This window comes from Microbacterium sp. NPDC077184 (assembly GCF_040687055.1).
Classification (GTDB): domain Bacteria; phylum Actinomycetota; class Actinomycetes; order Actinomycetales; family Microbacteriaceae; genus Microbacterium.
The window spans coordinates 115,344-284,618 of sequence record NZ_JBFBMM010000004.1 but is presented as its reverse complement, the minus strand read 5'-3'; the positions used below and the strand labels follow the sequence as shown (position 1 = coordinate 284,618).

General features: G+C 68.4%; 168 protein-coding genes and 4 pseudogenes (1 of these 172 cut by a window edge). 112 read left to right on the top strand and 60 right to left on the bottom strand.

Features of this window, described 5'->3' with window-relative positions:
- Positions 1-86: integrase core domain-containing protein (locus tag AB0O93_RS10260; RefSeq protein WP_363342981.1), on the top strand; the 86-nt coding region annotated here is incomplete at its 5' end.
- 230 nt (positions 87-316) lie between these two features.
- Here the strand turns inward: AB0O93_RS10260 and AB0O93_RS10255 are convergent.
- The gene (locus tag AB0O93_RS10255) at positions 317-1,924 is read right to left on the bottom strand and encodes a recombinase family protein (RefSeq protein WP_024476692.1); all 1,608 of its coding nucleotides are present in this window, start codon (positions 1,922-1,924) and stop codon (positions 317-319) included.
- Positions 1,925-1,961: 37 nt separating this feature from the next.
- On the opposite strand from AB0O93_RS10255, the gene AB0O93_RS10250 reads away from it, so the two are divergent.
- The 4 genes and pseudogenes from AB0O93_RS10250 (at position 1,962) to AB0O93_RS10235 (ending at position 5,330) form a co-directional block, all read left to right on the top strand.
- Positions 1,962-2,684 (top strand): PIN domain-containing protein, encoded by a 723-nt coding sequence (locus tag AB0O93_RS10250; RefSeq protein WP_363342950.1) that lies wholly within the window; start codon positions 1,962-1,964, stop codon positions 2,682-2,684.
- A gap of 167 nt (positions 2,685-2,851) precedes the next feature.
- Positions 2,852-4,246 (top strand): hypothetical protein, encoded by a 1,395-nt coding sequence (locus tag AB0O93_RS10245; RefSeq protein ID WP_138174580.1) that lies wholly within the window; start codon positions 2,852-2,854, stop codon positions 4,244-4,246.
- 227 nt (positions 4,247-4,473) lie between these two features.
- A pseudogene (locus AB0O93_RS10240) lies at positions 4,474-4,881 on the top strand (LD-carboxypeptidase); the annotation flags it as partial.
- A 104-nt stretch (positions 4,882-4,985) separates the two neighbouring features.
- Positions 4,986-5,330 carry a hypothetical protein gene (locus tag AB0O93_RS10235; RefSeq protein WP_138174576.1) on the top strand — a complete coding sequence of 115 codons (345 nt, stop codon included), beginning with the start codon at positions 4,986-4,988 and terminating at the stop codon, positions 5,328-5,330.
- A 228-nt stretch (positions 5,331-5,558) separates the two neighbouring features.
- On the opposite strand, the gene AB0O93_RS10230 is transcribed toward AB0O93_RS10235, so the two are convergent.
- The gene (locus AB0O93_RS10230; protein ID WP_138174574.1) at positions 5,559-6,095 is read right to left on the bottom strand and encodes a CGNR zinc finger domain-containing protein; all 537 of its coding nucleotides are present in this window, start codon (positions 6,093-6,095) and stop codon (positions 5,559-5,561) included.
- Positions 6,096-6,143: 48 nt separating this feature from the next.
- Here AB0O93_RS10230 and AB0O93_RS10225 point away from each other — a divergent pair, with 48 nt between their 5' ends.
- Positions 6,144-6,806, top strand: coding sequence for a LysE family translocator (locus AB0O93_RS10225; protein WP_228480872.1), 663 nt, complete (start codon positions 6,144-6,146; stop codon positions 6,804-6,806).
- Between the two features lie 236 nt (positions 6,807-7,042).
- Positions 7,043-7,438: a peroxiredoxin-like family protein gene (locus tag AB0O93_RS10220; RefSeq protein ID WP_212743497.1), complete on the top strand. Its 396-nt coding sequence runs from the start codon at positions 7,043-7,045 to the stop codon at positions 7,436-7,438.
- A gap of 722 nt (positions 7,439-8,160) precedes the next feature.
- On the opposite strand, the gene AB0O93_RS10215 is transcribed toward AB0O93_RS10220, so the two are convergent.
- Positions 8,161-9,021, bottom strand: a complete 861-nt coding sequence (locus tag AB0O93_RS10215; RefSeq protein ID WP_228480871.1) for a sulfite exporter TauE/SafE family protein — start codon at positions 9,019-9,021, stop codon at positions 8,161-8,163.
- 63 nt (positions 9,022-9,084) lie between these two features.
- Between AB0O93_RS10215 and AB0O93_RS10210 the strand changes: the two genes are divergently transcribed.
- Entirely contained in the window at positions 9,085-10,035 is a 951-nt protein-coding gene (locus AB0O93_RS10210; protein ID WP_138174572.1) for a LysR family transcriptional regulator, read from the top strand.
- Positions 10,036-10,516: 481 nt separating this feature from the next.
- On the opposite strand, the gene AB0O93_RS10205 is transcribed toward AB0O93_RS10210, so the two are convergent.
- The 4 genes from AB0O93_RS10205 to AB0O93_RS10190 form a co-directional block, all read right to left on the bottom strand.
- Positions 10,517-10,726, bottom strand: coding sequence for a hypothetical protein (locus tag AB0O93_RS10205; RefSeq protein ID WP_212743496.1), 210 nt, complete (start codon positions 10,724-10,726; stop codon positions 10,517-10,519).
- Positions 10,727-10,744: 18 nt separating this feature from the next.
- A complete protein-coding gene (locus tag AB0O93_RS10200; RefSeq protein ID WP_212743495.1) occupies positions 10,745-10,924 on the bottom strand; it encodes a hypothetical protein in 180 nt (59 codons plus the stop codon).
- A 75-nt stretch (positions 10,925-10,999) separates the two neighbouring features.
- Positions 11,000-11,611: a LysE family translocator gene (locus AB0O93_RS10195; RefSeq protein WP_138174570.1), complete on the bottom strand. Its 612-nt coding sequence runs from the start codon at positions 11,609-11,611 to the stop codon at positions 11,000-11,002.
- A 181-nt stretch (positions 11,612-11,792) separates the two neighbouring features.
- A complete protein-coding gene (locus AB0O93_RS10190; RefSeq protein WP_138174568.1) occupies positions 11,793-12,671 on the bottom strand; it encodes an AraC family transcriptional regulator in 879 nt (292 codons plus the stop codon).
- A 247-nt stretch (positions 12,672-12,918) separates the two neighbouring features.
- Here AB0O93_RS10190 and AB0O93_RS10185 point away from each other — a divergent pair, with 247 nt between their 5' ends.
- From AB0O93_RS10185 to AB0O93_RS10170, 4 genes are all read left to right on the top strand, one after another.
- Positions 12,919-13,401 carry a GyrI-like domain-containing protein gene (locus AB0O93_RS10185; RefSeq protein ID WP_138174566.1) on the top strand — a complete coding sequence of 161 codons (483 nt, stop codon included), beginning with the start codon at positions 12,919-12,921 and terminating at the stop codon, positions 13,399-13,401.
- On the top strand, positions 13,388-14,218 hold the full coding sequence (locus AB0O93_RS10180) for a TrmH family RNA methyltransferase (RefSeq protein WP_212743493.1): 831 nt from the start codon (positions 13,388-13,390) through the stop codon (positions 14,216-14,218). The genes AB0O93_RS10185 and AB0O93_RS10180 overlap by 14 nt, the downstream gene beginning before the upstream one ends.
- An 8-nt stretch (positions 14,219-14,226) precedes the next feature.
- On the top strand, positions 14,227-14,973 hold the full coding sequence (locus AB0O93_RS10175) for an rRNA methyltransferase (protein ID WP_175987716.1): 747 nt from the start codon (positions 14,227-14,229) through the stop codon (positions 14,971-14,973).
- 185 nt (positions 14,974-15,158) lie between these two features.
- Complete coding sequence (locus AB0O93_RS10170; RefSeq protein WP_138173441.1) at positions 15,159-15,395, top strand: hypothetical protein; 237 nt, start codon at positions 15,159-15,161, stop codon at positions 15,393-15,395.
- Between the two features lie 94 nt (positions 15,396-15,489).
- Here the strand turns inward: AB0O93_RS10170 and AB0O93_RS10165 are convergent, their stop codons facing one another.
- From AB0O93_RS10165 to AB0O93_RS10130, 8 genes and pseudogenes are all read right to left on the bottom strand, one after another.
- The gene (locus tag AB0O93_RS10165) at positions 15,490-16,323 is read right to left on the bottom strand and encodes an aldo/keto reductase (protein ID WP_138173439.1); all 834 of its coding nucleotides are present in this window, start codon (positions 16,321-16,323) and stop codon (positions 15,490-15,492) included.
- A gap of 16 nt (positions 16,324-16,339) precedes the next feature.
- Positions 16,340-16,852, bottom strand: a complete 513-nt coding sequence (locus AB0O93_RS10160; protein WP_363342979.1) for an IclR family transcriptional regulator — start codon at positions 16,850-16,852, stop codon at positions 16,340-16,342.
- A 75-nt stretch (positions 16,853-16,927) separates the two neighbouring features.
- Positions 16,928-17,065: pseudogene (locus tag AB0O93_RS10155) on the bottom strand (helix-turn-helix domain-containing protein); the annotation flags it as partial.
- Between the two features lie 90 nt (positions 17,066-17,155).
- A complete protein-coding gene (locus tag AB0O93_RS10150; protein WP_138173435.1) occupies positions 17,156-18,379 on the bottom strand; it encodes an FAD/NAD(P)-binding oxidoreductase in 1,224 nt (407 codons plus the stop codon).
- 1 nt (position 18,380) lies between these two features.
- Positions 18,381-18,575, bottom strand: a complete 195-nt coding sequence (locus tag AB0O93_RS10145) for a ferredoxin (RefSeq protein WP_005050734.1) — start codon at positions 18,573-18,575, stop codon at positions 18,381-18,383.
- A gap of 14 nt (positions 18,576-18,589) precedes the next feature.
- Positions 18,590-18,904, bottom strand: a complete 315-nt coding sequence (locus tag AB0O93_RS10140; RefSeq protein ID WP_138173433.1) for a hypothetical protein — start codon at positions 18,902-18,904, stop codon at positions 18,590-18,592.
- Positions 18,901-19,494 (bottom strand): 3-phenylpropionate/cinnamic acid dioxygenase subunit beta, encoded by a 594-nt coding sequence (locus tag AB0O93_RS10135; protein WP_138173431.1) that lies wholly within the window; start codon positions 19,492-19,494, stop codon positions 18,901-18,903. The genes AB0O93_RS10140 and AB0O93_RS10135 overlap by 4 nt, the downstream gene beginning before the upstream one ends.
- The gene (locus AB0O93_RS10130) at positions 19,491-20,885 is read right to left on the bottom strand and encodes an aromatic-ring-hydroxylating dioxygenase subunit alpha (protein ID WP_005050729.1); all 1,395 of its coding nucleotides are present in this window, start codon (positions 20,883-20,885) and stop codon (positions 19,491-19,493) included. The genes AB0O93_RS10135 and AB0O93_RS10130 overlap by 4 nt, the downstream gene beginning before the upstream one ends.
- Positions 20,886-21,030: 145 nt before the next feature.
- Here AB0O93_RS10130 and AB0O93_RS10125 point away from each other — a divergent pair, with 145 nt between their 5' ends.
- Positions 21,031-21,759, top strand: a complete 729-nt coding sequence (locus AB0O93_RS10125; protein ID WP_138173429.1) for a class II aldolase/adducin family protein — start codon at positions 21,031-21,033, stop codon at positions 21,757-21,759.
- Positions 21,760-21,810: 51 nt separating this feature from the next.
- Here AB0O93_RS10125 and AB0O93_RS10120 read toward each other — a convergent pair whose 3' ends face one another.
- The 3 genes from AB0O93_RS10120 to AB0O93_RS10110 form a co-directional block, all read right to left on the bottom strand.
- Entirely contained in the window at positions 21,811-22,641 is an 831-nt protein-coding gene (locus AB0O93_RS10120; RefSeq protein WP_289508574.1) for an alpha/beta fold hydrolase, read from the bottom strand.
- Positions 22,642-22,721: 80 nt separating this feature from the next.
- On the bottom strand, positions 22,722-23,435 hold the full coding sequence (locus AB0O93_RS10115; RefSeq protein ID WP_005050723.1) for an alpha/beta hydrolase: 714 nt from the start codon (positions 23,433-23,435) through the stop codon (positions 22,722-22,724).
- Between the two features lie 420 nt (positions 23,436-23,855).
- Positions 23,856-24,008 carry a LysE family transporter gene (locus AB0O93_RS10110; RefSeq protein WP_212743478.1) on the bottom strand — a complete coding sequence of 51 codons (153 nt, stop codon included), beginning with the start codon at positions 24,006-24,008 and terminating at the stop codon, positions 23,856-23,858.
- Between the two features lie 584 nt (positions 24,009-24,592).
- Between AB0O93_RS10110 and AB0O93_RS10105 the strand changes: the two genes are divergently transcribed.
- The 5 genes from AB0O93_RS10105 to AB0O93_RS10085 all read left to right on the top strand — a co-directional run bounded on the left by AB0O93_RS10105 (position 24,593) and on the right by AB0O93_RS10085 (position 28,776).
- A complete protein-coding gene (locus tag AB0O93_RS10105) occupies positions 24,593-25,549 on the top strand; it encodes a hypothetical protein (protein WP_005054599.1) in 957 nt (318 codons plus the stop codon).
- 71 nt (positions 25,550-25,620) lie between these two features.
- Entirely contained in the window at positions 25,621-26,058 is a 438-nt protein-coding gene (locus AB0O93_RS10100; protein ID WP_292777019.1) for a hypothetical protein, read from the top strand.
- Positions 26,059-26,071: 13 nt separating this feature from the next.
- On the top strand, positions 26,072-27,361 hold the full coding sequence (locus tag AB0O93_RS10095; protein ID WP_005054595.1) for a ThiF family adenylyltransferase: 1,290 nt from the start codon (positions 26,072-26,074) through the stop codon (positions 27,359-27,361).
- Positions 27,358-27,879, top strand: coding sequence for a Mov34/MPN/PAD-1 family protein (locus AB0O93_RS10090; protein WP_052323164.1), 522 nt, complete (start codon positions 27,358-27,360; stop codon positions 27,877-27,879). The genes AB0O93_RS10095 and AB0O93_RS10090 overlap by 4 nt, the downstream gene beginning before the upstream one ends.
- Positions 27,880-28,044: 165 nt before the next feature.
- On the top strand, positions 28,045-28,776 hold the full coding sequence (locus AB0O93_RS10085) for a DUF6602 domain-containing protein (RefSeq protein WP_005054591.1): 732 nt from the start codon (positions 28,045-28,047) through the stop codon (positions 28,774-28,776).
- Here AB0O93_RS10085 and AB0O93_RS10080 read toward each other — a convergent pair.
- Positions 28,773-29,096 carry a hypothetical protein gene (locus tag AB0O93_RS10080; protein WP_005054589.1) on the bottom strand — a complete coding sequence of 108 codons (324 nt, stop codon included), beginning with the start codon at positions 29,094-29,096 and terminating at the stop codon, positions 28,773-28,775. The two genes, AB0O93_RS10085 and AB0O93_RS10080, sit on opposite strands and share 4 nt — an antisense overlap.
- Positions 29,097-29,428: 332 nt before the next feature.
- Between AB0O93_RS10080 and AB0O93_RS10075 the strand changes: the two genes are divergently transcribed.
- Genes AB0O93_RS10075 through AB0O93_RS10050 form a run of 6 tightly spaced genes read left to right on the top strand, consistent with a single transcriptional unit; the run spans position 29,429 to position 36,390 of the window.
- The gene (locus AB0O93_RS10075; protein ID WP_005055286.1) at positions 29,429-30,148 is read left to right on the top strand and encodes a TnsA-like heteromeric transposase endonuclease subunit; all 720 of its coding nucleotides are present in this window, start codon (positions 29,429-29,431) and stop codon (positions 30,146-30,148) included.
- Positions 30,082-32,358, top strand: a complete 2,277-nt coding sequence (locus tag AB0O93_RS10070) for a DDE-type integrase/transposase/recombinase (protein ID WP_135950170.1) — start codon at positions 30,082-30,084, stop codon at positions 32,356-32,358. The genes AB0O93_RS10075 and AB0O93_RS10070 overlap by 67 nt, the downstream gene beginning before the upstream one ends.
- On the top strand, positions 32,355-33,515 hold the full coding sequence (locus AB0O93_RS10065; protein ID WP_005055282.1) for a TniB family NTP-binding protein: 1,161 nt from the start codon (positions 32,355-32,357) through the stop codon (positions 33,513-33,515). Before AB0O93_RS10070 ends, AB0O93_RS10065 begins: the two co-directional genes overlap by 4 nt.
- The gene (locus AB0O93_RS10060; protein ID WP_101305218.1) at positions 33,512-35,755 is read left to right on the top strand and encodes a TniQ family protein; all 2,244 of its coding nucleotides are present in this window, start codon (positions 33,512-33,514) and stop codon (positions 35,753-35,755) included. Before AB0O93_RS10065 ends, AB0O93_RS10060 begins: the two co-directional genes overlap by 4 nt.
- Positions 35,752-35,961, top strand: a complete 210-nt coding sequence (locus tag AB0O93_RS10055; protein WP_133177970.1) for a hypothetical protein — start codon at positions 35,752-35,754, stop codon at positions 35,959-35,961. Before AB0O93_RS10060 ends, AB0O93_RS10055 begins: the two co-directional genes overlap by 4 nt.
- A gap of 21 nt (positions 35,962-35,982) precedes the next feature.
- Positions 35,983-36,390: a hypothetical protein gene (locus AB0O93_RS10050; RefSeq protein WP_043341843.1), complete on the top strand. Its 408-nt coding sequence runs from the start codon at positions 35,983-35,985 to the stop codon at positions 36,388-36,390.
- On the opposite strand, the gene AB0O93_RS10045 is transcribed toward AB0O93_RS10050, so the two are convergent.
- Together AB0O93_RS10045 and AB0O93_RS10040 are read right to left on the bottom strand one after the other, a co-directional pair.
- Entirely contained in the window at positions 36,387-37,193 is an 807-nt protein-coding gene (locus AB0O93_RS10045) for a metallophosphoesterase (protein ID WP_005054963.1), read from the bottom strand. The two genes, AB0O93_RS10050 and AB0O93_RS10045, sit on opposite strands and share 4 nt — an antisense overlap.
- Before the next feature lie 80 nt (positions 37,194-37,273).
- Positions 37,274-37,735, bottom strand: a complete 462-nt coding sequence (locus tag AB0O93_RS10040; protein WP_005054965.1) for a hypothetical protein — start codon at positions 37,733-37,735, stop codon at positions 37,274-37,276.
- 517 nt (positions 37,736-38,252) lie between these two features.
- Here AB0O93_RS10040 and AB0O93_RS10035 point away from each other — a divergent pair.
- The 5 genes and pseudogenes from AB0O93_RS10035 to AB0O93_RS10015 all read left to right on the top strand — a co-directional run.
- Positions 38,253-38,402: pseudogene (locus AB0O93_RS10035) on the top strand (translation initiation factor IF-2 N-terminal domain-containing protein); the annotation flags it as partial.
- A 135-nt stretch (positions 38,403-38,537) separates the two neighbouring features.
- Entirely contained in the window at positions 38,538-40,064 is a 1,527-nt protein-coding gene (locus AB0O93_RS10030; protein ID WP_005054967.1) for an ATP-binding protein, read from the top strand.
- Positions 40,061-41,164, top strand: a complete 1,104-nt coding sequence (locus AB0O93_RS10025) for a hypothetical protein (RefSeq protein WP_005054969.1) — start codon at positions 40,061-40,063, stop codon at positions 41,162-41,164. The genes AB0O93_RS10030 and AB0O93_RS10025 overlap by 4 nt, the downstream gene beginning before the upstream one ends.
- Positions 41,165-41,380: 216 nt before the next feature.
- On the top strand, positions 41,381-42,577 hold the full coding sequence (locus tag AB0O93_RS10020) for a hypothetical protein (RefSeq protein ID WP_165801300.1): 1,197 nt from the start codon (positions 41,381-41,383) through the stop codon (positions 42,575-42,577).
- Complete coding sequence (locus AB0O93_RS10015) at positions 42,540-43,796, top strand: hypothetical protein (RefSeq protein WP_005054973.1); 1,257 nt, start codon at positions 42,540-42,542, stop codon at positions 43,794-43,796. Before AB0O93_RS10020 ends, AB0O93_RS10015 begins: the two co-directional genes overlap by 38 nt.
- A 305-nt stretch (positions 43,797-44,101) precedes the next feature.
- Here the strand turns inward: AB0O93_RS10015 and AB0O93_RS10010 are convergent, their stop codons facing one another.
- Entirely contained in the window at positions 44,102-44,536 is a 435-nt protein-coding gene (locus AB0O93_RS10010) for a hypothetical protein (protein ID WP_101305219.1), read from the bottom strand.
- Between the two features lie 482 nt (positions 44,537-45,018).
- Here AB0O93_RS10010 and AB0O93_RS10005 point away from each other — a divergent pair, with 482 nt between their 5' ends.
- From AB0O93_RS10005 to AB0O93_RS09990, 4 genes are all read left to right on the top strand, one after another.
- Complete coding sequence (locus AB0O93_RS10005; protein WP_005054979.1) at positions 45,019-45,930, top strand: alpha/beta hydrolase; 912 nt, start codon at positions 45,019-45,021, stop codon at positions 45,928-45,930.
- Between the two features lie 43 nt (positions 45,931-45,973).
- Positions 45,974-47,587 carry an NAD(P)/FAD-dependent oxidoreductase gene (locus tag AB0O93_RS10000; RefSeq protein WP_005054981.1) on the top strand — a complete coding sequence of 538 codons (1,614 nt, stop codon included), beginning with the start codon at positions 45,974-45,976 and terminating at the stop codon, positions 47,585-47,587.
- A 50-nt stretch (positions 47,588-47,637) separates the two neighbouring features.
- Complete coding sequence (locus tag AB0O93_RS09995; RefSeq protein WP_230005328.1) at positions 47,638-48,093, top strand: hotdog domain-containing protein; 456 nt, start codon at positions 47,638-47,640, stop codon at positions 48,091-48,093.
- Positions 48,094-48,162: 69 nt separating this feature from the next.
- The gene (locus AB0O93_RS09990) at positions 48,163-49,878 is read left to right on the top strand and encodes a helix-turn-helix domain-containing protein (protein WP_005054985.1); all 1,716 of its coding nucleotides are present in this window, start codon (positions 48,163-48,165) and stop codon (positions 49,876-49,878) included.
- Positions 49,879-49,960: 82 nt separating this feature from the next.
- Here AB0O93_RS09990 and AB0O93_RS09985 read toward each other — a convergent pair whose 3' ends face one another.
- Positions 49,961-51,331, bottom strand: a complete 1,371-nt coding sequence (locus AB0O93_RS09985) for an NAD-dependent succinate-semialdehyde dehydrogenase (RefSeq protein WP_005054987.1) — start codon at positions 51,329-51,331, stop codon at positions 49,961-49,963.
- Between the two features lie 212 nt (positions 51,332-51,543).
- Here AB0O93_RS09985 and AB0O93_RS09980 point away from each other — a divergent pair, with 212 nt between their 5' ends.
- On the top strand, positions 51,544-52,296 hold the full coding sequence (locus tag AB0O93_RS09980; protein ID WP_005054989.1) for an enoyl-CoA hydratase/isomerase family protein: 753 nt from the start codon (positions 51,544-51,546) through the stop codon (positions 52,294-52,296).
- Positions 52,293-53,141: a 3-hydroxyacyl-CoA dehydrogenase family protein gene (locus AB0O93_RS09975; RefSeq protein ID WP_005054991.1), complete on the top strand. Its 849-nt coding sequence runs from the start codon at positions 52,293-52,295 to the stop codon at positions 53,139-53,141. Before AB0O93_RS09980 ends, AB0O93_RS09975 begins: the two co-directional genes overlap by 4 nt.
- Positions 53,142-53,169: 28 nt before the next feature.
- Here AB0O93_RS09975 and AB0O93_RS09970 read toward each other — a convergent pair whose 3' ends face one another.
- From AB0O93_RS09970 to AB0O93_RS09960, 3 genes are all read right to left on the bottom strand, one after another.
- Positions 53,170-54,228: an alcohol dehydrogenase gene (locus tag AB0O93_RS09970; protein ID WP_005054993.1), complete on the bottom strand. Its 1,059-nt coding sequence runs from the start codon at positions 54,226-54,228 to the stop codon at positions 53,170-53,172.
- Between the two features lie 102 nt (positions 54,229-54,330).
- Complete coding sequence (locus AB0O93_RS09965; RefSeq protein ID WP_005054995.1) at positions 54,331-55,230, bottom strand: LysR substrate-binding domain-containing protein; 900 nt, start codon at positions 55,228-55,230, stop codon at positions 54,331-54,333.
- A gap of 96 nt (positions 55,231-55,326) precedes the next feature.
- Positions 55,327-56,082, bottom strand: coding sequence for a glucose 1-dehydrogenase (locus tag AB0O93_RS09960; RefSeq protein WP_005054998.1), 756 nt, complete (start codon positions 56,080-56,082; stop codon positions 55,327-55,329).
- 152 nt (positions 56,083-56,234) lie between these two features.
- Between AB0O93_RS09960 and AB0O93_RS09955 the strand changes: the two genes are divergently transcribed.
- The 9 genes from AB0O93_RS09955 to AB0O93_RS09915 all read left to right on the top strand — a co-directional run bounded on the left by AB0O93_RS09955 (position 56,235) and on the right by AB0O93_RS09915 (position 65,550).
- Positions 56,235-57,560 carry a CoA transferase gene (locus AB0O93_RS09955; RefSeq protein WP_232783957.1) on the top strand — a complete coding sequence of 442 codons (1,326 nt, stop codon included), beginning with the start codon at positions 56,235-56,237 and terminating at the stop codon, positions 57,558-57,560.
- A gap of 1 nt (position 57,561) precedes the next feature.
- Positions 57,562-58,764 carry an acyl-CoA dehydrogenase family protein gene (locus AB0O93_RS09950; protein ID WP_005055001.1) on the top strand — a complete coding sequence of 401 codons (1,203 nt, stop codon included), beginning with the start codon at positions 57,562-57,564 and terminating at the stop codon, positions 58,762-58,764.
- Positions 58,765-58,794: 30 nt separating this feature from the next.
- Positions 58,795-59,970, top strand: a complete 1,176-nt coding sequence (locus tag AB0O93_RS09945) for a thiolase family protein (RefSeq protein WP_005055005.1) — start codon at positions 58,795-58,797, stop codon at positions 59,968-59,970.
- 747 nt (positions 59,971-60,717) lie between these two features.
- Positions 60,718-60,996 carry a hypothetical protein gene (locus AB0O93_RS09940; protein ID WP_363342932.1) on the top strand — a complete coding sequence of 93 codons (279 nt, stop codon included), beginning with the start codon at positions 60,718-60,720 and terminating at the stop codon, positions 60,994-60,996.
- 526 nt (positions 60,997-61,522) lie between these two features.
- The gene (locus AB0O93_RS09935; RefSeq protein WP_363342930.1) at positions 61,523-62,647 is read left to right on the top strand and encodes an XRE family transcriptional regulator; all 1,125 of its coding nucleotides are present in this window, start codon (positions 61,523-61,525) and stop codon (positions 62,645-62,647) included.
- 8 nt (positions 62,648-62,655) lie between these two features.
- A complete protein-coding gene (locus AB0O93_RS09930) occupies positions 62,656-63,195 on the top strand; it encodes a hypothetical protein (protein ID WP_363342928.1) in 540 nt (179 codons plus the stop codon).
- A 141-nt stretch (positions 63,196-63,336) separates the two neighbouring features.
- Complete coding sequence (locus tag AB0O93_RS09925; protein WP_363342926.1) at positions 63,337-63,984, top strand: multiubiquitin domain-containing protein; 648 nt, start codon at positions 63,337-63,339, stop codon at positions 63,982-63,984.
- Positions 63,959-65,146 (top strand): ThiF family adenylyltransferase, encoded by a 1,188-nt coding sequence (locus AB0O93_RS09920; RefSeq protein ID WP_363342924.1) that lies wholly within the window; start codon positions 63,959-63,961, stop codon positions 65,144-65,146. Before AB0O93_RS09925 ends, AB0O93_RS09920 begins: the two co-directional genes overlap by 26 nt.
- Positions 65,143-65,550 carry a DUF6527 family protein gene (locus tag AB0O93_RS09915; RefSeq protein WP_363342922.1) on the top strand — a complete coding sequence of 136 codons (408 nt, stop codon included), beginning with the start codon at positions 65,143-65,145 and terminating at the stop codon, positions 65,548-65,550. Before AB0O93_RS09920 ends, AB0O93_RS09915 begins: the two co-directional genes overlap by 4 nt.
- A gap of 36 nt (positions 65,551-65,586) precedes the next feature.
- Here AB0O93_RS09915 and AB0O93_RS09910 read toward each other — a convergent pair whose 3' ends face one another.
- Positions 65,587-66,525 (bottom strand): hypothetical protein, encoded by a 939-nt coding sequence (locus tag AB0O93_RS09910; protein WP_363342920.1) that lies wholly within the window; start codon positions 66,523-66,525, stop codon positions 65,587-65,589.
- A 348-nt stretch (positions 66,526-66,873) separates the two neighbouring features.
- Here AB0O93_RS09910 and AB0O93_RS09905 point away from each other — a divergent pair, with 348 nt between their 5' ends.
- Both AB0O93_RS09905 and AB0O93_RS09900 read left to right on the top strand, forming a co-directional pair.
- Positions 66,874-68,361, top strand: coding sequence for an LA2681 family HEPN domain-containing protein (locus AB0O93_RS09905; RefSeq protein ID WP_363342918.1), 1,488 nt, complete (start codon positions 66,874-66,876; stop codon positions 68,359-68,361).
- Between the two features lie 25 nt (positions 68,362-68,386).
- Complete coding sequence (locus AB0O93_RS09900; protein WP_363342916.1) at positions 68,387-69,604, top strand: hypothetical protein; 1,218 nt, start codon at positions 68,387-68,389, stop codon at positions 69,602-69,604.
- Positions 69,605-69,970: 366 nt separating this feature from the next.
- Here AB0O93_RS09900 and AB0O93_RS09895 read toward each other — a convergent pair whose 3' ends face one another.
- Positions 69,971-70,501, bottom strand: a complete 531-nt coding sequence (locus AB0O93_RS09895; RefSeq protein WP_363342914.1) for a putative immunity protein — start codon at positions 70,499-70,501, stop codon at positions 69,971-69,973.
- On the bottom strand, positions 70,501-70,947 hold the full coding sequence (locus tag AB0O93_RS09890; RefSeq protein ID WP_363342912.1) for a DUF6194 family protein: 447 nt from the start codon (positions 70,945-70,947) through the stop codon (positions 70,501-70,503). Before AB0O93_RS09890 ends, AB0O93_RS09895 begins: the two co-directional genes overlap by 1 nt.
- A 55-nt stretch (positions 70,948-71,002) precedes the next feature.
- Between AB0O93_RS09890 and AB0O93_RS09885 the strand changes: the two genes are divergently transcribed.
- The 7 genes from AB0O93_RS09885 to AB0O93_RS09855 all read left to right on the top strand — a co-directional run bounded on the left by AB0O93_RS09885 (position 71,003) and on the right by AB0O93_RS09855 (position 77,361).
- Positions 71,003-71,743 (top strand): MerR family transcriptional regulator, encoded by a 741-nt coding sequence (locus AB0O93_RS09885; protein ID WP_363342910.1) that lies wholly within the window; start codon positions 71,003-71,005, stop codon positions 71,741-71,743.
- A gap of 189 nt (positions 71,744-71,932) precedes the next feature.
- Positions 71,933-72,619, top strand: a complete 687-nt coding sequence (locus AB0O93_RS09880) for a phosphotransferase (protein ID WP_363342976.1) — start codon at positions 71,933-71,935, stop codon at positions 72,617-72,619.
- A 64-nt stretch (positions 72,620-72,683) separates the two neighbouring features.
- Positions 72,684-73,487 carry an alpha/beta fold hydrolase gene (locus AB0O93_RS09875; protein WP_363342908.1) on the top strand — a complete coding sequence of 268 codons (804 nt, stop codon included), beginning with the start codon at positions 72,684-72,686 and terminating at the stop codon, positions 73,485-73,487.
- A gap of 119 nt (positions 73,488-73,606) precedes the next feature.
- Complete coding sequence (locus AB0O93_RS09870; RefSeq protein ID WP_363342905.1) at positions 73,607-74,059, top strand: hypothetical protein; 453 nt, start codon at positions 73,607-73,609, stop codon at positions 74,057-74,059.
- A gap of 18 nt (positions 74,060-74,077) precedes the next feature.
- Positions 74,078-74,836: a L,D-transpeptidase gene (locus AB0O93_RS09865; RefSeq protein ID WP_363342903.1), complete on the top strand. Its 759-nt coding sequence runs from the start codon at positions 74,078-74,080 to the stop codon at positions 74,834-74,836.
- 18 nt (positions 74,837-74,854) lie between these two features.
- Positions 74,855-76,369 carry a sigma-70 family RNA polymerase sigma factor gene (locus AB0O93_RS09860; RefSeq protein WP_363342901.1) on the top strand — a complete coding sequence of 505 codons (1,515 nt, stop codon included), beginning with the start codon at positions 74,855-74,857 and terminating at the stop codon, positions 76,367-76,369.
- Positions 76,370-76,431: 62 nt separating this feature from the next.
- A complete protein-coding gene (locus AB0O93_RS09855; protein WP_363342899.1) occupies positions 76,432-77,361 on the top strand; it encodes an FAD-dependent oxidoreductase in 930 nt (309 codons plus the stop codon).
- A gap of 31 nt (positions 77,362-77,392) precedes the next feature.
- Here the strand turns inward: AB0O93_RS09855 and AB0O93_RS09850 are convergent, their stop codons facing one another.
- The 4 genes from AB0O93_RS09850 to AB0O93_RS09835 all read right to left on the bottom strand — a co-directional run bounded on the left by AB0O93_RS09850 (position 77,393) and on the right by AB0O93_RS09835 (position 80,678).
- Positions 77,393-78,232 (bottom strand): formate/nitrite transporter family protein, encoded by an 840-nt coding sequence (locus AB0O93_RS09850; protein WP_363342897.1) that lies wholly within the window; start codon positions 78,230-78,232, stop codon positions 77,393-77,395.
- Between the two features lie 35 nt (positions 78,233-78,267).
- On the bottom strand, positions 78,268-78,636 hold the full coding sequence (locus AB0O93_RS09845; RefSeq protein WP_363342895.1) for a rhodanese-like domain-containing protein: 369 nt from the start codon (positions 78,634-78,636) through the stop codon (positions 78,268-78,270).
- Between the two features lie 197 nt (positions 78,637-78,833).
- Positions 78,834-79,643: an SDR family oxidoreductase gene (locus AB0O93_RS09840; RefSeq protein WP_363342893.1), complete on the bottom strand. Its 810-nt coding sequence runs from the start codon at positions 79,641-79,643 to the stop codon at positions 78,834-78,836.
- Positions 79,644-79,736: 93 nt separating this feature from the next.
- Positions 79,737-80,678 (bottom strand): LysR family transcriptional regulator, encoded by a 942-nt coding sequence (locus tag AB0O93_RS09835; protein ID WP_363342891.1) that lies wholly within the window; start codon positions 80,676-80,678, stop codon positions 79,737-79,739.
- 122 nt (positions 80,679-80,800) lie between these two features.
- On the opposite strand from AB0O93_RS09835, the gene AB0O93_RS09830 reads away from it, so the two are divergent.
- The 3 genes from AB0O93_RS09830 to AB0O93_RS09820 are packed head-to-tail and all read left to right on the top strand — an operon-like array spanning position 80,801 to position 83,454.
- On the top strand, positions 80,801-81,793 hold the full coding sequence (locus tag AB0O93_RS09830) for a putative oxygenase MesX (protein WP_363342889.1): 993 nt from the start codon (positions 80,801-80,803) through the stop codon (positions 81,791-81,793).
- A gap of 31 nt (positions 81,794-81,824) precedes the next feature.
- Positions 81,825-82,862 (top strand): methionine synthase, encoded by a 1,038-nt coding sequence (locus AB0O93_RS09825; protein ID WP_363342887.1) that lies wholly within the window; start codon positions 81,825-81,827, stop codon positions 82,860-82,862.
- A complete protein-coding gene (locus AB0O93_RS09820; protein WP_363342885.1) occupies positions 82,849-83,454 on the top strand; it encodes a flavin reductase family protein in 606 nt (201 codons plus the stop codon). The genes AB0O93_RS09825 and AB0O93_RS09820 overlap by 14 nt, the downstream gene beginning before the upstream one ends.
- A 35-nt stretch (positions 83,455-83,489) precedes the next feature.
- Here AB0O93_RS09820 and AB0O93_RS09815 read toward each other — a convergent pair whose 3' ends face one another.
- From AB0O93_RS09815 to AB0O93_RS09805, 3 genes are all read right to left on the bottom strand, one after another.
- Positions 83,490-84,902: an FAD-dependent oxidoreductase gene (locus tag AB0O93_RS09815; RefSeq protein WP_363342883.1), complete on the bottom strand. Its 1,413-nt coding sequence runs from the start codon at positions 84,900-84,902 to the stop codon at positions 83,490-83,492.
- Positions 84,899-85,726, bottom strand: a complete 828-nt coding sequence (locus AB0O93_RS09810; protein ID WP_363342974.1) for a UbiA family prenyltransferase — start codon at positions 85,724-85,726, stop codon at positions 84,899-84,901. The genes AB0O93_RS09815 and AB0O93_RS09810 overlap by 4 nt, the downstream gene beginning before the upstream one ends.
- A gap of 332 nt (positions 85,727-86,058) precedes the next feature.
- On the bottom strand, positions 86,059-87,735 hold the full coding sequence (locus AB0O93_RS09805; RefSeq protein WP_363342881.1) for an FAD-binding dehydrogenase: 1,677 nt from the start codon (positions 87,733-87,735) through the stop codon (positions 86,059-86,061).
- A gap of 266 nt (positions 87,736-88,001) precedes the next feature.
- Between AB0O93_RS09805 and AB0O93_RS09800 the strand changes: the two genes are divergently transcribed.
- The 6 genes from AB0O93_RS09800 (at position 88,002) to AB0O93_RS09775 (ending at position 96,886) form a co-directional block, all read left to right on the top strand.
- Positions 88,002-89,546 (top strand): Ig-like domain-containing protein, encoded by a 1,545-nt coding sequence (locus AB0O93_RS09800; protein ID WP_363342879.1) that lies wholly within the window; start codon positions 88,002-88,004, stop codon positions 89,544-89,546.
- Between the two features lie 146 nt (positions 89,547-89,692).
- Positions 89,693-92,392: a LamG-like jellyroll fold domain-containing protein gene (locus tag AB0O93_RS09795; RefSeq protein WP_363342877.1), complete on the top strand. Its 2,700-nt coding sequence runs from the start codon at positions 89,693-89,695 to the stop codon at positions 92,390-92,392.
- A gap of 160 nt (positions 92,393-92,552) precedes the next feature.
- Positions 92,553-93,824 (top strand): MFS transporter, encoded by a 1,272-nt coding sequence (locus AB0O93_RS09790; RefSeq protein ID WP_363342875.1) that lies wholly within the window; start codon positions 92,553-92,555, stop codon positions 93,822-93,824.
- 38 nt (positions 93,825-93,862) lie between these two features.
- A complete protein-coding gene (locus AB0O93_RS09785) occupies positions 93,863-94,882 on the top strand; it encodes a zinc-dependent alcohol dehydrogenase family protein (protein ID WP_363342873.1) in 1,020 nt (339 codons plus the stop codon).
- Positions 94,883-94,895: 13 nt separating this feature from the next.
- Positions 94,896-96,041 carry a PQQ-dependent sugar dehydrogenase gene (locus tag AB0O93_RS09780; protein ID WP_363342871.1) on the top strand — a complete coding sequence of 382 codons (1,146 nt, stop codon included), beginning with the start codon at positions 94,896-94,898 and terminating at the stop codon, positions 96,039-96,041.
- A complete protein-coding gene (locus tag AB0O93_RS09775) occupies positions 96,041-96,886 on the top strand; it encodes an endonuclease/exonuclease/phosphatase family protein (RefSeq protein ID WP_363342869.1) in 846 nt (281 codons plus the stop codon). Before AB0O93_RS09780 ends, AB0O93_RS09775 begins: the two co-directional genes overlap by 1 nt.
- A 112-nt stretch (positions 96,887-96,998) precedes the next feature.
- Here the strand turns inward: AB0O93_RS09775 and AB0O93_RS09770 are convergent, their stop codons facing one another.
- Entirely contained in the window at positions 96,999-97,331 is a 333-nt protein-coding gene (locus AB0O93_RS09770; RefSeq protein ID WP_363342867.1) for a hypothetical protein, read from the bottom strand.
- A 93-nt stretch (positions 97,332-97,424) separates the two neighbouring features.
- Between AB0O93_RS09770 and AB0O93_RS09765 the strand changes: the two genes are divergently transcribed.
- On the top strand, positions 97,425-97,832 hold the full coding sequence (locus AB0O93_RS09765; RefSeq protein WP_363342865.1) for a DUF87 domain-containing protein: 408 nt from the start codon (positions 97,425-97,427) through the stop codon (positions 97,830-97,832).
- 81 nt (positions 97,833-97,913) lie between these two features.
- Positions 97,914-98,507, top strand: coding sequence for an ATP-binding protein (locus tag AB0O93_RS09760; RefSeq protein ID WP_363342863.1), 594 nt, complete (start codon positions 97,914-97,916; stop codon positions 98,505-98,507).
- A gap of 444 nt (positions 98,508-98,951) precedes the next feature.
- Here AB0O93_RS09760 and AB0O93_RS09755 read toward each other — a convergent pair whose 3' ends face one another.
- Complete coding sequence (locus AB0O93_RS09755) at positions 98,952-99,371, bottom strand: DUF6855 family protein (protein WP_363342861.1); 420 nt, start codon at positions 99,369-99,371, stop codon at positions 98,952-98,954.
- A 113-nt stretch (positions 99,372-99,484) separates the two neighbouring features.
- Here AB0O93_RS09755 and AB0O93_RS09750 point away from each other — a divergent pair, with 113 nt between their 5' ends.
- The 7 genes and pseudogenes from AB0O93_RS09750 to AB0O93_RS09720 form a co-directional block, all read left to right on the top strand.
- On the top strand, positions 99,485-100,222 hold the full coding sequence (locus AB0O93_RS09750) for a CDP-alcohol phosphatidyltransferase family protein (protein WP_363342859.1): 738 nt from the start codon (positions 99,485-99,487) through the stop codon (positions 100,220-100,222).
- Between the two features lie 33 nt (positions 100,223-100,255).
- Complete coding sequence (locus tag AB0O93_RS09745; RefSeq protein WP_363342857.1) at positions 100,256-100,729, top strand: DUF2231 domain-containing protein; 474 nt, start codon at positions 100,256-100,258, stop codon at positions 100,727-100,729.
- Positions 100,726-101,766: a dehydrogenase gene (locus tag AB0O93_RS09740; RefSeq protein ID WP_363342855.1), complete on the top strand. Its 1,041-nt coding sequence runs from the start codon at positions 100,726-100,728 to the stop codon at positions 101,764-101,766. The genes AB0O93_RS09745 and AB0O93_RS09740 overlap by 4 nt, the downstream gene beginning before the upstream one ends.
- 31 nt (positions 101,767-101,797) lie before the next feature.
- Positions 101,798-102,187, top strand: a complete 390-nt coding sequence (locus AB0O93_RS09735; protein ID WP_363342853.1) for a 6-carboxytetrahydropterin synthase — start codon at positions 101,798-101,800, stop codon at positions 102,185-102,187.
- Entirely contained in the window at positions 102,162-103,220 is a 1,059-nt protein-coding gene (locus AB0O93_RS09730; RefSeq protein WP_363342851.1) for a glycosyltransferase family 4 protein, read from the top strand. Before AB0O93_RS09735 ends, AB0O93_RS09730 begins: the two co-directional genes overlap by 26 nt.
- Positions 103,175-104,032 (top strand): hypothetical protein, encoded by an 858-nt coding sequence (locus AB0O93_RS09725; protein ID WP_363342849.1) that lies wholly within the window; start codon positions 103,175-103,177, stop codon positions 104,030-104,032. The genes AB0O93_RS09730 and AB0O93_RS09725 overlap by 46 nt, the downstream gene beginning before the upstream one ends.
- 14 nt (positions 104,033-104,046) lie before the next feature.
- A pseudogene (locus AB0O93_RS09720) lies at positions 104,047-104,544 on the top strand (lysylphosphatidylglycerol synthase domain-containing protein); the annotation flags it as partial.
- Between the two features lie 429 nt (positions 104,545-104,973).
- On the opposite strand, the gene AB0O93_RS09715 reads toward AB0O93_RS09720, so the two are convergent.
- The gene (locus AB0O93_RS09715; protein ID WP_363342847.1) at positions 104,974-105,753 is read right to left on the bottom strand and encodes a RibD family protein; all 780 of its coding nucleotides are present in this window, start codon (positions 105,751-105,753) and stop codon (positions 104,974-104,976) included.
- Positions 105,754-105,829: 76 nt separating this feature from the next.
- Here AB0O93_RS09715 and AB0O93_RS09710 point away from each other — a divergent pair, with 76 nt between their 5' ends.
- Entirely contained in the window at positions 105,830-106,708 is an 879-nt protein-coding gene (locus AB0O93_RS09710) for an SDR family oxidoreductase (RefSeq protein WP_363342845.1), read from the top strand.
- 203 nt (positions 106,709-106,911) lie between these two features.
- On the top strand, positions 106,912-107,934 hold the full coding sequence (locus AB0O93_RS09705) for a TerC family protein (protein ID WP_363342841.1): 1,023 nt from the start codon (positions 106,912-106,914) through the stop codon (positions 107,932-107,934).
- On the opposite strand, the gene aztA is transcribed toward AB0O93_RS09705, so the two are convergent.
- Entirely contained in the window at positions 107,894-108,571 is a 678-nt protein-coding gene (aztA, locus tag AB0O93_RS09700; protein WP_363342839.1) for a zinc ABC transporter ATP-binding protein AztA, read from the bottom strand. The genes AB0O93_RS09705 and aztA overlap by 41 nt on opposite strands.
- A 55-nt stretch (positions 108,572-108,626) precedes the next feature.
- On the opposite strand from aztA, the gene aztB reads away from it, so the two are divergent.
- From aztB to AB0O93_RS09675, 5 genes are all read left to right on the top strand, one after another.
- Entirely contained in the window at positions 108,627-109,481 is an 855-nt protein-coding gene (gene aztB, locus AB0O93_RS09695) for a zinc ABC transporter permease AztB (RefSeq protein ID WP_363342837.1), read from the top strand.
- 13 nt (positions 109,482-109,494) lie between these two features.
- Entirely contained in the window at positions 109,495-110,733 is a 1,239-nt protein-coding gene (locus AB0O93_RS09690) for an ABC transporter (RefSeq protein ID WP_363342835.1), read from the top strand.
- 1 nt (position 110,734) lies between these two features.
- Complete coding sequence (aztC, locus tag AB0O93_RS09685) at positions 110,735-111,652, top strand: zinc ABC transporter substrate-binding protein AztC (protein ID WP_363342833.1); 918 nt, start codon at positions 110,735-110,737, stop codon at positions 111,650-111,652.
- 36 nt (positions 111,653-111,688) lie between these two features.
- Complete coding sequence (gene aztD, locus AB0O93_RS09680) at positions 111,689-112,903, top strand: zinc metallochaperone AztD (RefSeq protein ID WP_363342831.1); 1,215 nt, start codon at positions 111,689-111,691, stop codon at positions 112,901-112,903.
- Positions 112,904-112,983: 80 nt separating this feature from the next.
- Positions 112,984-113,730, top strand: coding sequence for a DUF2071 domain-containing protein (locus AB0O93_RS09675; RefSeq protein ID WP_363342829.1), 747 nt, complete (start codon positions 112,984-112,986; stop codon positions 113,728-113,730).
- Positions 113,731-113,754: 24 nt separating this feature from the next.
- Here the strand turns inward: AB0O93_RS09675 and AB0O93_RS09670 are convergent, their stop codons facing one another.
- From AB0O93_RS09670 to AB0O93_RS09655, 4 genes are read right to left on the bottom strand one after another with little or no spacing between them, the layout of a single operon-like run.
- Positions 113,755-114,150: a DUF2256 and DUF3253 domain-containing protein gene (locus tag AB0O93_RS09670; RefSeq protein WP_363342827.1), complete on the bottom strand. Its 396-nt coding sequence runs from the start codon at positions 114,148-114,150 to the stop codon at positions 113,755-113,757.
- A gap of 7 nt (positions 114,151-114,157) precedes the next feature.
- On the bottom strand, positions 114,158-114,469 hold the full coding sequence (locus AB0O93_RS09665; protein ID WP_363342825.1) for a hypothetical protein: 312 nt from the start codon (positions 114,467-114,469) through the stop codon (positions 114,158-114,160).
- On the bottom strand, positions 114,466-115,056 hold the full coding sequence (locus tag AB0O93_RS09660) for an Asp23/Gls24 family envelope stress response protein (protein ID WP_363342823.1): 591 nt from the start codon (positions 115,054-115,056) through the stop codon (positions 114,466-114,468). Before AB0O93_RS09660 ends, AB0O93_RS09665 begins: the two co-directional genes overlap by 4 nt.
- Positions 115,053-115,607, bottom strand: a complete 555-nt coding sequence (locus AB0O93_RS09655; RefSeq protein ID WP_363342821.1) for an RNA polymerase sigma factor — start codon at positions 115,605-115,607, stop codon at positions 115,053-115,055. Before AB0O93_RS09655 ends, AB0O93_RS09660 begins: the two co-directional genes overlap by 4 nt.
- Positions 115,608-115,780: 173 nt before the next feature.
- Between AB0O93_RS09655 and AB0O93_RS09650 the strand changes: the two genes are divergently transcribed.
- The gene (locus AB0O93_RS09650) at positions 115,781-116,272 is read left to right on the top strand and encodes an Asp23/Gls24 family envelope stress response protein (RefSeq protein ID WP_363342819.1); all 492 of its coding nucleotides are present in this window, start codon (positions 115,781-115,783) and stop codon (positions 116,270-116,272) included.
- A 64-nt stretch (positions 116,273-116,336) separates the two neighbouring features.
- Positions 116,337-118,073, top strand: coding sequence for an alpha-glucosidase (locus AB0O93_RS09645; protein WP_363342817.1), 1,737 nt, complete (start codon positions 116,337-116,339; stop codon positions 118,071-118,073).
- A 6-nt stretch (positions 118,074-118,079) separates the two neighbouring features.
- Here the strand turns inward: AB0O93_RS09645 and AB0O93_RS09640 are convergent, their stop codons facing one another.
- Positions 118,080-119,105: a hemolysin family protein gene (locus AB0O93_RS09640; RefSeq protein ID WP_363342815.1), complete on the bottom strand. Its 1,026-nt coding sequence runs from the start codon at positions 119,103-119,105 to the stop codon at positions 118,080-118,082.
- Positions 119,102-120,520 carry a hemolysin family protein gene (locus AB0O93_RS09635; RefSeq protein WP_363342813.1) on the bottom strand — a complete coding sequence of 473 codons (1,419 nt, stop codon included), beginning with the start codon at positions 120,518-120,520 and terminating at the stop codon, positions 119,102-119,104. The genes AB0O93_RS09640 and AB0O93_RS09635 overlap by 4 nt, the downstream gene beginning before the upstream one ends.
- Before the next feature lie 179 nt (positions 120,521-120,699).
- Between AB0O93_RS09635 and chrA the strand changes: the two genes are divergently transcribed.
- From chrA to AB0O93_RS09615, 4 genes are all read left to right on the top strand, one after another.
- Positions 120,700-121,899, top strand: a complete 1,200-nt coding sequence (chrA, locus tag AB0O93_RS09630; RefSeq protein ID WP_363342811.1) for a chromate efflux transporter — start codon at positions 120,700-120,702, stop codon at positions 121,897-121,899.
- A gap of 82 nt (positions 121,900-121,981) precedes the next feature.
- Positions 121,982-123,358 (top strand): aminotransferase class V-fold PLP-dependent enzyme, encoded by a 1,377-nt coding sequence (locus AB0O93_RS09625; protein ID WP_363342972.1) that lies wholly within the window; start codon positions 121,982-121,984, stop codon positions 123,356-123,358.
- 83 nt (positions 123,359-123,441) lie between these two features.
- The gene (locus AB0O93_RS09620; protein WP_363342809.1) at positions 123,442-124,239 is read left to right on the top strand and encodes an acyl-CoA synthetase; all 798 of its coding nucleotides are present in this window, start codon (positions 123,442-123,444) and stop codon (positions 124,237-124,239) included.
- Complete coding sequence (locus tag AB0O93_RS09615; protein ID WP_053546875.1) at positions 124,236-124,559, top strand: hypothetical protein; 324 nt, start codon at positions 124,236-124,238, stop codon at positions 124,557-124,559. The genes AB0O93_RS09620 and AB0O93_RS09615 overlap by 4 nt, the downstream gene beginning before the upstream one ends.
- A gap of 31 nt (positions 124,560-124,590) precedes the next feature.
- Here the strand turns inward: AB0O93_RS09615 and purB are convergent, their stop codons facing one another.
- Together purB and AB0O93_RS09605 are read right to left on the bottom strand one after the other, a co-directional pair.
- The gene (gene purB, locus AB0O93_RS09610) at positions 124,591-125,970 is read right to left on the bottom strand and encodes an adenylosuccinate lyase (protein ID WP_363342807.1); all 1,380 of its coding nucleotides are present in this window, start codon (positions 125,968-125,970) and stop codon (positions 124,591-124,593) included.
- A gap of 56 nt (positions 125,971-126,026) precedes the next feature.
- Entirely contained in the window at positions 126,027-126,533 is a 507-nt protein-coding gene (locus AB0O93_RS09605; protein WP_363342805.1) for a low molecular weight protein-tyrosine-phosphatase, read from the bottom strand.
- A 165-nt stretch (positions 126,534-126,698) separates the two neighbouring features.
- Between AB0O93_RS09605 and AB0O93_RS09600 the strand changes: the two genes are divergently transcribed.
- Together AB0O93_RS09600 and AB0O93_RS09595 are read left to right on the top strand one after the other, a co-directional pair.
- Positions 126,699-126,980 (top strand): hypothetical protein, encoded by a 282-nt coding sequence (locus tag AB0O93_RS09600; protein ID WP_363342803.1) that lies wholly within the window; start codon positions 126,699-126,701, stop codon positions 126,978-126,980.
- Positions 126,977-128,362, top strand: a complete 1,386-nt coding sequence (locus tag AB0O93_RS09595; protein WP_363342801.1) for a hypothetical protein — start codon at positions 126,977-126,979, stop codon at positions 128,360-128,362. The genes AB0O93_RS09600 and AB0O93_RS09595 overlap by 4 nt, the downstream gene beginning before the upstream one ends.
- Here the strand turns inward: AB0O93_RS09595 and AB0O93_RS09590 are convergent.
- Positions 128,337-128,726: a phage holin family protein gene (locus AB0O93_RS09590; RefSeq protein WP_363342799.1), complete on the bottom strand. Its 390-nt coding sequence runs from the start codon at positions 128,724-128,726 to the stop codon at positions 128,337-128,339. The two genes, AB0O93_RS09595 and AB0O93_RS09590, sit on opposite strands and share 26 nt — an antisense overlap.
- Before the next feature lie 68 nt (positions 128,727-128,794).
- Between AB0O93_RS09590 and AB0O93_RS09585 the strand changes: the two genes are divergently transcribed.
- The 5 genes from AB0O93_RS09585 (at position 128,795) to AB0O93_RS09565 (ending at position 134,242) form a co-directional block, all read left to right on the top strand.
- Positions 128,795-129,907, top strand: coding sequence for a histidinol-phosphate transaminase (locus tag AB0O93_RS09585; RefSeq protein ID WP_363342797.1), 1,113 nt, complete (start codon positions 128,795-128,797; stop codon positions 129,905-129,907).
- Positions 129,908-129,911: 4 nt separating this feature from the next.
- On the top strand, positions 129,912-131,069 hold the full coding sequence (locus AB0O93_RS09580; protein ID WP_363342795.1) for a thiamine pyrophosphate-dependent dehydrogenase E1 component subunit alpha: 1,158 nt from the start codon (positions 129,912-129,914) through the stop codon (positions 131,067-131,069).
- A gap of 68 nt (positions 131,070-131,137) precedes the next feature.
- Positions 131,138-132,103 (top strand): alpha-ketoacid dehydrogenase subunit beta, encoded by a 966-nt coding sequence (locus tag AB0O93_RS09575; RefSeq protein ID WP_236967705.1) that lies wholly within the window; start codon positions 131,138-131,140, stop codon positions 132,101-132,103.
- A 19-nt stretch (positions 132,104-132,122) separates the two neighbouring features.
- Positions 132,123-133,490, top strand: coding sequence for a dihydrolipoamide acetyltransferase family protein (locus AB0O93_RS09570; RefSeq protein WP_363342793.1), 1,368 nt, complete (start codon positions 132,123-132,125; stop codon positions 133,488-133,490).
- A gap of 263 nt (positions 133,491-133,753) precedes the next feature.
- Positions 133,754-134,242: a hypothetical protein gene (locus tag AB0O93_RS09565; protein ID WP_363342791.1), complete on the top strand. Its 489-nt coding sequence runs from the start codon at positions 133,754-133,756 to the stop codon at positions 134,240-134,242.
- An 89-nt stretch (positions 134,243-134,331) separates the two neighbouring features.
- Here the strand turns inward: AB0O93_RS09565 and AB0O93_RS09560 are convergent, their stop codons facing one another.
- Genes AB0O93_RS09560 through AB0O93_RS09535 form a run of 6 tightly spaced genes read right to left on the bottom strand, consistent with a single transcriptional unit; the run spans position 134,332 to position 140,480 of the window.
- Positions 134,332-135,168 carry a PaaX family transcriptional regulator C-terminal domain-containing protein gene (locus tag AB0O93_RS09560; protein WP_363342789.1) on the bottom strand — a complete coding sequence of 279 codons (837 nt, stop codon included), beginning with the start codon at positions 135,166-135,168 and terminating at the stop codon, positions 134,332-134,334.
- Between the two features lie 47 nt (positions 135,169-135,215).
- Positions 135,216-136,190, bottom strand: a complete 975-nt coding sequence (locus AB0O93_RS09555; RefSeq protein ID WP_363342787.1) for an alpha/beta hydrolase — start codon at positions 136,188-136,190, stop codon at positions 135,216-135,218.
- Entirely contained in the window at positions 136,183-136,647 is a 465-nt protein-coding gene (locus AB0O93_RS09550; protein ID WP_363342785.1) for a DUF3237 domain-containing protein, read from the bottom strand. Before AB0O93_RS09550 ends, AB0O93_RS09555 begins: the two co-directional genes overlap by 8 nt.
- A 41-nt stretch (positions 136,648-136,688) precedes the next feature.
- The gene (locus AB0O93_RS09545) at positions 136,689-137,714 is read right to left on the bottom strand and encodes an ABC transporter permease (protein WP_363342783.1); all 1,026 of its coding nucleotides are present in this window, start codon (positions 137,712-137,714) and stop codon (positions 136,689-136,691) included.
- Complete coding sequence (locus tag AB0O93_RS09540) at positions 137,711-139,285, bottom strand: sugar ABC transporter ATP-binding protein (protein ID WP_363342781.1); 1,575 nt, start codon at positions 139,283-139,285, stop codon at positions 137,711-137,713. Before AB0O93_RS09540 ends, AB0O93_RS09545 begins: the two co-directional genes overlap by 4 nt.
- Positions 139,286-139,289: 4 nt before the next feature.
- Complete coding sequence (locus tag AB0O93_RS09535) at positions 139,290-140,480, bottom strand: substrate-binding domain-containing protein (protein ID WP_363342779.1); 1,191 nt, start codon at positions 140,478-140,480, stop codon at positions 139,290-139,292.
- Positions 140,481-140,532: 52 nt separating this feature from the next.
- On the opposite strand from AB0O93_RS09535, the gene AB0O93_RS09530 reads away from it, so the two are divergent.
- From AB0O93_RS09530 to AB0O93_RS09495, 8 genes are all read left to right on the top strand, one after another.
- The gene (locus AB0O93_RS09530) at positions 140,533-140,706 is read left to right on the top strand and encodes a hypothetical protein (RefSeq protein ID WP_363342777.1); all 174 of its coding nucleotides are present in this window, start codon (positions 140,533-140,535) and stop codon (positions 140,704-140,706) included.
- Positions 140,707-140,767: 61 nt separating this feature from the next.
- Positions 140,768-141,841, top strand: a complete 1,074-nt coding sequence (locus AB0O93_RS09525; protein ID WP_363342775.1) for a zinc ABC transporter substrate-binding protein — start codon at positions 140,768-140,770, stop codon at positions 141,839-141,841.
- A gap of 32 nt (positions 141,842-141,873) precedes the next feature.
- Positions 141,874-142,668, top strand: coding sequence for a metal ABC transporter ATP-binding protein (locus AB0O93_RS09520; protein WP_363342970.1), 795 nt, complete (start codon positions 141,874-141,876; stop codon positions 142,666-142,668).
- Complete coding sequence (locus AB0O93_RS09515; RefSeq protein ID WP_363342773.1) at positions 142,665-143,555, top strand: metal ABC transporter permease; 891 nt, start codon at positions 142,665-142,667, stop codon at positions 143,553-143,555. Before AB0O93_RS09520 ends, AB0O93_RS09515 begins: the two co-directional genes overlap by 4 nt.
- 45 nt (positions 143,556-143,600) lie before the next feature.
- Positions 143,601-144,014, top strand: coding sequence for a transcriptional repressor (locus AB0O93_RS09510; protein ID WP_363342771.1), 414 nt, complete (start codon positions 143,601-143,603; stop codon positions 144,012-144,014).
- On the top strand, positions 143,944-145,023 hold the full coding sequence (locus AB0O93_RS09505; protein WP_363342768.1) for a permease: 1,080 nt from the start codon (positions 143,944-143,946) through the stop codon (positions 145,021-145,023). The genes AB0O93_RS09510 and AB0O93_RS09505 overlap by 71 nt, the downstream gene beginning before the upstream one ends.
- Positions 145,016-145,822 carry a TIGR03943 family protein gene (locus AB0O93_RS09500; RefSeq protein WP_363342766.1) on the top strand — a complete coding sequence of 269 codons (807 nt, stop codon included), beginning with the start codon at positions 145,016-145,018 and terminating at the stop codon, positions 145,820-145,822. Before AB0O93_RS09505 ends, AB0O93_RS09500 begins: the two co-directional genes overlap by 8 nt.
- Entirely contained in the window at positions 145,812-147,218 is a 1,407-nt protein-coding gene (locus tag AB0O93_RS09495; protein WP_363342764.1) for a hypothetical protein, read from the top strand. The genes AB0O93_RS09500 and AB0O93_RS09495 overlap by 11 nt, the downstream gene beginning before the upstream one ends.
- On the opposite strand, the gene AB0O93_RS09490 is transcribed toward AB0O93_RS09495, so the two are convergent.
- Positions 147,200-148,816 carry an MFS transporter gene (locus tag AB0O93_RS09490; protein WP_363342762.1) on the bottom strand — a complete coding sequence of 539 codons (1,617 nt, stop codon included), beginning with the start codon at positions 148,814-148,816 and terminating at the stop codon, positions 147,200-147,202. The two genes, AB0O93_RS09495 and AB0O93_RS09490, sit on opposite strands and share 19 nt — an antisense overlap.
- A gap of 139 nt (positions 148,817-148,955) precedes the next feature.
- Here AB0O93_RS09490 and AB0O93_RS09485 point away from each other — a divergent pair, with 139 nt between their 5' ends.
- From AB0O93_RS09485 to rpsN, 7 genes are all read left to right on the top strand, one after another.
- Positions 148,956-149,156 (top strand): hypothetical protein, encoded by a 201-nt coding sequence (locus tag AB0O93_RS09485; protein WP_363342760.1) that lies wholly within the window; start codon positions 148,956-148,958, stop codon positions 149,154-149,156.
- Positions 149,153-149,494: a type II toxin-antitoxin system PemK/MazF family toxin gene (locus tag AB0O93_RS09480; RefSeq protein WP_363342758.1), complete on the top strand. Its 342-nt coding sequence runs from the start codon at positions 149,153-149,155 to the stop codon at positions 149,492-149,494. The genes AB0O93_RS09485 and AB0O93_RS09480 overlap by 4 nt, the downstream gene beginning before the upstream one ends.
- A 46-nt stretch (positions 149,495-149,540) precedes the next feature.
- Complete coding sequence (locus tag AB0O93_RS09475; protein WP_363342756.1) at positions 149,541-150,224, top strand: DNA-3-methyladenine glycosylase; 684 nt, start codon at positions 149,541-149,543, stop codon at positions 150,222-150,224.
- A gap of 44 nt (positions 150,225-150,268) precedes the next feature.
- Positions 150,269-151,609 carry a DUF222 domain-containing protein gene (locus AB0O93_RS09470; protein WP_363342754.1) on the top strand — a complete coding sequence of 447 codons (1,341 nt, stop codon included), beginning with the start codon at positions 150,269-150,271 and terminating at the stop codon, positions 151,607-151,609.
- A gap of 178 nt (positions 151,610-151,787) precedes the next feature.
- Complete coding sequence (gene rpmB, locus AB0O93_RS09465; protein WP_053546896.1) at positions 151,788-152,024, top strand: 50S ribosomal protein L28; 237 nt, start codon at positions 151,788-151,790, stop codon at positions 152,022-152,024.
- A complete protein-coding gene (gene rpmG, locus AB0O93_RS09460; RefSeq protein WP_005051772.1) occupies positions 152,024-152,194 on the top strand; it encodes a 50S ribosomal protein L33 in 171 nt (56 codons plus the stop codon). Before rpmB ends, rpmG begins: the two co-directional genes overlap by 1 nt.
- A gap of 4 nt (positions 152,195-152,198) precedes the next feature.
- The gene (gene rpsN, locus AB0O93_RS09455; RefSeq protein WP_353998828.1) at positions 152,199-152,504 is read left to right on the top strand and encodes a 30S ribosomal protein S14; all 306 of its coding nucleotides are present in this window, start codon (positions 152,199-152,201) and stop codon (positions 152,502-152,504) included.
- A 93-nt stretch (positions 152,505-152,597) separates the two neighbouring features.
- Here rpsN and AB0O93_RS09450 read toward each other — a convergent pair whose 3' ends face one another.
- Positions 152,598-154,367, bottom strand: a complete 1,770-nt coding sequence (locus AB0O93_RS09450) for a M20/M25/M40 family metallo-hydrolase (RefSeq protein ID WP_363342751.1) — start codon at positions 154,365-154,367, stop codon at positions 152,598-152,600.
- A gap of 311 nt (positions 154,368-154,678) precedes the next feature.
- Between AB0O93_RS09450 and AB0O93_RS09445 the strand changes: the two genes are divergently transcribed.
- Both AB0O93_RS09445 and AB0O93_RS09440 read left to right on the top strand, forming a co-directional pair.
- A complete protein-coding gene (locus AB0O93_RS09445) occupies positions 154,679-154,966 on the top strand; it encodes an HU family DNA-binding protein (protein ID WP_053546899.1) in 288 nt (95 codons plus the stop codon).
- 134 nt (positions 154,967-155,100) lie between these two features.
- A complete protein-coding gene (locus tag AB0O93_RS09440; RefSeq protein ID WP_363342968.1) occupies positions 155,101-157,077 on the top strand; it encodes a cytochrome c oxidase assembly protein in 1,977 nt (658 codons plus the stop codon).
- A gap of 27 nt (positions 157,078-157,104) precedes the next feature.
- Here the strand turns inward: AB0O93_RS09440 and AB0O93_RS09435 are convergent, their stop codons facing one another.
- Positions 157,105-158,169: a hypothetical protein gene (locus AB0O93_RS09435; protein ID WP_363342749.1), complete on the bottom strand. Its 1,065-nt coding sequence runs from the start codon at positions 158,167-158,169 to the stop codon at positions 157,105-157,107.
- Positions 158,170-158,217: 48 nt separating this feature from the next.
- Between AB0O93_RS09435 and AB0O93_RS09430 the strand changes: the two genes are divergently transcribed.
- Complete coding sequence (locus tag AB0O93_RS09430; protein ID WP_363342747.1) at positions 158,218-159,591, top strand: AAA family ATPase; 1,374 nt, start codon at positions 158,218-158,220, stop codon at positions 159,589-159,591.
- A gap of 30 nt (positions 159,592-159,621) precedes the next feature.
- Here the strand turns inward: AB0O93_RS09430 and AB0O93_RS09425 are convergent, their stop codons facing one another.
- Complete coding sequence (locus AB0O93_RS09425) at positions 159,622-160,275, bottom strand: biliverdin-producing heme oxygenase (RefSeq protein ID WP_363342745.1); 654 nt, start codon at positions 160,273-160,275, stop codon at positions 159,622-159,624.
- A gap of 312 nt (positions 160,276-160,587) precedes the next feature.
- Here AB0O93_RS09425 and treS point away from each other — a divergent pair, with 312 nt between their 5' ends.
- Positions 160,588-162,771, top strand: coding sequence for a maltose alpha-D-glucosyltransferase (gene treS, locus AB0O93_RS09420; protein WP_363342966.1), 2,184 nt, complete (start codon positions 160,588-160,590; stop codon positions 162,769-162,771).
- Entirely contained in the window at positions 162,768-163,343 is a 576-nt protein-coding gene (locus AB0O93_RS09415) for a GNAT family N-acetyltransferase (RefSeq protein ID WP_363342743.1), read from the top strand. The genes treS and AB0O93_RS09415 overlap by 4 nt, the downstream gene beginning before the upstream one ends.
- A gap of 76 nt (positions 163,344-163,419) precedes the next feature.
- Here AB0O93_RS09415 and AB0O93_RS09410 read toward each other — a convergent pair whose 3' ends face one another.
- Positions 163,420-167,478, bottom strand: coding sequence for a LamG-like jellyroll fold domain-containing protein (locus AB0O93_RS09410; protein ID WP_363342741.1), 4,059 nt, complete (start codon positions 167,476-167,478; stop codon positions 163,420-163,422).
- A gap of 195 nt (positions 167,479-167,673) precedes the next feature.
- Here AB0O93_RS09410 and AB0O93_RS09405 point away from each other — a divergent pair, with 195 nt between their 5' ends.
- A protein-coding gene (locus AB0O93_RS09405; protein ID WP_363342739.1) for a glycoside hydrolase family 36 protein crosses the window boundary here: on the top strand, positions 167,674-169,275 show its 5' portion. It continues 531 nt past the right edge of the window; only the first 1,602 of its 2,133 coding nucleotides appear in the window; the start codon lies at positions 167,674-167,676; its stop codon lies off the right edge, out of view.

Here is a 169,275-nt window from a genome sequence, read left to right as displayed (position 1 = left end):
CCTGGCTCGAGCACTACAACACTGGACGACGCCACTCAGCCCTCGGAGGCAACCCCCCGATCAGCCGACTGCAACCAACGTCCTGACCCCGTACAACTAGATGTTGTGGTTTGCCTGTCGTACCTGTCTACATGGATACCTCGACGCAGACCACCACAACCACGCCCGAACCAGCCTCGACCGATGCCCCCGAACCACTCGGCGCACGCCTCGCGCGGGAGAGCCGCGCAGCGCAGGGCCTGCCTCCGGTCATCGCTGACCCACGGGTGCGTGAGCAACTGCAAGCCCTCTGCGGCCTGCCGAAGGCGCGGGGGCGTTAGGCGCGCCAGACGAACTCGACCCGATGTGCGAGAATCCCCGCCCGGTACACCTCACGGCGGGCATGAAACGCTTCGACGGTCTCATTGCGCCGCCTCGCCGGTGTCGCGCCGTTCATCCCCCTGGGCAGGGCGTGAACGAGGACGGCTTCAAGGACGAGACTGGCGGCCTGGTGCTGCCACATCGGGGTACGGTCGGCCCACTCCTGTGCGACGGTCGTCATATCAATCGACGGGCCAGTGTGCTCCGGCACCGTGGCGGCGTACTCGCGGCGGGTGCGTTCGATGCGTTCGGCGATCCGTGAGCGTTGCCGCACCCACATCGACTTGTCGATCAACCCGTCGTAGTAGTCATCATCGAGCCGGGCGAGGCGTTCCCGGTCGGCATCGAGCGTCGCGGCAAGCCCCACTCGTGCGGCCTGATCCGCGCCCGGAGACTGGCGCTTGGCGGGGTTGAGGGTGATCTGCTCGAACGTCGCGAGCACGGCTTCCTCCACGAGTTTGGTGAGGTCGCCGGAACGGATCGAGCGGTTGCACCCGCCCGGCACCTGTTGCACACACTGATACACCTGGCCGCGATGCAGCATGGCGCGTCCGCAGGTCGAGCAGCGGATCAGACCCGAGAACGGATACAGCCGTTTCGCCGCCCCACTGCCGGGCTGATGGAAGTTTCGGGCCTGCTTGCGGGCATCGAGCACATCGGAGACCTGCTGCCAGGTGTCCTCGTCCAAGATCGCGGGCCACGCGGCGGTCGTCTGCATCAGGGAGGTTTTCGACCGGGTGCCGTCCGGCAACAACGGTCGATACTCCCGTACCCCCTTGATCGAGGGGTTGCGCAGCACCAGTTTGAGTGTCCGATCCGACCACCGGCACCCGTGCGTCGTACGGATACCCCGCCGGTTCCAGTCGGTGAGAATCCGGTACAACGTCTCTCCGGCCAGCACCCGCCGCGCGGCTTCCCGCACCAACTCGGCAGCCTCGGGGTCGATCACGAGCGTGTGGTTCTCGGCGCGGTAGCCGAACGGCACCTGCCCACCATGCCAAGTGCCCTCGATGGCCTGCTGCTTCGCCGCCCGAGCGACACGGCGGGCGGTGTCGGCTGAGGACTTGTTCGCCATCGCGACCAGCACCCGCGCCATCGCCACATCAGAATCCGTATCCAACCTCAGCGAGCCGGTCACGGAGCGGACGCTGAAGCCGTTGAGTACCTTGGCGTCGATCAGGTCTTCCAAGTCTCTCGGGTCGCGCACCGCCCGATCCAGGTCGTAGGCGATCATCACCCCGGCGCGCTGCTCGCTGAGGTGCTTCAACATCGCGCGGAACTCCGGGCGCACCACGCGCCGCACCCGCTCACCCGTCGGGAGTGTGATCGTGCGCTGCTTGAACGCCGACGTGTCGTTCTCCCGGTACACCTGGGCGACTTCCCACCCGTGCGCTGCCGCATACGCCCGGCAGTCAGCTTCCTGCCGGTCAACACCGCGCTCGGTGCCCTCGGGATCATCACTGATCCGCACATACACCACCGCCCGCAACGACGGCGACGCCTGCGCCGTCGCCTGGTCGTTCGGCTCATTGCCTGCGGTTCGTTCCTGCTGATCGTGGCTCATCTCAGCCACCGCCTTCCTAGCTCTCATCGAGAGGTAGGTGCGTTTACAGAACCTCGGCTACCCGGAGGTAGAGCATCGTGAGGTCGCGTTGCGGGCGATCTCACGGTCGGCACCGTTCGACAGGGAGGGCAACGGATACCGTGACGCGCTGCACTGGTACGTCTTTGTCGATCTGCTTCTCACGTGCGAACCCGAAGATCCGCACGCGTTTCTTCTGTCGGCTGACAAGCGTGCGTTCGGACCAGCGCGACGGCGCGAACTCTTGGCCGAGATCGAGAAACTCGATGTGGAGTGGGAGGTGAAGATCCTTGAAAGCATCTCCGATTTCAAGGTTCCCGGGCAGTTCCTCGATGACGAGGGCTCATTGGACTACGAGCAGGAGCGACAGCTTCACGACGCGGTACAGGATGCGGTGCTGGCAGGCGGAACACCCAAGGACTTCACTCACTCGCTGGCAGCGAAGACCGAGTTCGACGTTGCTGATGTGCTTGAAGTCTTGTTACTGGATGTGAACGTGGAAGGGGTGCAGATCGAGCGAAAGTCGCGCGATCTATGGATCAACTACACCGCCCAGGCAACGTGCCTCGTGAAGCTCGAGAGCGTCGAGATCCTCGACGAGGACGCCGGCGACTACGCCACCCATCGGGACACCGCCGTATGGGTCCTGGATCTCAGCGGCAATGCTTACTCGTCAGGGAACCGCATCGACGAGGTCGCCTCCCTGCGTCTCGACACCATCGAAGGAGACGCACCGGCATAGATCGAAGGAGACGCACCGGCATAGACAGTGGGCGGGTAGGAGCTACCTCGAGGGCCGCCGGCGCGGCCGCCGCTGTTCAGGTGGGGCGTGCATCTGATCGGCACTCGGCTGTCCTCGCTTTATGTCGGCGGCCTTCGCGGTTCGGCGGTGACGCTCGGCAAGTCATCATGGACTTCGTGTACCGACGCCGAGTGTTCGAGGTTGCAAATGAGCTCGGCGTTGACGTGCGCACCGTGCTCGACGCGCTGCGGAGCCTGGGTGAGGCGGAAGTGCGCCCTGAGGCGCAGCTGAGTGAGTCGCTCGCTCGCAAGGTGCGAGTGCATTTGAATGGTGGCGGGGCTGTGCCGGAGCGGCGGCGGGGTGTGGAGCCAGCGCGCCGCCGGTCGAGGTTTGCTCAAGGCATTCGGGAGCAGCATGACGACGCAATCCGTCGCGTCATCCCCACCATCGCGGCGGGCTTGACCGTTGCCGCTCGGCTGCCCGAGGGTAACGAAGTCATCGTCGCATTCCACAACCGTGACGCCGTCGCGCGGTACGGGTTCTGCACCCTGTCGGGCGGGCCGCTGCCACCCACTGTGCTCAACGCTTCGGATGCACGGAGGCTGTTGGCGCCGTTGCGGGACGTTGACCGCGACTATGTCGCTCGCGGGTGGACGCCACCCAATCTCTACATCGCCTTCGACCTCGCCCATCAACACGTCTGGCTAGGAAGGTCGCTGAAGACGATCGGGCATCCTGGTGAACGATTGGCTGCGGACTCGCTCGTGCGGGTGCCACCCCCTAGCGCCGGTGAACCGCCCCGCATCAACCCTCGCGCACAGCTCTTCACCGCCAACAAAGTGCCGTCCGTCGTCGCGGCGGTCGGCGAGGGGTCGGATCGTCCCGAAGAAGCGTTCCTCCTTCACGAAGAGCTTCTGCGTCTGGCTGTCGACAGCCTCGTCGACGCGGACGTTCTCGATCCGCTGCCCGTGCATATCAACGCGATCTGGTTCTTCGCGCGCCCGATCGTGATGCAGCGGGCGGGCGACAGCGACCGCCATGTCCGCGCGGTCTGGTACCGGCAGGGCGGCTCGATGTGGCGCATACGCACATACGTTGCTGGCGTTGCGGGATCCGGCGCGGTCAATGTCAAACAGGTCGGGCCGCAGCTGTCCGGCCGCGTGCCATTCGTCCCGGTCTGGGATGACACCCGACCGGAACAGAAACTGCTTGCCGCGGTGTGGGCGTTAATGGCCCAGGGCGGCATAACTGAGTCGGAACGCGTCACAGGCGTCGTCGTGCCCAGCGGCGAGCCGCAGGGCGAGCTGACGATCGTGCGCGTGCAAGCGGGCAGCGATCACGTATCCGTCTATCGAGAGGGGAGCGACGGCGAGCCGCCCGATCGTGCGGCCTGGTCGGTTCGCGGCCACTGGCGGCGACAGCCCTACCCCTCACTCGGGCTCGACGACGACGGCCACGTGCGCACCCGACTGATCTGGATCGCGTCGTATGTGAAGGGTTCCCACGGAGCACCAGTCGAACCCAAGGTAATCGTGGTCAGTTCAAGGCCGGGAGAGGCCTGAGGGCCGACACGACCGGCAGTTGAAGGTTCTCGATACGAGATGCCAATTCCACGAGGTCTTTCGAGCGAGTTGCGAATTGCAGTGTCGTGGGGACGTAATCGCCGCCGCCGCCGCTGCCCGCCGCCCGCCGCCGCTGGCGCGCCAGCCAAGGGGCCGCGTGTAGATACGCTCGAAGTGGGCGTATTCTCCGACGAACGGGGCCGCGGTGCGGGAGTCTGGTCTAATCGGTGGATGGTCGCAGCTTCGTTGAAGCCGTTCCCAAAGTCCGTCCGGGTGATCGTGTCGCCGTGATCTCGCCGGCATTCGCCGCCCCAGCGATTTCGCCCGTTCTCCACGAGCAAGCGATGCGGCGTCTGAAGGAGGCGACCGGGTTCATCCCGGTCGAGTACCCCACGACGCGGCAACTCGGCGCGAGCGCGGAAGCCCGTGCGGCAGACGTGAACGCGGTGTTCGCGGATCGGAGCATTCGCGCGGTGCTGGCCGCCATCGGTGGTGATGACCAGATCACTGTCATTCCGCACTTCGATGCCGCCGTGATCGCGGCGAACCCGAAGCCGTTCCTCGGGTACAGCGATAACACGAACCTGCACAACCTTCTTTGGAACCTCGGCGTGCGGAGCTTCTACGGTGGATCCGGTCGACCTCGTCTACCCGTTCACGGGGAGGTGGCTCGTGCAGAACAGTCCGGCGAACCACGACCGACTCTGACCAGTCGCTCGCCTGTGCGCATCACGGAAGCATGACGTCCCCGGTTCGGTTCACCGAGCTCGCTGGGTGGACGCCGCAGCCCTACCGCTCCGTGTTCGTCTGGGTCGCGTTCGAGGAGCGCCTCGTCGCGACCGGCGAGAGGTACGGTCCCGACGATCACGCGGGAGTCTGGACGGCGGACGGGTTCCTGTCGCGGTGGTCCAGTCGGCTCGTCGATCAGGGATGGGAATGGATGGCTCCGCTCATCCGCCGACTCGCGGACGGCGAGGACCCGGAGCACGTGCGCACGGACGCGCTCCATGAGTACGCCGCTCGCCACGACGGCGCGGAACCGAACGTGACCATCTGGAACCTGGGCGTCGACCGACTCCGGTGAGGGCGAGTCAGCCGCGTTGCCGCCCCGCTCGTGGAGCCACGGCATGCGACGTTGGTGCCGTACTTTCCCCGGCGTCGGCGCCTTCCTCGAGGAGGTCGAGAGGCGTAGTTCCGTTTCTGAGCGGGCCAGCGGGAGGCGACGATGCCGCTACCGGCGTGTGGGATCCGGTGCTGCTGGCGATGAGGCTCATTGCGATGTGGGTGGCCGGGCGTAGTCAGGTCTCCATGTTCACGCGTGTCGCGCGCGGTGCCGACGTACTGCAGCGCGGTTGGCGCAGCGGACGCTGCAGTACCGCTGGCGGCCGTTGCGCGTGACGTCTACCACGACGTTGTGGCACGGGTCACCCGGGACTTTGCCGGCGTCGCATCGGTGAAGGCGGTGCATTCCCCGCGTTGTCAGGTGGAGTGCGGTGCCGACGCTGATGACGGCCTCCAGCACATGCGGCAGGGCTTGGTCTTGGTCTCGATAGTGGAGGTGCCAGCCTTCATCATGGTGGTCGGTTAGGCGCGGGTAGGCGGCCGCCTCTGCGAGGTGTTGGTTGAGGAGGTCGGCGCGTCGTTGCGGCAAAGGTTCATCAACGACTTCGAGCCATCGGTCGATTACCCTGCGGACACCGGTGTAGTCGTCCGCTTGCGGATTCGCGAACGGCGTCTGCATCCCATAAGACTCCGCACGGTCGACAATGCCCGCTCGATCTTCGGGCCAGTCGTTTGCCAGTGACGCGGCGAGCAGGACCGCGTACTCGCCGTAAGGGTTGAGATGCATAAGGGCATTACATCACACTGGAACGTGAATCGTTGGAAGGAACTGACTATGACGGTGCTGGGTACTGGACTCCCGTGGGCCGCGGTCGGCGGGATGGGGTTGGCGGCGTTGGTGATGGTGCTCACGCCTGGGCCGAACATGATCTATCTCGTGTCGCGCAGTATCGCTCAGGGGCGAATCGCAGGTCTGGTCTCGCTGGCGGGGACGGGCGTGGGATTCCTCACCTACATGACGATGGCGAACCTGGGGCTCAGTGTCGTGTTCGTTGTGGTTCCGTGGCTCTACATCGGTCTGAAGGCCGCAGGAGTGCTGTACCTCGCCTGGCTCGCGTTCAAGACGTTCCGCCCAGGAGGGACAGGACTGTTCGAACCCGGACCGCTCACCCGCGATACGCACGGGAAGCTCTTCCGGATGGGGCTGTTTACCAACCTGCTGAATCCGAAGGCGGCGGTGATGTACCTGGCGATCATCCCGCAGTTCATCGACACATCGCACGGCAACCCGATTGCGCAGGGGTTCACGCTCGGCACAGTCCAGATCACTGTCAGCGTGATCGTCAACGCAGCAATCGTGCTGGCCGCCGGGACGATCGCAGGATTCATCGGAACCCGCCCGTCCTGGCTCAAGTGGCAGCGCCGCATCACCGGCAGCCTTCTTGCCGCGGTCGCCGTCATGCTGGCCAGGGAAGTTCCCCAGGCTGCCCGCGCGTAGACAACCTGCAGGTGGTCGCGCGCGTGTGGCCAGCGCGCCAGCCATCGCAGCGCCGATGTAACCTGAAATGGACGAATCCGTTCAACCGATTCGTTGCGACATCGACTGATCGCTCTCGCGGCACACGTCGTGAGTGCCACGTGCGCACGAGCGCCGACGACGGCAACCCCGTACATCAGAAGCCGAGGGCGTGGACAGCTGAGCGTGTATGTCAACGGCCGCAGAATGGGAGCGAGATGAACCTGCGGGAAGAGCTTCTGCGTGTCTACGAGGACGCGCGGTCCAACCGGTCCTCCGAGGAGAACGAGACGACGGATCGTGCGGCTGCGGAGCTCTTCGACGCCGGTACGGCAGACCGCGCGAAGGCCGTCGGAGACGTGGCGCCGGTGTTTTCTCTCCCCAGCGCCACTGGCGAAACGGTGACCTTGAGTGATCTGCTTGAGGATGGCCCCGTGGTGCTGAGCTTTTACCGAGGCAGCTGGTGCCCGTATTGCAATCTCGAGCTGCGGGCGCTTCAAGCGAACATCATGGAGTTCAAGGCGCGCAACGCGCGGCTCGTTGCGATCTCGCCGCAGGTGCCTGACGAGTCATTGTCGACCGCTGAGAAACACAGCCTCACTTTGACGTTCTGAGCGACGTGGGGGCCACTGTCTCCCAAAGCTACGGCCTGTCCTTCGTCATTCCTACGGAGCTGGCTGCGCTCTACGAGCGACGAGGTCACGATCTCATCCGTCGAAACGGTGGCGATGGTCGAACGCTTGTGATCCCCGCGACCTATGTGATCAGGCAGAGCGGGTCTATATCGTGGTCGTTCGTGGACAGCGACCACACCAGACGTGCGGAACCGCGGGACATCATCGCAGCGCTCGATGCGATCCGCTGACTGCTGCAGAGGCGACGGACGGAGGAGTCACGCGCCTCTCGTGCGACCGTGCGCGCTGCGACGCAACTCCCGGCTGGTTGTGGACGGAGATCGGTCATGCAGCGCGGCGATCTCCGTTGGCCGCGCACCTCGGCTCGCGAGATCGCGATCAGAACGCGCTCCTCTTCGAAAAGAAGCCTCGAGGAGATGGGGAGAAGCGAAAGCGGGCCAGGGCTGTGGCACGACCTTCACCGCGCTATCCTTGCGCCGCACCGCGGTGCCATCGCGCCGGGGGTACGCGGCCGTCCGCATCGCGCCGACCTCGCGGGCGGCGGCCGCCAGCGGCTGCACTGAGCGAGCAACTCCGTGAACCGGTTCCACGTCAACGAGTTCGGCCTACGCCCGGGGCCCGGACGGGCAGATCGATCGTCGCGTGCCGGGGTGATTCCGGCGCTGACATCTGGCTCGACCGTTCCTGCCGACCGAGGGTGGTCAATGGCTTAAGACCGTTGCCGTGACGGTGGTGATGCCGACGATGACGACGAACCCGCGGAACAGGCCTGCGGGGAGTCGTCTTGCGAACCTGCCGCCGACCAATCCTCCCAGGATCGAGCCGAGAGCAACGAGGGCGACGATGGGCCACGAGATCAGTTCTGGTGAGACGAAGATGAAGACCGTGGCGGCGATGATGTTGACCGCGGCGACGCTGGCGTTCTTCACGGCGTTGAGTTCTTGCATCAGCAACGTCGTCGTGATCCCGAGCAGGGCGACGAGGAGGATCCCCTGCGCTGCACTGAAGTAGCCACCATAAACTCCGAGCAGGAACGCGCCGACCACGGAGGCGACTTTCGAACCTCGGCGAGGGAATGGCGTCGCGTCGACGTCGTCGGTTGCCGCCACGCGGCCGATGCGGTTCTTGATGGCGGGTCCGCTGAGTACCAGAAGCGTACCGATACCAATCAGCCAAGGGATGACGGCAGCGAAGATGTCGGCGGACAAGTGCAGGAGGAGGAGCGCGCCGGTGACGCCGCCGGCGCTGGATGAGGGAAGCAGTAGGCGAGTAACGCGGTAGTGTGCGCGCAGCTCGCGTCGGTAGACGAATACCCCCGACAGGCTGCCGGGCACGATGCCGACCGTGTTCGCCATCGTCGCCGTCAACGGCGGAAACCCCAGCAGAACGAGGATGGGGAAGGACGCCAGTGTCCCCGCGCCTACGACGACGTTCAGACCTCCTGCAAGGAAGCCTGCGCCGACGACCGCCGCTCCTCGCAGAAGCGGCGCGATTTCTATCAGCACGTTGGCCTCCTCCTCGCCCGGGTCACAAGATGTCCCGGAGGCCTTCAAGGCTTCCAAAAGTGCGCTGGACGCAGGTTGATAGAATCGGAAGGGATGTACGCGAAATCCGAAAGCTAGTTCGTGGCGCCCAACTTGCGGGATCTGGAGCTGTTCGTCGCGATCATCGACGCCGGCTCGATCACGGCGGGCGCCCGCGCCGTGGGGGTCTCGCTGTCGTCGGCCAGCAGCCGGATCGCTCTACTGGAACGGCAAGAGCGAGTCGAGCTGTTGTCGCGTCGACGAGGTGGGATCGTGCCGACCACGGCCGGCACGACCCTGGCGATACATGCCCGTGCCCTTCTCGAACGTGCTGATGAACTGCGGCAGGCGATGGACGGGCTGCGCGGGGACTCTGCCCACGAGATCCGGCTCGCCAGCAACACATCAGCCGTCGATACCTTGACCGAGTTCCTGGCCGCGACTCTCGCACGATTCCCTACGATGCGGATCGCGGTGGTCGAGACAAGCAGCGTCGAGGTCGCGTCTCGGGTCCGCGAGGGGGGTGCTGACCTCGGGATCGTTTCCCTCCCACCGACGGGCGACGGTTTGATCGCTCGTGAGTTATGGGCGGATCCCCTTGTCGTCGTTCGTGGCTCGGTGTTCCGCGGAGACGACGTGGCTCCTTCCTTCGAGGAGGTGATGCGGGGGCCGCTGATCGGGTTGCCAGCGGCAAACCCGCTTCAGACACTCATCGACGAGCAGGCGCGCATCCTCGGTGTGTCACCGGCGTACCGCGTGCGGTTGCCAACCCTCAACGCGGTGTACGCCGTCGCCAGCACTGGGGCTGGCGCGGCGATCGTCCCGTATGGGACCGTCAGCCGCTCTCCCACACTGCCTGCTGCCATACATCCGGTGGCAGAGGAATGGGCCGACCGCCGCGCACTCCTCATCACTCGGTCTACCTACGTTCCGTCCCCCGCGCAGCAGGAGTTCATCGACGCGCTTCTGCGCTACCGGGATGAAGTCGATGTCACCGAGCCGCTCGGAGTCGTCATCCTCGGCTCGCCCCCTGAGCAAGCCCGCCGCGGGTAGCGAACCCGATACGAGATCCACCCCGGTCGGTGATAGAGCTGTACGCCAAGCTCGGAAAGGACCTCGGCACCAGTTAGTGAGCGTTGCCGAGCGTAACGACTCGCTGGCGCAGCGCGGCAAGATTCCGGCTGGCCCAAGCAACCCAGACCGCACCGAGAGCGTCTGTTACTGGAATGCAAGGTCGGCTACCGATCGGCGATCCTCCCCTCACCCCCTCCGAACGGGAGCAGATGCTCAGCGCACCGATGTTGTTGACGACCACGAGTGCATGGAACAACGCGCGTAGGCAGTCTGCCGTGGCCCGTGCCAATTCCACTCATCGTGGCCGGATTCATATCCGGAGCCCGCGACGATGATCGTGAAGCAAATGGCCGACACCACGAGCGCCACAATGACGGGCACGAGCGCCCTGAACTATCGATAACAACTCGTGGGCGCAGCGAGGACCCCGGCGTTCACGTCCGGCGCTGTCAGAGCTCGATCACGTACTTGACTCCGCGTGAGCGGCCGCCGGCGCCAAGCCGTCGGGCACGCGCGCGACGTGGGCACTGGTCACGAGAACCTTCTCCGCCCAGGTGCCGCTGCCACCGGGCAGGGGCGCCTCGTGGACGAGGTCGAACACGGCGATGGGAATCGCGTAAGCGAGTGAGACGGCGTTGCACAGGTCGACGAGCGGGTGGATCGAGGGCAATTCCCCGTCGCTCTTGAATCAGCGTGGCAGCGCTTCCGACGCGCACCGGTACTGGGTGGGTTTGAGTCCCATCTGACTGAATGCGCGCCGCCAGGCGACGATCTCGGGGAACTCGCTCTCCGGTCGTTCGGAGAGGCGCATGGAGGCCCGCTCGCGGAATGGTGCCGCGGTCGCCGAGACGTCCGCCGTGTCGGTCACGCCATCGAGGGTGAGTGTCGCGACGGCGAGCTGAGGGAAATGAGCGCGCAGCGCCGAGTCATGAACTGAGCTGCATCAGCGGGTTTCGAGGGCGAGACGGCCGGCGAGCAGCCCATACGTGCCCGCGAAGGTGCGACGCAGCCACGCCATGACCTTCGGGCGCGTGATGACCTGGTTGCGCATCCCCGCGGCGAACACCCCATACAGCGCAAACACGACGAACGTCAACGCCATAAACACAAGGCTGAGCCAGATCATGTGCCACGTGCCTTTCGCCTCGCCCGCGGGAACGAACTGAGGGAGGAACGCGAAGAAAAAGATGGTCAGCTTCGGATTAAGCAGGTTGATGAGCACGGCGGTACGGATGACCCGCCAGAACGAAACCGGGGCGGGGTTCGCGTCGCCGTCGATCATCGTCTTGTCGCGGAATGTCTGCCAGGCGAGGTAAAGCAGATAGGCGACACCGAGCCACTTGATCGTCTGGAACGCGATCGCGGAGGCATTCAGGATCGCGGCCAGTCCGGTGATCGCGGCCACCATGTGAGGGATGACCCCGAGGGTGCAGCCGAACGCCGCAATAATGCCAGCCTTTGCGCCGCGGGAGAGCCCAGCGGCGATCGAGTAGACGGCGCCGGTGCCGGGGGTGGCGACCACCACGAGGGTGGTCAGCAGGAATGCAATGCTCATCGTCGTCCTTCGAGAGTCGTTGCTTCCGCACAGTACCGCGTCCGCGTAATCCCGAAATACACGAGCGATCAGCCGAAGACGAGCGAATCGCCCAGATGGACACCGTGTAGACATTCGTCCGCGAGATCGGGATGGCATGAAGTCGCGCCCCTCGGGTAGCGAGGTCATGGTCGTGTCGCGGTTACACGTCATCACGCTGGCGGACGATCGGCAGCCACAACTCCGTCGTCGCGGAACGGAAGTCTTCAGCGCGATCGAGGATCGCGACGATCGAGGGGCCTGGTCGCAGCAGCCACGGGTTCGACGGAAACCACTCGGATGCCGATGCCGCATACGTCTCCTGCAGAGCCGCGGGATATGGTCCAGATGCCCGGAACACAGCCCACGTGCCGGCAGGAACCTCGATCACGTCGAGTCCTTCCGGCGTGGTCGTCGCGGCGTCCCGGGCAACGCCGTGCAGATAGGTCAGTGTGCTTCCCTCGGTGTAGTCGGAATCGACATCTGCGCTTATCTGAAGCAGTCCGTGAGGATCCGTGTTGCCGAGCGCCGTCAGTCGCGCGTGCTCGTGCGCCGGCAGAGAAGCGACGTGCGCTTGGATGTGAGGATTCGCGCTCCGGTGGATGAGCGGAACGCGTGCAGCATGGCCGACGAGCCGGAACGCGGGTCGATCCACGATACGCGTGTCCATCGACGTGGCGCCGTGGACAGTCAGTCGCAGCGTGAGTTGCGGCTGTGACCGAAGCGGGCCGCCGTTCGTCCGCACCTCGATAGGCGCCGCACCGTGGACCGCCCGGAACGCACGTCCGAATGCCTCGGCCGAGCCATAACCAAATCGAACCGCAACCTGGAGAAGCGGATCGCCCGCGATGACGTCGGCCGCGGCGACCGTCATCCGCCGACGCCGCACATACTCGGACAACGGCATGCCGACAAGCGATGCGAACATCCGCCGCAAGTGGTACTCCGTGGTGCCGAAGGAAGCAGCCAGCGCACCGATGTCGAGGTCGTCGGACAGATCCGCTTCGACGACCTCGATGAGCCTGTTGAGCTCACTGATCACACAAGCCTCCCTTCATTCCAATTCTGCTTGCCGGGGTGCAGTGGTTTGTCCGAACGTGCGACTCCGATCCGAGCGGGCCGGCTCGTGACGGCCGGCGACGTCCGACGACACGCAACACCACACACCATCAGGCGTCCCGGGCGCCTTCACCCGACTTGATCGGTCTCCAATTGTCGGGCGCTGGACCCGGCGTGACGAACACCCTGGAAATCGTCTCGCACCACGAGAGTCCAAGCTGAAGGGAAGCATGTTAGACGCCCGTATCGTCGAGCGGACGGCCTTCCGCCTGATCGGTTACGCCGCGTGCGTCCCGGTCGTGTCGGAATTCCGGAATCCTCATGTCGAGGCACACATCACGGCGCTGTCTGCGGAGAACGTGGAGCGGCTCCGAGCACTGGGCTGCTCGGAGCCCTCGGGTCTGCTTCAGGTGAGTACGGAGGTCGACGCCGACTACGCAGTGAACAGTCGGTTCACGTTCATGGTCGGTGTCGCCCTCGATGCGGCTCCGCCCGCACCTGAGCGCCTCGATGTGATCGAGGTTCCTGCCGGCAAATGGGCGGTGTTCCGCACGGGCGCTCCTTTTGCGTCGGCCTGGATGGACATTGTCAGCGAGTGGTTTCCGTCACACCCGTGGCGCCTGCGTCCGGGGCCGTCGATCGTCACTGAGCGCCGACCAGGCGAGCAGCGCGCCGCAACCGCCGAGGTCTGGATTCCCGTTGAACGCGCGTAAGCCAACTCTGCGCGTCTCCCGGCCGAACGCAAGATTCCAACAGTGGGAAGCTCTGCTCCACAACCGCAACAAGCGCCAGCGGGCCGGCGAGTTCATCGTGCAGGGTGTGCGCCCCATCAGCCTCGCACTCGAGCGGGGCTGGCCGATCCGCGCAGTCCTCTATGACGCGGATCGGCCGCTGTCGCGGTGGGGTGCACAGGTTATCGAAGGATCAGGAGGCGAGCGGGTAGCCGTCGCGGCTCAGCTGCTGCATCAGTTGAGCGACCAAGACGACGGCTCCCCCGAGCTGATCGCCGTAGCCGCCGTGCCGGACGATCAGCTGTCTCGCATACCTATGGGGCCGTCGTTCCTCGGGATGGCATTCGACCGCCCCTCCCTGCCCGGCAACATCGGCACGATCATCCGTTCATTGGATGCCTTCGGCGGGTCGGGCCTGATCGTCACCGGACACGGCGCAGATCCGTACGACCCCAGAGCCGTCCGCGCCTCCACTGGGTCGCTGTTCGCGGTGCCGGTGATCCGACAACCATCTCATCAACCACTGGTGACCTGGGTACGGGAGCAACGCGCTGCGGGCATCCCCCTCACGATCGTCGGAACCGACGAGAACGGGTCCGACGACATCGCCGACGTGGATCTGACAGGCCCCGTCCTGCTCGCGATCGGCAATGAGAACGCCGGACTCAGCGCGGGATGGCGCGATGCGTGCGATGTCGTCGCACGCATCCCCATCGGCGGCGCCGCCAGCTCGCTGAACGCTGCCAACGCGGCATCGATCGCTCTCTACGAGGCCGCGCGCCAGCGCGGACGGGCATAGGCACGCGAATGGCCTACCGCTACGCCGTCACGCGAGAGAGTTACGCCGACCTCTCCGGCGGCGTGCTCCACTCTGCCCCCGGGTTCCCCGCCTTCCCCGCACGCCTCGCCAGCGAGATGTTCCAGCGAGCATTGGCGCTCACCCCGAACCCCACCGCCCAGGTATGGGATCCATGCTGCGGCAGCGGCCACCTCCTCACCACTCTCACACTCCTGCATAGAGACAGAATCACCAGCGTCCTCGGCTCCGACGTCGATCACGCGGCGCTGGAACTCGCCCGGAAGAACCTCGCCCTTCTGAGCAAGCACGGCATGACCGCCCGCGCGAATGAACTGCAGGCCCGCGCCGAGCGCCTGAGCAAACCCGCCTACCTCGATGCCGCCGCCGCTGCACAGCGACTCGCTCGCCGGCTCGCGTCAGGCGACGGCTCATTCGACTACAACATCGCACCAGCCGACGTCTTCGACCCCGCACAACTCCGGCGCGCGTTGAACGGGCGACGCCCCAATGTCGTGGTCACCGATATCCCCTACGGCGAGCAGACAGCGTGGCACGGACCGGATGCTGCACGAGGCCTCGACGGCATGCTGAATTCGCTGGAAGAGGTACTCGACGAGGGAACCGTGATCGCAGTGACGACCCGCGCCCGCAAGGTGCGCCTAACCGGCCCCCGGCGACCTCTCGCATGGTTCCGAATCGGAAGCCGAGCAGTCATCCTCTGCCGCATCGCCAGCCGACTCCAGCATCGAGTTTGAATCTTCCGTGTAGCTCGTCAGCATTGTTCCTTCGGGCAGAAAATTCGTGGGGCTGCATAGAGCCCGGTTACAGCGTTGAGCACTGTCTTGGTTCCGACCGTACTGGCCGGCGACGTTGTTGGAAGCTAGCAGCGATTATCGCCCAAGCACCATCGGACCACGGATCAGATCGGCTACGCAGCGAAGTGTTCTTCGTAAAGGATCCCCTCACGGCCGAAGCGGCGTTTGCAGATCTTCCCGAAATGCGCGAGGGCGTCGACGCGATGGCAATCGGGCCGGGTGTCCTGTACTTCTCGCGGGTAGCCGCGCAAGCGACCAAGACCCGCGTTCAGCGCGTACTCGCTATGCCGATGTTTCAACAGATGACAGTCCGAACCTGGCGCGTAACTACACGGCTGCTCGAACTGCTCGACAACGGTTAGCCTCCGCACGCATCCCGAAATTGATCGTTTCCGGATTCGACGTGATCGCTCGGCCCCTGAAACTTGAAACGCGATCGAGTCAGGGAGAAACGCGCTAATGTCCGTTCTCTTTTGAGTCGGAATCTCGTGCCGCTGATTCACCGCGATCGAGGTTCCTCAGCTCCGCAAGGTCGTCGTGAGTGAGGTTGAAATCGAAGATCTGCGCGTTCTCCCGCAGCTGTCTGGGGTCGTCCGCGCGCGGAATCGGGACGATGTTGTGCTGCACATGCCACCGCAACAACACCTGCGCGGGGGTGCGACCGACCCGGTCTGCGATGTCTACCACGACGGGATGTGTGAGCAAGGGGCCGCCGCGCCCGAGCGGACTCCAGGCCTCGGTCACGATGCCCCACCGCTTGTGCAGATCACGGATATCGTCGCGCGCCAGGTCGGCACTCAGTTGGATCTGGTTGACGTCGGGCACGCGTCCGGTAGCGGCGACGATCCGTTCCAGATGTGGTCGTTTGAAGTTTGAGACGCCGATCGCCCCGACCCGCCCCTGCTCGACGAGTCTTACAAGACCCCGCCAGGCCGCAACGTAGGTGTCGAGCCAAGGCACTGGCCAGTGAATGAGGAATAGATCGAGGTAGTCGAGCCCGGTCCGTCTGAGGCTCTCGTCATAGGCGCGCTGGACACCATCTACGCTGTGATTCTCCTTGTTGAACTTGCTGGTGACGAAGATCTCCTCGCGAGCGATCCCGCTCTCTCGGATCGCCGCGCCAACCGGGGCCTCGTTGAGGTACTTGTGAGACGTGTCGATCAGTCGATAGCCGATGTCGAGCGCCAGCGCGACCATCTCGTGCACCGCGTCGCCCTTGAGCGGCCACGTGCCGAGACCCAGACGCGGAATCGAGTGTCCGTGGAGGAGCGGGATCGGGGCGGGGTTCACTGGAGCACCCCCGTGATTAGCCCAACGCCTCGCTCAACCGCATCGAGGCGTCCTTGAGTGCTCGCCCGAAGGTCGCGACTTTCGAGACCGGAAGACGATGGACTGGGGCAGCGAGGTTGATGGCGAGATTGATGCCTGCTGAGTTCGCGACCGAGACTGCGACCGATGCCACACCGTCCTCGCTCTCCTCGCGGTTCGTCGAGTAGCCCTGGCGCCGAACGGTTTCGAGTTCCTTCTCGAGGTCCGCAAGGGACTGAACGGTATGCGAGGTCACCGCGGGGAGTGAGTCCGTTGGAAACAAGCGCCCGAGCTGTTCTGTCGGCAGGCTGGCAAGCATCGCCTTGCCGGTCGAGGTCGCGTACGCCGGGATCTCCCGTCCGAGGCGTGAGGCGACGCGGACTGCCGCCGCCGGCTCGGACGCCGCGATGAAGCGGACGTTCGCGCCTTCGAGGGTGCCGAGATGGCTCGTCTCGCCCATCGAGGAACTGAGATCCTCGAGGATCGGCTGCGCCAGGCGCGGAAGATCCATGCGCCGGAAAATTGAGAAGGCCACGCTCGTGAGTGTCGGACCCGGACCGTAGGTCTTCGTGCGCGGATCCTGACGGGCGAATCCGCGCCAGATGAGCATTGCGAGGATGCGGTGCGCCGTCGAAGACGCCACCCCGAGTTCGGCGCTGACGTCGGTCAGCCTTACCTCCGTACGCTCGCCAAGAAGGATGAGCAACCGCAGTGCGTTGTCCACTGACTCGATCGGGTATTGGGGCGCTACACCGTCGCCGGGCGATTTCTGCACAACAGAAATCGTATCGCCTTGTGGTCACGGGGACCATCCTCAGACCGCGGGCGTGACCGACCGCGCGCCGTCGCCGGTCAGGCGCGCCGCGACCTCGGCTCGATCGGTTCTCGTAGCCACCGCTCGCCGCGTGCTAACGAGCGCCCGCGGCCAGTTGACGACGAGCGCGCCGGTCAGTGAGTCGTCACTCTCCGAGTAAAGTACGGCGAAGCGCTGGTCCTCCTCGGACCCGATGATGACGATGTCGTCGGCGCCGGTGCGCCCGACCACCTGGATCTTCCAGTCGTACTGGTCGCTCCAGACATACTCGGTCGTGTCGTAGTCCTCGCAATCATCAGGGTGGACGATGTTGTGTGCGACGACGCGAGCCTGATCAACGGCATTGGTCCAATGTTCGAGGCGCAGCGAGACGTTGCGCGACGCACTCGCCCAACGTGCGATATCGCCGACGGCAAAGATCTCAGGATGCCCGATGGCCCGCAGCCCAGAGTCGCAGGTCACCCCGTTGTCGAGTTCGATGCCGGAACCCTCGAGCCACTCTGTGTTGACCACAGCTCCGATACCGACGAGAGCTGCATCGGCCTCGATGATCTCGCCGCCATCGAGCACCACGCGCACCCCGTCTGCCGTCTGTTCGACGCCTTCGACTGTCCTTCCGAAGTACTCCTCGACGCCCTCCTGGGCATACTTGCGGCTGAAGATCTGGCCGACTTCGGCATTGAGCACCCGCGACATCGGCGCCGGGAACGGGTCAACCATGCTGACCCGTACGCCCGCCGTGATCGCGGTTGCGGCAGCCTCCCCCCCGATGAAGCCTGCGCCGATGACCACAAGGTGCCGCGCTGTGGCCAGCTCATCCCGCAAGCGCTCGGCATCGCCGCTGGTACGCAGCAAGTGAATATGCTCACCTTCACCCCACGGAGAGCGACGGGCGCGTGACCCGGTGGCGATCACGAGTGTGTCGTATGAGACGGCTGTACCGTCCTCGAGCGTCACAACCTGGCCTTCGAGGTTGAGGGATGCCGCGGGCGTGCCGAAGATTGAGATGGCTCCGATCCCCCGCGTCTCGTGCTCGGAGAGAAGCTCGATCTCGTGTCGCGCCGTCTCACCGGTGAGGTACTTCTTCGAGAGCGGAGGTTTGTCGTAGGTGGGATGGCGTTCCTGGTCAATCAGGACGATCTCGCCCTCGAATCCCTCGCTTCGAAGGGCTTGGGCGGTCTTGAGCCCACCAACAGAGGCGCCGACGATGACGACCCGCGACACGTCAGTCCTCCACAACCAAGGCGGAGACGGGGCAGCTGCGCGCCGCCTCCTCTACTCGCTTGCGGTCACTGTCGGGCAGGTCCTCGCGCAGAACGATCACTAGGGCGTCGTCATCTAGGTCGAAGTAGTCGCCCGCGGCGACAACGCAATTGGCGTAGCCCTGGCAGGCGCTGCGGTCGGCGATGATCCGTGCCATCGGTCTCTCCTTTTCTACTGCGGTCGCATTTCGGGAAACATCGGCTGGTCAGGCCGCGCGATCATCTCGGAGAACGTCTGCGTGGTCTGCCAGGTCAGGGCCTCGAGTTCCATGGGGTCGATCGCGATCCACTGGCCAGTTTTCGGGGCGTCGATCAGTAGCCTCGTGCCGTTGTGAGTTTCCACGCGGCGCACTTCGATCTCCGAAAACTCGTTGGCGATGACGAGCGGCTCTCCGACGGTGCGGGCGACAAGACGCTCGCGCTCCGCCGCCGCAGCCGCCGCGGCATCACGATCGACGTCGGCACCCTCCCAGTCGAGGCCGCTCACAGGAAGATCGCCAGGTTCTGGGTGCGGAGCACCGACTCGTCCACCATGATCACCCGACGTGCCAACTGCAGGTCGTCACCGACGCGACGCAATACGTCCTCGCGGTGAGCGGAGATGATTGACGGCTCGTTGACGTCTCCCCGGCTGCGGAACAGCAGGACGGCGGAGTCGACGATGAGCTCGTCCTCGACCGAGGACAGGAACACACGCACGTTCGTCACGTAGTGACGCAGGCGTGAGGGAGGGTCCTCCGTCCAAGCGTGTTCAGTCAGGAATCGCGCGACCCGGCGGCTGAGCGAGTACTTATTCTCGTCCCAGTGCGACATCCCCCTCGCCGTCGTGAAGGAAGACCCGAGAGCCGTCGTCTGACGCACCGGCATGATGTAGTGAATATCCTCTGTAAGCGTCTCAAGCCAGTGCTCGTACCGTTGCTCGTCGAGGGTGTAAGCCTCTTCAATCAACCAACGATGCGCCTCGAGATGCAGTTCGTCGGAGAACAGTAGGGACCGCCCGACTCGATCGGCGCGCGTGGCGTGGGCGCCGAGAGGCGATTGCCCGGAAATCTGGACACCGGTCTCGGTGTTCATCATGCGGGTGCCTCCCCGTTGTTGGTGATGCCTGTACCGATGCTCGCGACCTGCACCTCGACTTCGTCATCGGTGTCGAGGTAGTCGGCCCAACGATCGAGCAGATGACGCTGGTTGTACTCGCCGTAACCAACGTGCGCGACGCCTGGACCGGCGAACTGTTCAGGCGTCAGCGCAGCGACGACCGGAGTGTCGTCTTTGAGAGTCCCCATCCGACTGTTGAGCAGGAGCCGTCGAGCCATCGAACCCTTGGCAGTCGTGGTCAGCGAGACCCAGTTCTCGACATCGTCCTGCTCGAACATTCCCGTGCTACCGAAGCACATAAGGTAGGCCTTGTACGAGAGCTCCTTGAACTCCTCCGGCGCCTCGGCATCGACCGCGAACCAGGAGTAGACCTCCGTCTCGTTCTCGCTAATGGGCTGCCACGAACGGATCGAGATGAAGGGCAGCACGTCGTCCCCGTCCTCCACCTTCGGCCAGTTGTGCACGAAACTCATGTTCGGGAAGAGCGATGCCGCTGAGATCATAAACCCGTCACGGCCAATCACATCGAGCTGCTCAGGCGACCATTGCTCCTTCATCCGCTCGATCATCGCGTCGGGATATCCGACGTAGCGCAGCCGCTCCTCGAGGCTGCCCGGCGGGAGCTTGTAGGTCGTGCCGCCGCCGTTGCCGGCCCAGTACGTGTTGCCGTCCTTGCGCTTCTCCGCCTTCGGCTCACGGAACAACCCGATCTCGACGACCGAGGTGTGGGTCTGGGGCGTGTGATACATGTCGCCGGCGAAGTTCTCGGCGCCGATCTTCCAGTTCGCGTTGACGCGCCACCGCTGCGGGCCACGCAGCTCGATGCCCTTGGCGCTCTGCCCGGTGTAGTAGTCGAGGTAGAACGCGAAGTCGCCGATGTATTCCCGCAGGGTCGGCGCGTTCGGGTCCATGCTGATGAAGATCAGACCGTTGTATGTGTCCAGGTTCGGCGCCGGGAGCAGTCGTGCACCCTTCTTGTTGAACCCTGCCTCACCCCCGTAGGCCTCCTCGTGGAACGGGAGGCCCATAATCCGGCCGTCGTTGCGGTATGACCACCCGTGGTAGGGGCAACGGAAGTGGGAGGCGTTGCCGACCTCGGCGCGGCATACCTGCATCCCGCGGTGCAGGCACATGTTGAAGTGCGCCCGAATCTCACCACTCTCGTCGCGCACGACGATAAACGAGTCGTCGAGCACATGCCGCACCACGTAGTCACCGGGCTGAGGGATCTCGGATTCATGTCCGACGAAAATCCACGCGCGGCTGAAGAGCTTGCTCTTCTCCTGCTCGAAGATCTCCTCGTCGTTATAGATGTGCGCCGGGATCATGCCGCGCCGCACGTCCTCGAAGATTGTCGTCTTGCTCGCCATTGGGCCGCTGCTTCCTGATGTCAGAGTCCTATTCCGCGCCTTGAAGATGATGTCGGTCGAGACCGGTTTTCTTTAAGACAGAATCTGATTCTGCTAGATTTTCCAGGAATTCGCAATCGGAGATCACGCCTCGAAGGAGAAGTGGATGATGAACGACTACGTCGACGAACGCATGCTCGTCGCCAATGCTTGCCGCGTGCTCGCGGTCCGGGGGCTCGTGGACGACATCCTCGGGCACGTCAGCCTGCGGGTCGACGACGACACCGTCCTCATCCGAGCCCGCGGACCGCAGGAGCGAGGGCTGCGTTTCACCACCGCCGACGACATCCTCGCCGTGCCCCTCGAGGGATCGTTCGAGCTCGCCGGCGGGTACCGGGCGCCGAACGAGCTGTCTCTGCATCTTGAGCTGCTGCGCCGCAATCCTGCGGCCCGATCCGTCGTCCACGCGCATCCGCCGGCTGTCGTCGCGTTCTCGCTAACCGGACGGACACTGCTACCGATTGTCGGTGCCTTCAACATCCCCGCTATGCGGATGGCGCGCGACGGCATCCCCGCGCACCCCTCGTCTGCGCTGATCCGCAACCACGCACGCGCGACGGCCATGGCGGACGATTTCGGCACGCGGCCGGTCGGCATCCTGCGCGGTCACGGCCTCACGGCCGTCGGCGAGAGCGTCCCGCAGGCCGTCATCCGCGCGATCAATGTCGACAGCCTCGCTCGCGTGCACCTCGCCGTTCTGCAGGCAGGGGCCGAGCCTATACCGATCGATGACAACGACCTCGCCGACCTGCCCGACCTGGGTGACGCATTCAACGACGGGCATCTCTGGCGATTCCTGCTGCAGGAACTTGCTGAGCAACGGCTCCTGCTGTAGTCAGGCCATCACAGATGTCCGGAGCCCGGGTCGCGATCAACTGCACCATCCTCACCGCCGCGGGCGTACATTTGGACCGAGCCACTCCGTCACCAGGTTGAGCACCGCATCGCTGTTCGACTCCTGCATCAGCATGTGGCCGTTGCCAGCCACGTTCGCTGCCGTCAACGCGACGAACCTGACATCGCCGCCCCGCTCGGCGAGCCAGTCTGCAGTCGCGCGGTCCGACTCGATCGGATGATCGGTGTCGTGGGTACCGACCATCACGAGGGTCGGTAGGCCGTCCAACTCCCTGTCGCCGATGTGGACCTGCGCACCGCGGACGTTCTGCCGCTCGAGGAGGAGCCCGGCTGGGATTGGCACCAGCTGTGAACGGAGCTCGTCCAGGTGACCGGGTGGGAACTGCTCGCTCGCACCGACCAGCTTCGCCTCGATGAACTCTGGTCCGGGATGCCACCAGCCGCGACGGGGAAGCCTCCAGGTGAGCGGGCGTCCCTGGACGACGATGTGATCGGCGTCCTCTTCCAGCACGGCGGGCTCGGGCTGGATATCCCCGGGGGGAGCGGGCGCCAGCGCGACTAGGGCGATCAGTGAATCCCGATGGTGGAAAGCGACCCGATAGCCGAAAGCGGCGGACATGGAGTGGACCACGAGGACAACCGGGCCGCCGAGCGCAGCGATTAGCTCCACGATCGCGCCGGCGACCGCCGCCCCATCCAGCGGCGTGTCGGGGTCCCATGCGCCGCCAGCCGACAACCCAGGCCACGTCATCACGACCGCGCGGTATCCGGCCTCGGCGAGACGGGGCGCCCACCCGGGTCGCCCGCCGATCGCTCGACTCCAGCCATCGGGGCCCACCCCCCCGCCGTGAACGAGCAGCACCGTCGCACGGGCGGGGCCGCCGGGCAGCCATTCGGCGTAAGCGACGGTCCCAGCGGAAGTCGCGAAAGAGCGAAACGTCGTCACGACATGACGGAGACGATGGCTGCTGCCAGTTCCACAGGGCGCGTCAACATTGCCTGGTGGCTCCCCGGCGAGCTCGCGGTCGTGGGGTTCGTGAGCCGGTCTGCTGATGCGCGGTACAACTCCTGCGGCACAGCCCGATCCTCTTGCAGGAAGATGTAGCCGCTCGGCACGTCACCGGTGCCGGCCGTCCGAAGACGGATCGGCTCGTCGAGCCAACCGCCAGGCGACGGCACCAGACGAGGCTCGACCTGCGCGTGAAGCTCCTCCGATCCGTCCTGCAAGAAAGCCGTCATGAATAGCTGCGGCGGGATCGGCACGCTCTGGTCGGGCGAGGACGCGGCTGTGCCACGGGCGAAATTCGCCAACTCGGCGGGGAGGATCGCATTGATCGACTCGCCGTCGGCGAGTACCCACGCGTCGATGAAGATCGCCTGCTCCACCTGCTCCGGCATCGCCTCAGCTACGAGTTGGATGAGCGGGCCGCCGCCACTGTGGCCGACTACGACGAACCGGTCCCACCCCTTGTCGGCGATCCGGCCGATGAGATTGTCCGCCATGGTCGAGAGCGTGACACCTGCACGGTCGTCGTTGTCACCGTGACCCTGCAAGGTTGGGGCCCATACCTCGTGGCCTGCCTTCGTGAGCTCAGCGACAACGCCGTCCCACGCCCAACCACCCTGCCAACCTCCATGAACCAAGACGATGCGCATTCTGGAACTCCTTTGTTCACCGACGGCGGGTTCCGTCGGATGGAATCCCACTCTACCTAGCAGAATCTGTGCAGAACAACAGTCCTGTTCAATCCCTTCAGAAAGGGTCATTCGTACTCGTCGAGCTTCCGGAGGACGGTCTATCTGAGCGGCGTCTCACGGAGGTCCTGCAGCATGATCGCCCGGTTCAGGGGCGAGATGCATTGCGGGACCTCTCTGGCCAGCGTGACCGCCACTGCGCCGAGCGGGGTGCCGGATCCATGTGAGTCGCGTCGACACGAATCCGGAGATTGTGCCGGCGCCCAGCACGATGAGGGAGTTGACGATCATCCTGACGATGATCTGAACTCCGCCGAGAACGAATCCCTGAGCGGTCGTGTTTCCCTGCCCGTGATCTATGAACTGCGGGATGATCGCGAGTTACATGACAGCGGCCTTGGGGTTGAGCAGGTTGGTGACGAGCCCCATCCGGAACAGCTTCGACCGGGAGTCGCGCGCGTGGGATTGTGTCTCGAATAGCCCGTTGCCGCCGGGGCGCAGGGTTGCGGACGCCAGCCACGCGAGATAGAGCACTCCAGCGGCTGTCCCGGTCCAGCTCACCTTGACAGGGCTCTCAGGGGTGAGTGCTCGACCGGACGATCCCCCGCGGACTCGCCATGGAGCCACGGCCAAGGAATGCGGAGATCGAGGACGCCGGTCGCGCTGAGCAACACCGGGATGAGGAGAAGAGTGAGCCGCCCCGTCGGCGATCGCCCTCGCCTCTGAACGGCGCGGCTGCTCACTCGTTAACACACTCTAGGTCGATCTGCCTGCCGCAAGCGGGCATCTGAGTTGAGTCGGACCAACTGTAGGAAAATGCCATTTCGCGTGGAATCCTGGCCCTGAAACCGTTGCCAACTACCGTGGAATCGCGAGGGGTTCATGCCATCTCGAGCGGGAACCCACACTGACTGTAGGTTCTCGGCGAAGATGGCGGATTCTCAGATGAAGTGGCGGACAAATGGCGGATCCGCCATGTTCCTGAGAACGCTGCATGTAGTCGGACGTGAGGGCGCCGAGTATGCGGGACGAGAGACGGCGACTCTTCCGCAAGATGTCCGAGGTCGGCCGTACGCTGAATCAGCGCCCGCACCCGGGCCGCTGGGGAGAGGTGCTCCATGACGGTTCTCGAGTCTTTCGCTACCCTGCAGTCGGTTGTCGACGCGGATGTGAAGGTCGTGCAGATTGCCCGTGACCGTCGCGACACCTTCACGTCCGCGTTGCTGACCGCGCCGGATGTGAAGGTGGTGTGGGGGTCGGGTTCGCTCGCCCGCAGTACCCAGCTGCAGCCGGTGCATGATGTGGATCTCGTGGTCGAGTTCGATCAGGACGAGCACCCGGACTGGGGCGAGGACGGGGGCTCTGCCGAAGAGGCGATCGAGCGTTGCCATGATCTGGTGAACGATCTCCTCTCCGTGTCCCACGGATCGCGCGCGCAGCTGGTGCGCCTGATCCGCACCGCCGACCGCAATCGCGCCGCGAAGTGTTTCGTCGATCCGCCGGAGCAGGACAACGCGTTCACTGTCGATGTGATGCCAGCGTTGCGACGTCCGGACGGGATCCTGATCCCGTTCAAGAAGGAGGAGCGCTGGTCGCTCGCAGACCCTGAGTACCTCATCAACGAGGTCGCACGGCGGCAGCAGGACTGGTCGTTGTTTCGCCCGCTGGTCCGGGTCCTCAAGTACTGGTCGCGTCAGCATGAAGATGTGACCGGCACGGTCAAGTCGCTCGTGATGGAGGTTCTCGCGTTGGACTGCCTGTCGGTGAGCAACAACCGACCCGAGGCGTTGAAGAACTTCTTCGTCAACGCCTCGACGCACTCCTTGCGCGTTGAAGATCCCGCGGAGCTCTCCGGGTTGATCCAGCCGAGTCTGGACGTGGCCGGTCTGCGCAGGTCCCTAGAGGATGCAGCAGCTGACGCCGTCGCGGCGCTTCGGGCCGTCGCCTCCAATGATCAGCCGGCCGCGACACGTCACTGGCAGTCCGTCTTCGGGACTGCGTTCCCGCTCGTACTGCCTCCCGGTGGAGCGGGAGAGACTGGGCCGCGTCCGGTTCGCGATTCCCCGCAGGGCTGACCTTGATCCTCCGCAGCTGGTGGGAGGATGACCCGGGTCGTCTCGCGCAGGAGATCGACGACATCGGTTCGGTGGCCCCCGCCCTCGAGTGGACGCCCGAAGGTGCCGGTCACTTCAGCGGCGCACTCCCGGTATGGCCATTCACACGACCCGAACCAGCCGGGCTGTCAAACCTCGTCGACCAGCCGCTGCGCGCGCGGGTCGCGTACGGGCACGGCTTCCCCGCGGTCCCACCAATCCTCTACCCTTTGGAACCGCAGCCCGACGTCACCCTGCGAAGCTTCACCCAGTACCACGTGCTCCCCAATGGCGGCCTCTGCCTGCTCCGTGATGCCGACCAGTGGGACCTCTTCTCGCGGACCAGCGATCTGATCCTGAAAGCGTCGGGATGGATGATCGAGTTCGCCCTGTTTCAGCGCGGCAAGATCCCGAACATGACAGTCAACGGCATCGTCACCGACGAGCAACTCGATCACTTGATCACCGCGACCGCGGAAGAGACAGCGTGACCGAGCACAGCGCATGAGTGGCGAGAACTGGCTGGTGCTGTTGCCCACCGAAGCGATGGAGGTCATCGACAAGTCGTACGCGTGGGGCAATCTCACCTGCCGTCTGTCCGCACCGGACAAGGCCGCCATAGTCGTCGCCCTCTCGAACGAAGACTCGGACCTCGTCCATCTCACGGAGGATCCCGACCACTTCCTCACGGTCGCCGACTTCAATCGCGTCGGCCACTGGTACCGAGTGCCGGCGGACGCCGCGTTTTGCGCGTACCTTCTCACCCACCAACACGCGACAATGCCCTTCGACGCCTTCCAGACCCTCGTCCCGCAGGCGATCGCACCGCTTCCCGGCCAATGGCACATCGCCGTGACCTTCTGTCCCGACCCTCCGGAGATCCGCGATGGGGAACGGCTTCCGGCCTGGTCGGCGTGGACGATCTCGAACGACACCGTCCGCCCCATTTCTTTGGACATCCAGGACGGAACCCAGCATGTGACCGCCCTTGGAAGCCTCTGGCCAACCAGCCTCCTCTCGACCTCGCGGGCGCTCCTGCTAGGCGCCGGCAGCATCGGAGGAGCCGCAGCCGAAGCACTCGCAAGCTACGGAGTTGGCCACATCGACCTGGTCGATCCTGACAAGATCCTCTTCCACAACGTTCCCCGGCACGTCCTCGCTGCCGCGAGCGTTGGAATGTCCAAAGTGGATGGATTAAAGGCATCCCTGAACAGGCAGTGGCCGGAAAGCAACATCAGCCCATGGCCCATCGACCTCACCGCCAACGCCAACATCACCCGACCCCTGATTGACGCCGCCGACATCATCATCTGCACCGTCGACGGAGTCGAACCCCGACGCGTCGCAAACTACCTTGCACGCCGTGCGGGCAAACCGATTGTGTTCGCCTGCGTCCTCGCCGACGGCAGATACGGAGAGATTCTGCGCATCCGTGCACTGCCCGAGGTCGGATGCCTCGACTGTCAGCGTCGATACATGCGCGACAACGGAATGATCGATCCCGAACCGAGCCTGGACCGAGGCTACGGGGACGGCACCCGACACAACCCGATGACCGCAATAGGTGGAGACCTTCACCTCGTTGGGAGCATCGCAGCGAAAGTCGCCGTCGCGACTCTCTTGCAAAACGCCGGTGAAGTCGATCAGACCCTCACCGATGACAACCTCGTCATCGCCCTCCGCCCATCACCCGGCTACGCCGCCCCCTTCGATGCGCGACGAGCACTCCACCCGCACTGGTCCTCCGCGACGCCCCCTTACCCGGACTGCCCCGCATGCCATCGCCACCCGTGAGCTGGACCGTCGGTATCACCCAGGGTGCGCTCACATCGATCAGAACGATCATCGCGAGAAGCGACCCCACGCTCGAAACCGGCGGTGCACTCTTCGGACACGAAAACGCCCTCGTCATTACATCCGCCTCCGCACCCGGTCCGAACGCCGTCCACCAACCCGGCTACTTCCTCCGTGACCTCGAATACACCCAACTCGCCGCGGACCGCGCCCACAAGGTCGACCGCTCACAATGGATCGGAGAATGGCACACCCATCCCAACGGTCCGCCAGAACCCAGCCCGCTGGATCTCAACACCTACATCTCCCACCTCGTCGACTTGGAACTTCGCTTCCATCGATTCATCGCGCTTATTGGGTCACCGAATCCCCGCCCGCACCTGAGCGTATGGGTGCTCGCGCAATCGCCAGACGGCATCGAACTCCACCGTGCCGCGCTCGCACTCACAGCAACCGATCAGGGCTCGCGGAACCAGATGCCACCCGGCGAAGCCACTGAAGTCCAACATCGAAGTTGAGGTTTCACCAGTACCGGCCGCTGCCCACATCATTGCTGACCGCTATGCGCGACGGGTAGAACTACGTCGTGGACCTACACAAAGCGCGTGGCGTCCGAACACGAACATTCGACACCATCCCCGCGGGCGATCTCCCAGCCGCGTCCATTGAAAGCGAGACCACCCATGTCCGAACCGTTCGACCTTGCCAAGGCATATACGGCGAAGCAGGACCACATGCTCACAGGGCTGGGGCTCATGCCGCAGTTCACAGATCATCCCGGCACCAAGGGTGACGCCACCGAGGAGCAATGGGTCAGCGTGCTCCGGGAGTTTCTTCCCCAGCGATACGGGGTCGGGCCAATCTTCGCAATCGACTCCCTCGGGCAACAGAGCGGACAGATCGACATTGCGATCTTCGATCGACAGTACTCGCCCCTTTTTTTCGAGCAGGGCGACGTCCGCTTCGTGCCGGTCGAGAGCTTGTACGCCGTTTGTGAGGTGAAGCCCAGAATGAACAAGGAGAACCTCGACTACGCCCGGGACAAGGTCGCCAGCGTTCGCCGACTTCACCGCACCTCAGCGGAGATCCGGCATGCAGGCGGTACGTATCCAGCTCAGGATCCGGAAGCCAAGCCGATCCTGGGTGTCTTTCTCAGCACGGATCTTGATTGGGGAGATATCCGCGGTGCTGCAGCTGTGGGCTCGATCACCGAGCCTCAGCCCACGGGGCTCGATCTCGGCATTGCTGTCCGAGGAGGCGCCTTCGATCAGACTGACGGGGTCGCGTACTCCCCAGGAGGACAGGAACTGATCTGGTTCGCGACGCGTCTGTATCGCGCACTTTCCCGGCTGGGAACAGCTCTAGCAATCGATCTGGATGCCTATTACGTTCCGCTGCAGTCCCCAGGCAGTTAGGAAGCCGTGCGCTCGGCCGATGCGGCTTCCCGGTCGGCGGCGTAGCGTCGCGCGGCTTCCCACCAGTAGTTGTCACGGATCCGGTAGAGCAGGGTCCGCTCTCCGGGCACGCGTCCGACGAACTCAAGGAAGTGTGCGTCGCGGAGCTTGTGGATCAGTGGGTGGACGATGCTCCCCAACAGTCCAGTCGCTTCGACGATCTGCTTGGGAGAGAAGGTGTCGCCTTCGAGGGCGGCGATCTCTATGACGACAGCGTTCATGTAGCTGTTGCCGAAGAACAGCCGCGACTCCGCTGGTGCGATCGGCTCCACTATCGTCATGCCCCGAGTTTCGCATACGTCACCGACGTCCGGCACGTGCGCGAGGTGATTCCGAGGCGACTTCCTTCCCGGTGTTGTCTATCTGACGTACACAACTTGATTCTGGTCGTTTCGAGAGTACAGTGAATGTGACATTCACTAGAACGTACGTCACGTAGTACGTAATTGACCGATTCGCAAGAGCAACTCGGTATGACGTGTGTTACGTATTCGTGGTGGTTTCGTGCATGGATGCACGCGTGTGTGGGCGCCCATGATGGCGACATGTTCACAAACCGCCGGACCGCAGGGGCTGGTTCGTTTCCGTTGTCGTACCAGGGAGCGTCGGGGCTGTGACCGGGCTGGCGTCGACGGTTCAGATTCGCAGGTCAGACGATCACGTCGATGTCATCGCCTTGAATGATGTTCGTCTTCGTCAGTTCGATACCGCGGTGCCGTGGCGGGAGTTTCGTTGGTACCGCAAGCAGCGACACTTCTCCGGCTCGTACTGGTCGGCGACGATGGAGGCCCCGGTGGGGTACGAGTCGCGGTTGGAGTATGTGAACCTGCTGCTGGCCGACTTCGACCCGCGGGTGGTGTGGATCCTCTCGCAGCCGTTTCTGCTCGACGGCGATGATCGCGGCACGCGCCGCAAGCACGTCCCGGATTACCTGTTCGTCCACGCCGATGAGTCGGGGTGCGTGGTTGATGTGAAGCCGGCTGAGAAGTTGTCACGCCCGAAAGTGCGCGATTCTCTGGGATGGTCGCGGCGCGTGATCGAGGGGCACGGCTGGGAGTACCGGGTGCAATCCGAGCCCGATCCTGTCGTGCTGGCGAACGTGCGGTTCCTCGCCGGGTATAGGCGGCGCTTCCAGTTCCTCGAGTCCGAAGTCGATGGCGCAGCAGAGTTGCTATCCACTCCGGTCACATTCGGCGAAGCGGTGCGAGCTGTCACGGCGATCACTGCCGATCCGCGATTGGCTCGGTCCGTTGTGTTGCACCTGATGTGGACGCGGCGCCTGCACACGGACCTCACCCGCGTGCTCGACATCACCAGCCTCCTGGAGACATGAGTGTCGAGCGCGACGATCCACACACCCGCAGATCAACGAGAAGGGAAACGCGTCCGATGAAGAACACCTGGAAGGTCAGCCCGGGGGCCCAGATTGCCTACGACGGAAAGATGTGCACGGTCGCGGAGATCGGTGATGGCGCCGTCATCGTCCGCACCGCGGATGGGCGCACTCGCCGTCTCCGCATGATCGATGTGCTGCAACCGGAGTCGGAAGGCGGCAGAGTGCACGTGCCAGGCAGGGTGGGCGACGACGAGCAGACGCAACCTTTGATGCTTGTCTGGTCGGACGCAACCCAGTCCGCTCAGGCGGGTGCTCACCATCGGGCGGATCACGTCCGTGAGGTGCTCACGGGATACCGGTCGGGCAGTCGTGAGGTCGCCCGAGAGGGCGAGCCACGACTGGAGTACCACCCGCAACGGCCGCTCCGAGAGCGACAGAAGGCCAAGGCCAAAGAGCTCGACATAGGCCTACGGACCCTGGAGCGATGGGTCTCCCGGTATCGAGACACCGGGGAAGCGGGTCTCATCGATACCCGGATGTCACGGACGGGTGCGGCACTGACAAACTTCGACCCGCGGTGGGTTGACGCCGCGCGAACGATACTCGATGAGCAGGACGATCAGTCCAAGGTGCAGAAGAAGATCATCCTCGCCCGGATCCGCGCACGCATCGAGAGACTTCACGGCCCCGACGTCGTCACATTCCCGTCCACCGCCAGCGCATACCGGGGCTTGGACGAGCTCACCCGCGGACGAGGCACTTTCGCGGGTTCCACGAAGGCAAAGAGATCGATCGCGAACCGGCCCGCCGCTCCCTACGGACGGTTGACCGCGTCACGTCCCGGTGAGTTCGTACTTCTTGACACCACCCCACTGAATGTGTTCGCCGTCGCTCCGGTGACGGGCAAGTGGGTCTGCGCGGACCTCACGGTCGCGATCGATCTCTACTCACGGTGCATTCTCGGGCTGCGCTTGACGCCAGGATCGACCAAGTCCATCGACGTGTCCGGTGTTCTCGTCGAAGCGATGCTGCCGTTCGACCTACCGGGCAGTTGGGATACCGCCGCTCGTGTCCCGTATCACGGCGTGCCTGACACGGTGCTCGTCGACCCCACCCGAACCGATGTCGCCCGTTTCACACGCGCCGGCATCTTGCCCGAGACGATCGTCGTGGACCACGGTCGCCCTTTCCTCTCCGAGCATGTCACCACCGCGTGCGCCCGACTGGGCATATCAATCCAGCCAGCCCGTATCTACCAGCCCACCGACAAGAGCCCGGTGGAGCGCTTCTTTCGCACTCTCGACTCTCTCCTGCAGGAGCTCCCCGGCTACAAGGGTGCGGACGTGTCGGGTCGTGGGGACGATGTTGAGGGTGAGGCGGTGTATACGGTTCCGCAGTTGGAGCAGATCATCCGCGAGTGGATCGCGACGGTCTATCACCTCCGCCCGCATGAGTCGCTCGCCGATCCCAGCCTCCCGGGTGTGAAGTTGAGTCCGGCGCAGAAGTATGACCAGGGGCTCGCTGTCGCGGGTTCGCTGCGGATGCCGACGGACCGGAATGTGCTGTTGGAGCTGCTGCCGGTGGTGAAGCGTCAGTTCAACCACTATGGGGTGGAGATTCACAATCTTCGCTACACGGGGGATTCGGTGGCGAAGTACCGCAACCGGGCCCGGTCGATCCACCGGGACACGGGCACGGAGTGGCCGTTCGTGGTGAACCCGGACGACCTGACGAAGATCTACTTCCACGACCCGGAGGATCACACCTGGCACACCCTGGAGTGGGAGCACAAGGACGCGTTCGACACCCCGTTCAGTTTGGACGCGTTGGAGTATGCGAAGAAGATTGCGATCCGGCAGGGCCGCCCCTCGCAGGTCGATGATGTTGCCGCGCAGTTGCTCGAGGACTGGGGCGCGGGCCGAGGGTTGACACCGTCGGAGCGGCGGATGAGCGCCCGGATGGCGGCCCGCCTGGATGAGAAGAACCCCGATCCGGAAGGGGTGTGGTCGTTGCGGACGGTGCAACGGATGCTGGACGCAGAACTCACGGCCGGGTCGGACCTGGCGACGGAGCTGACCGGCGGGGTGAGGGATCCGAGGACACGGGTCGATGTGCCGGAGACCGGAGATGATGACGACGAGGACGACATCGACGAGCCCACCATCCGTGGCGACTACCGCTTCGAGCCGATGGAGATGCTCCGATGACAACCACCCAGCCCCAGCCGCAGGCGGGAGCACGGCAGCGGAGCCTGTCCACCTACGAGGGGTGGAACGACTTCGCAGAACGCCCAGCCCGGACCCGTCCGGACACCCTCACGCTGAAGCGGCTGGCGGCGCTATCCACGCAGGAGCGTGTCGGGTATGACTTGGCGCGGCGTCAGTGGCACGCGAACATCCTGCTGCGCACCCGACAGGTGCAGGAGATCGAGTTGCAACTCGGCGACATCCTGGACTCGAACCTGCAAGACGCCGACCGGGTGAAGTCAGCGGCGGCGATCGACGCGCCGCCGGCGCTCGGGAAGTCCACGGTGGTGAACAACTTCGGTCGAGTGTTCCACCAGCAGCGGATCGCGGAGGCCGGGGAGTGGCTGGATCAGGACCGGGACGTGCGGCACCTGCCGGTGTGTCATGTGACGTTGACGGGCCGGCCGACGATCAAGGGTCTGCACATGATGATCCTCGGGTTCTACGCCCACCCCGCCACCGCCGGGATCCTGCACCGCTCGATGGCGGGTAGAGATCTTGCCCGGGCAGCCGCGGAGTGCATCGAACGCCACGACACGCGCCTGGTGATCGTTGATGATCTCCACTTCCTGCGGATGAATACCCGTGACGGGGTAGAGGTCGCGAACCAGTTGAAGTGGCTCTCGAATGAATACAACGCCACGTTCCTGTTCGCCGGTGTCGCCCTCCGCAAGCGGGGACTCGTCGGGGAGGGCCAGACCGGCGAAGGCGCAGCAATGGCGCAGACCTTCCGACGGTGGACAGTCCTCAGCCTGGAACCTTTCACCCTCGCCCACAAACGCGGCCGCGATGAATGGGACCGGCTGCTGTTCGGCATCGACCAGGCCCTCGTGCTGACCGACGGGAGAGACGGGATGCTCGTCGACCTCTCGCGGTACCTGTTCGCCCGCACGACCGGGAACATCGGGTCGCTGATGGACCTGATCCGCCGCGGCGCATCGCGCGCAATCCGCACCGGCAGGGAACGCATCGATCGGGAGCTGCTCGATGATATTCGCATCGACGAGGGCGCCGAGACGGAACGTCGTGAGCTGGAGGCGAAGCTGGAACGGCAGCTTCGAAGCCAGAGAGCGGGCCGCCGCCGAAAGACCCAGGGTGGCGAGGTGGCAGCCGCATGACCGGCAAGGCCGCGACGCGTTCCGACGAGGTGCGGGTGCTGCCGTTTCGGGTGCGGCCACTGCCGGATGAGCCGTTCGATTCCTGGCTGGAGAAGATGGCGGCCACCTATGGGGCGACGATGAACGAGATGGCATGCGCGCTCGGTCTCATCGAGCAGGAGAAGGGTTTGGCTGTATCGGCGACCGCGTGGATGGCGGACAAGTGGGCCACAACCCTCACCGAGGAGCAGGCTGCCCGGCTTGAGGCTTCCACGGGCATCCCTGCCGATCAGTTTCACGAGATGACGAGGATGCGCTTCGCCCGTCACGCGATCCGCTATACCCGGCAGGGTCGGATCAGCGCGCAATGCCCGGCTGCAGGGACCGCGGGACGATACTGCCCGGAATGCCTGGTCGATTCGGGTGGACGGTGGCGGATGTCGTGGCAGTTCCCGTTCGGGTTCGCCTGTGCCCGCCACCGCCGCCTTCTCGTGGATCGGTGCCAGACCTGTGATCTTCCTGCCCGACACCGCGCTCACCCGCTCGCACTTGTTCCCGTTCCCGGGCGTTGCCACAATCCCGTGCGGGGTCCGGGGAGGGGTCCGCAGGCCAACCGGTGTCGCGCGGACCTCACCGAGGACCGGACCCGCACGCCGGTGCCGCAGGCGGTGCTGGATGCGCAACGGGCGATGATGCGCATCGTCTCCACCGGTCAGGCGCAGTTCGGGATCTATGCTGATGCACCGCAGCCGGCCGTGCCTGTGTTGGAAGACATTCGGCTACTGTCCCGCACCGCGCGGGACGCAATCGTCGGCGGTCACAGCATCGACGCGAGCCCGCTGGGCCGGGAGCTCATTGGGCTGTTCGAGATGAGCGAGGACTGGACGAGGGCGATCCGGGCGCGACCAGACTCTGCCGTCGGGGCCGCTGTCGGCACCACCCTCGGTCACCGCGCACTGACCAATCCGGCCGCGATCATCTCCCTGCTGCAGGGGCGGCTGGCGCACAGCACGTCGTACACCGCGCACACACCACAACTACAGACCCTGATCGCGGCCGCGCTGGGTCGCCGCCGCCGCCCCACCGTGTTTCTGCAGTCCGCACCGCCGTCGGGCGTCAGCCCGGAAGAGCGAGCACGGAAAGTGCCGGCACAGTTGTGGGGGGACTGGATCGCCCAGTACGCCCCACTGCGGGTCGACAACGAGATCGCCGCGTCCGCGCTGGCAGCAGCGGTCGTGTTTACCGGCACGAGGCTCACACACTCCGCCGCGCTCGCGCTGCTCGATCCGCACGCACCGTCACGGCAGGTGACGCACGTGATGCGTGAGCTGGGCCGCAGCACTCACCACGTGACGACCCTGCACGCGGTCCTCCGCCTGGCAGCTCTATTGGACACGCAAGACGTGCCCATCGACTACGCCCGCCGCCGCCACCTCGACTACACCGATCTCCTGCCCGAATCACAGTGGGGGCAGCTCTGCCGGGACGCGGGCGTGTCCCCAGGGAGCGGACGACGCTGGGAGTTGGCGCGCGCAGCCCTGTACCAAGAACTCTCCGGGAACCCGCTGCGTGCGATGCCTACGGCGTGGCACACGACCAGGGCGAGCCCGCCCGCCGTAGCCCGCTTCGTAGAGGAGCTCCCGCCGGCGGTGCGGGCGGCGCTCGATCAGATCGCCGCAGAGTTCCTCGTCGCCAACGGCATTCAGGAGCCCGTCACCTGGACACCCGAACCCACCCCTCAGCTCCCGGAAGTCGGACCCCAGATCGCGCCGTCGTGGCCGCCCATCCGGCCGGCACGAGCGACAGCGACAGAAGCCATGCCACCAGACCGGCTGACGCAGGTGTACGCGGCGGGAGCTTCCACCTACACGATCGCCGCAGACACGAGGGTGTCTCGGCAGACAGTGGGTCGCATTCTCGCCGACGCGGGCACCCGGACTCGAAGGGGACGACCCCGCACCTTCGACCTCGACCCCCGTTGGCTCCGCGATCACTATGAAACGAAGCACTGGACCATCGCACAGATCGCGCAGCTCGCCGGCTGTAGCGAGATGACCATCAACCGGCATTTGCATAGCGCCGGCATCCCGGTCCGCCCACGCGGGGCGCGCATCAACGGGTCTACCTCGGACGCAGGCAGGCAACGATCTGACCCGCCCGCCCCGCGGGGCCCATCACAGGCTCACGGACTCCGTCGCAGCACTCCCGTCGAGCCATCGACGAATACTCGAATTCCAGACACGCGAAGGACGTCGGCATGACGCAGAAGAAACGAACTTCCAGTCGGCTGCGGCACGACGCGCGGGAACGCGTGAAGGTGACAGGAGAGAAGTACACCACGGCGCTGAAGGCAGTCATGGATGCGGGTTCATCCAGCAGCCGAGCTGGAGGACGAGATCAGGGCGAGGAGCCTGCGGGTCCCGCCGACACGCAACGCGCACCCGACGACACCCGTGACCGGAGCTGAGTCCGGGGTGGGATCTCTGCGATGACGGTCGAGGGCAAGGAATGCGTGGTGTCGGCCGACTCAGGCCGGGAGGACAAGCCGTGGTCGGCACCTCACCTCGCGCCGCTGTTCATTGAACTCACCGCTGACGAGACGGCGCCGGTGTGGGCGCGTCGCGCTGTGACATTCCTCCATCGCTACGCCCGCGAACACGGCCAATCCCCGACCTTCCGGGAAGTATTCCCGGAGCTCGCGTCGCACGATCTCAGCGCCGCGGAGCATCAGGCTGCCTGGACGTCGTCGTCGCCGCGGTACCTGACGATGGTGCACTGGCAGCGTTGTGGATGGATCCGCTTCCGACGAGAACCGCGGACCCTCCGATCCGGCCCCGCGGCAGGCGAACTGTTCATACCGTCGCCCGCGCCGAAAGCGCGTCCGAGGCAGTCCTAAGCCTTGGCGGTGTTCCCGGGGGAGTCGGGGTGGGAAGAGTAGAGCGCGCCGAGGAGTTCCTCCAGCGCGACGCGCAGTTCGTTGTAGCCCATCGTGTAGAACATCGCGTCGGAGTTCGAGGTTTCGGTGGCGTCGAGGTTGGCGAGGAGTTGACGGGCTTCACGGACCGCCACATCGAGCCACGGCTCGACATCCGGTAGGCCCCGGACCCACTCGTCGATGACGGTGAACGGGATGGGCGCGTATGCGTGGGCGTCGACGCCGACGTGGAACTGGTGCCCATTCGGGCCGTGGTCGCGTGCGTGCGTGTGACCGTGCAACAGCGGGATCCCATCGTCCCAGCGGGGCCGGTGCGACGTGTGTCGGTCCGACTCCTGCGAGTCGCCCTTGTACGGGTAGTGGGATGCGAGGATCCGGTAGCCGTGCCGGGTGCCTTCGATGACCTCCGGCAGAATCGTCCACCCGGCCGCCTCGTAGAGCGGCGCGAACCGTTCGATCGCCTTCCTGGACTGTGTCGCTGGTGAGACCCGGTCATGGTTCCCGGGGACGAGGTACCGGTGACCGTTCAGCTGCGCGGTGAGGGTGATCGATTCCTCGATCGGCCCGAGCGCGACATCCCCGAGATGTAGCACCACATCTGTCGGGGCGACCGTCTCGTTCCAGCGGCGGATGAGCTCGGTGTTCATCTCGTTGACGGTGGTGAATGGACGGTCCGCGAGTTCGCTGATCCGGGCGTGGCTGAAGTGGGTGTCCGCGGTGACGTAGTCGACTCGGTCGAAGTCGAACCACGGATACTCACTCACGGCTAACGCTCCTCGCATGTGACGGATGTCTAGCAGAATCTAGCGGTGTCTAGCGTTTCGGTAGACACCGCTAGATGTTCCTAGAGTTCGTCGAGATCGATCCCGAATTTCCGGGCGAGATCGGAGCGCGCCACCTCCGCACTGTCGGCGGGACGCTCCCGGGCGATACGGGCGATTTCCTCGTCTTCCGCCGCATCCTCCGTGGCGGCGACCGCTGCCAGCTCATCGATCAGGACAAGAACGGGTGTGCCGTCGGCGGTCGCGCGGCGGCGGATCTCGGCGGCGGCATGGCCGAGGGTGTACATCCGCTCCCACGGGTGCTCGCCGTGGCGAGCGATGGCCACGGTGTCGCGGGTGTAGCTGCGCTCATCGCCTGGGACGAGCCACCGTTCGGTGCCGTCCGAGGCGAGGAAGAAGTCGACGTAGCAGTTCCCACACGGCATCCGGTAGACCCCGGGCTCGGTGGGGGCAGAGTCGGTGCTACGCGCGATCATGTCGCGGATGATCCGCCCCCAGTCCGTGTTGCCGTCAGAGTGTGACATCGGCCAGACCCTTCGTTTGGCGAACGGAGTAGTCTCTCACACCGGTGAATTTGTGTCCACTGATTGGGTCAGAGCCTGTTCGAGTCGAGTGGTTGCTCTCGCTCAGGAAGTCTCGCCCGTCGTGAGATGCTCGCCTCATGGCATCGCACACTTCAAGCGGCTGAAAGCGGCCCCAGAAGACCTCATCGACATCCAGCGCTGCGTGACGTTCGTCGCGGGCATGGGCCTGGACCCCGTTTGGCCCGAGGCCCAGCAAGGCCTAGCAGCCGGTGGAAGGCCATTTCACTCGACGCGCTGGACCGATCACAACTCAATGGGTAGCCCACCCGAGGCACATGAACGTGCTGCTCAAGGCGCGCCGCCTCGGTGGGACGGCGGACGGCGACTGATATATCGAGCCGTGTCATCGCAGCCGGTGTCTGCAGCATGCAACAGACTGATCTGGCAACCCGGCTTCGCCGGTAATGCACAGCCCCTGGCAGACACAGCGGGCCAAGTGACCACGAGCGGAGAACAGATGGCGAAGATGCGAGTGCACGAGCTCGCCGCCGAACTGGGAGTCGACGCAAAGGCCGTCTTGGTCCGTCTGCGAGAACTTGGTGAGTTCGTCAAGAGCCCGTCTTCATCGATAGAAGCTCCAGTTGCTCGCAAGGTGAGGGCGTCGTTCGGTGCCCGACCCCCTCGACCCGGTTCGCCTCGGCCATCGCCGATGCGACGTGAGCACGTAGACCCGCATGTCGATCGGCCGGGATTCGATCCGACCGCACCATCCACTCGACAGTTCGGCTGGCGATCGGGCGCTGTGGCGGCGCCCCAGCACCCAGACCTGCTGGCAAACGTCGAGCGCGTTCGATACAAGTACCCGGTCCTGCGTGACCACATCGACGCTCTGCGAAGTCTTGGCTCCCAGGTGGTCTACGCGGGGTTCTGCCGTCAGGATGGCTTCAGGGACTGCGCGATCGTCCATGTGCGATTCAGTGGAGCGATCGAGGCCGGGTTTGGGTTTACCCGCGAGGTGATGATCTTCTACAGTCCGCATGAGGATCTCCAGGGCCGGACCTTCCAGGCTGCGGCCCGCGAGCTCGGTGGCGCCGATCGTTCCATCACTCCGGACATCTTCTTCATGTGGTCGCCCGATCGGCGTCTACAGATCAAACTGAACGACTGGTCGCGCCCCGCGAAACTAGCGATCCCGCTCTTGATTGACGACGAAGACGAACTCTCGCTAATTACCCTTCTTCGCGACTACATCTATGCCCGAGACCTCTTCTACATGACGACTCCCGTGTATGGCGCGAGCTTCTTCGGCCGCAGGACACTGCTGCAGTCGATGCGTGACGACGTGTTCAACCAGCGAGTCACAGGCGTCTTCGGACTGCGGAAGTCGGGCAAGACGAGCATCCTCATGCAGCTTAAGGAGGAGTTGCAAGAGGACAAAGTGGTGACCGTCCTCATGGACCTGGAGGCCTTCCCCTCTCCGCCGGAAGACCCCACCGACGACATCGTCAGCGATCTGCGTCGACGACTGATTGCTGAACTCAAAGCTCACAAGCTGCGCACCCAAGAGCTTTCGCAGCTGCAGGAACGCCCGAGCATCCTCGACCTGAAGAACGCTCTCCAGGCGATACTCAAGCATCTCCACAAAGACGGGCATAGGATCCTGCTCCTCCTGGACGAGATCGAGTACTTGACCCCAGCGGATCGCATCGATATCGCTGAAGGCGACATGCCACGCATTGCGCAGCTGCTATCGGCCCTCAGGAGCATCGTGCAGGAGTCTGAGAACTTCACCTTCGTGCTGTCCGGCCTTACAAGCGCCATCGTTGAAGGTGGACGACTGTATGGTCGACCGAATCCCCTCTTCTCTTGGGCGAAGGCCGTGTACGTGAAGCCGCTGGAGCGAGAAGAGGCGGACGATCTCGCGAGCACCGTCGGCGGCAAGATGGGCATCCAGATCGAACCTGGTGCGCTCGAGGCACTCCACGAGGCGTCCGGTGGTCACGCCTATCTGTATCGAAATCTGAGCTCAGCCGTCGTGCAGCACCTTCCGACCGACGTCTTCCAACGTACGATGACTCGCGCTTCCGTGCTCACAGAACTTGATGATTGGAAGAGTCGCGTCCAAGGCAACATTGAGGAGATGGTCCAACACGTCAAGCGCTACTACGCGAACGAGGCCGTCATGCTGGACGTGCTGATGGACAGTGCAGCCGACTTCAAGGAACTCGCATCCAGCGAGCACGTCGCAGTTCGTCGACTGAAGGACCTGGGTCTGATTCACGAACAGGACGGCGAGTTCGAAGTCAGCGTGATCCTGGAGCTCGTATGAGCGCGACCGACTACTCCGACTGGATACTGGGCGTTCACCGAAAAGCGGAGCAACTCCGCGTCGTGTTCCTGCAGCTGGGCTCGAGCAACGAGCCAGCCCGCCGCGCTCTGGGGGCTTCGCAGGTGAACGTGACGCGCGTCCGGGACTACTTGCAGCCAGATGGCCCACTTACCACCGGAACAGTCGTGATCGACGGGATGGAGTCGCTCACGATGCAGAGTGAGGCCACTCAGATGGGTGCGCTACGCGAGCGCGTCTTCAGCGACGTCGAGGCCGGCGGCAGGGTCATCCTCCTCTCCCGGGCGCCTCGGATTGCTTTCCCTCCAGTGGTCGGGAGTTCGCTCCTTGACGACGCCAGCCTGGCGCATGCTCCGGTCGTCAAGAGCACAGGCGCTCACGAGTGGCCAACGTGCGTTGAAGACGGCGCCTCCCCGGCCGACGTACTGTGCCGGGCGCTGACAGAACTCGGTATGGACCTGGCTGCGTCTCTCGATCGTGTCGTGTACGAGAGCCTGCTGATTGGCCAGAGCGCGCTGGGCCTGCTCAACGCGAGGGAGCTTGAGGCGCTGGATGGTTCCAGCCTTACAGCGCCCGACGGTGCGACTCGGACATGGAATTTTCCGAAGCATCTCGGACCGCTCAAGAAGGCGCTCGACGAGGTTCTCGCGGATGCCCTCGATCCTCAGCAGCAGCTTGCCGAGGTGAGTTCGGGACTCTGGAAGATCGAGCGGATCATCCGACGCGAAGTGCGTCGGCGCGCAATCGCCGCATGGGCGGAGAACTGGCGCACGCAGTGCCTGAACGGCGACCTTCCGGAAAAAGTGCTCGAGCGAGCGAGCGAATCGGCATACATGGGCGCCACGTCGGTCAAGCAATTGCGCGACCCTCTCGAATGGCTCTCACTCGGGGAGTTGCTCCAACTAAAGGACCGTTCCCAGATCGGCGACTTGGGGTTGAGCGCCGCTCACTGGCGACAGTTCAGCGCGCAGATCATGCCGATTCGGAATCGTCTGGCACACATGCGCAGTCTTCGGCCCGAGGACGCCGCCGACGTCGTCAAATGGCAGCGAGTGCTCGAAATGCGATTCCCCACAAATTGAGACGAGCGCACTGCGAGGAGCGTACGCCCGATCAGTAGGCTCATCTCGGTAGCGGGTGAGGAGATTCGAATGGCGGAGAGCACCACTGCCGATCTGGACGTCAACAGGTCCGACCGGCGACTCGGGCGCGCTGTGACGCGGGTTCATCAAGCCTCGCGCACAATCGACCCGGCTCTGAGACCCAGACTCGAGTCACTACTTCACGCAGGCGAAGCGATGGACTTCGTCGCCCGCATCCATGGATTCTCCGACCCCTTGAGTGCATCCGCCCTCGAGTCTTTCGCCGTCCAGGCAGGAATTGGAAGGCAATCACTTCACTCGACCGTGCTGCCGGCGCTGAAGGCTGCCAATGTTGCAGACTTCGCGCTGGACACACAAGGCGTTGTAATCGAGGTGCAGGAGTTTCTGGGCGTAACCGGGAACCTCATCGAACAGTCCTACCGCGTTCTACAGCAGCTCAACCCGACCATCGATGAGATCGTAACGCTGCACTCGATCGAAGTCGCATCGTTCGCCCCGTTGACGACCACCCAACATCTCGACCAACTCCACCGACGAGGATTCAACGACCAAGTCAGCGAAACCGGTCTGAACCTTGCACTGGCGACAGGCCTTACAAAGCGCGTCAACTCCGTCGATCTCGCCGAGGACGTAATTTATAGCCCTTACGTGTGGGAGTCAGGACAGATTGAGATCGCGTCGTTCCTCCGTGGCCTTCCCCCGGGCGAGCGCGACGCGCTTCTCGGCATATGTGAACAGGCAGCGCAACACCCCGGCCTCGCACTTCCACTCCTCGCGCAACCGACCCCCGGCGTGTTCGGCGCAGCACAGAAGGTCGGACTCGTCCAGGCCGCCACCGTCAAGTCGACGGGAGGATCCGGAGCGCAGACATATGTCTTTTCACCTACTCTCGAGTCGGAGGACGACCGGCTCACAACCACCGAGGCGCTGAATCAGCGCAAGCTTTTTGTCGCCCACATGCTCTTCGGGCATGAACGAGCGGAACGTAGCGGCGGTCGAATACACGATCCTGTGGTCCTCGTGCGGGCGCTCCTAAACCGCGGGAGCGTTGGGCCTGCGAGCAACATCAGCACCGACTACCACCTGCTTGAGGCGCACGGCATCGTTCGCGTCCGTGAAACGGACCACGGCCGGGCATACCTCGAACTTGTGAAGGAGGAGATCGTCGAAGGCGGGCTCGCGTGGCTTCAGAACTCATCAACGTCCGCAGGAACGACGGACCCGACGGTGAACCTCCTCCGAGCTCCAGGCGAGTTCACCAACCCAGAGCAAACACGTGCGGGCGCGGGCGACCTCGGAGCCGCTGACGAGATCGCGAGATCAGCGATCCTCGAGCTGAGAAAGGAACTGCAACGTGCCACCCGTCAAGACCGACCCGCTAACCCCCGGTGATCGACTCGAATGCCGCGTAGGCCAAGTGTGGTTCTGGGAGGGGTACTTCACTCGGGTAGGCATCGACCTCATCAGCTACTACGGCGCGGAACTCATCCAAGTCACCGACCTGGATCTACTCGCCATCGGGCTTGGTCCCGGGCTCGAGAGTCACCGGACCATTGGCGAGTCCAAGAGCGGGACGGGGAAGAGCGCGCCGAAACCACTCGACCGTATTGTGTGGCTACGCGGACTGCAAGAGTTGGTAGGCGCAGAGCGAGCGGAACTGACTGTTGCCTCGAGCGTGACGCCCAGAACCCGGGAGCTGGGCCGCCATTCCCGCGTCAGCGTCGAATCGATCAACGACCTCCAGGCGCGAGAGGCCGCACTTAATCTCTCGAAACTCACAGATCTTGGGGCCCACGGACCCAACGCCCTGCTTCTGCGGCGCACAGTCAAAGTAGTCAGCAAGGACGATCCCACGCTCGGACCTGCGTTCAAGTTCCTCACTTCCACCGTGTGGTTTCTAGATCCGTTCGCTGCACTGAAGCAGAGCCTGGGTCTACTTGAGACGCTTTGCCAGCGCTGGACGCCCGGCGTCAAGGATGACGAACAGCTCGCGGTACGGTGGCTCATTTCAGAGACCCTCAGTATCTGGGTACTCAACCTCGTAACGATCGTGGGATTTGTCCGCCCGATGGATCCGAGTGCATTCACAAGTTTTCTTCGCGAACGCCTCGCAGACGGAGTTGTGCCCGCTCAGCGCATGCGCCAGTTGTCGCGCGACTTCGACAAGTTCATCAGTGGACTGCTCGCGGCGGCGAAGGCCTCGCCCGAGGTGCGGACTGAGGCCATGGGCGCGTTTGAGCCCTCACCGCCGGAGTGGGCTGACTCTGCTGCAGAACTCGCAATCCGGCTAGGCCGTCAGCCCGCGCTCCGAGACTTGCCTCGACAGTTTGATCTCGTCGTTCACGAGCGGCTAGCTCGTGGGCGAGACATCTCAGAAGCTGCGGGGGCTCAGCTTCGACTCAATGATCCGGCGGCAAGATCAAGCGTGAGCCTCATTGCAGCGTTCCTGCGAAGCTTTGGCTCTCTGAAGGACGACATCAGCGAGCTTCTAATCGCAGGGTTCGGTAAGCCGGCGCAGGCGCCGCCCGAGCCTGCACCCCAGCAAGAGATCGAAGCGACTGCTCTCACACTGCCCGGCCTCGACGCCGCTGACAGCGTTGCCGAGGACTGACTGGCGTGGGGCTGTAGGGATTCGCCATTCCCCACGGAATCCTGAGCCTTCGGCCACTGCCAACTACCGGGGATTCCCGGCATCCTCGGCCATTTCCAACGGGAACCTACACGTCGTCGAGGTCGTCGTTGCAGTGAGCTTCCGATGGTCGGCGACATGCGCGGGTTCGTCGCGGGGGCCTTCGATCTCGAACCCGCAGACACCGCAGCTATGCAGCCCGATGCCGTCGACGTCGTCCGAGGGGATGTACATCGTGGTGGGCTCTTCGCACATCAAGCAGCGCATGGTGTCTCCGTTCGTGATTGTCAGGTGATCGGTTGGACGGTGGCGGAGTATCCGCGGTGGGAGCCCCAGGCCGCGGCGATGCGGTCGGCAATGTCGCGGTCCTCGCCGAGGTATGGCCGGTATCTCTTGCCGCGAGGGTCGGTGATCACGACCTGGACGACGCCGGCGGGCTCGCGCACGGTGACCCTGGCGGCGGGGATCGGATATGCCTGGACGCGACCGGCGATGATGAAAGTCGGGTACAGGTCGCGTGCGAGCTCCGGGGCACGGAACACGTCGTGAACCCACGCCGTGATGGCGAGCGCGCCGGCGGGGCTGAACCCGATGAGGCGGGCGGGGAGTTGCTCGAGCCCGGCGCGGACGAAGTAGTGCTCGTCGACGAGGATCGGCGTCGGCGGGAGCAGGGTTTGCTCGTCGTGGGCGGGGTAGATGGTGAGGCTGGTGCGGCTGTTCATGAGGCGCTCGTTCATGCGGTGCGGCGGATGCCGGCGGCGATGATGTGGGCCTTGGTGGGCCGGGAGTAGAAGCCGAAGCTGTCGTCGTCGTCGGAAGCGGAGACGGTGGCGGTGAGTAGATCTTCGCCGTCCGGCGTGTGCTGCCGTCGCTCTCCGTGGAGATGGAATCCCGGCTGTCGGTCTCGTCCTGGCGACGGTCTTCACGCAGAGCGGCTGGGTCGGAGCAATGGCGGTGACCGCCGCGACTCTCGTCGTGGCGGCGCTGATCGTCTGGCACCGTGCCCGATCCGGTCTCGTTCGTGCGCTGGATCCTGATCATGCCGTGCGCCGGAGCCGATCTCTGTCGTGGTCACCGGGCAACCCGGGTGAGCTGTTCCAAATCGGCACAGCGCTGTGGCGGAATCCTCCCTGAGAGTAGAGCTCATCCACCGAGTGGTCGCCTAGTTCCTGCAGGCGCCGAGCATCAACGAAGGAGTTATGCGATGTCCTCGTCATCCACCGCGACCGCAGTCGTCCCGAGCGCCCTGCGTGATCTGTATCTGGGCTGGTCCGAGCTCATGGCCACCCACGAGCTGGACATGCGGCTGTTCCGCAGCATCTTCGATGAATGGCACCAGCCGACCATCGAACCGGAAAATGTCACCTACAAGGAGGAGACGGTCGGCGGCGTGCCCGGCATCTGGGCGTTCCCGGCCGGAGCCGATCGCTCCAAGGTCCTCCTCTACACGCACGGCGGCGGGTTCGCCGTCGGCTCTGCGGCCAGCCACCGGAAGCTCGCCGCGCACGTCGCGAAGGCGGCCGGGGTAACAGCGTTCGTGCTGGACTACCGTCGCGCGCCCGAGCACCCGCACCCCGCCCAGGTAGACGACGGGGTCGCGGCGTTCGAGGCCCTGCTGGAGCGGGGGGTCCACCCCGAGGACGTCACCACCATCGGCGACTCGGCGGGAGGCAATCTCGCCATCGCCATCCCGTTGGCGTTGAAGGCGAAGGGACGGCCGCTGCCCGGGCACGTCATCGCGTTCTCCCCGTGGCTGGACATGGAGAACCGCGGCGCGACGCTGGTCACCAACGATGCGACCGACGCGCTGATCTCCGTGCCGCTCCTGGAGGGCATGATCGCCGGCGTGCTGGGGGAGACCACCAGCCCGTCGGCGCCGCTCGCGAACCCGCTCTACGCGGATTTCACCGGGTTCCCCCCGCTGTACGTCAACGCCGGTTCGGTCGAGTCGTTGGTCGACAATGCCATCCGCGTGGCAGAGCGCGCCAAGGGCGCCGGCGTTGACGTCACCCTGCATGTCGCCGAAGGACAGCAGCACGTCTACCCGTTCCTGGCTGGCCGCGACGCGGACGTCGACGCGGAGCTTGCGGCGATCGGCCAGTGGCTTCGCCACTGACCTGCAGCACCCCACCCACCTCATTCACCGAAGGAGTTGCACCATGACATCCACACAGACCACGGACTTCGACGCGATCGTCGTCGGCGCCGGTTTCGGCGGCATCTACCAGCTACACACCCTGCGCGACAAGCTCGGCCTGCGCGTCCGCGGGTTCGAGAAGGGCGCCGGCATCGGAGGAACCTGGTACTGGAACCGGTACCCCGGCGCCATGTCCGACACGGAGAGCCCTTTCTACCGATACTCGTTCGATGACGAACTGCTGCAGGAGTGGGACTGGGCCCGCAAGTACATTGACCAGCCCGACATCCTCCGCTACCTTGAGACCGTCGTCGACCGGTACGACCTCCGCAAGGACTTCCGGCTGAACACCGAAGTCACGTCGATCGTCTTCGACGAAGCCACCAACACCTGGACGGTCGGCACCTCCGCCGGAGAATCCTTCACGGCCCGATACGTGGTGGCGGCGCTGGGACTGCTCGCAGCAACCAACATCCCCGACATCCCCGGGATCGACTCGTTCGAAGGCCGCCTCGTGCACACCGCGGAGTGGCCGGAGGACCTGTCGATCGAGGGCAAGCGGGTGGGGGTCATCGGCACTGGCTCGACCGGAACACAGTTCATCGTCGCCGCGGCCAAGCAGGTGTCGCACCTGACCGTGTTCCAGCGCTCGGCGCAGTACAGCGTCCCCTCCGGCAACGGACCGGTCGGCCCGGGGGAGGTGGACGGATACAAGTCCCGGTTCCCGGAGATCTGGGAGCAGGTCCGAAACTCCGGCGTCGCCTTCGGGTTCGAGGAGTCCACCGTCGCGGCCACCGATGTCGACGAGGCCGAGCGGGAGCGCGTGTTCCAGGCGGCATGGGACCGAGGCAACGGATTCTATTTCATGTTCGGCACGTTCAACGACATCGCTATCAACCCGGAGTCGAACGAGGCAGCCGCTGCGTTCATCCGCCGCAAGATCGCTGAGACGGTCAAGGACCCGGAGACGGCGCGATTGCTCACCCCGACCCAGCCGTATGCGAAGCGGCCCCTGTGCAACCAGGGCTACTACGACGTGTACAACCAGGACAACGTGAAGCTGGTGTCGATCAAGGAGAACCCAATCGTTGAGATCACCCCACGAGGGGTGAAGACCGCGGACGGTGTTGAGCACGAGCTGGATGTGCTCGTGCTGGCTACCGGGTTCGACGCGGTCGACGGCAACTACCGCCGCATCGACATCCGCGGGCGCGGAGGGGTGAGCGTCGACGAGCACTGGGCCGACGCCCCGACCAGCTTCCTCGGCATCATGACGGCCGGATTCCCGAACATGTTCATGATCCTCGGCCCCAACGGGCCGTTCACCAACCTGGTGCCCAGCATCGAGGCGCAGGTCGAGTTCATCACGACTCTGGTGACCGAGGCGGAGCGGAGAGGCGGGCTCATCGAGGTGTCGCAGCAGGTCGAGGACGAATGGACCGAGACCTGCACGACGATCGCAAACTACACGCTGTTCCCCAAGACCGACTCGTGGATCTTCGGGGCGAACATCCCCGGCAAGAAGCACGCCGTGATGTTCTACCTCGGCGGCCTAGGCGCCTACCGCGGCCTCCTCTCGGAGATCCAGGCGAAGGACTTCGAAGGATTCAGCATCGGACAGCCCATCCCGGCCTGATCGACGGTAACCGTAGGCCGGGAGTGTGCTTCCCGGCCTACGGTCGTCCTATGAGCGACAACATGTCAGAAGACGTCACCTTCCGATCACGCCGCTGGGTCCGTCCCGAGGACCTGAACGCGTACGGCACCCTGTTCGGCGGCAGCCTGCTGCGCTGGATCGATGAAGAGGCCGCGATTTACGCCATCATCCAGCTCGGAAACCCTCGGGCGGTCACCAAGTACATATCCGAGATCGACTTCGTCAGCTCCGCACGACAAGGTGACCTGATCGAGATGGGACTGCGCGCCACCGCGTTCGGGCGCACCTCCCTCACGATGCGCGCCGAGGTGCGCAACATGATCACCCGTGACCGCATTCTGACGATCGAGAAGATCGTCTTCGTCGGCCTCGACGACCACGGCCAGCCCATTCCTCACGGCTACACCGACATCACCTACGAACGCGACCGGCTTCCCCACCACCATGGACTCATGCGCACAGAGGATGGATCCACAGCGGACTAGGTATTGGCGGGTCCTAATAGGGAGGCGGATACTGGGTGGGACCACTTGCAGTGACGCGAGGTCCCAGCTATGTCCACCGATACCTATTCCGCCGCGAGCGTGCGGCAGGCTCGTGAACGCCTTCTCGAAGCTGGCGTCGGCGCGCACGGTCTCACTCCCCGAACACTGAACGTCCCCCCGGTGATCGAGCGCAGTTGGCGTCGCTCGTTCACCACCGGTGGCGGCTACGATCCGACGGCGACTCCTGCCTACCACCCGTTCTCCGAACCGGCGGGACGCTTTCAGGACACCGCTGAGATCGTCCTGGCGCGATGGGCGGAATCACTCGCGGACATGCGTGTCGCGCTGCTGGTCAGCGACCGATCCGGACGGATCCTCGCCCGAAAGGTGGGCGACCCGAGCCACGCGAGACGGCTCGACAAGGTGTCCGCGGCCGAAGGATTCGAATTCTCGGAGTCCGCGCTGGGCACGAACGGACTCGGAACGGCGATCGAGGAAAGATCCGCAGTGTTCGTGCGCGGCGCCGAGCACGTCAACGACCGGCTGCAGACCCTCGCCTGCGCTGGCGCCCCCATCCACGACCCTCTTTCGCGGCGGGTCATCGGCTCGCTCGCCCTCGCCTCTCCCGTCGGGGCGTCCCACCCCGCGATGCTCGCGATCGCGAAGCAGGCCGCTCGTGACCTCCAGGACGCGCTGCTTAACACCGCACCGCTGGAGCTGCAGGCGCTGCTGGCCCGGTTCGCGGACGGTACCGCCCGCCACCGTGTGCTGGCCATCGGCCGTGGCGGCGTGCTCGCCTCGACGGGCGCGTTGCCGATGCTCTCGGCCGAGCGGCACGTGACCCTGTGGGACGAGCTCCAGGCCCACCACTGGCAGGGGGATGTCGCATCCGTCTTGCTCGCGGATCGGCCGAGCACTGCCCGCCGCATCGTGAATCGGGCAGGGGAGAGCATCTACCTCGTGGAACTTGCCGAGTCCGAGCCGGCCGCAGCGCCGGAACCCACCCGGCTTTCCCGCCTTGCCGCGCACCTCGACGTGCTCGGCCGCAGCAGCGGGTGCATCGCGATCCACGGTCCGCGCGACAGTGGGAAGACGCTTCTCGCCCAGCTCTGGCTGCGCGAACGCGATCGCCACGACCCGGTCGTCATCGGCGCCCCGGCATTTCGGGAACCGGGGGCCGTGGCCACGGCGGTGCAGGCGCTGAGCACAGGTACATCGGTGGTCGTCTGCAGCGTCGAGTCTTTGACCGACGTTGACTTCCCGGTCCTGCAGCAATTGGCTGGCGCGGCAGATCCCGTCCGGTCCGCCCGGGTGGTGTTCTGTGTCGCAGACGACCTGACTGGCGTCGTCGTCGATTTCCTGGGCCGCCAAGGGCCGCGGCTCGATCTCCCTGCGCTGCGCGATGACCCAGACCGTGTCATCGGCCTGGCTGTGAGACTCGCTCAGGAGTACTCGGTGACACTGAGTCCTGCTGTGCTGCAGGCGCTTTCCCGGTGGGATTGGCGTGGTGGCGCCTCGGAGCTGCGGGTTCTGATTGCCGCGATGGTGGTGCAGCGTCCCGGCGGCACCGTCCTGGACGTCGACCTTCTGCCCGCCGAGATGCGCACACGTGCCCGCCAGCTGCGCGGCATCGCCGCATCCGAGTACCGGGCGATCGATGCGGCGCTGCGGGAGGCGGACGGAAACCGTTCGCGTGCAGCGGAGATCCTCGGTATCGGGCGCACGACGCTGTACCGGAAACTGCGCGCGTACGGTTTCGACGGGCAGAACACCCTGATCTCCTGAAAACAGCGCCCCCGCCTGCCGACCAGGGAGGCCTGGATTCGCAGTTGCGTACTCGGCGCGGCGGAGGCGTTACACGGGGATATCAGGCGGGGGTTCGGATGAGCTTCTTGTTCGCGAACTCGTCCATGCCGTACCGGGCGAGTTCGCGTCCGACGCCGGAGCGCTTCACGCCGCCGAAGGGGAGGTCCGGTGCGCTGCGGCTGGTGCTGTTGATCCACACCATCCCGACCTCCAGTTCGCGGGCGATCTGCGCGGCTGCCAGAGGATCCTGCGTGAAGACGCTGCTGGACAGCCCGAAGGGCGACTCGTTGGCCAGGGCGACCGCGGCCTGCGGGGAGGGCACCCGGTACACGACCGCGGTCGGTCCGAACAGCTCCTCCTCGTAGGCTCGCATCAGCGGGGTGACCCCGGTGAGCACGCTGGGCGGGTAGAAGGCGCCCTCTCGGCGTGCACCGGGGGCGATGTGCAGGGTGGCGCCCTTGGCGACCGCGTCCTCGACGAGCTCCTCGAGCTCATCTCCGGCATCCGCGGACGCCAACGGGCCGAGGAACGTGTCGGGGTCCGTGGGGTCGTCGGGGATGATCTTCGTGATCGCGTCGATGAACTTCCGAGAGAACTCGTCGTAGACGGCATCCACGACAATGAACCGCTTGGATGCCGTGCACGCCTGGCCGCCGTTGGCGATGCGGCCGCGTACGCCGGCTGCCACGGCCGCGTCGACGTCAGCATCCTCTAGGACGATGAACGGGTCCGAGCCGCCCAGCTCGAGGACGACCTTTTTCATGTGCCTGCCGGCCACCTCGCCGACAGCCGAGCCCGCCTTCTCGGAGCCGGTCAGCGACACCCCTTGCACGCGCGGGTCGGCGATGATGCCGGCAATCTGGCGGCTGTCTACGAACGCGTTGATGTACGCGTCGGCTGGAAGCGCGGCGTCGTGGAGCACGCGTTCGATGGCGAGGGCGGACTGCGGGCAGTTGCGGGCGTGTTTGAGGATGATCGTGTTGCCCAGTGCGAGGTTGGGGGCGACAAACCGGGCCACCTGGTAGTAGGGGAAGTTCCACGGCATGATCCCCAACAGCGGCCCGATCGGCTCGGTGCGGACGAGCGCTTCCCCTCCGCCGACGATGTCGAGGGTCTCGTCGGCGAGGAACGCTTCGGCGTGGTCGGCGTAGTACTGGTAGATCGAGGCGACCAGCTCGACTTCCCCGCGGGCCTGCGTGACGGGTTTGCCGACCTCGAGTGTCAGCAGCGCGCTCAGTTCATCAATGCGGTCCCGGTGCAGCTGCGCCGCGCGTGCCAGGATCCCCGTCCGTTCGGCGAGCGGCAGCTCCCGGTACTTGCGGTAGGCCGTGTGCGAGCGGGCGACGATGTCGGCCACGTCCGCATCGCCGATCACGGCGTACTCGGCGACCGTCTGACCGGTGGCTGGGTTGATGGTCCGGTATGCACCCATCGTGGTCTCCTCGCTTCATTGCTGTCGTGCGTCTCACGGGCCACGCCCGCCCAGATCGGCGGTCGTCTGGCGCGGTACTGCCCTCTCAGCCTGTCGCGCCGTGGCCGAGTTCGTCCAATACTGATCCCGGTCCAGATTGATGACGATGGCGCATCAGATGTACGTGGATCGGGTATTGGACGCGCATTGATCGGTGATGGGAGGCTGGGACGGTGACCACTCTGATACTCCGCGAGGGCGCGGACCGGCTTCACGTCGAACTGAACCGTCCTGACGTGCGAAACGCGATCAACGACGACATGGTCGACGAACTTCACGCGGTATGCACGAGCCTGGAGCGAGAGCCCCGCATCCTGATTCTCACCGGAACCTCTACGCCCGAACGGGGTGTGTTCGCGGCTGGCGCAGACATCCGGCAGCTGCTCGAGCGCGGCCGCGACGAAGCGCTGGCCGGCATCAACTCCGGGCTGTTCATCCGTATCGCGCGGCTGCCGATGCCGGTGATCGCTGCGGTCGACGGGTTCGCGATCGGGGGCGGTGCGGAACTCGCGTACGCGGCCGACATCCGGATCGCGTCCACCCGCGCCGTGTTCGGCAACCCCGAGACGGCGATCGGAATCCTGGCCGCGGCCGGGGCGACCTGGCGGCTCGCCGAGCTGGTGGGGGAGCCGCTGGCCAAGGAGATCCTGTTCACGGGGCGCCGGCTGGACGCCGAGGAGGCGCTGCGGTGTGGGTTGGTGGCCTCGGTGCATGAACCCGACCAGTTAGCGGCGGCGGCGGATACCGTCGCCGATCGGATCGCTGGCCAGGATCCGCTCGCCCTCCGCGTCTCGAAGCGCGTGCTCGCTGCGCCGCGGGACGCCCACCCCCTTGTCGACGAACTCGCGCAGGCGATCCTGTTCGAGTCGGACGCCAAGACGCAGCTGATGACCCGATTCCTCAACCGTTCTCAGGAGACCCGATGATCACTGTTCCCTCCACCGTCGGCGTGATCGGGGGCGGCCGCATGGGCGCCGGTATCGCGCAGGTATTCGCTCAGGCGGGCGCGCAGGTCACCGTGATCGAACGCGACCCGGCAGCGGCGGGCGCGGCCGCCGCGCGGTTGGCCGATGGGATCCGCAAGGCCGCGGAGCGGGATGCCTCGGTCGACGTCGACGCAATCGCCGGCCGCGTCGCGGCCAGCGCCGACTACGAGGCGCTGCGGAATGCCGAGCTCGTGATCGAAGCGGTCCCAGAGACATTCGCACTCAAGGTCGAGGCGATGCAGAGAGCAGAGGGGATCGTGGAGGAGTCGGCGTGGCTGGCCACGAATACCTCATCGTTGTCGGTGACAAGGCTCGCGGCGCAGCTCGCGAGGCCGGAGCGCGTGTGCGGACTGCACTTCTTCAATCCGGTGCCGCCCTCGTCACTCGTCGAGATCGTGCTGACGCCGTCGACCGACCCGGACCTGCGGCAACGGGCGGAGCAGTGGGTGACATCGCTGGGGAAGACCCCGATCGTCGTCAACGACGCGCCCGGCTTCGCGAGCTCCCGCCTGGGCGCGGCAATCGCGCTGGAAGCGATGCGGATGCTCGAAGAGGGGGTGGCCAGCGCTGAGGACATCGACACGGCGATGGTGCTGGGATACCGTCACGCGACAGGTCCGTTGCGCACCTCCGATCTTGTCGGGCTGGACGTGCGTCTCGGGATCGCCGAATACCTCTATGAGACGCTCGGCGAGCGGTTCGCCCCGCCGCAGATCCTCCGCGACAAGGTCGCGGCCGGGGAGCTGGGACGCAAGACGGGACGCGGCTTCTTCGACTACGCGTGAGTCGTGGCCGGCTGGACGCCCGGCGCGGTCACGCGCTGAGCACGATCCGGCCGGGCACGCCGCCCGCGGCGAGCCGGTCCAGCGCATCCTGCACCGCCGTCGCAGACAACTCCCCGTCGATGATCGGGAGATGCGGGAGCGCGCCGCGCCGCGCGAGCCCGACGAGCTCCTCGAGCTCGCCGAGGGACCCGACGAAGCTTCCGCGGATGGTGATGATCTTCAGAGTGAGCAACGCGGTGGGGATGACCAGCTCTCCGCCGAACAGCCCGACCTGAACCATCGTTCCGCCCTTGCGGAGCGCGGCGAACGCAGCGGGAGCTGTTGTGGAGTTGTTGACGAAGTCCACGATCGCCGCGACCGGCCCACCGGCGCCGGCGACGATGGCGGCGGCAAGGTCTTCCTGGCGGGCGGAGATCGTCGTGGTCGCTCCGAGCTGCCGCGCCAGTTCCAGATTGCGCTCCTGCAGGTCCACCGCGAGGACTGCTTCGTGGCCGAGCGCGCGCAGCGTGGCGATCGCCATCAACCCGACACCGCCGGCGCCTATCACCACGACCGGATCGGACGCGGTGGCCGGAAGGGCCTTGCGCGCGGCACTGTAGGCGGTCAGGCCGGAGCAGGCGAGAGTTGCGGCCCACCGCTCTTCGATCCCGGTGACGTCGAGGAGGTAACGGGGGTGCGGGACGAGGATAAACTCGGCATACCCGCCGTGGCGGGCGACGCCGAGGTTACGGGGCGAGGGGCACAGGTTCTCGTGACCTGCCTGGCATGCGTCGCAGGAGCCGTCGCCGATCCATGGGTAGACAAGGCGATGCTCACCCGGCGAGACCCCGTCGGCGTCGGGGCCGGCCGCTTCGACGACGCCGACGACCTCATGGCCGAGGACAAGCGGGTAGGTGACGCCCCGGTCGATCAGATTCAGACGCCCCCGGCTGCCGAGATCGTAGTACCCCTCACGCAGGTGCATGTCGGTGTGGCACACCCCGGAGCGAACAACGCGGAGGAGCACTTCGGTGCCCTCGGGCGTTGGTGTCGGCAGTTCCACATCGGTCACGGTGTGGTCGTCTTGGAAGATCGCGAACGCGTGCATGGTTGTCCTCGCCGTTGATATACGCACAGTGGACTCCACGCTTCCACTTCGTTCTGATTCTCTCCAATACCAAATGGCAGGCGGATTGATACCTGGCGACCCTTAGTCCTGCGGCGTCGGGAGGACGGATTCGGACAACCGGAGCACGGCGTGCAAGGCACGGTCGTCGCTGTCGCGCAGCCACGCCATCCGCAGCTCGACAGGTGCGACGTCGTCGGTCAGGCGCAGGAAGCGCAAGTGCGGGTCGGCGATGCTGTCGATCACCGAGGACAGGGTCAATGAGCAGCCGATCTCGGCGGAGACGAGGGACATCAGCGTCCACGAGTCCGGTGCGTGCTGGACGACATCGGCGTTGAACCCGGCGGCTCTACTCATCTGTCGCAGCCGCTCCAGCAGCAACGTGCCGGTCTGCGGTTGGAGCGACACGAACGGCTCACCCTCGAACTGCGCGATCGACACGGCACCGGCGTCGGCTAGACGGTGGGTCTCCGGGACGGCGATGACGAGTTCCTCGACAGCGATCACGCGGGTGCGCACGGCGGCGGGAATGTGGTCCCACCTGCCGAGGGCGATGTCGATGTCGCCGCGGGTGAGCAGCTGCATCGCCGGTTGGGCGAAGTGCTGGCTGAGCAGCTCGAGGTGGATGCCCGGGTGGTTCTGGTTGACCGCTCGGGCGAGCAATCCGACCATCACGTTGGAGGACGCACCCGCGTACGCCAGACGGACGTGACCGATCTCGCCCGTTCCGGCTGCGCGGGCGACCCTGCTCACCCTGTCCAGCGCGTCCAGGACCTCCTGGGCGGGGGCGACGAGGGCCTCGCCCACCGAGGTCAGCGTTACCTTGCGGGTGCTCCGCTCGAACAGCCGCGCACCCAACTCCCGCTCCAGCTGCTGGATGCCGCGGCTGATCGGCGGCTGCGCCATATGCAGGCGCTCGGCTGCCCGCCCGAAGTGCAGTTCCTCGGCGACGGCGAGGAAGGCGCGCAGCTGCTGCAGATCCATCCAGGGATTATTGCATAATCCGTACCGATGGAAGGTGGATTGGCATACAAGTCTGGATGAGTCGGCCGGGGTCGCGCAGACCCCGGCCGACCGAGATCACTGCGCGGTATAGCCGCCATCCACGACATACTCGGCGCCGGTGACGAAGGAAGCCTCGTCCGAGGCGAGGAAGAGCACGACGTTCGAGACCTCCTCGGGCTGGCCGGGCCGGTCGAGGATCGTCGTGGACAGCACGGCCTTCGTCGACTCCGGCGTCGCCAGCAGCCCCGTGGTCATGGGGGTGGCGATGACACCGGGATGCACAGAGTTCACCCGGATGCCGTACTTGGCCAGGTCCACCGCGCTGGCCTTGGTCAGCAGCCGGACGGCGCCCTTTGACGCCTCATACGCGGCGGCGCTCGGTGCGCCGACGATGCCGTAGATGGACGAGATGTTCACGATCGATCCGCCGCCTGAGCGGACCAGAGCAGGCGCCGCGGCCTTGGTGCCGAGGAAGACGCCCTTGGCATTGATGCGGAAGATGAGGTCCCACTCCTCCTCTGTGGTCTCCTCGACGGGCTTGAGGATGAGCACCCCCGCGTTGTTGACCAGGATGTCGAGCCGACCGAAACGCTGCTCGGCTTCTACCACGATCTCGTCCCACCTCGCCGCGATCGCGACGTCCTGCTCCAGCCCCACGGCCGTCCCGCCGTCACTGTTCGCTTCGGCGACGGTCTGCTCGAGCCCGGCGGAGTCGACGTCGGTGGCGAGGACGCTCGCCCCTTCCTGGGCGAGGCGGCGCACATGCGCGCGCCCCATCCCGTTCGCCGCGCCGGTGACGATCGCGACCTTGCCTGCAAGCCTGCTACCCATGGGTTCTCCTTAGCCTCATTGCTGATCACGCCCAGGCGCAGGCCGCTGTCGGCACCGTCGCCTCGACGCTCCCCAGGGTGATGTCCAAACGGGAGTCTCGAGTGTGCCGTTCTGGAACAGCCCCTCGTTTCATGAGATCACAGCATCAATACGTGTCCGATCAGGTATTGGACGGACATAAACGGCTGCTGGGAGTCTGGATGGACATGACGACGACTGAGGTGTTCCCGATGATGAAGAGCTCGCTCCCGGATGACCGGACGGTGCAGGACGTTCCCGGCGGCCCTTTCGACGGCCTCCTAGTCGCCGATTTCGGCCGGGTACTTGCCGGCCCTTACTGCACGATGCTGCTCGCGGACCTCGGCGCGACGGTCATCAAGGTGGAGAGCCCGCTGGGGGATGAGACACGCAGCTACCGGCCACCGGAGTACCGAGGCGAGTCGACCTACTTCCTCTCCATCAACAGGAACAAGCAGTCTGTGGTGCTGGACTTCCGCAACCCCGATGACCTTGTCCTCGCACAGCGTCTCGCGGCCAGAGCCGATGTGGTCACAGAGAACTTCAAACCCAGCGGGCTCCGGCGATTCGGCCTGGACTACGAGTCCGTCAAGCGGGAGAACCCCAATGTGATCTACGCGTCGATCACCGGCTTCGGCACCGCGGGAGGCGCAGGGCTCGCCGGCTACGACCTGCTCGCACAGGCACTGTCCGGACTGATGAGCGTGACCGGCGCGCCGGACGCGGAAGGATTCCGCGCGGGCGTTGCGGTGTTCGATGTGATCACCGGATTGCACACCTGCATCGCGATCACCTCCGCCCTTTACCACCGACAGCGTTCGGGAGAGGGACAGCACGTCGAACTGAACCTGCTGTCCTCCGCACTGTCGGGCATGGTCAACCAGACCGGCGGGTTCCTGCTCAGCGGGCAGTCTCCTACCCGGATGGCCAACGACCACCCCAGTATCTACCCCTACGCACCGTTCCCCACCCGTGACGGGGAACTGGTCCTCGCGATCGGCAACGATGTGCAGTTCGCCACGTTCTGCGACACCATCGGGCTGCCGCAGCTGGCCGCAGACACCCGCTTCGCGTCCAATGCGGACCGCAGCGCGCACCGAGACGCCCTGCGCCCGTTGCTGACAGCACGGCTGGCGTCCAAGACCGCATGGGAATGGTTCGACATCCTCAGCCCGTTGCAGGTCCCATGCGCGCCGGTCCTGGATGTTCGCGGAGGCGTCGAGTTCGCCGCCAAGATCGGGCTGGACCCGAGCGTTCCGGCCGGCACCGACGACCAGGCGGTGCCCACCATTCGCAACCCGATCACGTTCTCCCGCACCCCCGCGACCTACCGCACCGCGCCTCCTGCACTCGACCAGGATGGCGAGGCGGTCCGACGGTGGCTGCAAGACGCGGAAGGCGATGAAGACCACGTCGGCGGCCGGGTCACCGTCCCGGCGATTCGGGAAGAGGGACACTAAGATGACGATCACGACGACAGCACACCCGGTCGACACAGACTTCTACCAGATCGGCGATCTTCTCGGCGACGACGACCGCAACCTCATCACACGTGTGCGCGGATTCGTGGACTCCGAGGTCCTCCCTGTCATCAACGAACACTGGGAGTTGGCGGACTTCCCCTACCAGATCCTCCCCGCCCTGGGCGAGCTTGGGATCGTGGGCACCGCGATCCAGGGCTACGGCTGCCCGGGACTGACCCGACTGCAGACCGGCCTCGTCGCGATGGAACTGTCACGCGGCGACGGCAGTGTGAACACGCTCAATGCCGTGCACTCGGGACTCGCGATGGGCAGCATCGCACTGCTCGGCGACGACGAGCAGAAGCAGCGCTGGCTGCCCGAAATGGCAGCCCTCCGCAAGCTCGGCGCGTTCGCGCTGACCGAGCCCGAGCACGGATCAGACTCCGTTGCGCTGGAAACCACAGCCCGCCGCGAAGGAGACGTCTATGTGATCGACGGTGCCAAGCGGTGGATCGGCCTCGGCCATGTCGCCGACATCGTCATCATCTGGGCACGCGACACCGCAGACTCGAAGGTGAAGGCATTCGTCCTTGAGAAGAATGCCGATGGAGGATACCCCGACGGATATGAGGCCGAGGCGATCACCGGGAAGATCGCCAAACGCGCGATCCAGCAGGCGCACATCGAGATCTCCGGACTGCGGATCCCTGCCGGGAACAAGCTCGCGAAGTCGAGCTCCTTTCGGGACGTCTCCGCGATCCTCAATCGCACCCGCAGCACCGTCGCGTGGGAGGCGCTCGGGCACGCACTCGCCGCGTACGAGGCGGCAGCGGCCTACGTCCAGGAGCGCGTCCAGTTCGGCAAGCCCATCGCGAGCTACCAGCTGGTGCAGAACAAGCTGGCCAACATGCTCGCCGATCTCACCGCGATGCAGCTGCTCTGCTTCCGCACAGCCACCCTGCAGGATGAAGGCCGACTGACGAACGAACAGGCCTCGCTCGCGAAGATGTTCACCGGCGAGCACGCGCGTGCACTCTGCCGGGATGCCCGTGACCTCCTCGGCGGCAACGGACTCCTTCTGGAGAACCACGTCGCCCGCCACCTCACCGACATGGAAGTCGTCCACACGTATGAGGGAACCGACTTCATCCAGTCGCTCATCATCGGGCGCCAGATCACCGGAATATCGGCGTTCGCCTGACCCTCGGCCGACCACGGAAGGGAGCCCGCCATGACCGCGAGCTTTGTCTACGATGCTGTCCGCACCCCCTTCGGGCGGGCGGGTGGCGCGCTCAGCGGCATCCGGCCCGACGATCTCGCCGCAGTCGTCATGAAGGCGACCGTCGCGCGCATGGGCCTCGACCCCGCGCGCATCGATGACGTGATCTTCGGCGATGCGAACCAAGCAGGAGAGGACAACCGCGACGTCGCCCGTTTCGGGGCGCTGCTGGCAGGCTTCCCCACCAGTGTCACCGGCGTGACCGTCAACCGACTCTGCTCGTCGTCGCTGGAAGCGGTGATCCAGGCCGCCCGCGCTGTCGAGACCGGCGACGCCGGTCTCGTGCTCGCCGGCGGAGTGGAGTCGATGAGCCGGGCGCCGTTCATCGTGGAGAAGTCGCCGAGGCCGTGGCCGGCGGTCGGTAACCAGACACTGTGGAACACCTCCATCGGGTGGCGGATGACCAACCCGAAGCTGCCGAAGCAGTGGACCATCTCCAATGGAGAATCGGCGGAGAAGATCGCCCGAGAGTGGGGAATCTCCCGAGATGCCCAGGACGAGTTCGCCGTGCGCTCTCACCGGCTGGCAGCTAAAGCGTGGGCTGACGGGGTCTACGATGGCGAGATCGTGCACGTGCCAGGGGCCGACCTGGCACGCGACGAGGGCATCCGGGACGACACTTCCGTGGACAAGCTCGCCGGGCTTACTCCGCTGTTCGCGCGCGACGGCGAAGGCACCGTCACCGCCGGCAACTCCTCGCCGATCAACGACGGCGCTTCCGCCGTTCTGATCGCCGCGGAGGGTGCGCTGCCCGGCGAGCCACTCGCGCGGATTGCGGGACGCGGGGCGCATGGCGTCGATCCGCATCTGTTCCCGATCGCGCCGATCGAGGCGGCGAACAAGGCGCTCGCACGCGCCGGCCGGTCCTGGGCCGATGTCGACGTGGTCGAGCTCAACGAGGCGTTCGCTTCACAGTCGCTCGCATGCGTCGCCGGGTGGCCTGAACTTGATCCTGAGCGGGTCAACATCCACGGCGGAGCGCTGGCCATCGGCCATCCGCTGGGCGCTTCGGGGGGCCGCATTCTCGGGCATGCCGCGCATGAGCTTGCGCGACGCGGAGGCGGCGTCGCCGTCGTGGCGATCTGCATCGGCGTGGGTCAAGGCCTCGCCGTCGTGCTGGAACGGTGACAGTGAGACCGCGAGCATCCGTTCGTGGTGGGGTCATTGGCAGTCCCAGAGTCAACCGAAGCTTCAGCATTCCCCTCCGACGTTCTTCCTCGACGGTGAGATGCTCGAGCTCGGCCAGCTGCAGTGACCTCCAGCGCTCTCGCCGCCGTGACAGGCCGCTGACCAGACAGGGTCGGCGCGTCAGAGAGCGGTGTAGGAATCCGCCATTTCCCGTGGAATCCTGAGTCCGGGACCACCGCCAACTAGCGTGGAATCCCTGGGGTTATCCGCCATCTCGAGCGGGAACCTACACTGACTGTAAGTTCCCGCTGAAGATGTCAAATTCCCACTGAACTTGTCCAGAGATGACATTTTTGACATGTCGGGCACAGTACGACGACGGAGGCTCTCGGCATTCTCTTCACGACCACCGCGTCAGGGTGCCGCGATCGATCGCCTCGTCGAACCCCGTAGGGCGGGGGCCCTTGGAGTAGTACACGCTCGGGTGGTCGGCGGGGTCCGGCCGAGATGCGCGGTCGACATCGAAGCCACGTTTGGTTCCGGTGTCGGTAGGTGCGGGTACCCTGTCGGGCACCCGAGCAAGATCCCGGCGCTGACCGGAGCAGATTGAGAGGTGCGTCCCGGTCGGCTTGTCTCTATCCCGAATGATGATCTATCGCCGGACGATTTATGAGCACCCAAGGTACTTCAGACCTGGAGCACGCCGTCCCGGACGATGCCATGATCCCGCTGCTTGGAGATGGACCGATGACACCCGATCAGACTGAGCACGACTTCTACGCGGCCCTCACCGCGAGGGCGGTGAACGAGGACTACACCTCGATCGAGCAGCTAGAGACGCTCGCCACCGGACAAGGATTCACGTCCGCGGAACTGGCCGAGCTTGTTAGCGACGCGGACGACCCGAACACGCTCCCACCCTCCACGACGCCGCGCAGTGCCGCCCAGGCGCGCGCGTCCGAGGATGATCTCGCCGGGCTCATCGCGCTGAACGTCCGCGCCGACGTGGACTCATCTCCGAAGTGACACGCAGAGGTTCGACGCTGGCCGGCGCTGCCGATGACAGCCGCGCCTCCACAGGCGATGACCGGGCGATCTGATGTTGGGCTACGAGGTCCTCGTCCACGAGATCCGTTCAGACGTCAACATCGACCACCTGCAACAGGTAGGTACGCTGGCCTACCCGGAGCGAATGACGTACGTCAGGACACTGACCTCTCGCGAGGTTGCGCGCGTTCCATACCGAGCCTGGGTTGATCATCTGCTGGCCGCGTCCGAAGAGGGCCGTGTCCGATTGCTCCATGACGGCGGCTACCCATACCTCTTCCACGCTCAAGGGACAGAGATTAGAACAAACTTCGCTGAAGCAGGGGTCGACTCCATCGGTGCGCTGGAGGACGCAACCTGGTACCTCGTTGAGGCCTGGGACCAGAATTAGCGAACGCCGCAGCCCATCAGTGGCCATCGTTGCTGTGGGTAAGGGACGCTTGGCGGTCGCCGCCTCGCATACCACGAGATTGTGATTATCGCAATTCTCTGCGAGTATGGGCGCATGGCTGATGACCCGGTACTCGCGCGCGTCAACGAAGTGATCGAGCGGTCGGGCCTAAGCAAGAAGGATTTCGCCAAGGCGATCGGCATTGACGGTCCGAAGCTTGCGAAGTCGCTGGTTGGCAAACGCAGGTTCACTTCTCTCGAGTTGGCGCTGGTCGCGGAGCAGGGAGATACAACCGTCGATTGGCTGTTGACTGGCGATTCGACGCGCGAGTTGGTGCTGGCGCACCGGGCTGCTGAGCATGCGATCGAGGCAAGTGACTTGGTCGGGCGGCAGACAATCGAGATGCTCGTCGAAAAGCTCGAGGGTCTGCAGTTCCTGGAACGCCCGCTGCCGTTCCCGCCATTGCCGTCGAAGCCCACGGTGGGTGGATACGTGAAGCAGGCGCAGAGACTCGCCGATGAGTGCCTACAGATGCTGGGTTCTTCCGTGGGAGGGCTGACGAACTCGGAACTGATCGGGTTGATTGAGGACAGGTTCGGCATCGACGTGGTCGTTACGGGCTTGCCGGAGGCGTGTGATGGGCTGTCCTTCTCGGACGAGGGTGTGCGAGCGATCGTCCTAGCCACCTCAGACGCGCCGTTCCGGCAACGCTTTACCCTCGCGCACGAGATTGCTCATCTGGCATTCGGCGATTCCGAGGACGCCGTGATCGAGGAGCGGCTGTGGACGGACAAGACCCAGACGGAGAGCCGGGCAAACACGTTCGCTGCCAGCTTCCTCGCCCCGAAGGTTGAGATCGTCGCGCGGCTCGCGGGACGATCCGCAGTGGATGCGTTCGACGATCTGGTGTTGCACTTCCAGATGTCACCGAGTGCGATGTCGTGGCGGCTACTCAACGAGCGGTTGGTCTCGCAAGAGGATCAGCGGCGACTGCAGTCGCAGACCGCTCGCGCAACGGCGATGCGCGCGGGCGAGGCCGCGGCGCACACGAACCGTGCGCGGCTCGCGGGGGTGCCCAGGCCGCCACAGCGTTTGGTCGACGCGTATCTCGACGCCTATCGCGATGGAGCCACAACACTCAGGCCCGCCGCGACTCTGCTTGGCCAGTCGGTGGAACAACTTGAGTTGTACTTCGTCGACAGCGCGTCTGCGGATGACAGTGCGCTGCACTTTGCCTAGGCGCCGCGTTGCAGTACCTGTTCCCGGACAACTCGGTCATCGTCTGCTTCGCTCGCGCTGACGAGCTCGACGTTCTCGAACACTACCTGCGGGGCAAGGGACGCGTCGTTGAAGCCGTCTCCCGGGAGATTTCAGACTCCGCCGGACACGTCCCAGCGCTCAGCGGGCTGGACCAGCAGGTGTGGTTCGGCGATCCGATCCCGATCGTCGGCGCCGCGAACATCCGGGCCGTGGAAGGCGTTCGCGTCGCTGTGTTCGGCGGCGGCAAGGCCAAGCCCCGGGAACACCTCGGCGAGAGCCAAACGCTTCACCTGCTACGCACGGACATCGAATTCCACGACTCGATCTGGCTCACGGAGGACCGGGAGGCTTTCCGGTTCGCGCAACGCCAGCACGTCACTACTCGTGACACGTTCGGGATCCTCTGTGACATGGTCGGCTACCTCGACCTGTCCACCGAACGGGCGTTCGAGGTCGCCCAGCACATCCTCGACGCCGGTGAGCCGATGCTCCGCAAGCCGGCATCGCCTCGCGACTTCCTCGTCTGAATGACGCGACCTCAATGCTCCTGGGGGGAGCTCCTTCGACGTATTGCGATTATCGCAAGCCGTGCTACCATTGCGATAATCGCAAGCAATCCGACTGCGTGGGCGGCTGCGGCCGTGCGGCACGAGAGAAGGAGCCTGGACGTGGCATCTCCGATTCACATCTACATCGACGGGGAACAGGTACGGGTGCCGCGGCGCCGTCTGTCCGGAGCGGATCTGCGGGCACTGGTCTCGCCGCCCGCGGACACCATCTGGCTCGACGTCCCGGACGCGCAGGACCGGCCGGTCGCTCCGGACCAGGTCATCGAGTTGGAGGACGGCATCCGCTTCTTCACCGACCGCTCACGGACGATCTACCTCGACAAGGTCCCCTACGAGGTGCGATCTGCGGTGATCTCCGAAACCGACCTGCGGGCCCTGCCGACCCCGCCGATCGGACCCGAACGTGGCGTGTGGAAGGACATCCCCGACGACATCGACGACCCGCTCGCGTCGGGGGAACTGGTCCGCGTCACCGACGGCGACCGCTTCTTCACCAAGCTCCTGCCGCAGCGCGAGATCCACATCGTCGTAAACGGCCGCCGCAAGACCGTCACCAACCGGGCGGTCAGCTACGAGCAGGTCGTGGCCATCGCCTTCCCCGACGGCCCCATTGGCGAGAACGTCACCTACAGCGTCGTCTACAGCAAGGCGGTCGCCCCCAAGCCGGAAGGCACCCTCGCCGAGGGCAGCCAGGTCACCGTGAAGGACGGAACCCGCTTCAATGTCACACCCACTGATAAGTCGTAACCCCGACCTGCGGCGACTGCGCGACGAGGGGTACGAGGTCTCCATACTCAACGCACACCTCCTCGTCAGGCACGTCCCCTACGTCGACAGCGCCAAGCAGGTGAGGTTCGGCACGCTCGTATCGGACCTCACCCTCGCCGGCGACGACACGAAGACACCGGAGAACCACGTCGCCTACTTCGTCGGGGATCAGCCGTGTGATGCTGACGGTCGTCCGCTGAGCAAGCTGATCCTCGACGGACAGCCGCCATACCCGGTCGGCGCAGGCGTCACAGCCGCATGGTGGTTCTCGAGCAAGCCGATCCCGCCGGCACGCTACGAGGACTACTACGAGAAGATGACCACCTACGCCGCGGCACTCAGCGGCCACGCCGAAGTCCTCGACGCCACCGCAACCGCTCGCACCTTCCGCGTCGTCGATGCGGCCGAGGACGACGTGTTCACCTACCACGACACCGCCAGCTCGCGTGCCGGCATCGCCGCGATCAGCCAGACACTTCGGACCGGACCGGTCGCAGTCATCGGGCTCGGTGGAACGGGCGCGTACGTCCTGGACTTCCTGGCAAAGACGCCGGCTGTCGAGATCCACTTGTTCGACCCCGACACCTTCCTGCAGCACAACGCGTTCCGCAGCCCCGGCGCCGCCACCATCGAGCAGCTGCAGTCGCAGCCGACCAAAGTTGATTACTTCGCTATGACCTACGGTGCGATGCGCCATGGCATCATCCCGCACCCGGTCGAGGTCACCGTAGAAAACCTTCAGCTGCTGGACGGGATGCAGTTCGTCTTTCTCGCGATCGACAATGGTCCCGCGAAAGCACCTGTCATCGAACATCTCGAGCGGCGCGGCATCCCGTTCGTCGACGTCGGAATGGGGCTATACGCCACGAAGTCCCGGATCGGCGGCATCGTGCGCAGCACGCTCAGCACCGACCGTCCCGGAAGCCGCGCCGCCGCACGGGCACGGATCTCGACTAGCGACGCCGGCCCAGGCGAGTACAACACGAACATTCAAATCGCCGAGCTCAACGCCCTCAACGCCGCTCTCGCGATCATCCAGTACAAGAAGTACCTCGGGTTCTACGACGACGCGGACGACACCCACTTCGCCGGATACGTCATCGACGCGAACAGCATCGTGAATGAAGACGGTCCCCAATGACCGACACTTTCGATCCCGTCTTCGTCGACGAGATCCCCGAGGGCCTCGCCCCCGACACCTTGTACGTCTGCATCCCGTACGCCACGGCGGTGCACCTGTGCGCTTGCGGGTGCGGTAACGAAGTCGTGACGCCACTCACTCCGGTCGACTGGCGTCTCAGCTTCAACGGCCGCGTCTCGCTGTCGCCCTCGATCGGCAACTGGAGCTTTCCCTGCCGATCGCACTACTGGATCACCGACGAGCGCGTGCACTGGTCGACCGCCTGGGACGACGAACGCATCGAACGCAACCGTCAGCGTGATCGTCAGGCGAAGGCCCAGCACTTCGATGAGGCGAGAACTTCCCAGGCTGCGTCGCGCGAGAAGAGGCGACCCTGGTGGGCGCCCCGAAGGAAGAAAAACTGACGGGAAGCAGCCCGTCTCAGTCACACCGCGGTCGGCCTAGCAGCGAACGACGACGATGCCTGCGACACGAGCGCGAACGTCGTCCGGGATATCTAGGTCGGCAAGCACGTCGAACACGTAGTCTGGCGCACCGCCCCTGAGCCCACGAAGTACGTGTCGATAGTACGGTAGGCCGAAGTGCCCTGGATCATCCGGAACATCGGTGAATAGGGCTTCTTCGCGAAGATCAACAACCGTTTCGCTGGGACCGGCGAATGCACCCGAGCGCGCGACGGCGACGCGCTCGAAGACAAACTGCGCGATGCGCCGCGCCCCCGTCTGGGGTGTCTGAAGGAACTCGACGAGCTCCGGCCGCGCTGTCTTGAGGTTGACATCCCACACCGGCGCGACCTTCTGAGTGTCGTCGGCGAACTCCTCCAGCGCCCGATGGTGCTCGAGCGCGCCGGCTGTCTCGTCTGCGGCTGTGCCCCATCCTGCGAAAGTGAGAAGGGCCGGGATCAGTGAGATTGTGGTCTGCCGGCAAGATTCGCAGTCATCCGAATGGGCGTCAGCGGAACAGAAGGCGCCGGCACGGTAGTCGCTTGTTCCGAGATAGAGCCCATACATCGCTGCGACGTTGAAGTAGTCAGCAGAGTCCATGAGGCTGAGCCGCTGTGAACCGTTGTCGTAGCGGAAGTCGATTGTCCAGTTGGCGTCCTTCTTGAGCCTCTTGGCTTGGACGAGCATTCCGAACGCCTCGTGGTCGTCATCGATCCACCACCACAGCCAGTCGGCGCCGACCGTGCCCTCCTCACTCTGGCTAAACGCCGCGAACTTGACTTCGGGATGGAGCGTGGAAAGCAACAGGTCGGTGATCGACGTCTCATGCCAAGTCTGACCGGTCGCCTCGAACACGCCCATCTGCTGCTCCGCTGCGAGCCGCCCGGCATGAAGTACTGCGCGCAGGTCGCGCGCGCCGGGATCGGTGCTGCTCATCACTTGCTCCACTCTCTACCCGCGACTCAGTCTTTGCTGCTTCCACCGCTGCTGGTGTGGTTGAGCACGAGCGTAGTGCTGCTGTCGAGGTGACCTCTCGGATAGTGCAGGGTGAACTCGCTGCCATACCAGTAGTGATGTGCGGCGCCGGGAAGCAATTCCGGCGACAGTGGGCTCACTCTCGTCGCCGCGCTGACGCGCTCCCTGTCGGGATGGGCCAGTAGGGTGACGAGACGCACGATAGGGGATCGCGTGACGAATCAGGTACCACGAGCGTGGGCGCAGCGGCGAGACACGCTAGCGAGATCAGCGTCCGCCGGCCACAGGGGCACGATCGCGCAACTGACCGTGTTCTCAGACGACGTCGATAATGCGCTGGAATCGGGTCGACTCAACGGAGTTCAGTGGTCCCAGCTGAAGTTCAGCTGTTCGTCACTGCTGATCAATCTTGGCGCGCTGCGCGCCAACCCGGACGCAGTCGCTGCGGGCATCAAGTGCGCGCGGGATGGTCTCGACCGCGCCCTGTTCCCCGGGTTCGGTGGCCAACTCAAGTACAACATCGCGAACGGACTGTCTGCGCTCCACGACATCGATCTGGCTGCGTGGCGCGCGGTCGAGCCGACGCAGCCCCGCGGTACCTTCGCGCTTCATGATCGCGATCGACTTCGCACTACGCGAACCCTGTTCGCCGCCGTCGGGCATTCGAACGAGCCTGCGGACGTGCGTGGACGCGCGCTCTGCAATCTGGGGAACACGCTTGACCACTCTGGCCGATGGCTCGAGGCGTACCAGGCCTATGTCGACTCCCTTGCGGCAGACCCGACCAACGGAAACGCCGCGGGCAACGCAGCGGAACTGCTCAGGGTCCGTGCTGCCCGTGGGCGAGGCCTAAGTGGGCACTACGCGGCAGTCTACGACCGGTATAGAGAGCAAGCCCAACGAAACAGAGCCCGCACGGTGCAACTCGCGGGGGAAGTCGTGGCTCAACGCTGGGACGCTCTTCCGCCCTCGGGGAGTGCGGGACACGCGTCTCATGATGGTGACCCTCTCGACGCGTATCAGCAGTGGATCAAGGATCACCGCCTTGCGCTGACAGTCGCGGTCGAGGGATTGGGCTCTGACGAGCCACGGTGGGACAGCGCGATGGTTGAGGCGGTCACGGTTCAGATCGGTGAGCCGGATCCGCCGCCGATCTTCACATCCATGAATGTCCTTAAAGCGGAGTATCTCGTGGCCCGACGGCTTGCCTACGAAGGCGAGCGGCTCCTCGATGAGTCTCCGTATGCTCAGCACCCCACTGACACCGGGGTCTACGCCGACACGCTGGACATGTCCCTCTATGGCGAACCCCCAGCGCAACTGGTCCTCGCCCAGCGGGCCACACTCGATTTGCTCGACAAGATCGCTGTTGCTGCGAACGACCACTTCAAGACCGGGATGTCACCGAGGAAGGTCACGTTCGCGAACTACTGGCGAGAAGGTAACGCAGACCAACTTCGATCAGGGCTGCCAGTTCCAGAACAGGTAGCCAGCGCAGCAGTGGCGCTAGCCGAGCTTTCCTTCGATATCGATGTCGAGGGCCTCTATCCGGAGGCCAAGACGCTGCGCAACGCAGGAACGCACCGTCTGGTTCATCTCACTCATGACTCGCCCACCGGTGTCACGGAGCTCGCGCACAGCAGCATCGATGCCGAGGCCCTGATACACGCGGCTCACCAATCGCTCCGCGTGGCACGTGCCGCATACATCTACCTCATCGACCTGGTTCAAGACCAGCAGGATGCAATCTCGGATGGCGAACAGTTCGTTACGCTGCCACTCCCAAACCAGCACTGACCCGCCTAGTCCAGGGAGGATCGGAATGACGGAGGAGTCGCGCGACCAACGAGCCGCGCCTGCCTTGACCGACGAAGAGGAAGCCATAGCGCTCGCTCTCGTCGGCATCCGGGATCGAGAGATGCGCGGCTTCACTGCACCCAGCGCGCTTTTCGACGAGGACGCGGTCACCAGCATCTATCGATTCGCCCCATCCGCGGTCAGCGTGGTCGACGTCATTGAACTGGTTCTCGAACTGGCGCCTTCCCAGCACCAGCCCGCGTACGAGAAAGTTGTCTGGATCCGCGAGTTTGACTTTCAGGGCACTACGTGTCGACTGCAATGGGGCAAGAGCGGACTCCGGCTCACCACGCTGACCCACGGAAGCAGCGCGGAGAAGAGGGATGCTCTAGGGAAGGAAGTAGAACGCCGTCTGACGGCCGCAGCCACAAGCTTCTACCAGCGCGCCATCTATCCTCGAGTGCAGCGTGAACTCCGCGAAAACCGCGCGACAGTCCTCAACCAGTTCACTCGATATCGTGGCGCCGTTGACTTCCACCTGGCGCAGCTGCGGCAGAAGCGCGAAGCGGGCGTACCCCAACCCCGACACGTTCAAGACGACGATGTCGAGGCATCCGTCGTTGCGCTCTTTCAGGGCGTCATGGCTGATGTCGCCCACCAGAGAGAACGGGCATACATCTGCACCGCGGTGATCGCTACCTACTTTGCGTACGTCCAGCACGCTCTTGTTGTTCTAGCGGCATTCTCGCCCGCCGCGCTGCAGCCTGGCTTCTCATTGCAGGAGTTGCTCGGGGCAAGTTGGGTGCACCAGTTCGACACTGTCTATCCGACTCCGCACGAGGGGCGCGTCAGCCGCGCAAAGCAGGACTTGAAGTACATCGCTAAGAACTACCGCGGACGTCTGCTGCACGGCGGAGGAGGCCATCCCGCCGATGGTGTAATCGTGGAGTGGGCGCCCGGACGCCGCAGCATCGTCAGCCAGGACGGCAAGCCGAGCGCCCAGTTCATGCTCTGGCAGGCGCCCCTGAGCGCCGATGAGATCGACGATGTCCTCGCCCGAATCAGTCGCGTTGACGAGGTAATCGAGAGCCATCCGTACTTTCCTTGGCTGAGGTCGGGCCTGGAGGCTGACTTTCGACCCAAAGCAGTTGCGTACGCGCTCCGGATGGTCGAAGAGGGCAAAGCAGCGGACTACATCCGGTACTCGAACGACTCATTCGACAACGCCGTCAACTGGGATTGAGGTGCGGTTGCGCGACGGAATGATCCGGGCGGTCTGCGAGTTCTTCGACACTCAGCACGACGCAGATGCACTCCTCGACGGACGCGCCACCTTGGGCGAACGCGAGTAACAACTCCCCCGTCGCAGCGTCGCTCCCCGCAGACGCCTGTGTGCGGGATCCAGGCCCTGGTGAGTGAGAGACAAGGATCGCCCCGGTCAGCCGAATGGCCCGCGGGACACTTCTCACCGGAATCGGCGCGGTGATCCTGGGACATCTACCCCGCGAGAACAGCCCGATCTGGACATATTGCCTCGGAATCTACACTCATGTGTAAATTCCGACTGAACTTGTCCTTTTCTCAGCACAGATGTCCCTCTCCGAGGCGGCTACCCCAGGCCCGCTTGGATGGCGCGAATATTGGTTGCGAGAACGCCTCGGCTGAGGAGCCCGGGTCCGAGCGGGCCGGCCGTGTCTTCGCCGAGGAGCGGCAGCTGTCGTAGCGCTGTCCTGGCTTCCGGGCTCAGCTGCTCAAGCTGCCAGCGGATCTCGTCGCGGACTGCGTCGACGTGATCGGGTCTCGACAGGCCCGCAGCTTTGGCCGCGTATGCGGCGGCTCCGAGGGCATGCGCGCCCATGTGGGCGACACCGGCGGCTTGTGCAGCTGATCGTGCGGCCGCGATGGCCGGTGGGGTTGTGACGTCGTGGGCGGCGCGTCCTGCAACGAAACGACGTCGGATCTCTCCGGCGGCATCGAGCTCGCCGCGCGCGAAGGCGCGGGTGCGAGCGATCGCGTCGCGCGGCCGCGGGTCTGTGGGCGCCTCCGACTCGAATATCGCGAGGACTCGTTCGGCGCAGTCAGCGGCCCACGCTGCCACGACCCGCCGATCGATCTCGCTCAACGCCTGCGGTGATGTCATCACGCCGAGCCTGCCCGACGCGAATCACGCGCTTGCGCGGCCTCGTGGGCGTCGCGCAACAGCGAGATAGCTTGCTCCGAAGTCGACTCTGCTGGGTTCACCACAGACACCCATCCGGCCGCCCCGTACAGCGGGTGTGAAACGAACACGTCGGGATCTGCGGGATTCGCACTCTCGTCCACGATCTGCGGTGCGCGGTCGCGGCCGACGTTGATGTTCACGCGGAACCGGTCTGGCCCGTCGAGTCTCGATTCCGCGTCGTCGGGGTAGTTCTTCGTCACGATCGTTCCGTATGGCTGAGTCCTCTCTGGCATCACGCCATCGGGGGCGTAGTAGAAGAACGCGTCACCCCACGCCAACTCCGGCGATCCGCTCCCCTCGCCCGGGATGACCACGAGCACTCCATCGAGCCCGCTGACAATGTCGACAATCTCATTCATCTCCATGCCTCAATCGTCACCCTCAAGTGCTTATGTGGACTTGGGCGCGAAGGGAGCAAGCATGCCAACGGGCAAGTCTCAAGAGACTGGATGGACGACGGCTGCCATCGCTCGGGTTGTGGGCTACTCCACGCAGCAAGTTCGTGACCTTGAGCGGCTCGGAGTCCTGCCCGCCGCCGAGCGCACCCCCAACGGATATCGGCGATACGAGGAGCGCCACATCATCGCGCTTCGCGCCTATCGCAGGTTGGCCGCCGCGATCGGGCCTGTGCCGGCGCGACAGCTGATGCCCACTCTCCTGCAGGGCACTCTCGATACCGCCGCGGAGAGGATCGACGGCCTGCATGCCATGCTCGCCCGCAGCCGAGACCAGGTCCGCGAAGCGAGCCGCGGCCTCCAAGCCGCCCTCGCCGACACCACCAACGTCTTCGACGACCTCGACGCCATGACGATCAGCGAGCTCGCAGAGGCTCTCGGCGTTCGCTCCTCGGCGCTCCGCCACTGGGAGCACGAAGGACTCGTCAACCCCGACCGGATCAGCCAGTCCCAAACCCGTCGATACAACGCCCAGGCAATCACCGAGGCTCGAATCGTCGCAGCACTGCGAAGCGGGGGGCATCGCATCCCACTCATCTCGCGAGTACTCGAGCAGCTTCGCGAACACGGCCTGACAGCGGAAGCACAAGCGCTTCTCGATGCTCGCCTGTCCGATCTCAACCGTCGCAGCGTCGCGCTCCTCGCCGCCTCAGGAGATCTCCACACCCTGCTGATCGAGCAGCAGGAATCGTCCGCGACTGGCTGAGGCGACGTTTGGGACATTTCTCACCGGAATCCGACCGGCGATCCAAGGACACTTACCCCCTCGAGAACGGCCCGATCTGGACATCTGTCGGTGGAACTTACACTGACGCCGACTCCGGTGAGAGGCGACCACAGCGAGAGGGGCGGGAAGGAGCCCCTTCACGGGGGGAACTCCGCGGTCGTGACGCGCATGGGAGACACCGTGCGTCGGCCGACCGGGTCGTGGACTCCGGCCGTTCACCGTCTGCTGCGGGCTCTGCGATCGGCGGGCGTGCGAGGCGTTCCTGAGCCGCTCGGCGTCGACGAGCAGGGGCGGGAGATCCTCACGTTCCTTCCCGGTGAGGTCGGGCACTACCCGCTCCCCGGCTGGATGTGGTCGCCGTCGATCCTGAACGACGCCGGGTCTTTGCTGCGCCGCGTGCACGACGCGAGCGTCCCTCTGGTCGACTGCGACCTCGAGTGGCAGATGCCCTCTCGAGACCCGCGCGAGGTCATCTGCCACAACGACGTCGCGCCGTACAACATGACCTTCGTCGACGGACGCCTCACGGGTCTGTTCGACTTCGACAGGGCATCGCCGGGCAGTCGGATCTGGGACCTCGCCTACCTCGCCTACCGCCTCGTCCCCTGGGGCGAGGACGCGGGCGTCGCCATCTCCGACGAGGAGCGTCTCTCCCGGACCGGACAGCTGATCGACGCCTACGGGCTTCCGTTCGCGCGCGACGAGGTGCTACGCGTCATGGCCGAGCGTCTGCGCGAATTGGCTGTCTTCACGGATGGGCGACTCCGCGACACCGGTGACTCCGACTTCGCCGCGCACGCCGCGATGTACCGGCGCGACGCGGCAGGGATCGACGCGTTCACCGGTTCGGGGTAGCCCACTCGACGCACCCTGATCGCGGCGTCCTCACCCGACATCCGATCGGCGGAAGAATGGGCGCATGGATGCCGCACCGCGCCCGCTGACCGAGATGCCCGACCCGCAGTTCGTCATGGTGGGCGAGGGATATCGCATCGCCACGTACTCGTGGGGGGACCCGGATGCCGAGACGGTGCTCGCCGTGCACGGATTCTCGTCGAGCTGCAAGGACAACTGGGTAAGTACTGGCTGGGTTCGCGACCTGACCCGGGCCGGGTTCCGCGTCGTGGGCGTGGATCAGCGTGGGCACGGGGCGAGCGACAAGCCGCAAGACCCCCGTGCGTACGAGATGCGAGCGTTCATCGATGACCTCGCGACGGTGCTCGACACCTACCTGATCGACTCCGCGCGGTATCTCGGATACTCCCTCGGTGCCCGCGTCGGCTGGCAGCTCGCCGTCGACCGCCCGCAGCTGGTCACCCGCGCGGTCCTCGGTGGCATCCCGGACGGCACGCCTCTGGCGCGTCTCCAGCTCGATCAGGCGAAGGCCTACGTCGAAGACGGAACGCCGGTCACCGACAAGGTCACCGGCAACTACGTGACCCTGGCCGAGCGGGTGGCGGGGAACGATCTGCCGGCTCTCGTCGCCCTGGCCGAGGGCATGCGCTTCGGCGAGGACGGCGACCCCGACCCTGCCCGCCCGCCGCAGCAGCCTGTGCTGTTCGCCACCGGTAGCGAGGACGCGATCCTGCCGCGGTCGCTCCGCCTCGCCGAGGCGACCCCGATCGGCACGTTCGTCGAGATTCCGGGCCGGCACCACTTCAACACCCCGGGATCCCGCGACTTCCGCGCGGCCGGGCTGGAGTTCCTCCTCGATGCGGACTGACGGCATCCGTCAGGGAGAGATTCTCGCGCGGCTCCCCCTGTAAGAGATGCGGCTCTGGATCGTCAGGTCTGTTGAACGGGCGCGGAGAAGCCGCCCCGTCATCCGATCAGGAGACGACCATGAACACCACATTCCTCTCGGGGACCCTCCTCACCCTCGCCTTCGTCGCGGCGCTCCCGGCGGCGGCGGTCGCCGCGCCCACAGTGATCGCTCCCGGCGCTTCGACGGTTCCCTCCGACATCGACGACCTCGACGGTGACCTCGCACCCGACCCAAAGGTCGTCATCGACGTGGCCGCGACGTGTGAGCCGGGCGCGGGTATCGCGTACTCGATCACCATCCAGCACGAGCCCGAGAACGCCACCGGTGTCGAGATGCAGTGGATGGATGAGGGAGGCGCGACCGGTCAGAGTATCGGCGCGGAAGCCACCGTCCCTTCGGGAGAGGGCGTCTTCGACGTGAGGGCGCTCCTGCACACCACCACGGGCTTCATCGCCTCCGAGTGGCAGGACGTCGTCGTGGACTGCGCCGCGGATCTGCCGCTGCGCGGCACCCCGGACTTCACGGGTTGAGGCGGGGAGAAGATCGCCATGACCTTCGCAGCCCTGCGGCACACCCTCGCCCTCGTCGGTGCGCTGTCGATCGCCGGAATCGCCGTCACCGGATGCGACGCCCACGGGGGCCCTGCGGCGCAGACCGCCCCCGCCGCCCCGCATGCCGCCTCGACGGCGCGGGCGACGCCGGATGCGCCCGCCGCCCTCGCGCGCGTGGCGCGTATCGCTTCGATCGTCGAGGTCTTCGACGCCCCCGACGGAAGCGTGGTCCGCACCCTAGAGGCGACGACCGGATTCGGCTCGCAGACGGTTCTCCTCGTCACGGATGCAGGTCGCGTCGGGTGGCTCGAGGTGATGCTGCAGGGGCGCCCGAACGAGGCGCGCGGCTGGATCCGCGCCGCCGACGCGGATGTACGCGACGTCGCCGTCGAGGTGAGGGTGGACCTGTCCGCCCGCGAGCTGGCGCTTCTCGAGGAGGGAGAGGTGGTGTGGACCACCCCGACCGCGATCGGCGACCCCGACCACCCGACCCCGACCGGTTCCTTCTACGTGACCGACAAGCTCGACACCGGGGACCCCGAGGGTGCCTATGGGCCCTACGCGCTCGGGCTCTCCGCCCGTTCCGAGGTGCTCACGGAGTTCGCGGGAGGAGACGGTCAGATCGGCATCCACGGCACGAACGCGCCGGACAGCATCGGGCAGGCCGTCTCCCACGGGTGTCTGCGCATCGACAACGCGCTTGTCGCCGAACTCGCCGCTCTGCTACCCCTGGGTACACCGGTGACGATCTCGTGATCACGGAAGGACACGTCGGTGCAGCGCCAGGAACGCCCCGAGTCGCAACACGACGCCGAACTCGTCCACGCGGTCCGCGCGGGAGATCGGGACGCCTTCGCCGGCCTCGTCGAAGCGTGGTTCGACCGCTGCTGGGAGGTGTCCTGGCGCATCCTCCGGGATCGCGACCGCGCAGCGGACGTCACCCAGGACGTCATGCTGACCGCGTGGCGAAAGCTCGACTCGCTCGCCGAGCCGGGGGCATTCGGCGGGTGGGTGCTGCGGATGTCGCGCAATAGGTCACTCGACCGGCTCGCCCACGAACAGCGCACCCAGCCGACCGACGAAGAGGCGACGCTCGAACCGCGCGACCCCACCGTCACGGCCCTGGCGGACCCCGAGAGGGAAGCGGTCCGCGCCGAGGCCCACGATCTCGTCTGGGATGCCGCGGCCGCGCTCGGCGAACGGGACGCGAGCATTCTCGACCTCCACCTGCGCCACGGCCTCGAACCGCGTGAGCTCGCCGAAGAGCTCGGGATCCAACCGAACGCCGCCCACCAGGCCCTTCACCGGATGAGGGGGCGACTCGGTATCGCGATCCGCGCACGGGTTCTCTGGCATCGGGGGAAGCCCGGCTGCGAGGCGCTCGCCGCCGAACTGGGTCGCACGTCCTCGACGGGGTTCGACGCTCGTCTGGTGCGACTGATCGACCGTCACGCGCAGACGTGCACGGAATGCTCCGACCGGCAGCGGCGCGCGGCCCTCACCCTCGCCGCGTTCGCGACCGTGCCGTTCGTCGCCGCCTCCCCGGCGGTCCGGACCACGACGGCGCACGCGCTCGCCGCGCACGGCGTGCCCGTGCCGGTGGCATGGAGGACGGTGCCGAGTCCCGACTTCGCGGGAGAAACCGTCCTCACCACCGAAGCGATCGCTCCGGGCGACGTGAGCGGGGAGCCCGCGGCCGAAGCCGAGGGCGTCGGCATCCCGTCGTCCGGTCGCCTCAACGGCGGGCGACGTCCACGAAGGTGGCGCCTCGCCGCCCTCGCGGGGACCGGTGCGGGGTTGCTTCTCCTCGTCGGGGTGATCGGCGTGGCCACAGGGATTCTCGGGCCGGTGATGCCCGCGGAGACGACGACCCCGAGCCCGCCCGCGTCCGTTCCCGCGTCGCGGACCGCCGCCCCTACGGCGTCTCCGCTCGCGACGCCGTCGAGCCCGCCGTCGACACCGGTGCCGATCACGGTTCCGCCTCCGGTCTCGAGCGAGCCGCCTCCGGCGCCGCAGCCCGCTCCTCCCGCTCCGACCGCGCAGATGACAGCGGTCTGGGTCGGTGTCGAGGGATGCCCCGAGGAGACTCCTTTCCTGTACCGGGTCACCTGGGAAGCGACCGACGCCGACACCGTGCGCCTCGGCGGAAGCTGGGGCGAGGACGAGGTGGCCTCGTCGGGCGTCAGCGATCGCTGCGGTGCGCAGACCGCCCGCTTCACCCTCACGGCGAGCGGCGCGGGCGGGCAGGTCGTGGTGCTCGTGGAGGCGGAAGCAACCCCGGCGGGCTGACCGCGCCCTCGCCGGCACCCTCGCGAGCGTCCTCTGCGGTCACCGCGCGGGAGGATGGGCGTATGGCAATGGATGTGACGGTCGTCGGCGGAGGCATATCGGGACTCGCGTGCGCCCGCGCGGCGGCGGCCGCCGGTAAATCCGTGCAGGTCCTCGATCGGGGGCGTCGGGTGGGTGGACGGTTGGCGACGCGGACGCTCTGGGGTCGCCCCGTCGACCACGGTGCCGCCTATTTCGTCGTCGACGAGGCGTCCGACTTCGGCGCGGTCGTCGCCGGCTGGCGCGAGCGGGGTCTCGCGCGCCCCTGGACCGACACGTTCGTCGTGATCGGCGAGGACGGTGCGCTCACGCACAAGCGAGGACCGATGCGGTGGGCCGCGCCGCGAGGGCTGCGGTCACTCGCGGAGGATCTCACGGATGGCCTCGACGTTCGCCTCGAGACCACCGTCGAGAAGGTCGAGCCGTACCGCATCGACGGACGAGAGGCCGGGGAGGTCGTCCTCGCCATGCCGGGTCCGCAGGCGGGGCGCCTCCTCAACGCGGCACCCGGCGCGGACCTCGAGTGGGAGCCGGTCATCGCCGTCGCCCTGCGGTGGGACGCGCGGCAGTGGCCGGGCGACCTCCACGGTGCGTTCGTCGACGGGCATCCCGACGTGTCGTTCATCGCCGACGACGGCGACCGACGCGGGGACGGAGCTTCCGTGCTCGTCGTCCACACCACGGCGCAGCGCGCTCGACGGCACCTCGATGAGCCGGACGCGGTCATCCCGGCCGTCGTCGCCGCCACGCGGGCCCTCCTCGGCATCGACGCGGAGCCCGCCGCGACGTTCGCCCACCGCTGGACGTTCGCTCGACCGGCCGAGACCCGGGATGCGCCCTTCCATCGCGGCCCCGGCCTCTCGGTCTGCGGCGACGCGTGGGGCGCCCGCTCCGCGGTGCGCACCGCCTGGGCGTCGGGTCATTCCCTCGGCGTCGCGCTGAGCGGCGCGTGACGCCGTGTTCGCGTGAGAGAGCGGCATCCGTTCAACGGTTTGCTCGTGCGTTCCTCTGTCGGCGGAGTTTGAACAGCTCACCCGTGCGCACGATGCGTAGAAGGGTGACGAGCAGAAGTCCACCGGCGAGGTTCAGCGCGAGGACCGGAAGGAACCACAGGAACCAGTCGAGGTAGGTGATCGGGGCCCCGCTGATGATCGCGCCGAAGGCGAACAGCGAGTCGAGGATCGAGTGGAACAGCTGGAAGCCGGCGAGGACGAACCCGCCGGCGACGGCGGCCGCGATCTTCGCGGGCTCCGAGTCCGTGCCGGTCTGCATCCGGGTCATGAGGGTGATGACCGCGCCCCCGAGGATGGCGAGCGCCACGAACTCCGGCCCGGGAGGCGCGTCGATGAAGTGCTGAGCGGTCTCGGCGAGGATCGGGTGCCAGTCGGGGAAGGCGAGTACGACGATCGCCATGATCAGCCAGCCGCCGATGAGGTTGGCCAGCAGTGTGCCGCCCCACAGCTTGGCCAGCTGCATCGCGGTTCCCTCACGCGCCACGAGAGCGGCGACGGGCATGAGGAAGTTCTCGGTGAACAGCTCGCTGTGCGCGAGGAGGAGCGCGATCAGGCCGACGCTGAAACCGAGTCCCGCCAGGAGCTGATCACCGGTCTCGTAGAGGATGCCGATGTAGACGAGCACGCCGATGCCCACCTCGACACCGCCGAGGAATCCGGTGACGAGGGTCGCGCGGAAGGTCCGGTGGAGCCGCTCCGCACCTTCGCCGACGACCTCCTCGAACTCGATCTCGATCTCTTCCTCGACCGCTTCGTCGTTGGCCCCGTCCCGGCGCCGCTCCTCCGCCCGGGCTTCGCGCGCATCGCTCATCGCGCCATCATCGCAGTCGCGGGGGCGCGAGGGGCCTACGGGACGATATCGAGGCCGGTGGCCTTCTCGGCCGCGGCGATCCCGCCTGCATCCGTGACATCGAGTCCCGCCGCTTCCATCACGGCCACCGCCTGTGCGGAGCGGTTGCCCGATGCGCAGTAGACGATGTACTCCTCCGCGGGGTCGAGCTCCGCGACGGTCGCGTCGAAATCGGGTGACTGGAGATCGATGTTGACGGCGCCGTCGAGATGCCCGCCGGCGTACTCTGCCGGGGTGCGCACGTCGACGACGACGGTGTCCTCATCGACGGCGATCGTCGGGGATGAGGCGGTAGAGCACCCACTCATCGTCGCGGCGAGGACGAGGGCAGCTCCGATCGCCGACGCGCGAAGGCTGCGGCGCATCAGGCGTGTCCCTCGCAGCGCTGATCCGCGGGAACTCCTGCGAGCGCCTCTTCCACGTGCTGGCCGCACCCGGCCCACGTCGCCTTGCCACATCGATCACACGTCACACGAGCGCACATTACTTCTCCCTCACGTCGGTTCGTAAGGATCATAGCATACCCCGGGGGGTATTAAGTGAAGTGGGGGCGCACAGACAGTCAGTCGCCGGCGCGGCGCCAGTCATCGGAGGTGAGGTGGGACCCGGCCTGCGGACCCATCTGCAGCATGCCGCCGTCGATGACCCAGCTGGCGCCGGTGACGTAGGACGTGGCGGCGGAGGCGAGCAGGACGGCGACCGCGGCGATCTCGTCCGGCGTGCCGGGGCGGCCGAGAGGGATGCCGGCGCGGTGGGTGGTCTCGGCATCCTCCGCGTCCATGTCGTTGATGGGCGTGGCGATCTCGCCGGGCCCGAGGGAGTTCACGGTGATGCCGTGCTGACCGAGCTCCAGCGCCATCGTCTTCACGAGCCCGCCGAGGCCGTGCTTGGACGCGACGTAGGGGGAGCTTCCGACGCGCGGCTGGTGCTCGTGGACACTCGTGATGGCGATGATGCGTCCGCCGCGGCCGGCGGAGACCATGCGGCGAGCCGCTGCCTGCATCCCGACGAACGCGCCATCGAGGTTGAGGCTGATGATCTTCCGCCATTCGTCGAGCTCGATGTCGAGGAACGGGCCACCGGTGCCGCCGCCGGCGTTGTTGACGAACACGTCGACGCCGCCGAGCTCATCCGCGAGGGCGTCGATCACGGTCGGCGCCCCCTCCAGGTCGGTGGCGTCGAACTGCGCCACCACCGCGCGCTGACCCCGGGCGCGCACGCCGTCGGCGGTCTCGTTCGCGCCCTCCTCGTCGGAGTGCCAGGTGATCCCGACATCCATCCCCGCCTCTGCGAGTGCGATGGCGGTGGCCGCACCGATGCCGGAGTCGGATGCGGTGACGATGGCGTATCGGGGTGCGAAGGTGTCGGTCATGGTGCGACGGTAACCCGCGGGAACTTCGCGGACGGGGTCTTGCGGGGCGGGGCCGCGATCGCTAGAGAAGCCCGCGGGACCGGGCTCCCGCGCCTACCCGAGCAGCGTGACGCCGAACTCCGCGACGACGGTGCGGACCTCGGCGAGGTAGGCCTCGGCCTGGTCGGTCAGAGGAATCGCCGATCGACCGATCCACCCGATCTCGATGCGCTCGTCGACATCCAGGGGGATCGCGACGATCTCCGGATCGAGGTCGTCGCTGATGATGCCGGTCGAGATCGTGTACCCCTCGAGGCCGATCATGAGGTTGAAGATCGTCGCGCGGTCCGAGACCCGGATCTCCCGCGCGCTCGACAGCGTGGAGAGGATCTCCTCCGCGAAGTAGAACGAGTTGTTCGCGCCCTGGTCGAAGGTCAGCCGCGGCAGATCCGCGAGATCGTCGAGGGTCACCCGGTCGCGCGCGGCCAGCGGGTTCTTCCGCGAGATGAAGATGTGCGGGGATGCGAGGAAAAGCGGGCGGAACACCAGCCCGGCGTCGCGCAGCAGCTTGTCGAGGACGTTGCCGTTGAAGTCGTTCCGGTACAGGATGCCGAGCTCGCTGCGAAGGGTGCGGACGTCCTCGATGATGTCCCACGTGCGGGTCTCGCGGAGCGAGAAGTCGTACTCCGCGGCGTCGCTCGCCCGGACCATCCGGACGAAGGCGTCGACCGCGAAGGAGTAGTGCTGGGCCGACACCGCGAGCAGGCGCCGGGACGGGGGGCGCCCGATGTACCGCTCCTCGAGGAGGGACATCTGCTCGACCACCTGCTTCGCGTATCCGAGGAACTCCGTGCCGTCGGCCGTGAGCGTCACTCCGCGCGCGGAGCGGAGGAGGAGCGTCCGGCCGACCCGCGCCTCGAGGTCCTTCATCGCGGCCGACATCGTCGGCTGCGCGACGTAGAGGAGGTCGGCGGCGGCCGTGATGGACCCCTCCGCGGCGACCTCGATGAAGTACCGCAGGTGCTGCAGGGTGACGCCGTCGGATCCGCGAGCCATAGCGGCATCCTATAGTTCCGGATAGTCGGGGGTGGTTTCTCGATAACCGCCCTCAGCCTGCACGATGGACCACTGACCACCGCAAGGCCGAGCCCGGCCGAACGAGCCACGGATCGACCGCCATGACCACCACGTTCACGTTCACCACGACGACCACCCCTTTCGACGAGGACTACGCGCCGGCCGAGGGGACCCGGGCGACCACCAACTTCGCCAACCTCGCCCGCGGCGACGACCGCCGGGAGAACCTCCGCAATGCGCTGACGATGATCGACCGGCGTTTCAACGACCTCGCCCGCTGGGACAACCCCGACGGCGACCGCTACACGGTCGAGCTCGAGATCGTCTCCGTGGGGCTCCGGTTCGCCGCGGAGGAGGAGGATCGCGAGTTTCCGCTCCTCGAGGTGCTCGACGTCTTCATCGTCGATCGGCGGACGGGGGAGCGCCACCACGGCATCGTGGGCAACAACTTCTCCTCCTACATTCGCGACTACGACTTCAGTGTCGTCCTGCCGGCGGCGAAGGAGGCCGCCGGGCGGTTCACGATCCCGGAGGACTTCGGCACCCTGCACGGGCGCCTCTTCCAGGAGTTCGTCGACTCCGCGGCGTTCGAGGAGCGCTTCGCGGCGCCGCCCGTCATCTGCATCAGCGTCTCGACCAGCAAGACCTACCGGCGCACCGGCAACCACCACCCGGTGCTCGGCGTCGAATACCGCCAGGACGAACCGTCGCTGACCGATGCCTACTTCGGGAAGATGGGGCTCCAGAGCCGGTACTTCCTCCCGCCCGGGGCGAAGGCCCCGCTGGCGTTCTACTTCCGCGGCGATCTGCTCGGCGACTACTCGACCCTGCAGCTCATCGGCACGATCAGCACGATGGAGACGTTCCAGAAGATCTATCGCCCGGAGATCTACAACGCCAACTCCGCCGCCGCCGACGTCTACCGCCCGACCCTCGACCAGCAGGACTACTCGCGCACGCTGATCGCCTACGACCGCGACGAGCGCAGCCAGCTCGCCGTCATCCAGGGGAGGTACGCCGAGGAGCACCTCATGAGGCCGCACGGCGCGGAGCTCCAGCGCTGGGCCGCGGCCCACCCCGCCCCCGTCGGATGACACCCGGATCGATCTCGGAAGACCCACTGATATGAACACCCTCCTCCCCACCTCCGTCGTCGGCAGCCTGCCGAAGCCCTCCTGGCTCGCCGAGCCCGAGACCCTCTGGTCGCCGTGGAAGCTCGACGGCGACCAGCTCGCGGAGGGGAAGCAGGATGCGCTCCGCATCGTCGCCGCCGAGCAGGTCCGCCGCGGCATCGACGTCATCAGCGACGGCGAGCAGACCCGCCAGCACTTCGTGACGACCTTCATCGAGCACCTCGACGGGGTCGACTTCACGCAGCGCGAGACGGTCCGCATCCGCGACCGGTACGACGCCAGCGTCCCGTCCGTCGTCGGCGCGGTGAGCCGCCCCAAGCCGGTCTTCGTCGACGACGCGCGGTTCCTCCGTCAGCAGACCGACCAGCCGATCAAGTGGGCACTCCCCGGCCCGATGACGATGATCGACACGCTGTACGACCGGCACTACGGCAGCCGCGAGAAGCTCGCGTGGGAGTTCGCCGGCATCCTCAATCAGGAGGCGAGGGAGCTCGAAGCCGCCGGGGTCGACACCATCCAGTTCGATGAGCCGGCGTTCAACGTCTTCTTCGACGACGTGCGCGACTGGGGGGTCGCTGCCCTCGAGCGGGCGGCGGAGGGGCTCCGCGCCGAGACCGTCGTGCACATCTGCTACGGCTACGGCATCAAGGCCAACAACGACTGGAAGGCGACCCTCGGGTCGGAGTGGCGACAGTACGAGGAGTCGTTCCCGCTGCTCCAGCGCTCGAGCATCGACACCATCTCCCTCGAGTCGCAGCACTCGCACGTTCCGATGGACCTCATCGAGATCCTCCGCGGCAAGAAGGTGATGCTCGGCGCGATCGACGTCGCGAGCGAAACCGTCGAGACACCGGAGGAGGTCGCCGACACCCTCCGGAAGGCGCTGACGTTCGTCGACGCGGATAAGCTCGTTGCGAGCACGAACTGCGGCATGGCGCCTCTGCCTCGGGATGTGGCCCTCGGCAAGCTCAGCGCACTGAGCGCAGGTGCCCGCATCGTTCGGGAGGAGATCGCCGGTGCCCAGTCCTGACAACGCCTCGTCGCCCCACGCGTGGGCGCCGACGCACCCCCTCGAACCCGCCGAGGTCACCGAGGCGGGCTTTGCCACCTCGCTCCCCGCGGAGGACTTCAAAGCGCTCTTCCGCGGTCATCCCGCGGGTGTCTCCGTCATCACGGCGGATGCCGGCGACGGACCCGTCGCGCTGACGGCGACGTCGGTGGCGTCGGTGAGCGCCGATCCGCCGCTGCTGATCTTCTCGATCTCGACGCTGTCGTCGGCGGCTGCGACCCTCGCACGGGCCGAGACCGTCGTGGTCCACCTCCTGGACGCCGATGACATCGACCTCGCGAGGCTCGGCGCGACCAGCGGCGTCGACCGCTTCGCCGACGAAAGCCGCTGGACGCGCCTGACGACGGGCGAGCCGGTGTACCGGGGCGTCCGCGCGTGGGTGCGCTGCGCGGTCATCAACCGCATGGATGCCGGTACGTCCACTGTGATCGCCGCGCACGCGCTGCAGTCGCACATCGAGCGCGATGTCGCCCCCGGCGAGCCGGGTGACGCCCTGGTGCATCACAACCGCAGCTGGCACCGCCTCAGCGAGGGCTCCCGCCTCGACGGCTGAGGCAGCGTCGACGGCTGAGCTCGGGCGTCTCCCTCTCAGGCGGGGTGCTTCGCCAGGAGCTTGGACACGGTCATCATCGCGCCGCCGAGGACGGCCGGGATGCCGCCGCCGGGGTGCACCGAGGCGCCGACCCGCCAGAGCCAGGGCGTGCGGAGGTCGTGCTGTGCCGGCCGGTGGAACGGGCCGCTCATCCACAGCGGACGCGCGGTGCCGTAGAGGGCGCCGTGGGGTTCGCCGAAGGTGCCGAAGTACCGCGGGTCGAGCACGACGATGTCGGTCATCGCGTCCGTCAGGGGTGTGTCGAGGCCCATCGTCCGCGAGATGCGCTCGACTTCGCGACGCACGAACGGGTGCTCCAGCGAGTACTCCGCGCCGTCGGCGGCGCTCGTGAGGAGGACGCCCAGAGTGCTCCGGTCGTTGGGGTAGATCTCGCCCGCGCGGTAGTGGTTGACGAAGGCCATCGTGTCGGCGGGCTCGTCGCCCGCGGCGAGGCTCCGGTACAGCGCGGCGGGCTTCGTGGGGAGGATGACGCTGTGCGCGGAGGTGTCCTCCGGCAGCGGGGTCTGGAGCACCCCGTAGATCGCCACCGCCGAGCACGACAAGGTTTGCGACGACCTCCGCGGCCGGTCGCGACCGAGGAGCGCGTCGAGCCGGTCGGCGTCGAGACCGCTGACGACCATGTCGGCGGGGTACGCGGCATCCGTCGTTGTGACCCGTCCGCGGTCGATGCGGGTCACGGCCGCGCCGGTGCGGATGTCGACCCCCGCCGCCTCGGCGAGGCGCTGCAGAGCCAGGACGATCTCGTAGACACCGCCGCGCGGCACCCAGACCCCGGATGCGGCCATGATCGCCGGCATGCTCGCGTAGAGCGCGGGGGTGCGGGCGGGCGACACACCGGCGTTCAGCGTGTGGATGGCGATGATCTCGCGGAGCCCTTCCGGCATCCACTCGAGGCTGTCGAGGTACGCAGTCGTGCTGAGGCGTCGGCCGTAGACGGCCAGCAGCCGCCGCAGCGCCGGCAGCGACGACCGGTCGAGCGGGTCGGCGACGAGGAGTGCGGTCGCGTCGTCGGCGAGCGGCGCGTGAAGGTCGCTGAAGCGCTTCCACGCCGGATACCAGGGGTGCTCCGGCGGGACGGGGAGCGTCACGTTCTCAGCGTCGTAGTAGTAGCGACCGACCTCGGGGAGGCGCTCCAGCTCGAGGTCGGCGACCCCGGCAATCGGGCGCGGTCCGGAGCCGAGCAGGCCGAGCAGCCGCTCCCAGACCCCGGGGAACGTGACGAGCGAGGGGCCGGTGTCGATGCGCTCGCCGCCGACGTCGAGGCGCCGGCTCTTCCCGCCGACGGTCTCGCGCGACTCCAGCAGCGTGACGTCGTGGCCGGCATGGGCGAGGAGAGCGGATGCCGCGAGCCCGCCGAGTCCGGCGCCGACGACGACGATGCGGCTCACGGGTAGAGCCCGAAGAACATGGCGGCGAGCAGCAGACCGCTCGCGACGGAACCGGCGATGTAGGGGAACGCGATCGACAGCGGGTACAGACGCCGCCCCGTCGCGGGGGTCGGGCGGACCAGCATCCACACCACGAGGACCCCCGAGATCGCGAGGTTGACCGCGGCGACGGGAAGGCTGATGAGAGCGAACAGCACGGTGGAGACCAGCCACCAGGCGCCGCTCCAGATCGCCGTACCGCGGGGCCCCAGCCGGACGGCGGTGGTGGTGATGCCCGCCTCGCGGTCTTCGTCGATGTCCTGCACGGCGTCGTACGCGTGCTTGGCGATGCTCCAGGCGAACAGGCCCAGGATCGCCGGCCACACGGGCGCTGCGCCGAGGGCGATCGGCATGATCAGCAGCGGCATCCCGTAGGCGGCGTTGCTGAGCGAGTCGAGGAACGGCCTCCGCTTGAACTGCAGCGGCGGGGCGGAGTAGAAGACGAAGACGCCCGCGTAGATCGCGATCAGCCCGACCGCGGGGAGGGGGAGGGTGAGGAGGAAGTAGAGGAGGAACGGGATGTTCAGCGCCGCGACGGCCCACACGATCAGGCGGACTTCGCGCGGGTGGATGCGCGCGCCCTCGATCGTGCCCTTGCGGGAGTTCAGCGCGTCGGTGTCCTGATCGAAGATGTCGTTCACGCCGTAGATCAGCAGGTTGAACGGCAGGGTCAGCCACAGGATGATCGGGAGCGCCCGCAGATCGAACGGCACGCCCGTGAGCCAGATGCCGACCGCGCCCGAGCCGATCGTGTTGATCCACAGCACGGGCCGCGAGATGTGGATGAGGCGCACGAGGGCGTGCCACGCGACGGCCGGTCCGGTACGGGGGACTGCCCCGGCGTGCTCAGAGATGGCGGCCTCCGCGGGGAGCGGGCGACGCGGGTGTGCGGAAAGCGGCGATGGCAGGACTCCGACTCCTGAGGACGGCGGATGCCGCACGCGATGGGGTGTGACGCGATTCTAACTTTCGCCGGGAGGGCGCGGGGTCGGCTGCCTCACGACCGCCATGCAGCGTCATGCGGGTCGTTCGAGTGGCGGTTGTGGCCGCCTCAGCTCGTGTCAGGGGGCCGCGACCGCCACCTGAACGCGGCCCCGCCTCGGCCGGTCCGCGCAACTCAGAGGCGCGCGACGAGCGACTGCCCGGCGGCGCGGCCGGTGAAGATGCAGCCGCCGAGGAACGTCCCCTCGAGCGCGTTGTAGCCGTGCGCGCCGCCGCCGCCGAAGCCCGCAGCCTCGCCGACGGCGTAGAGCCCCGGCATCCGTGATCCGTCCGGGGCGAGCACGCGGCTTTCGAGGTCGGTCTGGATGCCGCCGAGCGACTTGCGGGTGAGGATGTGCAGCTTCACCGCGACGAGGCCGCCGGCCTTCGGGTCGAGGAGGCGGTGGGGCTTCGCCGTGCGGGTGAGGCGGTCGCCGAGGAAGCGGCGGCTGTTGTGGATGCCGATCACCTGCTGGTCCTTCGAGAACGGGTTGGCCATCTCGGCGTCGCGCTGGCGGATCTGCCGCTCGATGTGATCGGCGTCGAGGATCGGGTCGTCGGTCAGCGCGTTCATCCGCGCCACGAGGTCGGGCACGCTCGTGGCGGTGACGAAGTCCGGCCCCAGGTCGCGGAACGCCCGCACCGGCGGCGGCGCGCCGCGTCCGAGCCGGCTCTTGATCAGCAGGCGGTAGTCCCGGTTGGTGATGTCGGGGTTCTGCTCCGATCCGGAGAGCGCGAACTCCTTCTCGAGCATCTTCTCGGTGAGGACGAACCACGAGTGGTCGAACTCAGCGATGTCGGGGGTGGTCCGCAGGAGCTTGAGCGTGCCGAGGGTGTCGTAGCCGGGGAGCCCGGGCGCGGGGAGGCGCCGCCCGCGCGCGTCGAGCCACAGCGACGAGGGCCCGGGGAGGATGCGGATCGCGTGCCCCGGCCAGATCGGATCCCAGTTGCGGATGCCCTCGGTGTAGTGCCACATGCGATCGCGGTTGACCAGGCGCGCGCCCGCGGCGTCGGCGATGTCCAGCATCCGTCCGTCGACGTGGTGTGGGACGCCGGTGACCATCGAGCGCGGCGGTGTCCCGAGGCGCTCGGGCCACCACCTCCGCACCAGGTCGTGGTTGCCCCCGATGCCGCCGGTGGCGATTACCACTGCCTGCGCGCACAGCTCGAACGCCCCGATCGGGTCGCGATTCGACCGGACGCCGCGCGCCGCGTCGTCGGTCGCGAGCCGCGTGCCGTGCACGCCGACCACCGCGCCGTTCTCGACGATGAGCCCGTCGACCTGATGCCGCGTGTGCAGCCGCACCAGGCCCGAGGCCATCGCCTCCCGCGCCCGGTCGGCGAACGGCTCGGAGATCCCGGTGCCGGTGCCCCACGCGACGTGGAACCGCGGGACCGAGTTGCCGTGACCGCCCGCGGTGCCGTCGCCGCGCTCGGCCCAACCGAGCACCGGAGCGAAGCGGATGCCGTGCTCCCGCAGCCACGGGAGCTTCTCGGTCGCGGCGAACTCGACGTACGCGCGCCCCCACCTCTTGGCCCACTCGTCTTCCGGGTGGTCGCCCTCGAGGCGGTCCCACCCGGCGGAACCCTGCCAGTCCTGCCACGCCAGATCGAACGAGTCCTTCACCCCCAGGCGGCGCTGCGCGGGGGAGTCGACGAGGAAGAGCCCGCCGAACGACCAGAAGGCCTGCCCGCCGAGGTTCTGCCCGTTCTCCTGCTCGACGATCGCCACGCGCGTGCCCGCGCGGACGAGTTCGCTGGTCGCGACGAGGCCCGCCAGGCCCGCGCCGACGACGATGACGTCTGCGTCCATCCGCCCATCATGGTCGTTTCACGGTGCAGACTCGACCCCCTCGGCGGCGAGCAGAGCCGACGCGGGGAGGACGCGACCCGGGAACCGAGACGGGTACAAAGTGAACACCGGTCGGGATTCATCCTGCGGCGACCGTGTGTTCGGCATCCGTTCACATCGTGGCCCGAAGGGTGCAACTCGCCTTCCTAGGGTGGTCGTCGGTCTGTTCGCCGCCCCGACGACGCATTTCTGCGCTGCGGACCATTTCCCCCCGAGAGGACCCCTCCATGACGCATGCCTACCGCCGTGTGCTGCGCACCTCCGCAGCCGTCGCTGGTGTCATCGCCCTGACCCTGGTCGCCGTCGTGCCGTCGGCTGCCGACACCCCCGAGGCGACCGAGCTGCTCGGCGACCCACGACAGATCCTGATCGAGAACGTGCACGCCGCCGACAAGGTGCTCGAGATCGGGAACGATGCTGCGCAGACGACCGGACCCGACGGCGCCTGGGTCGCGGCGGCGGCGATCTTCGCGCTCGGCGACGCCCCCGACGAACTGGCCGCGCAGACGGTGACGGCCTACCCGGTGACCGCCGCGGAAAACACGTTCGTGCTGGCCGACGCCGACGGCGACGTCCTGGTGCGCCGCGACAACGCCGACGCCGAATGGCGCTATCTCGCGCTTAGCGACCTCCCCCTCGCCGACGCGGCGGCGAACGCCTACGCGCAATGGACGTTCGCGGATGCCGGTGACGGACGGGTGAACATCCTGAACGTCGCGCCGGGCGCGAACGGTCAGAGCGCCGCTCTGGACATGTACGACTGGAAGACGGAGGACGGCTCGCAGATCCAGACGTGGGACCTCGGGCCGAACACGGTGCAGCAGTGGATCGTGCACGAGATCGCGGCGTCCTTGGCGCCGGTCGCCGCGCGGGTGGAGCCGGGCATCGCGCCGCAGCTGCCGACGACCGTGATCGCCCGGTACGACTGGGGTCTCGACCACCCGCTCGACGTCGCCTGGGCGATGCCCGCGGCAGAGGTCTGGCAGAGCGAGGGGACCATCGTCGTCGAGGGATCCGGAACGGGGTTCTTCGGTGAGGAGGTCGAGGTGCGCGCAGAGGTCCTCGTCGGCGCCGTCGGCGACGCCGTGGACGCGGCGGTGAGCGCACACGCCGGCATCACCGTCACCGAGTTGCGCATGCGCGCCCCGAGGACCGTCGAACGCGCCGTCTCGGGCAGCGAGATCACCGTCACCGCGCCGGTCACCTGGGACTGGTCGACCGTCTCCGACGCCGATCTGGCGCTCCCGGGCGAGGTGATCGTGCCCGCCGTCGACGGAACCGGCTTCGCCGCGAATCTCGTCGTCTCCGTCATCGCCACCGCGCAGGTCAACATCCTGCGCGAGGGCGGCGTCAACTGGACGTACACACACAAGGACGGAACCGCGTTCGCGCTGACCGATGGCGTGCGCGACCGCTCGGGCTTCGCTGATTGGCGCAGCGGGGGAGCGGCGAATCGCGTCGATCCGAACACCGTGTCGTTCTACCTCGACCGCCCACGTCAGGTGACCGGTGCCGGCGTGTGGGACCTCAACGGCACGAGCAACGTCGGCGAGGTCACGGTGCAGTACCGCGATCTCATCGGCGGCTGGGTCGATCTGCCGGTCCGCGAGCACGAGTGGCCCTACGAGAACACCACCGCTGCTCTGGAGATGACCGTCGAGAGCGAGCCGGTGCTTGCCACCGGTATCCGCGTCGTCGTCGGAAACAAGAGCGACGACACGTGGATGAGCCTGTCCGAGGTCGAGGTCTACGGCCCCGCACTCGCCGGCTGACCCGCATCCGTATCCCCATACTTCCCATGCAGAACACGAATCAAGGAATCCTCATGCCCCCGCGCGCACCCCGCCGCCCCCGAAATCGCGCCCGCGGCTTGACGTCGCTCGCCCTCGCGATAGGCCTGACCGCCTCGTTCTGCGCCGTGAGTCCTGCCACCGCCCTCGATGCGCCGATCGAGCCACCCGAGAAGGATGAGGGCCGATCGAGCTTCATGGTCCCCGTTCTGCCCGACACCCAGTTCTACTCCCGCTACAGCGCGTCGCAGTTCGTTCCGCAGTACGGCACGAACCCGTTCGAAGTGCAGACCGAGTGGATCGTCGAGCACCAGGAGGAGCTGAACATCCCCTTCACCGTGCACGTCGGCGATGTCGTGGACCAGGAGTGGGTCGCCGGCGAATGGGACGCCGCGCAGAAGGCGATGCAGATCCTCACCGACGGCGACATGCCCTACTCGGTGCTGCCCGGAAACCACGACGTCGCCGACATGGGCGCACGCTCATCCGTCGGGAATGCGCAGAACTATCTCGGCCGCTTCGACGCATCGGTGATGGCCGCTCAGGGCGGCGATCACCTGATCGGATCCTTCCAGGACGGCCTGTCGACGGCGTACCTGTTCGAGGCGGAGGGGCACACGTGGATGTCGCTGGCGCTCGCGTGGAACGCGTCCGACGACACCTTCGCGTGGGCGCAGGGCATCCTCGACGCCCACCCGGGTGTCCCGGTCATCCTCTCCTCACACGCGATCATCAACATCGCCGAGGACCAGCAGTCGCCCGCCCCCTGGTGGTGGGGCGACCACCTGTGGAATGAGCTCATCGCGGGCAATGACCAGATCCTGCTGACAATCAACGGCCACTTCCACGGCTCCACGATGCAGACCCGGATCAACGACGCCGGCAACCCCGTCTACCAGGTGCTCACCGACTACCAGATGGCCGCCGACGGCGGGAACGGCATCATGACGCTGTTCGAATTCGACCTCACGAACAACCGCATCGACGTCGAGTCGGTCTCGCCGTGGGTCACGGTGAAGTCCGAGGCGTCGCGTTCGGCATCCGACACCCCCGTGCTCACCGGCCCGTGGCAGTCGTTCGCGATCGAGGTCGACTTCGCCGAGCGCTTCGGCTGGGAGGATGCCGATGCGTCGCTCGAGGATGGGATCGATCTGTCGGAACGCGCGAAGGAGATCGTCTCCGAGGGCTGGAACGGCGACGCCGGCGCCGGCGAATGGGCGGCCGCCGGTCGTGCCGACGATTACATCTCGGTCGACGGCACCGTCGCGCACTGGCGCTTCGGCTCGCTCGAGGACGGTGTCTTCGACGAGAACGGCGTCGTGCCCGACATCGCGGGGGACAGCCCGATGTACCGCAGCTCACCCGAGAACACCGATGCGCCCGACGAGCTCGAAGATATGACGGTCTCGCACGGCAACGTGCCGTTCTACTCCGCTGACCGCGGCGCGATGTGCTTCGAGGACGTCTACCGCCAGGACCCCGTCGACCGGATGTCGTACATCAGCACCGAGTACGGAGCGCCCGCGACCTTCGCCGATCTGACCTCTGCCGACGGCTACACGCTGGAGACGTTCCTGCAGCTGGACGAGGACTGGACCGAGGGCGCCAACCGGTGGAGCTCGGCGATCACCCGCGGCGGAGTCCGCTCATGGATGGGAATCAACGACAGCGCTGATCCGGGCGCGGGAGCGGCATGGCTGGGTATCTCGAGCCTGCGCGAATACCAGTTCTCCGCCGGCGACGACCGGACGGGCAACGCGTACACCCTGTGGTCAGGCGAGATCATGCCGACTGCGTGGCACCACGTCGCGGTCGTGAACGACCCCGCCGCGGGCACGGTCATCATGTACGTCGACGGCGTGCCGGTGCTGCGCAACGCGTCGAACGTCGGCGGGATGAAGGCCGCGGACTACATGCCATGGATCATCGGCGCCTCGACGTGGAACAGCGAGCCGGATCACGGCTGGCACGGCTGCGTGGGCGAGACCCGCATCGTCGACCACGCGCTCGATGCGAGCCAGTTCCTCTACAACCGCATCGACATCGACGGTGACGGGGCGAACTTCTCCCTGGCCACCGACCTCGGCGGGGTCTGGGCGCCCGACACCGCGCTCGCCGAGCTGACGGGCACCGGACACCCCGGAGCCTCGGTCCGCGTGGAGAAGGCCGGAACGGTTCTCGGTGAGGCGGAAGTCGCCGTCGACAGCACCTGGACGATCGACCTGGACGCTCCGCTGGCCGGGGCCGGCACGACGCACGCGTTGTCTTTCGTGCAGTCGATCGGCGAGCGTGAGGGGACCCCCTTCGGGGCGACCCTGGCGATCGGTGAGGACACGGCCTGGACTCCCGACGAGGGAGACCTCCTCTCGGAGCTCGAGGGCCGCATCACGGTCGCTCCGGGCGAGTTCGAGCCCGGCGACGAGATCACCCTCACGCTGCCCGAGGGATACGAGGGGGAGGACGTCCTCGCGTTCGCCTTCTCGGAGCCGCTCGTCGTCGGCAGCGGCACCGTCGAGGAGGGCGCGGTGGCGTTCACCACGCCGGTCACGATGCCGCTCGGTGCGCACCGCATCGCGGTGTACACCGCTGCGGGCGAGCTCATCGGTTGGGATCCGGTGACCGTCATCGCCCCCGACGACACCCCCGTCGTCGGCGGAGGAGACGTCGATCCCGTCGCGGGCGCACCCGGGGACGCGGCCGACGCGACCGACGGTGATCCGCTCGCGGTCACCGGCGGGACCCTGGCCGGCATCGGCGTGCTCGTCGCGGCCGCGATCGCCGCGATCATCGCCGGCGCCTTCGCCGTGCGACGGCGCCGCGTCGGCTGACGCGGAGCCACCCCGCGGCGCGGGCGCCCCCTTCCGGGTCGGCGCCCGCGCCGTCGCGCGTCCGCCCGGATGCGCGTCCGCCCGGCACTCGGGCGGCGCAGCGTCGACGGGATCGGCGCGCATCGGCCCCGCTCACCGCCGCGGCGTGCAGACTCGACCCATGGGCGCCGTCCTCTTCTCTCAGCTGCTGCAGCGCGTGGCCTCCGCCGCGGGCGCGCTCGCCCTCGGCGCCTACTTCGTCGACCTCGCGCGCGAGGGGGCGCCGGTCGGGGCGCTGCTCCTCGGCATCCTGTCGGGGTTGAGCTTCCTGGCCGAGCTGATCATCGCGCCGATCGCGGGCTCCGCGAGCGACCGGCGCGGCCGTCGGATCTTCCTCATCGCCGCGCCGCTCCTCGCCGCGGCCGGCATCCTGATCACGCCCGGAGCCTCTCTCGTCGCGGCCGCGCCCTCCATCGCGATCGTGGTGGTGATCATCGGCACCTCGCGCCTCCTCGACGGCGTGGGCGCCGCGATCGCGGCACCGGCGATCCTCGGTCTCCTCGCCGACGACAGCGACGACGATCGGATGCGGCGCGGCCGCGTCACGAGCCTGTACGAGCTCGTCTCCTCGGGCGGGATCGCCGTGGGCGCGGTCGTGGGGCCGCTCCTGTACGCGACGCTCGGCCTCTGGTCGTTCGTCGCGCTCGCCGCGGTGTACGTGGCGGCATCCGTGCTGATCCTGATGTTCGTCCGACACACGCCCCCGCTGCGTGCCGCGGAGGCGCGCCCCTCCGTCCGCGAGCGGTTGCGCGTCCTCGCCCAGCCGCGGCTGCTGGCGTTCCTCCCGGCGTGGATCGCCGTGAACGCGATCCTCGGCACATGGGTCACCTCGCAGATCACCTTCGTCCTCGCCGGTGATCAGCGCGCACCCGACCAGCTGTTCCCCGGCGCCTTCGCCGACAACCCCGGCGGTCTCTCCGCGGTGCTCGGGGTGTACGTGCTGGTGTTCAGCGCGTGCATCGTCGCGTGGGCGTTCTTCATCGGGAAGCTCCCGACCGTGCCGGTGCTCTTCTTCACCGTCGCCGGGGCGATCGTCGCCTCCGTCGGACTGCTCCTCGCCAACCGCGGGGTGCCGCTGGCGATCGCGATCCCCATCGTCGTGCTCGGGATGTTCCTCGAAGCCGGGTTCACCCCGGCCGCCCTCACCCACCTCAGCGACATCTCCGCCGAGACCCGTGAGAACCGCGGCCTCATCATGGGTGCGTACTCGGTCGTCGTCGGGGCCGGGTACCTCCTCGGCAACGTCCTCGGCGGTGCCTTCGCCGAGTGGCTCCTCTTCGACGGCCTCGCGATCCTCACGATCCTGCTGGCCGTCATCGCGCTGATCTCGATCACCGTGATGTTCGTCGTCGAGAAGCGGATGCCGCAGCCCGTGGCACAGCCGGCCGGATGAACGCGAACGACCCCCACCCCCTCACGAAAGGACCCCCCATGCGCGGAGTCATCATGCACGCCCCCGGCGATGTCCGGGTCGAAGACCGCGATCACCCGACGATCGTCGAGCCGACGGATGCCGTCATCAAGCTCGCCGCGACCTGCATCTGCGGGTCGGACCTCTGGCCGTATCGCGGCGCGGAGCCGGTGGACCACCAGCCGATGGGGCACGAGTACGTCGGCACGGTGACCGAGATCGGTGCGGACGTCCGCACCCTCGCCGTCGGGGACTTCGTCGTCGGGTCCTTCTTCGCCTCCGACAACACCTGCGAGATCTGCCGCGCGGGCTACCAGACCCACTGCGTCCACCGGCAGCCGGGCGCGCCGGGTGGGGCGCAGTCCGAGTACGCGCGGATTCCGCTCGCCGACGGCACGCTCGTCGCGACGCCCGGACAGCCGCACGCGGATCTGATCCCGTCGCTGCTGGCGGCATCCGACGTCCTCGGCACGGGCTGGTTCGCCGCGGTCGCCGCGGAGGTCGGCCCCGGGAAGACCGTCGCGGTCGTCGGAGACGGCGCGGTGGGGCTCCTCGGCATCCTCGCCGCGAAGGAGCTGGGCGCCGAACGGATCATCGCGATGTCGCGTCACGCCGATCGACAGGCCCTCGCCCGGCGGTTCGGCGCCACCGACATCGTCGAGGAGCGCGGCGACGAGGGCGTGGCACAGATCAAGGAGCTCACCGACGGTCTCGGCGCGCACTCGACCATCGAGGCCGTCGGCACCCAGGAGGCGATGATGCAGGCGATCCGCGCCACCCGCGCCGGCGGGCACGTCGGCTTCGTCGGGGTGTCGCACGATGTCGCGATCGACGGGTCCCAGCTCTTCCGCTCGGGTGTGCATCTGCACGGCGGACCCGCGCCGGTGCGTCGTTTCCTCCCCGATCTCATCCAGCTCATCTGGGACCGCGAGATCGACCCGGGCGTGGTGTTCGACCTCGTGCTGCCGCTCGAGGAAGCTGCCGAGGGCTACCGCGCGATGGACGAGCGCCGCGCCGTCAAAGTCCTGCTGACGGTCTGAGGGCGGTGCGCTGATGCTCGCCGCTCGGACCTCGTCCCGCCGCCTCGGTGTCGCGCTGGCGGCGCTCGCCGTGGGCGGGCTCGCGCTCGCGGGATGCGCGGGAGGAGCGGCGGAGACGGATGCCGCGCCCACTGCCTCGGCATCCGTGTCGCCGTCGTCCGCGCCGTCGGCGACGGAAGGGTCGGCGGCGCCGGCCGTGGTCCCGCAGGGCGCGCCCGCGACGGTCGCGGCGGACCTCGCGGCGCCGTGGTCGGTCGCCGTGGTCGGCGGCGCGGTGCTCGTCAGTGAGCGCGACACCGGCGACATCCGCGAGATCGTCGGCGACACCACGCGCGTGGTCGGCAGCGTGCCGGGCGTCGTCTTCGGCGGCGAGGGCGGCCTCCTCGGGATCGCCGCCGACGGCGACGACGGCCTCTTCGTGTCCTCGACGGGACCGGACGGCAACCGCGTCGAGCGGTTCGACGTGTCCGGAACGCCGGGGGCGCTCGCGCTCGGCGACGCGGAGACTCTTCTCGACGGCATCCCCGCCGCCCGCACGCACAACGGGGGACGGATCGCGATCGGCCCGGACGGGATGCTCTACGTCACGACCGGCGACGCGAACGTGCCCGATCTCGCGCAGGACCGCGACTCTCTCGCCGGGAAGATCCTGCGGATGACGCCGGAGGGTGCAGTTCCGGCAGACAACCCGTTCCCCGATTCGCTCGTCTACAGCTACGGGCACCGCAACCCGCAGGGCATCGCGTGGGCGGAGGACGGCACGCTGTTCGCGTCGGAGTTCGGGCAGAACACGTGGGATGAGCTCAACATCATCACCCCGGGCGCGAACTACGGGTGGCCGATCGTGGAGGGCCAGGGCGGCGGGGCGGACTTCGTCGACCCGGTGCAGCAGTGGTCGACCGCGGAGGCGAGCCCGAGCGGCATCGCCGTCATCGAGGGCACCGTGTTCATCGCGAACCTGCGCGGCGAGCGGGTGCGCGCCGTCCCGGTCGCCGACCCCTCGACGGCGACGGAGTACTACGTCGGGGAGCTCGGGCGGATCCGCGACGTCGTCGCCGCGCCGGGCGGCGATCTATGGATCCTCACCAGCAACACCGACGGCCGCGGCTCCGGCCCGCGTGACGGCGACGACCGGCTGCTCACGGTGGAGGTCGGCTGATGGCGCTCCCCGTGATCGGACCCGTTCCCGCACCGGGCATCCACATCATGACGTTCAACATCCGGCGGCGGTCGTCGCGCCCGGGCGGTCCGATCGCCGACCGGTGGGAGCGTCGGCGCGCGCTCGTGGCCGAGATGCTCCGTGCCGAGCGGCCCGCCGTGCTCGGCATCCAGGAGGCGATGCCGGATCAGGCGGATGCGGTGGCCCTCGCCCTCGGGGAGACCTATCGACGTCTCGGGCGGGGGCGCGAGCGCGAGGGGCGCGGCGAGGGGTGCCCGATCTTCGTCGACACCGCGCGGTTCGACATCCTCGCCCACCGGCAGGTGGCGCTGTCCGAGACGCCCGAGGTGCCGGGGTCGCGGGGATGGTTCGCCGCGGCGCCGCGGACCGCGGTGGTCGCGACTTTGCGCGACCGCGTGACCGGGGCGGTGTGCGAGGTCGTCAACACCCATCTCGACCACGTCTCGCCGCTCGCGCGGGTGCGGTCGGCCGAGCAGATCCGCCGGATGGTGGTCGAGGTCGGCCGCCCGACCGTGGTGCTCGGAGACCTCAACGCCGGGGCCGGGTCGCGGCCGCTCCGGGTGCTCGTCGGCGACGGACTGCTGGCGGATGCGTGGGTGCGGGCGGCCGTGCGCCGCACCCCCGAATGGGGGACCCGGCCGAACTACCGGCGGCCCCGGGTCGACGCCCGTCGCATCGACTGGATCCTGGTCGGCGGTGGCGGCGAAGGTTCCGAGGTCGCGGTCGACGTCGCCGTGATCAACGCCGAGTCCGTGCGCGGTCGGTGGCCGTCCGACCACCTTCCCGTCCAGGCCGTCCTCCGCCTCTCGCCCCCGTCCTCCTGACGCCCCGCCCCGCCCCCGCGGTCCGTTGTCACCGAGACTGCATCCTCCGGTCGAGACTGCACGCCGCGCACGCAGTCTCGACCGGAGGATGCAGTCTCGCGGTCAGGGAGGGTCAGGGGCCGACGAGGAGCAGGGCGAGGGGGAGGAGCATCAGGATGCCGAGCACGCCGCCGATGATCGACAGCACGAAGCGCGTTCCGCGCCGCACGGCCACGATCACCCCGATCACGCCCAAGACCAGGGCGATGATCCCGGCGATCGCGAGGAACGGCAGCAGGATGATCCCGAGCCACCAGATCGCGTTCATCTCCGGGATCAGCCCGATGAGGAAGACCGCCAGGGACGGCAGAAGCACGAGGGCGGCGACGATGACGGCGATCAGGCCGAGGACGTCGAGGCGGCGCCGCGGGCGCGCGGGCGCCGGCGTCGGTGCGGGCGTGGTCATGTCGTCCCCCTCGTCGGAGCTCGTCGGATCCATCCGGTGCGACCCGGTGCGATCCTATGGGCTTCGACCCCTGGTTTCGCTAGCGTGAGACCCGTGGATCCGCGACTGATCATCGGCACCCAGGTCGATTCCGGCGACCCGGCCGAACTCCTCCCCACGAAGTTCAACCGCCATACGTTCTGGTGCGGGCAGAGCGGGTCCGGCAAGACCTACGCGCTGGGCGTGGTGCTCGAGCAGCTCATCGGTGCGACGCGCCTGCCGGTGGTGATCCTCGACCCGAATTCCGACTTCGTCCGGCTCGGCGAGACCCGGGCGGATGCCGATCCCGCCGCCGCGTCCGCGTGGGCCTCGCGCAGCATCCGTGTCCTCGGCCCCGGCGGGGACGAGCCGCTGAAGATCCGCTTCGTCGACCTTCCGACCCGCAGCCGCGCGGCGATCATGCGCCTGGATCCGGTGATGGATCCCGAGTTCTTCAACATGGCGCTCCGGGTCAGTGAGTAGTTCCAGGGCCACACGCCGACGCCCGAGCAGTTCGCGCAGTGGCTTCACCGCGACGACGACCCTGACCGCCGCCGCTTCGCGATGCGGCTGGAGAACCTCGGCATCCTCGACTGGGACATCTGGGCGTGGGGTGGGCGCGACGCGTCCGACGTCATCGACGAGGAGCAGGACGCGACGGTCCTCGATCTCGGCGCCTTCCGCGAGCCGGGGGAGTTCAAGGCCGCGGCCCTGTCGGTGCTCGACCACCTGTGGCAGAACCGCGAGCAGCGCCGGCCGCGCCTCATCGTCATCGACGAGGCGCACAACCTCTGCTCGCCGGATCCGCAGACGCCCGCCGATCGGCTGCTGACCGAGCGCATCGTGCAGATCGCCGCGGAGGGCCGGAAGTTCGGGCTCTGGCTCGTGCTGTCCACGCAGCGGCCGTCGAAGGTGCACCCCAACGCGCTGTCGCAGTGCGACAACGTCGCGCTCATGCGCATGAACGCCCCGAACGACCTCGCCGCGCTCGCCGAGTCGTTCGGCTTCGTCCCGCAGGACCTCCTGATGCGCTCGCCGGTGTTCGGCCAGGGTCAGGCGATCTTCGCGGGCGGGTTCACCGCCGCCCCGCAGCTGGTGCAGATGGGCGCGCGCCTCACGGTCGAGGGCGGGTCGGACGTCCCGGTCCCGCTCCGGTAGCGGCATCCGCTCCGGGAGACGTATCCGCTCCCGGAGAGACACCGGTTCCCTCCCGCTCGAACAGGCGCCGCACGCCCCCGCGCGCGAGCATCAGCGCGATGATGAGCGCGGTCACGGCGAAGAATCCGCCGAGGCGCACCGCGTCGCCGAAGACGAGGTCGACGAGCTCCAGGACGAGGAACTTGCTCCCCGGGCAGCACCAGCACGAGGGCTGCGATCCGGATCGTGCGGGCGAGGGCGCCGGACGGCGAACGGATGCCGCGCAGCAGGCGCGTCTTCACCCACAGGACCGCCTCGAGCACGACCTTCAGCAGGACGGCGGTGAGGAGCGCGAGGAGGAAGCTCTCCGAGATGACGGCCGGGAAGAGCTGGATGAAGGTCCCGAGCACGACGAGGTAGACGAACACGTCGACGAGGTCGAGTGGTCGCAGTCTCACCCGCACCTCAGACCGCAGCCCGGACGCGGTTGTTCCGCGCGTTGTGCTCGAGTTCGACCAGCCCGAGCGCTTCGAGCAGCGGCGGCAGGTACATCCCGAAGCGGCCGCGGTAGCCCTTGCGCTGTCCGTACCAGCCGCCGACCGGATTCTCCGGCGAACGCCCCCACGCCTCGACCGAGCCCTCCGGCGGTGTCTTGCCCTCGTCGGCCGCGCCGAGCGGCATCCAGTCCCCGTGCTGTCGGAGCATTTCCGTGAGGTCGTCGACCGCGCGGGCGAGGTAGGTGAGGCGTGTGCTGCCGACCTGGCAGACGAGGAGAGGTGGTTCGACGGTGTCGTCGCGATAGATCGTGTACAACGACGTGCCAGGAGGGGTGCGCAGCTGCCAGGGGTCACCGACGGTGCCGGTTCCGGTCGTCGCGTTCGTCATGACCGCCCCCTCTCGGTCCGGATGGGCGTGCGAAGCATAGTCCCCGCGCACCCCTCGGGTAAAGATCCCCTCGGATCCGCCCCGCCCCTTTCGGGCCGCATTATCGTGACTGCATGACCCAGCTGCGCCTCGCGAACGCCCCCTCGGCGGCGCGTCCGGCACGCTTCGGCGGTGTCGCCGAGGCCGGGATCGTCGTCCTCGTGCCGCTCGCCGCGGCGGCGCTCTGGGCCCTGCTGCACACCCCGCACGGCCTGGTCTTCCTGCTCGCGATGGTCGCGGCCCTCGTCGTCCCGGTCGTCGCCGCGGTGTCGATCCTCCGTCGTCGCCCCCGCGCGGTCACCCCGGCCGATCGGGTCACCCTCGGCCGCGTGGGCCTCACCGGCGTCGTCGCCGCCGCGACCGTCCTCGTCCTCGCCGGCAGCCTCCCCGCCCGCACGTGGGTGGTGGCGGCCGTCATCGGCGCGGCCCTCCTCCTCGATGCGATCGACGGATGGGTGGCGCGGAGCACAGGAACGGCGACGGATGCCGGAGCCCGCCTCGACATGGAGTCGGACGCCGCACTGCTGCTGGTGCTGTCCATCCTCGCGGCCCCGACGGTGGGCTGGTGGGTGCTCGCGATCGGCGCGATGCGCTACCTCTTCGTCGCGGCATCCTGGATCCGCCCGAAGCTCCGCGGCGAGCTCCCCTACAGCTCCTTCCGCCGCACGGTCGCGGCGATCCAGGGCGTCGCGCTCCTCATCGCGCTCGTCCCGATCGTGCCGGCGCCGCTCGCCGCCACGTCGGTCGCGATCGCGCTGGTGCTCCTGGCGACGTCCTTCGGGCGTGACATCATTGCGCTCGAGCGCGCCTGAGCCCGCTTTCCGCCCCGATCGGACGAGAGAGTCATGGATCTGCCCCTTCACCCCCTTGTCGTGCACGCCGCCGTCGTCTTGGTCCCGCTCGCCGCGGCACTCGTGATCACAGCCGTCCTCTGGGCGGGCGTGCGCCTTCAGGTCGGCGCCGTCGGAGCGGTCCTCGCCCTCCTCGGAACCGTCTCGTTCTTCGTCGCCCACCGCTCGGGATCGGCGCTCGCCGAGATCGTCGGCACCCCGTACGAGCACATGGCGTGGGCCGACCCGGCGCTCGCCGCGGCCATCGTCTTCGGCGTGCTCGCGGTCGCGTGGTACGTCCAGGCCGTGCTGCTCCACCGGGCGGCGGCCCGGAGCACCGCGCCCGCGCGCGGTCGCACGATCGCCGAGCGGGTCACCGGCATCCTCGCCTCCGTCGCCGGCGTCGTCGCGTGCGTCTTCACGTTCCTCGTCGGCCACTCCGGCGCGGAGGAAGTCTGGTCGGGCGTCGCCGCGGCGGTCGCCGCATGACCGACGCCGACAGGGCCACCGACGCCGACAGGGCCGCCGACACCGCGACGGATGCCGCGCACACCGCGCGCGCCCACTGGTCCGTCGCGCCCGGCGCCGGCGAACTCCGGATCGAAACCCTGCCGTCTCCGCGCGCCGGCGAGGCCCGCGTCCGGACGCTCTACAGCGGCATCAGCCGCGGCACCGAGCTGCTCGTCCGCCGCGGCGACGTCCCACCTTCGCAGCACGCGCGCATGCGCGCCCCCTTCCAAGAGGGCGACTTCCCCTTCCCGGTGAAGTACGGCTACCTCTCCGTCGGTGTCGTCGAGGACGGACCCGCCGACATGGTCGGACGCCGCGTGTTCTGCCTCCACCCGCACCAGGACCGCTACGTCGTCGACGCGACCATGCTCACCCCCCTCCCGGCCGCGGTCCCCTCGCGCCGCGCGGTGCTCACCGGCACGGTGGAGACGGCCCTCAACGCGCTGTGGGACGCCCCGCCCTGCGCGGGCGATCGCATCGCCATCGTCGGTGGCGGGCTCGTCGGCGGGGCCGTCGCGCTCCTCCTCCGTCGCTTCCCGCTCGCGCGCCTGCAGATCGTGGATCCGGATGCCGCACGCCGACGTCAGCTGGCCGAAGCGGGTGTGGACGCCGTCGCGCCCGAGGACGCGGCAGGCGACTGCGACCTTGTCTTCCACTCCTCGGCATCCGAGTCCGGCCTCTCCCTCGCCCTCGAACTCCTCGGCGATGAGGCGGAGCTCGTGGAGATGTCATGGTTCGGTGCACGCGAGCCGCGTGTGCCGCTGGGGGAGGACTTCCACTCCCGCCGCCTGCGGATCACCGCGAGCCAGGTGTCGCGGATCGGCGCCGCCCGGCGCGCGCGCCGGGACTCCGCGGCCCGGCTCGCCACGGCCCTGGAGCTCCTCGCCGATCCCGGGTTCGACACCCTCATCGCCGCCGACGTCGCCTTCGACGACATCGACGACGCGTACGTCGCACTCGAGGACGGCCGCATCGGCCCGGGCTGCGTCGTCGTGGCCTACCCCGATTCGCCCTGAACCTGACCAGCCCCACCTCCGAGAGGACCCCATGTTCGGACTCACCGTCCGCGATCACGTCATGATCGCCCACAGCCTGCCCGACGAGTTCTTCGGCCCCGCCCAGGGGCTTCACGGCGCGACCCTCGTGGTCGAGGCGACGTGGCGGAGCCCGCGTCTCGATGACCACGCGGTCGTCATCGACATCGGCGAGGCCTCCCGGCACCTCTCCGAGGTGCTCGACCCGCTGCGGTACGCGAACCTCGACGAGCACCCCGCGTTCGCCGGCACACTCAGCACCACCGAGGCGGTCGCCGCGCACATCGCCCGCGCGCTCGCCGAGCGGCTCGACCCGGCGGCCGGGATCACCGGGATCGGCATCGTCGTGCGCGAGCATCCCGACGCATGGGTGACGTATGACCTTGACATCGCCGGGCGCTGACCGCGCCTTCGTCGTCCCCGCCGACCTCGGCGGCCCGAGCGGCGGGAGCGCCTACAACGACGCGGTGATCGCGGCGCTCCGAGCCGACGGCGTCGACGTCGTCGAACACCGCGTCCCGGGCGCGTGGCCGCGGCCGGCGGAGGCCGACCTCGACGCCCTCGCCGGGGTCCTCGCCTCGGCGCGGGAGGTCGTCGTCGACGGCATCGTGGCGTGCGCGGCCTCGGAGCGGATCGCGGATGCCGCGGCGGCCGGCATCCGTGTCGTGATCCTGGTCCACCTCCCGCTGCCCGCCGAATCCGGGCTGTCCGAAGCGGATGCCGACACCCTCGCGCGCGGGGAGCGGGCGGCGCTGGAGGCGGCCGACCTGGTGCTCTGCACGAGCGCGTGGGCGCGCGACGATCTGCGCGCCCGCTACGACATCGCGGCGGAGGTGGTGCGGCCGGGTGTCGAGCCCGCCGATCCGGCCACCGGGAGCTCGCCGCCGCGGCTGCTGATCCTCGGCGCGGTGACCCCGCGGAAGAACGCGCTCCTCGCCCTCTCGGCGCTCGCCCCTCTGCGCGAGCGCGCATGGGAGGTGGTCGTGGCCGGTCCTGTCCGCGCCGCGCACCCCTACGTCGCCGAGGTCGAGGCCGCCGTCGCGGCGCTCGCCGTCGATCGTGCGCGTTTCGTCGGACCCGTCGCGGGGCGCCGTCGCGAGCGCCTCTGGCGCGAGACCGACCTGCTCCTGCTGCCCTCGCTCGTCGAGCCCTACGGCATGGTCGTCACCGAAGCCCTGGCCCGCGCCATCCCGGCGCTCGTCGCCTCCGGCACCGGTGCGGTCGAGGCGCTGGCCGCCGGCACCGAGGCCGGCTCGCCGCTCCCCGGCCTCGCGCTCCCCGTGGACGATCCGGGCGCGTGGACCGACGCGATCGCACGCTGGCTCGACGACGCCGACCTCCGGGTCGCCTGGCGGGCCGCGGCATCCGATGCCCGGTCTAGACTTCGAGGATGGCCGCACGCCGCGACGCAGCTGCGGGACCTGCTCCGATGGTGAGCCGTCCCGTCCCCGCCGATTGGCTGTCGCTCCGGCGCCAGGCCGACCACACCGCCCGCGAGGCGGCGCTTCCTCTCGTGGCCGCGGCGGTCGAGGCGCTCGGCGCCGAGTCCGCCCCCGTCCGCGTCATCGACATCGGCGCCGGAACCGGATCGAACCAGGCCTGGCTCGCCGATCGCCTCGTGCCGCTCGAGCAGCATTGGATCCTCGTCGACCACGACGCCGATCTCATCGACGCGGTCGATCCCGTCGCCCCGCCCCCGGTGTCCTCGCTCACGCGTCGGATCGCCACGGTCGCCGAACTCCCCGACATCGTCGCCGAGGACGAGGGCCCTGTGCTGTTCACCTGCGCCGCCCTCCTCGATCTCCTCTCCCCGGCCGATGCCGCGGTCCTCGTCGACGCGATCGCGCAGACCGGCTCCGTGGCGCTCCTGAGCCTCAGCGTCACCGGTGCCGTCTCGATCGACCCGCCGCACCCTGCCGACACCGCGATCACCGACGCCTTCGACGCGCACCAGCGGCGCGACGACCTCCTCGGCCCGGATGCCGTCGACCACGTCGCCGGGCTCCTCCGCGACCGTCGACAGCGCGTTCGGGTCGCCGAGACGCCGTGGCGCCTGGACGCCGCCGAGCAGGCGGCGCTCGTGCAGCGCTACCTCCACGACCGGGCCGACGTCGCGATCGAGCACGATCCCGCGCTCGCCGACGTCGTGGCCGCCTGGCGCGAGGAGCGTCAGGCCCAGATCGACCGGGGCGCGCTCGTCGTCCACGTCGGACACGCCGACATCCTGAGTCTCCCCGCGACCGCGTGAGCGAGGCCGGACGGATGCCGAGTCGGGGCCGAGCGCGGCTGATCCTCGTCGCCGTCCTCCAGGTGGTGGTCACCGTCGGCATCCTCGCCGTCGTGGTGTGGCGCTTCGGTCTCGCCCCGCTCGTGGACGCGGTGACGCAGCTGCCCTGGTGGGCCTACCCGATCGGCATCGCGCTCGGCGCCGCCGGTGTCGTCGCCCAGGCCCTTCGCTGGCGGGTCGTCGCGCGTCATCACGCGATCCGCATCCCGCTCGGGCCCGCGATCGCGCGCTGCTGGCAGGCGTCCTTCCTCAACAGCGTGCTGCCCGGCGGGCTCGCCGGAGACGCGCTGCGCGCCGCGGACGACAGCAGCGACGCCGACGTGAGCGCCGGCCGCCGGGCCCTCGCGAGCGGATTCGCCGCGATGGCGGGGGAGCGCCTGGCCGGCACCGCGGTGGTCTTCCTCGCCGCCGGCGTCGCCCTCGCCGCCCCCGCCCCTCTCTTCGCGTTCGGAAGCCTGGGGATCGCGGTGCTCGTCTCCGCGATCGCGTGGCGCTGGCTCCGTCGGCTGTCGGCGCGCGAACTGGTCGCCGTCGTGGCGCTCGCCGTCGCCGGGTGGGCCGCGTTCGCGGGGATCTTCGTCGTCTCGGCCGTGGCCCTGGCACCCGCGCTGAGTCTCGCCGTCCTCCCCGGGACGGCGGCGGTCGCGATCGCGGGCATGTCGATCCCGCTCGGCGTGGGCGGCTGGGGGACGCGCGAAGCGGCGGCGGCGTGGGCGTTCGATCTCGCCGGCTCCACCGCCGAGCTCGGCATCACCGTGTCGATCGGCTACGGCATCCTGGCTCTCGCATCGACCCTCCCCGGAGCCGTCGTCGTCGCTGTCCGTCTCCTTCCGCGTGCGCGGGAGGTGCGCCGGGCGCGCGAACGCCGTCGAGCCCTGGCGTCGTCCGAGAACGCGCGTGCGTCAGAAGGTGAATTCGGTGCAGAGGTCCGCGCCGAGGGGGAAGCGGCGGACGGGTCCGCGGAGGGCGTCGGCGAGACGATCCTCCCCGTCGAAGCGGATGCCGGGCACGCCGTCGCCGATGAGCACCGGCGCGGTGGTGAGGTAGAGCCAGCGGAGGGCGTGATCGCCCACGAACCGCGACACCGTCACTCCTCCGCCCTCGATCAGCACCCGTGACAGGCCCCGAGCCTCGAGCACCGCGAGGATCTCGCGCGGGCTGAGCGATCGCAGGTCCGGCACGCGGACGATCTGCACGTGCGGGCCGACGTGCGTCTCGACCGGGGTCTCGGCATCCACCAGCCACAGCGTGGGGGCGGCGCCGTCGTGCAGGAGAACGGATGCGGCGGGGATGCGCGCCGATGCGTCGAGCACGACCCGGACGGGGTTGGGTCCGGCGACGGCGCGGACGGTCAGGCGCGGGTCGTCGTTGGCGACGGTGCGCCAGCCCACGACCACGGCGTCGACGAGGGCGCGGAGGCGGTGCAGGTGCCGCCGATCCTCCTCGCCCGTGACGTAGCAGGCGTCTCCGGTGCGGGCGGCGATGAAGCCGTCGAGACTCTGGCCCAGCTGAGCGACCGCGAGTGGGCCGCGGGCGTTCGCCAGCGGCGTGTAGATCTCCGCGAGTTGCGGGCACGAGGGCTCGTCGCCGGCGAGGAGCTGCCGCCAGGCGCGGTCGTCGGGATCGGGGGCGTCGCCGCTCGCCGATGAGGGCGTCGGTCCTCCGGCGGTGGTGGGCGGCATCCTTCCAGCGTAAGCGCCCGCCCGCATCTGCGGGTGGGCTCGACGCGTCCCCGCCCATGTGCCACACTCGGCCCTCGTGACCGACCGCCCCGCTCCCGCGACCCCGTTCCTCGGCCGCACCGCCCTCATCACCGGCGTCTCCCGGCGCCGCGGCATCGGCTTCGCCGTGGCGTCCGCGTTCGCGCGGCTCGGCGCGCACATCGTCATCCACCACCACCGCGCCCACGACGAGGACCAGCCGTGGGGCGCCGACGACCTCGACGCCGTGCGGGACGGCATCCGCTCCCAGCTCGTTCCCGGCGCCGCGCTCGTCGACATCGGCGCGGACCTGTCGGATGCCGCGGCGATCCCGCGCGTGATCGACGCCGCCGCCGCGATCACCGGGTCGATCGAGATCCTCGTGTGCAATCACGCCCGGAGCGGCGGGGACGGCAGCATCCTCGACCAGACGGCGGAGACCCTCGACGCGTTCTGGGACGTCAACACGCGCGCGACGCTCCTGCTCACCTCGACGTTCGCGGCCCGCCACCACGCCCCCGCCGAACCTCGGCGGCCCGGCGACCGCATCGTCGGCGGCGGACCGTACGCGGCTCCGACCGGGCATGTCTTCTGGATGACCTCCGGCCAGATCCACGGCCCGATGCGCGGCGAGGTCGCCTACGCCACGAGCAAGGCGGCGTTGGCCGGCGTGACGAAGACGGTCGCGGCAGAACTCCTCGAGCTCGGCATCGTCCTCAACACGATCGACCCGGGTCCGGTCAACACCGGATACCTGGATGCCGAGACCACGGATCGCGATCTCGAGGGCCTCGACGCGCGCGTCGCCGGGACGCCGTTCGGCCGGTTCGGTCGTCCCGAGGACCCGGCCGCGCTCATCTCCTGGCTGGCGTCGCCGGAGGGGAGCTGGGTGGTCGGCCAGGTGATCAGCAGCGACGGCGGCTTCCCGCTGGGCTGACCGACCTCGGCGGGTCCGGATCTCCACAGGGGATTCTCAGCCAGTGACCCACGCCCTCGCCTAGGGTTACACGGTCCAAGGGGAGTACCCCGACACGGTGGATTCGTCATCACGGAGGCTCTGCGCCTCCCGGATCGCCGGTCTCCGTCGGAGATGGGGAAGACCTTGGCGTCGATTCGTCCACGCCATGGTCTGGAGACCCTGTGAACATCACGCCCCTTGTGTGGGGGATCACCATCGCGGTGACCATCGCCTTCTTCGTCTTCGAATACTTCGCGCACGTGCGCAAGCCCCACGCGCCCACGATCGGGGAGTCCGCCCGCTGGTCGGTGTTCTACATCGCCCTCGCGCTCCTCTTCGGCGTCGGCATCGGCCTCGTTTCGGGCTGGACGTACGGCGGCGAGTACTTCGCCGGCTACCTCACCGAGAAGGCGCTGTCGATCGACAACCTCTTCGTGTTCCTGATCGTCATGACCGGGTTCGCGGTGCCGAAGATCTACCAGCAGAAGGTGCTGATGATCGGCATCGTGATCGCGCTCGTCATGCGCGGCGCGTTCATCGCGGTGGGCGCGGCGCTGATCGAGAACTTCTCCTGGATCTTCTACATCTTCGGCGCACTGCTGCTCTTCCTCGCCTACCGTCAGGCCTTCTCGCACGGCGAGTCCGATCCCGCCAACGGCAAGTTCATGACATTCGTCCGTCGCGTGCTGCCGGTGAGCGACGAGTACAACGGCGACCGCCTGTTCGTGAAGAAGGACGGCCGACGCTTCGTCACGCCGATGCTCCTCGTGATCGTGGCGATCGGCTTCGTCGACCTCATCTTCGCCGTCGACTCGATCCCGGCGATCTACGGCCTCACCAACGAGGCGTACATCGTCTTCACCGCCAACGCGTTCGCCCTGATGGGCCTCCGCCAGCTGTACTTCCTCATCGGCGGTCTGCTGGAGCGCCTCATCTACCTCGCGCAGGGCCTCGCGGTGATCCTCGCCTTCATCGGTGTGAAGCTCGTCTTCCACGCCCTTCACGTCAACGAGCTCCCGTTCATCAACGGGGGCGAGCCGGTGCTGTGGGTTCCCGAGATCCCGATCTGGCTGTCGCTGCTGTTCATCGCCGCGACCGTCACCGTCGCGACGATCGCGAGCCTCGCGAAGACCCGCAGCGACCGCCTCCGTCGCCCGGTCGAGGTCAAGCAGGACATCGAGGACGCCCGCGACCCGCGTCCCTGATGCTCTGATCGATCCGGCCGCCGTCGAGGGGAACCACGACGGCGGCCGTGTCGATGAGCCGCGGGTCGTGACTGACGCAGGCGACCGTCGCGCCGCGCGCGGTCTCCGCGGCGACGGCGTCCAGGATGAGCTCGGCGCTTCGCGCGTCCACCGCGGTGGTCGGCTCGTCCAACAGGAGGAGGTCCGCGCGCCCGACGAGCCCTTGCGCGATGAGGACCCGCTGCTGCTGACCGCCCGACAGCGCCGCGAACGGGCGATGCGCGAGGTCGAGCACGGCGAGGCGCTCCATCGCCTCCGCGATGTCGCCCCGCATCCGCTCGGATAGTCGTCGCCAGAGCCCCGCCCGCCGCCAAGTGCCGACCGCGACCATGTCGGACGCCGTCAGCGGAAGGCGCGGGGTGAGCGCGGTGCGCTGCGGGACGAACGCGACCGCGCCGTCGCGATCGACGGTGCCGCGCGTCAGCGGTGTCGTGCCGGCGATCACCTCGAGAAGCGTCGACTTCCCCGCACCGTTCGGGCCCGTGACGACGGTGAGCGCACCGCGGGTGAGCGCGAGGTCGATCCCGTCGAGTGCCTGCACATCGCCGAACCGGACGGTCGCGCCCCTGACGATGGCGGTGGGAGGAGAAGTGTTCACGCCCTCGATCCTACCGTTTTGATAATGGTTCTCATTACCTGTACGGTCGTGCCTCGTGTCCTGGTTCCTCGATCCCTTCGCCCCCGAGTTCGTGCAGCGCGCGCTCCTCGGCGGGGCGCTCGTCGCCGTCCTCTGCGGCGTCGCGGGAACCTGGGTGGTCGTCCGGGGCATGGCGTTCCTCGGCGAGGCACTCGCTCACGGCATGCTGCCCGGCGTGGCGCTCGCGACCATCCTGGGCCTTCCCGTGCTTCTCGGCGCCGCGGTCAGCGCGGTCGCGATGAGCGTCGGAATCGGGACCGTTCAACGGCGCGGCCGACTGTCGTACGACACGAGCATCGGGCTGCTCTTCGTCGGGATGCTGGCGCTCGGCGTCGTGATCATCTCGCATGCCGGCAGCTTCGCCACCGACGCCACGGCGATCCTCTTCGGTGACATCCTCGCCCTCACCCCCGCCGACCTGGTCGTCCTGGTCATCGCGGTCGTGCTCGGCATCGCCACGGCGATCATCGCGCACCGACCGCTCGTCGCGCTCGCCGTCGACGAACGCGTCGCGTGCGTGCTCGGACTCCGGCCCTCGTGGGCGCAGGCCGCGCTGGTCGGCCTCGTCACGCTGGCCGTCGTCGCCTCCTACCAGGCGGTCGGGTCCCTTCTCGTCGTCGGCCTCCTCGTCGCACCCGCGGTCGCCGCGCGGCAGTGGACCGAGCGCCTTCCCACGATGATGGTGCTCGCCTCCGTCCTCGGCATCCTCTCCGTCATCGGCGGCATCGTCGTCTCCTGGTACGCCGCCACCGCCACCGGCGCGACGATCGCCGGCACGGCCGTCACGACCGCGGTTCTCTCGTGGGGTCTGCGGGCCGCCACCGAGCGCCTCCGCCGTCGCGCCCTCGCCTCTGCTCCCGTCCTCGCGTGACTCGAAAGGTCGCATGTCTCCGCTCCGTCCCGTCCCCTCGTCCCTCCTCGCCGCCGCCGCTGTGCTCGCCCTGCTGACCGGCTGTGCGACGACAGAACCCGCGGCGACGACCGCATCCGACAGTGCCGCGTCGAGCGGCGACGCGCACGGCGAGATCGCGGGCGCGGAAGAGCTCGCCGAAGCGCAGCTCGGACTCACCCTCGTGGGTCCGGGCGGGCAGGCGACGCAGCTCGACCTCCTCGACGAGTCCTTCGCGGACCTCGGCGCGGTGCGCGCACCGGATGCCGTCCACTCGGACGGCCGGTACCTGTTCGCGATCGACGCGACCGGGGTGTCGATCGTCGACAGCGGTGTGTGGACGTGGGACCACGAGGACCACTTCCACTACTACCGGGCCGCGTCGCGCGTCGTCGGCGACATCGAGGGGGCGGGTATCGCGACGATCGCCACGACGACCTCGTCGACGACCGGCGGCACCGGGCTCTTCTTCCCCGAGTCCGGCGAGGCGGTCCTCCTCGACACCGAGGCCCTGTCGAACGGCGAGATCGTCGAGCGCTTCCGCATCGCGGGCGAGCCCGGGGAGGGGATCGTCCTTCCGGTCGGCTCCTTCGCCGCCGTCGCCGCCGGAGACCGCGTCACGGTCCACGACGCCGACGGCGCGGAGGTCGGCGTCACGGAGGACTGCCTCGCTCCGAGAGGAACGATCACGACCCGTGTCGGCGGCGTGATCGGCTGCGACGACGGCGCGATCCTTCTCACCGTCGACGACGGGACTCCGCAGATCGAGCGCATTCCCTACCCGACGGGCGCCGGATCCCGGGCCGAGGGGTTCGCCAACCGCGAGGGGCGACCCCGGGTTGCGGCGCTCGCCGGCGAGGACGGTGCCGACGGCATCTGGATCCTCGACACCCGGGCACGCGCGTGGACACTGCTGCCCGGACCGGAACCGCTGCTCCAGGTCACCGCGGTCGATGACAACGCCGCGAACCTCCTCGCGCTGACGCGGAGTGGCAGGGTGCTGGTCCTCGACGGCGAATCCGGCGCCGTGCGCGCGAGCACCGAGCCGCTCGTGTCGGCGAGCGTGGCGGATTCCGCGGGCGCGGTACACCTCATCGCCGATCAGCAGCGCGCCTACCTCAGCGGGCCGACCGAGCAGATGCTGTGGGAGATCGACTTCGCCGACGACGCGCGTATCGCGCGGACCTTCACCCCGACGACCGCACCGCTCTTCGCCGTGCTGACAGGACGCTGATATGCGCCGGCTCACCGCTCTCCCCGTGCTCGCCGTGGCGGGCCTGCTCTTCGTCTCCTGCGCACCCGCCGGCGACCCCGCGAGCGACGGCCCCGTCGTCGTCGTGTCGACGAACATCCTCGGCGATGTGGTCGACAACCTCGTCGGCGACGACGTCGAGGTCGTGACCCTGATGCGCCCCGGCGCGGATCCGCACTCCTTCGAGATCTCACCGGCCGAAGCCGCGCAGCTGCGCGAGGCCGACCTCGTCGTCTCGAACGGGATCGGCCTCGAGGAGGGTCTGCAGCAGCACCTCGACGCCGCCGCCGACGCCGGCGCGCGCACGTTCGTCGCCGGCGACGCCGTCGACGTCCTGCCGTACACCTCCACGGATGCCGGCGGCTCGGACGATCCGCACTTCTGGACCGATCCCGCCCGGATGATCTCCGTCATCGACGCCCTCGAGGGCGACCTCCGCGACCTCGACGGCGTCGACGAAGCGGCGGTCGCCGAGCGGACCGCGGCGTACCGGGCGGAGATCGAGCGCCTCGACACCGAGATGACCGCGACCTTCGCCGCTCTCCCCGCCGATCGTCGCGCACTCGTGACGAACCATCACGTCTTCGGCTACCTCGCCGATCGGTTCGACTTCCGTGTGATCGGTGCGGTCATCCCGGGTGGGACGACGCTCGCCGCACCCAGCACGAGCGACCTCGCCGACCTCGTCGCCGCCATAGAGGAGGCGGGGGTGCCGACGATCTTCGCCGAGTCGTCCCAGCCCGACCGGCTCGTCCGCGCGCTCGCCGAGGAGGCGAACGTGCAGGTGGACGTCGTCGAGCTCTTCACCGAATCCCTGACGGATGCCGCGGGCGGCGCCCCGGACTACCTGACCATGATGCGCGCCAACACCGAGCGCATCTCCGACGGCCTGTCGCGCTGAGCGCAGGCTGATCCCCCACAGAAAGAGGAACATCACATGCGAGCTCTGCCCCATCGCGGCGCCGGCGTCCTGGCCCTGGCGCTCGGCGCGACCGTCGCGCTCACCGCGTGCGCCGGAACCCCGTCGTCGGCTCCGGCATCCGACGCTCCGGCGTCCGACGCGGCCGCCGTCTCGGACGCCGGCACCCGCGTCGCCCTGGCCTACCCCGGCGGCATCGTCGTGCTCGACGGCGAGACCCTCGAGGTCCTCGGCGATGTCGACTCCGAGGAGTTCACCCGCCTGAACCCCGCCGGTGACGGCCGACACGTCATGGTCACCACCAGCGCGGGCTTCCAGGTGCTGGACGCCGGCACCGCCGATGCCGAGCCCGTCCTCACCGACCGCCTCTTCGAGGCGGAGGCCGCCGGCCACGTCGTCGTCCACGGCGGCAAGACCGTGCTCTATGCCGACGGTACGAGCGACACCACGATCTTCGACACCGACGACCTGCTGGCCGCCGGCGACGAGCTTCCCGAGACGACCGTGATCGAGGGTGTGGAGGCGCATCACGGTGTCTCGATCGTCCTCGAGGACGGATCGTTCGTCACGACCGTCGGAAACGCCGACGGTCGCACGGGCATCATGGTGCAGGACGCCGAGGGCGCCACGATCGCCGAGAGCGCGGAGTGCCCCGGCGTCCACGGCGAGGGCACCGCGCAGGACGAGGTCGTCGTCTTCGGCTGCGACAACGGCGCGCTCGTGTACGACGGCGACGAGATCGTCAAGCTCGACGCCCCGGACCAGCCCTACGGCCGCACCGGCAACCTCTTCGTCAGCGAGACGAGCCCGCTCGTCCTCGGCGACTACAAGGACGACCAGGATGCCGAGGGCTACCTGCTGCAGAGCGTCGTCGTCATCGACACCGCCGCTCCGTCGCTCGAGGTGATCGACATGCCCGAGGGCGCCGAGTACACCTTCCGGGACCTCGCGCGCGGACCCGAGGACCTCGGCTACATCCTCGCCTCGGACGGCAGCATCCACGTCCTCGATCTCGAGGCCGGAGAGTTCGTCGATGCCTTCCCGGTCATCGAGGCGTGGGAAGGACCGGCGGACTGGCAGGACGCCCACCCCGCCATCAAGATCAGCGGCGACATCGCCTACGTCACCGAACCGGCGAGCAACGAGGTGCACGCGGTGGACCTCACGTCGGGAGAGGTCCTGGCGAGCGCGACCCTCGAGGTCACGCCGAACGAGATCGCGCTGACCCGCTGACCCGCTGACCTGCCCGATCGGGGTCGCGCCGCGTTCGCCGGCGCGACCCCGACGTCGTCTCCCCGGCGGAGAATCGAAGGGTGACGATCCCGGCCGACGCCCCGGCGCTGCCCACGCGCGCGATCCTGTCCCAGGTGTGGAGTCGCGCCGTCTTCGTGCACTGGCGGGTCGATCCCGCAGAGGTCGCCCCGCTGCTCCCACCCGGCGTCCGCCCCGACGTGTTCGACGGCTCGGCCTGGGTGGGGCTCGTGCCGTTCGTCCTTTCGCGCTTCCGCTTCCTGCCGCTTCCCGCGGTGCCGTGGCTCGGAACCTTCGCCGAGATCAACGTCCGCACCTACGGCGTGGATGCCGCCGGGCGCCGGGGTGTCGTCTTCCGCACGCTCGAGGCCGAGCATCTGCCGCCGGTGCTCGCGGCGAGGGCCCTGTTCGGGTTGCCGTACCGGTGGGCGTCGATCGGACTCACGACGGACGCCGCGGCATCCGTCGTGGACTTCCGTTCGCGCCGGCGCGATGCGCGCGGGCGCCCGCGCGGGCCGGGCGCGCGCATCGCCGTCCGCGTGGGCGACGAGGTCGTCGACAGTGACCTCTCCCACTTCCTCACCGCGCGATGGGGATTCCACGAGCGCCATCTCGGCGCGACGCGGTGGGCGCAGAACAACCATGAGGATTGGCCGCTGCGGACAGCGGAGCTCCTCGAGCTGGATGACGAGCTCGTCGCCGATGCGGGCTTCCCCGGGCTCGCCGCGCGCCCGCCGGACTCCGTCCTCGCCATGCCGGCGGAGCATCCGGGGTTCGTCACCCGCTTCGCCCGGGCCCGCCGGATCTGACGCAGGTCGGGCGGTGCCCCGCGCTCAGCGCGCGCGGCGGATGCGGATGGGGCCGCGCGCGGTGGAGGGGTCGACGACCGTGCCGCGCTGGGTGATCTCCACTTCGCCGGCAGCGACGAGGCGTCGCGCGGCGCGCCGCGCCGGTTCCATGAGGTCGCGCCAGTCGTCGCCGCCGACCGATCGCGCGGCCTCCGACGGGCAGATCGTCGCGGTCGCGGCCCGCGCGGCGAGAAGCTCCCGGATCGCGTCCTCGAGGGCGGTGTCCACCGTCCGCACGCCCCGGCGCCGGCACGCGTCGGAGCAGTAGGCGACCTGCTCCCAGTTCGACGCCCACTTCTTGCGCCATTGCATCTCGCGGCCGCACGAGGCGCACGTCTTCGACTCCGCCTGCGGCTCGGAGGTGGATCGAGACCGGCCCATGGCGGTGTCAGTGGATGCGGGCGATCTGCACCGTGATCGTCGCGTCCTCGGGGGAGTTCTCGGCGAGGACGTCCGCCACGCGTCGGGCGGTCTCGGGGGTGTCGTACTCGGGGTCGGTGGCGATACGTGCAGCGACCCGGGGGATGCCGTCGCGCATCGAGACGGCGACGTCGGCCTGCCGCTCGCCGGAGCGTCCGGTGGCGGCGGCGAGGATGCCGGAGAGCTGCTGCAGCGGTGAGCCGTACACGTCCACGACGCCGTCGACCGCGCGCACGCGGGAGACCAGTCCGCCGTCCGGTTCGGGAGTGATGAGAGTCATGACGATTCCTTGTCGGACGCGTAGCCGTGGAGGTCTTCGACCGTGATGTTGACGCCGACGACCTTCAGCTCGGTGTGCTGGTTGAGAGCGGTGAAGACCAGGTCCCGCACGCGCGCGGTGGTCTCGGGGACGGGGAGACCCCACGCGATGCTCGCGGTGACGTCGACCTCGACCGGCTCGCCGGGGATCTCGGCGTTGCCGATGATCTGGGTGCGGCCGATGTAGACGCCGGGCACGGCATCCCCCGTCTCGCGGATGAGCGCGCGCACCGCGCCCTCCGTCACCGAGATCGACACGCGGGGATCGTCGTGGTGGATGGGGAAGCTCCGCCCCGCGCGCAGTTCGGAATGGACCGCCGACAGGATGCCGTTCAGCCAGTCCTGCGGAGGCGGGGGGAGGCGCTCCGCGTCGTGGACCATGAGGTCGCGCGACAGCCGGCCGACCCGCTCGAGCGCGTCGAGGGCGTTGAGGCAGTCGGGGCAGGACTCGATGTGCGCGTCGACGGGGAGGCGACCGGCCGTGAGGTAGTCGCTCAGCTCGTCGAGGGTGCGTCCGCAGTCCAGGATCTCGGGGGGAGTCTGGGTCATCGCCAGTCCTCCATCCGGATCGCGATCGAACTCCGTGCTCGTGACAGCAAGCCTCTCACGGTGCTGGCACTCGTGGTCATCTCCTCCGCGATCTCGGCGTAGCTGAGGTCGGCGACCTCGCGCAGCAGCCACGCCCGTCGCTGGTCCTCGGGCAGGTCGTCGAGCGCCTCCGACAGGGCGGTGAGCTGCGCCTGCCGCACCGCGCGGACCTCCGGATCGGGGTGCGCGCTCTGCACGAGGGGCACGTCGTCGATCGGGACGTCGGCGGTGCGCCGACGGAGGCGTGCGAAGGCCTCGCGGCTCGCGATCCGCATGAGCCACGCGCGGACGGCGGAGCCGTCGCGGAGGGAGGGGAGCTGCTTCCAGGCGGTGATGAACGCGTCCTGCACCACGTCATCGGCCTCGCTCAGCGAGCCCACGATGCGCGACACGTACGCACGCATCAGGGAACTGTGGCGCCGGACGATCTCGCCGAACGCCGTGGCGTCGCCGTCGACCGCGCGCTCCACGAGGATCTGATCGGATGCCACGGCCAGGCCTGACCCCGTCACCCCGCCTGCGTCGGACCTGCCGCCCATCCCCCACCTCCCAGCGAACACCCAGGAATCTTTTCGTGACGAATCCGGCGGGACGACCCTCCTATTCGCAGAGCAAACGTAACGCTCGTCCACCGCCCCGAATCGGGGTTGATTTCCCACCGTCCGACAGATAAAGGAGCCGGCTCATGGCCACCAACGACATCACGACCACCTCCGCCGACGAGACGCGCGCCCCGAAGAGCGCCGCCTCCCGCGTCGACCGTCCCGCTTCGTCCCTCACCGGCGCTCGCGACGAGAACGCCGCGGGCCGCACCACCATCTCCGACGGTGTCGTGGCGAAGGTCGCCGGCATCGCGGCGCGCGAGGTCCCCGGTGTCTACGCCCTCGGCGGCGGCGGCGCCCGTGCCTTCGGCGCGATCCGCGACGCGATCAACGCCACCGACCTCACGCAGGGCGTCAAGGTCGAGGTCGGCGAGACGCAGGCCGCTGCCGACCTCACGATCGTGGTGGAGTACCCGTCGCCGATCCAGGAGGTCGCCGGGAACGTCCGGGCCGCCGTCGCCGGTGCCATCTCGCGCCTCGTGGGTCTCGAGGTCGTCGAAGTGAACGTCGAGGTCAACGACGTGCACATCCCCGGCGACGACAACAGCGACGACGAGCCCTCCCGCGTCGCGTAAGTCTCCGCGCTCCGGTGGGTTCCCCACCCTGCGGTCCGTCCACGATGGGCCGTAGGGTGGGCCCATGAGCGCCGAGTACGCGTGGTGGACCTCCGCGGTGGTCTACCAGATCTATCCCCGTTCGTTCCAGGATTCCGACGGCGACGGCATCGGCGACCTGCGCGGCATCCTCCGCCGCGTCGACCATCTCGCCGAGCTCGGTGTCGATGTCGTGTGGTTCTCGCCGCTGTACCGCAGCCCGCAGGACGACAACGGCTACGACATCAGCGACTACCAGGATGTCGACCCGCTCTTCGGCACGCTGGACGATCTCGACGACGTCATCGCCGCGCTCCACGACCGCGGCATCAAGGTCGTCATGGACCTGGTCGTCAACCACACCAGCGACGAGCATCCGTGGTTCATCGAGTCGCGGTCGTCCCGCGACAACCCGAAACGCGACTGGTACTGGTGGCGCGATCCCCGCGCGGGACTCGAGCCCGGCACGCGCGGCTCCGAGCCCACGAACTGGGGCTCGTTCTTCTCCGGTCCCGCCTGGGAGTGGGACGCGGAGACCGGGCAGTACTACCTGCACCTGTTCAGTCGGAAGCAGCCCGACCTCAACTGGGAGACCCCCGAGGTGCGCGAGGCCGTCTACGCGATGATGCGCTGGTGGCTGGACCGTGGGGTCGACGGCTTCCGCATGGACGTCATCAACCTCATCTCCAAGGACGTCGGTTCGGGCGGTACGCTCTCCGACGCCCCGGTCGCGAGCGGCCTGTACGGTGACGCCGCCGCCGCGAGCGCCAACGGTCCACGGCTGCACGAGTTCCTTCAGGAGATGCACCGCGAGGTGTTCGCCGGACGCCGGGATTCGTTGCTGCTCGTCGGCGAGACGCCCGGAGCGACGGTGGAGGACGCGAAGCTGTTCACCGATCCCGCCCGCGCGGAGCTGGACATGGTGTTCACCTTCGAGCACATGGGACTCGACACCGTCGACGGCGACCGGTTCCAGCATCGTCCGCTCGACCTCCGCGACCTGAAGGCCACTCTCACGCGCTGGCAGACAGGTCTCGCCGAGACGGGGTGGAACTCCCTCTATTGGGACAACCACGACCAGCCGCGCGTCGTCTCGCGCTTCGGAGACGACGGCGAGCATCGCGTGGCATCGGCCACGGCTCTGGCGACGGTCCTGCACCTCCACCGCGGTACGCCGTACATCTACCAGGGCGAGGAGCTCGGGATGACGGATGCCGGGTTCACGGCGTTCGACCAGTACCGCGACATCGAGTCGTTGCGCTACGTCGAGGAGAAGCGGGCGATCGGCGAGTTCGACGACGACCAGCTGCTGCGCGCCCTCGCCTTCGGCAGTCGCGACAACGCACGGACCCCCGTCCAGTGGGACGACTCCGCGCACGCCGGATTCACCACCGGCGAGCCGTGGATCGAGGTCAACCCGAACCACGATCGGATCAACGCCGCCGCGGAGCGCGCCGACCCCCACTCGGTCTTCCACTACTACCGACGGCTCATCGCGCTCCGCCACGACGAGCCGGTCGTGCAGACCGGAGCGTTCACCCTCGTGTGGCCGGAGGACACCGAGGTCTATGCGTTCCACCGCGCGCAGGACGGCATCCGTCTCACCCTCGTCGCGAACTGTTCGAGCGAAAGCGTCGAGAGGGATGCCGCGGACCTCGGCCTCGACGGTGGCAGCGTCGTGATCGCCAACCACGACGACCCGCCGCAGGCGCCGTCCGGGCGCCTGCGGCTGCGGCCGTGGGAGTGCGTGGTCTACCGCGTGGAGGACTCGCGCCCGTCGTGAGCGTCGCTATCCGGCGGCGCCCACCGTGGCCTCACCGGGGAGGACCCGCTTGACGACGTCGGTGAGGGTGACCACGCCCACGGCGTTCCCATCCGACTCGACGACGACCAGCTGAACGCTCTCTTCGCGCATCCGACGGAGCGCCTCGTACACGAGGAGGTCCTTCGACAGGCGCAGGACCGGCCGCGCGAGGGTCGACACCGCGTCGTCGTCCGCGCGCAGCAGCGTGTCGCGCACGTGGACGACCGAGCGCGGCTCGCCCGCGCCGTCCAGGACGAGCACCCGCAGGTGGCCGGTGCGCCGCGCCGCCTCCCGCACGGCGGCGAGATCGGCATCCGTCGTCACGGCCGTCGGCGTCGTGGTCGGGACCGTGATGTCGCCGAGGGTGAGGCTCTCGAGCTCGATGACCTGCGAGATCTGGGTGCGCAGCTCCGGTTCGAGCACGCCGACCTGGCCCGAGTACTCCACGAGATGGCGGATGGTGTCGGCGTCGCGGCCGCCGACCGCGGCGCGGTCCACCGGCTCGACGCCGCTGCGGGCCACGAGCGCGTTCGCGATGCGGTTCACCCACAGCAGGAACGGCCGTAGCGGCCAGACGTAGGCACGCGCGGGGATGCCGACGATCCGCGCCGCGGTCTCGGGGTGCGCGATCGCCCACGACTTCGGAGCCATCTCGCCCACCACGAGGTGGAGGAAGGTCACGGCCAGCAGCGACAGCGCGAACGCCGCTCCGCCGGCGAGCCACTCCGGCGCACCCCACGCGGCGAAGACCGGGCCGAGCCACGCGTCGACCGCGGGCTTGGTGATCGCACCGAGGGCGAACGTGCACGCTGTGATGCCGAGCTGGGCGCCGGCGAGCATCAGGGTGAGCTCGTTCATCCCCCGCAGCGCCGCGCGCGACGCCGGGTCTGTCGTGGCGGTCTCCTCGAGCCGGTGACGTCGGGCGCCGAGAAGGGCGAACTCGATGACGACGAAGAACGCGCTCAGCGCGATCAGCGCCACGGTGGCGATCAGGACGATCCAGCCGTTCATCGCTGCGCCTCCTCGGACTCGGGGGCCGCGTCCCGGAGGGCGTCGGATGCCTCCCGGTCGGCGTCCCGCTCGGTGAGCATCTGCACGCGCAGGACGTGCGGGACGTGCCGGTCGAGCTCCACGACCTCGATGAGGAGGGCGCGGGAGGTGTGGTCGTCCTCGATGACGTCGGCGCCCTGGAGGGGAAGCTCGACGCGGACGGTGTCGCCCGGCTCGGGAAGGCGCCCGGCGGCGGCGATCGCGAGCCCTGACAGGGTCTCGAAGTCGCCGCGTTCCAGGTCGGCGCCGATGACGCGCTCGACCTCGTCGATGTGCAGGTCGCCGTCCATCTCCCACGTGTCGTCCGCGGTCTGCACCGCGCCCGCCCCGTCCTCGGCGTCGTGCTCGTCGGAGATCTCGCCCACCAGCTCCTCGGCGAGGTCCTCCAGGGTCAGGACACCCGCGAACCCGCCGTACTCGTCGATGACGCAGGCGAGCTCGTTCTTCGTCTCGGTCAGCTGGCCGAGGGCATCCGGGAGGGGCATGAGGGTGGCGAGGACGAGCGGTTCGCGCATGATCTCGCTCACCGGGCGCGGGTCGTCGCGATCGGTCCCGAGGACGTCCACCAGGTGGACGACGCCGACCGGCTCATCGCGCTCGCCGATGACGGGGTAGCGCGTGTGCGCCTCGGCCATGAGCGCCCGCACGTGGGAGATCGCGTCGGTGACGTGGACGACGTCGACCTGGACGCGCGGAATCATCGCGTGCTCGACATCCTGCTCGGGGAAGTCGAGGATGCGGTCGAGCATGAGCGACAGGTCCTCGGGGAGGTCGCCGCTGTCGCGGGAGTCCTCGATGATGTGCTCGAGGTCCTTCGCCGTCGCCGAGGTGTCCACGTCGTGCACGGGTTCGACCCGGACGAGACGGAGGACACCCTCGGCGGACTTGTCGAAGAACCAGATCAGCCACCCGAAGACCGTGAGGTACCCGAGGGTGGTCGGCGCGAGCGCGCGGGAGAGCGGCTCGGGGCTCGCGAGTGCGAGATTCTTCGGGTAGAGCTCGCCGAAGATCATCTGCACGACCGCTGCGAGGACCAGTGCGCCCACGGTGCCGATCGTGATGCCGACGGCGGCGGGGACGCCGACGCCGCCGAGGAGCGTCCCGAGGGACTCGCCGATGAACGGCTCGGCGACGTAGCCGACGAGGAGGCCGGTCACGGTGATGCCGAGCTGCGCTCCGGAGAGCATGAAGGAGGTGCGGTCGGTGACCTTGAGCGCCCGCCGGGCGGCGGTGTCGCCGGCGTCGGCACGGGCGCGCAGCTTCGCGCGGTCCACCGACATGTAGGCGAACTCCTGCGCGACGAAATAACCGTTCGCCGCGATGATGACGGCCGTCAGGACGAGGCCGAGAAGGAGGAAGAGCAGTGCGGTGATCATGGGAGGATCACCCCCCGCGCAGGTCGCGAGGAAAAGGGGACAGGGGCGAGAACGCCCGGACTATGACCGGGGTCGTCTGCAGACGACCCCACGCGTGAGTGTCCGTTCACGTGCTGGTATGCACCTCCGAGTGAGAATGCTGATGATTCTAGGACACCGCGACCGGGTATTGTCCGCCCGTGAGCTCCTCCCGACGTGCCGGAACCCCCGCGGAGGTGTTCGGTGCCTTCCTGAAGCTGGGGTTGACCTCCTTCGGCGGACCGGTGGCGCACCTCGGCTACTTCCGCGACGAGCTCGTCACGCGTCGTCGCTGGATCGACGATCGCGGCTACGGCGAGCTCGTCGCGCTGAGCCAGTTCCTGCCCGGTCCCGCCTCGAGCCAGGTCGGTTTCGGGCTCGGCCTCCTCCGCGCCGGTCCCCTCGGTGCGCTCGCCGCGTGGCTCGCCTTCACCCTGCCGTCGGCGATCGTCATGGTCGCCTTCGCGTACGGCGCGGACCTCTTCGGCGGCACGGTCGGCTCCGGCCTCCTGGACGGACTGAAGATCGTCGCCGTCGCCATCGTCGCCCAGGCGGTGTGGGGCATGGCCCGGTCACTGACCCCGGACGCCCGACGCGCGTCGATCGCCGTCGGGGCGGCGGTGCTGGTCCTGGTGGCGGCGGGGACCCTCGGCCAGGTCGCCGCGATCGTCCTCGGCGCGCTCGTCGGCCTTCTCCTCTGCCGGATGCCGGGCGAGGCGCCGGGTCCGGATCTGTCGTTCGGCGTCTCGCGGCGGGCCGGCGCGACCGCCCTCGCGGTGTTCGCGGTGCTCCTCGTCGGGCTCCCGATCGCCGCCGCGACGCTCGGGGGGACGGCTCTCGGCGTCGCGGATGCGTTCTCCCGCGCCGGTGCGCTCGTCTTCGGCGGCGGCCACGTCGTCCTGCCGCTGCTGGAGGCCGAGGTCGTCACCGGCGGGTGGGTGAACGCGGAGCAGTTCCTCGCCGGGTACGGCGTCGCCCAGGCGGTCCCGGGTCCGCTGTTCACCTTCGCCGCCTACCTCGGGGCGCTCGCCGCCCCCGGGGCCGCGGGCCTCGCGACGGCGGCGATCGCTCTGGTGGCGGTGTTCGTCCCGGGCTTCCTCCTCCTCGTCGGTGTGCTGCCGTTCTGGAACGCCCTGCGGACGCGACCCGCCGCGCAGGCACTCCTGCGCGGCGCGAACGCCGCCGTGGTCGGCATCCTCGCCGCCGCCCTCTACGACCCGGTCTTCGTCACCGCGGTGACGGGGCCCGCGTCCTTCGCGCTCGCCCTCGTCTGCTTCGTGCTGCTGATCTCATGGCGCGTGCCGCCGTGGGTGGTGGTGATCGTCGGCGCCGCCGGCGGCGTCGGTCTCGCGTTCCTCTGAACACCTCCCTCGCCCGCCCGTGCCCGGCTACCGTGGATTCGACCCGACCCGGGTCGTGAGGACCGGAGCCGCCATGACCGAGATGACCCCGCCCGACCGCATGCACGCGATCTCCCCCGAGACGCGCGCGGTCGTCGACGACGTGCTGGAGTACGCCCGCCGCCGCGCCCTCTACGAGGACATCCCGCTCGACAAGCCGCTGCGGCCGAGCGATCTCGCGCGCCTCGCCCCGCGCACGGTGACGCCGGAGGGCATCGGGGCGCGCCGGGCGATCGCGCTGTTCGAGAACGTCCTCGCACCGGCGTGCATCTCCACCGACCACCCCGGCTACCTCTCCTTCATCCCCTCGGCGCCCAGCAAGGCGGCGCTCGCCTTCGACGTCGTGGTCTCGGCATCCGCCGTCTACGCAGGGTCCTGGATGGAGGGCGCGGGCGCCGTGTTCGCCGAGAACGAGGTGCTGCACTGGCTCGCGCGCGAGTTCGGCCTGCCCGAGGGCGCCGGTGGCGTCTTCGTCCAGGGCGGCACCATCGGCAACCTGTCCGCGCTCGTGACGGCGCGGGATGCCGCGCGTCGACGCCTCCGCGAGGCCGACCGTCCGACGCCGGCGCGCTGGCTCGTCGTCTGCAGCGCCGAGGCGCACTCGTCGATCGCCTCCGCCGCGGCGGTCATGGACGTCGACATCCTCCCCGTGCCCGTCGACGACGCCGGGCGGCTGCACGGCGACGCCGTCGCCCGCGCGCTCGACGACCACGGCGACGCCGTCTTCGCGGTCGTCGCCACCGGCGGCACGACCAACTTCGGCATCGTCGACGACATCGCCTCGATCGCCGACGTCAGCGCCGCCCGCGGGGTGTGGCTGCACGTCGACGGCGCGTACGGCCTCGCGGCGATGCTCGTCCCGGAGGCGCGCGGCGCGTTCGCCGGCGTCGAGCGCGCCGACTCGGTCATCGTCGACCCGCACAAGTGGCTGTTCGCCCCGTTCGACGCGTGCGCACTGATCTACCGCGATCCTTCGCTCGCGCTGGCCGCGCACACGCAGAAGGCCGAGTACCTCGACACCCTCACCGACACCCCCGACTGGAATCCGTCGGACCTCGGCATCCAGCTCACCCGCCGGGCGCGCGGCCTGCCGCTGTGGTTCTCACTGGCGACCCACGGCACCGAGCACTACCGCGCCGCGATCGCGTACGGCATCGACCTCGCCGCACGGATCGCCGACGACATCCGCGCCCGCGAGGAGGTGTCGCTCGTGCGCGACCCGCAGCTGTCGGTGGTGGTCTTCCGCCGGCACGGCTGGACCATGGCCGACTACAAAGCGTGGTCGGATCGTCTTCTCGACGATCAGCGCGCCTTCGTCGTGCCGAGCTCGCACGCGGGGGAGCCGGTGCTCCGCTTCGCGATCATCTCGCCGCTGACGACCTACGAGCTCCTGGTCGACGTCCTCGATTCGCTCCGCTGAGGCCCTCTCCCTCGCCGCCGGCCGCGTCTCGGGCGCACGATCTACACTGGAAGGGTTCGTTCCGCCGCCACAGGAATGCCCCCGTGACCCCTTCTTCTTCCGCCCGCACGTTCGAGGTGCGCCACGTGCAGCTCGCGCGCGCCGGCTTCGCGGCGCTCGCGGCGCTGATGATCACGTTCTCTCCCGACCACTCCGCCGCCGTCGGCGGGGCGGTCTTCAGCGGGGTCGCGATCGCCACGGGGCTGGTCTTCCTCCTGGCGGCGTGGCTCGTCTCGCCGGCCGGCGGGCGCGGTGCGGCGATCGCCCTCGGCACCGTGACGGTCGTGGCGGGAATCGTTGCGAGCCTCCCGCCGGTGCGCTCGGTAGCCGGCTTCTTCATCGTCGTCATCGCCTGGGCCGTCATCGCCGGAGTCGTCGAACTGGCGGTGGGGGCACGCGCCCTCCTCCGCGCGCGGAAGGCCGCCCGCACGGACGCGTCGGACGCGGATGCCGCGCCGCGCCGCGCCGGCTACGTCGCCCCGTGGACCCCGCGCGACGGCGCGACCCCCGTGACCCCGCTCTCCCGCGGCGACGCACGCGACGCCGTCGTCGTCGGCGTCCTCGGCATCCTCCTCGCCGTCGGCATGCTGCTGGTCCCCACCGGCTACGCCCTCCGGTACACGATCGAAGAGGCCGGACAGACCTTCACGCTCACCGGCATCATCATCGCCGTCGGCATCTTCGGCGCCTACGCCGCGATCGTGGCGGTCTACCTCGCCATCGCCGGCTTCTCCCCGCGGCCCGCGACCGCATCCGCATCGCCCGAGACGGCGGATGCCGCCGCTCCCGGCGTCACCGCGACCGGTGCCCCGACGCCGGCCGACCAGAAGGATTCCGCGTGACCGAGAATCAGCCCTCCCGCCGTGACCTCATGAAGCCCCTCCAGCTGGTCGGGCTCGCCTTCGTCGCGGCGCTGTTCGCCGGCGGGGTCACGCTGGTGTCGATGGGCTTCTTCCAGTCCAAGCCCGCCGAGGAGGCGCAGGGCGCCCTGGTGCTGGCCCTCATCGTCGCCGGAATCGTCTTCATCGCGACGCTGCTGATCGTCTCGCTGCTGCTCCTGGTCGTCGACCCGGCGCAGGTGGCCACACCCGTCGACCGCCCGGTGCTCTACGACCCCGAACCGGACGCGACCGACGGTCCGGAGACCCCGCCCGCGCGCTGAGGCGTTCCGCCCGCGCGCGGCGTCGCCGCGCTCAGGCCAGGTCGACCACGCGCGCCGCGAGACCCGTGTACCCGGCCGGGGTCAGCGCCCGCAGGCGGGCCTTGGCGTCGTCGCCGATGTCGAGGCCGTCGACGAACTCCGCCAGCTCCACCGCGCCGACACGGCGTCCGCGGGTGAGGTCCTTCAGCAGGGCGTACGGGTCGGTGATCTCCGAGCGGCCCGCGGCGATCTCCGCGCGCACGACGGTCTGGATCGCCTCGGCGAGCACCTCCCAGTTCGCGTCGAGGTCGGCATCCAGCACGTGCTGCGACAGCGAGATCTCGCCGAGCCCGCGCGCGAGGTTGTCCAGCGCCAGGAGGGAGTGGCCGAGGGCGACGCCGATGTTGCGCTGCGTCGTGGAGTCGGTGAGGTCGCGCTGGAGACGGGAGGTCACGAGTGTCTGCGACAGGGTCTGCAGGAGCCCTGCGGAGATCTCGAGGTTCGCCTCGGCGTTCTCGAACCGGATCGGGTTGATCTTGTGGGGCATCGTCGAGGATCCGGTCGCGCCGGCGACGGGGATCTGCGCGAAGAAGCCGAGGGAGATGTAGGTCCACACATCCGTGGCGAGGTTGTGCAGGATGCCGCCGGCGTGACGGATCCGGTCGTACAGCTCGACCTGCCAGTCGTGGGACTCGATCTGGGTCGTCACCGGGTTGAACCCGATGCCGAGCCCCTCGATGAACCCGCGGGAGACCTCCGGCCAGTCGACGTCGGGCGCGGCGGCGACGTGCGCCGACCAGGTCCCGGTGGCGCCGGAGAACTTCGCGAGGTATTCCCCGCCCGCCACCTGGGCGGCGACCCGGCGGAGGCGCCAGACGAACACCGCCAGCTCCTTGCCCATCGTGGTGGGCGTCGCGGGCTGGCCGTGGGTGCGGGAGAGCATCGGCGCATCGCGGTGGGCGTCGGCGAGGGCGGCGAGGGCGTCGATGACGCGGTGGAGGGCCGGGAGCCACACCCGTTCCACGGCCCGGTGCACCGTGAGGGCGTAGGAGGCGGAGTTGATGTCCTCGCTCGTGCAGGCGAAGTGCGTGAGCTCGGCGAGGCCCGAGAGGCCGAGGGCGTCCAGCCGGTCGCGGACGAGGTACTCGATCGCCTTGACGTCGTGGCGGGTGACCGCCTCCTTCTCCGCCAGCCACGCGATCTCGTCCGCGCCGAAGTCGACGTAGAGGTCGCGCAGGCGCGTCTTGTCGTCGTCGCCGAGCGGCGCGGTGCCGAACAGGGAGAGATCGGTGAGCGTGATGATCCACTCGACCTCCACCTCGACGCGGGCGCGGTTCAGGCCCGCCTCCGAGAGGTAGTCGGCGAGGGGTGCCACGGCGGCGCGGTAGCGACCGTCGAGGGGGCTGAGCGGCTGCGGCGGCAGAGAGGTCACGGTACTCCCGTCGGGACGAGGCTCTTCCCGCGGCGCCGAGCGCGCACGGGTCGTGCTCACACGTGCGGTCGGATCGCGGGTTCGAGTTGCCGGAAGAGCGCCCGGCTCGCGCTCTCGATCATACCGAGCACCTGATCGAACATCCGGGGGCCGGCGTAGTAGGGATCGGGCACGTCGAGCGAGGGGGCGGCGGGGTCGAACGACAGCAGCAGGGCGATCTTGTCGGCATCCGTCTCGGAGCGCGCCCAGCCCCGCAGGATCCGCTCGTGCGACCGATCCAGGGCCACCACCAGGTCGTTCTGCGTGAAGTCCGCGGGGGCGAACTGGCGGGCCCGGTGGCGCTCGCCGTCGTACCCGTGGCGCGCGAGGGCGTCGATCGTGCGCACGTCGGCGCGCTCGCCGACGTGCCAGTCTCCGGTGCCGGCACTGGAGGACACCACGCGGGCGGAGAGACCGGTCGACGACGCCAGGGAACGGAAGACGACCTCCGCCATCGGGGAGCGGCAGATGTTGCCCGTGCAGACGAAGACGACGCGGAAAGGCTCCACGCGGGGGTCGGACATGGGCTCCATTCTGTCCCGCCGGCGTCGGTCGCGCACGCGCGTCGCGTCGAGGCCCGCTGCCCGGCCCTCCTGCACAGGTGCGGTGCCGACCCCACGACGGGTGGGAACTGCACAGTCGCACGGACGCCGTCCCCGCGGGCGCTCGGCGCGGCCGACGATGGGCGCATGCCGCCGCTGCTGTGCACCCCGCCCTCCACCGTCACGCTCGAGATCGTCGTGCGCGAGCTCGACGCCCTGGCCGTGCGCCTCGACGAGCTCATCGCGCGGACCCGCACCCTCGGCGACCGCACCGATTGGCAGGCGGAGGCCGCGCGCGAGTTCCACACGGCCGCGACGGCGTGGGCGGGCCGGGTCGGCGCCCTCGCGTGCGCGCTCGCGCAGGTGCGGTTCAGTGCCGGAGCGGCGCTGCAGCTGCAGCGGTGGCGGGCCGAGACGGACTGCGCGTGAGCGGGGCGACGCCCCCGGCCGGCGAGCTGGAGATCCGCGGCGGTGGCGCGGTGGCCGTCGACACCGAAACGCTCCGGCGCACGGCGGCCGACTTCGACGGCGCGATCGGGGAGCTGGAGGCGCTCGTGGGCGACCTCGGTCCGCTGCAGAACATGCTGCTCACCGAGCAGGACGAGGCCTGGTCGGCGGCCGCCGAGGCCGCAGACCTCGCGTCCCGGATGCGGGATGCCGTCACCGAGGGGGAACGGGTGGCGACGGCGCTCCGCGACGCGGCGACGCTCTACGAGCTCGTCGAGACCGTCGTCGCGCATCGCGCCGCCGTGCTGTCCGGCGACGCGGATGCCGCCCGCATCCTCGCGGCGCGGATCAGCGACCTCCGCGCCGAGGATGGCGCCCTGATCCTCGCGGCGTGGGGGACCGAGGCGGAGCGGACCGTGATGTGGCCCGGCGAGCTGGTCCGCCAGGCGACGGAGCTGGGACTCCTCGTCGGCAGCGACTACAGCTGGCAGGCGGGTGTCATGGGCGGCGCGGCGCTCGGGCTGTCGACGGTCGTCCTGGCCTCCGTCATCGGGACGACGGGGATGGGCCGCGTCCCGGCCGGAACCCGCCTCGACGGTGCGACACCGCCGGTCGCCGTGCGCGCACTGCCGACCGGGACGGGCGCGGCATCCGTTCCGCCGCGGAATCTCGCCGACGCCGCCTCCCGCATCCCGGGTCCGGGCGAGGCGCGGGTGCGCGTGGAGAAGTACACGATGCCCGATGGCTCGCGACAGTTCGCCGTCTACGTCGCCGGCACGTCCACGGCGGCGGTGGGCGGGAAGAACCCGTGGGACAACCGCTCGAACGTCGAGCTCTACACCGGCCACACATCGGCCTCGTACGCCGCGACCCTGCAGGCGCTGGAGGATGCCGGAGCCGAACCCGGCGACGTCGTGCACGCGTTCGGACACTCCCAGGGCGCCATGATCACAGGCCACCTGGCGATGGAGGGCCCGTACGCGACCGAGACGCTGGTGTCGTTCGGGACGCCGCGCGAGATGGACGTGGGCGCCGACACGTGGAGCATGTCGGTGCGGCACACCGACGATCCCGCGGTCGCCCTCTCCGGCGGGGGAGCGATCGCGGCGACGGGGGCGGCGGGGAGCGTCCTGGTCGAGCGGGCCGCCGATCCGAACACCGGTCTCCACGACACCACGGTGCCCGCGCACCGGCTCACCGCCTACGCCGAGACGGCGGCCCTCATCGACGCGTCGACCGATCCGCGCATCGACACGGTGCGCGACGTCTTCGACGAGCTGGCCACGGCCACCGACATCCGTGCGACGGAATACGCCGCGGAACGGGCCGAGGGACCGGTCAGTCCTTCTTCGGGCGGAGGATGATGCCGAACACCCAGTTGATGAGCGAGATCAGGATGGCGGCGACCAGGCCCCACCAGAAGTCCTCGACGCGAAGACCGAAGTTCCACAGCGACGTGATCGCCGCGGTCAGCCACAGCAGGAACGCGTTGATCAGCAGACCGATGAGTCCGAGCGTCAGGATGTACAGCGGGAACGCGAGGATCTTGATGACCGTCCCGATGACGGTGTTCACCAGCGCGAAGATCGCTGCGACCAGCAGCAGCGTCAGAACGAGCTGCAGCGTCTCGCCCGGCGGGAAGGCGATCACCGTCACCTGGAGCGCGGGGATCAGGGTCACGACCCAGATCGCGAAGGCATTGACGACGACGCGGATGAGGAATCCCATGGCGGTCAGTCTTCCACGCGGGCGTCGATTCCTGTCGTCATCCGGGCGCACGCTCGTAGACTGCGGGAGTGACCGACGCCCCCGACATCCCCGTCCGCGTGCGCCCCGAGATCGCCGCCCTCCCCGCCTACCGCCAGGGTCGGCAGGCCGGCGCCGAGGCGTTCAAGCTCTCCAGCAACGAGAACCCGTACACCCCGCTCCCCGGTGTCCAGGAGGCGGTGGCCGCCGCGATGGAGTTCAACCGCTACCCGGATGCCACGGCCACGGCCCTCCGCGAGCGTCTCGCCGCGCGGTTCGGTCGGACCGCCGACGAGGTCCACGTCGGTGCCGGGAGCGTGTCGATCCTCGCGCAGCTGGTGCAGGCCGTCTCCGGCCCCGGCGACGAGATCATCTACGCGTGGCGGTCGTTCGAGGCCTACCCCTGGCTGTCGGTCGTCGCCGGCGCCACGTCGGTCACCGTGCCGCTGACGGGCGGCGCGCGCCACGATCTCGACGCGATGGCGGCCGCGGTCACCCCGCGCACCCGCGCCATCATCGTCTGCAGCCCGAACAATCCCACGGGCCCCGTCGTTCGGCACGACGACTTCGACGCCTTCGTCCGCGCGGTGCCGAGCGACGTCCTGGTGATCCTCGACGAGGCCTACGCCGAGTTCGTCACCGACCCCGACGCCGTCGACGGCCTGCGGGTCCTCGGGGGTGAGGAGTTCCCGAACGTCGTGATCCTCCGCACCTTCTCCAAGGCGTTCGGGCTCGCCGGCCTCCGGGTCGGCTACGCGATCGGCCACCCGCTGATCCTGGACGCCGCGCGCAGCACCACGATCCCGCTCTCCGTCACCGCCGCCGCCGAAGCCGCGGCCCTGGCGAGCCTCGACGCCGAGGACGAGCTCCTCGCCCGCGTCCGCGAGATCGCCGACCGGCGCGACCGGCTCGCCGACGGGCTCCGCGAGGCCGGGTGGGACGTCCCGCAGGCGCAGGGGAACTTCGTGTGGCTCCCCACCGGCGCGGAGTCGCTCGCCGTGGGTGCGGCCTTCGACGCGGCGGGCCTCATCGTCCGCCCGTTCGACGGGGACGGCATCCGCATCTCCGTGGGAGAGCACGAATCTGTCGCCAAAGTCCTAGAGATCGCGGCATCCGTTGTGAGAGACCTCCCAACGGGGCATTCCGGACGACGGATAGCGTAGAACGGTGACTCCGCCCGAGAACGCGGCCGCGTCGGCGGCGAACGATCCTGCGGACCTCGTCCGCGTGCTCGACGCCGACGGCGTCTTCGCCCCGACGCCCGCCGCCGAGCCCTACCTCGACCTGATCGACGCGCTCGACGACCCGACGCTCGAGGGTCTGTACCGCGACATGTCCGTCATCCGCGCCTTCGACGTGCAGGCGACGAACCTGCAGCGTCAGGGACAGCTGGCGCTCTGGCCCCCGAGCTTCGGTCAGGAGGCGGCGCAGGTCGGATCGGCCCGCGCCGCCCGCGCGCAGGACCACCTCTTCCCGTCGTACCGCGAGCACGCCGTCACGCGCATCCGGGGCGTCGACCCGATCGACATCATCCGGCTCATGCGCGGCCTCACGCACGGCGGCTGGAACCCGTCCGATCCGCGCAACGGCAACACCCACATCTACACGCTGGTCCTCGGCGCCCAGACCCTCCACGCGACCGGCTTCGGCATGGGTCTCGTCTTCGACGGGCGCTGCGGCACCGGCGACCTCGAGCGCGACGAGGCCGTCATCGTCTACTACGGCGACGGCGCGTCCAGCCAGGGCGACGTGCACGAGGCGATGGTGTTCGCGGCGAGTTACCGCACGCCCGAGGTCTTCTTCCTGCAGAACAACCAGTGGGCGATCTCCGTCCCGGTGGCGACGCAGTCACCGGTGCCCCTTCATCGGAGGGCATCCGGATACGGGATGCCGAGCATTCCGATCGACGGCAACGACGTGCTCGCGAGCTACGCCGTCACCCGCCGTGCGCTCGATGAGGCGCGATCGGGCGAGGGCCCCCGCGCGATCGAGGCGCTCACCTACCGCATGGGCGCGCACACCACGAGCGACGACCCGACGAAGTACCGCACGCGCGACGAGGAGGAGTCGTGGCGGCGCCGCGACCCGCTCGCGCGCATGGAGGCCTACCTCCGCGGGCGCGGGGCGAGCGAGGCGTTCTTCGCCGACGTCACCGCCGAGGGCGCCGCGCTCGCCGATGACGTCCGCACCCGTACGAACGCGCTCGGCTCGATCGACCGGGCGTCGATGTTCGCGCACGTCTACTCCGAGCCGCATCCGCTCGTGGCCGAGCAGGCGGCGTGGCTGCAGTCGTACGAGGCGTCCTACGAGGAGGGAACGGCGTGACCGACACCACCACGGCGGCCTCGGCCGCCCCGGCATCCGGGGCTCCGGCATCCGCTGCTCCGACGACGATGCCGATGAGCCGCGCGCTGAACGCGGGCCTTCGCGCCGCGATGACCGACAGCGACCGCGTGCTGCTCATGGGCGAGGACATCGGGCGCCTCGGCGGCGTCTTCCGCGTCACCGAGGGTCTCATCGCCGACTTCGGCGATCGCCGCGTGCTCGACACCCCGCTCGCGGAGTCGGGCATCGTCGGCACCGCGATCGGCCTGGCGATGGCGGGATTCCGCCCGGTGATCGAGATCCAGTTCGACGGGTTCGTCTTCCCCGCCTTCGACCAGATCACCACGCAGCTCGCGAAGCTCACCAACCGTCACGAGGGTGCGCTCTCGCTCCCGATCGTCATCCGCATCCCCTACGGCGGGCACATCGGTGCGGTCGAGCACCACCAGGAGAGCCCGGAGGCGTACTTCACGCACACGCCGGGCCTGCGCGTGGTGAGCCCGTCGACGCCGAACGACGCGTACTGGATGATCCAGGACGCCATCGCGTCGGATGACCCGGTGATCTTCCTCGAGCCCAAGGCGAAGTACTGGATGAAGGGCGAGGTCGACACGACCGCCCGCGCGGCTGAGCTGCACGCCTCGCGCGTCGTCCGCCGCGGCACCGACGTCACCCTCGTCGGGCACGGCGCGATGGTCACGACCCTCCTCCAGGCGGCGGCGCTCGCCGAGTCCGAGGGCACGAGCTGCGAGGTCGTCGACCTCCGCTCGCTCTCGCCGGTGGACTACGGACCGCTGCTCGACTCGATCCGCAAGACCGGGCGCATGGTCTACGCGCAGGAGGCGCCGGGGTTCACCTCGCTCGGGAGCGAGGTGGCGGCGACCGTCATGGAGCGCGCCTTCTACGCGCTCGAGGCGCCGGTGATCCGCGTCTCCGGTTTCGACGTGCCCTTCCCGCCCGCGAAGCTCGAGGGCGCGTACCTCCCCGATGCCGACCGCATCCTCGAGGCCGTCGACCGTTCCCTCGCCTACTGACACCGAGCCAGGAGCACGTATGAGCACGCAGACCTTCGTCCTCCCCGATGTGGGGGAGGGACTGACCGAAGCCGAGATCGTCTCGTGGCGGGTCGGCCCGGGTGACACCGTCGCGGTCAACGACGTCCTGGTCGAGATCGAGACGGCGAAGTCGCTCGTCGAGCTCCCCTCGCCCTTCGCCGGCACCGTCGGCGAGCTCCTCGTCGCCGAGGGTGACACGGTCGACGTCGGTGCGCCGATCATCACGGTGACCGCCGCAGCGGATGCCGCATCCCCCGCGGCGCCGGCGACGGTCGGCCGGAGCGAGCACGGCGCGCCCGCGGACGCCCCTTCCGAGGGTGACGGCGCGGTGCTCGTCGGCTACGGCACGGGCGGACAGGTGCAGTCCCGGCGGAAGAAGCCCGCGCCGAGCGCGCAGGAGCGCGTCGCGTCGTCGGTCGGCGTGATCGCGAAGCCTCCGATCCGCAAGCTCGCCCGCGATCTCGGCGTCGACCTCGGTGCGGTGGCGGCCTCCGGTCCCGCCGGCGAGGTCACCCGCGAGGACGTCGTGAAGCACGCCTCGCAGGCGAGCGTCTTCCGCAACATCGAGACGCCCGCGTGGGGCGATGTGCGCGAGGAGTCGATCCCGGCGCGCACCGCCCCGGCATCCGTTCCCGCTCCGGTCGCCGCTCCCGCCCCTGCGGGCGACCGTGAGGAGACGATCGCGGTCAAGGGCGTGCGCAAGGCCACGTCGTCGGCGATGGTGCAGTCGGCGTACTCGGCGCCGCACGTGTCGGTGTGGACCGACGTCGACGCCACGCGCACGATGGAACTCGTCAAGCGCCTGAAGGCCTCGCCCGACTTCGCCGACATCAAGGTCTCGCCGCTGCTGATCATGGCGCGCGCCGTCATCTGGGCCGTGCAGCGGACTCCGATGGTCAACGCCGCGTGGGTCGACGGTGAGAACGGGGCCGAGATCCGCGTCCGTCGCTTCGTGAACCTCGGCATCGCCGCGGCGACGCCGCGCGGCCTCCTCGTGCCGAACGTCAAGGACGCGCAGGACCTGTCGCTGCGCGAACTGGCGCGGGCGCTGGAGAAGCTCACGCTGACCGCGCGCGAGGGCAAGACCTCGCCGGCCGATCAGCAGAACGGCACGATCACGATCACGAACATCGGGGTCTTCGGGATGGATGCCGGCACCCCGATCATCAACCCCGGCGAGTCCGGCATCGTCGCGCTCGGCACGATCCGCCAGAAGCCGTGGGTCGTCGACGGCGAGGTGCGCCCCCGCTGGGTCACCACCGTCGCCGGCTCCTTCGACCACCGCGTCATCGACGGCGACGGCATGTCCCGCTTCATCGCCGACGTCGCCTCGATCCTCGAGGAGCCCGCCCTCCTCCTCGACTGAGGCTTGGCGCGTGCTCGGGTGGCAGGTGTCGCCGCCTCGGGGTGCGGGAGGGGGCGCAAAGTGACACCTGGCACTTACTTCGACGGAGAGTTCAGCACGCTCCTCGCGATCACGCGCTGGAGTCGATCCGGGCGAGGCGTCGATCTCCCCGCCCTGGTGTGCTCGCCCCGTCAGGGAGAGCGCCACGAAGACGAGGGCCGGCAAATGGTGATTGGCCGAGCTCGCTGGCACGGTCGTCGAAAGACTGGAGGCGTACGGGCCCGATGAGCGAGAGTTTCACCTGGGGAGAAGCGCTGTACGTGCTGCTGATGATCCCCCTCGGCCTCCTCATGATCGTCTGGCACCGGGCGTTCGGATCGTGGATGAGCGACGCGTCGCCGCTGGTGCTGGGTGCCCTCGGGCGGCCCTTCACCGGCGAGCGGCGGTGGGCGCTGAGCGTGCTGTTGGTCGCGCCGTTGCCGATCGTGTTCGCAGCGATCCTCTTGGGTCGGGAGCTGTCTCAGCAGCCCGGTCTTGGCGCCGTCGTCGGAGAGCGGCTGGCCGCTGCGCCGGTGGCGGCGATCGCGTCGGTGGTGGTCTACCTGGTCGGCATCGTCGGAATCTTCGCCAGCCGGGCCGTGACGCGTCGTCTGCAGGCGGAGTGGGACTGGCGGCGGGGCAATCGCACCACGGTCGCCGTGGTGGGCGTCGTGCTCGTCCTCGGCGCACTCGGCCTGGCGTCCGTCGTCGGAAGCGCGCTGATCCCGGCGTGACACGTGCTCGGGTGGCAGGTGTGGCCGCCTCGGTGCGCGGGAGGGGGCGCAAAGCGCCACCTGAACGCTGCCATGCGAAGGAGAGGGCCTCAGCCTCGGACCGCCGCGCGCAGGTCGCGCTGCGCGGCGGCGAGGACTTCGGCCCGTCGGGCGCGGTAGACCTCGAGGGATCGCGGAGCGGGCCAGTCATCGGTCAGGTAGTGGGGAGGCAGCCGCGGGTCGATGCGGAGAAGTCCCGTCCAGTCGGCACCGAGGACGGCGAGCTTGGGAACCGGGTCGAGCGCGGCGACCGCCCGCCCAGGATCGGACCACTCCGCGGCGAACTCCTCGTGCGCGCGACGCAGCCCCGCCAGATCCCAGATGGTGTCGACCGCGCGGCCCACGGGGAACGCCGGCAGCTCCTCCGCGTGGAAGGCGACCACCTCGTCGGGGGCGAGCTCCTCGCGGTGGGGGGCGAGCATCTCTTGCACATCGACCACCCCCGGGGCGATCCAGAGGCCGTCCCGCAGGGCGGCGAATCCTTCCCACCCCAGCGCGAGTCGCACCTGCTTGCGAGCGCCGCGGTACGCCTCGGGGGCGATGAAGGCGACGAGAGTCCATCCGCTCCCCGCGGGGGAGAACGGCTGCGGGGCCGCTACCCGGACGGCGGCTTCCTCCATCACCCCCCGGCCGTATGTCGTGAGCCCGTACAGGATGCTCCGTCCCCTTCTCGCTCGGGAGAGATAGCCGGTCATGACGAGTCGATCGAGAGAGGCCCGTGCCGTCGGCCCGGCCACACCGGCACCCGCGAGGAAGTCGAGGTAGACCCCCGCGGGCACGGGCTCGTCGATCCCGGCGAGCATCAGTTCGCCCAGCAGGGTGTAGAGGAGGCGTTTGGGCCTACGGGCGATGCCCTCGTCGCCGAAGAGGGGACGGGAGTCGGTCACGCCTCCATCCTCGACGCGGGGCCTCTCCGCTCGCAGCATCGACATGCCTATGAGACGGCCCCGACCAGTGCCCGCTCCCGCGCCGCCCACGTCGACGCCTGCTCGGTGAAGTCGCGCACGAAGCGCTGCGCCTCCTTCGCGTGTCGACTGAGGGTGATGAAGTTGTGCGTCATCCCCTCGTACAGAACGAACGCGAGGGGCACTCCGGCGGCGGCGAGATGTCCTGCGTAGGCGACGGATTCGTCGCGCAAAGGGTCGCACTGTCCGGCGGCGAGGAAGGTCGGCGGCAGAACCGAGTAGTCATCGATCCTCCGCAGTGCGCTCGCGGCGATCTTCGCCTCCTGGGAGGGGAAGTAGGACTGCATGAAGTGGGTCATCGCGTCGATGCTCAGCATCGGGCTGTCGCCGTAGAGAGCATGCGAACCGGTGATCTCGTCGTCCAAGGCGAGGAAGTCGAGCACCGGGTTGATGACCGCCTGCCAGGACACGGATGGGCCGTCGTTCGTGGCCGCCCAGTGCGTCAGCAACGCCGTGAGGTTGCCGCCGGCCGAGTCGCCACCGATCGCGAGCGGGCCGTCGCCCCCGAGGTCGGAACGGTGCTCGGCCGCCCATATCAGGGCATCGATGCACTGCTCGAACGCGACGGGGTAGACGTACTCGGGAGCGAGATAGTAATCGACGGAGAGGATCGCGATCCCGGCACCGACGCACACCGTCTGCAGGACCAGGTCGACGCTGTCGAGGTCGCCGACGACGAAGCCGCCGCCGTGCATGTAGAGGAGGAGTCCGGCGGGGGTGCCCTCGGGCAGGTACAGCCGCGCTCCCATGTCTCCGTGGCGGGTGGGGACGGTGAGGCTCTGCGTCCGCGCGGCGCGGTCGGGCCGTCCCTGCGTGGCGAGGAGCGCCGCGTAACGCCGCCGCGCTTCGGGGACGTCGGGGGATCCGTCCTCCATGGTCGAACGGAATGTCTCGACGTAGGCGCGGATGTCGTCGGCAATGGGGCGTGCCTGGGTCTCAGTCATCGGTCTGGGTCTCCTCGTGACGAGCGGCGTCGACGACTTCGTAGACGCTGATGGTGGTGGCTCCCGGCTGCACTTCGGCCCAGCCGACGAAGACGGCTCGATGAAGCCAGTCGAGCGATGGATCCGCTGTGCGGAAGATCGGGCGCGTGGCGAAGTAGGTGAGTTCCGTCCCGTCACCGGTGCGATGGCCGACGCCGGTGTTCAGGATCTCGACGACCGACCCCGCGGTCGTGCGCATCAGATATCGGGCTTCGACGTGGACGAGGTCGTCGTCGGCGAGGCGGGCCCAGTCGCCCCCGGCGGGGAGCACATCGCCGGAGATGTCGCCGGTGACGGAACCGCCGACGATGGGGACCAGGATGAGGTTCTCGCTATTGACGCGACCGATCTCGATCCAGGGGTCGACCTCGGCGGTGATGCGGAATCGGAACCGGAGGGCGGGATTCGTGGGCGACATGAGGCTCTCTTTCGTGGGGACGTCGGTGGGGAGGGGCGGGGTCATTGCGATCGCCGCCACAGCACGCTCAGACGCGCGAAACCGACCGCGACCAGGAGCGCGCCGCCGTTGAACACCGCTCCCACCCATGCCGGGGCGCCGACAAGCGTGAGGCCGCTGATGCTGACGGAGACGAACAGCAGGCCGATGACGGTCCCCAGCACGGAGGGGCGACCCACGTCGATCACGATGGTGCTGAGCAGGACGGCGGTGAGGGCCGGGAACAGCATGGACATGCCGTTGTCCGATGTCGCGGCGCCCTGACGGGCCAGCAGCAGGACGCCGGCCACGCCCGCGACGGAGCCGGAGACGACGAAGGCGAGCAGACGCACGCGCGTGACGCGCGTTCCGGTCAGCTCGGCCGCCGCGGCGTTCGAACCGATCGCGAACAGCCGTCGTCCGAACGGCGTCTGCGACATCAGATACCAGACCGCGACAGCCATGACCGCCGCCGCGACGCTGATGAAGGGCACTCCCCACAGCGACTTCGATCCGAGATCGATCAGGTCCTGGGGGATCCCCGAGGTGATCTGCAGACCGCCGGTGTACGCGAAGATCGCCCCGCCCAGGAGCGTCGCGACGCCCAGAGTGGCGATGAAGGCATTCATCTTGAGGATCGCCACCAGCACGCCGATGAAGACGCCGATCGCGGCGCCGAAGAGGATCCCGGCGCCGATGGCGACGGGAAGCGGTGCCTGGACATTCGACAGCAGGGCCGCGGTCACCACCGAGCTGGCTGCCGTCACCGCTCCGACGGAGAAGTCGAAGTACCCGGCGGCCAATGGCAGCAGCAGTGCGAGCGCCACCACCAGACCCACCGATTGGTTGGCGACGAGCGCCTGGATGTTCGCGCCGCTGCGGAACGCGGCCCCGGACTCCGGAAGGATGCTGAAGACCACCACGAGCATGACGAGGAGGATCAGCAGTCCGAAGCGCTCGATCACGGAGGATGCGGTGTGGCCCGGTCGATGTTCACGGCCGTCTCGGGGAGGTGGGATGCGGGTATCGGGGGGTGCTGTGGTCGTCATGAGGGTTCCTCATCGTCGAATTGGGACAGGTAGGCGATCCGCTCCTCGGTCAGGGCGGCACCCGAGAGCTCGTCGGTGATCCGGCCGTCGCGCAGCACGACGACGCGGTCGCACAGCGTGACCAGCTCCGCGCCGTCGGAGCTGACCACCAGGGCGGCGTTGCCGCCCGCGGCGTGATCGCGGATGAGGCGGTGGATCTCGGCGCGCGCCACGGCATCCACACCCTGGCTCGGTTCGTCCAGCAGCAGGATCCGCGGTGCCCGGTGCAGCCAGCGCGCCATCACGGCCTTCTGTTGATTCCCCCCGGAGAGAAGACGGAGGGGAGTGTCGATGCCTCGTGTCTTCACACGGAACCGGGCGGCCAGGTCGGCGGCATCGCGGCGCTGACCGGCGCGGTCCATCCGGCCGCGGCGCCAATAGGCGGGCAGGCTGGCCGCGGTCATGTTCTCCCAGACAGCCGCGTCGAGGAAGGCGCCATCGCGTTTGCGATCCTCCGGGACGAAGGCGATGCCATGGCGCATGGCATCGGCGGGGTGGGTGATCTGCGTGGTGCGTCCCTCGACGCGGATCTCCCCGGCAGCCCGGGTCGCGTGGCCGAAGACAGCACGCAGCAGCGACGACCGGCCTGACCCCGTCAGCCCCGCGACACCGACCACTTCTCCTTCCCGCACCGAGATGCCCACCCCCTCCAGTGGTCCGACGGAGAGCCCGGTCACGCCGAGGATCTCCTCACCCGTGGCGGCCGGCGCGCTGCGGCTGCCCTCCTCCCCGGTGTCCGCATCGCCGGCCATGAGCGTGACGATCCGGCGCTCGTCCAGTTCCTCGGCGGGGGTGTCTGCGACCACCCGACCGTCTCGGAGGACGGTGATGTGGTCGGCGAGCGCGAGCACCTCGGGGAGGCGGTGGCTGACGTAGACGATGCTCTGACCCCGCTCCCGGCATCGCCGCAGGTGTTCGAGCAGCAGCTCGACCTCGCTGTGCGGGAGGCTCGCCGTCGGTTCGTCGAGGACGATCGTGAGGGCGGAGTCGGTGCCGGCCGTGCCGAGGGAGCGGGCGATGGCGACCATGGTCCGCTCGCTCGCGCTCAGTCTCGACACGGGGAGAGACGGGTCCACGTCGACCTCGAGCGCGTCGAGCGCTTCGGCTGTCTGTTGCCGCAGCGCACGCCAGGAGATCCCGCGCAGGGCGGTCGGGGGGAAGCCGTTGACCAACCCGAAGTTCTCGGCGACCGTGAGGTCGTCGGCCAAGGCGAGGTCCTGGTGCACGAAGCGCAGGCCGGAGCGATACGCCTTTCCCGCGCTCCATTCCTCGGTGGCGTGGGATTCGCCGTCGATCTCGATGACACCCCCGGTGTCCGCCGCATAGACCCCCGCGAGGATCTTCAGCGTCGTCGACTTACCCGAGCCGTTTCCGCCGAGGAGGGCGTGGATGCTCCCTCGGCGGACCGACACCGACAGGTCGTGGAGCACGCGGACGCCGTCGAACGATTTGCCGATGCCGCGCAGCCGCACGGCGGCGGTCGGGTCGACCGCGGGGAGCGGAGCCATGTGGTGCGGACCCGGGAGTGTCATCGGTTCACTTCCAGATCGAGGTGTACGCGCTGACGTAGTCGATCGGGCCGTCGAACTCCTCGCCGGCCGGCGGCAGGTTGTTGTCGGCATCGACCAGCTGCCACCCCATGCCCTCGACAGCAGGCTCCTCGCCCGCGAAGTAGCGGTTCAGCTCGTCCATGGCGGCGTAGGACATGTGGCCCAGGGAGTTCCCGATGCACATCTGCTGGCCGCCGCCCGCGCGGATGTAGTCGAGGTTGGCGTCCCCGCACTCACCACCGGCGACGACCAGGTCTCGCCCGGCCGCCACGAGGGCCGGCTGGATCCCGGCGGTGAACATGAAGTCCACATCGACCGATACGGCATCGGCGTCCGATGCCTGCAGCAGAGCCGTCTCGAACTTCTGACGGATGTTCGGGACGTCGGCGGGGGTGAGGGCGAGGGTGGAGACGATCTCGCATCCCGAGCAGGTGGCGAGCTGCTCCTCGAACCCCTTCGCCAGGTAGGCCCCGAAGGCGACCCCGTCGAACTTCACCTGGAGGACCTTCGCCTCGCCGCCGGTCTGCGCGATGATCCAGTCGGCGCGCAGACGGCCCATGCTCTCGAAGAACGTCTGCGGATCCGCGACATCGTCGAGGTAGCCGATCGTCACGTCGAACAGCGGCTCGGACCCTCCCTGCGTGGGATCGTCGCAATCGAACGACGTCAGCGAGACGATGGCGACGCCGGCGTCCCGCGCCTCCTGCAGCGGCGCCTTGACCGGGGCGCAGTCGATGGACATCAGCACGATCGCATCGGCGCCGGCGGCGACAGCCTGGCGGACGCAGGCAGCCCACCCTCCGCCGACATTGTTCTGACCGTCGCAGATGTCGGACGACCATCCCAGCGCCGTGGCGGCCTCCTCAGCGCGCTCCGCGAGACGGGCCAGACCCTGGATCTGCTGGAAGGCGGACAGGATCCAGACGCTCTTGTCCGCGGCGGGCGCCGGACCGGAGTCGGGAGGAGCCGTGGAAGTGCCTTCGTAGCCGGCGGCGACGGCATCGGCCACGGCGGCCGGAACACCACCGGCCGTGGCCGCGTCCGTCTCGGCCGGCCCGGTGGTATCGGCGCATCCGGTCAGCACGAGCGCCGCGACGGCGGCTCCGCCGACCATCACCCCCCACTGTCGACGGAAGCGGGCGATGAGGGGACGGCGAAAGGGGGGCTGCGGGTTCATGGAAACTCCTGAGGAGGCATCGCGACGAAGACGGCACGCCGAGGGTGAGCGCGTGGATGCGGATGATCCGGGCGCGGTTCGCGCAGGATCACCGGGTGCCGTCTCGCACGTCTGTGTGGCGGTCGGCGTTGCGGAAAGCCTGGCGGACGCCCTGCGCATTGTCAATGCTTTCGGGTTAAGTGATCCGGATTATTTGAATCCGGTGCGCGCTAACACGAAGTCATGAGTGCGCCCGCACCCTCACCGGCCGAGTTGATAACGATTATCAGGCTGATTATCATCGAGGAATGACTACCCGACGTCTCCTCGTTCCCGCCGCGCTCGGCGCCGTGTCCGTCCTCGCGCTCGCGGGCTGCGCCTCCGGTGCGACCCCCGCCGCGTCTCCTGCGGCCGAGTCCACGGTCGCCGACCCGATCATCGTCGTCACCTCGACGAACGTGTACGGGCAGATCGCACAGGAGATCGGCGGCGAGTTCGTCGAAGTCACCTCGATCGTGACCTCCGGCACGCAGGACCCGCACTCGTACGAAGCCTCCGCGCAGGACCAGCTGACCGTGGCGGATGCCGACATCGTCGTCGAGAACGGCGGCGGGTACGACGCGTTCATCGACGGTCTGCTCGATGCGAGCGGCTCGGACGCGCATGTCATCACGGTCGCGGAGTTCTCGCACGACTGGCCGGGCGAGGACGGCGCCGCCCACGACCACGCCGAGGAAGAAGTGGCGGCCGACGACGCGGCTGAGGCCGACGACCACGACCACGCGCACGACGACCACGCCCACGAGGGCGAGGAGCACGCCGAGGGCGACGACCACGCCGGCCACGACCACATCGAGGGCTTCAACGAGCACGTCTGGTACGACCCTCACACGATCGAGCACTTCGCCGAGGCGCTCGCGGAGGAGTTCGCCGAGCAGCGCCCGGAGGACGCCGAGGCGTTCGAGGCCAACGCCGCAACCTTCATCGACGGCATCGCCGACCTCGAGGCGTCCCTCGCCGAGATCGACGCCGCCCACGCGGGCGAGGCCGTGTTCGTCACCGAGCCCGTCCCGGTCTACCTCGCCGTCGCCGCGGGCCTGGAGAACGTGACCCCCGACGCCTTCAGCGAGGCCGTCGAAGAGGGCCAGGACGTTCCGCCCGCCACCCTGCTCGAGGCGATGAACCTCCTCGCCGACGGCGACGTGCGCGTCGTCATCGCGAACGCGCAGACCGGCGGTGCCGAGACCACGCAGATCATCACGGATGCCGAGACCCGCGGCATCCCGGTGATCGAGTTCACCGAAACGCTCCCTGAGGGCCAGACTTACCTCTCGTGGATGCAGGAGAACATCACGGCGCTCTCGGACGCTCTGGCGGAGTGAGCACCGGGCACGAACAGGCCTCGGGCCCCGCGCTGCGCATTCGCGGCGCGGGGCTGCGGCGTTCCGAGCGCGAGCTGTGGGGCGGACTCGACCTCGACGTCCAGCCCGGCGAGTTCATCGCCGTCCTCGGCCCCAGCGGGTCCGGGAAGACCACGCTGCTGCGTGCGATCCTCGGCCTCGAGCAGCTGAGCACCGGCACGATCGAGGTGCTCGGGAGCCCCGTCCGCCGCGGCGGCAATCGACGCATCGGGTACATCCCGCAGTCACGGCCCCTCCCGCCCGAGACCTCCCTCCGCGGCCGCGACCTCGTCACCCTCGGCGTCAGCGGGCACCGGTTCGGCCCGCCCATCCCGCGTCGCGCGGATCGCGAGAAAGTCGACGCCCTCCTCGCCGAGGTCGGGGCGACCGCGTTCGCCGACCGCCCCGTGGGCCTCCTTTCCGGCGGCGAGCAGCAGCGCCTCCGCGTCGGACAGGCGCTCGCCGACGACCCCGGTCTCCTCCTCTGCGACGAGCCGCTCACGAGCCTCGACCTCGCCAACCAGCAGGCGGTCGTCGCCCTCATCGACCGCCAGCGGCAGGAGCGGAACGCCGCGGTCCTCCTGGTCACCCACGACATCAACCCGGTGCTCGACCGCGTCGACCGCATCCTCTACATCGTGGGCGGACGCTTCACCCTCGGCGCCCCCGAGGAGGTCCTGCGCTCGGAGGTCCTCACCGACCTCTATGGCGCCCCGGTCTTCGTCCTCCAGGCCGGCGACCGGCTCGTGGTCGTCGGAGCGCCGGATGCCGAGGAGAGCCACCACCACCACGACGAGGACCACCGATGAACTGGGACGAGATCTCCGAAGCCCTCTTCGGCGGGGTCGAGGTGTACGGGCAGATCCTCGCGCTGGTGACGAATTCGGTGTGGGCGGGCGCGATCCTCGGCCTCGTCGGCGGCCTCATCGGGGTCTTCGTGATGCAGCGCGACATGGCCTTCGCCGTCCACGGCATCAGCGAGCTGTCGTTCGCCGGAGCCGCGGCCTTCCTCCTCATCGGATGGGATGTCGTCACCGGATCGATCGTCGGATCCCTCATCGCCGCCGCCCTCATCGGGTGGCTCGGCGCTCGCGCGCGGGAGCGCAACTCGATCATCGGCGTGCTCATGCCCTTCGGGCTGGGGCTCGGCATCTTGTTCCTCGCGCTGTATCAGGGGCGCTCGGCGAACCGCTTCAGCCTCCTCACCGGACAGATCGTGTCGGTGCCGTCGAGCCAGCTCGGCATGCTCATCGTCATCAGCGCGCTCGTCCTCGTCGCGCTCCTCATGATCTGGCGCCCCCTGCGCTTCGACTCGCTCGACCCGCAGTCGGCCGCCGCGCGCGGGGTGCCGAGCACCGTCGTCTCGCTCGGGTTCATGCTGCTGCTGGGACTCATCGTCGCCGTCGCGGTCCACATCATCGGGGCGCTGCTGGTGATGGCGCTCCTGGTGACGCCGGCCGCCGCCGCGATGCGGATCGCCACGGGACCCATCACGGTCCCCGTGCTCGCGGCGGTGTTCGGGTTCGTCTCGGCGGTGGGCGGCATCCTGCTGGCGATCGCCGGAACACTTCCGGTGAGTCCGTACATCACGACGATCTCGTTCCTCATCTACCTCGTCTGCCGCATCGCCGGCGGACGCCGCGGGCGGGTGACCCGTCGACGCGAGTCGGCGCGCACCGCGGTCTCGGCCGCGTGAGCCGTTCCCAGGCGGCTCGGAACCCTCGACGGTAGACTCCCCGCCATGGCTCAGCGCAACACCTGGCAGCGCGAGCGCGTCCGCGAGGCGCTCGCCGACGCCCCCGGCTTCGTCAGCGCGCAAGCGCTGCACGCGCTCCTGCGCGACGAGAACACCGGCATCGGTCTGGCCACGGTCTACCGTGCCCTCGCCGGCCTCGCCGCCCAGGGTGATGCCGATTCGCTCCAGAGCCCCGACGGCGAGGCGCTCTATCGCGCCTGCACCACCACCGGGCATCACCACCACCTGATCTGCCGCTCGTGTGGACGCACGGTCGAGATCGAAGCGACCGATGTCGAGCAGTGGGCGCACGACACCGCCGAGAAGCACGGATTCACCCGCGCCGAGCATGTCGTCGACATCTTCGGCGTGTGCGCGGTGTGCACGGCCGCCGCCGAGAACGAGCGTGCCGGCGACTGAGCGGGCCCGCACGGCGCCGCCCGCGCGCCCGACGAAGACCCTCGTCGCGCTCGGGATCGGCGCCGTCGTCGTCGCCGCGCTCTTCGCGATCGACCTGTTCGCGCCCGCGCTCTTCTCCGCCTCCCTGCCGACCCGCGCCGAAGACGGGCTGACCCTCGCCCTCAGCGTCCTCATCGAGTCGCTGCCGTTCGTCGCGCTCGGCGTGGTGCTCTCGATCGCCGTCCAGGTGTGGGTGCCGCCGGGAGTGATCGAGCGGTGGATGCCGCGCCGGGCGTGGGCACGCCGGGCGGTGCTGTCGCTCCTCGGCATGGTCGTTCCGGTCTGCGAGTGCGGCAACGTCCCGTTCGCCCGCGGGCTCCTCATGCGCGGGTTCAGCGTGTCCGAGACGATGACCTTCCTCATCGCCGCGCCGATCGTGAACCCCATCGTCATCATCACCACGCACCAGGCGTTCGGCTTCGACGACGGCATCCTGATCGTCCGTCTGGTCGGCGGCTACCTCATCGCCAACCTCATCGGCTGGCTGTACTCGCGTCACCCGGATCCGGATGCCGTGCTCACCGACCGCTTCCGGGCGACGTGCGAGCTCGCGGCCCACGACACCAGCGGTCGCGCGCAGCGGAGCCTCGCCCAGTTCATCGTCGAGCTCCGCGCCGTGATGCCGGCCCTCATCATCGGCTCCGCGCTCGCCGGCGCGATCCAGGTGCTCGTGCCGCGGGAGGCGCTGCTGGCGATCGGGTCGAACCCGGCGCTGTCGATCGCGGCGATGATCGCGCTGGCGATGGTCGTGTCGATCTGCTCGAACGTCGACTCGTTCTTCGCGCTGTCGTTCGCCTCGACCTTCACGCCCGGGTCGATCGTCGCCTTCCTGCTGGTCGGCCCCATCGTCGACGTGAAGATGCTGGCGCTGCTGCGCACGACCTTCACCACCCGCACGCTCGCCGTCATCACGGTCGTCGTCGTCCTCGCCGCCTTCGCCATCGGGACGGGGGTGAACCTCGTTGCCTGATCTCGTCCGACGCCAGTCGCTCCTGACCCGCTGGCTCGGGGTCGGCCTCGCCGCGATCCTCTCCGTCGTCACGCTGTCGCTCGTCATCACCGGACGCATCTCGCTGTACATCAACCCCGACTCGGCGTGGTTCGCCGCGGGGATGTCGGTGGTGATCCTGATCGGTGCGATCGGCACCTTCGCCCTGCCCCTCGGCGCCGAGGCCGATCACGGTCACGACCACGGCGACGCGGCGGAGCCGGTCCCGCACGGCCTCGACCACGGACACGATCACGAGCCGTCCGCGGCCGCCCCGCTCACGACGGTGGGCGCGGTGGGGACCGCGGTCGGCGGAGTCGCGGCATCCGGCGTCGTCGTCCTGAGCCTCGTCCTCGCACCCGCCACGCTGTCGGCGGAGCTGGCGATGGCGCGCGACACCGGCGCCGCCCCCCTCTTCGCCGGATCGGATGCCGTCACCCTCGCCACGACCGGCGACACCGCCTCGTTCGGCGTGGGCGAGTGGGCGGCGGTGTTCGCGACCTCGACGAACCCCGACGCGTTCGCCGGCGACGAGGTGGAGCTGGTGGGCTTCGCGACGCCGAGCGAGTCGGGGGAGTTCTCCCTCACCCGGCTGGTCATCACGCACTGCGTCATCGACGCGCAACCCGCGAGCATCCCCGTCGTCGAGGTCGACACCCCCGAGACGGGGCAGTGGGTGAGCATCACCGGCACCGTCCGCTCGACCTCCGACGGGCGCCTCGAGATCGCGGCGGCCTCGGTCGAGGAGATCCCCGAGCCCGCGGACCCGTATGAGTACTGAGCCCGTCTCCCGCCGCGCCCGTGCGCACCGGCGGCGGTCGCGGTCCTTCGTCGCCGGAATCCTCGCCGTCGTCGGCGTCCTCGCGGTGTTCGGCGTGGTCGGCGCGGCCGTCACCGTCATCCAGGGGCCGCGGGTGACGTCGGTCCAGGTCGATCCGGAGGCGGCGACGACCACCTCGGGCTCGCGCATGATCGTCACGACCACGCAGTCGCTCGCCGACGTCGACCCGTCGCAGGTCACCATCACCCCCGCGACCCCGTTCGCCGTCGACACGTCGGGGCGGAGCGTCGGGGTCCGCTTCACGCTGCCCCTCTACGACGACACCGAGTACACCGTCACGATCGACGACGTCGAGGGCATCGGGGGAGGGCCGACCGCGAGCGTCACCGAGACGTTCCGCACGCCGCCGCTGCAGACCTACCTCCTGCAGCGCGGCGACGACGAGGACGTCATCGCCCGCACCGACCTCGAGGGCACCGGATCGGCGGTGTTCCGGCATCCGCACATCGAGGACTTCCGTGCGACCACCACGCACCTGGTGATCTCGGTGCAGGGAGAGGACGGGACCTCCGAACTGCTCGTGACCGACCTCGACGGCGAGAACCTCCGCGAGATCGCGCTCCCCGATGTCGGCTACGTGTCGAACCTGCAGAGCGCCGACCGGGGCGATCTCATCGGCTTCACCTTCTCGGACCGCGATCTCGGCGCCGACGGCGGGCGCGAGAGCCGGCTGTACATCGCGTCCGCGCGCGGCACCGACCCCGGCGGCGCTCCCGTCGAGGTGACCGGCGCCGATCCGCGCGTGGCGGCGTGGCGGTTCGTGCCCGACACCGACAGCATCCTGATGATCTCGTTCGACGGGACGCTGCTCCTCACCGGTTCGGGAGGCGACGGCGCCACCGCTCTCGGCTCCGCCCTCGACATCGAGGGGATCGCGCGCGGCTCGTCCGTCGCGGTCGTCGAGCGGGTCGAGGGGCTCGTCGAGATCGACCTGACCGACGCGTCCGAGTCGCCGCTCGTCGACCCCGACCCCGATCTCGGCGGAGCCACCACGGTCACCCCCCTCCCGGACGGCTCGACCATCCGCACCGGCGCGGTGCTCGATGACGGCGCGCCGACGGGCCGGACGGCCGTCTCCCTCGTCGGGGTCGACGGCGCCGCCACCGAGCTGGCCGAGGTCGCCGCGACGGATGCCGTGCTGCAGACCTGCGTCTCGCCGAGCGCGCGATATCTCGCGGTGATGGTGGCCCCGGATGCCGTGGACAACCGCTACGACACCTACGGCCTCCCCCTCCCCGAGCGGGTGGAGACGCACGTCATCGAGATCGCCGACGGCGCGGAGGTCGTCGCGCTGATCGGATCGTCGGTCGCGTGGTGTCAGACCCCGCGGGCCTGAGGTTCCGGTGTGGCGGCTGCGACCTCACGGGGCAGGCCGCGCGACAGCATGAGGGCGACCACCGCGAGGGCGAACACGAGGAACAGCGCCTGCCGTAGCGAGGCGACCTGCGTCTCGGCGTAGGTCTGGGCGATCTGCGCGGCCTCGTCCGCCGTCGCCCCGCCCGCCTCCAGTGCCTGCTCGGCCTCAGCCTGCGACAGGATCGGCGTGCCCGTCTCGGTGGCCGCGACCACCTGCTGGCGGATGTCGGAGGGCAGGTCGCTGCTCTCGATCGCACTGGTGAAGCCCGAGGTGAGCAGCAGGATGAACACCGACCCGACCAGGGCCGTGCCGAACGAGGATCCGAGGTTCTGGAACGTTCCCTGCAGGCCCCCGACCTCGGACGTGTCGGCGGCGCTGACGGCGGACATGTTGACGTTTCCGAGCTGGGAGGCGAGGAGGCCGAAGCCGGCGCCGACGATGAACATGCCGATCGCGAAGATCACGCCGGCGAGGTCGGGCTGCACCGCGGCGAACACCAGGAGCACGCCGAAAGCGAGGACCCCCTGGCCCCATCGCGCGATCTGGCGCGGCGATCGCACCGTCGACAGGCGCGAGCCGACGACCGAGAAGAGGATGAGGCCGAGCGAGAGCGGAAGGATCCGCAGGCCGGTCTGCAGGGCGTCGTAGCCCTGGATCGTCTGCAGGTAGACGGGGACGACGAAGAAGAGCGCGGCGATCGCGAAGTACTGCGACAGGAACATCGCCAGACCGCTGCGGAGCGCGGGGATGCCGAGGAGTCCGACCTTGAGCAGAGGGCTGCCGCCCGTCCGCTCGAGGTGGCGCTGGCGGCGGACGAACAGCCACAGCACCACGATCGCGAGGAGGATCAGGTATGCCACGGGCGAGACGCCGAACGGAGCGATCGTGACGTCGCCGACGACGGGCGGATCCAGCGGCACGATCCAGCCCCAGCTCTTGCTCTGGAGGACGGCGAACACCAGCATCGCCATCCCGCCCGCCGACAGGATGACGCTGCCGAGGTCGATGCGGGCGGGGTTCTCGCTTGCGGCATCCTTGATCCGTCCGGAGAGCAGCAGCACCAGGATCATGACGATCGTCTCGGCGGCGAAGACGAATCGCCACGACGCGTATGTGGTGACGAGCCCGCCGATGAGCGGACCCGCGGCGGCGGCGATGCCGGTGGCGGCGCCGAGGGCCGAGAAGGCGACGACGCGCTCGCGGCCGGAGTAGTTGACGGCGGCGAGGGCGGCGATCGCGGGGATCACGAGGACCGCGCCGAGTCCTTCGACGAGCGACCAGCCGAGCATCAGCACGGTCAGGTTGGGACTGAGCGCGGTCGTGAGGGACCCGAGGCCGTAGATGACGGCGCCGATGCGGAAGGCGCGGGCGCGTCCCCAGCGATCGCCGAGCTTGCCACCGGTGAGCATGAAGGCCGCCATCGTGAGCGCGTAGAAGGTGATCGCCGCCTGCATCCCGGTGATCGTGGTGCCGAGGTCGGACGCGACGGTCGAGATCGACACGTTCATGACCGTGCTGTCGAGGATCATCACGAACTGCGACACGCACAGGAGCAGGAGCACCGACCATCGACCCATGCGCGGGACGCTACGACCGCGGCGCGACGGGGGCATCCCCCGGGGTGGATGAGATCGGCGATGGCCACAGCGTCGTAGGTACCCGTCCGACTACTGGTCCCATGTTCTACATTTGTTGAACGCGCGCTATTCTGGGCGCATGGCCACCACAATCGGATTCCGACCGACCCCGGATGACGAGCGCATACTCCGCGAAGCAGCGCAGGCGGGTGAGAGCACAACCGACACCTTGCGGCGTGCCCTGAGGTTGCTCGATCACGAACGTTGGCTGGATCGGTTCCGCGCCGACGCCGAGGCACTGAAAGGCGAGGACCTCGACGCGGAGCCCGAAGCCTGGTGATACGGGGAGCCGTCTATCGCATCGATCTGGGCAGGCCTCGCGGCCATGAGCAGGGTGGCAAACGCTTGGGGCTGGTGGTCTCGCCGTCGCGTTCACCGCTGTCGGTCGCGACGGTCATCCCGGCTTCGACCTCCGCGGGGAGTTCGATCCACCGTCCAGAGCTCGAGATCGCCGGCCGACGCACCCGACTGCTGGTGGATCAGATCCGCTCGATCGATGTCGACTACGTTGTGGGCGATCCCGTCGACTATCTCACCCGCGATCAGCTCGCCGAGGTGGATCTGGCTGTGGCCCACTATCTCGGCACTCAGGATGCGGGCCCGCACCGCGCAACGTAGAGGCCACTCGCCGCATCCTGTGCGCACCTGCGCCTAGCCTGGGCGGATGGCTCCCGTCCGACCCGCGCGCGCCGACGATCTCGTCGCGCTGCCGCTCGAGGTCGCGCCGCGTCTGTTGGGTGCGCACCTGACGACGGTGGTCGCGGGCGAGGCGGTGACGGTCCGGATCACCGAGGTCGAGGCCTATCACGGCCGCGGAACGGGTGACGTGCCCGATCCCGGCTCGCACGCGCGCATGGGACCGACGCCGCGCAACGCCACGATGTGGGGCCCGCCCGGTCATCTCTACGTCTACCTCAGCCACGGCATCCACTCGTGTGTGAACGTCGTCTGCGGGCCGGAGGGGGTTGCCGGAGGTGTGCTCCTCCGCGCGGGCGAGGTGATCGCCGGAACGGATGCCGCACGGACGCGTCGATCGGCCGCCCGCGCGACGCGCGACCTGGCCCGCGGCCCGGGCCGCTTCGGCTCGACCGTCGGTCTGCGTCACGCCCTGCACGACGGGATCGACGCGCTCGCGGGAACCGAGCGGAACGGGGCGACCGCGCGGCTGGAGCTCACCGAGGTGGCGCTCTATGGGGTGGCGTCGGGGCCGCGCGTGGGCGTCGCCGGCGTCGCGGGGACTGCGGCCTTCCCGTGGCGCTTCTGGATCCCCGGCGACGACACGGTCTCGCCCTTCCGCTGGGGCCGCGGCGCCCGCGAGGCGGAGATACATAGAAACGACATCGGTTGAGTGCATTCCGACCCAATGTCGTAGTTCTGTTCTAGTGTTCGGGTATGGATGGTTCAGGGTTCGAGGGCATCGCGGAAGCGTTGGCGGCGGTGGTCGCCGCGGGTGGCGACCGGCCGGTGACGGCGTTGTCACCGGGGGAACTGTTGGGGGTGCTGGAGGCTTTCGGGGCGTTGAAGCGTCACGTGGATGCCGGGTTGGCGCCGGTGGCGGCGGAGGTCGCCCGTCAGTCGCGGCGGGAGCTCGGGTCGGATTCTCTGGCCCGGAAGGCGGGGTTCTCCTCCGCCCCGGCGTTGGTGGCGACCACGGTGGGAACCACGGTGGGGGAGGCGGTGCGGTGGATCCAGGTCGGGGAAGCGACCGCACCCCGCATCGCGTTGACCGGGGAAGAGCTGCCCGCCCAGCATCCGCATGTGGCCCGCGCGGTCGCAGACGGTGTCCTCGGGATGACGGGCGCGGCAGCGATCACCGCCCTGCTGGACCGTGTGGCCGTGCGGGTGGATCCGGAACGGCTGGAGCGGGCGGAGGCGGAACTGGTGGGGTTGGTGCCGGGTCTTCGCCCGGATCAACTGTCGAAACTCCTCGCCCGCGCCGAAGCGCACCTGGACCCCGACGGCATCGCACCCCGCCACGAGGACTGCGTCGCGGACCGGTCGTTCACCCTCCAGGAACGGGACGGGATGCTGGTGTTGGCGGGGACGTTGGATGCCGAAACCGGAGCACCGGTGAAAGCGGCGATCGAAGCGATCGTGGGCGGGGTGCTGCGCCGCAACGAACACGCCGACACCGACACGCGGGAACGAGACCCGCGGTCGGTGAAACAGATCCAAGCGGACGCTCTCGCGGACCTGTGTCGCCACGCGATCGGATGCACGGAGGTTCCCACCGGTCCACAGGCCACCATCGTGGTGCGGGTGGACCTGGCCGACCTGGAAGCGGGCACCGGCGCGGCCACCATCGACGGACTCACGGCCCCGATCCCTGCCGGAGCCGTGCGGCGCCTCGCCGCCGACGCGCAGGTGATCCCCTGCGTCCTCGGTGGCGACAGCGACATCCTCGACTGGGGCCGCACCCGCCGCCTCTTCACGAGCGCGCAGAAACTCGCGCTCGTTGAACGCGACGGCGGGTGCGTGTCGTGCGGGGCACCGCCGGCGTGGTGTCACGTCCACCACGTGAACTGGTGGAAACGCGACAAGGGTTCCACCGACCTCGGCAATGGGGTGCTGCTGTGCACCGGATGCCACCACCGCCTCCACGCCGACGGGTGGGACATCCACATCGACGGCACCGGCACCCACGCCACCGTCTGGCTCATCCCCCCACCCTGGATCGACCCCCACCGCACCCCACGCCCCACCGGCACCCGCAGATACACCCTCACCGCCTGACGCGGATCGAGGCTCGCCGCGCGCGCGTGCTAGACTCCTCGTTTGTCTGCCCGCACTCCAGCGGGACAGTTCGCACCCTTCCTCGAATCCCCGTCGGAAACGGCGGTGTCTTGCGGGGTGCAGACAAGGGATCTTGGGTGGCACCGTCCGGTGTCACGGTACAGAAGGAGACATCACCATGGCAGCAGTGTGCCAGGTGACTGGAGCGGTTCCCGGCTTCGGTCACAACATCTCGCACTCGCACCGCCGGACGAAGCGCCGCTTCGACCCGAACGTGCAGAAGAAGACCTACTTCGTTCCCTCGCTTGGTCGCAAGATCACGCTGAACGTCTCGGCCAAGGGCATCAAGGTCATTGACGCCCGCGGCATCGAGTCGGTCGCGAAGGACCTGATCGCGAAGGGTGTGAAGCTCTGATGGCCAAGAAGGCACAGGACGTCCGTCCGATCATCAAGCTGCGTTCGACCGCCGGCACGGGGTACACCTACGTGACGCGCAAGAACCGCCGCAACAACCCCGACCGCATCGTGCTGAAGAAGTACGACCCGGTCATCCGCAAGCACGTCGAATTCCGAGAGGAGCGCTGATCACATGGCTAAGAAGAGCAAGATCGCGCGCAACCAGCAGCGCCAGGAGGTCGTCGACCGCTACGCCGCCAAGCGCGCCGAGCTGAAGAAGGCCCTCGTCGACCCCGCGTCGACCGACGAGCAGCGTGAAGCCGCTCGCCTGGGCCTGCAGAAGCTGCCCCGCAACGCCTCGCCGGTGCGTCTGCGCTCGCGCGACGTCATCGACGGCCGCCCCCGTGGCGTGCTGACGAAGTTCGGCATCTCCCGTGTGCGCTTCCGCGACATGGCCCACCGTGGAGAACTCCCCGGTGTGACCAAGTCGTCCTGGTAAGCACCAGACGCAACAGCGAAGGGCGGGCCTCCCGAGGGAGACCCGCCCTTCGTCGTTCCTACGACACGACTCCTTGCGTCACGACTCCGCGCGTCACGACTCCGTGCGTGCGCGACGGTGACGCGAGGCCGCAAGCGCGCTCACGACGACGCCGCCCATGAGGAGCACGCCGGCCGCGAGAGCGAACGGCGCCACCGAGCTTCCACCGGTCGTCGCCAGGTCACCACGACCAGGGCCTGCCGCCGGAGCGGGGGTCACCGTCTCGACGGGTTCCGTCGTCGGCTCGGCACCAGGACCGGTCGGCTCGGGCTCCGGCGACGGCACCGCCGGGTCGGTCGGCTCGGGGCTCACCGGCGGCTGCGCGTCGACGAGGTCCCACGCCAGCACGTGCGCGGCCCACCCGATCGCCGGGGCGAAAGCATCCACCGATTCCCGGTTGACGTTCTCGAGGGTGTCCGTCGGGCGGTGGTAGTTGCTGTCCAAGGGCTCCCCGGCGGTGCCTCCGAAGATCGCCGCCTCCTCCTCGGTCTTGATGGTGTCGGCGCCCGAGAAGAGTCCCCCCGCCGGGATGCCGGCCTCGATGAACGCCTGGTAGTCCGAGCGTCCCGAGAACTCGCTGTCCACCCACGGCTGCTCCGCGCCGTCGAAGTAGTCCGTGAAGATCGCCTCGAGCGCGATGGAGCCCTCGGGCACCGTCACGGGTGCCTCGAAGGTCGACTGGTCGGCGTCGTAGACACCGACGGTGTAGTTGTCCGAGCCGATCATGTCGTAGTTCAGGTACGCCGAGATGCGCTCGAGGGCTGCGGGATCGTTCTCGGCGAGGTCGGTGACGTAGTGCGTCGAGCCGAGCAGGCCGATCTCCTCCGCACCCCAGAAGGCGAGGCGGATCTGGCGGTCGTTCGGGAACTCGTACGCCGCCACCTGATCGGCGAGGGCGAGCAGCGCCGCCGATCCCGAAGCGTTGTCGTTGACCCCCGGGCCGGCGTCGACGCCGTCGAGGTGCGCGCCGATCACGACGACATCCTCCGGGTCGCCGGCGATGGACTCCGCGATCACGTTGAACGTGGGGACCTCCACGAACTCCTTCTCGATCACGACGTCCGCCGTCGGTGCGGGCTCCTCCGCGGTCTGGGCGGCCGCGATGAGATCGAACAGGACGGCTCCGTCCTCCGGCGTCAGTGACGCGGCGGGAGCCGAAGAGGGGTTCCGGTCGCCGACGGTGCCGTTCTCGACCAGCCCGGGGGCGTTGTTCGCGATGAGCACCGCGGCGGCGTCGACGGCGGTGGCGTTCGCGACCTTGTCGCCGAAGGCGCACACGCCGCGCTGAACCACGACCACCGATCCCGCCGAAATGTCGGCGAAGGATGCCGGGTCGCAGCCGAGCCGACCGCCCTCCTCCTCCGCGGGGGCGGCGAGCGGCGCACCGACGAGGGGCTCCGCGGTCCCCTCGGCGTTGATCATGTGCCCGCCGACGAGCGCGACGCCGCCGACGGTCACGCTGACGGGGCCCTCGATCACGTCGTCGACGGTGAAGACCTGGCGCTCGACCGTGAAAGCGCCGGTCGCCTCGAGCACCTGCTCGACGTAGGCGGCGGAGGCCTCGTAGCCGGGGCCGTTCCAGATGCGGTAGCCCTCCTCGGCGTAGGACTCGCTGATCTCGGCGAGCTCGGCGAGGTGGGTCATGACCTGCCCGCCCGTGAGGCCGAGGGTCGTGTGTTCGGTCGGACCCTCCGGGACGGCGGCCCACGCGGGCTGCGCCAGAGCGCCGCCGCCGAGGAGGCCGACGGCGGTGACGACCGCGAGCGTCCGCGCGCGGCGGGAGGAGAGGGAGGACGGGGTCTTCGTCGTATGCGTCTTATGCAACGGGGAGTTCGCCTTTCAGGGGGTGATGTGCGCTCCGGTGCGCACTCGACTCATCCTGCGTGTATGGACAGGAAATCCAAAGCAGATCCTGCACTTTTCACGTGAGCGTAATGATCCACTCCGTCGTCACTCGCGTCACATGAGCCTCGGAATGAGCGCGACACGCCGGGCGATTGAGCCCGAAATGCCCGTGAATCCGCGGAAACACGGGGGTGGTTGGTACTGTCGAGGCGGTCCATCCGACCAACGGAGGTGCGAACCCTTCGTCCGCAGTAACGAGAGGCGACGTCCGTCGCCTGGAGGACAACCACATGGCCGACAAGTCCATCACCAAGACCGAGCTCGTCGCGAGCATCGCAAGCGCCACCGGACAGAGCCAGTCCGCGGTGTCGGGCGTGCTCGACGCCCTCTTCTCCACCGTCTCCGAGGCGGTCGCCAAGGGCAGCAAGGTTTCGATCCCCGGCTGGATCGCCTTCGAGCAGGTCGAGACGTCGGCGCGCACGGGCCGCAACCCCCAGACCGGCGAGGAGATCAAGATCCCCGCGGGCAAGCGCGTCAAGGTCACCGCCGGCTCCAAGCTGAAGGCCGCCGTCAAGTAACGACGCTACGACCTCCGGAAGGGGGATGCTGTGCTCGCACAGCATCCCCCTTCTGCATGCCGCCGTAGGCTTGAACGGTGACCTCCGCCCCCACCCTGCGTGCCCCCGCGCCGCGTCGTTCCGCTGACGGCGGGATCGCGCCGCGCGCGCTGCGCCTGGCGGGCCCGGCGGTCCTCGTCGTCTCGTCGCTGATCGTCCTCGTCTGGGCTCTCATCTACGGCGGTGCGGTCGCCCCGCTCGCGCTCGGCGACCCGGGGCCGTTCGTGCGCTGGAGCGTCCCCGTCGTCAAGCTGACGGTGAATCTCGCCGCGGCCGGGATGGTCGGGATCCTCGTCACCGCGCTGTTCACGCTCCGCGCGGGCGAGCGTCCGTTCGAGACGGCGCTGGATGCGGCATCCGTCTCCGCCGCGGTGTTCACCGTCGCGTCGGCGGCGACCGGATTCCTCACCTTCGTCGACGCCTTCAACCCGCAGGTGGGACCGGGGCCGGAGTTCGGTGCGCAGCTCGGTCGCTACCTCGTCGAGACAGAGCTCGGCCGCACGTGGCTCATCACGACCATCGCCGGTGCCGTGCTCACGATCCTCACCTTCGCGGTGCGGTCATGGCTGCCGACCTTCTTCGTCGCGATCCTCGCGATGGCGACCCTCGTCCCGATGGGCACCCAGGGGCATTCGGGGGAGGAGGCGTTCCACCACGAGGCGATGACCGCGCTGATCCTGCACATCATCGGTGCCGCGATCTGGCTGGGTGGGCTGATCCTCATGGTCCTCATCCGTCCGCTGCTGCCGAAGCCGCAGCTCGCGACGGTGCTGGCGCGATACTCGAGCATCGCACTGGCCGCCTTCGTCATCGTCGCGGTGTCGGGGACCGTGCGGGCGGCGATCGGCCTGCTCGACTGGGAGGCGCTGTTCTCTCCGTACGGCGCGATCCTCATGGTGAAGGTCGTCGCCCTCATCGCGCTCGGCGCTCTCGGCGCCTGGTACCGCACCCGGCTGATCGGGCGACTCCGCGAAGACGCCGCATCCCGCATCTTCTGGCTGTTGATCGCGTGCGAGCTGGCCCTCATGGGTGCGGCGAGCGGCGCAGCGGCGGCGCTCGCGCGCACGCCCACTCCCGGTGTCATCCCGCTGCCGTCCGAGCTGAGCGCCGCGCAGATCCTGTCCGAGGCGCCGCTGCCGCCCGAGCTCACCCCGGGGCGGTGGATCACGGCGTGGAGCATCGACCTGCTCTGGGTGATGCTCGCCGGGTTCCTCGCGTTCTTCTACGTCGCGGGGGTGCTCCGCCTCCGCCGTCGCGGCGACCGCTGGCCGCTGCACCGCACGATCCTGTGGATGGCGGGCCTCCTGCTGCTGGTCTGGGTCACCAGCGGCTCGGTCAACGTCTACGGGCACTACCTGTTCAGCATGCACATGATCGCGCACATGCTCCTCAGCATGGCGATCCCCGTCCTCCTCGTCGTCGGCGCTCCGGTCACCCTCGCCGCGCGGGCGATCCGCAAGCGCGACGACGGAACGCGAGGCGGACGCGAGTGGATCCTGTGGGCCGTGCACTCCCCGGTCGCGCGGATCCTCACCAACCCCTTCGTGGCGGCGGGGCTGTTCATCGGGTCGCTCTGGGTCTTCTACTTCACCGATCTCTTCCGCTGGACCCTCTACGACCACCTCGGCCACGAGTGGATGATCGCGCACTTCCTGCTCACCGGGTACCTCTTCGCCCTCACCCTCGTCGGCATCGATCCCGTGCCGTGGCGGTTGCCCTACGCCGGCCGATTGCTGCTGCTCATCGGCGTCATGGCGATGCACGCCTTCTTCGGCATCGCGATCATGATGCAGACCGGCCTCATGGTCGCCGAATGGTACGGCTCGATGGGTCGCACCTGGGGTCCGACCCCACTCGAGGATCAGTACATCGGCGGCGGTGTGGCCTGGTCGGTCGGCGAGATCCCCACCCTGATCCTCGCCGTGACGGTGGCGATCCAGTGGAGCCGCAGCGACGCGCGCGATCAGAAGCGCAGCGACCGGCACGCCGACCGCACCGGCGACGCGGAGCTCGAGGAGTACAACGCGCGGCTCGCGAGGATGGCCGAGCGCGACGCGCGCGCCGGTCTCTGACGGCGGTGGATCCGGAGCGGATGCCGCTCAGTCGGGTGCGCGGACGATGATCGTCGCGGTCCCGTCGGGGAGCACGGTGATGTCGCCGGCGACGGGGAAGCGGACTTCCTCGCTGAGCGGTGAGATGACACCGTCGAAGAGGGACTGCACCTCGACGTCCAGGCGCGCCGCGGCCTCGGCGGGCACGATCCGCCACCCGGCGCCGTCGGGCTGGAGACGCACCTCGGGCTGCTGGATGATCTCCCACGTCGGCAGCGACACGATGCGGTCCTGCAGCACGTACCCGAACGGGCATCCGGTGGGCTGGAGTACCTGCTGACCGGCGCATCCGGTGAGGAACTCGTCCACGCGCTCCTGGACGACCGCGACGAACTCGTCGGTGGCGGTGGCCTGCAGCTCCACCGGGACCTCATGGAACGGGATGTCGGAGAGTACCGCGATCCCGGGGGTGGCCGCGATCGCGGTGTCGACCGAGACCGAGTAGACCCCGGGCGAGAAGACGAGCAGGGGGAGCGGGGCGAGGGGATCGGCATCCGCTCCGTCGGGGGAGACCTGGCGCTTGTCGATGCGGAAGCCGTTGACATCGAAGCTCATCGAGCCCTTGACCGTCAGCTCCATCACCGCGAGCGGGCTGGTCGCGAAGCGCCACGTCGGCGCGAGGCCGACGGTGCCCTCGCGTTCCACGTCGAAGGTGGTCGAGCCGGGATACGTTCCGGCGCGGTACTCGGCGGTGACGCGCAGGCGCCCGTCGTCGAGCTGCTCCTCCGAGACCACGGAGATGTCGGTGAGCGAGGCCAGGGCCGCGGAGCGCAGGAGCGCCTCGTCGGAGGTCACCGGGAGTCCGGCCGCCTCGAGCTCGAGGGCGTCGACGGCGACACCGGGGATCTGCAGGGCGTCGGCCGCCCGCCCGTCGGCGAGGAGACCGAGGTAGCGCTCCACGAACGCGGACGGGCTGTAGAGCGCGCGCTCCAGCGCCGCCCACCCCGCGAACGCCGCACCGACGACCACGGCGAGTCCCACGCCGATGACGGTCAACTCGAGACCGAGGCGCGGTCGACGACGCACCCGCTCGGCCCGCTCGCTCTGGTCCACGAGTCCAGTCTAGGAAGACCGCGGCCCTCCGCTCGTTAGCATGAGTCGGTGACCACGCCCGCCCTCTCCGCCGAGCAGGAGGCGCTGTTCCGCCTGATCGAGGACACCCGGGAGCACGTCTTCGTCACCGGACGCGCCGGAACGGGCAAATCCACGCTCCTCCAGCACCTCGCGTGGAACACCTCGAAGCAGATCGCGATCTGCGCCCCGACCGGGGTGGCGGCGCTGAATGTCGAGGGGCAGACGATCCATTCGCTGTTCCGCCTGCCGATCGGGCTGATCGCGCAGAGTCCGATCGACCAGACCGATCCCACGCGCCGCATCCTGAACGCCATCGACACCCTCGTGATCGACGAGATCTCGATGGTCAACGCCGACCTCATGGACGCGATCGACCGTTCGCTGCGTCAGGCCCGCGGGCGGCGGGCCGAACCCTTCGGCGGCGTGCAGATCGTGATGTTCGGCGATCCGTACCAACTCGCCCCCGTGCCGCCGCGCGGCGATGAGATGCGGTACGTCCGCGATCACTACCGCTCCTTCTGGTTCTTCGACGCGCGCGTGTGGGTGGGGGAGCGCGCGGCGGACGGCATCCTCGACATCGGGTCCCACGGCGCGGCGCTGCATGTGCGGGAACTCGTCGACATCCACCGGCAGAGCGATCCCGCGTTCAAGGCGATGCTCAACGCGGTGCGGTACGGCCGGGTCACGGCCGACATCGCGCAGATCCTGAACGACACCGGTGCCCGCACTCCCCCGGACCCCGCGGACGGCGAGCACCCCATCATCACGCTGGCCACCCGCAACGACATCGTGAACCAGATCAACCGGCGCCACCTCACCGAACTCGTCGGGCGCGAGCAGACCGCGATGGCCGACATCTCCGGGGACTTCGGGCGGGGGGATGCCGCCTACCCGGCCGACGTCGAGCTGAAGCTCAAGGTCGGGGCGCAGGTGATGTTCCTCCGCAACGACACCCAGGGGTTCGGCGGAGAGCCGCCGCGCTGGGTCAACGGCACGATCGGGACCGTCACCCGGATCGCGGGCGAGTCGGTGCGGGTGGAGGTCGAGGGCGAGGAGTTCGACGTCGAACCCGCGGTGTGGGAGAGGTTCCGCTACGCCTACGACCCCGGGTCGAAGTCGCTCTCGCGCGACATCGTGGCGGAGTTCACCCAGTTCCCCCTCCGTCTGGCCTGGGCGGTGACGATCCACAAGTCGCAGGGGAAGACGTACGAGCGGGCCGTGATCGACCTCGGCTCCGGAGCCTTCGCGCCCGGCCAGACCTACGTCGCGCTGTCGCGGCTGACGTCGCTCGACGGGCTCTACCTGTCGCGCCCTCTGCGTCCGAGCGACATCCGCGTCGACCCGGACGTCGCGCGGTGGATGGCGGAAGCGCGATCCCGTGCGGCGGCCGAGCGGGGCTGAACGTTCCGGACGGGCTGAATGAGCCGGACCTCAGGCGACGGGGACGGCCTTCGCGGCGGCGAGATCGTCGAACAGCTCGGTGTTGAACCGGTAGGCCAGCAGCACCTCGTCGATGACGCGGGCCTGCTCGTCGGCGTCCCAGGGTGCGGCATCCAGCTGCTCGCGGTAGATCTCCTTGAACGCCTTCGGGTCGGCGATGTCGTCGAAGAGGTAGAAGCCGATGCCGTTGGTCTCGAATCCGAAGCGCCGTGCCATGAGGCGGCCGATGAACTGCCCCCCGGAGAGGTCGCCGAGATAGCGCGTGTAATGGTGGGCGACGAACCCGCCCGGCCACGTCCTCCCCACCTGGGTGATGCGCTCGACGTAACGCTGCGTCGTGGGGAGCGGAGTGATCCGATCGCGCCACTGCGGACCCAGCAGGAAGGACAGGTCAGCCTCCAGGGCGGGCAGGCGCGTGAGCTTGTCGGTGATGAAGGGGGCGGCGATGGGATCCTCGCGCATGCGGTCGGCGGCCGCCTCGAGCGCGTCGTAGATGAACCAGTGCTGTGCGACGAGCGCGACGTAGTCGTCGCGGGTGCCTTCGCCCTTCATCAGGTCGGCCATGAACCCGGCCTGCTCGCTCGTGGAGTGCGCACCGCTGGAGCGCTCGCGCAGGGCGGTGGAGAACGGAGTCGGGTCGCTCATGCGCCCATCCTAGCGACTTAGGGTCACCTTACCTAGAGGGTGCCGGCCCGCCCGCCGATACCCGCCGCGCCCGGGACGGTCAAGCGGCTTCTCCTGGACGACGCGGGCCGGTAGCGTCGCTGTCACCCGCGCCGGACGAGCCGGGAGAACGGATGCCGGGTGGACGAGCAGGCCGCACACGAGACGACCCCGCACGAGACGACCGCGCACGCGCCGGGTGAGCAGGAGCCGATCGAACACGATCCGGCGGAGATCAGCTACGACGAGCAGCGTTACCCCGCTCGACCGCGCCGGCTGCGTCCGCGCGATCAGATGCGCGGGGGGAGCCTGCGTCGCTTCGCCTCCGACCCGCGGACGGCCAACGGGACCAACCCCGCGTACGTCGAGTGGCTCGTGCGGCAGTCGATGCTGAAGGATGCCGACGTCCTCGGCCGCCAGCTGTCGGGTCAGCCGTCGATGTGGCGGAACCCGTACGCGCGTCCGGATGCGCGCCGGGCGATCGAGACGACGGACGTGTGGTTCACCGCGTATCCCATCTCCCTGATCACGCGACCGGGGGAGTCCTTCCTCCAGGCGCTCGGTGAGGACGCGCTGTGGCGCACCTTCGAGCGCATCGGGATCACCGGCATCCACACCGGTCCGGTCAAGCGCGCCGGCGGCATCACCGACTGGCAGCAGACGCCGAGCGTCGACGGGCATTTCGACCGGATCAGCACGCAGATCGATCCGGAGTTCGGTGACGAGGCGGCCTTTCGTCGCCTCGCCGACGCCGCCGAGTCCCACGGCGGAAGCGTCATCGACGACATCGTCCCGGGGCACACCGGGAAGGGCGCCGACTTCCGTCTCGCCGAGATGGCCTACAAGGACTACCCGGGGATCTACCACATGGTGGAGATCCAGCCCGAGGACTGGAACCTCCTCCCCGACGTGCCCGAGGGGCGCGACTCGGTCAACCTCGACGCCGATCGCGAGCGTGAACTGAGCGCGCGCGGCTACATCATCGGCGAGCTGCAGCGGGTCATCTTCTACACGCCCGGCGTGAAGGAGACGAACTGGAGCGCGACGGCGCCCGTCACCGGCACCGACGGGGTCGAACGACGCTGGGTGTACCTGCACTACTTCAAGGAGGGGCAGCCCTCGATCAACTGGCTCGACCCCACGTTCGCGGGCATGCGCCTGGTGATCGGCGACGCGCTGCACTCGCTCGGCGACCTCGGCACGAGCGCGCTGCGGCTCGACGCCAACGGATTCCTCGGTGTGGAGAAGAGCGCCGAAGGACTCCCGGCGTGGTCGGAGGGGCATCCGCTCTCCCAGGCGGCGAACCACATCATCGCCGGGATGGTCCGGAAGGTCGGCGGCTTCACGTTCCAGGAGCTCAACCTGACGATGGAGGACATCCGGGACACCGCCGCGGTCGGCGCCGACCTGTCGTACGACTTCGTGACGCGGCCGGCCTATCACCACGCCCTCGCCACCGCGGACACCGAGTTCCTCCGCCTCGCGCTGACGACCTCGCTCGAGACCGGCGTGGAGCCGGCGCAGCTCGTGCACGGGATGCAGAACCACGACGAGCTGACCTACGAGCTCGTGCACTGGGCGACCACGCACCGCGACGACGTATACCCGTTCCGTCACGGCGACATCTCGGGGCACGACCTCGCCGCGCTCATCCGCGCGGAGCTCACCGAGGTGCTCACGGTCGCCGCCGACTACAACCTCCCGTTCACGCAGAACGGGATCGCCTGCACGACGGCCTCGCTCATCGCCGCGACGCAGGGGAAGCCCCGGCTGGAGGACATCACGGAGGCCGATGTGCCCGGCATCCGTGACGCGCACCTGCTGCTGGCGAAGTACAACGCATGGCAGCCGGGCGTCTTCGCGCTGTCGGGCTGGGATCTCACGGGTGCCCTCACGCTGCCGGCGGACGACGTGCGCTCGCTCATCGCCTCGGGGGACACGCGCTGGATCGAGCGCGGCGCGCACGACCTGCTCGACGTCGCGCCGGAGGCGACGCGGTCGGCGGCAGGGATGCCGCGCGCGCGGTCGCTGTATGGTCCGCTTCCCACGCAGCTGACCGATCCGCGATCGTTCGCGAGCGGGCTCCGCTCGCTCCTGCGGGTGCGGCGGGAGCACGGGATCGCCACGGCGTCGCAGATCGACGTGCCGTCGGTCGGGCATCCGAGCATGCTCGTTCTCGTGCATCGCCTCGACGGAGGCGACAAGCGGATCGAGGATGCACCGCTCCAGCTGACGGTGTTGAACTTCTCGAGCGAGAGCATCGATGCCACCGTGCGGTCGGAGTGCCTCGTGCCGCGGAGCGGTGTGACGGATGCCGAGACCGGCGACGCGGTCGCGCGCGTGGACGATCTGCAGAGCTTCCCGCTGCACCTCGGTCCCTATCAGGGGCGCTTCTTCCTGCTGACCGATCCGGATCCCGAGGACGACGCGCACCCCGTCACCCGCACGATGCCGATCATCCCCCGGACGGCCGGGTGAGTCCGGGCGGAACGCTGCCGTTCGGCATCCGGACCGAACGGCTGGTGCTGGACCAGCCTCTGCCCGGTGACGTCGACGACATCGCGCGGTACTGCGTCGATCCGCTGTTCGAGGAGTACCTGTCGATCCCGTGGCCCTACCGCCGCGAGCATGCGGTCGGGTTCGTCGCGGAGTTCGTGCCGAAGGGCTGGCTGCGCGGCGAGGAGTGGACGTGGGCGATCCGCGAGTCCGTCGGCGGACCGCTGCTCGGAGTGATCGGGGTGCGGATCCCGAGCGGCATGGTCGGCTTCTGGTTGGGGGCGCCGCACCGCGGTCGCGGCATCCTTCCCGAAGCCCTGGCCGCCGTGATCGACGAGGTGTTCGCCCGCACGGACCTCGAGCGGATGCGGTGGGAGTGCGTCGTCGGCAATACCGCGTCGATGCGCGTGGCCGCCAAAGCGGGGTTCCGCTACACGGGCGAGCAGGACGGCATGATCCGCGCGCGCGACGGGTCGGTCACGCGGGCGTGGACCGGGGAGCTCCTCCGCGGAGCCGATCGGACCGAGCAGCCCGGGTGGCCCTCGACCGAGTGACCGCGCTCCGGGGGCGCGCCGATCGCACGCCGAAGGGGGTGGAGACCCGGTTCTCCACCCCCTTCGGCGTCCATGCTCAGCCGCAGGATGCCGCGCTGACGGCGATCTCCTCCGACTGATGGATCTGCTCGCCGTCCCGGTCACCGCTCGAGACGACCGTCACCGACGCGTCCTCGATCGACGGGGCCCGAGTCGAGAAGGCGATCGAGGATCGCTTCCCCGGCTGGATCGCCAGGATCTTGCTCCCCCACGGCGTGGTCACCTCGGTACGCACCGGCACGGTGTCGTCGTTGCCCGTCGAGACCGTGACGAGGATCTTGCCCGCGAGGCACCGCGTCGTGGTCGACACCGTCACCGCGAGCTCTGGAGCGGGTGGCTCCGAGCCGTCCGTCTCGAGCACGAGCGGCGCGAACGCGATCCAGTCCACGTCGGGCGCGACCGCGTAGCCTTCCAGCACGACCTGGTCCTGCTGGCCGGTGCGCTCGTCGATCACCAGCGTCGGCTTCGTGTTGCCGAAGGTGAGGGGCTGATCTCCGGTCGATAGCTCGAGCGGCATCACGGCCTCCCAGAAATTGCTCGCGGTGTACGTGTAACGGAACGTCGAGCGTCCCACCAGCTCCGGATCATCCCCCTCGGTTGCCTGGAGGCCCAGGTCGACGACCTGCGGGTTGTAATCGTGCGTTCCCTCGATGTCGTCGTTGGAGTAGTGCACGATCGCGTTGTACGACCCCTCCGTGTCGAATCCGGGCAGCCGGGCGATCGTCATCCGACCCTCGTTCGCGGCGTTCGCGTCGGTGATCCCGAGGCCCCCCACGTACCCGTCGCCGGACCCGTTGGTCAGCTCCTCTCCGAAGCCCTTGACCACGGCCGTGCCGGAGAGCGAGACGACGCTCCCGTCGGCGGCATCGACGCGGACGATGCTGGCGTCCCCCTCCACGGCGCGCGTGGTCGAGACCCCGGACACGGTCGCTCCGTCGGTGCTGGTCAGTTCCAGCTCGGTAATGCCCTCCGGTAGGTGGACACGTGCGCGGGTCTCGCCGGGGGCGAAGCGGGTGGCTTCGCGCCCGTTGACGGCGAGCTGGAGATCCGATCCGGCCCACTCCACGACCACGTCGTAGTATCCGGACTCGTACGCCGACGGGTACAGGTCGACCCGACCATCCGCCTCGAGCGTTGCCGTACCGTCCTCCAGGGTCGCTCCGCCGAAGTAGCGGAACGTCGTGGCGGGGTAGTCGGTGCGCAGGGTGTTGACCTCATCCCCGACGCGGATCAGCTCGACGCGGTCGAGGCTGACCCCGCCGTCCGCGCCGGCGCCGGGGAGCAGCGACTCGCCGTCGCGGCTGGTGCGCAGGCTCAGCTTGTGCGTCCCCTGCGTCAGCGGGAGATAAACCTCGGCCGTACCGCGTGCGGTGGTGCGGACGTTGCCCGGTCGCACCGCGTTCGCCCCGTACTGGACGATGTCGGCGAACTCGTCGTCGACGAACACCGCGTGCTGAACCGCGCGACCGGGGGTCGCGCCGAGCACGGTGTACCGGTACAGCCCCGGCTGGTCGATCGTCACATCCCAATCCACCCGCGAATCGAGGGTGGTGAAGCCCGTGACGTCGCGATCGCCGGACAGGCGGTACCCGCCGCTGGGCTGGGTGCGCGCCGTCGCGTCGGTGAGCGCGAGGGTCTCCACCTCCGCGAACATCCGTGCCGGCTGGCCGGCTGACGCGTCTTCGACGTCACGGTCGGACGCGGGGGTGATGATCAGCTGGTAGGCGCTGCCGGCGTGGGAGGAGGGGACGCGCACCTGGACGCTGCCGCCCGCCACGGCCGCACCGTCGTACGCGGCGACCACCGGCGGGGTGTCGGCGACACCGTCGGTGCCGCTGACCATCGCCTCACGTACCTCGATATCGACGGTCGTCCCGAAGACCGCCTCCGGCAGGCCCGTGACGTTCACCAGGCCGTCCCGGCCCTCGGTGATGCCGCCGACGATGATCTGCGCACGCTCGTTCACCTCATCGACGGCGGCGATCGCCTTCTCGCGGTTCGCCGTCACCGCAACGGTCTCGGAGCCCACCATGTCGCCGTACCACTTGAACAGCCACCAGCCGCCGTTCGCGGCGTTGACCTTGGCCTGGTTGTCCGACATCGTCCCCGACGCGGTCCAGTACGCCGTCTGCGCATCCACCTTGGCAGCCTCGAAGCTGGCGAACCAGCGCAGGAGGTTGGCGGGGGAGCTCATGTCCGTGCTCGCGCCGTACTCGGTGATGTTGATCTCCGGCATGTCCTCGTCGGAGATCCCCATGTCCTTTGCGAATCGTGTGAACTGACCGACGCGGTCGGGCATCCACTGATACCCGCGGAGTTCGTGCCAGACGTAGACGTCGGGGACGGTGTCCGAGCGGATCGCCATGTCGAGGAACGCCTTGATGTTGGCCTCACCGCGCCACGCGGCGTCGCCCGGGCCTGCGATCTGGGGGCGGTCCAGGCCGTGCCGGGCATAGACATCGGTGATGATGTTCCATGCCGCGACCCAGTCGGTCGCACCGTCGGGGGTGAAGCTGGTGGGCTGGTTCCCCTGGTGCATGAACCTGTCGTAGAGGCTGTCGCTGTTCAGCCACTGGAGGTCGACCTCGTTGAACGGGATGAAGATGTACTTCTCCGGGTTCTCGGCGCCCGTGGCCACGGCCTCCGTCACGATCTCGAGCACCTCGAGGTAGTCCCAGACGCCGTTGCCGCCCGGGGTCCACTCGGACGTCAGCGCTCCGTCGCCGTCGCGCGTGTAGGTCCGATCGTCGCCCGGGCGGATGCCGCGGTTGTAGGGCCAGTCGGGGTAGTAGTCCTGGGTGTAGATGTAGAGGTCTTCGCCGTACTTGTCGAAGAACGTCGACTCGATGTTGAACGCGTCACCGCCGGGGTGCTGCGTGCCGAACGGGGGCTTCTGCGAGATGTTGTTCATCGCCGAGCCGTTCACCAGCGCCTGCGTCGGGGACTGCTCGTCCCCGAGCCCGTAGAGCGTGCCGGATGCTCCTCCGCGGAAGGCGCCCGTGCGCTGAGAGAAGTCGGCCGAGATCTCCTCGAGCCGGCGTTCCGCGACCCGCACGGTCGCGGACAGCTCTTCGTCGGAACCGGCCACTCGGCCGATCACCCGGAAGACGTTTCCGGCTTCGGCGTACTGCGATGCCCGCACCGGTTCCCACCGGATGGCCGCGTCGAGACTGAGGCCGGCCTCGTACGAGACGCGTACGCGGGCGGGGAGGACGGGGGCGACGCCCGCCGTGGTGTCCACGTCCCACTCGGTGCGATCGACGGAGACGATGTCACCGGCCGTCGCCGAGAAGGACGTCTGCACCTGATCCGCGGTGAGGGCGGCGTCGTAGACGGCGAAGTCATCGAACTCGCCTCCGAACAGCGCCGCCCACTGCGGAGCCCAGGGGACCCGGCCGATCAGTCCGGATCGGGTGCTCGAGGGGTGGGAGAGCTTGCTGAAGTCGACCTGCGCGGCCTCGGTGCGCACCAGCTGGCCGTTCATGTAGTACGACAGCGTCTCGCCGTCGGCGACGGAGGTGATCTGCGTCCATACGGAGGCGCTGAGCGGGCTCGGCGACACGGCCTTGACCTCGGTGCCCGAGTTGGCGACCGCCTTGGATTGCCCGCCTTCGTTGGGCACGAAGTACATGCCCCAGTTGTCCGCTGGCAATGCGTCGCTGCCGATGATGTACGCCCAGGGAAGCTGCCCGGCGTTGCGACCGTCCCACTTGATCCAGGTGGAGACCGTCATCGCCTCCATGCCCGCGAACAGTCCCGCAGGAACGTCGAGGTAGGGCGAGGCGGAACTCGGCGAGTTCTGCGCTGCGCCGGGGAAGAGCCCGGAGGAGCCCGCGTCGGCGGTCGGGCCGGTGCCGCGCTGCAGCGAGGAGGCGTTGCGGACGCGGGCGTCGAAAGCGCCGCCGAGCGTTCCCTCGTTCGCGATCGTCGCGGCACCAGGGTCGGCGTCGAACGTGTACAGCAGGATCGGGTCGGGCATCGGATCCGCAGCCGCCGCGGGCGCGGGGACGGCCGCGGTGAGGCCGGCGGCGAGGGGGATCGCCGCACACGCGGCGATCAGGGGCAGGACATGTCGTCTCAGGCGCTTGCTTCTCATGATTCCTCGGCGTTGAGTGGATGAAGGTAGGTGATAGCGCTAACGGGGGAGAGTGTAGGGGGAGTGTGATAGCGGTATCAAGGGGTGCGCCGAATTGCGTCGGAAGATGTGATAGCGATTTCATCATTGTCTTGATAGCGGTTTCATAATCCGCTAGCGTGCCCAGCACCTACCGCTACACCCCCGGAGAACCGAATGTCGATGCAGTCCCTCGCCGCGCAGCCGCAGTCCGTCGCCTCCCTCGAGTGGGGTAATGATCGGGTGCGCCTGGCGTTTCGGTGGGGTGCGGAGTCTCCCGTCAACTGCGCGGCGATCGCCGTGGACGGGCAGGGAGCGGTGGCGGTCCACCAGATCCCCGTCGTGGAGATCCTCTCCGCATCGGCAGGACACCTCCCCGCGTCGAGTCGGCTCGTGCACGGCCGACTCGGGAGCGAGATGCGCTATGTGAGCAACGTGGAGCACCGGGACGGCGAGTGCCGAACCCTGCAGATCCATCAGCGCGGGGGCGGCCTCGAAGCGGTCCTCTACCTGCAGATGCGCGAGGGCGTCGGCGCCGTGCGCTCCTGGGTCGTCGTCACGAACACGGGGACGGATCCCGTCGTCCTGCGCAGTGTCGCATCCTGGTCCAGCGGCTTCACCCGCCAGGGCGCGGCGGACGCCCTCGACGGATGGGAGCGGTGGGAGGGCACGAGCGACTGGCTCGGCGAAGGCCGCTGGGCGGTCACGCCCCTGCGCGGCCCCGACTTCGTGGCACTCGCCGAGCACCTCACCGGACACAACCCTCGGGGTGCGCTCGTGGCGAGCTCGCAGGGGACCTGGTCGACAGCGCGTGCGCTGCCGAACGGCGTGCTGACGTCGCCGTTCGGACTGGCGCTGGCCTGGCAGATCGAGCACAACGGAGCCTGGCGCTGGGAGATCGGCGAGGACACCGGCGGGGCGTACCTCGCGCTGGCAGGGCCGACCGATGCGGATGCCGCGTGGACCCGGGTCCTGGGGCCCGCCGAGTCGTTCGAGACCGTCCCGGTGACCGTGGCCTACGGCCGAGACGGCCTCGGCGCGCTCCACGCGCTGACCCGACACCGCCGCCTCACTCGACGTCCGCATCCCGACAACGCCGCGATGCCGGTCGTGTTCAACGACTACATGAACACGCTCAACGGGGACCCCACCACCGCCAAACTGCTCCCGCTCATCGACGCCGCCGCCGAGGTGGGGGCGGAGGTCTTCTGCATCGACGCAGGCTGGTACGACGATTCGGGGCACTGGTGGGACTCCGTCGGCGCGTGGGAGCCCTCCCGCACCCGGTTTCCCGGTGGGCTGGGAGAAGTCGTCGAGCACATCCGCAGTCGTGGCATGGTCGCGGGGCTGTGGCTCGAGCCGGAGGTCGTCGGGGTGCGCAGCCCGATCGCGGACACCCTCCCGGCGGAGGCGTTCCTTCAACGCCACGGCGCGCGCCTGGTCGAGCACGACCGCTACCACCTCGATCTCCGGCATCCCGCGGCTCGCTTCCACCTCGACTCCGTCGTCGATCGCCTGATCAAGGATTTCGACATCGGGTTCTTCAAGATGGACTACAACATCAACCCCGGCGCCGGGACCGATCACGACGCCGACAGCGTGGGCGACGGCCTCCTTCAGCACAACCGCGCGCATCTGGAGTGGCTGGACGCGATGCTCGACCGGCATCCGGATCTGATCGTGGAGAACTGCTCGTCCGGGGCGATGCGCATGGACTACGCCATGCTGTCCCGGTTGGCCATGCAGTCCACCTCCGATCAGCAGGACTTCCTCGCCTAT

Excerpts from the sequence above, each read along its gene's own strand:
- AB0O93_RS09950 (WP_005055001.1), top strand. The coding sequence starts at position 57,562 with ATGACGATCACGACGACAGCACACCCGGTCGACACAGACTTCTACCAG.
- rpsN (WP_353998828.1), top strand. The coding sequence starts at position 152,199 with ATGGCTAAGAAGAGCAAGATCGCGCGCAACCAGCAGCGCCAGGAGGTC.
- AB0O93_RS09865 (WP_363342903.1), top strand. The coding sequence starts at position 74,078 with ATGACCTTCGCAGCCCTGCGGCACACCCTCGCCCTCGTCGGTGCGCTG.
- AB0O93_RS09960 (WP_005054998.1), bottom strand. The coding sequence starts at position 56,082 with ATGGGTAGCAGGCTTGCAGGCAAGGTCGCGATCGTCACCGGCGCGGCG.
- AB0O93_RS10185 (WP_138174566.1), top strand. The coding sequence starts at position 12,919 with ATGTTAGACGCCCGTATCGTCGAGCGGACGGCCTTCCGCCTGATCGGT.
- AB0O93_RS10245 (WP_138174580.1), top strand. The coding sequence starts at position 2,852 with ATGGACTTCGTGTACCGACGCCGAGTGTTCGAGGTTGCAAATGAGCTC.
- AB0O93_RS09895 (WP_363342914.1), bottom strand. The coding sequence starts at position 70,501 with ATGACATCACCGCAGGCGTTGAGCGAGATCGATCGGCGGGTCGTGGCA.
- AB0O93_RS09470 (WP_363342754.1), top strand. The coding sequence starts at position 150,269 with ATGGATGGTTCAGGGTTCGAGGGCATCGCGGAAGCGTTGGCGGCGGTG.
- AB0O93_RS09600 (WP_363342803.1), top strand. The coding sequence starts at position 126,699 with ATGCCGCCGCTGCTGTGCACCCCGCCCTCCACCGTCACGCTCGAGATC.
- AB0O93_RS10135 (WP_138173431.1), bottom strand. The coding sequence starts at position 19,494 with ATGATGAACACCGAGACCGGTGTCCAGATTTCCGGGCAATCGCCTCTC.
- AB0O93_RS09870 (WP_363342905.1), top strand. The coding sequence starts at position 73,607 with ATGAACACCACATTCCTCTCGGGGACCCTCCTCACCCTCGCCTTCGTC.
- AB0O93_RS10020 (WP_165801300.1), top strand. The coding sequence starts at position 41,381 with ATGGACTTCGTCGCCCGCATCCATGGATTCTCCGACCCCTTGAGTGCA.
- AB0O93_RS09545 (WP_363342783.1), bottom strand. The coding sequence starts at position 137,714 with ATGACGACCACAGCACCCCCCGATACCCGCATCCCACCTCCCCGAGAC.
- AB0O93_RS09740 (WP_363342855.1), top strand. The coding sequence starts at position 100,726 with ATGACCGACGCCGACAGGGCCACCGACGCCGACAGGGCCGCCGACACC.
- AB0O93_RS10060 (WP_101305218.1), top strand. The coding sequence starts at position 33,512 with ATGACCGGCAAGGCCGCGACGCGTTCCGACGAGGTGCGGGTGCTGCCG.
- AB0O93_RS09910 (WP_363342920.1), bottom strand. The coding sequence starts at position 66,525 with ATGAGCAGCACCGATCCCGGCGCGCGCGACCTGCGCGCAGTACTTCAT.
- AB0O93_RS09590 (WP_363342799.1), bottom strand. The coding sequence starts at position 128,726 with ATGGGATTCCTCATCCGCGTCGTCGTCAATGCCTTCGCGATCTGGGTC.
- AB0O93_RS09555 (WP_363342787.1), bottom strand. The coding sequence starts at position 136,190 with ATGACTGAGACCCAGGCACGCCCCATTGCCGACGACATCCGCGCCTAC.
- AB0O93_RS09510 (WP_363342771.1), top strand. The coding sequence starts at position 143,601 with ATGGCTCAGCGCAACACCTGGCAGCGCGAGCGCGTCCGCGAGGCGCTC.
- aztD (WP_363342831.1), top strand. The coding sequence starts at position 111,689 with ATGCGAGCTCTGCCCCATCGCGGCGCCGGCGTCCTGGCCCTGGCGCTC.
- AB0O93_RS09845 (WP_363342895.1), bottom strand. The coding sequence starts at position 78,636 with ATGCGCCGCAGCCTTCGCGCGTCGGCGATCGGAGCTGCCCTCGTCCTC.
- AB0O93_RS10050 (WP_043341843.1), top strand. The coding sequence starts at position 35,983 with ATGACGGTCGAGGGCAAGGAATGCGTGGTGTCGGCCGACTCAGGCCGG.
- AB0O93_RS10055 (WP_133177970.1), top strand. The coding sequence starts at position 35,752 with ATGACGCAGAAGAAACGAACTTCCAGTCGGCTGCGGCACGACGCGCGG.
- AB0O93_RS09690 (WP_363342835.1), top strand. The coding sequence starts at position 109,495 with ATGTCTCCGCTCCGTCCCGTCCCCTCGTCCCTCCTCGCCGCCGCCGCT.
- aztC (WP_363342833.1), top strand. The coding sequence starts at position 110,735 with ATGCGCCGGCTCACCGCTCTCCCCGTGCTCGCCGTGGCGGGCCTGCTC.
- AB0O93_RS09605 (WP_363342805.1), bottom strand. The coding sequence starts at position 126,533 with ATGTCCGACCCCCGCGTGGAGCCTTTCCGCGTCGTCTTCGTCTGCACG.
- AB0O93_RS09760 (WP_363342863.1), top strand. The coding sequence starts at position 97,914 with ATGCGGCTGGAGAACCTCGGCATCCTCGACTGGGACATCTGGGCGTGG.
- AB0O93_RS09900 (WP_363342916.1), top strand. The coding sequence starts at position 68,387 with ATGACGGAGGAGTCGCGCGACCAACGAGCCGCGCCTGCCTTGACCGAC.
- AB0O93_RS09985 (WP_005054987.1), bottom strand. The coding sequence starts at position 51,331 with ATGGGTGCATACCGGACCATCAACCCAGCCACCGGTCAGACGGTCGCC.
- AB0O93_RS09745 (WP_363342857.1), top strand. The coding sequence starts at position 100,256 with ATGGATCTGCCCCTTCACCCCCTTGTCGTGCACGCCGCCGTCGTCTTG.
- AB0O93_RS09850 (WP_363342897.1), bottom strand. The coding sequence starts at position 78,232 with ATGAGCGATGCGCGCGAAGCCCGGGCGGAGGAGCGGCGCCGGGACGGG.
- AB0O93_RS10145 (WP_005050734.1), bottom strand. The coding sequence starts at position 18,575 with ATGGCACGGATCATCGCCGACCGCAGCGCCTGCCAGGGCTACGCCAAT.
- AB0O93_RS09975 (WP_005054991.1), top strand. The coding sequence starts at position 52,293 with ATGATCACTGTTCCCTCCACCGTCGGCGTGATCGGGGGCGGCCGCATG.
- AB0O93_RS09410 (WP_363342741.1), bottom strand. The coding sequence starts at position 167,478 with ATGAGAAGCAAGCGCCTGAGACGACATGTCCTGCCCCTGATCGCCGCG.
- AB0O93_RS10000 (WP_005054981.1), top strand. The coding sequence starts at position 45,974 with ATGACATCCACACAGACCACGGACTTCGACGCGATCGTCGTCGGCGCC.
- AB0O93_RS09575 (WP_236967705.1), top strand. The coding sequence starts at position 131,138 with ATGCCGATGAGCCGCGCGCTGAACGCGGGCCTTCGCGCCGCGATGACC.
- AB0O93_RS09855 (WP_363342899.1), top strand. The coding sequence starts at position 76,432 with ATGGCAATGGATGTGACGGTCGTCGGCGGAGGCATATCGGGACTCGCG.
- AB0O93_RS10235 (WP_138174576.1), top strand. The coding sequence starts at position 4,986 with ATGACGTCCCCGGTTCGGTTCACCGAGCTCGCTGGGTGGACGCCGCAG.
- AB0O93_RS09565 (WP_363342791.1), top strand. The coding sequence starts at position 133,754 with ATGAGCGAGAGTTTCACCTGGGGAGAAGCGCTGTACGTGCTGCTGATG.
- AB0O93_RS10080 (WP_005054589.1), bottom strand. The coding sequence starts at position 29,096 with ATGACGATAGTGGAGCCGATCGCACCAGCGGAGTCGCGGCTGTTCTTC.
- AB0O93_RS09920 (WP_363342924.1), top strand. The coding sequence starts at position 63,959 with ATGTCACACCCACTGATAAGTCGTAACCCCGACCTGCGGCGACTGCGC.
- AB0O93_RS09825 (WP_363342887.1), top strand. The coding sequence starts at position 81,825 with ATGAACACCCTCCTCCCCACCTCCGTCGTCGGCAGCCTGCCGAAGCCC.
- AB0O93_RS10085 (WP_005054591.1), top strand. The coding sequence starts at position 28,045 with ATGTCCGAACCGTTCGACCTTGCCAAGGCATATACGGCGAAGCAGGAC.
- AB0O93_RS09965 (WP_005054995.1), bottom strand. The coding sequence starts at position 55,230 with ATGGATCTGCAGCAGCTGCGCGCCTTCCTCGCCGTCGCCGAGGAACTG.
- AB0O93_RS10025 (WP_005054969.1), top strand. The coding sequence starts at position 40,061 with ATGAGCGCGACCGACTACTCCGACTGGATACTGGGCGTTCACCGAAAA.
- AB0O93_RS10010 (WP_101305219.1), bottom strand. The coding sequence starts at position 44,536 with ATGAACAGCCGCACCAGCCTCACCATCTACCCCGCCCACGACGAGCAA.
- AB0O93_RS10225 (WP_228480872.1), top strand. The coding sequence starts at position 6,144 with ATGACGGTGCTGGGTACTGGACTCCCGTGGGCCGCGGTCGGCGGGATG.
- AB0O93_RS09880 (WP_363342976.1), top strand. The coding sequence starts at position 71,933 with ATGGGAGACACCGTGCGTCGGCCGACCGGGTCGTGGACTCCGGCCGTT.
- AB0O93_RS09640 (WP_363342815.1), bottom strand. The coding sequence starts at position 119,105 with ATGAACGGCTGGATCGTCCTGATCGCCACCGTGGCGCTGATCGCGCTG.
- AB0O93_RS09835 (WP_363342891.1), bottom strand. The coding sequence starts at position 80,678 with ATGGCTCGCGGATCCGACGGCGTCACCCTGCAGCACCTGCGGTACTTC.
- AB0O93_RS09515 (WP_363342773.1), top strand. The coding sequence starts at position 142,665 with ATGAACTGGGACGAGATCTCCGAAGCCCTCTTCGGCGGGGTCGAGGTG.
- AB0O93_RS09945 (WP_005055005.1), top strand. The coding sequence starts at position 58,795 with ATGACCGCGAGCTTTGTCTACGATGCTGTCCGCACCCCCTTCGGGCGG.
- AB0O93_RS10220 (WP_212743497.1), top strand. The coding sequence starts at position 7,043 with ATGAACCTGCGGGAAGAGCTTCTGCGTGTCTACGAGGACGCGCGGTCC.
- AB0O93_RS09660 (WP_363342823.1), bottom strand. The coding sequence starts at position 115,056 with ATGACCCAGACTCCCCCCGAGATCCTGGACTGCGGACGCACCCTCGAC.
- AB0O93_RS09665 (WP_363342825.1), bottom strand. The coding sequence starts at position 114,469 with ATGACTCTCATCACTCCCGAACCGGACGGCGGACTGGTCTCCCGCGTG.
- AB0O93_RS09445 (WP_053546899.1), top strand. The coding sequence starts at position 154,679 with ATGGCCGACAAGTCCATCACCAAGACCGAGCTCGTCGCGAGCATCGCA.
- AB0O93_RS09800 (WP_363342879.1), top strand. The coding sequence starts at position 88,002 with ATGACGCATGCCTACCGCCGTGTGCTGCGCACCTCCGCAGCCGTCGCT.
- AB0O93_RS09725 (WP_363342849.1), top strand. The coding sequence starts at position 103,175 with ATGGCCGCACGCCGCGACGCAGCTGCGGGACCTGCTCCGATGGTGAGC.
- AB0O93_RS10255 (WP_024476692.1), bottom strand. The coding sequence starts at position 1,924 with ATGAGCCACGATCAGCAGGAACGAACCGCAGGCAATGAGCCGAACGAC.
- AB0O93_RS09780 (WP_363342871.1), top strand. The coding sequence starts at position 94,896 with ATGCTCGCCGCTCGGACCTCGTCCCGCCGCCTCGGTGTCGCGCTGGCG.
- AB0O93_RS10175 (WP_175987716.1), top strand. The coding sequence starts at position 14,227 with ATGGCCTACCGCTACGCCGTCACGCGAGAGAGTTACGCCGACCTCTCC.
- AB0O93_RS10130 (WP_005050729.1), bottom strand. The coding sequence starts at position 20,885 with ATGGCGAGCAAGACGACAATCTTCGAGGACGTGCGGCGCGGCATGATC.
- AB0O93_RS09625 (WP_363342972.1), top strand. The coding sequence starts at position 121,982 with ATGACCCCGCCCGACCGCATGCACGCGATCTCCCCCGAGACGCGCGCG.
- AB0O93_RS09915 (WP_363342922.1), top strand. The coding sequence starts at position 65,143 with ATGACCGACACTTTCGATCCCGTCTTCGTCGACGAGATCCCCGAGGGC.
- AB0O93_RS09935 (WP_363342930.1), top strand. The coding sequence starts at position 61,523 with ATGGCTGATGACCCGGTACTCGCGCGCGTCAACGAAGTGATCGAGCGG.
- AB0O93_RS09995 (WP_230005328.1), top strand. The coding sequence starts at position 47,638 with ATGAGCGACAACATGTCAGAAGACGTCACCTTCCGATCACGCCGCTGG.
- AB0O93_RS09890 (WP_363342912.1), bottom strand. The coding sequence starts at position 70,947 with ATGGAGATGAATGAGATTGTCGACATTGTCAGCGGGCTCGATGGAGTG.
- AB0O93_RS09535 (WP_363342779.1), bottom strand. The coding sequence starts at position 140,480 with ATGAACCCGCAGCCCCCCTTTCGCCGTCCCCTCATCGCCCGCTTCCGT.
- AB0O93_RS09570 (WP_363342793.1), top strand. The coding sequence starts at position 132,123 with ATGAGCACGCAGACCTTCGTCCTCCCCGATGTGGGGGAGGGACTGACC.
- AB0O93_RS10230 (WP_138174574.1), bottom strand. The coding sequence starts at position 6,095 with ATGCATCTCAACCCTTACGGCGAGTACGCGGTCCTGCTCGCCGCGTCA.
- AB0O93_RS09540 (WP_363342781.1), bottom strand. The coding sequence starts at position 139,285 with ATGACACTCCCGGGTCCGCACCACATGGCTCCGCTCCCCGCGGTCGAC.
- AB0O93_RS10195 (WP_138174570.1), bottom strand. The coding sequence starts at position 11,611 with ATGAGCATTGCATTCCTGCTGACCACCCTCGTGGTGGTCGCCACCCCC.
- AB0O93_RS09940 (WP_363342932.1), top strand. The coding sequence starts at position 60,718 with ATGACACCCGATCAGACTGAGCACGACTTCTACGCGGCCCTCACCGCG.
- AB0O93_RS09750 (WP_363342859.1), top strand. The coding sequence starts at position 99,485 with ATGACCCAGCTGCGCCTCGCGAACGCCCCCTCGGCGGCGCGTCCGGCA.
- AB0O93_RS09635 (WP_363342813.1), bottom strand. The coding sequence starts at position 120,520 with ATGATCACCGCACTGCTCTTCCTCCTTCTCGGCCTCGTCCTGACGGCC.
- AB0O93_RS09790 (WP_363342875.1), top strand. The coding sequence starts at position 92,553 with ATGGGCGCCGTCCTCTTCTCTCAGCTGCTGCAGCGCGTGGCCTCCGCC.
- AB0O93_RS10125 (WP_138173429.1), top strand. The coding sequence starts at position 21,031 with ATGATGAACGACTACGTCGACGAACGCATGCTCGTCGCCAATGCTTGC.
- AB0O93_RS09730 (WP_363342851.1), top strand. The coding sequence starts at position 102,162 with ATGACCTTGACATCGCCGGGCGCTGACCGCGCCTTCGTCGTCCCCGCC.
- AB0O93_RS09425 (WP_363342745.1), bottom strand. The coding sequence starts at position 160,275 with ATGAGCGACCCGACTCCGTTCTCCACCGCCCTGCGCGAGCGCTCCAGC.
- rpmB (WP_053546896.1), top strand. The coding sequence starts at position 151,788 with ATGGCAGCAGTGTGCCAGGTGACTGGAGCGGTTCCCGGCTTCGGTCAC.
- AB0O93_RS09490 (WP_363342762.1), bottom strand. The coding sequence starts at position 148,816 with ATGGGTCGATGGTCGGTGCTCCTGCTCCTGTGCGTGTCGCAGTTCGTG.
- AB0O93_RS09775 (WP_363342869.1), top strand. The coding sequence starts at position 96,041 with ATGGCGCTCCCCGTGATCGGACCCGTTCCCGCACCGGGCATCCACATC.
- rpmG (WP_005051772.1), top strand. The coding sequence starts at position 152,024 with ATGGCCAAGAAGGCACAGGACGTCCGTCCGATCATCAAGCTGCGTTCG.
- AB0O93_RS09715 (WP_363342847.1), bottom strand. The coding sequence starts at position 105,753 with ATGCCGCCCACCACCGCCGGAGGACCGACGCCCTCATCGGCGAGCGGC.
- AB0O93_RS09645 (WP_363342817.1), top strand. The coding sequence starts at position 116,337 with ATGAGCGCCGAGTACGCGTGGTGGACCTCCGCGGTGGTCTACCAGATC.
- AB0O93_RS10005 (WP_005054979.1), top strand. The coding sequence starts at position 45,019 with ATGTCCTCGTCATCCACCGCGACCGCAGTCGTCCCGAGCGCCCTGCGT.
- AB0O93_RS09990 (WP_005054985.1), top strand. The coding sequence starts at position 48,163 with ATGTCCACCGATACCTATTCCGCCGCGAGCGTGCGGCAGGCTCGTGAA.
- AB0O93_RS09525 (WP_363342775.1), top strand. The coding sequence starts at position 140,768 with ATGACTACCCGACGTCTCCTCGTTCCCGCCGCGCTCGGCGCCGTGTCC.
- AB0O93_RS09805 (WP_363342881.1), bottom strand. The coding sequence starts at position 87,735 with ATGGACGCAGACGTCATCGTCGTCGGCGCGGGCCTGGCGGGCCTCGTC.
- AB0O93_RS09505 (WP_363342768.1), top strand. The coding sequence starts at position 143,944 with ATGTCGTCGACATCTTCGGCGTGTGCGCGGTGTGCACGGCCGCCGCCG.
- AB0O93_RS09475 (WP_363342756.1), top strand. The coding sequence starts at position 149,541 with ATGGCTCCCGTCCGACCCGCGCGCGCCGACGATCTCGTCGCGCTGCCG.
- AB0O93_RS10040 (WP_005054965.1), bottom strand. The coding sequence starts at position 37,735 with ATGTCACACTCTGACGGCAACACGGACTGGGGGCGGATCATCCGCGAC.
- AB0O93_RS09650 (WP_363342819.1), top strand. The coding sequence starts at position 115,781 with ATGGCCACCAACGACATCACGACCACCTCCGCCGACGAGACGCGCGCC.
- AB0O93_RS09670 (WP_363342827.1), bottom strand. The coding sequence starts at position 114,150 with ATGGGCCGGTCTCGATCCACCTCCGAGCCGCAGGCGGAGTCGAAGACG.
- AB0O93_RS09755 (WP_363342861.1), bottom strand. The coding sequence starts at position 99,371 with ATGACGAACGCGACGACCGGAACCGGCACCGTCGGTGACCCCTGGCAG.
- AB0O93_RS09550 (WP_363342785.1), bottom strand. The coding sequence starts at position 136,647 with ATGTCGCCCACGAATCCCGCCCTCCGGTTCCGATTCCGCATCACCGCC.
- AB0O93_RS10160 (WP_363342979.1), bottom strand. The coding sequence starts at position 16,852 with ATGGATCTTCCGCGCCTGGCGCAGCCGATCCTCGAGGATCTCAGTTCC.
- AB0O93_RS09970 (WP_005054993.1), bottom strand. The coding sequence starts at position 54,228 with ATGCACGCGTTCGCGATCTTCCAAGACGACCACACCGTGACCGATGTG.
- AB0O93_RS09785 (WP_363342873.1), top strand. The coding sequence starts at position 93,863 with ATGCGCGGAGTCATCATGCACGCCCCCGGCGATGTCCGGGTCGAAGAC.
- AB0O93_RS09770 (WP_363342867.1), bottom strand. The coding sequence starts at position 97,331 with ATGACCACGCCCGCACCGACGCCGGCGCCCGCGCGCCCGCGGCGCCGC.
- AB0O93_RS09830 (WP_363342889.1), top strand. The coding sequence starts at position 80,801 with ATGACCACCACGTTCACGTTCACCACGACGACCACCCCTTTCGACGAG.
- AB0O93_RS09485 (WP_363342760.1), top strand. The coding sequence starts at position 148,956 with ATGGCCACCACAATCGGATTCCGACCGACCCCGGATGACGAGCGCATA.
- AB0O93_RS09495 (WP_363342764.1), top strand. The coding sequence starts at position 145,812 with ATGAGTACTGAGCCCGTCTCCCGCCGCGCCCGTGCGCACCGGCGGCGG.
- AB0O93_RS09735 (WP_363342853.1), top strand. The coding sequence starts at position 101,798 with ATGTTCGGACTCACCGTCCGCGATCACGTCATGATCGCCCACAGCCTG.
- AB0O93_RS09840 (WP_363342893.1), bottom strand. The coding sequence starts at position 79,643 with ATGACCGACACCTTCGCACCCCGATACGCCATCGTCACCGCATCCGAC.
- AB0O93_RS10065 (WP_005055282.1), top strand. The coding sequence starts at position 32,355 with ATGACAACCACCCAGCCCCAGCCGCAGGCGGGAGCACGGCAGCGGAGC.
- AB0O93_RS10105 (WP_005054599.1), top strand. The coding sequence starts at position 24,593 with ATGACGGTTCTCGAGTCTTTCGCTACCCTGCAGTCGGTTGTCGACGCG.
- AB0O93_RS10115 (WP_005050723.1), bottom strand. The coding sequence starts at position 23,435 with ATGCGCATCGTCTTGGTTCATGGAGGTTGGCAGGGTGGTTGGGCGTGG.
- AB0O93_RS09885 (WP_363342910.1), top strand. The coding sequence starts at position 71,003 with ATGCCAACGGGCAAGTCTCAAGAGACTGGATGGACGACGGCTGCCATC.
- treS (WP_363342966.1), top strand. The coding sequence starts at position 160,588 with ATGCGCGGGGGGAGCCTGCGTCGCTTCGCCTCCGACCCGCGGACGGCC.
- AB0O93_RS10095 (WP_005054595.1), top strand. The coding sequence starts at position 26,072 with ATGAGTGGCGAGAACTGGCTGGTGCTGTTGCCCACCGAAGCGATGGAG.
- AB0O93_RS09875 (WP_363342908.1), top strand. The coding sequence starts at position 72,684 with ATGGATGCCGCACCGCGCCCGCTGACCGAGATGCCCGACCCGCAGTTC.